The sequence below is a fragment of the Klebsiella sp. D5A genome, assembly GCF_001620885.1.
In the GTDB taxonomy this organism is placed as follows: Bacteria; Pseudomonadota; Gammaproteobacteria; order Enterobacterales; family Enterobacteriaceae; genus Klebsiella; species Klebsiella variicola.
In genome coordinates, this window is the sequence record NZ_LOAR01000010.1 from 1 (window position 1) to 224,181 (window position 224,181).

Sequence of the window (224,181 nt, forward strand, 5' to 3'; positions counted from 1 at the left end):
AGTGTGCGGCTGAACTTTTTATTCTTGCTGATTGTTATACATCGGATTCTGTGAGAAGAGAGAGCGAGCTGGATTCAGATAGTTTGCGCAAGGAGGTTAAAGCTACTCTTGCGAAGTATCAACTCCTGTAACTTTTCCAATTGGTTCTGAGATAAATGATTGATTTTGAAAGTATGGCACATGCTATCGGAGCCTGAGCAATTCCTGTGACCTATGCGCTCTGCATGCAGCACTTTAACTTTCAGGAAGTGACGCGTGCGACAACAACTTCCACGACGATCTCTTAAGTTCCACTTCCACCTTACCTGCGATAATGGGTCGCTTTCGTCCTTGCGCACGCTATCAGGAGAAGACCAGGCAGAACACCAGATGTTCCACCTAATGAACCAAACCTGCACCGGTGTTTATTAACACTTGTTCCTTGTCATTAACCATTACTCATCTTTTGTCAGAAAGGCGGTGCAATATGTCATATGGATATTTCAAAATAATTTGGATTTTAATGCTGCAAAATATGCTTAAATCAACGGAATTTTCATGGTAAAAGGAAGTTAACTTTATGATTTTTATTGGTAAATGCACCAATTGAAAAGGATGCTTCTCCCATATCTTCGTCGGCGGCTATGCGGCAGGCTATTACGCCTATCTGTGGACCCAGATGCTGGCCGACGACGGCTATCAGTGGTTCGTGGAGCACGGCGGTTTGACCCGTGAGAACGGTCAGCGCTTCCGGGAAGCGATTCTGTCGCGCGGCAATAGCACTGATTTAGCTGAACTTTATCGCCAGTGGCGCGGGCACGATCCACAGATTGAGCCGATGCTGAAAAATCGCGGGTTGAATGCGTAGGGCCATTTCGGACTGACACGATAACCGGGCGCGATGCCCGGTTATTTCGATTTTTTCTTTCCCAAAACCGCAGCAAAATTCCTCGCCAACATGAATCCTTCAATGCTGAAAAATTGCAGGGTGATAGAGCTCCATTTCTCACGTCACGACATCTTCCACGTTCATCGAGTCAAACCGCGATCGTTGTGATATTGCGCTGTCATCTTGTCTGATGCCCGCCAGAAGGGGTTCCAGCACCAGGTGAGCCAGAGTAGATGGCTAAAGAAAATCCGACATTATGCTCGCACTGCGGCGGCGAGATTCAGCGAATAGCAAACATCAGAGAGGGTTTCGATAATGTGGCTGGTTTTGATTGAGTGTCAGTGTCTCAGTCCGTCATAGCTTTCCATCTCCTGGCGGACAGCGCATGACTTCCCATACCTAAAAGGGTATGGCTGGGCATCAATATAGTATTGGAAAGGGTGTTATGCCTGTTATTAAGATTGAATCACCCGCCAGACAGGGCGAAGGAATACGCAGACAGAGGTGATCAGTCTATGAGTAATGCAATAACTAAAGTCCAGAATGCCAATGCACGCCGCGGCGGTGATGTATTGTTAGAAGTTCTGGAAAGTGAAGGGGTGGAATATGTGTTTGGTAATCCAGGTACCACCGAACTGCCGTTTATGGATGCGCTGTTAAGAAAACCGTCAATTCAGTACGTGTTAGCTCTGCAGGAAGCGAGTGCAGTCGCCATGGCGGACGGTTATGCGCAGGCAGCAAAAAAACCAGGCTTTCTGAATCTGCATACCGCCGGTGGTTTAGGCCACGGCATGGGAAATCTGTTGAATGCAAAATGCTCACAGACACCACTGGTGGTGACGGCGGGGCAGCAGGATTCACGCCACACGACAACCGACCCATTATTGTTGGGTGATCTGGTCGGTATGGGTAAAACGTTCGCGAAATGGTCGCAGGAGGTTACCCACGTTGATCAGCTACCGGTATTAGTTCGTCGGGCCTTCCACGATTCTGACGCTGCACCGAAAGGCTCCGTTTTCCTGTCGCTTCCGATGGATGTGATGGAGGCGATGAGTGCTATTGGCATTGGCGCGCCTTCTACTATCGACCGCAATGCAGTCGCAGGTTCATTACCTTTGCTGGCGAGTAAGCTGGCGGCATTTACTCCGGGTAAAGTCGCACTGATTGCCGGCGACGAAATCTATCAAAGTGAAGCGGCCAATGAGGTTGTTGCTCTTGCTGAGATGCTTGCCGCTGACGTGTACGGTTCAACATGGCCGAACCGGATCCCCTACCCAACAGCACACCCTCTCTGGCGGGGCAATCTGTCCATGAAAGCGACGGAAATTAACCGAGCATTAAGCCAGTACGATGCTATTTTTGCCCTTGGCGGTAAGTCGCTTATCACTATTCTTTATACCGAAGGTCAGGCAGTGCCGGAGCAGTGCAAAGTGTTCCAGTTATCAGCCGATGCGGGCGACCTGGGACGCACCTACAGTAGTGAACTCTCAGTGGTTGGCGATATTAAATCATCGTTAAAGGTGCTACTTCCTGAACTGGAGAAAGCCACAGCAAACCATCGCCGTGATTATCAACGCCGTTTTGAAAAGGCGATTAATGAGTTTAAATTGAGCAAAGAAAGTCTGCTCGGGCAGGTTCAGGAACAACAATCTGCTACGGTAATTACGCCGCTGGTGGCGGCGTTTGAGGCAGCAAGGGCGATCGGACCAGATGTGGCCATTGTTGACGAGGCGATTGCCACCAGCGGTTCGCTTCGCAAATCTCTCAACAGTCACCGCGCGGATCAATATGCCTTTTTACGCGGCGGCGGCCTGGGATGGGGAATGCCCGCGGCTGTCGGCTATTCACTCGGTTTGGGAAAAGCGCCTGTGGTGTGCTTTGTGGGAGACGGCGCGGCGATGTACTCCCCTCAGGCTCTCTGGACGGCCGCACATGAAAAACTGCCAGTCACCTTTATTGTCATGAATAATACGGAATATAACGTATTGAAAAACTTCATGCGTTCTCAGGCGGATTATACGTCGGCCCAAACAGATCGCTTCATCGCAATGGATTTGGTTAATCCGGCAGTGGATTATCAGGCACTGGGTGCATCGATGGGGCTGGAGACCCGAAAAGTTATCCGTGCTGGCGATATCGCCCCGGCCGTTGAGGCCGCACTGGCGAGTGGCAAGCCTAACGTGATCGAAATCATCATCAGTAAAAGTTAATCGTTAATCCGTCCGGCCTGTGCCGCATCCAGTTTATCCCTGATACTGCGGCACAGGTTCACAAAACCCGGTAAAGCCGGATTAGTGTTCTTTGCCGACCACATCAGCATATTCTCCACCATATTCGGATTTTCCAGCTTCCGGTAAACCACACCGCGTAATTGAGCATTCTCCATACTGGCGGGAATAAGCGCGACACCAACACCATGGGCCACAAAATTCATCACAGTCTGCTGCACGGAGGCTTCCAGACCTATTTGTGGACTAAATCCAGCTTTGAGGCACTGATGAAGGATGGAATCATAGAGCATCGGAGCGCTCTCGCGCGGAACCGTGATGAACGGGTCATCACAGAGTGATTCAAGCCTGAAATGCTCGTGTTGAACCTGGGGGTGGTTGGCAGGAAGGGCGGCAATGAGCGGCTCACGCAAGAGCACCAGTGAATGAATCCCCGGCGTGGCCGTCTCGGAGAAGCTGATTGCCGCGTCCAATCTGCCATCCTGTAATGCGGCGTGTAAATCAGAGGGGACCCTCTCCTGAAAATGCAATTCCACGTCGGAACAGGTATTTCTGTGCTGCATCGCAACATGCGGCACAACGCTATAGCTGGCATACATTGTTGCGCCTAATTTCAGAACCCCTTTCTGCCCTGATTCTATTGCCCGTACGTTATTACAGGCCTGCTCCAGCATTGCCAGCATCGCGCGGCAGTCCAGCAGAAATTGCTCCCCGGCAAGGGTTAAACTGACCCCTTTTGCGGCCCGGTTAAATAGCTTTGCACCGAGGATTGTTTCCAGCTGGGCTATTTGCCGGCTTAAGGGAGGCTGCGAAATATTAAGTTGACTGGCGGCTTTGCCAATGTTTCCGGTTTCAGCAACAGTGCAAAAGTTAATCAACTGGTTAAGGGTTGGTTTCATAAGCATTCCTGAAGCGGGTTCATACCTTCCAGGGTATCACTTGTTTGCCGCAGAGAGGCATATGAAATTAAGCGTTCTGGCGTTCGAGTTGAAGCAGGTGTGTGGCAATTCCCCATCTGATTGCCAGGCATTTCCCATCCCGGAAATCGAACACCGAGTAACTTGCATTAGGGTGAGCGTACCGCGAAAAATTATCAATAGTCCCTTCTTTAAGCACCGCCAGCACGCCCTGGCTGACTTGCCCGTGCGTGACAATACAGACGCGCTGATGTTCTGTGGTTTCTTGTAAGTTGTGTATGAAACCTGTTACTCGTCGGGTTGCTTGTGCTAATGACTCTCCTTGTGGTGGGCAATACTCGGCATCATGTGTGAATAACGCATGCGCATCGTGGGGACGTTGTTGCATGAGTTGTGACGTTAACATACCTTCGAACTGGCCAAAGGCCTGTTCTTTGAGGGCCGGCTCAGCTATCAATGGGCAACGAAAATGGTCAGCCAGGCGCTGTCCCATTTGCCAGGCACGACCAAGCGGAGACGTGTAAACGCAGTCTACCCGGTAATCACTCGCTGCAAACGCGGCAAGTAAAGCTGATGTTTGGCGCTCCCCGCGGGGGGTTAACGCACTGTCACTCTGTCCCTGAATTATTCCTTTTATATTCCACTCTGTTTCCGCGTGTCGAACAAGTATCACTTGCATCATTAAATGGCCATGTATGTTGTTGATTTAAATTCTACCGTTTAGACAAATCCCTTTAATAGCGTGGGATTTTTAGCACTGGACGAAGACAGGTTCTGCCTCCCCGCTTTCCTTGTATCTGACAGCATGTAGTGATGAGATACCGTCTCTGAAATCGAGTTAGCCATCCCATTCCCTTAATCAGTGACGCCTGGTTAGGAATGTGATGCAGACAATCCAAAAAACGCGCCAGGCAATGACCCGAGCCAGCACGCTTGTCAAATGGGATGGCTAGAATGGCAAACAGCGATTGTCTTCAGGACATTTTCGCTTCGACGTTTAACTCAGCATTTATAATATCGCGTATATTGACGAGTGCATTGCGCACCGCGGCGCCTCCTGCATAAAACAGTAATTGCAGGACAACCTCGATGATTTCTTCTCTGGTTGCCCCTGCATTTAGCGCTGCCTGAGCGTGTGCCCTCAATTGTGGAACCGTATGACCCAGAGTGACGCAGGAAGCAATGACAACCATCTCCCGCGTTTTAGCATCCAGCCCCGGGCGTGCAAGGATGCCTCCCATAGCCCATTCGATCGAGATATCAGTAAAATCAGGGCACAAATCGGCCATGTCCTTTCGTAGTTCTTCTCCTGCGCCATTTCCATACAGCTCATTAAACAATCTCATTCCTTGCTCACGGAGCTCTGTATTGGTCATCATTTTTAACCCTCGTGCACTAAGTGAAAACAGATTAAAACCCGCTGGTGAAATTTGATAAACAGCGTTATGTTTTTATCTTTAACAAGCCAGGCTTGATAATAGTGAATAAACTGGAAAGTATGGCGGTGTTTGTCCGCGTCGTGGACAGGGGCAGCTTTAGCGCTGTTGCTGAAGAGATGCGAATCAGCGGAACCATGGTTGGGCTGCATATCAAAGCGTTAGAGGAACATCTCGGCGTTCGCTTACTTAATCGCACAACGCGTCGGCAAAGTCTGACCGATTTTGGTCAGGGTTATTATCAGAGTTGCCGCCGGATATTAGCTGATATTGAAGATAGCGAGTCACAGGCATTTGCTCTTCACCAGAAGCCACGTGGAAAACTGAGAGTAGGTTGCCCAGTCTCCTTTGGTGTCCATGCGCTTTCGCCTGTTACTGCTCAGTTTCTTATTGAATGGACTGATATGGCAGTAGACCTGGTGCTGAGCGATAAATCGATGGATATGGCAGATGAAGGTTTAGATGTCATGATTAAGATTGGTGAGCTCCTGCATGTTAATACACTTGTTGCCCGTCCGATAGCGCCATATCGCTCAGTCATGTGTGCATCTCCGGCCTATATAAAACGGGCAGGGGAACCCATAACACCTGAAGAGTTATGCCATCATCGATGTCTTGGGTTTGCCCATCCCATTGCAGCGAATGAATGGACACTTCAGAGGGAAGGCAAACCTGTCAGAGCTCCGGTAAACATCACGATGACCTGTAACAATGGGGAAGCATTGCGAAGGGCAGCATTGAATGGATTGGGAATTATTATGCAACCCGAGATCCTGTTGGCTGAAGATTTGCAACATGGCCGACTGCTGCCTCTGATGTCTGAATTTCAACCATTAGCTAAGCCAGTGCATATATTGACCTTTGCAAACCGTCAACAGTTACCAAAAATCCGTTTATACGTTGATTTTTTATTGAAAAATTTCAGTGCATCACTCTACGCATTGAACCTTGAATAAATAATGAATTGTACGCGGCTACGGTTGACCGAATGCCCCGTCGGTGGCAGAGAGGCACCATCTGACGTTGATAATACGTAATAATTCGCCTTTGTTCCTGAACACTCCCGAACGTGCGTCCCTTTTTAATCTTGACTTTGCATAAGATTGCTCGGTATGTTTCTCATCGTAGTGTATTATGCCAGATGAAATAAAGCCGTCTATAGCGTGGGTTATATCGTTAAAATGATATATTCGCGCTAATGATTTTTATCCAGGGAAGCAATGAATAAGGAAGTGCGCGAGTGTCTGATTGGAATATTATTGTGCTGTCTCTATTTTCAGCGACGTACCTGCCTTTGTTCTGGTTCGTAGGCATGCGGATAGCCTCTGAGGACATTCTCAGAAAGAGTAAATTTTACGAAGCGGATCCAAATGTGTTAGTCCCTGGATGGGCGAAGACATGCACGACGGTATTCTGTGTTTTGCACTACTGCCTATTCCTCATACCTTTGACTATGATTGACTGGTTACATGGCTTGGCTGCATTTGGCGCAGGGATTCTGTTGCTTGTGTTTCTCCCTTTATTCAGGAAAAGCTATATGCCTGTTTTCAAAGCACACGCTGTGTGCGTTCACAGGAGGGACCCTTCAACAGGACGATTATTAATTCGTGTGTTGAAGGCTAAGTCTTTTGGTTGAAAATGGTCTGTTTAGCCTTTATTCATATTACGTAAGTCTTCTGGCAAACCAGGTCCTTCTGGTAACCAACCCAGATGAGTCTGGGTAGCTTTGCCTGAAGCACCAGGATCAACATGAGCCAGTGCCAAACGAACCACGATAATGTTTACCCATTGAGGCAGCGTCTTCTTCTGTCGCTCCACGAGGAAATAAGGCGGAGGAGACAGGCGCATCAGTTTCACGAGTAAGTCCATGGATGCTATTAGCTGCTGAGATAGCCGGTATGGTTTGCCTTTTATTCATACATCATTTAGTGCACTTCAACATCAAGGCGTTAAGGTTGCGTTAACAAACAGAAGCAATACTGATGTGGCCGATCCCCTTATAAAATGGCCAAATGATGAACGAACAACTTCGCAATGCGCTTCCGCATAAAGACACCCCTTTTTTCCGCATGCTGCACATTATTGTCGCCACCCTGATTCTGCTGCAGATCATTAGCTCTAATCTCACCGAAAGTGAGGCGCTTCGCGACGTAACTCTGACCGGAGTCGTGACATGGTTCCATGTTATCTCTGGATTCGCGCTGATGGTTCTTGGTGTAGTGATGCTGGTATGGATGCTTAAACAACGTGGGTTTCGTTACTATTTTGCCTGGTCGTCCCTTGATTTTCGCGGTGTAGTTGAAGACATTAAAATGCTAATGACATTTCGTCTTCCTGAAGCACATGCCGGTGGCATAGCGGCGATGATCCAGGGGCTTGGCGTACTTGCTTTGTTGGCGGTCGCACTCTGTGGAGGGCTCTGGTTTGTACTGGACACCGCGCCAGGGACGTCAACGGCGCTGGCAGAAGCGGTCCTGCATTTGCATAAATTTCTGACGGTGTTCATTGAAACCTATTTCTGGGCACATGGTGCGATGGGATTGCTGCATATCTTCCTCACCTTTCGCAGTCAAAAGAAACATCCCGTTGTTGGATAAGGTTCTGGTCTCTCGCTAATCCCGATGAGAGTGCGTATTAAAAGGAAAAAGGCATGCATCTTGAACGACACAGCATTGAAAGCGTCGGTTGGTTAAGGGCGGCGGTCCTGGGAGCGAATGACGGGATTGTCTCAACCGCCAGCCTGGTGCTCGGCGTGGCGTCTGCAAATACCAGCCCTTCGGGCGTGTTGCTGGCCGGTGTCGCCGGGCTGGTTGCGGGAGCCATGTCGATGGCAACAGGGGAATATGTTTCGGTATCATCCCAGGCGGATACGGAAACCGCCGCGCTTGCCGAGGAAAAAAGTGAGCTGGACGCAGATTATCAGGGAGAGGTACGGGAGCTGACGTCTCTTTATATCCAACGCGGAGTGGAGCCTGCGCTTGCCCGCCAGGTTGCAGAGCAACTGATGGCTAAAGATGCCCTCGAGGCCCATGCCCGCGAAGAGTTGGGATTAACGGATACTCATTCTGCGCGACCTTTGCAGGCGGCCATTTTTTCGGCCGTGAGTTTTTCAGCCGGGGCGGGGTTACCCTTGATCGTTGCAGTGCTATCGCCAGCAAAACTGACTGTTATCGCGATTTTCCTATCCACTCTCTGTTCACTGGCTGCTCTTGGCTATTTCTCTTCCGTGGTGAGTAACGCACCGCCTGTCAGAGCTATCAGCAGAATTACGTTCTGGAGCACGCTGGCCATGCTTTTTTCGATAGGGATTGGGCGTATAGCCGGGCAGGTACTGCTGTAAAATTGCTAAATTATCAAACACACCTTTAGAGAATGAGCTATTTAATCTAACGTCCATATCGGGGTAGTCTTTAAATATAGCGAAATAACTTGTTATATAAATCTCGCTACAACGATATCTTTCATTGGCAACGTGGACGAAAAAATGGTTTTGATGGCTACTATGTTTCTGTATTCTCTGGCTCTGTCGTTTTCGCCCGGGCCAGTCAATATGGTCATTATCTCTTCAGGTGTTATGCATGGCTTTAGAAAAACATTCGCCTTCGTATCCGGTGCGACTCTGGGTTTCACCCTGTTGCTTATCTTTGTTAGTTTTGGGTTATACACAGTCATTGCCTCGCACCCATCATTTTTTAAATACCTGAATGTTCTCGGCTCGATTTTTATACTGTATCAGGGCTATAAAATTGCCACATCACAACCTGATTGGTCATTAAAAAAGGGAAATGCACCCGGATTTGTTCAGGGAGTGTTAATGCAATGGTTCAACCCAAAAGCCTGGGCTGCCTGTACCTCTGGAACTACCTTGTTTTCTGAGCCATCAACCAGTCTGCCCCTAATACTGTTCATTATTATTTACTTTTTTATCTGTTATATCTCATTATCAATTTGGGCAATATTCGGTGATAAAATGTCAACGTTTCTTCAGGGAAGGGCACAAATGCGTATCTTTAATTTATTGATGGGCGGGGTTTTATGCGTTATCGCATGTTATATGCTTTACCCACAATGATTTTAACTGTTCAAAGCTTATGTTGTTCCATAGCGTTATAAATGTAATTAATTAGTTTATAGGCGGCGCTGCTGGTTGATATATTGGCGGGCCAAATGGCATAAACTTTTAGCGGCTCTAATGACCAGTCAGGAAGTACTTCATGCATCTCCCCGAGTTTAACATCATTTTCGCAGAGGAAACGGGGAGGTACGGCAAGCCCTATGTTCTGTTTGGCAAGGACATAGGCAGCTTCAATGTTATCAACGCATACCATAGGAGCATACTTAATGACCGCCAGTTCGCCGTTTTTATGCCTGAACTCTCGGATGTTCTCTCTCATTGTTAACCCAATCCACGGCAGGGATCCCAGCTCAACGGGATGCTTAATGGGTTGGTGCTGCATGAGCAAGTCCTTAGACGCCACCAGTTGTCGTGGTAGAACAAATAGGTGTCTTGCTTTGAGTGAACTGTCCGGGAGTTCGCCAATACGGAAGGCGACATCAATGCTATCGGCGATGATGTCCTCGCGTAGATCACTATAAGAAATACTCAGGGAAATATCCGGGTTTTCTTTGATAAAATTCGCCAGATGGCGGGTGAATGGACCGTTTAAAAAAACAGCAGGGAGGGAAATGCGCAGCTTGCCGACGGTAGAGATAGAGCGTTGTTTAAATTCAATGACGCCCTTTTCATACAGCTCCAGCATCGATCTGGCGGTCTCCAGCAAACTGATGCCATCCTGGGTTAGAGAAATTTTTCGCGTATTTCTGTACAGCAAGGCGCTATTGAGGTTTTTCTCAAGTCTGGATAAATGTGTGCTTGCTGTTGCGGTCGTCAGGCCTAACGCTGCAGCGCCACCTGAGATAGAACCTCGTTCTACAATTTTGGCAAATACTATCAGGTAGCGGATGTCATCGATCATTTACAGTCCTGTGTTCACTCAGTAATGCTGGGCGTGGAGCCAGCAAAAGCGTTAATCCATCATAGAATTAACATATCCTATTTTCATCATCGGCAGCATAATTTTTCAAATGCTTCTCAACGCTGGCTAATCGGTTCCCCGGTATGGAGATTTGTGCTTCAATGGGCAGGCAGAAATCCTCGAAGCATCATCGGTAATATTCCCCGTCAGGAGGTAAGTTTGCACATTGATACCCATCGTTTGCATCTTCGCCCGGTCATGGCTTCCGATGTCGACGATCTGTACCGAATTTATGGCGATCCCGCGACCAATACCTTCAACCCCGCAGGACCGTACCCGAATATAGACTATGCGGAAGTCGTCCTGCGGCGCTGGCTCGCGCACTGGCAAACGCACGGATTCGGAAATTGGGCAATATCAATGCGCAATACCCCTGAACACATCATTGGCTTTGGTGGCGTCAGTCTACGCAGTTATAACGATGTCACCATTAACAATCTTGGATATCGGTTTTCTACTGAGGCATGGGGAAAAGGCCTGGCCACCGAGTTTGCGATTGGCGCGATGAGATATGGCTTCGAGGTGCTTAAACTTGCGGAGATGTCAGCGGTTGTCCGGGCTAACCATCTGGCTTCGCAGAAAGTTCTCGAGAAAGCCGGGATGAGGTACATTAACGATATTGCTGATGTAAAAGATGCACCGCCGAGCCTGCTTTATTCATTGACGTTAAACGAGTGGTTAAGCCAGATCAGTGGCTGTACATAACGTTTAGGTTAACCCTGGCGACGGGTAATGACGCGGTCGCCTTGGGCGATCTTTCCGGCAAAACCTGCTGGCATGCCCACGAAGATACTCTTAGACATCCGCCCCCAATTTTATGCTGGTATTATGGGAGTAACCGCTGCGCGTCACGCCCGGTTTACCCCGTGCAGCGATGTGCTTTTTATTAGCTAAATGCGCGCGTAATAATAAAAATAATTTCTTCAGCTTTATTCATTTTCAGAATTATCGCACAAGGTCTTACCTTAATCTGAAATGGCTGAGGGATAGTTGTTTTTGAAAACTTATACCCCGTATTATTTGATAATCATCTTTATCTCTGAAAAGGTCGTGTATGAGTAATTTTCTGCTATTAGCCCTGGCGGTGGTGTTATTGTTAACATCATTATTTTGTGGTCTGTCATATGTTAAAGACAGAAGGAAGCTTAAGATGCGTTTTAACAAAACCCGGCGTTAATGGGTTGCTATTGAGGATAGCGCAAGAGCGATGGCCGAGAATCGCGCCAGCTCTTGCTTAGTATCAATCTGGAATTTTTTCATGATGTTTATTTTGTGTGAAAAAACCGTCTTATGGCTGATGCCCAGCTCTTGCGCTATCTGTTGATTGTTCATTCCCGTTTTTATCGCATCGATAATATAAAGCTGCGATTTGGTCAATGTTAGTCGCGGGCATTTAAGGCAGCGTCTGCTGTCTTTTTCCGCCACCCCAGAGACGGATTTACTTAATGCCGTCAGACGGTTTGCAATTTGCTTTTTAATGCTGCTGAGATCGGCGTTGATACTGATAAAACAGGCATCACGCAGACAAAGCGGCAAACGGTCAACCCGGGCACAGCTGTCGCTGGGGACAAAAACAAAGACAGGCGTCTGTTGCGGTATCTTCTTGAAGTACGGGTGACACAGGTAATGTTCACCGGTTTCCATTTCCGTAAAAAGCACATCAGTCTGGCTAATGATGTCAGATGAATATTCGTGAAGGGAAAAGGGCGTACAGATATTTTCTTCGATTGCGATCTCGATCAGTAGCTCGCAAATTCCCCGTTTCAGATAAATATTTTCAGTGTTAATTAAAAAATCAGGCATAGTGATGATGAACGCGAAATGGATTAAGGTTGATAAAATTCTTTGAAGCAAATTTGTTTTGCGAATATGGGCTTAGGATATTTCTAATAACAAACAAAAGCAATAAGTCCAAAATTGGACTTATTGCTGTGCGGATGATATAAGATTTTTAAAATCAGTGGGTTACGTATATGAGTCGCATAGAAGTTGTCGGCAATTTGGCACAAACTGCTTAAATTGCTTATATTGCATGCGTTAATTCTGGTCTCAAATATATTAATCAAAGTAATTTATTCACTGTGTGAATTGCTATTTCAAAAATACGTTGTGCAGGCGCGGATCCTCGATGAGATCGCGCCTGAGCGAAGCCAGGAGTTGTCTTTGACAAAAAGGGAGCGAGGTATTGTCCCGCCGCTGCGGAGGGTGAACAGCAACGGCGTACAAAAGAATCAGTTATCGGGGTTGTTGGAAATGCCTTTCCAGACCATCCCCAGGCCGATCAACATCGACGCGAAGAGGGCGAACAGGGTGGTAGAGATAAAAATACCGGTCATGGTGGTGCCTCAGAAAGTGCGTATGCAGGTTATTAGGCACGGGACGGCGAGAAAGGTTCCTTGCAGGGCTGACTATTTTTCCGTCAGGGTTTGCCGGCTGATGCCAGCAAGGTAATGGCTTGTCAGCGCGCCTCGGGCGGCGGAGCGAGCCGCTGGTGAGGAACGCGCTTATCACTGCAGTCGTAAAGGGCAAAACGGACGGTGGGGGTGGTGGCGCGGTCCGGGCGTTGACATCCCTTTGAACAAGTTATATATACATGTCGCTTCTGTTTATTGAATGTTAAACAGCATCAGTTATGGGACTCAGAAGCGCCACTGCCCCCGCCGTCGGGCGGGGGTCACTCTGCCACCCGGCCTGGTTATTTTTTCCTGTGGCGAGTGATAAAAAATTTTATTTTCGCTCTTGAAAAATGCACTGCAGATATTATTTTATATAGCGGACAAGCAATGCTTGCCTTTATGTTGAGCTTTTGAATGGATATTCAGGAGGTTAATTATGGCACTCAAAACCTTGTCAGCACTCCCTGTTTTCGCTGATTCTCTTTTTGCCGATCGTTTCAACCGCATTGACCGTCTTTTCAGCCAGTTAACTGGCGATACGCCGGTGGGCGCCTTGCCGGCCTATGATTTGCAGAAAATAGATGACAGTAATTTCCTGCTCAGCGTCAGCGTGCCCGGCTGGAAAGATGAGGAACTGGAAATAGAGACCGTCGGCGGTAATCTGCATATTACCGGCAAACGTGGAGAAACTGATTCCGGGACCGACGGTAGCCAGCGCTGGATATATAAAGGCATCCGCCGCGCTGATTTCCAGCTGAGTTTCTCGCTTCCTGAACATGCCCAGATTAATCAGGCACAGCTGGATAGTGGGATCTTAAAGGTGACTATCCATCAGGAGATCCCGGAAAGCGAAAAACCGCGCAAAATTGCCATTGAGAGTCACGGCCGGGTGATTGAACACAAGGTCTGATTCGGCGACAGTTCAGACGAGTATTCGCTAAGGCCCGCGCAGCGGGCCTTTATTTTTCCACCCGAACTGACGCGATCGGTCTACTGCCGACGAGAGAAATCGATATGCTATTCTTTTAACTGGCGCGATGCTGCTGTTATTCCTTTGATATTTTGTGAGGGGTCTGAATGACAGACGAGATGAGTTACGATGCAAAACCGACCTCAGCGCTAACGGCGGAAGTGGCTCAGATGCTGGTTGCTCGGGGCTGGCGGCTAACCACGGCAGAGTCCTGCACCGGGGGCAATCTGGCGGCGGCGCTCTGTGCTCAGGCGGATACCGCGGCGTTTTATGATACCGGCATCGTCACTTTCAGCGATGAAGCCAAACGAAACGTGCTGCAGGTTCGTGCGGAAACCCTGGCGGTACACAGCGCCGTCAGCGAAGCGTGCGTCCAGGAGATGTCGGCCGGTATTCTGGCAATGGCTGACGCCGATATCGCCATCGCCATCAGCGGCTACGCGGGACCGGAGGGCGGGGAAGATGGTACCCCCGCCGGCACGGTATGGTTTGCCTGGAATTTTCGCGGCCAGACTGAAACCAAACGGATGTGCTTTGCCGGCGACTGTGAGACCGTGGTGGCGAAAGCGGTACGATATGCCCTGGCGGCACTGAGCGAAAAGCTTGCCCACTGGCAATGACGATGCCCGGGTGCGCGTCCTTACAGGTCCGTTGCCTGGCGCGCTACCGGCCAGCAGATCTCCCCGATGCCGTTAAGGCAGGGTCGGGAAAAGAGAAATCCCTGAAACAGGCGAATGCCTACCGACTGCAGCCAGCACCACTCCTCAATGGTTTCGACGCCCTCGGCGACCACGGTGATGCCGAGATCTTCACAGCAGCGCACGACCGAGGCGACAATCGCCTGTTTGGTGCCGCTAATATGAATATCGCGCACCAGCTCCGCATCCACTTTGATTTTATCAGGCTGAAAGCGGGTCAGGAGCGACAGACCGGAGTAACCGGCGCCAAAATCGTCGATGGCCAGTTTCATGCCGGCCACGCGCAGCGCTTTGAGTACTTTGCGGAACTGGTCGAAACAGGAGATAACCTCCGTCTCAGTCACCTCGATCAAGACCTGTTCTGGCCTGAGACCTGCCGCCAGCAGGTTGTCCATCAGCCAGCCTACGGCGTCAGGATGGTTATACAGCGAGCCTGGCAGCAGGTTGACCGCCAGTTGCTGTTTGCCGAGCGGAAGGCGGGCGGCGAGAGAGAAGGCAAACGCTTTGCTCTCAAGGTCGAAACGGTAGCGATCTTCCGCCGCAATGGCGGCAAACATTTCCACGGGTGAGCCGCCGGTTGGGCTGCGGATCAGGGCTTCAAAGGAAGAGACCCGCCTTTTGGCCGGCTCGACGATGGCCTGCAGGGCGAACTGGCAGGGCTGATCCGTCAGGTTGCGCGGCGAGGCATTGCCCACTGCGGGAGTCATCGACCAGCGAGAAGGCTGCAGAGACTCGGGCAGGCAATAGCGCCCGCCGTCGGCGATAAAGGCGCTAATCAGTCTGAACATGCGGTCATTGACCGGCTCAGTTTCACCAAAGGTGCTGAAGCGCAGGATCTCTTCTACCGCAGCATTATTCTCATGATAGCGGAGATCCAGCATCCGCATTCCGACGTCCCGAAAACGGCGATAGGCCGAGTAGTCGCGCATCAGCTCCACCACATCGCGATGTCGTGGGTCGAATTGTATTTTGCTGAATAACGACTCGAGGATCTCCTCATTTCCTTCCAGTACCTGGAAAAACTGCTGACCATTAAACAGCAGAATCCCGGTTATCCCGAGGGGCATATTTTTTCCGCTGGCGCGATGAATAAGGGCGTCAAGATCGGTCAGTGGCCGGGTTGGATCAACCTGGCTGCGGTAAATCAGGGTGGTTAGCATAGTCATTCCGTTCGCTGTGGCAGAGCGCGATGGCCTGTACAGAGCGTAAAAAGGGAGGTTTGGCTTAGTCCACAAGGAGGAAGCCCGCTTTTCTGACATTCAACCAACCGTGATGTCCGCTACGCGGAACGGGATATTCACATGGTGATTCCTTTCACTCTACAGGGAATCGGATGTTTAGCTATCTTTTTCTCAATATCGTTGCTAAAAGACAATAACAGGCCATACATTTCTTCTAAAACTCGGGGGCGGAGACTGAACTTAGCGATTAAATAATGGCTGTCAGGAATTATCCTACCACGCTATGACGTGTTCTGGAAAAAAAGAAATGAGCTTGCATGGATAATATGAGGTCAATATTATCTATGCCAATCAAATTCTTTTTATTTTTCGAGGTTGTCATGGGTGATTTGCTTATTGTTTTATGTTTGATTTTTTGCCCCATTATTTCTTTGTGGAGCGGTATTTCCTATATTAAAGAGAGGCGTAAAAGACGTTATGTCTTCCGTTCCAGAAGATAATGAGTTAGCATAATAATATTTTACGAGGTTAACGTCTGGCGAGTATCTGGACAAGATTGTTGAATTGCTGACGACTCTTTAAATGGAACTTATTCATAATGTTCTTTTTATGCGAATGGATCGTTTTGTGACTAATTTTTAGTACAGTGGCAACTTCATGCGGACTCAGGCCAATGCTGAACGCGTAGATGACTTTGGTTTGCGCGTCGCTCAATGACTTACAGGGACAATTTATGCAGCGACGCAGACGATTAAAGGGAGAGCCATGCTGTTCCGTTAAGGGGCGTTGAATTGCATGACCTATCACCTCCTTAAGAAGATGAACGGCGGTGTGCGGGTGTATAAATACCGCATGCTTAAAACAGTTGGGTAAGTGATCGATGACGGTAACCTCTTCATCATTCAGGAAAATAAAAAGTTGATAATTCTCTGTAGCGTGCTGTAAAAGTTCATGGCATAAGTACCATTCTCCCGCCACCATTTCCGTGAATATGACATCGGCTTGTGCAATCGACGCCGGCTTCCATTGCTGAGAAAACTGATAATGCGATCGCTCGCACGCCTGCATCGTTTCATTGACCAGTTCGGCAATCGCGACCCGCAGATAGTGATTTTTTATATTGAACAAAAAAATCGTCATATAACTTCCCTGTTGGGTATTAAAATGATATCAGGATAAATTAAAACATATAATGGCAATGCGCCGAATATTTTTAGACGAGATAATCTAAGGGATGTTTAATATTCGCTGGAGAAAGTGGGATAACGGCAGATGAGCATACGAAAGTTCCTAATAAACAAAACGTTAAGCATATGTCTGTTAGGGTTTTTCACTGATAATTATTTTTTATTTTTGCCGTGCATAAAAAGCTTAGTGCTGTCCGCCACCTGTTGTTAAAATTAGAGGAGGAGAAGACTACAGGAAGTATGCGGTATCTATGAAGCAGATGCTCTATTTAAAAATGCTGGCGTGGCTGGAAGATAATATCTACTGTAACCCGTCTATCGATGACCTGGCGCAGTATATGGGGTATTCGCGGCGGTTTGTCTATGAGGTGTTTTATCAGTATGGTCAGTTACCCATCGGGCAGTATATCCGGCTGCGGCGGTTGACCATCGCGGCGGTGAGTCTGCGATTAACACGGCAACCGATCGCCGCCATTGCCTGGCAGTTAAGCTATGACTCGCCGCAGACTTTTTCCCGGGAGTTTAAGAAGCGCTTCTCGCTCTCGCCGCGGGAATACCGTTGCGCCGTGCACTGGGACACGGCTTTGCTGTTAAAGAAATTCGACCCGGAGGGTGAGAGCCTGCCTCAGGCCCGTTTCTGTTCACTGCCCGAGAGGGTCTATCGTGGCTCTCCAATGAAGTATGAGCTGCGCCTGTCGGATATGGTATTGCAAAGCACGTCGAAGACGGCTGTCAGACAAAAGGTTGACCGTTTTTTTACCGCCGGCGGTGGCCGTCTCTCTGTGTTATCCGATTATTATGCGGCGAGAAACAATGAGCTTAACGTCGAGGTTAACGCTTTTGTCGGTTGTCATCGGGAGCGAGGGGCGCTGCCCGCGCTGACGACGAACAGCACGTTGACGACAAGGCCTGGGCTGTATGTTGGCGTTGAATTCTATGGCAGTTGGGCGCGTTACGCCCGTTTATCCAGCGATCTGTATATGGAGTTGCTGCCAGCGCTGGGAGCAAGCCGCCGGGAGGGAGTCGACATTGAATGCTTTCTCGAGCGTCATACGGAAGGTGGGCCAGCGGCGGAAAGGCGCTATCGCGTACGCTATTTTATTCCGGTGACGCTGTCTGGTGAGGTGACAGCGCGGCCAGCGCCCGGCTAACTGACAGATGACAAATAAAGGTGGCCCGGTGGCCACCTTTCACGAATATCACAACACAAACCACAGCAGCCAGGTGATCAGAAAGCCCGTCACCCCCATGATGGTCGTCAATACGGTCCAGGTTTTTAACCCGTCCGGCACTGAGAGCCCGAGATAGCGCGTGACGACCCAGAACCCGGCATCGTTGACGTGCGATAACCCGAGCGAGCCGAAGCAAGTCGCCAGCGTTACCAGCACCAGCTGAATCGGATCCAGCCCGATGACCGCCTGAGACAGCAGACCGGAGGTGGTGAGGATCGCCACGGTGGCCGATCCCTGCGAGGCCCGGAGTACCAGCGAGAGCAGGAAGGCGGCGGGCATCAGCGGCAGATGAATTGTCTCCAGCGCCTCGGCTAAGGCATTGCCGATGCCGGAGGCGACCAGTACGCCGCCAAAGGCGCCGCCGGCGCCGGCGACGAGGATCACGTCCGCCGACGAGGGGATCGCGCTGCCGGTGACTTCGCCCAGCTTTTTCAGGCTCATCCGCCGACGGATGCCCAGCGTCCAGCTGGCCAGGCCCAGGGAGATCAACAGGGCGACCGGTGGAGTACCAATGACGGTCATCAGCTGGCGAACCGCGTTTTCCGGCAGCAGCAGTGCCTGACACAGCGTCCCGGAAACAATCAGCATAATGGGCACCACGATCAGTCCACCGATAACCAGCGCATTCGGCGGCGGCAGACGGGTCTGCTGCGCGTTAACCGAGAGGTCCGGCACTTCAGCTGTTTGCTGCTGTTCCAGCACGTTAATCGACAGATGATAATGGCGCCGATTGATAAACCGGGCGACAAAATAACCCACGATACCAACGACTATCGATACTCCAATCCCCGCCAGCATCAGCCAGCCCACATCGCTATGCAGAATGCCTGCCGCGGCCGCTGCGCCAGGATGGGTGGGCAGCGCGACGTGCACGGTTAACATCACTCCTGCCATCGGCAGGCCAAACTTCAGCGGCGACACGTGGGCGACTTTGCTGAAGCCGTAAATTAACGGAATGATGATGATAAAGCCGACTTCAAAAAAGACCGGCGTGCCGAGAATAAAAGCCACGATGGTTAAGGCGGCAATGGTCCGTTTTGCGCCCAGTACGCCGGTCAACGTTTTCGCCAGCGATTCGGCGCCGCCGGACATTTCAATCAGCACCCCCAGCATTGAGCCCAGAATAATAATGCTGGCGATGTGACCAAGCAGGCCGCCCATGCCTTTTTCAATGGTGGTAATAATTTTATCTGCCGGAATACCGGTGGCGAATGCCACCAGCAGGCTGACGATCAGGAGCGCCACAAAAGGATGCGCTTTCGCTTTGATCACCAACAGGAGCAACAGCACTACGCTGGCTAACGCAATAAGTAACAGCGCCGATGTCGACATAGGTTTGCCTCGGGTATTAACAGGTGTACAGAGAGTTATTTTTTTAGAAAACGGCGTTTATTTTTTCCGGTAGGGCGAGAACCACCCCAGCCCGGAAAGCGTGTCTGCTCGGGGGATATATTCGCAGCCGATCCAGCCGTCATAACCGGTTTTATCCAGTAGCGCATAGAGCCACGGATAGTTTATTTCGCCCTCATCCGGTTCATGACGGTCGGGCAGGGAGGCAATCTGAATATGGCGATACTGGCCGGCATATTCGGTAATGAGATGGCTTAAATTGCCGTCCACCTTCTGCGCGTGAAACAGATCTAACTGCACCGCGACGTTCGGCCTGTCGACCCGTTTCACCATCTCCAGCGTTTGATATTGGCTGTGGTAGAGATAGCCCGGTTTGGTCTGGGGATTCAGCGCTTCGATGAGTATCCGCTTGTCGTGGCGGGCAAAGCACTCCGCCGCGTAGCGCAGATTATCGATAAGCACGGCCTCGCAGGCTGCGCGATCCATCCCCGGCTGTACCACGCCGGCCATGATATGCACCTGCGGGCAATCCAGCTGGCAGGCATACTCCAGCGCCAGCTGGATCTGCTGGCGGGCCTCGGCGCTTCTGCCTGGCACCGCGGCGAGCCCCCATTCTCCGGCGTTGACGTCGCCGGGTGGGGTATTGAACAGCACCAGCTGCAGCTGGTTCTCCTGCAGGCGCTGTTTAATTTCTCCGGCCTCATACTCATAGGGAAACAGAAACTCCACGGCTTCAAAACCCGCGCGGGCAGCGGCGGCGAACCGGTCCAGGAACGGCAGTTCGGTAAACAGCATGGTTAAATTAGCAGCAAATTTTGGCATGGTTTTATCTCAGTTCATCCACTTCGTCAGTGGTCAGGTAGCGGATCTCACGGTTGCCGAGGGTAAATATCAGCCGCGCGGTCTCTTCCAGCTCTTCGGTATTGTTGGTGGCTTCGCGCAGCGATGAGCCGGTGACCACCGGACCGTGGTTGGCCAGTAAAAAGGCGTTATAGCGCGGCGCCAGTCCGGCCAGTGCCTGGGCAATACGGTCATCGCCCGGCCGGTAGTAGGGAACCACCGGGACGTCGCCGACACGCATCACCACATAGGGGGTAAAGGGACGAATACAGTTGTGCGGATCGAGCCCCTGCAGGCAGGAGAGCGCGGTCAGATAGTGGCTGTGCAAGTGGACGATCGCCTTACAGGCCGGGTTGTGCAAATAGACCGCCCGGTGAAAAGTGACCTCTTTCGACGGTTTGTCGCCGGAGATCCATTCACCTTGCAGCGTCACCACCGACAACCGCTGCGCCTGCAGTTCGCCGAGGCAGGAGCCGGTCGGCGTCGCCAGCAGGTTGCCGTCCGGCAGCAGCAGCGACAGATTGCCGGCGGAGCCGGTGGCATAGCCGCGGCTAAACAACGAGGCGCCAATCTGCACCATTTCATCTCGCAGCTGTTGCTCAGTCATGACGAAACTCCTGCTGGGCACGGGCAAAGAAGTGGATATCACCGAAGTTACCTGACTTCAGCGCCAGGGAGAGCGGCTGGCGGGTGTCACGCACCCAGGGCACGCCGGGGGAGATGGTCGGCCCAATATGGAACGCCTCGACCCCCAGCGTCTGCGCCACAATGCTCGATGTTTCCCCTCCGGCCACAATAAACCGGGTAAATCCTTTCGCCTTCAGGGCGGCGGCAAGGGCGGCAAACAGCTGTTCCACCCGTTCGCTGCTGGCCTTGTCGCCATACTGCGCCTGGATCCGCTGCAGCGTTTGCGGCTCGGTGGTGGCATAGATCATCGGCGCCAGCGGGGCATCGCGCTGCGCGTCCACCCAGTCTGTCAGCGTCGTGACATAGCTCTCCAGATCGGTAAAGCAGGCGCTTAAGTCGACGGCGCGGGCGGGGGCCTGTTCACGATAGGCCGCCACCTGGCTGTTGGTCATCACCGAGCAGGAGCCCGAGAGCACCACCGCCGGGCCGGCCAGCGGCATGCCCGCCTGAGCGCTTTCACCCCGGGCGCCATGGCGCTGTGCCCAGTCGCGGGCGAGGCCGATGGCGAGACCGGAACCGCCGGAGACCAGCTTCATCTCTCGCAGCGCCACGCCCTGGGTGAGCAAATCCTGTTCACTGAGGGCGTCGAGCACCACATAGCGCACCGCCGGATCGCTGATTGTCGCCAGCGCGGTGGCGACCGCCTCCGGCCCCCGGGCGACAATCGGCCAGGCAATCAGCGCGGCTTTTCCGCGCCCCTGGCGCTCAATTAAGCGGCCCAGGTGCGCATCCTCCATCGGCGTCACCGGATGGTGGCGCATCCCGGACTCATTCAGCAGTTGCTCGCCGACAAACAGATACCCCTGATAGACCGTGCGGCCGTTCACCGGCAGCGCCGGGGAAATCACCGTCCGCGTCTCACCCAGCTCGGCCAGCAGGGCGTCCAGCACCGGGCCAATGTTGCCCTGCGCGGTGCTGTCGAACGTGGAACAGTACTTGAAGTAGAATTGCTGACAGCCCTGGGCCTGCAGCCAGCGCAGGGCGGCCAGCGACTGGCTGACGGCCATTTCCACCGCGCAGGAGCGGGTTTTCAGGCTGATGACCACCGCCTCGCTGGTCAGCGGAAGATCGCGGGTCGGTACGCCATTCAGTTGCACCGTCGGCATGCCGTTGCGCACGAGAAAGCTGGCGATATCCGTGGCGCCGGTGAAGTCATCGGCAATGACACCAAGCTGCATGTTATCTCTCCTCACTGTTTGTGGCCCGGCAGGGTGATGCCGTTGAAAATCTTGATCACCGCGCTGTCATCTTCCCGGCCGAATCCGGCATTGCTGGCGGAGGTGAACATATTTAGCGCGGTGGTGGCGAGCGGCAGCGGGAAGGTCAGCGCCCGGGCGGTGTCATTCACCAGACCGAGATCTTTGACAAAAATATCGACGGCGGATTTTGGCGAGTAATCGCCATCCAGGACGTGCTGCATGCGATTCTCAAACATCCAGGAATTACCCGCCGCGTGCGTCACCACGTCATACATCGTCTCCAGCGGGATCCCGGCGCGGGCGGCAAGCGCCATCGCTTCGGCGGCAACAGCGATATGCACCCCAGCCAGCAGCTGATGAATAATCTTTACCGTCGAGCCAAGGCCGATGTCGCTGCCGATGCGGTAGACTTTGCCGGCCACGGCGTCCAGTACCGGCGCGAGGCGGGCAAAGGCGGCATCGCTTCCGGAGGCCATCACCGTCATGTCGCCAGCGGCCGCTTTCACTGCGCCGCCCGATACCGGCGCGTCAAGCATCAATAGCTGGTATTCCGCCAGCGCCACGGCTATCGCCTGGGCATCGGCGGAGGCGATGGTGGACGACACCATCACGACGGTGCCGGGCTTCAGATGGGCGGCGAGGCCGGTTTCGCCGAACAGGATCCCCCGCACCTGGGCGGCATTGACCACCAGCAAGACGACCGCATCCAGGTCAGCGGCGAAAGGCACCGCGCTGGGGCCCGCGCCTTTGGCGCCCGCCGCCAGCAGTGCGCGACAGTTGTCGGGGTTGATGTCAACGCCCCAGGTGTTCAGGCCCGCCTGCAGGCAGGCGCGGGCGGCGCCCATGCCCATTGAACCCAGTCCAATCACGCAGACGTTAGTGTGTGCAGCCATGATGGTCTCCTTGTGAATATTCGTTAATTAATGTGATTTAATGATAGAATAAAGCGTTATCATGTGAATTTATGTGAGAGCTATCACGAATAACCTACATGAATATAAAAAATTCACAGGCGGAAAGAGGCTGCACAACGGCGATTCTTGCCCTAAAATAGCGTAAAAACAGCGGCAAAGCGCGATAACAACACAGGGTGTCGCCAGGTCCGCAGCCCGAGTGGTGACGCCTGGTGTGAAAAAATGGTAAGGGGAGAGCGGTGATTCCAATAGAACGACATCAGCGTATTTTAGCCCTGGTGGAGCAGCGTGGGGCGGTAAGCATCAATGAGCTGACGGAGATCCTCGGCGTGTCCCATATGACCATCCGTCGGGACGTCAGTAAACTGGAAGAACAGGGGCTGCTGGTCAGCGTCTCAGGCGGCGTGCGCGCCGTCAGCCGGCTGGCCACGGAACCCAGTCATCTGGTGAAAAGCACGCTGCAGAGCGAGGAGAAACAGGCGATTGGCGCGCTGGCGGCGAGTCACATCGCCAAAAACAGCTGTATCTATCTCGATGCCGGGACCACTACCCTGGCGCTGGCGCGGGCGATCCTCGACCGGGATGATCTGCAGGTGGTGACCAATGATTTTGAGATAACCCAACTGCTGATCGATGCCAGCCAGTGCGGCGTGATCCACACCGGCGGCACGCTGTGCCGGGAGAATCGCTCCTGCGTGGGCGAATCGGCGGCGCGAACGTTACGCCACCTGGCTATCGATACGGCCTTTATCTCCGCCAGCGGCTGGGACAGCCGCGGTATTTTCACCCCTGATGAGAACAAGGTTACCGTCAAGGAGACCGTCAGCCAGGTCAGCGCGAGAAGCATCCTGCTGTGCGACAGTTCGAAATACAATCAGGTGGCCACCTTTATGGCGTTACCCTTGACCCGGTTCACCACTATTATTACCGATCGGCATCTGTCCGATGCCGCCGCCAGTCATATCGCCCGGCACGCCTGCGAGGTGCTGCGGGCCGGCTAACGCACGGTACCGCCGGGTTAGCGTTGCCAGTGCTCGATCAGCGCTGCGCCGATCCCGGCGATATGTTGATTACGCTCGGCCATACTCGCCGGGGTATCCCGCAGATAGAGCACCACAATGCGCTCCGGTTTGCCGTCCGGGCCGAGCAGGGCGACAATGCCGCGCGCACCCCGTTCGCCAGCCCCAGTTTTGTCGGCGATAAACCAGCCCGGCGGCAGCACGGCGCGGATCAGCGGGCCGGCAACCCGATCGTCCACCATCCACTGCAGGAGTTGCTGTTGCGAACGGGCGCTCAGATGCTGCGCGGTCAGTAGTTTGCGCAGCGTGGCGGCCATGCTGGCCGGGGTGGTGGTGTCGCGCGCGTCGCCGGGAAGCGCCTCATTCAGTGCCGTTTCCCAGCGGTCAAGACGGGTGACGTTGTCACCGATCTGGCGCAGAAAGGCAGTTAATCCCGCGGGGCCGCCGACGGTGGCCAGCAGCAGATTGCCAGCGCTGTTATCGCTCAGGGTGATGGCGGCGGCGCAGAGTTCGCCGATCGCCATCCCGTCGACAAGGTGTTTTTCGCTGACCGGGGAGTAGTCCACCAGATCCTGCTGGCGGTAGTGGATCCGCCGATCCAGTTGTTCGAGCCCGGCATCCACCCGCGCCAGCACCGCGCCGCACAGCAGCACTTTAAAGGTGCTCACCATGGGAAAGCGTTCATCGGCGCGCCAGGCGGCCAGCGTGCGGCCGCTGGCCAGATCCATTTCCACCATCCCCACGCGGCCCGACAGCTGGCTTTCGCTTTGTTTAATCTGCTCAAGCGGCTGTGGACCGGCGTCTACCGCCAGTGGCAGGGTGGCTAACAGGGAGATAACACACAGGCGAACATAACGCATAACCGCAATACTTCCTTGAGTGAGGGCCGATAAGGGCGAGCAAAGGGGCGACAAATAAGAATAACCCGGCGTTTTGCTGATTCACAATTCCTCTTTTTTCCTTCATCATTTGTCATCTTTTATTTCGAATAATCAATATTTAGCCCAGCCTCAGCACGCTATTTTTTGACTCAAGGCCGCGATGAACTATAAGAAAGTACGTAATGCCGCACTCAGGCTGGCGCCGTTTGTTGACGACAATGCCCGCCGGACTCCGCGGTTCGCCAATGATATACGCCATCCCGGGAGGAACTGGTGCACCCGATAATTAAGGTCATGCTGGTGGGAGGTAAGGCCGACGGGCTGTTGGTCAGCGTCGCCGATGACGCGACCGAGGTCTCGGTGACGCCTGCTCAGTACGGTGCCCCATCCGGGCAACCGCTGAGCTATCGTATTGTCAGTCAAACCATTGACGATGAACGCTATTATTTTGGCGTCTTCAGTGAAGCCCATCAGGATAGCGACAAGCTGACGCGGGTCGCCCTGACCCGTGGAATGAAAAAAATGTTCTGTTAAACCCTGCCCGAATGAGGGCGTGAGAGGGTATCCCTGGCGCCGCTCTGCTACTGTGGCAGCCTTCTATTTCCAGGGCAGGACCTATGATGATTCAGTACATCCGTATTCAAAACTTTCGCTCGGTCAGGGATATCGCGCTGGAGCTCGGGCCGCTGAACATTGTCTTCGGCCCCAACGGCTGCGGCAAATCCAATATTTATAACGCCATCCACCTGCTGACCGCCGCCGCTGACGGCAAGCTGTCGGGGTTTATCAGCGAAGAGGGCGGTCTGGAGAATATGATGTGGTCCGGGGAGCGTTCGCCCGTTGATCGTCATCCCCGCCGTCTGCAAATCGCCTGCCGGACCGACAGCTTCGATTATGAGCTGCAGATAGGTTTCCCGGAAAAATTGCCCTATCCGACGCAGTTCATGCTCGATCCCATCGTTAAAGAAGAGAATATCTGGCTGGCTGGCTACTCCCGCCGGCCTTCCTCCCGCATACTGCAGCGTAAGAATCAGGCGGCGTTTCTCGTCGATGTGACGGGGGAGAAAAGTACGTTCACTGAGAGCATCTATGAAAACGAGTCGGTGTTCGGTCAGCTCGGCGAACCGCATCGTTTTCCCGAGGTGTCGCGAGTGCGGGAGACCCTGCGCCGCTGGCGGTTTTACCATGAGTTCGCCATCGGCCGCCATTCGCCGCTGCGTCAGCCGGCCGTGGGATACCGTTCGCCAGTGCTCGACAGCGATGGCCATAATCTGGCGGCCGCCTTTCAGACCATTGTCGAAATTGGCGCGGAAGAGATTTTGCACGAGATCCTCGCCGACGCCTTTCCTGGCTGCCAGTTTTACTGTGAAAACGAGCAGTCACGTTTCGCCCTGAAAATGCGTCGCGAGGGGATCCGCCGCCCGCTGCTGGCGGCGGAGATGTCTGACGGTACGCTGCGCTTTCTGTGCCTCGCCGTTGCGCTGCTCAGCCCGCGCCCGCCGGCCTTTCTGGCGATCAATGAACCGGAGAACAGCCTGCATCGCGACATGTTGCCCGCGCTGGCCCGGCTGATTATCGAGGCCTCGCGCTACAGCCAGATCTGGCTGACCAGCCACTCGGCAGAGCTGGCGGAGCTGATTGCCGCCGGGGCGCCTTGTCAGCGCTATGCCCTGGAGAATCGCGGCGGGGAGACGCGGATTGTCGAGTGAATCCCGTCGTCCCTGACGGGGGCGCCGGAGTCAGGCGGGGGTCTGCGTCCCCGCTGCAGGCAGCAGATTTTTCCCGCCCCGTAAGGTAAAGAACGAGAGCAGGGTGAAGCTCAGGGTGATACACCCGAGGATCAGATAAGCCTGATGGAAGCCGACGGTGTCGTACATCCGGCCGACCCAGGCGGAAAGCACCACCCCGGAAAGCTGTTTCGACAGGTTAAAGCCGATCAGAAACAGGGTGGCCGAGAGCCGCGGGTTAAAGGCGGAGGAGATATATTTAAAGGTCCCGACCAGCAGGAAGGGGATCTCAAACATATGCAGCATCTTGAGGATCACCACCTCCACCGCCGATGAGGCAAAAGACGACCCGAGAATACGCACCGACATGATCATCCCCGCGGTCAGCAGGGCGTTTTTGGCGCCGATGCGGTTAACGATGGCCGGGGCGCAGAACATAATTAGCGCGTTGAGCAGCTCGCCGCCGGTGGTAACAAAGCCAAACACTTCGGTCCCGCGCTGCGGGCTGGCGAAAAAGCTTTTGAAAAAGTTGGCGAACTGCTGGTCAAACACGTCATAGACGCTGGCGACGCCGATCACATAGACGATAAAGCCCCAGAAGCGCGGCATACGCAGCAGCTCTGCCGCCGTGCGCAGCGAAAAGGCCTGGCGATTGGCGCCCAGCGCCTCGATAACCTCGGCGCTGTTGCTGCTTTCCGGTCGCGACAGCCAGAGCAGCAGACCGAGCACCAGCGCAAAACCGGAGGCGATCCAGAAGGTGATGTTGGGATCGATGCCGAACAGCACGCCGGTTATCGAGGCGCACAGCGCCCAGCCGACGCAGCCTGCGACCCGCACTTTGCCATATTCAAAGCGGTTGGCCCGGCTGACGCGCTCGATATAGGCTTCCACCGCCCCGGAGCCGCTGGAGAAAACAATCCCCAGATAGATCCCGCCCGCCAGCGCCCCGGCGATAATATTCATTTGCAGCAGCGGTGAAAAAACGAAAATAAAGAACGGTGCGAACAGAATTAACAGCACCGTAATAGTCCACAGCAGATGTTTGCGCAGGCCGAGCTTATCCGACATCAGGCCAAACACCGGCTGAAAAATAATGGCGAATAACGAAATAGACGAGAAAACGATCCCGGTTTCCGTTTTGGTTAAATGGTTAACGTCCGCCAGCCACACCGGAAAAAACGGAAAGTAGGCCGACATAATGAAATAGTAAAAGAAAAAGAACAGCAGGAAATAGACAAAATTATGCCGTTCTCGTGGCGCCAGTTCAGAGAATTTCATCACCATGATCCCTTGTTATTCTGTTTGTAGGGTGGGGGCTGTCGCCCCCACGGATTAAAGGCAACGCAAAGAGACCTCGTACTGCCAGCGCGTTTGGCTCAGGAGCCACTGCGGTAGCACGCTGGGGGTCCAGGAGTCATCGCCGCCCACCCCCATATGCAGGCCGTCGAGGGTGATCCACACGCCGTCTTCGGCCTGCATCTTGTGCCAGTGGTCGGTCTCCATCAGCTGACGGGTACTCCACGGCTGAACGGAGAAGTGGAAATGACCGCTGACGTGCCAGCGTCCCCAGTCCAGCGCCTGGGTATCACAGCGCAGGCCGTTTTCCGTCGGGAAGATGTAGGGCGTCGTCATCGCCGCCAGCGGCTGCTCCCAGCGGGCGAAGCAGGCGCTGCTCCGCCGGTCGGGGTAGTTCTCATGCGGCCCCAGCCCCAGCCAGCTCACCGGCGCCTGCTGATCCGCCACCTGGAAGTGCAGCCCGACCCGCGGCAGCGGCGGCAGGGTTTCTGCCCGTTCGCCGTCCACCGCCAGCCGCAGCGTACCGTCCGCGGTGAAGTGCATGCGCCAGTGGCTGACAATCACTACCTCTTCGCCGCGCAGATAGTGCCAGCGACAGTCGACGAGGGTTTCATTTGCCAGGCGCTGCGCATCGCACTGGACGCAGCGCGCCTCAAGATCGTACAGGCCGGCGCTTTTCCAGCGCTCCACCCAGGCGTTGGGGTCGATGCGCTCTACTTCGCTGACCCCGATGTCGTTGTCGAGCGGCGCGCGAATAAACTGGTCACGCAGGGGGGTCAACAGCTGCTCCTGACCGCCAACCGACCAGTGGCTCAGCAGACCCGTCCGGCGATCGATGGTCCAGCATTGCGAACCGGCGCGGATCTGCCAGACCTCGTCGCTGACGATAAGATCCGGAGCGCCGGCAGGCACGGTGGGCGCCGGCAGCGCCAGCGGGGCGGGCAGGGGAAACTGTTGCCAGGCGACGCGGTGTTCCGCTTCTGACCAGGCGGTCGCCCGGGGCTGGGTCACCTCCAGCGTCAGCCACACCGCGCGGGCGCCTTCAGGCAGGATCAGGCTGTCGAGCAGCGTTATCTCGTCGCTGCCCTCAGGGGGCAGCGCCAGGGTCAGGTTGCCGTGATACAGGGTTTCACCGGCCGACTGCACCTGCCAGCGCACCACTTCGTTATCGGTTGGGCGGAACAGGTATTCGCTGGTGATGCGCACCCGCAGCGGCGCGGTCGACAGCAGCGTGAACTGAAAATACTGCTGGGCGTGCTTCGCCTCCACCAGCGACGGATGCGGCGTGCGATCGGGAAACACCAGACCATTCATACAGAACTGGCGATCGTTAGGCTTATCGCCAAAGTCGCCGCCATAGGCCCAGCCGACGCTGCCGTCGTCAAAGATTTTGCGGATCGCCTGATCGGCCCAGTCCCAGATAAACCCGCCCTGTAATCGCGGATACTCGCGGAAGGCCTGCCAGTAATCGGCGAAGTTGCCGAGGCTGTTGCCCATCGCGTGGGCATATTCGCAAAGGATCAGCGGCCGCTGCTCGCCGGGCAGGCTGATCCATTTTTTGATCCCCCATTTGGGTACCGCCGGGATCGGCTGGTCGCGTTCGACGCGGGCGTACATCGGACAGATAATATCGGTGGCGGTGGTATCCGCGCCGCCGCCCTCGTACTGCACCGGACGGCTCGGGTCGTTGCGTTTCAGCCAGTGGTACAGCGCTTCGTGGTTACCGCCGCCGCCGGACTCGTTGCCCAGCGACCAGATGATAATGCACGGATGGTTGCGGTTGCTCTGTACCATCCGGGTGACGCGGGCGCTGAAGGCTGGCAGCCACGCCGGATCGTCGGACAGCCGATTCATCGGCACCATCCCGTGGGTTTCAATATTGGCTTCATCGACCACGTACAGACCGTAGCGGTTGCAGAGTTCATACCAGCGCGGCGCGTTGGGGTAGTGCGAGCAGCGCACGGCGTTAAAGTTGTTCTGCTTCATCAACAGAATGTCCTGCACCATATCCGCCTCGGTGACCACCTGACCGCGCAAATGATGATGCTCATGGCGGTTAACGCCGCGGATCAGCAGCGGTTTGCCGTTGAGACGCAGCAGGCCATCGGCAATCTCGATGCGGCGAAAACCGATGTCCCATGCTTCGGCCTCCAGCAGTTCGTCGCCGCGCCACAGGGTGACCACGGCGCGATAACAGTTCGGGGTTTCCGCGCTCCAGTGCGCCGGCGCTGCCACCGCCAGGGAGAAATCGACCCGTTCCGCGTAGTGGCCGCGTTCATCCACCGCCGGGGTGCCTAACGGCTGCCGCCCGGCGGCGACCTGCTCCTCGCCGCGCCACAGGCTAACCCCGACGCTGAGCCCGGCAAGGGCCGCCTCTGTCGCTTCGATAGTCGCCTGGACCTGCAGATTGCCGTCGCGGTAGAGGGCGTCGAGGGCTGGCGTCAACTGCACGTCGCATAGCCGTTGCTGCGGCTTATTCAGCAGCCACACCGAGCGGAAAATGCCGCTCATCCGCCACATATCCTGGTCTTCCAGCCAGCTGCCGGCGCTCCAGCGCATGACCATCACGCACAGGCGGTTGTCGCCCGGGCGCAGGAAGGGGCTGAGATCGAACGCTGCCGGCAGGCGACTGTCCTGCGAATAGCCGACCCAGACGCCATTGCACCACAGATGAAACGCCGAGTTGACGCCATCGAAAATAATCTGCGTCTGTCCATCCGCTCGCCAGGCTTCTTCGATCTCAACGTGCAGGGAATAACAGCCGGTCGGGTTATCCTCCGGTACCCGCGGTGGCGTGGTATCGATGGGATAGCGGACGTTGGTGTAGATCGGCGCGTCATAGCCCTCCATCTGCCAGTTGGAAGGCACTGGCGTGCTGCGGCTGTCCGGCAGGTCCTGCGTCAGCCACTGCGCATCGACGGCAAACGGGCTGCGGGCGTAAGCGAACTGCCACTCGCCGTCCAGCTGACGACGGCGTGTGGAGGGATGGTTATCCCGGGCGGCAAGCTCATCGCGCCAGCTGGCGAAAGCGGGATGCGCCGGCAGGCGGTTAAGGTGGGTAATGGTCTGGTTCTGCCAGTCTTCACGGGCGAGGACGGCGTTAAAGTCGGGCGCGTGGCTGTGGCCGGTATCGCTAATTTGCATTTTAATCCCCGGTAAGTCAGAAAATGTCGTTCGCTAAACATGATGATTAACGTTATCGGGTAATTTGTTTTTTCCAGCAATCACGCTGGAAATGAAATGAACAGACGATCACGAAAGCGGGGGCAAAACGCTGTTTTTTGTCGTGCGTTAAACATAAAATGTTAGCGCACGACATTGTTATCGCTGAGGAGAAAAGATGCCGCGTCGTACCGCAACCCTTGAGGACGTCGCCCGCGCGGCGGGTGTCTCCCAACAGACCGTCTCCCGGGTGCTGAACCGTCCTGAGGTGGTGTCAGCCCGCACCCGGGAGCAGGTGATCCGCGCGATGCAGACGCTACACTACGTGCCTAACCGCTCGGCGCAGTTGCTTGCCGGCAAGGCAGCGCCCTCCATCGGGCTGATTACCGCCTCGCTGACGCTGCATGCCCCCTCGCAGATCGCCGCCGCGATAAAAAGCCATGCCAGCCTGCATCAGCTGGAAGTGGCGATAGCGATGCCGGCGCAGGCCGATTTTGTCGCGCTGCAGGCGCGGCTGGATGAGCTGCGCGCCCAGCATATTCGCGGGGTGATCGTCAGTCTGCCCCTGGAGAGCGCCACCGCCGAGCGGCTGGTGCAAGAGAACCCGGATATGGCCTGCCTGTTTCTTGACGTCTCCCCGGAGGCCGATGTCTGCTGCGTGCGCTTCGACCACCGCGACGGCTGCGGAGCCTGCGTACGCCACCTGTGGGAGCTGGGGCATCGCGAATTCGGCCTGCTGGCGGGGCCGGAAAGTTCGGTTTCCGCCCGTCTGCGCCTCGCCAGCTGGCGCGAGGCGCTGCACAGTCTGAATATCGCTCGCTCAACAACGGTGTTCGGCGACTGGAGCGCCGCCAGCGGCTGGCAAAAAACGTTCGAGCTGCTGCATCTGCAGCCGCGGATCAGCGCGATTGTGGTGGCGAACGATCAAATGGCGCTCGGCGTGCTCAGCGCGCTCGCCCAGCTTAATCGCAGCGGTAGCCAGGCGGTATCGGTGACCGGCTATGACGACACCGCCGACAGTCTCTACTTCCAGCCGCCGCTCACCACGGTGGCGCAGGACTTCGATCTGCTGGGCAAGCGGGCGGTGGAACGGCTGATCGCCCTGATGGCGGCCCCGCAGCTGCGGATCCGCGAACTGCTGCCGACCCGGCTTATTGTGCGCCAGTCGGCCTGGCCCGCCGCCGTCGCGGAGGATCAGCAGCAGACCCTCGCGCAACTGAAAGCGCTGGTGGAAAAACTTTAGCGCAGGCCGTTGAGGCTTTATTGAGGTTGACTCTGTTAACCTCGTCATCAAACGTAGAGAGGTCAGGATTATCTGTCTGCGAAAAATGCAAAACACAATCTATCCATGCAAGCATTGATTTACCGCCAGTCATATGGCGGTTTTTTTTTGCCGTCGCCCGCCTCTACCGTTTTCTTCCGTTCGCCTTTCCGCCTGGCATATCCTGCCGCGGCATGCTAGATCTTGCTTCCGGGGCTCCATCCGGGAGACGACGGGAGGCAAGGGTATGATGGTGATAGAGGGTAAAGAGGCGATCGCGCGGGTGGACTGGCAGCGGGTGCGAACCATTATCGCCGAGGCCGGATTGAATGAGCGCGATGTTCAGCAACTGGAGCAGGCGTTCCGCCAGAGCACCTTCTGCTGGTTTGGCTATGAGAACGGCCAGCTGATTGCCGTGGCGCGAGCCATCAGCGACTGTACCTGGAGCAGCTATCTGGCGGATGTGGCGATCGTCCCCGAACGTCAGGGGCAGGGTTACGGACAACAGTTGATGCTGGCCATCCGGGAGCAGTTGCTTCCCTTTGGCAAAATTTTTATCTATGCGGTCGCCGATAAAATTACGTTTTATCAGCGCTTTGGTTTTGCCATGCTGACCACCGGCATGGTCTGCGCCAGCGAGGAGGGCATGCAGAAAATGCAGGAGCAGGGCTATATCCGTCGGCCCTGAAAGCAGGCGCTTAGAAACGCCTGGCTTAAACGTGTAAACCAGGCGCAGGCTGTCAGAGGGGGCGTTCGAGCACGAAAAGATACGCTTCCCGCGACCAGAACAGGGCGGTGCGGCGGCGCTCCACCGACATGGTTTTCACTTCCCATCCTTCACGGGTATAGCTGCTGAGAAACTGGCTCATCTTGTCAGGGTCCGCCTTGGCTTCGCCAAAAAACAGGCTGCCCAGCAGCCCCTCTTTATAGATCACTACCCGACACTCTTTCTTCATCATCGACCCTCCTGGCGACCCGTTTACTGTGGCCGTCTATTGTCCGTTGCCGCGACGATTTTGCAATCGGAGAAGTAGCAAACTGTTTCCGGTACTGCAGCGGACTGAGCGCGAAGTGCTGGCGAAAATGGTGACGCAGGGTGCCGGCGCTGGCAAACCCGCAGCGCTCAGCGATCTGATCGATGGACATCGTGCTCTCCGTCAGGTGCTGGCGGGCGCGCAGCAGCCGCTCGTCCAGCAGCCAGCGGGCGGGTGTTTTACCGGTGGCCTCCTCAAAGCGGCGCAGGAAAGTGCGTGGTCCCATGCCGGCGCGCTGGGCGAGGGAAGCGACGGTATGGCTGGCGGCAAGATGCTGGTGCAGATAGTCAAACAGCTGCCCAAGGCGCTGGCTCTCCCGGCTGCGGGCTACCGGGCGCAGGACCTGCTGCGCCTGACCGCCGTCGCGATGGGGAGAGACTACCAGGCGGCGGGCGACGACGTTGGCGGCTTCGCTGCCGAAATCCTCGCGCACCAGATGCAGACAAAGGTCGATCCCCGCCGCGCTGCCGGCGGAAGTCATCAGCAAAGCATCGCCCACGTAAAGGACGTCCTCCACCACCTGGATCTGCGGGAAACGCGACTGCAGCGCCGCGGTGTAGCGCCAGTGGGTCGTTGCCTGGCGGTCATTGAGCAGCCCGGCGGCGGCGAGAACGAACACCCCGGAACAGATGGAAATAATCCGGCATCCGCGGGCGTGGGCGGCAACGAGGGCGGCGCACAGCGCCTCGGGGACCGGGGCGTCGACACCGCGCCAGCCGGGGACCACAATCGTATCCGCCTGGGCGAGAAGTTCAGGCCCGCCGTCAGTCATCAGGCGGATGCCGCCGGTAGCGCACAGCGGCCCTTCATCGACGGCGGCGACGGCAAAGTGGTACCAGTTGTCACCCATTTCCGGGCGCGGCAGGCCGAAGATCTCCACGGCTACGCCAAACTCAAAGGTGCACAGGCCATCGTAGGCGAGGGCGACCACCTGATGACGTGACGGTGTCACAGAAGGGGTTGTCAGGATGTTAGCGTTTTCTGTCATGGTTGTCGGCAGATCAGGGTGATGGGCGTCAGTAAAGTAGTGTTATCACAGACAAGGAGAAGACGCCATGAGTGTAGTAACCCAATTTCCCCCTGCCACCTCCGCTGAGGCTATCCGCTGGTTCCGCCATAAGTTGCATCTTGAGACCGACTGCGCCGATGTGCACAGCGCCCAGCGTGCCGGCGAGGTCGACTTTGTCCTGCTGCACGTGGTCGGCAGCGAGGAAGCCTTCGCCAGACGTCACTTGCCAGGCGCGCAGCATCTCCCGCACAGCCAGATCACCGCCGAGCGAATGGCCGCCTGGCCGGCGGAGACCCTCTTTGTGGTCTACTGCGCCGGGCCGCACTGCAACGGTGCTGACGTTGCCGCGCTGAAGCTGGCTGAGCTCGGGCGGCCGGTGAAAATGATGCTCGGCGGACTCACCGGCTGGGAAGATGAGGGCTATGCGTTTGTTTCCGGTAAATGAAAATATTTCATGTACCATGAATTATTCTCGTTTGCGACCCACCACTCTGCATGCCAGTATCTGGACATATAGCCATCCAGAAGTCTAAAAATTCAAATAATGAACTATCACGGTGGGCAACTAACGCGCCCACCGCTAAGGAGACAGCATGCAACGTCAACAGGCCCCGTTCCGCGCAGACATCGTCGGCAGTTTTTTGCGCCCGGACAGCATTAAAAAGGCGCGTCAGCAGCTGGCTGAGGGGATTATCGACGCCGGTCAGCTACGCGAGATTGAGAATAACGCGATCCGTCATCTGGTTCAGCAGCAATGCGACTGCGGCCTGCATGTGGTCACCGACGGTGAGTTTCGGCGCGCATGGTGGCATTTCGATTTCTTCGATGGCCTGCAGGGCGTTGAACGTTACGATGCCGAGCAGGGGATCCAGTTTAACGGCGTGCAGACCAAAGCGCACGGCGTTCGCGTCACCGGTAAGCTGGCGTTTGGCGACCACCCGATGCTGGATGACTTCCGCTATCTGAAAAGCATCAGCGGCGACGCGCAGCCGAAGATGACCATTCCCAGCCCGAGCGTGCTGCACTTCCGCGGCGGGCGGAAAGATATTGATGCCACCGTTTACCCGGATCTTAGCGACTACTTCGACGATCTGGCCACCACCTGGCGCGACGCGATCCGCGCGTTTTATGACGCCGGCTGCCGCTATCTGCAGCTGGACGATACCGTGTGGGCCTACCTGTGCTCCGATGCCCAGCGTCAGCAGGTACGCGAGCGCGGCGACGATCCGGATGCGCTGGCGCGCATTTATGCCCGGGTGCTGAACCAGGCGCTGGAAGGTAAGCCGGCCGATCTGACGGTGGGCCTGCACGTCTGTCGGGGTAACTTCCGTTCAACCTGGATCTCGGAAGGCGGTTACGAGCCGGTGGCCGAGGTGCTGTTTGGCGGCGTCAATGTCGATGCCTTCTTCCTTGAGTACGACAACGACCGCTCCGGGGATTTCGCGCCGCTGCGCTTTATTCGTCCTGGCCATCAGCAGGTGGTTCTCGGACTGATCACCACCAAAAATGGCGAGCTGGAGAATCCGCAGGGGGTGAAAGCGCGTCTCGCTGAGGCCGCGCAGTATGTGCCGCTCGAGCAGATTTGCCTGAGTCCACAGTGCGGTTTCGCCTCTACGGAAGAGGGCAATGCCCTCAGCGAAGACCAGCAGTGGCAAAAAGTCCGACTGGTGACGTCGATCGCCGCCGACGTCTGGTAATAACTTTCTTAGCGCAGCGTTGCACCGTGATGAGGCAACGCTGCCGTCCCCACCGTCTCCGCCGCCCACCTGTCCCGCATCCTGCTGTTTTCACAACCTGGCACCGTTTTTGCCTTATCACCTCTGGTTAGCTGTTAATTCTTTATTTTTGCGCTACTCAGGAGTGAATCATGCAACGTAGAACGTTATTAAAAGCTTTTGCACTCTCCGCCTCTGTAATGGCTATGGGTCTTTCATTCCAGGCCTATGCCGCCGACACCATCAAAGTCGGGATCATGCATTCGCTCTCGGGAACGATGGCGATTTCCGAAACGCCGCTGAAGGACGTCGCGCTGATGGCCATCGACGACATCAACGCCAAAGGCGGGGTACTGGGCAAGAAGCTGGAGCCGGTGGTGGTCGACCCGGCCTCCAACTGGCCGCTGTTTGCCGAGAAGGCGCGCCAGCTGCTGGCCCAGGATAAAGTGGCGGTGGTGTTTGGCTGCTGGACATCGGTCTCACGTAAATCGGTGCTGCCGGTGTTTGAGGAGCTGAACGGCCTGCTGTTCTACCCGGTGCAGTATGAAGGGGAAGAGATGTCCCCCAACGTCTTCTATACTGGCGCGGCGCCTAACCAGCAGGCTATCCCGGCAGTGGAATACCTGCTAAGTGAGGATGGCGGCGGCGCCAAACGTTTCTTCCTGCTGGGGACGGACTACGTCTATCCGCGCACCACCAACAAGATCCTCCGCGCCTTCCTGCATGCCAAAGGGATCCAGGACAAAGATATCGAGGAGGTCTACACCCCGTTCGGCTACAGCGATTACCAGACCATCGTCGCCAATATCAAAAAATTCTCCGCCGGTGGCAAAACGGCAGTGGTCTCCACCATCAATGGCGATTCCAACGTGCCGTTCTACAAAGAGCTGGCTAACCAGGGTCTGAAAGCGACCGATGTGCCGGTGGTGGCCTTCTCGGTGGGGGAAGAGGAGCTGCGCGGCATCGATACCAAACCGCTGGTCGGCAACCTCGCGGCATGGAACTACTTTGAGTCCGTCGATAATCCGACCAACAAAGCCTTCGTCGCCGACTATCGCGCGTACGCCAAAGCGCACAAGCTGCCGAATGCCGATACGGTGGTGACCAACGATCCGATGGAAGCGACCTGGGTGGGTCTGCATATGTGGGCGCAGGCGGTGACCAAAGCGGGCACCACCGATGTCGATAAAGTGCGCGAGGCGATGGCCGGGCAGACCTTCAACGCGCCATCCGGTTTTACCCTGACCATGGATGCCACTAACCATCATCTGCATAAGCCGGTGATGATCGGTGAAATTGAAGGTAACGGTCAGTTCAACGTGGTCTGGCAGACCGATAAACCCGTTCGCGCGCAGCCGTGGAGTCCGTGGATCCCCGGTAACGATAAGAAACCTGACCATCCGGTGAAAACCGTCAGCCAGTAAGCGCCAGGGCCGACGGGGCTGGAGCATAGCGCCCGTCGGCTGCTGACCAGAGGAGAACGACATGAACGCATTGCGTCTCATGAGTGTGTTGGCGCTACTGCTGATCCTGCTGCCGTGGCGGGCGCAGGCCGCGGAGGCGGACGACTTTGTTGCCGCCAGCCGCAGCCAGCAGGCGCAGCTGTTGACCCAGTGGGCGGCAGCGCCGCAGGCGGATCGTCTGCCGCTGCTGCGGGCGTTGACCACCGAGAGCCTGGTGATGGACGACGGAAAACATGCTTTCCGCACCCGACAGGGCGGATTACAGCCATTGGGCGCTGCCGCCGCGCCGCAGGGCGAAACCCGACCGGTCCGTCTGACCAACCGGCTACGCAATCTGGCTGCCGGCGCGCTGGCCAGCCACCTTATATTAAGTGACAACGTCACGGAGAGAGCTTCCGCCGCGCGCACGCTTCAGCGGGAAGCGACCCCGGCCATGGCCGCGCTGCTGCAACAGCGGCTGCAGGCAGAAACCGATGAAAATGTGCGGGGCCTGCTGGAGGTGGCGCTGGCGCGCCTGCAGCTCACTCAGCCTGAGGCCAGCGCGCGGCTGGCCGCCGTGACGCTGCTTGGCCATTCCGCGGACCCGGAAACCCAGGCGCTGCTGATCCCCTTTACCGATGCCCAGCATGAGCCGGATGCGGCGGTGCGCGAGGCGGCCAGCGACAGCCTGCAAAAGATCAAACATCGTCTGCTGCTCGGCGATCTGCTGGGCCAGGCCTTTATGGGGCTGTCGCTGGGATCGGTGCTGTTGCTGGCCGCGCTGGGGCTGGCGATCACCTATGGCCTGCTGGGGGTGATTAACATGGCCCACGGTGAGATGTTAATGATCGGCGCCTACAGCTGCTGGCTGGTACAGCAGGCGCTGGCGCAGCTCGCGCCGCAATGGCTGGCCTTTTATCCGCTGGTCGCGCTGCCGGTGGCGTTTCTGGTGACCGCCGGGATCGGCATGGCGCTGGAGCGCACCATTATTCGTCATCTGTATGGTCGGCCGCTGGAAACGCTGCTCGCCACCTGGGGGATCAGCCTGATGCTTATCCAGCTGGTGAGGATGCTGTTTGGCGCGCAGAACGTGGAGGTGGCAAACCCGGCCTGGCTCTCCGGCGGCGTTCAGGTCCTGCCGAACCTGATCCTGCCGTGGAATCGGCTGGCGGTGCTGGCGTTCGTCCTGCTGGTGCTGTGTTTTACCTGGCTCATCCTGAACCGTACCCGTCTGGGGATGAACGTCCGCGCCGTGACGCAGAACCGGGCGATGGCCGCCTGCTGCGGCGTGCCTACCGGGCGGGTGGATATGCTGGCTTTTGGCCTCGGCTCCGGTATTGCCGGGCTGGGCGGCGTGGCGCTGTCGCAGCTTGGCAACGTCGGGCCTGAACTGGGTCAGGGATACATCATCGACTCGTTTCTGGTAGTGGTGCTGGGCGGCGTCGGCCAGCTGGCCGGCAGCGTGGCGGCGGCCTTTGGGCTGGGCATTTTCAACAAAATTCTCGAACCCCAAATGGGCGCGGTGCTGGGCAAAATCCTGATCCTGGTGATGATTATTCTGTTTATTCAGAAACGCCCGCAGGGTCTGTTCGCGCTGAAAGGGAGGGTTATTGACTGATGAGCCAACCAATCACCTTAACGCTGGCGCAGCGCGCGCCGCGGCCTCTGCGCTGGTTGGGGATCCTGCTGGTGCTGGGGCTGCTGAGTATGCCATTCCTGGCGCTGCTGCCGGCCTCGCATCCGCTGGCGGTGCCGAGCTGGCTGCTGACGCTGAGCGGCAAAATCCTCTGCTACGCCATTGTGGCGGTGGCGCTGGATCTGGTCTGGGGCTATGCGGGCATGCTGTCGCTGGGGCACGGGATCTTCTTTGCCCTCGGCGGGTACGCCATGGGGATGTACCTGATGCGCCAGGCGGCGGGCGACGGTCTGCCGGCGTTTATGTCTTTTCTCTCCTGGAGCGAGCTGCCCTGGTTCTGGTGGGGCACGCAGCATTTCGCCTGGGCGATGGCGCTGGTGGTGCTGGTTCCCGGTCTGCTGGCCCTGGTTTTCGGCTGGTTTGCCTTTCGCTCGAAGATCAAAGGGGTCTATTTCTCGATCATGACCCAGGCCCTGACCTATGCCGGTATGCTGCTGTTCTTTCGCAACGAGACCGGGTTTGGCGGCAACAACGGCTTCACCGGTTTTACCACGCTGCTGGGTTTTCCGGTCACCGCCACCGGCACCCGCGCCACCCTGTTTATGGCCACGGTTTTGCTGCTGTTGCTGACCCTGTGGCTGGGCTCGGCGCTGGCGCAGAGTAAGTTTGGCCGGATCCTCACCGCGGTACGTGACGCCGAAAACCGGCTGATGTTCTGCGGGTACGACCCGCGCGGCTTCAAGCTGCTGGTATGGACGCTGTCGGCGGTGCTCTGCGGTCTGGCGGGGGCGTTATATGTCCCGCAGGTCGGGATCATCAATCCCAGCGAAATGTCGCCGACCAACTCCATCGAGGCCGCCATCTGGGTCGCGCTCGGCGGGCGCGGCACCCTGATCGGCCCGGTGCTTGGCGCCGGGCTGGTCAACGGCGCGAAAAGCATTTTCACCGTGGCGATGCCAGAGTACTGGCAGCTGTTTCTGGGCCTCATCTTCATCATCGTGACCCTGTTTTTACCCCGCGGAGTGATGGGCCTGCTGCGTCGAGGAGACCGCTAATGCAACCGGATGAAGGACTGTTTACCCGTCAGCTGCCCGGCGATCGCTTTCGCGAACAAACCGATCCGGTGCTGCAGCTGGAGAATATCAACGTCAGCTTTGACGGTTTCCGGGCGCTGACGGATCTGTCGCTGGCGATAGGCGTCGGCGAACTGCGCTGCGTGATCGGCCCCAACGGGGCGGGCAAGACTACCCTGATGGACGTGATCACCGGCAAGACCCGGCCGCAAAGCGGCAAAGCGCTCTATGACCAGTCGGTGGATCTGACCACTCTTGACCCGGTGGCCATCGCCCGCCAGGGCATCGGGCGCAAGTTTCAGAAGCCGACGGTCTTCGAAGCGCTGACGGTGGCGGAAAATCTCGCCCTGGCGATGAAGGGAGATAAATCGGTGTGGGCCAGCCTGCGCGCCCGGCTGAGCAGCGAACAGGACGATCGGCTGAATGAGGTACTGCGCCTGCTGCGTCTCGACGGCGAGCGCTACCGCCAGGCCGGTCTGCTGTCCCATGGCCAGAAACAGTTCCTTGAGATCGGCATGCTGCTGGTGCAGGAGCCGCATCTGCTGCTGCTTGATGAGCCGGCGGCCGGCATGACCGATGCGGAAACGGAGTATACGGCGGAGCTGTTTCGTACCCTGGCTGGACAGCACTCCCTGATGGTGGTGGAGCACGACATGGGATTTGTCGAGACCATCGCCGACCGGGTGACGGTCCTGCATCAGGGCCAGGTGCTGGCGGAGGGATCGCTGCGGGAGGTGCAGGCCAATGAGCAGGTCATTGAAGTTTATCTGGGACGTTAAGGAGCGCCAATGTTACAGGTGAGTCAGCTACATCAATACTACGGCGGCAGCCATATTTTGCGTGGGGTGGATTTTTCCGCCCGTCAGGGCGAAGTCACCTGCCTGCTGGGGCGCAATGGCGTCGGTAAGACCACGCTGCTGAAATGCCTGATGGGGCTGATCCCGGCGCGCAGCGGTGAGGTACGCTGGCAGGAGCAGAACATCACCCATCGCAAACCGCACCAGCGGGTGCAGGCCGGGGTCGCCTACGTTCCCCAGGGGCGCGAGATATTTCCGCGCCTGACGGTGGAAGAAAACCTGCTGATGGGGCTGTCGCGCTTTCCCGCCCGCGAAGCGCAGCAGGTGCCGGAGGAGATCTACCAGCTTTTCCCGGTGCTCAAGACCATGAAGCAGCGGCGGGGCGGTGACTTATCCGGCGGTCAACAGCAACAGCTGGCGATTGGCCGCGCGCTGGCCAGCCGTCCGCAGCTGCTGATCCTTGATGAACCCACCGAGGGGATCCAGCCCTCCGTCATCAAAGAGATTGGCGAGGTGATCCGCCAGCTGGCGAGCCGGGGGGATATGGCGATCCTGCTGGTGGAACAGTTCTATGACTTTGCCGCCGGGCTGGCGGACCACTACCTGGTGATGTCGCGCGGCGCCATCGTCCAGCAGGGCAAGGGCAGTGATATGGAGAGCGACGGCGTGCGCGCCATGGTGACCATCTGACCAGGCCGGCGGCGTGCGCGCCGCCGGTTTGCGGGCTATTTGCGCAACAGCCGCTGCAGGCGCGCCTGGCGCCAGTTTTTGATCCATTCGCCGAACACGAACAGGCGTAATCCTCTCACCACCAGCAGGGCGCCCCAGATCAGGGCGACCCAGCCGGACCAGTAGTACTGTGGATTAGTGAAGCGGTTAAGCACCGCCAGCAGCACGCAAACCACCAGCGCCACCGACAGCGAACGGAAAAAGCGGCTCTCCTGATGCACCCGCGCTTTGGCTTCCTCTATGCGCAGATCCAGCGAGGCTTCCGGGCCCGGCGCACCCTCCCGCGAGGCTTCGCCGCCGATCTCGGCCACCGTGACCTCAAAGACCGCGGCGAGGGCGCTGAGGGTCTCCAGCCCCGGGCGTTCGCCATTCTCAATACGCTGGATCGTGCGGACGCTGAGACCCGCCATTTCGGCCAGCTGCTCCTGGGACCAGGCGCGCTGTAGCCGTAATTGTTTGACCTGATTGTTGCTGTTCATATTCGTATGCTCCATGACGTTCTGCGGATGTAAACCTGTGATGGAGTATGGTGAACCGGGCCGCCAGCCACCACGACAGCGACCCGACAACGGCCCGACATCAACCCGACAGCCGCATGCCAGCTGGCGTCAGGCGTTGGCAAGCGGACAATCCGGCTGCCAGGGACGGGCATTCATCCCGCGGAAAATCATCAGCCAGGCGGCGACAATCGCCACGATAAGAATGACAAAAAGCGACCAGTGCGGCAGATGGGTGAGGATCATCCCGGTGAACATCGGGTTGAATGCCGCGCCCAGCCACCCCAGCGACTGGGCGGAGAAGTAGCTGGCCTTCATCCCCGGCGGGGCAATATGGTCAATCAGCATATACTCCCCGGGGGCATAAATCACTTCCCCGAGGGTGAAGATCGCCGCCGAGATCCCCCACGCCCACAGGCTGGCGCCAGAGAACATAAAGCCCACGAGGCCGATAACAAAGCAGACGGTGCCGAAGGTCATCAGCGGGCGAATATTTCTGGCGCTCAGCCGCCGGCCAACCGCGTACTGCAGAGCAACCACCACCGCGGCGTTAACCGGCAGCACCACGGCCACCACTTTCTCGGCGAAGTCACTGCTGGCGACCACCAGCACATACTGCGAGAGACAGGAGGCGAAAGCGCCGCTGACGAAGGAGGCCAGCAGCCCGGAACAGGTAAACCACAGCAGCGCCCGGTCATGCAGCAACACCGAGGGAGACCAGGCGACAGCGCCCGGCTGGGCCACGGCCACCTCCCGCTGGAGAAACAGCTGAATAAACACCAATGGAAAGGCGGCGCAGGCGGCCGCCAGCCAGAACGGCAAATTGATGCTGTGCATCACCAGCAGCGTGCCGATGGGCGGCCCGACGGTCCAGCCGATATTGAGGATGGTATAGTTCAGCGAGAAGATACGCGCTTTTTTCTCCGGCGTCAGTCGGTCGGCGAACCAGGCTTTTAGCACGGTGGAAAACACCGAGTAGGCGCAGTTGATCAACGCAAAGAAGATCACCACCAGGATAGCGTTATTGACCAGCGGTATCGCGCTAAATCCCAGAATAAACACCAGCACTGACCACACCATATAGCGCTTTTTGTCGAACTTATCCGCGAGGATGCCAAAGCCCATGCTGAACAGCACGCCGACCACCAGCGCCAGCGACAGCGCGTAGCCAATCACATCGACATCCAGCTGATAACGTCGGGTGAGGTAGATAGTCATAAACGGCAGTGTGGCCCCGCGGCCAATAGTTAACAGTAACGACGATGCCAGCAGCGCGATGGTGGAGCGCCTGAGAGTGGTGATCATGATTTCCTTGCCTGTCATGTTGTTATAATTTTATGTCTTCGATCACAAATAACACGCTCATTACGCCTTGTACAGGTCAGCCCGGTCGCCGGGCGCACTTCCTGGCCTGCCAAAAATAATGATCTATCCCGACGGCCGCTTTTTGGTTACTTTGATTTTGTTCACAAAAATTCTAATAACGACAGAGGCAGGGTATGACGAGGAAAGATGGACTGCTGGCGCTGCTGGTAGTGGTGGTGTGGGGGCTTAACTTTGTGGTGATTAAGCTGGGATTACACAATATGCCGCCGCTGATGCTGGCGGGGCTGCGCTTTATGTTGGTCGCCTTCCCGGCGCTGCTGTTTGTGTCCCGGCCTGCCATCCCGCTGCGCCTGCTGCTGGGTTATGGCCTGACCATTAGCTTTGGTCAGTTTGCCTTTCTGTTCTGCGCTATCGGCCTGGGTATGCCTGCCGGGCTGGCATCGCTGGTGCTGCAGGCGCAAGCCTTCTTCACCATCATTCTCGGCGCCTTCGTCTTTGGCGAACGTCTGCAGGGCAAGCAGCTGGCGGGGATCGCCCTGGCGATCTTTGGCGTGCTGGTGCTGGTGGAGGGCAGCCTTGGCGGGGAGCATGTGCCGCTGGTGGGCTTTATGCTGACCCTGGCGGCGGCGCTCAGCTGGGCCTGCGGTAATATCTTCAACAAGAAAATCATGTCGCATGCCGCCCGGCCGCCCATTATGTCGCTGGTGGTGTGGAGCGCGTTGATCCCGGTGCTGCCGTTTATGCTGGCCTCATGGCTGATTGATGGCCCGCAGACCATGCTGGCGAGCCTGCAACACATCGATCTGCTGACGATACTGTCGCTGCTCTATCTGGCGTTTATCGCCACTATCGTCGGCTATGGTATCTGGGGATCGCTGCTGGGGCGCTATGAGACCTGGCGGGTGGCGCCGCTGTCGCTGCTGGTGCCGGTGGTGGGGATGGCCAGCGCTGCGCTGTTGCTGGGGGAGACGCTGAGCGGACTGCAGCTCACCGGGGCGGTACTGATTATGGCCGGGCTCTATATTAACGTCTTCGGCTTACGTCTGGTGCGGCCGGGTATGGCGCGCGGATAAAAAAAGCCCCGAAGAAGGGGCTACACAATTATGCGTGTAATGGCATCACAGGTCGTGCTGCTGGTAGTACGGCACGCCCAGTTCGTCGGATTTATCACTGCCAGCCGCCATATGATTGAAATCAAATGGCGAATCGTTATGTTCCGAAGGGATAATCATTGTATCACGCTGGTTTTGACGCACCGGCGTGGTGTTTTGCTCCGCATAGCTGAGGCTGGAGACCAGCGACAGGAGTACGATAGCTGCGGCAGCGAATAGTTTCATGATTTCCTCAATACGTCTTTGATAATACAGGCGATTAACATCAGTTATTTAGCGGATGCAGATAGCGGGATTCGCCAGGTACATTCGTTATGCGATACTTGTGGGGCGGAACATCGAAATAGTTCTTGAACGTTCGCGTCAGGGTCTGCTGCGACTCGAAACCGTAGCGTTCCGCCAGGTACAAAATGGGCTCATTGCTCTGCTTGAGCTTTTGCGCAATCTCCGTCAGCTTGCGGCTGCGGATGTACTGGCCGAGGGAATGGCCGGTCTCTTTCTTAAACATACGTTGCAGGTGCCACTTGGAGTAACCTGAACGCTCAGACACTTTTTCCAGCGACAGGGGCGATTCCAGGTTATCCTCGATCCACGACAAAATACTATGGATAGTGATGGCGTCATTATTACGTCTGGACATCATCTTACCTCTTCTTATTTTACGGCAGGACCTTCTTGAGTAGTTGCTCAAGCGCGACGACTTCGTCCGCCGACAGATTTTTTGTTAACTCCTGGTGTAACTTCTGACCCACAACCTGATGACACTGCTCGCAAAGGGCTGCGCCGTCCGGTGTCAACTGCACCAGCACGCCGCGCTTGTCAGCGGGGTTGGGTAACCGTTCAATCCAGCCTTTGCACGCCAGGCGGTCGAGCATACGCGTCATCGCGCCCGGGTCGACGGAAAGCACGGTTTTCAGCTCAACGGGGGTAATACATACCTCGCAACGAATGGAACAGAGCACGCGAAACTGGGTCGCGGTAATATCCATGGGTGAGAGGTAGTCGTTGAGCAGGCGATCTTTTTTCTGGTTAACCATCTGGATCAAGCGGCCCAACGGGATCATTTCATTAAACAGGTCGCTGGTACTTTTCATGATGGTTGCCCAGGCAAGTAATTAGTTGCAGGTGATACTATTGCCCAGGCAATCATAAGTCAACATTATGAATTGGCCGATGCCACGATTTGCTAAAATAAAAAAATCTGACGTGGGTCACTGTTTGTGGTTTTGCTAACGCTTGTTAATTTTTAGCGGAAGTGGTTTATCAGCAGGCTGGCGGCGAAAGTGTCGAAGCCGGTATACTCACGGAACGAAACAATACTTAAAAAATGAATATTAACGGGACTTTAATTAACTATGTTCGATTTGTTTAAAGCAATAGGGCTTGGCCTGGCGGTGCTTTTACCGCTGGCAAACCCACTCACAACCGTGGCGCTGTTCCTCGGCCTGGCGGGCAATATGAACAACGCCGAGCGGAACAAGCAGGCGTTGATGGCATCGGTGTATGTGTTCGCCATTCTGATGGTGTCGTGGTATGCCGGTCAGGTGGTGATGAATACATTCGGCATATCAATACCTGGGCTGCGTATCGCCGGGGGATTGATTGTGGCCTTTATCGGTTTCCGCATGCTGTTCCCCCAGCAAAAAGCCCACGATTCGATGGAAGCGAAGATCAAATCGGAAGAACTGCAGGATGAACCGACCGCCAATATCGCCTTTGTGCCGCTGGCGATGCCAAGCACCGCCGGTCCGGGAACCATCGCGATGATTATTAGCTCCGCCTCGACCGTTAAGCACGGCGTGGACTTCCCGGAGTGGGTGGTACTGGCGGCGCCGCCGATCATCTTTTTGCTGTTAGGGGTGATTCTGTGGGCTTGTCTGCGCAGTTCCGGCGCGATTATGCGTCTGGTAGGCAAAGGCGGCATCGAGGCCATTTCGCGGCTGATGGGCTTCCTGCTGGTCTGTATGGGCGTGCAGTTTATTATTAATGGCGTGCTGGAGATCATTTCGACCTGGCACCCCTGATCGCCCCGGATGGGATGAGAGACAACAGCCTGCCGGTAGCCATGCCGGCAGGCTTTTTTATCGCGGTAACTCAGGAGTGGTGCGGTTGATGGTCTTCCAGCGATACCGGCCAGCGGCGGAAGATCATCAGAGACCATACCAGCGCGGCCAGCGCCGGGATGGCACCGATGTAGCCGATGGAAGCCATCGACAGATGCAGACTCACCTGGCTGCCCACCAGCGCGCCAGCGCCAATACCAATATTAAAGATGCCCGAGAACAGGGACATGGCGACGTCGGTGGCATCCGGCGCGGAAGCCAGCACTTTTACCTGCATACCGAGGCCGATAATCATGATCGCCACGCCCCAGAAGATACTGAGCAGCATCAGATGATGTGCATTGTCCGAGGCAGGCAGGAGCAACAGCAGGCAGGCCAGCAGCAGGCCGATAGCGATGCTGATCAGCCCGGAAGCGTGCTGGTTGCCGAGCTTACCGAACAGAATGCTGCCGATAATACCGGCCCCGCCGAGGATCAACAGCAGCACGGTAGCAAAGTTGCCGCTCAGGCCCGCCACCGTCTGGACAAAGGGCTCGATATAGCTGTAGGCGGTATAGTGGGCGGTCACCACCACCACGGTCAGAATATAAACGCTGACCAGCGCCGGGCGGCGGAACAGCACCGGCAGGCTTTTCAGCGAGCCAGAATGTTCGCTCGGTAGCGTCGGCAGCAGTTTTACCAGACAGGCAAGGGTGGCTAACGCGCCGAGGCCAATCGCCAGGAAGGTCATTCGCCAGCCAAAATACTGGCCGATGATGCGGCCAATCGGAATACCGAACACCATCGCCAGGGCTGTACCGGTGGCGATCAGGCTCAGCGCCTGCGCCCGTTTGCCAGGCGGCGCCATACGGATGGCCAGCGCTGAGGTAATCGACCAGAAAACCGCATGCGCAAAAGCGATGCCAATGCGGCTAATCACCAGGACGTCAAAACTCCACGCAAAAAACGACAGAACGTGGCTGGCAATAAACAGAATAAACAGGCCGATGAGCAGCCGCCGGCGCTCCATTTTGCTGGTCAGCAGCATAAACGGCAGCGACATCAGCGCCACCACCCACGCATAAATGGTGAGCATCATGCCCACCTGGGCGGTTTCCATGCCGAAGCTGCCGGCAATATCGGACAGCAGACCGACAGGGGCGAATTCTGTGGTGTTAAAAATAAACGCGGCGATGGCCAACGTCACGACACGTAGCCACGCTACCTTGCGTGAGACCGTATTCGTAGTCATAAGCTCTGGACGGGTGATTCAAGGGAAGATGTGACGGTGATCTTAAAACGATTACTGGCGAAAAGACAATCATTTTGTGATCTGCATCTCATTTCGCTGCAAGTGGCTGGCCGCGGTTAAGCAATTAATTTTGCTATGGATAGTGTCAGGGGAGCGCTTTTATGTCATGTTGAAGGAAAGTAAAAAAAGTAAGGACAGTGTATGCAGGAAATTCAATTTTATCTGGTCGATGCCTTCAGCGATAAAAACTTTGGCGGTAATGCCGCGGCCGTTTGCCCGCTCAGCGAGTGGTTAGCGGACGATGTATTGCTGAAAATGGCCCAACAGCATAACCAGTCCGAAACGGCGTTTTTCGTCCACACCGACGAAGGCTATGAGCTGCGCTGGTTTACCACGCTGGGCGAGATCAACCTCTGCGGCCACGCCACCCTGGCGACGGCGCATGTTATTTTCGAGTATCTTGACCATCCCTCGGCGACGATTACCTTCAGCACCCGTTTTGTCGGTGAACTGCGGGTGACCCGCAGCGGCGACTGGCTGACGCTCGACTTCCCGGCGTGGACGACCACCCCGGTGGACAACCCGCCGGCGGATCTGCTGGCCGGACTGGGGCTTGAGTCTGCCGTCGAGGTGCGGGAAGGACGTGATTATCTGGTCGTGCTGGCGGATCGCCAGCAGGTTGAAGCGGTGCAGACCGATATGGCACGTCTGCAGAAGCTCGGCAAAATGATCTGCGTCAGCGCGCCGGATGAGGAGTATGACTTTGTCAGCCGCTTCTTCTGCCCGGGAGAAGGGGTGCCAGAGGATCCGGTGACCGGCTCCGCCCACAGCATGCTGATCCCCTGGTGGGGCGAAAAGCTGGGGAAAACCACCATGATGGCGCGCCAGGTCTCCGCCCGCGGCGGCGACCTGCGCTGCCAGTGGCAGGGCGACAGGGTGCTGATTGGCGGCCAGGCCACCACCTATCTGCGCGGAACGGTTTACCTGCGAGGGTAACATTGTGTTTACGCCCGGTGGCATCCTCTACCGGGCGGATGGTTTTTAATGTTGTTCTGCGGTACTCAGGACGGAGGCTTTTTCTCCTTTGTCATTGATAGGTTCGATTTTACCCATCAGGAACAGGTAGTTGATTATCCCGATAACCACCAGAATGGCCGAGAAAATCAGTGCCCAGTTGAATGATCCTGTCGCAGCAACGATCGCCCCGGTAATGATAGGTCCTACCGCTCCTCCCATATTCGAAACTGTATTTTGCAGCCCAGCGACAATTGAGACGCTGTTTTTAGGGGCGACATCACCCGGTAAGGCCCAAACCTGTGATGCGGCTACCGTAGTGCCTGATTTGGCAACACACAAGAGAAAGACGGTCATGAAAACCGAGTCGGTAAATGATGCAAAACCGATGCAAAGTGCCATGAGTAAGCCGATGGTCAAAAACAGTTTACGGGTCGCTGTTAGAGACAGTATTTTCTTATGTACCAGGCGATCTGAGGCCCAGCCAGCAAAAACTTCAATCACCATTCCACATAATAAAGGCAGAGCGGCTACCATCCCCATTTTAATAAAATCCATACCTTTCTCTTTTACCAGGTAAGTGGGAAGCCAGGTAATGAAAAAATAGGACGTATAATTGATGGTGAAAAAGCCGATGCACATTGCCCAAATGTTACGATAACGCAAGAGCTTATACCATTTCATTGGCAATACGGTTTTGTCGCCGTGATGTTGTTTTTGGCCATCGCGAATAATCCGCACTTCCGAAGGACTGATGCGTTTATGTTCTTCTGGGTTTTCAGCATAGATAAAATACCAGGCGATAACCCATAAAATGCCCACACTGCCGATGATCAGAAAGGTCAGTCGCCAGTCAAAGGTGTAGATCATCCAGACGATAAGCGGCATGGCAACGGCACCGCCAAATTTAGACGCGCTGTCGAACAGGCCGGATACCGTCGCGCGCTCTTTGTCCGGAAACCAGCGTGCGGCGATCCCTGCGTTGCTGGGGTAGGCGGCGGCCTCGCCAACACCTAAAGCCAGACGCAAGGCGAGAAGTGATTTAAATCCCGTGGCAACCCCCATCATCGAGGTGGCGATTGACCACCAGGCAACGGCTAGACCAAGACCTTTTTTCTGTCCAAAACGATCGGCGAACCACCCCGCGGGGATCTGTAATAACGAATATGACCAAAAAAAAGCAGCCATGATAAACCCCATCATTTCGGGGTCGAGCTTCAGTTCATCAATTAAATGAGGGGCGGCGGCAGATAATACTGTCCGGTCGATATAGTTAATGGCAATAGCCAACCACATTAATCCGGCTATCCACCAGCGAATACGAGTAGTGTTAGCTGTCGTGTTCATATATTCGGCTCTGAGTAGATGTTCGATATATTGGTGGGAATGACGTGCTTCCCACCTCGTTATTTACAGCGAATTCATAATGTTTTCAGGTCGTTCACCGCGACAGACGCAGGTAATAATATTGTTGACGCAGCGCGCGCTGATATTGCTTATTGCACCATCCGTATATCCAGCAATGTGAGATGTTGGCGCAAAATTTGCCAGGGTAAACAAAGGGTGCTTAGCGCACGGCTCCTCGAGAAAAACGTCAGCTGCGGCTCCGGAGAGGTGTCCTGATTTCAGTGCTTCATACAACGCTTGTTCATCAACGATACCGCCTCTGGAAACATTAATGAGGATTGCCCCTGATTTCATCTGCTGTAGCCGGGCGGCATTAAACATATTTTCAGTTTCCGGGGTTAACGGCGTATGCAGACTAATAAAATCACTTTGCGCCGTCAGGGTATCCAGTGAAACATATTCAACCTGATGCTCCTGAGCAAATTCTCTGTCCGGCCAGGCGTCGGTGGCCAGCACTCGCATATTGAATCCGCGCGCACGTCGCGCCACTTCCTTGCCGATATGGCCTAAACCGACGATCCCCAGGGTTTTGCCATAAACATCAGTGGCAAAAATACGAGGCCAGTTGCCTGCTTTCGTTTCACTGATTGCCTGAGAAATCTGGCGGGCAGTATTGAGAATTAAACCAAAAGCAAAATCGGCCACCGCATGCTTATTGGCATCCGGAACGTTAGTGACAAAAATATTGCGCTGACGTGTCGCGTTAAGATCGATGTTATCCACACCAACGCCGTGTTTGCAGACAATTTTAAGCCTGGGAGCTTTTTCCAGCAGAGATTCATTGATGTCGGTAAAGGCGACAATCATCGCTATGGTATCAGGCAGATGCTGAGCCAGCATCTCTATAGAGGCATCGGCAGGCAACATGACCAGTTCCAGATCGGCCTCTTTCAGTGCCGAAATGGGCGCGTCGTCGTATTTGGCGAATGAGGGCGAGGTGCAAATTACTTTCATAACCGTTTCCTGTTTACTGGCGACAATGAGCGTCGCAAATACAAGACCTTGCCCCAGCCAGTGATGGCCGGGGCGGATACGTAAATTAGTGAAGGTAGGTATTAATGATATTTTTAATCTGCTGCAGCTGTTGGTCACTGAACTGCACCGCGTAGCGGCTGTCGCCCACCTCATGACCCATCAGTTGCAGGGCTTTTTTCACTGCCGCGGGTGAGAACGCCACCTTATACAGATCGGTGCGCAGCCCCGTCACGCGCTCCTGCGCCTGGCGCGATCCGGCGATATCTCCGGCGTGAAACAGCGACCAGATCGCGTTGATTTCAGCGGGGGCGACGTTGGCAAGCCCTGAGATGCAGGCCGAACAGCCGTCGACATACCCCTGATGGATAAGGGAGTCCGGCCCGTTCAGAACGTCGAAACCGTCAATGTCGCGTACCGCGTCAAGAAAGCCTTTCAGGCTATCGTAGCTGCCGGCGCTGTCCTTAATGCCGACGATATTCTCGTGTCGGGCCAGCTGGCGTGCCGTCTCCGGAGCAATGGTGTTCCCGGTGCGGGCGGGAATGTTATAAAGAAAAAGCGGGACGCTCAGCGCGTCGGCGATCGCCGTATAGTGGTTAATCAGCTCTTCCTGCTTCAAGGGTACGAACCACGGGGTAATGGCCGATACCGCGTCAACCCCGAGGCGGGCGATCTGCTGGCCCAGCCGGCGAGTCTCACGGGTGGAAATCTCCCCGATATGCGCTACCACCGGCGCGCGTCCGGCGGCTTCTTCCACGCAGGTTCTGGCGACGGCGATCTTCTCCTCCTCATTGAGGACAAAAAACTCGCCATTGGTGCCGCCGCAGAAAATCCCGTTGCCTGCGGCGAGCTGGCGCTGCACCTGCTGGCGTAGCGCTGGCAGGTTAAGGGCTCCCTCGGCGGTAAAAGGGGTGACGATGGCGGTGAGTACGCCGCTAATGGCTCTCCTCATTTTCTTTCTCCTGTTAGGCATGTTCTGGAAACAGCGTTTGATAGATAGCCGCAATCTCTTCGCGGCTGACGCTGCAGGGGGCGTTGTTCATCAGGCGCTTGACGTTTTGCGCCGCTGCGCTGAGAGCAGGGATGCTCTCCCTGGGCACGCCGAGCGCGGCAAGGTTGTCCGGCAGGGGCAGTCGTTTCACCAGCGCCGCCAGCCACGCGACCAGCGCATGGGATTTCTCTTCCTCACTGAGCGTGCGATCTGCGTCGGGGATCAGATCCCAGACCTGAGCGAATTTTGCCACCGCGTGGGGGCGGACCACCCGCATGCAGGGCGCCAGCAGAATGGCGTTAGCCACCCCGTGCGGCAGGTGCCAGGTACCGCCAAGCGGATAGGAGAGCGCATGCACCAGATGGGTGCCGGCATGGTTGATCGCCGCGCCGCCGTACCACGAGGCCCAGAGCATCTCCAGCTTCGCCGTCAGATCCTGCGGCTGATCCACCGAGCGTTCGATATGCCGCACCAGCTTGTGTAAACCGATTAACGCCGCGTTGTCGCTCACCGGATTGGCGACGGTGGAGGTAAAGCACTCCAGCAGATGACACAGGGCATCGATGCCGGTCGACGCCGCGATGCTGGCCGGCATGCTGGTGGTCAGCTCCGGCAGCAGGGCGACATAGTCCGGCAGCAGCACCGGGGAGATGATCCCCACTTTGGTCTGCTGCTCGGGGATCGCCAGAATGGCGTTCGGCGTCGCTTCGGAGCCGGTGCCGGCGGTGGCCGGGATCAACAATGAGCTAATCCGTCGTTGCGGCAACTCGCCTGCCAGCATGGCCGTCAGAGAGGGCGCCTCAGTATGCAGGAGCACCGAGAGCAGTTTCGCCACATCCAGTACGCTCCCCCCGCCGATGCCCACGATCATCTGGGGCTGACTGGCGCCCAGTTGGCTGACAATCTGCGCCACATCGTGATGGCTGGGCTCTGCCGGTACTGTGTCAATGACCTCAACCTTACGCCCTTCGGCCGCCAGCAGGCGATGGATCGCCTGGGTCGCTTCCAGCGCGCCAACGTTCTGGTCGGTCACCAGCAGGATGCGGGTTTTACCTGACAACAGCGGGAGCAGGGCCGTTGAGGCGCCCGCCCCGCTGATGATTGTGCTGTGTATCGTCGCCACGCGTTTCTCCTTGGTAGTAATTGATTGAATTCAATCATTCATGAATCGTGTCACTCGTCTGGTGGGGAAAAGTTATAATTTATACGGCAGTTTAATAACTTGAGCTTGCTCGCATTTAATCAAATATGATTGAATATAATCAGTTTCAGATTTTCATCGACCACAAGGCAGAACAATGAACGATGGTAATAACCAGGTGCTGGTGCTGGCAGATGACTTTACGGGAGCCAATGACGCCGGTGTCAGCCTCGCTGAGGCGGGCATGTCGGTGGAAGTGGCCTTCAGCGCCGGGCAACCATCAACCGCCCGGGCGTTAATTCTCAACAGCGACAGCCGGGCAATGAGCGCCGCCGCCGCGGCGGACAAGGTCACCGGTCTGCTGCGCGGCGCGGCAAGATTCGTCCCGCACTGGCAGGTAAAGAAGATCGACTCCACGCTGCGCGGCAACCTTGGCGGCGAACTGGAGGCAATGATGGCGGCGCACGGCTGCCGGCTGGCGGTGGTGGCCCCGGCGTATCCGGCGGCCGGGCGGCATACCCGGGACGGGCGCTGCTATGTGCATGGGGTGGCCCTCGATCAGACCGAATTTGCCAGCGATCCGAAAACGCCCGTGAGCCGGGCGGAGATTAGCGAAATTATCGCCATGCAGAGCCGTCTTCCCTGTCTGACGTTGAACGCTGCCCGGCTTCCGGCGGCATTAGCGACGGCGGGCGAGGAGAAGCGAGTGTTGATTGTCGACGCCTGGGAAGACAGCCATCTGGACCAGGTGATCGACGCCGTTGCGCCCCATGCGCGGGAGACCCTGCTGGTCGGCTCGGCGGGACTTTGCGAGGCGCTGGCGCGCCGCCTGCGCCGCAGCGAGCAGGGGCCGCTACTGGCGCTGGTTGGTTCGATGAGCGAGATGGCGCAGCGCCAGGTCGCTGCGCTGCAGGCTCATTCCCGAGTGAGAAAGATCGAAATAGATGTCGAACAGGCCTTTAGCAGATCGCCGAAGGAGGAAGCCTCGCGGATCGCCGAGGTGCTGCGTGAGGGTCATCACTGTGTGGTGACCACCCGCCCGAATAACGCCGCCCGGCACGGGATTGAAGCCCAGTGCCGCGAACATGGCCTCACCCGCGCGGCCTACGGGGAGCACATCTGCGCCTGGCTTGCCGACGTCACGGCGCAGGCGGTGGCGCTGTGCCCACCGGGCGCCCTGTACCTCTCTGGCGGCGATGTAGCCATCGCCGTCGCGCACGCGCTCGGCGCCACCGGATTTCAGATCCGTGGGCGGGTGGCGCAGTGTGTGCCTTACGGGCACTTTCTCGGCGGTCGCTGGTCGCGGCCGGTGATGACCAAAGCAGGGGGATTCGGCACCGACACTACGCTGTTAAATGTTGTGAATTTTATTGAGGAGAAACTGAGTGTCTAACATGATTGCAGTGACAATGGGCGACCCGGCAGGGATTGGTCCGGAGATTATTATCAAATCCCTCGCCGAAGGGGCGCTGAGCGGCGCGCCGGTGGTGGTGGTGGGCTGCGCGCAGACGCTGCGGCGGATCCTGGCGCTGAATATTACGCCGCGGGCGGAGCTGCGCATCATTGACCATCCCGCCGAGGCGAGTTTTTCCCCAGCGACCATCAACGTTATTGATGAACCGCTCAGCGACCCGCAGGGGCTGCGCCCTGGCGAAGTTCAGGCCCAGGCAGGGGACCTCGCGTTTCGCTGCATCAGGCGGGCGACCGCGCTGGCGCTGGACGGCGCGGTCGCGGCCATCGCTACCGCGCCGCTAAATAAAGAGGCGCTGCATCTCGCCGGGCACGCTTTCCCCGGCCATACCGAACTGCTGGCCCACCTGACGCAGACCACCGATTACGCCATGGTGCTCTATACCGAGAAGCTCAAGGTTATCCATATCACTACTCATATCGCCCTGCGCCAGTTCCTCGATACCCTCAACCAGCCGCGAATCGAGACGGTGATTGGCGTAGCGGATCGGTTTTTGCGCCGGGTCGGCTATCAGCGTCCGCGCATTGCGGTTGCCGGCGTTAACCCGCACGCCGGGGAGAACGGCCTGTTTGGCGATGAAGAGATCCGCATCGTCGCCCCGGCGGTCGCCGCCATGCAGGCGCAGGGGATAGAGGTCACCGGCCCCTGTCCACCGGACACGGTGTTTATGCAGTGTCACGAAGGTATGTACGACATGGTGGTGGCGATGTACCACGATCAGGGGCATATCCCGCTGAAGCTGCTCGGGTTCTATGATGGGGTGAATATCACCGCCGGGCTGCCGTTTATCCGTACCTCAGCGGATCATGGCACCGCGTTTGATATTGCCTGGACAGGTAAAGCGAAGTCTGAGAGCATGGCAACCTCCATTGAGCTCGCCATGCACATCGCGCAGGAATAACATGAAGGGATATAACCGGTTAGAGCAGATTATGGACTTCCTGAAAAGCCATAATCTGGTGACAGTCGACCAGCTGGTGGCGGCGACCAACGCCTCGCCGGCCACCATTCGTCGCGACCTGATCAAACTCGATCAGGAAGGGGTGATCAGCCGTACACATGGCGGGGTGACGCTGAACCGGTTTATTCCTTCCCAGCCGACGACGCTGGAGAAAGCCCAGCGCAGTCCGCTGGAAAAGCAGGCTATCGCCAGCGCGGCGGCCGCGCTGGTGAAGGCCGGCGACGCGATTGTGCTTGACGCCGGCACCACCATGATTGAGCTGGCGCGGCAGATCACCCATCTGCCGCTGCGGGTGATCACCAGCGATTTACATATCGCGCTGTTTTTGTCGGAATTTAAGCAGATAGAAGTGACGATTATCGGTGGGCGCATCGATGACAGCAGCCAGTCGTGCATCGGCGATCACGGCCGCCGCCTGCTGCAGACCATCTGGCCGGACCTTGCCTTCGTCAGTTGCAACGGCTGGGACCTCGAGAAGGGGATCACCGCCCCGACGGAGGAGAAGGCTGCCCTGAAACGTGATCTGATGGCTAATGCCCGGCGGCGCATCCTGCTGGCGGACAGCTCCAAATACGGCGCCTGGTCACTGTTCAATATTGCCCCGCTGGAGTCGTTGACCGATATCGTCACCGACGCCCATCTGCCGGAGGCGACCCGCGAGGCGCTGGTGACCCTTTCCCCACAGCTGATCATTGCCGACTGACTTGCAGGCTGCCGTCAGGGCAGACGGGCAATATTGGCCTTGATCACCGCCATCGACTGGCTGAACTTCGCCTGCTCCTCGGCGGCCAGCTGCAGTTCAATAATCTGCTCCACGCCACCCTGGGCCAGCACCGCCGGCACCCCAGCCGCCGCGCCGCTGACCCCGTATTCACCGTCAAGAATGCAGGAGACCGCCAGCGCGCGGTGGCTGCCGGTGAAGATATTGCGGCAGATCTCGGCGATGGTGCCTGCCACGCCATATTCGGTGCAGCCTTTACCCGCGTAGATCTCAAACCCCAGTTTTCGTACTTTTTCGGCCATTGCCTCGCGGTCGAGCGGGTGGCCAGTGCGCTGCTGGTAGAGGTCGGCGATCGGCGAGCCATACACCGAGGAGTGTGACCATACCGGAAACTGGGTATCGCCATGCTCGCCGAGGATAAAGGCGTCGATGCTCTGGGCGCCAATATCCAGCTCCTGCGCCAGCAGGCGACGCAGGCGGGTGGTATCCAGCCAGACCCCGGTGCCCAGCACCTGACTGCGCGGCAGGCCAGAGAGCTGCCATACCTGCCAGGTGATGATGTCGCAGGGGTTGGTGGCCACCAGAAAGATGCCGTTAAACCCGTTGGCCATCATCGTCGGCACAATACTTTTCACAATCTTCGCCGTCGTGGTCAGTTCATCCAGCCGACTCTGACCGGGGCGCAGCGCACCGCCGGAAACGGTGATCACCGCGATATCGACATCAGCGCAGTCGCTGGCTTCCCGGGTGGAGATGGTCATCATCCCCGGCAGATAGGCCGCGGCATCGCTGAGATCCTGAGCATGGGCCTCGGCGCGCTGTTGGTTAAGGTCGACGAGGATCAGCTCCTCGCAAATGCTCTGGTTGAGCAGGGCGTAGGCCGCCGACGCGCCGACATTGCCGGCGCCAATAATCATCACTTTACGGGCTTTGGTGTGCATATTCAGATCTCAAGTACGAACGGCAGGGGATAAAATTACTGTGTTTCAGCGAGTTAGCGCAAGAGGTGGGCAGCAATATAAGTTAATGCTATGGCGGAAACGGGCCGAGGGCGCGCTACAGTGGCGTAAAAAAAGGAGTTCACCTATGTATACCGTTACCGACATCGCCCCCACCGACGCAGAATTTACCGCCCTGATTGCCGCTCTCGACGCCTGGCAGGAGACACTCTATCCGGCAGAGAGCAACCATTTGCTGGACCTCAGCCAGCTGCCGCCGCAGACGGTGATCGCCCTGGTCATCCGCAGCGCGCAGGGCGAGGCCGTTGGCTGCGGGGCTATCGTCCTCAGTGAGGAAGGTTTCGGCGAGATGAAGCGGGTCTATATCGATCCGCAGCACCGCGGACAGCAGCTGGGAGAAAAGCTGCTGGCGGCGCTGGAAGCGAAAGCGCGTCAGCGTGACTGTCATACGCTGCGGCTTGAAACCGGTATCCATCAGCATGCGGCCATCACCCTCTACACGCGCAACGGCTACCAGACCCGCTGCGCGTTTGCGCCGTATCAGCCCGATCCGCTCAGCGTGTTTATGGAGAAACCGCTGTTTGCCGATCTTCGTTCAGCAGCGCTATAAACGCCTCCAGCTGGCGGGTTTTGGCGCCCCGGCGCCACACCAGCCAGGTGGTTAACCAGCGCCACTCTTCGGCTAGCGGCCAGGCGGAAACCTGCTGATGACCGGGCATACTCTCCAGCATACTGCGCGGGATCAACGCCAGGCCCGCGCCGGCGATCACGCAGGCCAGCATCCCATGGTAAGACTCCATCTCGTGGATCCTGCCCGGGGTTGCTCTGTCGGCATGGAACCAGCTCTCAAAATGCCGGCGGTAGGAGCAGTTGGCGCGAAAGGCGTAAACGTTGGCCCCGTTCACTTCGCTGGCGCGGTCGATGGGCGCGTGGCCGTATGGGGCGACGATCATCATCTCTTCCGGGAACACCGGCAGCCCCTCCAGACCCGGATGCACCAGCGGGCCGTCAACGAACGCGGCGCTCAGGGCGCCCTCCAGCACGCCGTCGATCATCGTCCCGGAAGGGCCGGTGGAGAGCGCCAGGTGAATTTTCGGGTAGCGCTGATTAAAGTGGGCCAGGGTGGTGGGGATCCGTACCGCCGCGGTGCTCTCCAGCGAACCAAGAGAAAACAGCCCCTGGGGTTCGTCGCCCGCCACCACCATCCGCGCCTCGTCCACCAGGGCGAGGATCTGCTGGCTGTAGCGCAAAAAGCTGTGTCCCGCAGGCGAGAGGCGCAGGCGCTGGTTCTCGCGGATAAACAGCTCAACGCCGAGGTCTGCCTCCAGCTGGCGGATGCGGGTGGTGAGGTTGGACGGCACGCGATGCACTTTCTGGGCCGCCTGGGTAATGCTGCCGGTGGTGGCGACAGCGTTAAACATCTCTAGCTGAGTCAGGTCCATACTATTCTTCTTTTGTGAATGCGTTGCTTAATATTATTCATTTTCAATGAATGGAAAGGTAAGCCAGAATACGGTTACTTCGCAAGCAACGAGAGAGAGAATAACGATGAATTTATCTGCAACGCACGCGGTTTCCGTCAACCCGACTACCGGTGAGGTGGTCTCCTCGCTGCCCTGGGCCAGCGAACGCGAGGTCGATGCGGCTATCGCTCTCGCCGCGGCAGGCTATCGCCAGTGGCGTCAGACGCCGCTCGCCGAGCGCGCTGATGCGCTGCGCCGCATCGGGGCCGCGCTGCGCGCCCGCGGGGAAGAGGTGGCCCAGATGATCACCCTCGAGATGGGCAAGCCGATCGCTCAGGCGCGCGGCGAGGTGGCGAAATCCGCCAACCTCTGCGACTGGTACGCCGAGCACGGCCCGGCGATGCTGGCGACGGAAGCCACCCAGGTGGAAAATAACCAGGCGGTGATTGAGTATCGTCCGCTGGGCGCCATTCTGGCGGTCATGCCGTGGAACTTCCCGGTCTGGCAGGTGCTGCGCGGCGCGGCGCCGATCCTGCTGGCCGGCAACAGCTACCTGCTGAAGCATGCCCCGAACGTGATGGGCAGCGCCCGCCTGCTGGACGAGATTTTTGCCGCCGCCGGCCTGCCGGATGGCGTGTTCGGTTGGGTGAACGCCACCAATGACGGCGTTTCGCAGATCATCAATGACGACCGCATCGCGGCGGTGACCGTCACCGGCAGCGTCCGCGCCGGCAAGGCGATTGGCGCCCAAGCGGGGGCGGCGCTGAAGAAATGCGTGCTTGAGCTGGGTGGCTCCGATCCCTTTATCGTGCTCAACGATGCCGACCTGGATGAGGCGGTGAAGGCCGCCGTCACCGGCCGCTATCAGAACAGCGGCCAGGTGTGCGCCGCGTCGAAACGCTTCATCCTCGAAGCCGGCATTGCCGACGCGTTCACCCGCAAATTCGTCGACGCCGTGGCGGCGCTGAAGATGGGCGACCCGCGCGATGAGCAAAACTACGTCGGACCGATGGCGCGTTTCGACCTGCGCGATGAACTGCACCAGCAGGTGACCGCGACCCTTGATGAAGGGGCAACTCTGCTGCTGGGCGCGGAAAAAATCGAAGGGGCGGGCAACTACTATGCGCCAACCGTGCTGGGCAATGTCACCGCCGGGATGACCGGTTTTCGTCAGGAGCTGTTTGGTCCGGTAGCGACCCTCACCACCGCTCGCGACGCTGACCATGCACTGGCCCTCGCCAACGACAGCGAGTTTGGCCTGTCGGCAACTGTCTACACCACCGACGAGGCGCAGGCCCAGCGCTTCGCCCGCGAGCTGGAGTGCGGCGGCGTCTTCCTCAACGGCTACTGCGCCAGCGACGCCCGCGTGGCCTTCGGCGGCGTGAAGAAGAGTGGTTTTGGTCGCGAGCTGTCGCATTTTGGTCTGCACGAGTTCTGTAATGCGCAGACTGTCTGGAAAGACCGTCGCTAATCAACGTTAGCCCCCTGACGACCGTCGCCCACCTCTGCTATACTCGCCCACCAAATTTCGATGGTGGGCAAGGAGCTGCATGTGGCGGCGGTGATCAATAACGCAATGCTGGAAGCCATTCTGGCAGAAATCAGGCCGCTGATTGGCCGCGGTAAAGTGGCGGATTACATTCCGGCGCTGGCCAGCGTCAGCGGCGATAAGCTTGGCATTGCGATCAGTACGGTAGACGGGCAGCACTTCGCCGCCGGCGATGCGCATGAACGTTTTTCCATCCAGTCTATCTCCAAGGTATTGAGCCTGGTGGTGGCCATGAACCACTATCAGGAAGAGGAGATCTGGCAGCGGGTGGGGAAAGATCCCTCCGGCCAGCCCTTTAACTCCCTTCTGCAGCTCGAGATCGAGCAGGGCAAACCGCGAAACCCGTTTATCAACGCCGGGGCGCTGGTGGTCTGCGACATGCTGCAGAGCCGGCTCAGCGCCCCGCGTCAGCGGATGCTGGAGATTGTCCGCCGCCTGAGCGGCGTGGCCGATATCGCCTACGATCCGGTGGTGGCCCGCTCTGAGTTCGAGCATTCGGCGCGCAACGCCGCCATCGCCTGGCTGATGAAATCCTTCGGTAACTTCCATAACGACGTCGCCACCGTGCTGCAGAACTATTTCCACTACTGTTCGCTGGAGATGAGCTGCGTTGAGCTGGCGCGAACCTTCCTGTTCCTCGCCGATCGCGGTATCGCCCCGCACCTGGAGGCACCGGTTATCGCGCCCATTCAGTCCCGTCAGGTGAATGCCCTGATGATGACCAGCGGCATGTACCAGAACGCCGGCGAATTCGCCTGGCGCGTTGGCCTGCCGGCGAAATCGGGCGTCGGCGGCGGAATTGTGGCGATTGTGCCGCAGGAGATGGCGATCGCCGTGTGGAGCCCGGAGCTTGATGACGCCGGGAACTCGCTGGCCGGCGTGGCGCTGCTGGAAAAACTGACTCAGCGGATGGGGAGGTCGGTGTTCTGATGGTTGAGCAGGATCGGTTGTTTGCCCGTCTGGCGCGCTCGACGTTTCGTTCACGCTTTCGACTCGGGGTCAAAGAGCGGCAATACTGTCTTGATAAGGGGCCGGAGATCATCGACCAGCACGCTGCGGATTTTATCCGCCAGCGGCTGGCGCCCGCCGAACCGATGAACGACGGTAAGCAGACGCCGATGCGCGGCCATCCGGTATTTATCGCCCAGCATGCGACCGCCACCTGCTGCCGCGGCTGTCTGGAAAAATGGCACGCCATTCCCCACGGCCGCGCGCTGAGCGAGCAGGAGCAGCGCTATGTGGTGCAGGTGATCCATCACTGGCTGGTGCTGCAGATGAACGGCCCGTCTGTGCGGTAATCTGCATTTGATCGGCGCCGGAGTATGCCTGATAAATATTCTCATGTTATGATAATCCGCTAACTAATTATTAACATAATAATTGCCTGAAACAATTAGACGGATAATTACTGAATGTCTTCACTGTCGATTCGGTCATTTACGCTGTTTCGTGAAGAGCAGCCCGTGCGCGACGCACTGGTATTATTCACGTTAACGCTACTACTGCATTTTCTGGGGGCCATGCTGCGCCTGGTGCAGGAGCTCTCATTCTTCTGGCCGCTCAATGCCGTGATGGCCGGGATCTTTGCGCGCTATGTCTGGCTTAATCGCAGCTATTTTTATGCCGTCTGTTTTGCGGCAATGCTGGTTTATGACGGACTCACTTCGCGCTGGGGGATGGGCTTTGCCTCATTGCTGATTAATTTCTCCAATATTGTCTTTATTGTGGTGCTGGCGCAGCTGGTGCTGTGGGATAAGCGACGCGCCGACTCCATGCCCGGCCCGATTAATGCGCTTAATTTATTCTGTTTTTGCCTGTTTGCCGCCTTATTGTGCGCCGCCGTCGGCGCCCTGGGGTCGGTGGATGTTGAACGCGCCACCTTTATTCCCCAACTGGCAGACTGGTTTAGCGAACAGTTCTCGACAGCGGTGCTGATCCTGCCGTTTATTCTGACCCTGACGTTGCCTTCGGCATTAAGCGGTTTTCGTTTTCGCCAACTGCTGCCCGCGCTGGCGCTGGTGCTGTCGATAGCCCTCGGCGTGGCGGTGGGCGGCGCCGGCAGCATTACCTTCCCGTTGCCGGCCCTGATCTGGTGCGCCGTTCGTTATCCGCTGCCGCTGACCTGCCTGTTAACCTTTCTCACCGGCATCAGCGAGATATTGCTGGTCGCCAACTCGTTAATTCACTTTTCGCCGGATGCGCGAATGCAGCCGTGGCAGCTGTTCTCCACCCGCCTCGGCATTGCCGCTATGCTTATTAGCCCGGTCATTGTCGCTTCCAGTGTCGAAGCGATTAACACGCTGGTGAAACAGCTGGCCCTGCGCGCCGATTTTGATTTTCAGACCCGGGTGTATTCCCGTTCCGGACTGAGCGAGGCGCTGAAGCGTCAGGCGTTGCCCGCCGATAAGCTGCTGACGGTGATGGTGCTGGATATCGATGGCTTCAAACGGGTGAATGATGCTCTGGGCCATGAAGGCGGCGATTGCGTATTGACTCAGTTTGCCCAACAGGTTCGGCAGCTGGTGGACGAGCAGGGGATGGTTGCCCGCATTGGCGGTGAAGAGTTTGCGGTGGCGGCGGTCGTCGACAGTACCCAGCAGGGCTATTTACTGGCGGAAAAAATCCGCCACGGGGTGGAGTCGCAACCCTTCGGCCTGGGGCAGAATCCAATTCATCTGACCATCAGCATGGGGCTGGAGACGCGCGAGGTGGGGCACGCTCGCATCACGGAGCTGTTTAACCAATTGCTGATGGCGGCAGACGAGGAGATGGTCAAAGCCAAACAGACCGGTCGCAATCGCATCTGTATGCCAGCGCTAACCGAAAGTGCGCCATAAGAAAATCCTATACGGAATCCGCTTGTGTTAATTTTTGGTTAAAAACATAGTGATGTGGTCAATTACAGGGAGCTTCCATGACCACATCCTTTTCACTGCGCACGCTGTCGCGTGACGATATTTTGCACCACCTCCCGGCATTAAGCGATATCCTGGCAAGCTGCGTCAACGGCGGCGCCTCGGTAAGTTTTATGCTGCCCTTTAGCGCGCACACGGCCACCACTTTCTGGCAACAGACCGCCGACAGCGTGGCGGCCGGCGAGCGCATCGTGCTGGCGGCCCTCGACGCGGATGAACGGCCCGTCGGTACCGTGCAACTTATTACCCGCCAACCGGAAAACCAGCCCCATCGTGCGGATGTCGCCAAACTTTTGGTTCACCAAAATGCCCGCCGCCAGGGGATTGCCAACGCGCTGATGAGCGAGCTAGAGCATGTTGCCCGACAGGAAGGGAAGACGGTGTTGGTGCTGGACACGGCAGCCGGTAGCGGGGCGGAGCAGTTCTATGTCCGCTGTGGCTGGGAAAAAGTGGGGGAAATCCCGCGCTATGCGCTGATGCCTGACGGAGAGATGACCGCCACCTCACTGTTCTATAAGTTTTTGCCCTGACGGTCGCTATTGCAGAATGCTTTGATCAAAACGGGGTTTCACTGGTAGAAAAACCTGATAACTTATTGGACCAATTACTCAGGTTGTATGACTACTATTAGAGGGAACCCATTGTGAAAACATTAAACCGTCGTGATTTCCCCGGCGCGCAGTACCCTGACCGTATCATCCAGTTTGGTGAAGGCAATTTCCTGCGCGCATTCGTTGACTGGCAGATAGATCTCCTCAACGAGCATACCGACCTGAATGCGGGCATCGTGGTCGTCCGTCCTATTGCGACGGATTTCCCGCCTTCACTGAGCACCCAGGACGGCCTTTACACCACCATTATTCGCGGTCTGAACGAGCAGGGTGAGGCGGTGAGCGACGCGCGCCTGATCCGCTCGGTCAACCGGGAGATCAGCGCTTACGCTGACTTCGACGCTTTTTTACGTCTGGCGCATAACCCGGAGATGCGGTTTGTCTTCTCCAATACCACTGAGGCGGGCATCAGCTACCATGCCGGGGATCGTTTTGACGACGCGCCGCCGGTCAGCTATCCGGCGAAACTGACGCGTCTGCTGTTTGAACGCTACCAGCATTTCGCCGGTGCGGCCGACAAGGGATGGGTGATTATTCCCTGCGAACTGATCGATTATAACGGCGAGGCGCTGCAGGCGCTGGTGCTGCGCTATGCTGCTGAGTGGCAGCTGCCGCAGGCCTTTATCCGCTGGCTGACCTCAGCGAACACCTTCTGTTCAACGCTGGTGGATCGCATCGTAACCGGCTATCCGCGTGATGAAGTGGCGGCCCTTGAGGCACAGACTGGCTATAAAGATGCCTTCCTTGATACCGCCGAGCATTTCTACCTGTTTGTGATCCAGGGGCCTGCCTCGCTGGCGGCCGAGCTGCGTCTCGATAAACTACCGCTGAATGTGCGCATTGTGGACGATATCAAGCCGTATAAAGAGCGCAAAGTGGCGATCCTCAACGGGGCGCACACCGCGCTGGTGCCGGTGGCCTTCCTGGCCGGGATCGACACCGTGGGTGAGGCGATGAACGATGCGGAGATTTGCGCGTTTGTCGAAAAAGCGATTTATGACGAGATTATTCCGGTGCTGGATCTGCCGCGCGATGAGCTTGAGTCATTTGCCAGCGCCGTGACCGGGCGCTTCCGTAACCCGTATATTAAACATCAGCTGCTTTCGATTGCGCTCAACGGCATGACCAAATACCGCACTCGCATTCTGCCGCAACTGCTGGCAGGGCAGCAAAAGAGTGGGCAACTGCCGCCGCGGCTGACTTTTGCCCTGGCAGCGCTGATCGCCTTCTACCGGGGAGAGCGGGAGGGGGAACGCTATCCGGTACAGGATGACGACGAATGGTTGGCGCGATACCAGACGCTGTGGGCCCGACATCGCGATCGCCAGATGAGCACCCGTGAGCTGGTGACTGCCGTGCTCAGTGTGGAAGCTCACTGGGAGCAGGATTTGAGCCAGATCCCGGGTCTGGTGGAGCAGGTGACTGCCGACCTCGATGCTATCCTGTCTCGCGGTATGCGCGATGCTGTACAGCCCTTGTGCTGATAGCGGACGTCATTCACCCGGCTGCGGCCGGGTTTTAAAGCCCTTTAATTAGTTACAACATGCTTTTTTATCACAGCTATCAAGCCGGTCGGTCACTCCGCTGCAAAATGCACCTGGCAGCGAATGCTGGACGAGAACTCCCCGGTGCTGGGCAGGGTGGCTGTGGTCGATGATACGGTGGTGGGGTTCGCCATCTGCATTCTTCACGAGGGAACCTGGGTCACCACGCCCATCTGCTATCTGGAGGATCTGTTTGTCGATCCTGCCTTCCGTGGACAAGGCATTGCCAGAACAATCATTAAGTCGCTGCAAACCGAAGGGGCAGACAAAGGCTGGTCACGGTTGTACTGGCATACGCGCCGTGATAATCCCGCCCGTCATCTGTATGATGAGTTTACCCCGGCTGACGATTATGTGCGCTACAGGATCACGCTTGGGTCCTGAAGCGGTAAGAGGTTGTTAAGCTTTTCCCGCTATAACAGGGGAAACCGGCTCAGGAGAAGCAACGATGGAAAAACGTCTCGACACAGTGGTCAATCTGATTATGTTTCTTTCACTATTGGCTACGGCCTGGGATCTCTCACTGGTGCATCATCTCGCCTGGTAGCAAAGATATCGTGCTGAAACGCGGCGCCTCATGCGGCGCCGCCGGCGTTATTCATCCACCATCTTCCCTGCGCTAAAACTCCAGTCCTCCCGCTGGTTAAACTGGATAACCACCATCACGTCCTGCGGGCTGACCGCCATCTCATCGGCTAACCGCGCACAGAGCCGACGATAAAGCCTCTGTTTCTGCGCCCGGCTGCGCGGTTTACCGGCAAAAATATGAATAATAGCTAACTGAGATATTTTTAACCGGGCAGGGTGCGAGTGAATTTAAACAAAAATAGTAAAGTCAATATTACTATCAAGACCATCTTTTTATAAGTATATTGAAAGGCCAGATGATCATAAGAAATATATGCATGAACAATGAATGATCTAATAAAGGAAGGATCTGATTATGTATTATAGGGATTTCATTATTACCTCTATCGAGGCAGAGCGTATTCTGGCCATGAAATTTGATGAAGCATTTGCTGGAGTGAAAAAGAATGTTATTGATACACTGAATCAAATGGGAAATGGTATAACCCGTGCTTCGTATTATACTTCCTGCTTAATGAATAATTATCAGGATGTTTGCTCAAAGTTAAAGCAAGAGGACACAAGATTTATTGCAGGGCTGACGCAGTTAGTTAAAAACCGTGATATCATTTTCCAAATGATTAAAATATATATAGAAACCTACTTTCAAAATAAAAAAGAAGAAAAAGCTCAATATATTCTTAAGAAGCTTGTCGGGGCGGGAGTTTACCTATCATCAGCAGGGTTAACTAATCGGATTTTAATCATGGCAGTAGCAACCATGATTTGCCAGACTTCCAGGTTTAATACTGTTGTATATGGGCGTATCAACAGGGCAAGGTCATTAGTCCTTAAAGGGAGTGTAACTGCTACCGCAGTGGTATTGAACGTGTATGGATTGATACAGGATGCCGCAAATAGCGCTGACAATTTGAAAATGCATAATTCATTTTATTACAATGCCTTATATGCCAACCATCTGGAGATGATGTACTTTCTCATCGAACCTGTCATCACAGGAGTTCCTTATTTAAATCCGATGATTATTTCTGATGATGAACTTGCTGAATTACTTATTAAATTAATGAGGTGAATGGATGGGTTTCTTGAAAAGATGGTTAAAGGAAGAATTCATTCTTTTTTTATGGGGGTGGGGCATTGTATTATTAATCATTGTATTTAGCATGATTGCAGTCTCTCTTTTCCCTGACATTGCCATTAACTTAATAGGACTTTTTATTTTATTAATCATTGGGTTTCACGTTGTTGTTTGGTTTAAAGTTAAAAACTGATATGAAAGAGGAGGGGTAATGTCAAATCCAGCATATTTATGGTTAACTGATGAGAATGATTCGCCTATTATAGGTTCTTGCCTGATGCCCACACGTACAGGTTCCATCGAATTGCGCGCAGTGAATCATCATGTTTGGTTACCTACCGATAATAATACAGGAAAGCTGACGGGAACCCGTCTTCATACACCGGTTAAAATTCAAAAAGAGTTTGACAGAACAACACCTTTGTTATTTAGGGCTCTTTGTGAAGGTCGAACCTTAAAATCGGCAACGCTAAAAATGTACAGAATAAATGAGGCGGGACTGGAAATTGAATATTTTAACATAGCGATGGCGAATATTAAGATTACGGCAATCACACCAAATTTACATCCGGCCGGAATGACAAGTACTCACCTTGAAGACATTGATTTCCGTTATGAGACGATCACCTGGAGATACACAGAAGGGAACATCATGTATCGTGATTCATGGAACGATCGCTGTTGTGCCTGGTAGCAAATAATATAGTGCTGAAACGCGGCGCCTCATGCGGCGCCGCCGGCGTTATTCATCCGCCATCTTCCCTGCGCTAAAACTCCAGTCCTCCCGCTGGTTAAACTGGATAACCACCATCACGTCCTGCGGGCTGACCGCCATCTCATCGTCTAACCGCGCACAGAGCCGACGATAAAGCCCCTGTTTCTGCGCCCGGCTGCGCGGTTTACCGGCGAAAATATGAAACAGCACGAAGCGGGTGCTGCGTCCGTCGCTGAGGTAGTTCGGGTCGTAAATGCGCTGCTCGTCGGCGGCCTGCTCGATAAACTGAAATTTATCTGCTGACGGCACGTCGAACTCTGCCACCAGACACTCATGAAAGAGCGCCGACAATTGAGCAAACTCCGTGGGACGCCAGGCCGTGCCAAGCGATATGCGGGTCAGGGGCATGGTGTCTCCTGCTCATTCAGACAGGTCAGGGCGCTGGCCGCCGCCGGCCAGCCGGCATAGAACGCCAGATGGGTGAACAGCTCGACGATTTCGGCCTGGCTCAGGCCATTTTGATAGCCGAGAGCAATATGCCACGGCAGTTGCTGGGTTTTACCCAGCGCCGTCAGGGCAGAAAGGGTGATCAGGCTCCGTTCGCGGGGCGACAGATCGCGGCGAGCCCAGATATCACCAAACAGTACCGTTTCGGTCAGTTCGGCCAGTTTTGGCGCAATGGCGGCCAGGGTGTTGCGATTAACAGCGCTATTTTCCACAGTGACTCCCGTTATTGGGTGTTGAGATGGCAATCACTGTCGCATGCCGGGAAAGAGGTTGAATATCGCAATGTTCAGGATATTTCGTCCTGATAAACAGGATGATTTTTCACCCTGTTCTCCTTATTCATTGCCACGCTTAAGCGCTCATTCCGGTTAGACGTCGATTTTTCGCGCCACGATAAACAACCTGGGGAATCGCAGGAGCACCTTTCCGTTACACTGTAACGGATAGTGTTCGGCCAGTAGTTCGACATAGCGTGTCAGAAATGCGTTTCTGGACTGCTCGTCCAGGCCGGCCAGATAGGGACGCAATCCGGTCCCCTGCAACCAGTCGCTTATCGCCTGATGGGAAGCGAGGGGATGAAAATAGGTGGTGCGCCAGATATCAACTTCACAACCCTGACGGGTCAGCATGTCATACCAGGCGTCCGGCGGGAGTAAGGGCTGGCGCCCGCGGTCCGGTAATCCCTGCTCGTCGGCGACCTGGCGCATCAGGGTATGCGAAGGTTCCTGCCAGTTATCCGGCATTTGCACGGCCAGCGTCCCGTTGACTGCCAGCTGCGCCACCAGATGTGGAAACAGCATCTCATGATCCGCCAGCCACTGCAGAGAGGCGTTCGCATAGATCACGTCTACCGGTTGCGCAGGCCGCCAGCGGGCAATATCGGCGTCGATGAACTCACAGTCGGGTAAGGCCTGTGCCGCCTGAGCCAGCATGGCCGGGGAGTTATCGATACCGGTGATTGCCGCCAGCGGCCAGGCGGCGCGCAGCAGGCGGGTGCTGTTTCCCGGCCCGCAGCCAAGGTCGACAACGTGCTCAACCTGCAGATGGGCAATACGCGAGAGCAGGTCGGCCGCGGGGCGGGTACGTTCAGCGTCAAATTGCAGATACAAAGAAGGGTTCCAGTCAGCCATAGCGCGGTCCAGTGTGAGGGAAGACTGGGCAAAGCATAGAACGCCACAGGCCGACTGTCAGCCGCCGAATGTTACCAGCGGTAACCCACTTCGTGACAGTGTCACTAAAAGAATAAACATCAGTGGGCTTTTCGCGTCTGGTCGGTACGCTCAGGGAGGCGGTGGGATGGACAGTCACTGCGCCCGTTGCGGGCGCAGTGACTTATTCGGCGTTCTTGAGCGCTTCAGCGCGGCTGGCGGTGGCGTAAACAAAATCCAGCATCGGTTCGAGATCGGTGTCGTAACCGGCCTGAATGATTTTACCTCGCAGCCATTCAATTTCGCTGGTGATATCGGGCGGGAAGATGTTGTTATCCTGCGCCCGGCGCAGCCATTTCAGCAGAAAGTTATTCTTTCCTCTGATACCGCCCGATTTTTTCGACTTTCCGTGCATCTTCAGCGCGACCAGGACGCAGTAATAGAAATGAACGCGCTGATTAAAACTTTGGTGCATGTCTGTGTTTCCCGCCAGAATCAGGAATTCACCGTGTGGGTCAGTGATTCGGATTGGACTACGGCGCCGGGCTGGATCGTTGTGCGATCTCTGTTGTTCTCCGCTACCGTCCTTGCATCTGTTGTCAGACGCTGAGGAGGATGTTGGCATGGAAGCCGAATCGTCGTCAATTGCCGATTCGTTTTTTGCCCGCGGCGATCCGCGGGCCAGGGCTGACTACGTTCCTGAGACGGCTCGCTGTTGTCGCTGGACGCGTAAAATGAGCAGGAAAGCGAACACCACGACAATCGCCGCCAACAGATATAGCGTGGCGAGGTCGTAGAAGCCGGCGACCCATCCGGCCAGCGGCCCGGTGAGTCCCAGCGCCAGGTCAAGAAACGCCGAGTAGGTGCCGAGGGCGGTCCCCTGGTTTTGCTCTTCCACCTGTTTGACTGCCTCGACCCCTAGCGCCGGGAAGACCAGGGAAAAACCCGAGCCGGTGAGAAAGGCGCCGACGCCGGCCACCCAGGCTGACGGCGCCAGCCAGATCAGCAGCAGGCCGAGACACTCGATCACAAAGCAGACCAGCGAGACCGGGACCCCGCCATAGCGGGTAATGGTATTTCCCAGCACCAGGCGGACGCAGATAAAGCCGACGCTGAACAGGGAGAGGGTAAACGCCGCGCCCTGCCAGCTGTGCGCCGCAAAATAGAGGGTGATGAAGGTGGCGATAACGCCGAAGCCAACGGTACCAAAGGCCAGCCCCAGGCCATAAGGCCAAATTTTTCGTACCACTGCGTGAAAGGGCGCTCTGACACCGGCAGTCACGCTGACATCCTGGCGGGTGCGGGCGAACTGCAGGCCGATGGCGGCCACCACCACCACCACCGTGGCAAATCCGCTAATGCCGAAATAGTGGTTAAGGGTGACCCCCAGCGGCGCCCCGATCGCCATGGCGATATAGGTCGCCACGCCATTCCAGGAGATCACCCGCGAGGTATGGATCGCGCCGACGGTTTTGATCCCCCAGAGCGTGGCGCCGGTCGCGGTAAAGCTCTCGCCGACACCAAGAAACACCCGGCCCGCCAGCAGCGCGGCGATGGCCAGCATCGGCGTCGCCTGCAAAAGCACCGCCAGCAGGGTGAATGCACCGCTCAGCAAACAGCAGATGATCCCGAGACTGACCACTTTTTTCGGGCCCCAGATATCGGTATAGCGCCCGGCGTGCGGTCGACTGATCAGCGTTGAGATGTATTGCAGGCTGATCACAATCCCGGCGACAAAGGTGCTGTAGCCCAGCTGATAGTGAATGTATCCCGGCAGTACGGCCAGCGGCAGGCCGATGGAGAGATAGCAGATACAGGTGAAGACAACGATCGAAATGATGCGCAAATTGAGTTGCGTGGTGCTGACGGAAGTGCTCATAGGGATAAGTGATTAATACAAGGGATGTTTAGCATAGCGCGCCGCGAGGACGCTGGCGAGTCGCGAGGGCGTTTTATCTGTCACCGATGAAGTCGCCGTCTGTCCGAAGGGGCGCAACGGTCTGTACCGTCGATGATGTTGTGCATGCGCCCGCCATTAATCGGGTTTGCCGCTGGCGCCTGCGTACGGGCATGATGGCGTTAGCTTACCACCGCGTTCAGGAGAGAACATGTCCCACGATTTCGCTGATATTGACGTTTTGTTCATTGCGGGCTTCGGTCCCATCACCCGCAGCACGTCGCAAAGCCGTGACTTCTATTGTCAGGCGTTGGGTTTGCCGCTAAAGCCGATGCCGGGTAACGAGGCGTATCTCCTCAGCGAGCAGGATGCCATCGGCGGGGTGAAACATTTCGCGCTGTGGCCGCTGGCGCAGGCGGCGCAGTCCTGCTTTGGTCAGGACCAGTGGCCGGAGACGGAGCCGGTGCCGCAGGCATGGATTGAGTTTGAGGTCCGCGACCTTACTGCGGCGACGGCGCGGCTGCAGCAGCAGGGATACCGCCTGCTCGTCGCGGCGCGCGACGAACCGTGGGGACAGACGGTCACCCGATTGCTCAGTCCGGAAGGGCTGCTGGCCGGGCTCACGGTGACGCCGTGGCTGCGGGCGGAAGAGCCATAGCGCCCGCGCCGGACGCGGCGCAGGGCATATAGGGGAATTTATTGATTCTCCTCGTGATCGGAAGCGCTTCGTACTTCTCCCCAGGCGCGGTTTTGCAACACGGTGCGATAGCCGTCGCGGTCGACGAAAGTGACGCCATTGACCTCCCAGTAAGGGTTAAACGCCGTAACCCGCAGAAACCCGGCGGCGTCCATGGCGGCGCACTGTGCTTGCCATTCCGCCTGCTGTGGGTAATACAGCACCAGCAAATCTTCATCTCCTGGCGAGGGAGTGACGGGATGGTGGCGACAGTGGGTGAATTCCAGATGCCAGCCCGCGTCGGGCGCGCCGAGCATAATCCCGCTGAATCCTTCATGATCGGTAAAGCTGCCGAGTTGCTGAAGCCCCAGCCCGGCGCAATACATGCTGGCGGTGGCGTCCAGTTCACTGACCGGTCTGGCAATACGCATATGGCTGAACAACATAATGGCTCCCGTAAGCAAAAGCTCAAGTTGATACTGTACCGGTAAATCGGCCCGGCGTGTGTTAAGACGTGCCCGGGCGCCATTTTCTCTCTGTCAATACCATAGCGGATTAACGTCCGCCTTGCGCCGACATTCTCTCTTAATCATAATAAAAAAAGAATTATAAAATACTATTGTTCTTAATATGAGAATCATTGTGAGGTGGTGGATGAATAACAGATCGCGCCAGGCCATATGGCTGGCACTGGCTGGGTCGATAGTACTGATGATCGGCATGGGCTACGGGCGCTTTGCCTTCACCGGCGTGCTGCCGCTGATGCTTAATGAAGGTCTGTTGACCCTGCACCAGGGCAATCTCGCCGCGTCGGCCAATTACGCTGGTTATCTGGTCGGCGCGTTGCTGCTGGCGCGGGTACAGCCTGGGGCCGCCAGCCGACTGAGCATTATCTCCGCCGGGTTGACCATCGCCAGCCTGGCGCTGCTGGCCTGGGTGAGCTCGCCGTGGACCATTATTGCGCTGCGCGCCGTCGCCGGCGCGCTGAGCGCGATAACGCTGATTGCTGGTTCGCTGTGGCTGCTGGAACATATGGGCCATCATCACGGGGCGCCGTTGCTGTATGCCGGGGTGGGGCTGGGGATATTTATCTCTGCGGAGGGGATCGCCCTTGGACATGCCCTGAGCCTCACCAGCCAGCAGATCTGGCTGCTCTGCGCATTATGCGCCGGTCTGCTGCTGGCGCTGGCGATCCGTTGGCTGCTGACTCCGCCGGCTGCACTGGTGAGGGTTTCCCATGTTGAGACCTCCTTGCCTGAGGCCGGGAGCGATACGCGTCGCGCGGCGTGGCGACTATTGATGGTTTACGGCCTGGCGGGCTTCGGCTATATCATCACCGCCACTTATCTGCCGTTGTTTCTGTCTGGTTCGCTGCAGAGCGTTGACCCGGTCCATCTGTGGGCGCTGTTTGGTCTGGCGGCCGCGCCGTCCTGCCTTATCTGGCATAAGCTGGTGCTAAAGTGGGGGTACCGGCAGGCGCTGACCCGCAACCTGATCGTCCAGGCGCTTGGCGTGATCCTTCCAGCCTGCAGCGCTTCACTGCTGTTTTGCGTGCTAAGCGCGCTATTGGTGGGCTTTACCTTTATGGGCACCGTCACCATTGCGCTGCCGAAGGCAAAAAGTCTCAGCCATCAGGTGAGCTTCAATATGATTGCCGCGATGACTGCACTGTACGGCGTGGGACAGATTGCCGGGCCGCTTATCGCCGGCGCGCTGTATCAGATCGCGGCTTCATTTAACCCGGCGCTCTATGCCGCGGCGCTGGCGCTGCTGATTGCCGCAGGGCTGGTCTTTACCGAACGCCAGGCTTAGCCAATCGCCACGCTTTGCAGCAGCTTGCGCCACTCGTTAAGCGCGGGGGCGTTCAAGCCGCTGCGCCAGATAAGCTGGGTGGTCGCCTCACACAGCGGTTCGCTAAGGCAGTTTTCGGGAAGCGTCATCTGCGACAGCACGCTCTGCGGCAGCAGGCAGGCGTAGCGTCCGGAAGCCACGCAGGCGAGCATGCTGTGATAGGAGTTGACCTCATGCACCTCGACGGCCGCCTGCTGCTCCGCCAGCCAGCGTTCGCCCAGCGCGCGGTAGCTGCAGCCGCTGGCGAATGCCGCGAACCGCAGCGGGCCCGGGGTCTGCGGACGGACCAGCATCAGCGTTTCATAAAACACCGGGATGGATGCTAGCTCGGCGGGACAGGCCGGTTGACCATCGGCCCCAGGCGGCAGGCAGACCAGCGCGGCATCGAGGGCGGCGGTTAACACTCCCTCGGTTAACTGGCGGGTCGGTTGGGTGATGAGGGTGATATCCACCTGCGGGCACCGTTGTTGAAAGCGGGTTAGCAGCGGCGGCAGCCGGCTGGCGGCGGTCGCCTCCATCGCGCCCAGACGCAGACTGCCGCCTGGGGTTGTCGGATGCAGAGCCTGCTTTGCCTCTTCCGCCAGGCTCAGGATCCGCCGGGCATAGCTGAGAAACTGCACGCCCGCCGGGGACAACACCATTTTTTTGTTGCCGCGAACGAAGAGCTCAACGGCAAGCTCCTCTTCCAGCTGCTGAATGCGGGTCGTGATATTGGACTGTGCGCGGCCCAGCCGTTTTGCTGCCTGGGTGACGCTCTGCGTTTCTGCCACCTGAATGAAGATCTCTAGTGTGCTGTGGTTCATATTTTTCTTCTCAATACGATAATGATGTTGATCTTACCATCTTTAAAGGAGATGGTAAGCCTCCGGCACCGCTAATGCATGAGGAAACCATGAGCAACCCGCTGCTTTCGCTTATTGATATTGATTATCCCCTGATTCAGGCCCCGATGGCGGGCGTCTCCACCCCCGCGCTGGCTGCCGCGGTAAGTCATGCCGGCGCGCTGGGCTCGCTGGGGCTGGGTGCTTCAACCGTTGCCCAGGCGGAAGCGATGATAGTCGCCACCCGCCAGCTGACGGACCGTCCGTTCAATGTCAATCTGTTCTGCCATGCGCCCCCCCGGCGCGACGCCCGGCGGGAAGCCGACTGGGCAACAACTTTACGACCCCATTTTGCCCGCTATGGCAGTACGCCACCGGATTCGTTAAGCGAGATCTACCAGACATTTATCGGTCATGCGCCGATGCTGGAGCTGCTTCTCGACCTGTCGCCGGCGGTGGTGAGTTTTCATTTTGGTCTTCCTGAACGTGAGACGATCCAGCGTCTGCGACAGCAGCGGATTGTCACCCTGGCGACGGCAACCTCGCTCCAGGAGGCGCTGCTGATTGAACAGCAGGGGATCGACGTAGTGGTCGCTCAGGGCTATGAGGCGGGCGGGCACCGGGGGATCTTTGCTCCGCAGGAGCCTGATGCCCAACTGAGCACCTTCACCCTGGTGCAACTTCTGCGGCGTCGGCTAACCATCCCGGTGGTAGCCGCCGGGGGCATCATGGACGGGGCGGGGATCACCAGCGTAATGCAGTTGGGGGCGCAGGGCGTTCAGCTCGGTACGGCGTTTTTACTGTGTCCGGAATCGGCCGCCGGCGCCGGTTATCGCGCGGCGATCAACAACAGCATTGACGGACGTACGGTGCTGACCTCCGCGATATCCGGGCGTCCGGCACGCTGTCTGGCGAATGCCTTCTGTGCGCTGGGGGAAGCCTGTCCGGCGAGCGCCGTGCCGGATTATCCGCTGGCGTATGATATCGGCAAAGCGCTGGCCGCCGCCGCGAAAGCCCAGGGCGTTCATGAGTATGGCGCCCACTGGGCCGGGCAGGGTGTGGGGTTGATCCGCGAGTGTGACGCCGCCAGTCTGGTTCGTCAGCTGGCGGCAGAGTGCGGCTGGAACTAGTGTCTGACGGTTAGCGACGGTGGGCCAGGCTGCGCACCAGCCGATCGCCGGCCATTTGCACGCCCTGGACCATCGCCACCAGGATCAGCACCGTGCCAAACATGACTTCATTATTAAACCGCTGATAGCCGTAGCGGATGGCGAGGTCGCCGAGTCCACCGCCGCCGATCACACCGGCCATGGAGGAGAAACCAATCAGCATCACGATGGTCAGCGTGATCCCGGCCAGCAGCGTTGGCAGGGCTTCCGGCAGCAGGGATTTAAAAATCACGTGCCAGACGTTACCGCCCATCGACAGAATGGCTTCGATTCTCCCGTAGTCCACCTCGTCGAGCGCGTTTTCCGTCAGACGGGCAAAGAACGGAAAGGCCCCGATGGTCACCGGCACGATGGCGGCGGTGCTGCCCAGCGTGGTGCCGACGATCAGGCGGGTAAAGGGGATCAGGGCGATCAGCAGCACGATAAACGGCAGCGACCTGCCGATGTTGATCACCGCGCCTAACAGCGCGTTCAGTTTCGGCATCGGCGCCAGCCCGTTGGCGCGGGAAATAAATAACAGCACGCCGGTGGGCAGCCCGATCAGAACGGTAAACAGGGCCGCCAGGCCCACCATATAAAGCGTATCCAGCGTGCCGTCGAGTAATAACGGCCACAAATCTTCCCAGCTCATGCTACTCCGCATAATGGCCTCCCCTGAACGCCGTGACGGGTAAGAAAATCTTGTTCAGCCTGCGGGTCGTGCAGCAACGACTGGCGCAGCCGCGACCATGGGGTCACCAGCAGGTCGGCGAGTTTACCGCTCTCGACAATCTCGCCCTGTTCCAGCAGCGCCGCGTGGTCACAAATGGTTTTCACTACCTCCAGCTGGTGCGTAATCAACACGATGGTCAGATTGAGGCGCTGGTTAATATCCGCCAGCAGGGCCAGCACCGAGGCGGTGGTCTCGGGATCCAGCGCACTGGTCGCCTCATCGCACAGCAACACTTCCGGCCGGGCGGCCAGCGCCCGGGCGATGCCGACGCGCTGTTTTTGCCCACCGGAAAGCTGCGACGGGAAGGCGGCGGCCTTTTCGCTGAGATCCACCAGCTCCAGCAGTTCGCGCACCCTGGCCTCGCGAGCGGCCCTCGGCACTCCGGCAATCTCCAGCGGCACCGCGATGTTGTCAGCGACGGTGCGGGCATGCAGCAGATTGAAGTGCTGGAAAATCATCCCGGTGCGCAGGCGATAATCCCGCAGCGCCGCCTTGTTCAACTGGGTAATATCCTGTCCGTTCACCAGAATGCGGCCCGAGGTGGGCCGCTCCAGTAAATTGAGACAGCGGATGAGCGTACTTTTGCCGGCGCCACTGCGCCCGAGAATGCCGTATATTGCCCCTTTCGGTATCTGCAACGCGATATCGTTCAGCGCCGGTCGGCCGGTTCCGGCGTAGGTTTTGCTCAGCCCTTCGATGGTTATCATGACTGAGGGGCCACCGGGATCACCGAGCCGTTGTAGGTTTTACGGATAAACTCCGCCACCTGCGGTGACGTCAGATCTTTCGCCAGCGCCTTAATGCGCGGGTCATTCGCCAGGGCTGGGGTGGTCACCAGAATATTGGCGTACGGATTATGCTCGGCGCTTTCCAGCCCCAGGGCATCTTTCGCTGGCACCAGGCTGGCTTCCAGCGCGTAGTTACCGTTAATCACCGCCAGGTCGACATCGTCGAGGGAACGCGGGATCTGCGGTGATTCAATCTCCAGAATCTTCAGGTGTTTCGGGTTCTCGACAATATCCTTCGGCGTCGCCAGGGTGGTGGCCGGGTCGGTAAATTTGGGATCCAGCTTAATAAGCTTCTGCGCCTGCAGCAGGAACAGCGCCCGGCTCAGGTTGGTGGTGTTATTCGGCACCGCCACGGTGGCGTTTTCCGGCAGTGATGAGAAATCTTTATGCTTATGCGAGTAAATTCCCAGCGGCTCAATATGCACGGTGGCCGCGACGGCAAAGGTTTTACCCAGCGCTTTTTCCTGATCCTTCAGATAGGGAACATGCTGGAAGTAGTTGGCATCCACATCGCCACTGGCCAGCAGTTCATTGGCGTTGACCCCGCTGGTCAGCTCCACCACCTTCAGATCGAGGCTGGGATCGATTTTTTTGATGTAGTTGAGGATCTCCGCGTGGGGAACCGGGTCCGCGGCGACGCGCAGCGCGGCAGCCTGGGCAGACGTCCATGCCAGAGAAAGAGACAGTGCGACCCCTGCCAGTTTAAAAGCGGCATATTTCATGGTGTGTTCCTTTTTAGTTATGGTTAAACGATCAATTGCTCGGCGCGTTCGCGAAACACGTCCTGATAGTAGCGTTCCGCCACGTCCGGATGGGAACGCAGACGGCCCTTGAGATAATTCCAGCCGACATCGCGTAGCAGCGGATTGTGCGGGTCGCTGTCCGGACCTCGCGCTTCACGCGCCAGTTCGGGCGGCAGGGTGTAAACCGGCACCACCGCGTCAAGCTGGGCGCCGAGGAAGAAAGCGATGGAGAGGCGCTGCTGCTGCGCCGGCGGCGACACCACGCGATGGACGGTGGCGCGCAAATACCCGTTGGTCGCCAGCTCCAGCAGTTCGCCAATATTGACCACAAAGCTGCCGGCCAGCGGCACGGCGTCGATCCATTGTCCAGGCGCGACCTCTACCTGCAGTCCTTTCTGTTCGTCCTGCAGCAGGAAGCTGAGGAAACCGGAATCTTTATGGGCGCCGACGCCCTGGCTGCTTTGGGTCTCCTGCTGGCCGGGATAGCGGATCAGTTTGATATGCTCGTTGGGTTTCTCGCCGTAGAGCCGGTCAAAGGCATTCTCCGGGAGCTGCAGGGCTTCGGCAAAAGCGCGCAGCAGGCGGATGCCCACCTGGGTCATCTGCTGTTGCCAGTGAAGTAACACCGGTTTAAGCGACGGCAGGGCGGCAGGCCACAGATTCGGACCCTGCAGGCGCTGCCAGCGCGGGGCATCGTCGCTGAGGGTCAGCGCCGGGCGTTCGGCGCCGATATCAAACTGCTCTCGCCAGTCAGGCTGGCCGCGCGTCAGCTCTGAGGCCGCGCGGTTATAGCCGCGAAAATGCGGGGAGTGGATCATCGCTACCTGCTGTTTTTGCGCTTCATCGAGGGCAAAAAAGCGTTGGGACTGGCGCTGAACTTCATACTGAAGCGCGTCGTCCACACCGTGGTTGATCAAATAGAAGAAGCCGATGTCGCGGGCGGCGTGACGCAGGTCGGCCAGGAAGGCCGCTTTATCCGCGGGGTCCGCGTAGCGGGCCAGGTCGAGAATCGGCAGGGTGGTCGCGTTCATTGTGTTCTCCGAAAACGGGGTAATAAGTTATGGGTTGATTCAGGTTCAGGGTTCGGGCACAACAGCAGCGCATGGTGATTTCCTCTGTCCGGGGCTGAACACAGCTTGCCTCAAGGCCAAATAAGCAACCAATAACGTTATTTTCTAATTTATGACCGCGCGGGGTTCAGTGCTTTTGCGTTAAATAGATATAGGCGCAAAGCGCGTAATGAAGCCGGTTGCGCCCGTCGGTCAGAGCCAGTAAGGTAGGCGCACTTTTTTAATGCGGAACGGACGTATCGTAATGCACAGCTCGAAAGATCCCCTGCACGGCGTGACGCTGGAAGCGCTGCTCAATGCCCTGGTGGCGCGCTATGGCTGGGCGGAAATGGCCCGCCAGGTCAACATTAACTGCTTTAAAAGCGATCCCAGCATTAAGTCCAGCCTCAAATTTCTCCGCCGGACGCCGTGGGCGCGCAAAGAGGTTGAGGCCATGTATCTCGCCTCCCTTGATGATGACGCGCCGGTGGAGAAAGCGGATCCCTGGGCAAACTGGCAGAAAAAATAACCCTTACCACAGGACACCATCATGCAGAGCTGGAGCAGTAAAGATTTCACCGCCGACCGCGCGTGGGGCGCGCTGGATATCGCCAATTTTTCCGGGACCACCGTGCGTCTGCACTGGACCGACCAACCCTATATCTGGCACATCAACGATGGTCAGGAGGTGTTTGCCGTGATGGATGGTCAGGTGGCGATGCATGTGAAAGTCGACGGCGAGGAGCAGGTCATCATGCTGAACGCCGGCGATATCTTCTACGCCGAAGTGGGATGCGAGCATGTCGCCCATCCGCAGGGGGCGGCGCGTATTCTGGTGATCGAGAAAGAAGGGTCGGTCTGATCCCTCCGGCGGGCGGTTCTTAGCCCGCCGTTTCATCACCGGTTAGACTCAACATACCGCGTTGATATAAATCACTTATCCAGCTTTCGATATATTTAATTCTTGTTTGCCATTCCCTTCACCCCAGCACTATCTTTTGCCGCAAGCGCCTGAACAGGCACAATCGCGGGAGAGATCATGGCAACCTTGCAGTGGGACCACGCAGTACAGTTTGTGAATCAGCCGGAAGCGGCCATTCAGACCTTTGCCGACCAGCAGCTGCGGGCGGTGGCCGGAGGGCGACATCCGGGGTGGGGAACCCGCAATGCGCTGAGCTATTTTGGCCTGACCTATATCGAATTCCTCGCCATTTCCGACCCGGACGAACTGCGCGCCGCGACGGACAGGTTCCTGCTTTCGCGGGATGCCGAGCGGTTGCTGCCGGAGAACGAAGCGCTGTTTCGGGTGGCGCTGCGCAGCGACGACATCGAGGCCACTCATGACCAGTTGCGTCGCAAGGGGTTGGCGGTATCACCGATTGTCGATGGTCAGCGCAACGATCCGCAGGGCAATATCATCCGCTGGCGGATCTTCACCATCGATGGCGACACTGACGGGCTGGTCTATCCATTTGTGCTGCAGTGGGGAGAAGACGATACCACCCGGCTGGCGCGGCTGCGCGCTCAGGAACTGGACGTGCCGCACCCGCTGGGCGACATTGCGCTTGAGCAGGCGGTGTTCGAGGTGGTCAATCCGCAGGCGGTACGCGATCGCTGGCAGGCGCTGCTGGGCTTCCCGCCACAGGGGGAGCAGGGACTGGACGTGGGCGGCCAGTGGTTTACTTTCCGCGAAGGACCCGCTAACCAGCTGACCGAACTGGTGTTTCGCGTCGCCAACCCGGCGCTTAAGGGGCAGCGCTTTCGCGTCGGCAACGGCGTGTATCGCTTTACATAAAAGCTGAATCTAGCGTGCCGTGGCGCGCAGGGCCCCCGGCGGCTGGCCGGTGATGCGTTTGAAGGCCCGGCTGAAGGCCGCCAGCGATTGATACCCGAGGCTGAAGGCGACCGTTTCCAGCGCCTGGCCTTCGTGGGTGATGTACTGCACCGCCAGCCGCATACGCAGCTCGGTCAGATAGCGGGCGGGGGTGGTGTCTGTCGCGGCGAGAAAACGTTCCGCGAACAGCGAGCGTGAAAGCCCCGCCTCCCGCGCCAGATCTTCCACTTTCCAGTTGACCCCCGGGCGCTGATGCATGGCATAGATCGCTTTTGCCAGCCGGGGATCGCGCAGGACCTGTACCCAACCGGTGGCGTTGCCACATCCGCACTCGACCCAGCCACGGACAATCAGCGCGGCCACCACGTCCGCCAGCCGGGCGAGGATCCCGGCATAGCCTACCTGGCGGGTGAGGGATTCCCGCTCCATCGCTACCAACAGCGGCTGGATCTCCGGCCAGGTGTTTAGCAGGCTGCTGACCCGCATCACCTCGGGCATGGCCTTCACCAGCGGCTGCATGCCGCCGAGCTCAAAATCCATACAACCGCTGAAAATGACGGCGCGCTCCGGGCAGTCCGGGCGGCCGCCGGCGTTGATACAGCTTACCGTGCTGCACACCGTTTCGCTGGGCAGCTGGGCCACATTGACCACCGTGGCCTGCGGATCAGAAAGCAGGGCGTGCCCGTCGCCGTTGGGAATAAACAGTGCATCGCCGCTCTCGAGGGTGAACTGTTCTCCGCTGGCCATGCGCAGCAGCACCGGCCCGCGGCTGATGAAATGGAACTGGGCTTTACCCGCCACGGCGCTAAAGCCGACGCCGAACGGGCGTGCGGTTTCGATGCGCCGGTAGTTAACGCCGGAGAGGCGCATCCCGCGCAACAGTTCGCTGGTCAGGTCGATGCCAGGCTGGCTCATGGTAATTCCGGACGAATAATCAATAACTGAAGAGTATGCATCATATATCGTCCAAAGGTAAGTCCCTAAGATGACCAGGATGTTAATAAAACTGGAGAGATGTATATGAGTTCCTGCATAGCTGCTGACGCGAGCCTGTCACCCGCCAAACCTGCCTGGCGCGCCGTCTATGCCCTGGCCCTCGGGGTGTTCGGCCTGATCGTGGCCGAGTTTCTGCCCGCCAGCCTGTTAACGCCGATGGCCAGCAGCCTCGGGGTCAGTGAAGGGATGGCCGGACAGGCGGTCACCGCGACGGCGCTGGTGGCGTTAGTCACCGGCCTGCTGATCGCCACCGCCACCCGCAATATCGATCGCCGCTGGGTGCTGATGTTCTTTTCCGTGCTGCAGATAGTCTCCAGCCTGATGGTCGCTTTTGCCGATTCGCTGGCGTTTCTCCTGCTGGGCCGTCTGCTGCTGGGGGTCGCCATCGGCGGCTTCTGGGCGATGTCCACTGCCACGGCGATGCGTCTGGTGCCGGCGGCCCATGTGCCGAAGGCGCTGGCGATCATCTTTTCCGCGGTGTCTGTCGCTACGGTGGTAGCCGCGCCGCTCGGCAGCTATCTTGGCGAGCTGATCGGCTGGCGCAACGTATTTATTCTCTGTGCGATACCCAGCCTGCTGGCGCTGCTCTGGCAACTGTGGGTGCTGCCCTCCATGCGTCCGGAGAGCGTCGGGACCTTCTCCACGCTGTTCAGGGTGCTGCGCCGTCCCGGTATGCTGGGCGGCATGCTGGCGACAATCCTGATTTTTAGCGGCCATTTCGCCTTCTTTACCTACCTGCGGCCGTTCCTTGAGACCGTGGCGCAGGCCAGTGTCGAAGGGGTCTCGCTGATATTGCTCGGCTTCGGTATCGCTAACTTTATCGGCACCTCGGTGGCGAGCTATCTGCTGAGCCGTAGCCTGCGCCTGACCCTGGCGCTGGTGCCGTTGATGATGAGCGTTCTGGCGCTGCTGATGGTGACGTTTGGCCATCTGACCATGCTGGACGGGCTGCTGGTCGCCCTGTGGGGATTTGCCTTCGGTCTGGTGCCGGTGGCCTGGTCCACCTGGCTTGCCACCACCGTGCCGGATGAAGCAGAAGGCGCGGGCGGTCTGCTGGTCGCCTCTATTCAGCTGGCCATCAGCGCCGGGGCCGCCGGCGGCGGGGCGGTGTTTGATTTGCACGGCGCCAGCGGCGTCTTCACCGGCAGCGGTCTGCTGCTGTTGAGCGCGATGGTGATTGTTTTCGCCGCCGTGCGGGTGAAACCGGTCGCCAGCGCTGACCAGCCGGAGACGGGCCGCTTATCCCGCGAGATCGATAACTAAATTGGCCGACAGGCTGCGGGAGCAGCACAGCGCAATATGCTGCTCTGCGGCCTGTTTTTCCGCCTCCGACTGCACGGTATCCCGGTGGTCGACGGTTCCCTCCCGCACCGGCGTCAGGCAGGCGCCGCAGATCCCCATCTCGCAGGAGAGCGGCACCGCGACGCCATGCTCCTGTAGCACCTGGGCGATGGTTTTGTTCCCCGGGACCGGCCAGCGTTCCCCGGTGGAGGCGAGGGTGATGGTGAAGGTTCCGTCCGCCGCCGACGCTGCCGTCGGGGCGGGCGGCTGGAACGCTTCGCTGTGCAATTGCGCCTCCTCCCATCCGGCCGCCCGCGCGGTATCGCGAACCCGGGCCATAAATCCGGGCGGACCGCAGAAGTAGACCCGGGTGTCGGCGTCCGGAGCCCCCAGATCCTGCGCCAGCCGCTGGCGCGGACTCTGCCCCTCGTCTGAGCAGTGGATCTGGCAGATTCCACCGGTTAGCTGGCGGGCGATCTCGGTGGCGAAGGCGGCCTCCTGCGCACGGCTAACGTAATAGTGCAGCGTAAAGCTGGCGCCGGACGCCGCCCGGGCGTGGGCCATCGCCAGCAGTGGCGTAATGCCGATCCCGGCGGCGAGAAGCACCACATGGCCGCCCTCGTGCAGCGGAAAGTGGTTGCGCGGGGCAGAGATCATCAGCGGTTGTCCCGGGCGCAGGGTGTCGTGGACATAGCCTGAGCCACCGCGGGACTGCGCCTCGCGGGCGATGCAGAGCAGATAGTGATCCCGTTCGGCCGGGCTGCCGGTCAGGGAGTACTGGCGGATCAGCCCGCAGGGAAGATGGAGATCGATATGGGCGCCGGGTGTCCACGCCGGCAGCGGTTGCCCCTCGGCGCTCACCAGACGAACGGCCAGATTTTTCGCGCCCTGACGCCACAGGCCATCGACCACCACGGGGAATATGTCGCGCATATGACCTCCACTCATACCAGAAAGAAATCGCCAAAACCCATCTTCTTCAGCCCGCGCCGGTAGGCGATGGAGCTACGGTCTGCCGGAATATGCGCCTCAAGGGTCAGATCCAGCGGCAGCCGCTCCGGACGCTGGGTTTCTACCATCAGGCGGTCCTCTTCGAACACTCGCAGGTTGAACGCATGTACGTCTTCCACCGGCACGTGCAGGTCGAAATTGCGGGCAATAGGGGCAAACATCCGCGTCACCCGTGACGACACCGGCGAGGCGGCGTTCATGATCACCAGCCTGGCGTCGGCGGGAAAATGGATGGTCAGCGTAGCGGTGAACGGCAGATGCATTTCAAAGTGACGCAGCCACTGGAACCCTTCCGGCGCGCGGAAATCGGAGCTGGCCGGGTAATTGCCCACCGAGCTCCAGTAGTCGGCAACAAAGCCGAACGGCGTCTCCTGCGGGGTGTAGTCCGGCACCTGCTGGTTGTCCGGATCGGCGAAGGTGTCGGTGTGGATCCACGCGAAGTGGGCGACATCGAGAAAGCCTTCGACCTGGCGGCCGGCAAATCCCTTCACCTCGAAGGCCGGGCAGTTGATTTGCTGAAATCCCGCGTCGTCCCAGTGCGGCATGGTCGGTAACGGCGGCGGATTGTCCGGATCGCAGGCCAGGCAGGTCCAGATCAGCCCGTAGCGCTCCTCCACGGCGAAGCTGGTGAGATGCAATTTGGCCGGAATGGGTTGCCCCGGACTGGAGGGGATACGGTTGCAGCGGCCATCCTCACCAAAGCGCAGGCCATGATAGGGGCACACGATGCCTTCCTCTTCATGAAACCCCAGGGTCAGCGGCACCCCGCGGTGCGGGCAGACGTCGCGGGCGACCACCACCTGGCCTTTAATACGGTAGATAACCAGCTGTTCGTCCAGCAGGGTGGCTTTCACCGGGGCGCCGGTAATATCGCAGGCGCGGGCCACCGGGTGCCAGCAGCGGGCCAGCCGCAGCCAGTCCTCTGGATCAAAGGTGCAATGGGCGGGGGGCGTGGGGGTGATTGTCTTCATGATTTCTCTTCCTGCTCACATCGGTGATTGTTTTATTGTTGTGAGATTATTGTTGTCATATTAGGGTGTTCACATCCATCACCATTAATTCACTCTGCTGTTGCAAAAAAGAGTACAGGGGTGCCATGAGTCCTTTTTCCCGTTTCGCCCACTATTTTATCGCCGTGGCCCGCTGCGGCAGCTTGCGCCGGGCCGCCGAGCAGCTGCATATCTCCGCCTCGGCAATTAACCGCCAGATCCTGCAGGCCGAGGAGGCCTTCGGCACCCCGCTGTTCGAGCGCCTGCCGGAGGGACTGCGGATGACCACCGCCGGTGAACTGCTGTATGACAATCTGCTGCGCTGGCAGAAGGAATTTCGCCAGACCCGACAGAAATTTGATGAGCTGCAGGGGATGAAGCGCGGGAGCGTCAGCGTTGGGATGGTGCAGGCGCTGGCGGAAGGGGGCTTCGCCGCCGCGCTGGCGGAGATCATCGCCAGCTGGCCGTGGCTGGAGCTGGATCTGCAGGTGGCCGACAGCCACACCGTCAGCCAGAAAGTGCGTCAGGCGGACCTGGACGTCGGCCTGATCCTCGATCCGCAGGGGCAGGCCGGACTCAGCGTGCTGGCCTTTGCCGAACTGGAGGTGGGGATTGTGATGCGCCCGGACCACCCCCTGGCGGGGGCGAAAGCGCTGTCATTGGGCGAGCTCAGCCTGGAGCGGCATATCGTGCCCGGCGCGCCGCTGATCGTCCATGAGCGGGTGGCGCTCCTCTATCGCCACCATGACTTTGCGCCGGAGAATACCATCAGCTGCAATGATATCCGGCTCATCAAGTCGCTGGTGCTGCGCGGCAGCGGCGTGACGCTCCTCAGCCTGCTCGACGTGCTGGACGAAGTCCAGCGCGGACAGCTGGCCTTTATCCCGCTGCGCAGTACGCTGCTGCGACCGCTGACCCTGGCGCTGTGTACCGCGCCCTCGCGTCAGCTTTCGCGGCCCGCGCAAATGGCCATTCAGACGCTGAGTGCGGTGATTGAATCCATGGCGACGGTCAGCCCAGCGGCCCGCTGAGGATGGTGTCGCACATGCCGTTGATAATGCGCTCCCCGGTCTCCTCGCGCAGCTCCTGGTACCAGGCTTCGGTGAGCTGCATATCCTTCCCGTGGGTAATATCGCAGCGCTTGCGCGCCTTCAGCACCAGGTCACGAACCCGGTCGCAGCGCTGGGCCTCGTACTCGCGCAGCGCGGCCGCAATATCGTGGGTCTGGCGGAAAACGGTGCCCAACACCACCGCATCTTCCATCGCCGCGCAGCCTCCCTGGCCAATATCCGGGGTGGTGCTGTGTCCGGCGTCGCCGAGCAGCGCGACGCGGCCGCGCACCAGGCGGCTGAACGGCTCGATATCATGGATTTCAATACGGTTGGTGGTCTGCGGGTCGAGGGTGGCGATAAGCTGCTGCACCGGCGGCGCCCAGCCGGCAAAATAGCGGCTGAGGTCGGCGCGCAGAGTGTCGCGATCCTCCGCCAGACCCGCCGGCAGCGGCACATCAAAGAAAAAATAGAACCGGCCGGCGGAGACCGGCATCAGCGAGACGCGCTTGCCTTCGCCGACAAAGGTGGTCCACTGGTCGCCGGGCGCCAGCGCTTCATCTATTTCCACCAGACCGTTCCAGTTGACGTACCCGGCGTAGCGGCGCTGCGGGGTAAAGCCCAGCACCCACGGACGCAGTGCGGAATGGCTGCCGTCGGCGGCAATCAGCAGATCGCCGCTGGCGCTGCTGCCATCGGTAAACCACACCGTCACGCCGTCGGCATCTTCCTCACAGCGGGTGACGCGTTTGCCGAACTGCACGCTTTCCCGTCCCCAGAAATCCAGCATTTCCCGCTGCAGCTCTGCCCGGGAGACCGGGCAGGGGCGGCTGCCGGTGCGTTCGATCAGCGGGGCGAGACTGAACTGGGTCATGTTCTCGCCGCTGCGGAAATCACGATACGCCATCCGGCGCAGCGGCCCGCCGAAAGTCTCCATGATGTCACCCATGCCGAGGTGGGCCATGCACTTCACGCCGTTGGGCCACACGGAAATCGCCGCGCCGACCGGTTTGATCTCTTTCACCGCTTCATAGACGTCGCAGTCGATTCCCGACTGTTTGAGCGCCACTGCCGCACTTAAGCCGCCGATGCCGGCCCCAATCACGATTGCTTTCATTTTATTCTCCTTATCCAGATGTCGTGACTGACTCCAGCAATTTACGTACCAGTTCGCCGGAGGGAGGAAAACCGCCTGCTCAAAGCACAGCGATAGCTCACGGCGCACCGCATTGGTGCAATGTGACGTATTGGTTGCCTTTTTATGAATCAAAAGTTTCTTAATATTGCATCAGGAATCTATCGTTTCAGCGTGCTGATTTTCAGCGGTGCGGGGGTATACGTTAACAGAGTAATGTAAGCTAATGATTTTGCAGCATTAATGAAATTTTCTGGTCGCTTTTGTCGTCTCTGGCCTGCTTTGTGCACTAGCCCATGCACTTCTCTTTGCTATGGGATTACACCATGTCTGACGAACATCACAGTGGCTTGCTTTACGGCCTTGAACAGCGGATCCCACCGCTTCCGGCCTTTTTCAGCGCTCTCCAGCATGTGCTGGCGGGCCTGGTGGGGATCATCACGCCGCCGCTGATTATCGGCGCGACCCTCGGGCTTGGCGACTGGCTGCCGTATCTCATCAGTATGTCGCTGCTGGCCTCGGGCATTGGCACCTTTCTGCAGTCCAATCGGGTATGGGGCGTTGGCGCCGGGATGATCTGCATGCAGGGCACCAGCTTCGCCTTCCTCGGCGTGACGGTGGCCGGAGGGATGTGGGTAAAAGCGCAGGGCGGCGGGCCGCAGGATATGATGGCGATGCTGTTTGGCGTTAACTTTGTCGCCGCTCTGGTGCCGGTGATTGTCAGCCGTTTTATTGAGCCGCTGAAAAAAATCTTTACCCCCATTATCACCGGCAGCGTGATTGCGCTGATCGGCATCAGTCTGATCAAAGTCAGCGTCATCAACTGGTGCGGTGGGGAAAAGGCCGAGGATTTCGCCAGCATGAGCAATATCGCGCTCGGGGCGGGCACCCTCGGGGTTATCGTCCTGCTGAGTTGCGCCAAAAACCGCTGGCTGCGGCTCTCCTCGGTGGTGGTGGGTATTGCCGTGGGCTGCGTCGCGGCAGGGCTGAGCGGTCAGTTCCATCTTCACAGCCTGGGCGACACTCTGTTTCGCCTGCCGACGCTGTTTCCGTTCGGCTTTCAGTTTAACAGCGCGATATTTCTGCCGGTCGCCCTGGTGTCGCTGGTTTGTATTCTGGAGGCGGTGGGCGATCTGACGGCCAACTCGCTGATTTCGCAACAGTCTATTGATGATCACGCTTTTCGTAACCGGCTGAAGGGCGGTATCCTGGCGGACGGCGTCAGCTGTATGGTGGCCGCCATGCTCTGTGCTTTTCCGAACACCACCTTCGCGCAGAACAACGGCGTGATCCAGATGACCGGGGTGGCCAGCCGCTATGTCGGACGCTACATTGGCGTGATTCTGATCCTGCTTGGACTGTTTCCCCCGGTGGGCGAACTGCTGCGGCAGATCCCGGCGCCGGTGCTGGGGGGCGCCACGATGGTGATGTTTGGCTGTGTAGTGGCGGCCGGGATCCGGATTATTACCCAGACCCCGCTGAGCCGTCGCGATGTGCTGATTGTGGGGCTGGCGTTTGGTGCTGGCCTTGGCGTGGAGTCAGTGCCGGCGTTTCTCAGCCATTTTCCGCCGATGGTCGGCGATCTGTTCGGTTCGGCGGCCACCAGCGGTGGGCTGGTAGCGATAGCGCTGAACCTTATTCTGCCGCAGGAGCAGGCGGCGACGAAAACGATAAGGAGTCAGGATGATCGCGCTGAGTCAGTTTAACGGCCTGAGTAAAGATGAGGCAGTGGGGCTGCTGGCCCCCTGCGTGGCGATCCCGGCCTGGGGCGAGACGCTGGTGAACTTGCGACCTTTTGCCAGCCGTCATGCGCTACTGCAGACCGCCCGTGAGGCGATGGATTACTGGGGAGAGGACGAGCTGAACGCGGCGCTCAGCGCCCATCCGCGGATCGGTGAAAAGCCGACCGGCGGCCAGGCGCACGCGGCGCTGTCGCGCCAGGAGCAGTCGGCGGTGGACAGCGAGAATGAGCGGCTCGCGCAGGCCCTGCAGGAGGGCAATGCCCGCTACGAGGCCCGTTTTGGCCGGGTGTTTTTAATCCGCGCCAAAGGGCGCAGCGGCGAAGCGATTTTACAGGCGCTGACGCGCCGACTGCAGCATACCGCCGACGAAGAAGTGACTGAGGCGCTTGCCCAGCTGCGAGAGATTACGATGTTAAGACTGGAAGGAGTGATTGGCGAATGAGTACCCTGAGCACCCATATTCTGGATATTTCCACCGGCAGGCCGGCGGAAGGCGTGACGGTCAGCCTGAGTCGGGAGGGCGAGACGCTGGTGACCCTGGTGACCAACGCCCAGGGGCGTATCGCCACCTTTAGCGCCGCACCGCTGCCGGCGGGGAGCTATTGCTTAACGGCGGAAACCGGGGCGTGGTTTGCCCGCGCCGGGCGGGAGAGCGTCTTTACCCGGGCGCAGATTGATTTTGTTATCGGCGAGGCGGCAGATGACCATTTCCATCTGCCGTTTCTCATCGCCCCGGGCGGGTGGTCGACCTACCGCGGCAGCTAAACCCGGCTGCCCGATGCCGGGCGGCGCTGCGTTTGCCCGGCCTGGATCGTTACGGCGCGGGCAGAGACAGCTCGTAGGCCCGGTAAGGCGCAGCCGCCACCGGGCATTAATCCGGCAACAGAGCCGGATGCCCATTGCCGGGCGGCGCTGCACTTGCCCGACCTGGATCGTTACGGAGCGGACAGAGACAGCTCGTAGGCCCGGTAAGGCGCAGCCGCCACCGGGCATGTAAAGGTGTTTCCGGCCACCATCCTTCCTGTTTTATCCCCACTCAAGGATAATCACCCACCTATCCCCACCAGGGGATAATCTTGACATTATCCCCTGCAGGGTATAAAACCAAATTTATCCCGATAGGGGGATAAATGATGGTGAGGAACAAGGCGATGAATTCCCCGCAGATATACAGTCCCGTGCAGCTGGCCAATTATCTGAAGCTGCTGCGCCAGCAGAACCACTGGACCCAGGATGCGCTGGCCAGGCGGATCGGCATTAAGCAGGCCACACTGTCCAATTTTGAAAATCACCCCGACAAAACCACCTTAACCACGCTGTTTAAGATCCTCCAGTCGCTAGGGGTGGTGATGACGCTGAACGCCAAAGCCACAGAGACGGCGCCGGCTCCCGATAACAACACGGACCTTGACTGGTAATGGCGACGCTTACCACCTGGATGAACAATGTGCGCGTGGGCACCTTAACCCGCCAGGCTAACGGGGCGCACAGTTTTCGCTATGACGAAGAGTGGCTGCGCAGCCCGCGCGCCAGACCGCTCTCCCTCTCGCTGCCGCTGCAGTATGGCAATATCACCGCCGACGCGGTGTATCACTATTTTGATAACCTGCTACCCGACAGCCCGCAGGTCCGCGATCGGATCGTCAGGCGCTATCAGGCGCGCTCGAAGCAGCCGTTCGATCTGCTGGCCGAAGTGGGACGGGATAGCGTAGGGGCGGTGACTCTGCTACCGCCGGGAGAAGAGGCGCACCTCGAGGGGTTGCGCTGGCAGACGCTGGACGAGGCGCAGCTCACCGCTTTGCTGACCGCCTACCAGTCGGATATCCCTCTCGGGATGATTACCGGCCAGGATGATTTCCGTATCTCGGTGGCCGGCGCCCAGGAGAAAACGGCGCTGCTGCGGATGGGCGGGCACTGGTGTATTCCGCAGGGCACCACGCCGACCACGCATATCATTAAACTGCCCATCGGCGAGATAAAGCAGCCTAATGCGACGCTGGATCTGCGTGAAAGCGTGGATAACGAGTTTCTGTGCCTGGCGCTGGCCAGGGAACTGGGCCTGGCGGTGCCGGAGGCAGAGATTATCACCACGCCGCGGATCCGCGCGCTGGCGGTGACCCGCTTTGACCGGCGCTGGGCGCAGGAGGGACGGGTGCTGCTGCGTCTGCCGCAGGAGGATCTGTGTCAGGCCTTTGGCATCCCGTCGTCGATGAAATATGAATCTGACGGCGGGCCGGGTATTGCGGCAATCATGGCCTTTCTGCTGGGCTCCAGTGAAGCCCTGAAAGATCGCGCAGACTTTATGAAATTCATGGTCTTTCAGTGGCTGGTTGGGGCAACGGACGGGCATGCGAAGAACTTCTCGCTCTTTTTGCTGCCCGGTGGCAGCTACCGTCTAACGCCGTTCTACGACATCATTTCGGCGTTTCCGGTGCTGGGAGGTACGGGACTGCATCTGCGCGACCTGAAGCTGTCGATGGGGCTCAATGCCACAAAAGGGCGGAAAACAGAGATTAACGCCATCTATCCGCGTCATTTTCTGGCAACCGCCAAAGCGGTGAACTTTCCTGGGGAGCTGATGCTGGCGATCCTCCAGGAGTTTGCCGGGCATGTGCCGCAGGCAATCGAAAGCGCTCGCCGGACGCTGCCGGCGGACTTTTCCACCCACGTCTGGCGGGCCATTACGGAAAATATGCTGAAGCTGCACGCCCGCCTGCAGCAAGGGCTGCAGGCGTTATAGCGAAGCCGGCTGGCGGTTAGCTCTGCGGTTGCCCCCAGCGGCTGCGCAGATAGTTGACCGCCTGCCGGGTTTGCGGCTGATTGAGATTGTTTTCGCGGAACAGGATCGTGCCCTGGATCTGCGGCAGAGTTTCATTGAGGTCGAGCTGCTTTTTCAGCTCCGGCACGCCGCCATCCACCGTCCAGTCAGGCTCATTTTTGGACGGCTCACCCACTTTGTACAGCGCCACGCCGATATACAGCCGGGTATGCGTCGGCTTAACCACCTCGGCCCACCAGTTGGCCAGCACATCATAGCGCGCGGCATCGCGGGCAAACGGCCAGTAGATCTGCGGGGCGATGTAGTCGAGCAGTCCCTGCTGCACCCAGCTGCGGGTATCGGCATAGGACTCATCATAGGCGGCCGCGCCACGGGTATCCGACCCCGCCGGATCGTGCGAGCGGTTGCGCCACACCCCGGCCGGGCTCACGCCAAACTCGACGTTCGGATTGAGCTTTTTGATAGTAGTGGAAACCTGGGCAATGAGCTGCTGGGTGTTATGCCGGCGCCAGTCGCCCTTCGAGGCGTAACCCTGTCCGTAACGGCGGAAGGTTTCATTGTCGTTAAGCGGTGAAGAGGCGGTTTCGGTGTAGAAATAGTCGTCGAACTGCACGCCGTCAATCGGGTAGTTCTGCACCACTTCAGCGACGATGCTGGTGATCCAGTCCCGTGCTTCGGGAATGCCCGGGTCGAGGACAAAGCGATCGCTGGCGGTGCGGATCCAGTTACGGTGCAGGACGAACACGCTGGCCGGCACCTGCGTGAGGGTGTTATTCAGCTCGGCAACGGTCGACGGTTTGGTGTTAACTGAGACACGATAGGGGTTAAACCATGCGTGAACCTTCATACCGCGCTTGTGCGCTTCATCCAGCATAAACTGCAGCGGATCGTAGCCGGGGTATTCGCCGATTTTGCCGGTCAGCATATCGGACCACGGCAGAATGTCCGACCGCCAGAGCGCCGTGCCGTCGGGTTTCACCTGGAAAAAGACGGTGTTGATACCCAGGCGCTGCAGGTTATCGAGTTTGGCGATCAGCGCCAGCTTCTGCTGCGTGATGCGGCTTTCCGGCGTGCTGGCGATAATCGACCCGACCGGCGGCCAGTCAAGGCGCGACACGGTGGTGAGCCACACGCCGCGTACCGGCTCCCGGTGCGTCTGGCTGGCTTTGACGGCGGTAGTGTTCGGTGTCGTGACAAGGGATTTAGGGGCCTTACTGGTGCAGCTGAACAGCATGCCCACGGCAATGACGGCCGCACCGGCCAGCGCCACTTTGCTGGCTAAGGGGAATCGACGAGAATGGCTGATGATGAACTCCCGTGTAATCAGATCGTCGCGTGTAGCGGCTATTCTCTTACGATTCGTGGGTCAGAGCAATTCCTTCATCCGTCGGTTCGCCATCGCCTAGTCATAATGTAAGGTATAGGTCGCGACGGCCGACACCTGACCGGCGGTGATCCGGGGACGGGTCTGGTAGTAGCGGGCCGTGAGCGGCAGGATAAACCGGCCCGCACTCGCGCTGCCCAGCGTCATCTCATGATTCAGGGAAACCGGCTGGCGATGGTAAAGCAGTTGCACACCGATACCCTGCGCCCGATCGTCCGTGGCGTCATTGCGCAGAACGCCATGCCCCCGGGCGGTGAGGGGCTCCGCGCCGTCAACACGCAGGGAAATAGTCACAGCGCTGTTGCAATCCAGTTGCAGCGCGAAAGGCGTGTCGCCGGTGGTTTTGCCGACGCCGCCGAAGTGGTCAAGCATCGCGGCGGGCAGCTTAATCAGCGCTGGCGTGGCGTCATTCACGGAACATCCCGCGGTGTTGACCCTGCCGCTTAAGTCTAACGCGGCCAGCGGGGTATGCTCTGCCATTAAAAAGTGCTCGCTGTGATACTCAAGCTCGCCCGGTGTCGCCGCGGGACCGGTTTTAATAAGCTCAATCGTCAGGCGGAAATAGCCCAGTTTCCACACCGCATCAGGCAATATGGCCGGATTGTTCACCCGTTGGCTAAACGGCGAGGGCGTCGGCCGGTCAGGAAAACCGCCATAGCCGCCGATAGCGCGCAGCGATACGCGAACGCCAATGCCGGCGAGATTGGTTTGATAAACCGTCGGTCGCGTCACTCCCCCGGACAGCAAACTGTTCAGCTGTAGCGGCGACAGCCCATGCGGGTCGTCCGCGCAGCGGATCCACTGTTCGCCGCCGTCGCTAAGGTGGTTCCAGGCGAAACTTTTGTGATACAGCGGGGTGCCCGGTCTGGCGTCAGCCGGCACGGTGAGTTGCCCTACGTTCAGCCGAAGGGTGGTGGCCTAGCCGCGGACAAACACCGGCGTACAGGCCCATCCGCTGGCGGGGGGTAACAGGGCGAGTAACAGCGTCAGGGTGGCCCGACGCAGGAGAGTTAAAAAGGACATGTTAACGTCTGCTGTAAAATGAGTGGATGGGGTGTCTGCGCCAGCGTCGGGGTGAGATCGTAGCGGGCAGTACAGTGCTGCTGAGGGCCTGGCCCCCATTGTGCATACAGGGTGCCTTTCGGCGCCAGGCCGGCGAGGTACACCTGACCCTCGCTGGCAACGATGCTGCTGATGTCTTTGGCGCGCACTTCGCTGCCAAAGGGCAGCGGTTGTCCCTGCGACTGCAGCGTAAACAGCGCCTTATAACCAACGTGGGTGTGAAAACGCGCCAGCACCACCGCGTCCTTAGTGGGAACCCGCGTCACGGTGCTGTTGGCCAGATCCACATTCTCCGGCAGCGAGTGGCTGTCGAGGGCGACGTCGTTGCGGTGATAGGCGGTAGCGAAGGGCAGCACGGCATATCCATCGCGATTGGTGGCGATGGTTCTCTGGTTGGCGAGGGTCACACCGCCGGCGCCACCGGCGTCAATCAGAACGACAGCGCCATTCATTTCCGGCGTAAAGACCACCCCGTGGCGGTGAATCAGGATACCTCCGCTGGCGCCGTAGTTCAGGCGAGTGGCCTGCGAGTCACGGCTGTAGCCGATATTCAGATCGCCTCTTCCACTGCTGTAGCTGGCCGTCAGGCTGCCGCTGTGCCCGTTTTGCTGATCGAGGGTTTGGCTGACGGCGTAGCTGAGCGCGTGATTATCCAGCATGGTGCCATTGAGACTGACCATCTGACTGTCGGCGCTGTGGCGGGAGGAGGTCAGGGTATAGCCGGCATAGCTCCCCGGTAGCAGGTGGCTCAGTGCTACTGAAAGTGACAACGTCACCACTTTATCGGAATGCGGCTCGTCATTCTCCTCTTCTCCGTCGCTACTGTGCGCATCGCTGTAGCTGAGCGACCACGCGATACCGTAAACCTGGCTGCTGATCCCCATATTGGCGGTACGCTGTGGGGCGCCCCCTGACCAGTAGCTGTCCTGGTCGAGACTCAGATAGAGGGTGATATCGTACGGCAGGCTCTGGCTGGCGGTGATTTGCAGGGTCGTTTTTTTGTTGTCGTTATCCCGCGAGTCGGCGTCGGGATCCGGGCTGGAATACGCCTCGCTCAGCGTGGCATAGCGCTGATGCGAATAACGCCAGCCGGTGAAGGTGAATTGCGTGCCAAGACGTTCAAAACCTTTGCTGTACTGGAGCTGCCAGGCCCGGCCATCGATCGGATCCTGCTGGTGCTGGTCGCAGGCGTTTAACAGCTGCAGCGAGAGCGCCCCGGCATCACCCAGCCCCTGTCCCGCGCCGAACGAGAGGTTATGGTATTGCGCCGCGCTCTGCAGTCCGCCAAACAGCGTCAGGTTGTGGGCGAACCCGCGCATCAGCGACAACTGCATCATCAACGGCCGCTGGCTGCCATCGTCGCTATGATAGCGCCCGGCGACCAGGTTGTATTTCAGGCTGCCTTCGCGTTGCATGATGGTGACCGATGCATACGGCTGGGTGAAGCGGCGGATTTCGCCATCCGACTCTTTGACGGCAACCTCAAGATTGCCGCTACTGGCGGTGGGATAAAGATCGTCAATCACGAACGCGCCAGGGGTGACGTAGGTTTGATACAGCACGTAGCCATTTTGCCGAACCGTGACCTGGGCGTTAGTTCTGGCTATCCCACGGATGGTCGGGGCAAAACCTTTCTGCGAGTCCGGGAGCATCGCATCGCTGGAGGCGAGGGCAATTCCCTGAAACTGTACCGCGTCGAACACATCGCCCGACGTGAAGGTATCCCCGAGCGTCAGTTCACTCCGCCAGCGCGTCAGATCGCGTTCAAGCCAGGCGCCGCTGGTGGTCCAGTGGGGCTTATCGTCGCTGTTGGCGGTCAGGCTGTTGCTGGCGCGCAGGCGCCAGGCGCCGGCGTTCACGCCACTTTTCAACATCAAATAGTTATCGCGCTCAGTGTTGCCCTCGCGGGTACGCTGGCTGGCGCCTGAATAGCGGTAATTGCTCTGAAAGGCGCTGATACCTTCATCCCACAGCGCAGAAGGAACATTATCCCTCGCCTGGCGCGTCATCAGCGCCTGGGGAAGGGTCATTGCCAGCCGCTGATGGGCAAAATCGAAATTGACCGTACTGCCCGGCAACAGCGTGGCGAGTTCGGGACATGAGCGGGAGGTTGCGCCGGACGCCTGGGATAGCACGGCCGGATTAACACCGGCCTGCAGCAGATCTTCCGGCTTAAGGCAGGGCGTCAGCTGCCCGCGGTCATTCTGGCGAAACGTGATGGTCTTACGGGCATCCAGGGTGACGCCGTTGACCTGCCAGCTGACCGGATAGTCGCCAGGCGGCTGGCTCGTTTGCTGATTGAAGCGCTGCAGATCCACCGCCGGCAAATGGTCGTTTTTTTCCAGCAGATCCATATTAAAGGTCGCCTGGGCGTGCAAGGGCGCGCTCTGTCCGCCCAGCAGGATGGAGAGGCTGACGACGGTAACGGTATGAGCCGGGCCGTGGCGCATCGCAACATCAGGCTTTTAGTGCGCCGAAACGGGAGCGCTAAACGTCTGCACAGCGCCAAAATCATCCAAAATGTGCCAGCTCACCTGGCGGATGCAGGCCTCGCCGGGCAGGGCTTACTCTTCACGGCTGTGAGGGGCAATCACGCTGTGCTCAAGCGGTGTTTTCTGGTTCTGGCCCGCGCAGGTGAGCGTGGTGATAGTCACATAATAGGGGGAGGTATTCTCCCCCTGCAGGTGGTTGCCACTGACGTGCCAGCGCAGGTGCTGCGCCGCGTCGAGCGCCGAGCCGGGGAGTCCTGCCGGGCGATAAATGAGCTTAAGTTGATTCTTAATAGCAAATTGCAGAATGTTCTCGCCAGCCGGCGCGGTATTGGCAGGAATCACTTTGATATTCAGGGTGAACAAACTTTCCCGATCGTTTGGCAGTTGCGCCGAGGTTAATAACACGCGCAAATCGTTGCTGTCTCCAGCATCCAGACGGAACAATGGCGGGGTGACGATAAACGGTGATTTATTATTATCAGCCAGATCGTCTACCCAGCTCTGAATAAGTACCGGATCGTGAGGATTGGTGTTTTTTACCGTGATGTCGGCCTCATGACTTTGTTCATTATAAATGACACGCGTGCCGGCAATGGCAACCCCGGCAGCAGACGCCAGGAGCGGACAAAAGAGAAGGCTCAGGAAAAAAGCCATTTTATAACACTGCATAATTGAGGATCCGGTCACGAGGAATGAAAATAAGGGCAGGGGATGCTGCCCTCGGTAAAAGCGGCAATCAGCACATTCTATTCATATACAATATCAATATTGGCCGTGGCATTAATATTGCCGGCGGTGACATCCAGGGAGGAATCGCTCTTCAGATCGGCAATAAAATTAAAGGCAATATCACCGTTTTCGTCGGCTTGCGAAACCGCCGTTTTGCTCTGCTTGTCAAAGGTCAACTGAGTGCCTTCCGTTGAGCCGTCAGGGGAAGAGAAGACTTCAATGCCCACGCCTTTGGCGGTATCCGCGGCGTCGGAGAGCGCCAGCACGGCGGCGCTGGTGCCGTTAGCATTGGTGTCCGGGGTACCCTCCAGGCTAATACTGATATTCTGCGCCAGCGGGCAGCCGGTCAGGTTGATGGTAAACGGTGTTTCTGCGGTTTTCGCTTCATGTGATTTCAGCGCCGACATATCGACGTTGCCAAAATCGACATTCACATCGCCACCGTTGTTGGCGATCTGGCACGACTCGTTAATAATTTTACCGGTGAAATTCAGTGTGCCCGCCGCGCGGGCGGGGATCACAGTAGCCAGACTGAAGGCCAGCAGTGAACCCACAACCAGCAGGGTGCCTTTTTCTTTCATACTCAAACCTTATTAAATAATCACAAGTTAATTAAATCGTTTAACATTTTTAAAGCATGTTTTTTATTTCTGTTCACAAAAAACGGTAAGCATCACTAATGTATCTTGCCGTCGGGGGCGGGATTATACGGAGAACGTCGTAAAGGCCCATGGATAAGGTGTGTTAAGCTGTAACAATCTTTATTTTTTGGTGTAAGTATAATCTCATTTAATATTGTAATTGGGTTCTATATACAGAATGTATTATTTCCCGGGAACGCCTGTTTTGGCAAAGTTCTGGCAAAAAATTGCTGTTATTCCCGGCAGTTGACCGGAGAGGGCAGAATAATCGTTTACGCTGCCGCTATTTTGCCGTAGCGTGAAGATCGCGGCAGGAAGCCGCAGGTTGGATGGCACAGAACGATTCTGTGCCGCGCAGTGTCACTCGCTATCAAGGAAGATTGCTATGTCTCCGCTCCGTCTCGCTCTAATATGTCTGTGTCTGGCGCCGTTGGCGTCGTCTGCTGCGCTCTCCGGTCAGGTTCATTTTTCGGGACGTGTCATCAATCCGGCCTGTCTTATCGCGCCGCAGCGCAATCGTATCGATGTTTCGTGCCAGCACCGTTCACCGGAACAGGTCGCCTTGACAGACAACCCCCCTCGCTATGCCATGCCGGATGATCGCGGTGAGGTCAGTCTCCACTGGCGAAATGCACAGCACAGTGAAGCGGATGTCATTATTCGCTATCGCTAAGGTAAGAAAAACGCGGTGAAGGGTAAGCGGATGCAGGACGTAAAGGGTAACGCGGTGGGCGGTTTAAGCGCGCGTCAGCAGTGACTACTGGGGTGACGTGCACGTAGAGTACATTTCATGAAAACAATCCTTGCCGTCGTCCGACAGCAGAGTATCGCCTCAGTCGGGTTCCCAGGCGAGGATATCACCGGGCTGACATTCCAGCGCCTCGCAGATGCGGGACAGGGTATCAAAACGGATGCCTTTGACTTTTCCCGACTTGAGCAGCGACAGGTTCTGTTCGGTAATGCCTACAAAGGCCGCCAGCGCCCTGGACGTCATCTTTTTTTCCACCAGCAGTTTGTCCAGATTCACCACCACAGCCATCGTTAAATAAACTCCTTATTCTCTTCTTCAGCACGGATCCCGTGGAGCATGGCGTGAAATGTCACAAACAGCAAGCTTCCTGTCAGAAGCAGCACCCCGTCGCTGAGCAGAAACACCACCTGATAATAAGGCTGCGGCCACCAGGCGAGCAGCGGGATCAGAAAGCGGCACACCGGCAACAGGATCCCCATGCCCACCATGGCCAGAGCGATGTAACGAACGCTGTGCGCCAGGGAGAGGCTGAGCACGCTGCGCTGGCGGACGCTACGGGTTACCTTCATGCCCTGCCAGATAGCGAACGCGAACAGCCCGGCCGGAAGATACAGCAGGGCCAGCAGCAGCAAACGTCTCGCCATCCCCGGCGCCTGGGCCGGGTTGTCGGTTAACGGCACTTCAGCAAAGTGCAGCAGGGTGGAAAGAAAATATCGTTCGCCGGTAAAGAAAATCCACAGCGGCACGATCAGGGCGAGCATAAAAAAGAGGGGCAGTATGCCGCTAATAATAGCCAGACTCAGCCGGGTTCTGGATTGCTTCACAATTTACCTTCCTGATTGATGAGAATAATTAAAGCACCAGCCGCGCCAAGCATGACATAAGGGCCACGGCGAAGACAACGCTCATCGCCCGGACGCCGCGACGACGGCTGGCAAACCACGGACGGGTCCAGACGCGGTAGAGGCTGAGGGTGATGAACGACGCCTGGATGGTCCAGGTCAGCATCCGAAACAGGTAGCCCATTTTGCCGAGATTCTGCAGGGTCTGGAAAACCTCGGCGAGATAAATAACCCCGGTCGCCAGCAAAACATAATTGAGCAGGCGTATTTTTCGCTGCGCCAGCCAGTCGCCGGAAATAAACAGGATCACCGACAACAGCGTTAACAGCGCCCAGAGGATGTCAATTCCGTTCATTACGCGCCTCCTGTTCATCAGGGGTGGCAGCCAGTAAGAGCTTGATGGCAGGTCCGATCACCGGCCAGGCGGTATCGGAGAGGATCACTACCGCGGTCTGTCGCTGTCTGTCGAAGGCCATCATTGCCGCAAAGCCGCCACTCTGCCCGTCATGCCAGACGATCTCCCGTCCGCGGACGCGGGTAGTGAACCAGGCATAACCCACCCGGGAATCGGGATCATCGGTGGCGAACAGGGAGTGCATACCTTCACTGCCCGCCAGGTTTCCTGCCAGCAGCGCCTGGGCATATTTCGCCATATCGACAATCGTGGCGCGGACGCCGCCGGCGGGGGCGAAGGCGTCCATCACCCATGGCTGCTGAGGGAAACCAGAGGCTGACCAGCCCATGGTAAACGTCGGCGAGGCTGGAGTATTGTGCCGGGCCACTTCCGCGCCCTGCATTCCGGCGGGGGTAAAGACCCGTTGCGCCATCAGTGTGGCAAAATCGCGATGGGACGCCCGCTCCAGCGCCAGTCCGAGCAGGGCAAACCCGGCGTTGGAATAATCAAACCATTTCGTCGGCTGCAGGGTGGCCTGGTTCATCATCGCGATCAGCGCGGGTCGATCGTAGCGCCAGGGATTCTGCCGCCGGGCAATATCGCTCAGAATAGCCAGCCGCTGCCCAACCGACGCGGTGAGCGGTGGCAGTCCTGAACGGTGAGAAACCAGTTGCTCCAGGGTAACATCCCGCACCGGGCTGACAATCTCCGGGACCAGCGCCGACACCGGCGTCTGCGCGGTGACTTCGCCGCGGCGAATAGCCTCCAGCAGCAGGCTGGCGGTCATGGTTTTGCTCAGGCTGGCGATCTCATACTGTGTCGTATACTCGCTCCCCCACAGACCGTAGCGCACCCCCTGAGGCGTAATCAGCGCTGCGGCGACCTGTCCGCGGGCGCCATTAAGCAGGGGCGTTAATATCGAGACCAGCTGTTTATCCCCCGTCGTCCGGGAGCTGGGGGGATGAAAGCCGGGCTGCAGGGCGATCCCCGCCGCCACGATGACGGTAAAAACCAGCACGGCGGCAATGATCTGTCTGTCCCGGCGATAGCGGTTCCAGCGCATGTTTTCTCCTTAACGCGGTACGACATCCAGGTGAGGGAATACCGCTTCTCCCTGGTGTTAAAGTGAGCGCAGGTTAGCCTGGTGTTTATCGTTTTACAATAAATTTTTATCGTTTTATGATTAACTTTATGAGGAGTAAAGCAGACACTCCCGGCGCGGTGTGGAGAACGCGGGGGGCAATAGAGGCCTGGGGATAAAGTGCGCTGACGAAGGGAGGTACTCGCCAGCGAGAAATGTCGGCTATGCCGGTATACCGGGAGAAGAAAACTTAGCGGATCCGCGACTGCTCGTCGTCGCGTAGCGTCAGCACCTCAAATCCGTTGGCGGTGACGGCCACGGTGTGCTCCCATTGCGCGGAGAGTTTTTTATCGCGGGTGACGACAGTCCAGCCATCTTTTTTGGTTTTGATGCGGCTGTCGCCCTGGTTCACCATCGGCTCAATGGTGAACACCATTCCTTCGCGCAACACGGCGCCTTCCCCGGGGCGGCCGTAATGCAGCACCTGCGGTTCCTCATGCATTTCCTGGCCGACGCCGTGACCGCAATATTCTCTGACCACGCTGTAGCCATGGTCCTCGACCCAGCGCTGAATAGCGTGACCAATATCGCCCAGCGTCGCGCCAGGTTTCACCACCTCAATGCCTTTCCACATCGCTTCATAGGTGGTCTTTACCAGCCGGCGGGCCAGCGGGGAGACGTCGCCTATCAGGTACATCTTGCTGGAGTCGGCAATCATGCCCGCTTTCTCCAGGGTGATATCGACGTTAACAATCATCCCGGCGCGCAGATGTTCGGTCGCTTTGGGGATCCCGTGGCACACCACATCGTTAATGGAGGTGTTCAACACATAGGGAAAATCGTATTGCCCCTTGCTGGCCGGGCGGGCATGCAGTTGGTTGACGATAAAATCTTCCACTCGATCGTTAATCGCCATCGTCGTTACGCCGGGAACGATAAAGGTATCCAGCATATCAAACACCGACGCCAGCAGCTGGCCGGCATGGCGCTGACGTGCGAGTTCATCGGCGGTTTTAATGATTATTGATGGCATTGATTACCTCCAGCAGACGGTCAGAGCCGGATTTCAGCATCAGCAGTTTGATCTGCTGGTGGTTAAGCTCGGGGTAGAGCTCGCTCATCATGCCCAGACGGATCCAGTATTCCGCCTGGGCATTGACGGAGCGGGACATAGCTTTGCTGGCATCACGAATATCATCGTGCAATAGATCGGAGATTTTGACGATTCCCATAGAGACAGTCCATATATGATTCGTATATGCATCGTATACAGACCGGCACGGGATGTCATGGGCATTTTGTGTCGTGACCGGGGGGGAGGCGAGAGGCCCACGCAAAAAAGCCCGACCAGCGGGCTTATTTTCAGCATTTTTTTCGGGTTAATCATTCGCGCCATTCACCATGGCGAAAATACCCATTAGATTATCGGTATGCAGAATGAAAATAACATGACGGCGGCGAAGCGCGGCGCATCAATATATTTAATGCAGGTGTTAATTTTGCGTATGAATATTCTCCCGTCAGGCCGGGAATCCGGGGGAGTTACAGCGCGTCAGTGAGTTTATCCACCACCACTTTACCCGCATTATCGAACTGCGTAATGCGAAAGCTGTCGCTCCAGGAGCGGCGGGTGGTGAAACGGTCGAACAGGGATACCCGACCTTTACGCTGACCATCTTTACTCAAAATAACCCATTCAGTCACCGCAGAATAATGCTGGCTATTGTCATGACGGCTCTGTTGTTCAACAAGCTGGTCTTCTTTTTCCACTTTTAAATAATCACGCAACATATTTAACCTCCATAGAAAGTATTATTAACATTACTCCTTTTATTTATTCTTTCAATCAAACTTTTTAATCAATAAAAGTAACTATTAGTTGGCGACCTAAGTGCAAAAATCGTCAGATTGTCATTACCCGGCGCAGTGGATTCCACTACGCTTAACAGAGCTGTCTGGTGCGCTATCTGCGGTTGCCAGGGCCAGAAAGGCGGCAACAAAACGTCTTAACCTTGTATTCATCATGGGCGTTGTTCTGCTATATCTAGTGCGTTTTGCCACGACCGAGCCACAGAGAGCGCTGTACCATGAGTAACGATCACCTGACGGATATCGCCTATCGTCACTTTATTGAAAGTGTTAAAGATTATGCCATATACATGCTGAGCACTGACGGTACGGTCATCAGCTGGAACGAAGGTGCCCGCCGGGCAAAAGGGTACCTGAGCGACGAGATCATCGGTTGCTACTTCGGTCTCTTCTATAGCGAAGCTGAGCAACTCTCCGGTGTACCGGCGAAAAACCTGGAAATCGCCCTGCGTAGCGGGCAGTTCGAAGGGGAAGGCTGGCGTTACCGCAAAGACGGCTCCCGATTCTGGGCGCATGTCATGATCGATACCATCCGCGATGAGCAGAACACCCTGCTGGGTTTTGCCAAAATCACCCGCGATATCAGTGAACAAAAAGCGATTAATGACCGCATCGCATGGATGGCGCGCTATGATGCGCTGACTGGTTTGCCTAACCGGGTGGAGTTCTTTGAGCGGGTGGAAAAGCTGATCACCGGTAATGATGCCCGCCGCTTTGCCATTTTCACCATCGATTTAGACAAGTTTAAAGAGATTAATGACCTGCAGGGCCATCTGATTGGTGACCAGCTGCTGCAGCGTGTGGCAGGCGCCGTGCTGAAAACGCTGCAGAAGGAGGAGATGGTCGCGCGCTTTGGCGGCGATGAGTTTGTGGCCGTTAAACCTTTTGCCGATGAGGGTGAAGTGGATGCCTTTGCTGCGCGCCTCTGGCACTGCTTCAGCGGTAAGCAGACGTTTGCCGCGACGGAAGTGGTTCTCTCCGCCAGCATTGGCATCTCGGTCTACCCGGAGGACGGTACGGATATTAACACGGTACTGAGCAATTCCGATCTGGCCATGTATCGGGCAAAGAGCAGTCTCGACCACAAGATTTGCTGGTACGAACGTGAAATGGATGACAAGACGCGGCAGCGCAATATGATGGCCGCCGACATCCGGCGCGGTATTCACGCAGGAGAATTTTCGCTCCACTATCAGGCTATCCGCAACATCAAAGATCGCCGGATCACCGGTTACGAGGCGCTGCTGCGCTGGCAGCATCCGCAGCTGGGGCCGATCCCGCCTGACGTGTTTATTCCCATCGCCGAAGAGAGCGGCGCCATCGTGCCCTTAGGTTACTGGGTGCTCGAGCAGGTGTGTAACGAATCGCTGGAAAAGGGTCTCAACAGAAAAGTTTCGGTCAATATCTCGCCGGTGCAGTTGCGTCACCGCAGCTTTATCGAAAAAGTCCGCGAGATCCTGATGCGTACCGCCTATCCGGTCAGCCTGCTTGAGTTTGAAGTGACGGAGACGGCGTTCATCATCAATAAGCAGCTGGCCTTTAGCGTCCTGCATCATCTGCAAAAAATGGGGATCAGCATCGCACTCGATGACTTCGGTACCGGCTACTCCTCCCTGAGCATGCTGCGCGATTTCCATTTCGACGTGATTAAACTCGACCGAAGTTTTATGCTTGATGTGGAGAGTAATCCCCAGGTCCGCTCATTCGTGCGGGCCATCATTTCGCTGGGAAATTCAATTAATACACCGCTTATCGCCGAGGGGGTGGAAACCGCCGGGCAACTGCAGATCCTCGAAGAGGAGGGGTGTGACGAGATGCAAGGCTTTCTGTTCGGCGAGCCGGTGGATATTAAACACCTGCCTCCGTCGTCCTGATACGCCCACCGGTTGCGGGTGGGCGCTGCGTCATTACTGATGCGCCAGCGGAGCCTGCCCGGAAAGATGCAGCAGAGCCGACTGTAGCGAGACGTCAAACATCTGACCGTGCGTCATACCAGGGTAGCGCCAGAAAGCCACCGTCAGGCCTTTGTCGGCCAGCTGCTGCTGGGTTTGTCGCAAAACACTCAGGGAAGCCACGTGGCCGGTCGGTTCCCGGGCAGCTTTGCCATCACCTTCCAGCAGATACAGCGATTTCCCGGAGAAGGCGGTGGCGCTTAAGGCTTCGCTGCCCTTCAGAGGAGATTCCTGCGCCTGGCCCAGTGACGGGCTGGCAGAATAATAGAGATGAAACAGCGAGGTCTTCCGCCACGCGTCGAGCACAAACAGCCCGCCGTAGGAGTGGCCCCAGATCGCGCGCTGGTGGGGATCTATTTTCAGGTGAGCTTCCGTTTGCGGCACCATTGTTTCGGTCAGCAACTGACGAAACAGGTCATTACCTCCGGTTTTTCGCGGCGGCAGCGCAGGTTTCCCGATTTGCGGTTTGAAGGCCTTTAGCGGAGGAGTGTAATCCCAGGCCCGGGCGGCGGTATCGAAGGGCAGCGTTGTCTGGTAACCGATAGCGACGATCACCGGCGGGGAGCCGGCGGAGAGCTGCTGCAGAAGGGCGTCGTTAAGCTTATCCATCACCGCGTTACCATCCAGCATATACAGCACAGGATAGCCGGCGGCGGGCGGGGCTTTGTCCGGCACGGCAGTCCACACCCGGTAGTGGCGTTCGCCATCGGCGGAGTCATACTGACGTTGCGTAAAATGATAGTACGCTGACCCTTTATCGGCGATGTTTGGCCCCAGCGGCTGAAGATCCGGTCGGGCGGTGCTACCGCTACTGTAGAAGAGCACGCCAACCGCCAGCGTCAGCAGCCCGCGCGCCCGGATGCTCCCTGAATTCCGCTTCACCTTGTCTAACCCCCTGTATTCTTTGAGCTGTCATTTTGTTGGGCTGACACGGTAACACAGCTTGTTTGATAATGGTTCTCATTTCTTTTGTGCGCTTTGGATCTGCGTGGGATACCGGACGGGGCTGGTGGGGGGGCGAAGCGAAAACGCAGGATACATGGCCGCCTGTCGGCGGCCATCAGGACACGGTCAGGGATCGCCGTTGATGCTACGCAACAGCCTTTTTACCAGCGGGATGAGCGCAATAAGCACCAGCGCAATAACCACGATCAGTAACAGCGTCAGCCCTTTATGATGACTGATAAGCACCCACAGCATCGCCAGCGTCATGAGATGATCCTTGCATTAACAGCGTTAACCACCGCCAAGGTGAATGAAATTTAACAGAATGGTGATGACCACCCAGGCCAGCAGCAGAAAGCGTCGTTTATCGCGTCGAGCTTCCAGCGCAGCGAAATAATTAGCGCTGTACCAGGTTGATATAATAATAGCCAGCGTGATGATGACCTGCCAGACCACTTCGCTAAAGCCCGTCACGATGCTTATCGCGCGAAAGCAAAGCACAATCGCGATGCCGTTAAGCGCGTTACACATCAACCATCCCCACAGGCTTGAGGGACGGCTAAAGAAATATCCAAGTCGTAAAACCAATGTCGTATACACCTTGCCAAAATAATCGCGCTGTAAAATGCAGTTTAATGCCCGACGAGGTATTGATATAAATCAAAATTAATTGAATAGCGCAGTAATCACTGGCATGCCGCGATCGCAGCATGGCAATGGAAAGGAGAGGGGATAAGCGAATAAACACACAAAACTAACTGTTTTGATAGCGTTTTTTAATTTCTTGGTGCGGTGAAATATTCTCATTAATCAATTTAAGAAAATGACATTAATTGCCATTGTTATTATTTTATGTGGCTCTATCACCAGCTAAATTAAAACCTATTTACTATTCACCACTGGCCGCTTGCGGGAGTGGTCTGAAACAGCCGGAGCCAAGGCTCCGGCTGGCGTCATACCTAATGAGGCAAGGCATTATGTTGCAGAATTTTCAGGAAGTCATTTTTGTCTGAAATTAATGACAGCGCGTTAGCGATCAGTTCATCGCTAAATATCGAGGCAATTTCTTTGAGCACATCAATATGCTCTTTTTCTTTCGCGATGACGCCGATGGCAATAAACATCACGTTGCTGCGATCCCAGATAACGCCATCAGGGAACTGAAAGATCTCAATGCCGGTTTTGAGAATGATATCCGTCGCGGATTTCGGCAAATGTGGCAAGGTGATGCCATTCCCCAAAAAAGTGGAAACCTGATGTTCACGCTCCAGCAGAAAGTGAACGCACTCCTGATTCACATATCCTTTGGCTTTACACTCCGCGCCAATCATAGCGATCACTTCCGCTTTATTACTGGCCTTGCAGCCGATATGCAGATTATCCAGCGTGATGTTATCGATCATAGCCAACCTCCCTGGTGAGACGCGTAGATTTTTTACCCTCGTGATTCGATGACAGCTCTTCTTCTAACTGCTCGAGCGATTTATTGGAGGTCTCCGGTAGGGCGAAGACCACGAACAGAATCGCTAAGTAGTTGATGGCTGCGAAGATGAAGAAGACCGGCCCAAGGCCCAGTTTCGCCTGCAGCAGCGGGAACAGGTAGCTGACCACCGCGTTCATGATCCACATGAAAAATACCGAGATCCCCATCGACAGCCCGCGGAATTTCAACGGGAACAGCTCAGCTAATACCACCCAGGTAATAAAGCCCATGGAACCCTGCATCACACCGACGAACAGCGCGCCCAGCAGCCAGATGGCGGTGGCTTTCAGATCGCCCACCAGGGTGTAATCGACAGCGGCGATAATCAGGTGCAGCGTGGCCATAATGGCAAAGCCGTAGATAATGATCGTCTTACGTTTGAAACGGTCGACAAGGAACAGCACGCCAATCAGCATACCGCCGACGGAGAAGACACCGTTCAGCACGTTACAGATCAGCGAGGTACGCTCTGAGAAGCCGGCAGCATTCAGAATTTCCGTGCCGTAGTACATAATGACGTTAACCCCAGTAGTTTGCTGCAACGCGGCCCAGGTAATACCGACCAGCAAAATTTTGAGGATCCATGGCGTTTTGAGGATAGTCGTGAAGGTGCCCTGAGCGCTGTACTTATTGCCGGCTTCAATTTTGATCAGGGTGGAGATGTCATCATACTCCTTCTGCGCGCGTTCCGCCGGGCGGATCTGTTTGAGAATATGCAGCGCTTCCTCGTGGCGATTTTTGCTGATCAGCCAGCGCGGGCTTTCCGGCGCGCGCCACATGCCAACAAAGAGGCAGACAGCGGGAATGGCCTGTACCAGCAGCATATAGCGCCAGACGTCCGGCAGATGGCCCCAGATGATGCCAATGATCGCGTTGATGGCAAACGCCGCCAGCTGGCCAATGACGATGGCGACTTCATTCAGGCCGGTCAGCTTACCGCGCATCTCGGTAGGCGCCACTTCCGAAATAAAAGTGGGGGCAGTGACCGACGCGCCGCCGACGGCGTAGCCCAGCAGGGCGCGGGCAATCAGCAGGGTGGTGATATCGGGAGCTGCGGCGGAAAGCAGGGCGCCGATAAGAAAAATAAAGGAGAGGAAGAGTAAATATTTGCGCCGGCCGAAGAAGTCGGCAAACTTGCCGCCAAACACGCTGCCCAGCGCGGCGCCGATCAGCAGGACGCTCATCACCAGCCCTTCGGTAGTCGGGGTCAGCGCCATGTACTGCTTCAGTGAGGAAAAGGCGCCGTTGATAACGCCGGTGTCGTAACCGAAAAGCAGGCCGCCGAAGGTGGCCACTAAGGTGATCTGATGAAGTCGTTTTCTCTGTTGCTGGTTCAGGTTTGTTATAAATGACATGGTAGTCCCTTTATTTTATTGAACGACACAAGATAAAAATACATCTCCCCAGTCAGGATTTATTACGCCTGTGTTGTCGTATCTAACTGAACTAAATGATTTTTCTTCTTTGTGTAATTGCTCAGCACAAGGCAGGGTACGCTCAGCAATGGCGGTCAAAGAGGTTTACGGCTTGGTGTTGATATGGATGTAGTCGATATCCGTTCTCCTTTTCGGGTTAGCGGTCTTCAGTGCGTCGGCAGCGCCGACGTCTGCCGGTGGACAGCGCCCTGGTGTGGCACGTTGCTGTCGTTGCGGCGATTTATCGTGATAAGAATATGGCACAAAGAAATGGAATGAGCATGCTACAAGATCACATTATGAAAATTTAATTTCAAATTGGTGTTGCAGAATGGTAAATGCATGAAGCCAATCACAAAGGATGGAGGGAGCATATCCCCATGAAAACCAGGTTAAATTTACAGGCCGGTAATAATGATGTTGTTTTCAGTAGGTTAATGTAAATCAAAGAATACAACGCAGATCACATTTTTACGCCATAATATCCTGGAATAGAATTTATATTTCATTACTGTGATCAGGGTAAAACGAGGATGGCGGCCTTCCGGCAACGGTCTGGAGGGGAAGAAAGCCCGTGGGGGAGGTTATAGGATGAATGTGTGGCCGGCGGGAACGCTGGGTAAAAATGCAGAGAAGGGGGATCCTCTGCATTTTACCCATCACGAAAAAGATCAGTGCAGTGCGGGCCAGTAGCCTTCGTTGGCGACGATCAGTTCATCGAGGATGGCTTTCGCCACCGCGGCGCTGGGCACCGTTTTCGATAGCGTAATGGCCTGCCACAGTTTCTGGTAACTACCCTCAACCCAGGCGTCAACCACCAGCTTTTCGACCGCCACCTGCTGCTCCATCAACCCTTTCTGGAACGACGGGATTTTCCCCATCGCCAGCGGCTCCGGGCCATTGACGCCCACCAGGCAGGGGACTTCCACCATCGCCGTCTCATCAAAGTTGGCGATCGCCCCGTTGTTCTCAACGATCAACAGCATCCGCTCCTGGGTGTTAAAAGCGATGGCGCAGGCGAGGTCGACGATAAAGGTGGCATGGGCCCCGGCATGAAAATGCGCGCCTTCCGCCGTGCCCCGACGGGTAATCTCCCGGGCCATATCGAAGACCTCTTTTTCACGTCCGGCCATCACCTCGTTCGCCCGCGTAAAGTCTGGATCGGCGTGCGCCACCTCATAGTCAGGATAGAGGTAGTATTTCAGATAGGTGTTAGGCAGTGTCGACGGATCGAGGGCAAACACATCCTTCACCTTTTTAAAGGTTTCGATCCAGCTTGGCGCTTTATGCTGAAAATCTTCTTTTGGACTGCTGTATCCCTGTTCCGCCACGTGACGCTTCAGCGCCGGCATCAGATCGTTACCGGCTTTATCGGTGATACGGGTCCACCAGCCGAAATGGTTCAGGCCATAGTAGCGGACGTTCAGCGCCTTGCGCGACGGCAGGCCGAGGATGTCGGCAAACAGCCCCTCGATAGCCACCGGCATATCGCAGATGTTGATGATGCGCGCGTCGGGTCGCAGGCGACGGGTGGCTTCCGCGACGATGGCCGCCGGATTGGAATAGTTGAGCATCCAGGCGTTCGGAGCGTATTGCTGCATATAATCGACCAGCTCCAGCACCCCGGCAATGGAGCGCATGCCGTAGGCAATCCCACCCGGACCGCAGGTCTCCTGTCCCGGCACGCCATATTTTAACGGGATCTTTTCATCCTTTTCCCGCATTTCATACAGACCGACGCGAATATGCGCCATCACAAAATCGACGTCAGTGAAGGCCGCCTGCGGATCGGTGGTATAGCTGAACTTCACCTGCGGGAAGCGTTCTGCCACCAGAATAGCGCAGGCGTCGCCGATCGTTTTCTGACGCTGGTGATGGTTGTCGTACAGACGGATCTCCCGCAGGGGAAAGCGCGACATATTTTCCAGCAACATCATCACAATCCCAGGGGTATAAGTACTGCCGCCGCCGGCAATCGTGACCACAAAGTTATCTTTCATTTACCACCTCGTTATTCAGTAACACCCAGACTGGCGTTGACCGCCGTTCGAATTTTGTTAACCCCCAGGCCATAGATCACCTGGACATGGTTGCCTTTAATCAGCACGCTGCTCCCGCCGCTCTCTTTCAACAGCGACTGCTGGATGAGGGCGGGGTCGCGCACATCGACCCGCAGACGGGTAAAACAGTTTTCCACTACGCAGACATTCTCTTTTCCGCCCAGTCCCGCAATCACCAGCGTACCTTTATCGGCAATCTCGCTTGCCTGGCCCGTCTGCTCGGAAGGCTCCGCATCGGCAGCCGCTTCACGGCCCGGGGGGAGCATCCGCAGACGGGTAATACAGAAGGTGCCGACCAGGTACATAGTGGCGGTCTCCAGCAGGCCGAGGGCGACAAATACCGGCCAGCGCGTCACGCTGGCGCCGGCGGGCAGGTTATAGACGACAAAATCGATAAGACCGTTGGTGGCGCAGACCCGCACGTGAAGCAGCCAGGCCAGCATCTGGAACAAACCGTCCAGCAGGGAGTAGATAAGCCACAGCAGCGGGGCGGTGAAGATAAAGAGAAACTCAAAAGGTTCGGTGATCCCCACCAGAACGGAGGTCACAATTAAGGGGATCAGCGTGACTTTAAGCCGCTGCTTATTCTCCGGTTTCGCCGTACGGTAGAAGGCGAGCGCCATGCCGGCGGTGCCGAAGATCTTCACCATCCCGTAGGTTAAAAACCGGGCGGAATCACTCAGCGCCCCGATGGGATGACGGGCGATTTCGGCAAGGAAAATGGGCTTGGCGCCAATAACCGTTTGACCATCAATCAGCAGCTGTCCGCCGATGGAGGTAAAGACAAACGGCGACCAGATCAGATGATGCAACCCGGTCGGGATCAGGAACCGGTTGAGAAAACCGTACAGGAAGACCCCGATGGCGCCAAAGGATTTCATAAAGCCGGTCAGCGCCGAAATGCCCAGCTCAACCACCGGCCAGAGATAGACGGTGGCGATGGCGAACAGGCCAACCAGCGGCAGCATCACGATCAGCACCAGCTTACTGTTGCCGTAGATCGACAGCGCGCCGCGAAACTCAATGCCGACCACGCGGTTGTGGACAAAGGCGACGGCGCAGCCAAGGATAATCCCAAGGAACACGCCCATATCAATGACCTGAAAACCAAAGATAAAGGTTTGTCCACTGCCGTACAGTTGCGCGTTGGTGGCACCGGACGCCAGGCGATGGGTCAGGGTCAGCCAGCTATTGTTCGCCGCCAGATACACCAGCCAGGTCATCGCCGCCACGAAGGCCGCTTCGGCTTTGCGGGTTTTCGCCAGGCCGCTGGCCAGCCCAAGGCAGAACAGAAACCCGAGATGGTTCATCAGCGCCCAGAGCATGCTGGAGACGAATTTCCCCAACAGGTAGAGCGCGCTGCTTTCATCCACCCACAGCCGGTTGGTGGTCATGCTGAACAGGGCGATCAACAGGCCGATAGCCGGCAGATATAGCACCGGCCCGATCATTGCTTTGGAAAAGTCCTGAAGCTTTTTCACGCCAATCATGGTTGTCCTCTCGTCTTCGCAGACCTGATGAATAGGCTTATCAGACTAGGAGCAGACCACCAGGATCCCGAGCAGGAAAAGGGCCATCTGTGATGAAAGTCATATATATTGTTGCTGGACAGATATATAAATATGGCGAGATTTATAGATGAGTTAGTGTTGAAATTTTCGCTGAAATTTAAAAATAATCTTTTATTTACATTAAGTTATTCGCTTATTTGTTTGACGAGCGCCACCTTAGCGAGACATCTAAAAGTGATTTATAAAAAGATTGCCATTGAACTGAGGACCCGCATCAACAGCGACGACTATGCCGTCGGCGATATGCTGCCCAGCGAAAAAGCGCTCGCTGCGGAGCTGCAGGTCTCGGTGATGACGCTGCGCAAAGCGCTGGCGCTACTGGAGGAGGAAAAGCTGATCGCGCGGCGGCACGGCAGCGGAACCTGCATTGTGCGTAAAAGTAACTATCACGGGGGAGAACTGGAGGGCTTTAACTACCAGATGCAGGTGGTAGGCGTCACCAACTACCGTAACAAAGTCATTGAATTCACGCTGCTTGATGCTCCTCCGGCCATCGCCCAGCAGTTAAAGATCCAGCCGGGGGAAAAAGTTTACTACGTCAGGCGGCTGCGGCTGATTGATGAGGTCCCGATCCTCGTGGAAAACAGCTATATTCCATTCGCCACCTTTCCCTGGCTCAGCGTGGGTAACCTCGAGCAGTCTAAATTCAACTATTTCAAAAAAGAGTGTCATATCACCATCATCGAGAGCCACCGCAGCTATACGCCGGTGCTGGCGACCCGCGAGCAGGCCGAGCTGCTGCAGGTAGCGCCAAACAGCCTCCTGCTGCGGGTGCAATCGGTGAGTTATGCGCAAAACCGGGCGATCGTCGATTTCTCAGAGATCTACCAGAACACCAGTAAGTACAACGTGAAGCACATTACTCGCCGCTAGCGGATTCAGGTCAGCCATCCCCTGGCGATCAGCTCCATTCCCAGCGCCAGCAGGAACAGCAGAAAGCCCTGACGAAAGCGTCGCGGGCTGAGACGCGAGCGGATCCACTGTCCCAGCCACATGCCGAGTAGCGCGGGCAACAGCGCCAGCCCCGACAGCAGCAGCGAATCAGCATGCCAGCCATCGTGCAGGGAGAGGCCGGCCGCCATCGCCAGGGTGGAGAGGGTGAACGACAACCCCAGAGCCTGCACCAGTTCGTCTCGACGAAAGCCCAGCGTCTGCAGCCAGGGAACGGCCGGAATAACAAATACCCCGGTCGCCCCGGTGATAACGCCAGTCAGACCGCCCATGAGCGGCGACAGCCACTTCTCCACGCGGGCGGAAACCTGCAACGCCGGGCCACAGAGCGCATACCCGGCATAGGCTATCAACACGGTGCCAAGCGCCAGCGCTGAGCACCGAGGATTGAGGCTGATCAGCAGTGACGACCCCGCCAGCGTTCCCATAATAATCCCGGTCATCATAAGCCAGAGGCGGCGCACAATCTGCGCCAGCGCGGGGCCAGCCAGCAACTGCCAGAGATTGGTTAACAGCGAGGGAAGTACCAGCAGCGCCGCTGCGGCCTGCGGCGGCATCAGCAGACCAAGCAGGCCCATCGCCACGGTGGGTAATCCCATGCCGGTCACCCCTTTGACCAGTCCGGCGGCGATAAAGATCAGCAGTAAATAAAAGATGTGGAGATCGAACATCATGGCTCACTTTTCAGGGTAGAAAGGGACATTGAAACCACTGGTCGCTAAAGCCACAATGCGGTATGTTGCCCTAAGACTACGGGAAAACCGAAGGGTGGGGAGGGTGTGATGCGGATGGATCTGGCCGATCTGCGACTGTTTATCGCCATCGTGGAGAGCGGCAGTATTACCGGTGGGGCCGCCATGGCCCATCTGGCCCTGGCCTCCGCCAGCGAAAGAGTGCGCAAGCTGGAGGCAGAGGTCGGTGTTCCCCTGTTGCAGCGTCATGCTCGCGGCGTAGCGCTGACTGAGGCCGGGGAGGTACTGGCGCGCCATGCACGCCCGCTTCTTGAGCAGCAGCAGCGTCTGAGCCAGGCGATGAGCGCCTTCGCCCGCGGTCAGCAGGGGACGCTGCGGCTGTTCGCCAACACCTCGGCGATGTCGGCTTTTCTGCCGGGCAAGCTCGCCGCCTGGATGGCAGCGCATCCGGCGGTGCAGATCGACACCGAAGAGCGCACCAGCGCGGATATCGTCAGCAGCATTCTGGCGGGTGTGGCGCAGGCTGGAGTGGTGTCCGATGCGGTCGACCCCGGGCCGCTGCATCTGGATCCTGTCGCCGATGATCCCCTGGTGCTGATTGTGCCGCCGACTCACCCTCTGGCCGGCGCGAATGAAGTGGCGTTTGCGGCGGTCATCAACGAGCCGCTGGTCGCCCTCTACCAGACCAGCGCACTGCAGCAGCATATTGAACAACATGCCGCCGGGCTCGGCCAGGCGCTAAACGTCCGGGTCCGGATGAGCCATTTTGAAGGGCTTTGCGAGATGGTGGCTCACGGCGCCGGCGGGGCGATCCTGCCCCGCGTCATTGCCGAACGCTACCAGCAGCGCTACCGGTTTGCCGTCATCGCGCTGCAGGATCGCTGGGCACAGCGCCGCCTGTGTCTGTGTTATCAGGATGATGCCCGGCTGACGCCAGCGATGCGCCGTTTGCTGGCGTGGCTCCGACAGCCGTGAGACCATGGGTGACAGTGTCACTTTTCATGGCGGTTATTGCTACTGACATCCGTGTCAGAGATGCGATAGTAGACGTCCGACATTTATTAACACGCGAATCAGGACAGACAAGATGAGTACATTACCAAAGGTCGCGGTGCTGGGACTCGGCGCCATGGGACATGCTTTTGCCAGCAATCTGCTGAAGAAAGGCTTTACCGTCGCAGGCTGGAACCGTTCGCCAGCACGCGGCGAAGATTTACAGGCGCAGGGATTATCCCTGCATACCACGCCGCAGCAGGCGGTCGCTGATGCCGAGGTGATCATCAGTATGCTCGCCGACGGTCAGGCTACCCTCGAGGTACTGGCGCAAATAGCGCCTGCCTGTCAGCCGCAGGCGATCTATTGTCAGATGGGCACCATTGGCCTGCCGGAGACGCAGGAGGCTATCGCCTTGCTACGGGCGCTTCAGCCGACGATGACCTTCGTCGATGCCCCGGTTTCAGGGACCAAAGCCCCGGCGGAGAAGGCGCAGATCCTGGTGCTCGCCAGCGGAGATCGTGAAAAGTGTGCCGCTGCCGAACAGGTGTTTGCGGCTATCTCCCGCGGGACGCAGTGGTTTGGCGAGGCCGGCAACAGCCAGAAAATGAAGCTGGTCCTCAATGCCTGGCTGATTTCGATGATGCAGGGCATCGCGGAAAGCGCCCAGCTGGCGAAGACGCTGGGCTTTACCCCCGACCAGCTCTGGAGCGCTCTGGAAGGCGGCCCGCTGGCCGCACCGTATGTCAAAGTGAAACTGGATGCCATCGCCAGCGAGCAATTCGCGCCGCAGATGCAACTGGCGCATGCGCTGAAAGATGCCCGGTTGGCGCTATCCCTGGCCGAGCCGCACACCATGCCGGGGCTGGATAACATTGCCGAACTGTGGCAGCAGGCGGCGGGCGCGGGATATGCCGGACAGGATTTGTCAGCGGTATATCAGTGGCTGTCGACGTCGGCGAAAGCGTAGTACCGCATCCTCAGGAAAAAGTGGCCGTGGTGGCCACTTATCCAGAGAAGAGTTATTTCCCGGAGAGAGCCGGGCGAGTGTCGATCCCTTCGTCAATGCGCTTGATCATATAGGGAAAGAACGGATTGGAAGACTGACGCATCAGCGAGTCCAGACCCACAACCAGCACCGAACGCTCGCCGCGAGCAGCAAACGTGCCGAGGCTGATCCCATATTGATTCAGCGGATGGGGATAGCGCCCGTACAGCGAATCGCTTAACGGGAAGGGGAGCGCGACATGAGAAAGGGAGTATACGTCCGGCAGGTAGCGCATTCCCTGCAGCTTTTCCACTGTGGTGTCTGTTTTCCCGGCAGGTGTTGTGCGGATTTCCATATCGGTACTGGCTGAATTCGCGTTAGTGATGATCGTGGTCTGATAAGCGCGTGGCGGCGCGGGCAGCAACCGCGCCAGCGCGGTGTAAGACGTCCGGCGTAATAATGAATTAAACCTGACGGCATGATTCAAATCGAAGAGGACAATTTCACTGCCATTTTCCGGCAAACGGTTATACAGCGCCGTCACGATCGCCCGCGTACTGACCGTTGAATCCACAACGGACTGAAAGGTCAATACCGGCGGTAAGCTGTTAAGTCTGTGATTTCTCGAGTCAGTCACTATCTGCTTTTGCAGCGCTTTGGTCAGCAGGAAGGACTGCCGGGCGGCGTTCGTCGGGAAGGAGTTATATTTGAACGGATTAAACTCGGGCATGATGTTTAACCATGCGGCTTTCGAGAAGGCGGGAAGAAACGCGGGCCAGCCAGCGAGGCCGGAAAAACGCGCGAAGCTGGTAATACCGATCATCGGAGAAATCAGGATCACCCGCTGTGGTTTTGCCAGTTCGGCATTATCCAGCGCGTCCAGCGAATATTTCATTGCCAGCGCGCCGCCGTTGGAAAATCCGACGATATGCAGGGGCACATCATTACCCGTCAGTCGTTTCGCTTCTCTCACCGCAAGGCGCGTGGCGGCAAGCCAGTCCTGCCAGTCCACATCGGTCAGCCCGGCGGGAACCGTCCCATGGCCCGGTAATCTGATACCGATGGCGACATACCCCTGTTGCCGGTAATTTTCAGCGATATGCCGCAGGCTGTAGGGGGTATCTGTCAGACCATGCAGCAACACCACGGCGCCTTTCGGTTTGCCATCCGGCATCATGATATATGACCGATTCCAGTTGGTTGGAAACGAGTCCGGATAGATGGGGCTGTGACTATAGTAACGATTCAGTTCGGTTTGCTGCTCAGCGTCCAGCTTATCGGTAACCTGGCGTTTTACCTCACTGAAGAGCGCATTCTCTTTGTTGATGTAATCGTTCCAGTCAGCATTGTCGATTTCATCCGCGTCCATCTCATGCGGAACCCAGGTATGCCAGAGCTGCAGCTCGGGTCCGCGCTGAATGTCATAAAGGCGTAGTCCCAGAGCGCCAACGATCAACAGCAGCAGGGACAACACGATACGTTTTAACCAGGTTACCCATTTCAACGCGTAGCTTCCTTTCTTAATGACATGTTTTCTGAGTATAAATAAACATGGTCAGGGAGATTTACTTTTTTACGCAGGACGGGGCGTGAAGCGCGCTGAGCGGTTCTAGGGCATTGGGTTTAGCGATGCAAGACCAGTGGACGGATCCATCAATGGCCAAGCGCTTACTGGCTGACGGCTTCAGCGGGACACCGTCGAACATTCGCCATTTATATCATCTCTTAATAAACAAAAATTCCAGCGACGTCCGTCACTGCGCAACTCGGTGATGCTGAGCGGGTGGACGTCGATACGTGCAAATGAGTGAAGTGGGGCGCCGAGAACGTTGAGGATCATGGCACGGATAGTGGAGGCAGACGCAATTACACCGTGTCGGCCTGGAATATCGACGTGTTTTGCCAGCCAACGGCCACAGCGCGCCAGTAACTGAGCACGTGACTCTCCGCCCGGCGGCGGATCGCCCTCCAGCCAGGCCAGGAAAGCGTCGGCGTCTTGCGTCATCACCTCACGTACTGGCCGACCGGCCCAGATGCCGTAGTCGGGTTCCGCCAGCTCCATCACCGGGGTACCCTGTAAAGAGAGCGCTGCGGCAGTTTGTCGGGCGGCGGTCTCCGGGGAGAGCCAGACGCGGTGACAACGGGCGACACGGCTTTGTAACTGACGCGCCCGCTGCCATTCCCGCGCCTCCAGAGGGTCATCACAGGGGAAATGTGAACCTCGGGACGCTGCCGTTTCTCCCTGACAAATCAACGTTAGCGACGCTCTCATGATGTGTTAACCGCGACGGAAGGCTGGGCGCTGCACACCTGTCGCCGGCGTGCGTTCGGCTAAAGCACCGAACGCCACACCGATAACGCCCCAGAGCACCAGGTGCGTGCCGAAGGAGCTGATACGGAAACGCCATAGCAGGTCCGCCGGGAAGTGTTCGGGCACTTCGTTCACTGTCGGCATCAGGGCACAAACCACGAGCATCAGCGCCACCGCGAACAGCGTTGCCCACATCATCGCATTCCCTCTACCGAGGCGCGGTATTAGCTGATGTGATAACCACGCGGCCGCGATGACGATGCCGATGGAAAGCAACATCATGACGAAGTACAGTTCGGTACGATAGCCGATGGTCTCCGGGTTACCGACCGCGGGCGGATTGGGTGGGTATTTCAGACCAGGCATCAGGCTCATGACCAGAAAGCCGACCAGCGCCAGGCCTAACGCTAACAGACGCGGGTTCGATGGTCCGAAGCGCTGATAGCTAAAGGCCCAACTCAGCGCCAGACCGCCGCCCAGCGCTGCGCCGAACAGCACCATGCCGGCCATTAGCCCGATCCCGGACTGGGTTTGACGGCTAAACACCTCTTCTTCACCGCCGTCAGCCGACGCGCTGTGTTGGTGTGAATGAGCGGCCAGACTTTCTTCAATCCCGATAGCGCGATCGACCTGTGGCTCGCCGAAATGGTGTGCAAAAGCAAATGCCACCAGTCCAGCCAGAATGCCTGCTATCATCCCCTTGAATAATAGTTTCCCAATCATGTCCGCCTCCTCAGTGGCAGGGAAAACCCAGCAGATGGCGTGCGTCGTGGAAGAATTCATGCACCTGGGTGCCGGAAAACATCGACGTCGCACCTTGTTCCGCACCGACGAAATAGATCGCTAACAGCGCCAGCAGGGTGGTGAACAGGGCCCAGGGCAACAGCGCCGCGACCGGTATCGGAGTGGCCGGGGTGTTGGTGGTAAGGGTGATATCGCTCATGATGTGACTCCGTTGTTAACTTGGCTGATGGAAGATTGTGCCGGGCTCACCGTGACCGGAACGCCGAGTGGAAGAGAGTGGTGGTTATGCGCCGGCGGACAGCTGGCATTGGCCAGGACGATCGGCTGACCATGCGGCGTGTTGATATACGCCAGTCGCCATTCCTGGGTCCGTCGGGCAATGTCATCCGGTGCGGTCAGGTGGAGGGCGGTGATCATGTTCTCCATTGCTGTCGCCCACTGGCGATAGTAGGCATCGTTCACGCTTTCGCCGGGCTGCGCCGGAGCCGCCTTGATCGCTTCGCTGAACGTCCGTACCCATTCTGCCCACGGGAACAGCCCCGCCCGGTGCAGATGGACGATCAGGGAGAAGGCTTTCGCCTGCCAGGGCTTATCAAAAACCGGCCCCTCCTCGTCGCGGGGTAACCCGACGGCGGCGTAATCATGCTGTGTCGCAATGCTCATGCTTCCTCCAGATAGTCGTCCCACAGATCGATGTACACGTTGTCCGGGCGCGGCGTGCCCCACAGTTCCAGCGCGGTGAAGCTGACGCTGTAGACGTGCTGAGGATGTTCGCCCAGACCGTGCGCGGCAGTGTCCGGCGTGATGAACACGCCGTGATCGGTCTCAATACGGCCGATTTTCCCGCGCACGTAACGCGGCAGGCGGGTGTGGGTGGTTGGGTTGATGTTTTTTGCCCGAACCCGGTCTCCGGCCTTAAAGCGGGGAGCAATATCGTGACTGACGCGCGCGGAGGCGCCGGTACTGACAACCATCGCCACGATGTCCTGCGTCAGCACCGGCGTGCCCGGCGCGCAGGGGGCAGGGGTCGAGCCACCCCAGAGTTCATCGGCGGTGATCACCCCTTTTTCCAGCAGCAGCGTTTCAAATGCGTGCAACCAGTGCTCGTAGTAGCTCGCCTCCAGGTAGTGGGCTGGATCCATGCGTTCAATGGCGTGGCGGAATTCATCCACATTGAAATGTCCGCCGACGAACAGCGAGGCGAACAGCGGAAATACCCGGCGCTCCCATTCATGATGGAAATACGGCTCATTTTCCTCGTTGAGGATCGGCCCGAGGCCGTGCATACCGCCCAGATCATGTATCCCGTTCATGGTTTTCTCCTCTTATTATGGCGCGGCGACCAGGCCGGTGCCGATCATGGAATCGCGGGTGACCAGTTCGATCAGCTGCGCTTCGCTCCAGCCGTCGGTACCCGCCGGACGTTCTGGCAGGACCAGATAGCGCAGTTCCGCGCTGCTGTCCCAGACGCGCACCTCTTTACTTTCTGGAATGTTTACCCCGAATTCGGCCAGAACGCCGCGCGGGTCGATAACGATACGCGAACGATAGGGGGCCGATTTGTACCACACCGGTGGCAGACCCAGCACCGGCCAGGGGTAGCAGGAACATAATGTACAGACGGTCACGTTGTGCACGTCCGGCGTGTTCTCCACTACCTGCATGTCTTCACCCTGCACGCCGGAGAAACCCAGCTCGGCGATGGCGGCTGTGGCGTCCGCCAGCAGCCGACGTTTATACTCCGGATCACTCCACGCTTTAGCGACCACCTGCGCGCCGTTACGGGGGCCGACCTTGTGCTCGTAAGTGTCAATCAGTTCATCCAGTGCCGCCGGGTCAATCAGTCCTTTCTCCTGTAGCAGGGATTCCAGCGCCCGGACGCGTAGTTCGATGTCCGCCGGCGGTTCAGTATGGTCGTGGTCGTGTTGATGGCTCATTTTATGGTTCCCGATAGTTAAGGGTTAAAACATCCGCCAGTCGCCGGAAGCTTCAAATGCGGCGGCGGCCTGATAAAGGGTGCTTTCGGCGAAGTGGCGTCCTACCAACATCATTCCTACCGGTAAGCCGTCGACCAGCCCACAAGGGAGAGTCATTGCCGGATGGCCGGTAATATCCTGCGGCGCGGTATTGCCGATCATTTCAAATGCGCGGGAGATGTATTCGGTAATGGAGCAGTCAGGTTCCGGTAATGGCTGAGCGACAAGCGGTACAGTGGGCATCACCAGCAGGTCGAAGTCCGCCAGCGCCCGGTCATAGCCCGCACGCGCGCGACGCGCGATATTCTGCGCCTTGGCATAGTAGCGGCCATGGTAGCGTTCCAGCCCGTACTGGCCGACGAACATGCATATCTTCAGCGATGGGGAAAGCGCATCGGCGTTGTCACGCCACTGGGCGTGCTTGTCCAGCAGCGCTACGTCATATTGTCCTTTCCAGTTAAAGCCCATGCCGTTGCCATGCATCATCTGCGCGGTCAGCCCCTCGCAGCCGATAGGGGACCAGAGCGCCCCCGCCAGGCTATGCTCCGGTACCGAAATCTCGCCGACCGTCGCGCCCAATTCCTGCAGACGGGCGACGGCAGCGCGAACTTTCTCCGCGACTCGCGCATCCAGGTTCGGCAACTGAAAACCTTCGGCCATAATGCCGATCTTTAAGCCACGGACTCCCTTACCGAGCGCCTCGGTATAGGCTTCCACTTTGGGAGCATACTGACGTGGGTCCAATCCGTCCGCGCCGGCAATGACCTCAAGGACTAAGGCATTGTCTTTTACGCTGCGGGTCATCGGCCCGGTATGGTCGAAAGTGGCTTCGATCGGCATGATGCCGGTATAAGGCACCAGACCGTGGGTCGGTTTCAGGCCATAGAGGCCACACCATGCGGCGGGAATACGCGCAGAGCCCCCTTGATCGCCACCCATGGCCAAATCGACTTCCCCGGAAGCGACCAAAGCGGCGCTGCCAGAAGATGAGCCACCGGCCGAGTAGCCGTGGCGCAACGGGTTATGCACGGGCGCCGGATCGGAGGTATGGCTGCCTCCCGACAAGCAGAAGTGCTCGCAGGTGGCTTTGCCGAGAATAGTCGCGCCGGCATCCAGCAGTCGGGTGGCAACGGTGGCGTCGTAGAGGGGGACGAAACCTTCCAGCGTCGAGGCGCCGTTCATCATCGGTACGCCAGCCAGCGCGATGTTGTCCTTGAGCACCACGGTGCGGCCGGCCAGTTTACCGGTTGCTGCACCTGTCACCTCGGTCTTGTAATACCAGGCATTAAGCGGGTTTTCGTCGCCTTCAGGACGATAGCCGGCGGCGCGTGGGTAGTGCACCGCGGGGATCTCGTCGGGCAGGGCGTCGATGAGATCATAGGCGTCGAAATTGGCCTGCATCAGCGCCAGATATTCTTCGGCTTGCGCAGGCGTCAATCGTATGTTTAGCCGACTGGCGAGCACTTGCAGTTGTTCAATGGTAGGACGTTCAATAGCCATGGAGTTCCCTTTGTATGGTGTTTGCCAATGCAACCTGCCTTCAACATAAGCCCGAAATGTCATCACTACATGGTTGTGCAGGTCAGTCATTTGGCTGAGACGGACACCCGCCTGTTGCGCGGATGTCCGTCCTCGGTTAAGACGGTTTATCTGTTTTCGGCCAGTGAATGCCGACGCTTTTCATCCCTTTGGTGACGTCCATGTCAGGGTGCGCGAGTACCACATCCCGGTATGAAGGGCTGCCGATGACGGCGGGTTTGAACTGGGTCAGGAATGCGGTAACCTCTTCACGGATATCCTGCGGAACGTTGAAGTTCTCGTAGCATTCATCAATAGCCTCGAATACGGCTTTCCAGTGCACTTCGGTCAGCCCCATTCCGCGGTGTGCGGTCACCATATCTCGTCCCCGGTAGACCGTGTTGCCGCCCCAGTGCTTGCACAGAAAATCGACAAAGTTGATATGCTCTTTCTGGAACGACGATTCGGATACGTGCGCCCAGATATGGCCGATATCGGGATGTTTCATACAGGTCTTCAACACTTCTCCTGCGAAAGCGTAAACGGCGTCATAACCACCGAGACGTTCATAAAGTGTGGGTTTTTGCTGCTGATCGGTCATGATGGATTTCTCCGTTGCGGGTGAGTAGTGAGTCTGGGGATGTCTCTGTGCCGATTCGCATCAGAACAGTTTCATCACGCGCAGGGTGGTATGTAGATCTTCCTTAAAACCGCCATCGACGTTGAGGTCGCGCTGGAGCAGACCCTGTACCTGCACCGTGGGGGTGACGAATTTCGATAATTCCAGCCTGACCTGATCGACGCGCGTCGCCTGTTCGTTCTCGATACCGTCAAGCTGCTGTTTGCCGCCCCAGTATTGGGAATAACCGGCGGCCAGGGTCCAGCTCTTATCGGCGGGCGGCGTCCAGGTCACCCAGCCCTGAAACTGATAGGTGTTGTCCTGCTTGAGTCGACCGGTGCCGATGCCCGAGGCGTCGTCGTTGACGCCATACCACATCACGTCCGTGGAAAGTTGGGTGGCGAAACCGTTACCCAGCTGCTGCACGCCGCCGAGCTGAAGGTCGAACTTCCAGCGATTTTCACCGACGTTTAGCGTGCGTCCGGCGTCGTAGGAGCCCGCGGGGAGGTACAGGTAAGGCACAATGGCAAAGGTTGTGCTGGGGTTGTTGACCAGCCAGACCGGCGCGGCAAGGATGGGATCGCCCAGGCCGCTGGCTGAATCAAGTCGAACGCCGTTTAGTGAGCCATTGTAAAGGCGTCCGTAAGGCAGCAGCACTTGCGGCGCAACCGTAAAGCCACCGACGTCCATGTAGTGAACGTAACGAAAGATGCTGACGAAGGAGTCGAGCCCGGTCTCTTGCTTAAGTTCACCGCCCCCGGTGGGGGTGAAGCTATCTCTCGTCGCGTAGGTGAAATATCCCAGAACGGCATCGGTGCCGGCGGGGGCGGGAATGAGGTCCTGCGAATTGAGATCGACCGCATGGGCCGGGCCGGTTGCCAGCCACAGTGTGCAGGCGGCCAGGCTGGTGCGAAACGTAGCGTTACTGAAAGTCATGACGTTCCCCCTCTTGTCTGATGTCGTGTTATGTCCGGAGCACGGTGTGGCCGGAAGACCTTACGCTTACTGATACTAGGGAGAAATTTGCGGCGTACTTGCTTCAGCAGGACAGTCGTTTGGCTGGAAGGGACATTCGGTTGCGGGCCTGCCCCTCGTCGTGTGATGGTCCGCCATAGTGCAGACGCCGCACGTTTAGGGTGCGGTTCCACGTTTTGTCGTTCCGCTATTCGACGCCCTATATGCCAGCAGAAAAGGGGGGGCGCGGATTTTCAGTGATAGTTCCCGGTAACTTAGCGCCGATCGGCGTAACTGAAAGAGGGTGTATTAGCTCGTTGGCATGATAGTTGCTGTCTGCGGAAACGTTTCTGTCGTTTTGGCGGAATTCCCGGCGCGAGGTGAATGATGATGAATAGCATGCAGTCTGCGGGCAGTCTCCACTATTCAACCGTTGGCGTTACCGAGTCGCGCCGCTTCGAGTACTGGAACGACGTAGTGTTACGCCACTGTATTCCAGCCGCCAGCGCCCCTCTGGCTGGGGTCGACTTTGATGCACAGCTGACGGTACGTGGAGTGGGTCTGGTGGATATGTGTTCACTGTCCGCGCCGCTACACAGTTGGGATCGCACGGCCCGTTATTTGCGCCAGGGCCCCGACGACGATCTGTGGTTGGGGTATATGCAGGATGGATACGGTCAGCTTGAACAGGGGGGACGCAAGGCGACGCTGGCAGCGGACAGTCTGGTGCTCTACGATGCCGCCCAGACATTCCGCTTCAGTCTTGGCGGGCGCGATAATCATTTGGTGCGGATCCCCCGCCATTTGCTGAGCTGTCATTTACCGGGGGTCGAACACCTCACCGCGATGGTGCTCGACGACCGCCGCCCGGGCGTGATCCCATTGCGCGAAATGCTGCGTCAGGCGGCAGCGATGCCCGCCTGTCTGAACACAGCGGATATCTCCGGCCGCTTCTCCCAGACGTTGCTGGATCTACTGGTACTGAGCCTGGAGCTACAGGACCTGAACAACGTTGGTGTTGAGCGCGATCTGTATTCCCGGATGATGAACTACATCCGGCGGCAACTTGTCGATCCCGATTTGAACATCGAAAGCCTGGCACGGGCGCACCACGTTTCCGTTCGCACCGTCACGCGTGCTTTCGCCCGCCATAAAAAAACGCCGATGGCAGTGATTTGGCAGGAGAGGCTGCAGGCGAGCCGAGAGGCTATCGAACGCGGACGAGTCAGTAGCGTGTCCCAGGCGGCGCTGGATTTCGGCTTCTCTGATTTCTCTCATTTCAGCCATGCCTTCCGCAAAGCCTTCGGCATTTCTCCTCGCTCTCTGCTGCCGAAGAAGCAGTAAACTCGCCTGAGGACGTCATTCTCAGGTGTAACAACAGGCTAAACGATGCCGGTAATACGGTCAGTGTAACCAGCGTGGCAACCAGTAGTCCCCCGATAATCGCATAGGCCATCGGTCCCCAGAATACCTGATGAGAGATGGGGATCATTCCCAGAATGGCGGCACAGGCAGTCAGGCAGATGGGGCGCGCACGATGCTCTGCGGCCGCAATAATGGCGGCATCGCTTGCCATCCCCTGAGCAAGGTTGCTGTCAACCTCGCTAATCAGTATGACGGCGTTACGAATGATCATGCCAGCGAGCGCAATCACGCCAAGAAGAGCGACAAATCCCATTGGTGTTCCGCCAGGCAACATAGCCAGCACGATACCCGGTAAACCAAACGGGGCCATCAGTATAGCCAACGCCATACGGGAATAGTTGCGCAACTGGAGCATCAACAGCAAGAGTATGATGACCAGTGTCACCGGCAGAATCGCATAGACCGAACTATTACCTTTTTCAGACTCAGCAACCGCGCCCCCTTCTTCAATGCTGTAGCCTTCAGGCAGTTCCGCGCGCAACCTGTCTACCGCAGGTCGCAACGCTGCGGATACTGCTTCGGCGCGAAGTCCCGGGGCGAGGTCAGTTTGCACGGTGATGAAAGGCAAACGCTGTCGACGCCAGATAACCGGATCATCCACGCCCCAGACTGGCGTGGCAAAGGCGCTGAGGGGAATTTGTTTACCGTCATTCCCCTGAATAGTCAGCGAAGAGAAGGTGGCAAGGTTAAGACGCTCATTGTCCCTGGCCCGGAGCACCACATCGACAAGGCGGTCATTATCGCGAACCGACGTGACTATACTGCCGGACCAGACGGTATTGAGCATCCGGGCCAGACTTTCTGACGACACGCCCGCAGCCCGGGCTGCGGTCTGATTGACCTTGAGGGTAATGACTCTCTCCGGTTCGCCTGCCGTCTGATTAACCTCGCGAGAGGAGGGGGACCGGCCAATGACATCGCTCAGGCGGTTCGCGATCGACCTGACCTTCAGATAATCTGGCCCACTCACCCGGTATTTGACTGGCCAGCCGACGGGAGGCCCAAGTTCCAGGGGCGATACGCGCGTGATGATGTCGCTAAAGCGCGTAGCCAGTATCCTGTTTAACTGCCGATGAAGACGATCCCGCGCTTTAAGATCTTTAGCCACCACCACCATCTGGGCGATATTTTCATTTGCCAGAAGCACATCCATAGGCAGGTAAAAACGGATCGCTCCCGACCCAACGTATGTCGAAAAGCGCTCAACGTTGCGGTTGCCTGCCAGGGCCTTCTCCAGCTTTTCAGCCGTATTTTGCGTTTCCGACTGCGAGGCATTTGCCGGTAGCGTCAGGCTTACCAGCAATTCTGGCCTGTCGGAGGCGGGGAAAAACTCCCCCTGCATAAAGGTTGTTCCGTAAACGGACAGACCAAGCGCAATGAGAGCAAGACACACGGTGGCGAAGCGGTGACGCAACGCCTTGCGCAGTAGCCACTGGTATCCGCGGGCCATCCGTCCAGGACCTTTCGCCTTCTGTCTGATGTTGTCAGATAACAGCCACGTCCCGGTTAACGGTGAAAACAGGATCGCGACAACCCATGAGCACAGCAGGGCGATGAGCACCACGGCAAACAGGGAAAAGCAATATTCACCGGCGCTGGACGCAGCAAATCCCACGGGAATAAACCCGGCAATCATCACAAGGGTGCCCGTCAGCATCGGAAATGCGGTCGTTTTAAAAGCCCGGGTCGCCGCCTGCCGGCGGGAATCCCCGGCTTCCAGACCAGAGACCATGGTTTCCACGGTGATCATGGCGTCATCGACCAGCAGACCCAGCGCGATAATCAATGCGCCGAGAGAAATACGCTGCAGACCTATTCCTGCCAGCATCATTCCCGTAAAGGTCATGGCCAGAACCAGTGGGATGGCCGCAGCCACTACCAGTCCGGCTCGTAAACCCAGAGAGACAAACGAAACGGCCAGGACGATCGCCACGGCTTCGATAAGCACCCGGATAAACCCGCTTACGGCGTCGCTGACCACCGCTGATTGATCGGCAACCTTGACCATCTCAATACCGTGCGGCAGCGTGACGCTGATGGCCTGCATTTTTGCATTCAGCGCGGCGCCGAAACGCAGCATATTACCGGTCGGCGCCATCGAGATAGCCAGCCCGATGGCGGGTTTGCCGTTGACCCGGTAAACCGGCTGGGGAGGCTCGGCGTTTTCCCGACTAACGGTGGCAATATCCGTCAGAGGAAGGTAACGATCGTTAATATGCAGCGTGACGGCACGTAAGCTCGCTTCAGAAGTCAGTTCCCCGCTGACCTTTATCGCCATATTTTTCTGTCCGGTGCGGATCATACCTGCCGGGACAACCGCATTTTGTGCTCTGAGGGCATCCGCTACCTGCTGGATGTTCAACCCCATACCTGCCAGACGCGCTGGAGAAAAAGAGAGAACTATCTGTTCCTGCTGCTCACCCAGCAGGCTGGTTTTTCCGATATCCGGTAACGACATGAGTTCCCGGCGGATTGTCTCAACACGGTCCCGGACCTCCCGCAGGGTATAGCCCTCAGGTATAAAGCCATAGATCGTACCGTACGTGTCATCAAACTCGTCGTCGACGGCGGGGCCCTGAACGCCTTCTGGCAAAGAGGGGGCAATATCCTGCATTTTCTTACGTACCTGATACCAGATATCCGGCACCTTTTGCGGCGGGGTATCGTCACGAAGATTGACATGAATAACGGAGCTCCCGGCGCGGGTCTCACTTTCGAGATAATCAAGCCAGGGGGTTTCCTGCAGCTTTTTTTCCAGCGTATCGGTCAGCAGTCGGGTGGTATCCGTTACGGATGCCCCGGGCCATTGCGCAGAAACAACGGCCGTTTTAATCGTAAACGCCGGATCTTCGTTACGTGGCAGGTTCTCATAACAGAACGCGCCCATAGCAATGATCAGCAGCATGAAGAAACTGACCATCTGCTGATGATTTAGCGCCCAGGAGGACAGGTTAAATTTCTCATTCAATACGGGTTTCATGATTCGCACTCCCCGGCAATCACCGGCTCGCCGGAGCGTAATTTACTCACGCCGGCGGTAATCACCCGGTCGCCTGGTTCAAGGCCGCCGGAGATAATGACCGAGGTGGCGGTATAGTATGCTGGTACCACCACGCGAAGCTGCGCCTGCGACTGTGGGTTAATCACATAAACCGCCGGTTTGTCGTCGACGCGGCTCAGCGCTGAAGCGGGAAGGGCGTATCCATGCGGACCCGTTGCGGGTAACGTGACGGTGACGCTGGCGCCCAGCGCCATTGCCAGCGGTGGGTTTTGCAGGGTAGCCCTGACGCGCCATGTGCGGGTCTGAGGATCGGCCTGCGGGCTAATATCTCTTACCGCGGCGGACGCTTGCACCGACGGGTCGCTGAGGAGGGAAACTCGCAAGCCAGCCTGTTCCTGTGGCGGGATCGCCTCGGGTTTAGCGATATCAAACACCACATCGCGGGCTTCACCGGTCGCCAGCGTCAATACCGACTGACCACCATTGACCACCTGACCCGCGGAGGCGCTTACTTCGGTGATCACGCCGCTTCGCGGCGCAATCAGACGCGTCCAGCCAAGGCTTTCCCGGGCATTACGCAACGCGGACTCGCTGTTTTTTAAACGCGCGCGGGCGACAAGCCAGTCTGCGCGGGCGGTATCGAGCTGCGTGCGGGCAATCGCGCCTGTTGGCATAAGCTTTTGCATTCGGTTGACGTTAAGTGCAGCAACCTGAGCAGAGGCTTTGGCTCCTTCATAATCAGCCTGTGCGCCATCGAGCTGATTCTGACTGGTTGTATTTTCAAGCGTGGCCAGCAGTTGCCCTGCATTGACCCGATCGCCAATATCGACGCTACGCGTCACTATCCGGCCGCCGGTACGAAAGCTCAGAATCGTTTCATCGTGCGCATGGATCTCTCCGGTTCTTTCCAGCGCGGGAAGGGTTTGCGCTGAGCCAACAACAACGTAGCGCACCGTTCGCACAGGATCAGTCGTATTACCCTGGTTGTCCCCGCATCCGGGCAGCAGAAAAATCACTACCGAAAGAATGGTCAGGGGGAGAAAGTGCAGCCAGGAAAGGGTGCGCGCCACGTCGTACAAATGGTGCAGACTGTGGCGGAGGGAGAGTAAAAATTCATCTGACATAACGCCGCTCCATAAAGGTGATGGCGTTATTAAATGCGCGCTTAGTCGAGAAAGATTCGACGTTTCGTCAAGGTATTATCAAGAGCGGCTATTTTCCATCTCAGACGACGTCCAGGGTAACAAAAGGGTGACTGCGAGTCCGCCGGTTTCAGGTAACGACGCGCTGATACTGCCACCATGGGCCTGACAAATCGCGCGAGCAATCGACAAACCGAGACCGCTGCCGCCGGAGTGGCGGGCACGCGACTGCTCCTCCCGGCTAAAACGGTTGAACATTTCCGGCAGGAACTGGGAGGATACCCCCGGACCGTCATCGCGAAATTCGAGGCAATATTGCCCGCTGGCGTAGTGCAGCGTGACATCAAGATGGCCGCCATCACGCCCGTAACGGAGGGCATTTTCCATAAGAATGGTGAAAACCTGGCCCATACGGAACGTATCGCCTTTGAAGGGACACACCTGAGAATGATGAAGCCTGATGGCAAAACGATGTGCATCAGCCTGGGGCATGATCCATGTCGCCCGTTCCTTAAGCAGCTCATCCAGACGAAAGGGTTCGTTTTCCAGAACCAAATTCCCGGCATCAGACAGCGAGAGCAGATGAAGTTCATCGGTCAGGCGATTCAGGTGCTGAAGCTGTTTCATTACCATGGCCAGTTGTTCCGGGCTGGCATCAAACACGCCATCCAGCATGCCCTGCAAACGTCCGATAGCGGCAGTCAGGGGGGAGCGAAGCTCATGCGCCATGGCCACATGAGAGGTACGTAACTCTTTTTCATAGCGGGCCAGTTTTACCGTCATGGTGTTAAAGTCACTGGCAAAGCTGACCATTTCAGCCGGCGCATTCCTGATGAACTCTGCCTGGCGGCCAAATTGCCCTTCGGCGACGTCCTTTGCCGCATCACGCAGTCGGCTGAACTGCAGCGCCAGTGGCCTGGCATATCGCAATCCCATCACCACAATAAAAGGGATCATGACCAGGACCAGTAACGCCACGGTGACCCAGTCCGCCGAGGCGATGGATGGGGTTGAATAACTCAACCCCCACCAGGTATCGACGATTTGATGGAAGCGCGCCGGGTTCGCCTGCGGGTTCTGGCTGAGCGCAAGAAACTCTTGTCGGACCGATGCCGGCATTCTGCCTATGTTCCAGTAATTCTGCACCGCATAACGTAGCCACATACAGGTCGCAATGACAATTACGCTTCCGATGGCCAGCGCTAATATACGTGCGCAAATCCAGCGCCACAGGGAGGAGTAGCGGGTTTTTGTCATGGTTGTCTGAACCTGTAGCCTACGCCGCGAACGTTAACCAGCACGCCGGAAATACCCGCCGCCTCGAGTTTTTTACGCAGGTTATAAATATGGGTATCCACCACGCGCTCCAGGGCTTCACTTTCCGGCAAACAGTGCTCAAGTAAATGCTGGCGGGAAAAAGGACGTGAAGGAGAGCGCATAAGCGTGGTCAGTAGTGAAAATTCGGTTGGGGTCAGATCCAACGTACGCGGTGTGGTGTCCCCGTCGACAATGCTCGCCACGATGGCCGTAACATTCACTTCAAGCGATTGCCAGCGAAGGATCTCTTCCTTTGTTTCTGTTTGATTGCTGCGGCGCAGTACCGCCTGCACCCGAGCCACAACTTCTCCCGGATGGTAAGGCTTAACAACATAATCATCAGCGCCATAGCGCAAGGCGCCAATACGATCGGGTGTATCTCCCATGGCGGTGACCATGATCACCGGAACATCATTTTTACGGCGCAGGCCAGCCAGGACTTCGGTGCCGTTAAGCCCCGGAAGCATCACATCCAGCAGGATCAGATCGGGTTTCCACCGGTGCGCCATATCCAGCCCGGAAAGACCGTCTCCGGTAATGACGACATCGTAATTTTCACGGCGTAAGTAGGCTTCGAGCACGCCAGCCGCATCGGCGTCATCTTCAATAATCAGCACTCTTCTGGACAACATCCATTCACCTTGACCGTTTCTTAACACTATCCCGACGATTCATTGATTTTGCCAAATCATACTGCGCCAACATTTTGTGGCAGCTCCTGCCTCAGGAGAAGCCGGCGTCTGTGAGGAGAACAGTATGATAGCGATAAAAAAAGCCCTGTATATGACCGTACCGCTTTTGACGGCCATGACATCCTGCGTACAAGCAAATGATGACACTTCCTCCGGCACCTTCACCATTGGGCTGGGAGGCCACTACACTCCGCGATATTCAGGTTCAGACAAGCAGGTATGGCAGGTGGTTCCTGTACTTCAGGGGCGTAACGGCGCATTTTTTATTGATACGCAGAAAGGGGTGGGATATGACCTGCAGAACGCCAGCGGCTGGTACTTCGAACATACGCTGGGATACGATCTGGGAAGGGCGGATAAAAACGCCAGCTGGCGGGCAGGGGCAAATAATCTGAAAGGGATGGGAGACATTGACGCCTCCCTGAACACGGCCCTTGCCGTCGGCTGGCAGGCGCTTTCGTGGCTCAGTGTTGAAGGTAAAGCGACGCTGCCTTTAACGGACAGCCAGGGGGTAAGCTACCAGGCATCCTTGACGTTGCTCCCTGTACAAACTGACCAGGACACGGTCGCCTTTCAGACGGCGGCCCTGTTTGGCGACAACCGTTACCTGAATACCTGGTATGGGGTGGATCCGCAGCAGAGCCAGCGCTCAGGTTATAGCCGCTATTCAGCACCGGGGGGATTTTATGGCATAGACAACAGTCTGACCTGGAGTCACCAGTTTGATGCCCACTGGGGCACGCTCCTGAGCGCTGACTATACCTGGCTTGGGGAGCATGCAAATGAGAGCCCGATCGTGTTACGACGTAACGAGGCGGCACTGACAGCAGCTGTCATCTGGACATTTTAGGGCGGAGAAAGCGCGGCGTGCGGTTTGTCGGGAAAGGTTAACATTGAGTGAGTCGGCATTGTTTGGCAGATACGGAACCCACTCTTTCCGAGCCTTCAGATTTTTACATCCATCGGAATCCAGTGCTCTCGACAGTAAAATTTATTCTTTGAGTTTGTCGTGTTGACTTATTCTGTAAAAAGATTACTTTTCATGACATGAAAAAGATACTTATTATTGTACCCGATGGCGGCATGCTGTTTGAATCCGCCGGTATTGCTGACATTTTGATGCAGGCCAACCGCCTGCACCCGGAAGGTGCCCGGGAAATCTGCTACCAGGTCAAGCTAGCGACAACTCAACCGCATCAGGTTATCCATGGTCAGTCCGGTTTAAATCTTCTGGCCGATCATCGCCTGCATGAGATTGACCCGCGTGAACCCCGCGATACCATCATGATTACCGGCAGAGGTCAAAACCCGCAGGAAGGGATGGCGGTGGTTGACTGGCTGCGCCTTGCCGCTCCCCATGCCCGCCGCATAGCCTCCATTTGCGGCGGTGCGATGCTGCTGGCGCAAACTGGACTGCTGGACGGCAGACGGGCCACTACCCACTGGAAACTGCTGGAAACCATGCAGGCGGAATTCCCGCAGGTCCGCGTCGAGGGCGGGCCGCTCTATATTCAGGACGAACATATCTGGACCTCTGGCGGGGTCAGTTCCGGCTTTGATCTTACGCTGGCGCTGGTTGAAGAAGATTACGGCTTCAGCCTGGCGCGCGATATTGCCCAGGACTTCGTCATGTATCTGCGTCGCCCCGGAGGCCAGCTACAGTTTAGCCGCTATAACCTGCAGCAGACCACCTCACAGGGCCCGATTAACGATCTGCTGGCGTGGTTGCTCGAAAACCTCACCGCCGACCTCAGCGTAGATAAGCTGGCGGAAAAAGTCGCCATGAGTCCGCGAAATTTCACCCGCGTCTTTACCCGGGAAACCGGCGCTTCCCCGGCGCGCTACGTCGCGGAAGCCCGCCTGGCCGCCGCACGGCAGCGTTTGGAGCAGACTAACGAGACGCTGGATCGTATCGCCGAGCAAACGGGATTTGGCAGCAGCATTAACCTGCGACGATTGTTTGAAAAACAGCTTAACCTCACTCCAGGTGAATATCGTCAACGATTTCACTGCCGTAAAATGGCGTAAAGTGATCCTTTTTTGTCATTTACGCCACAACCTATCCGTCCTAATCTGACTCCAGAGATATAGATAAGGAGTCAATTATGGTAAAGGTCGGTATTAACGGTTTTGGCCGTATCGGACGCAATGTACTGCGCGCAGCACTGGATAATCCGGATATTCAAATTGTGGCAATCAACGATTTGACGGACAGCAAAACGCTGGCGCATCTGCTGAAATATGACTCGCTGCTCGGTAAGCTGGATGCAGAGGTCACCGCTGGTGAAGGGGGGCTTGTTGTTGATGGTAAACCCATTACCGTATTCAGTGAACGCAACCCGGCGAGTATTCCGTGGCGTCAGCGTGAAGTCGACATTGTTATTGAGGCTACAGGATTATTCACTGACCGTGAAAAGGCGGCTGTACATATCCACAGCGGTGGTGCGAAGCGCGTGATTATCTCTGCCCCTGGTAAAAACGATGATTTAACCATTGTGATGGGCGTTAATGAGAGTCTCTACTCCCCGGATAAACACTACGTGATAAGCAACGGAAGCTGCACCAAAAATGGTCTTGCACCTGCTGCGCAGGTCCTGCACCAGCATTTCGGTATTAAACATGGTCTGATGAACACCACCCATGCCTACACCAACAGCCAGGCGCTGCACGATCAGCCGGAAAAAGATCTGCGCGGGGCTCGCGCCGCAGCATTGTCGATTGTTCCTTACTCCAGCGGCGCAGCGAAGGCTCTGGGTAAAGTTATTCCTGAGCTGGATGGCCGTTTAACGGGCTACTCGCTACGCGTCCCTGTGCCGGTGGTGTCCATTGTTGACCTGACCGTCACGCTTGAGCGAGATGTGACGGTCGAAGAGGTGAACAATGCTTTTCGCGAAGCCGCCGCAAAGGGACCTTTGAAAGGGATTCTGGGTTATAGCGATGAACCGCTCGTCTCCAGCGATTACCAGGGAGACCCACGCTCGTCTATTATCGACGGCCTATCAACGCTGGTGATTGGCGGTAATATGGTCAAAATTCTGGCGTGGTACGACAATGAATGGGGATTCTCTAATCGTCTCGTTGACCTGGCATTGATGATGGCAAAGCGTGAAAGCTAACCCACTGTGCGTTTTATTCATCTGTAAAAGTATACGCAATTCAGCTGGATGAATAGTGGCCACAAAGGATAACGAGTATCATTCATAGATTAAACATAACAAATCTATTTGACCGCGATATAAAAGCATAAATGCCCGAGAGAGCATTTATGCTTTCGGTGAAGAACGGAGTTGCGATATGTTGTGGCCAGGTGCTCCCTGGTGGTAGCTAATCAACGCAAACTATTAGATACAAGGGAAAGGGCAGTTGCGATAGAACCTGTCAACATGGAAGCCGGCTGCGTTGGGCGAAGGTGCTATTTATCTTCAGTACACCATTCAACTTCAGCTGGCGCTTCTGTTTATGGACACGATTGGAACTCGCCATTCGAGTGCGTAAACGATGCTGGCGCCTTTTTGAGAATCACGTCTGTGGCTGATAAAGGCCTGGTTGATACACAGGAGAAGAGGCTGTAGTGGGCGAAGTGATTGTTAAAAGCCATACGACGTTATTGAGTAAGACAATGCATTTAACATAATATACATTATGCGCACTCATATTGTGGTGGCTAAGTTGTTAGGTTTTCTCCTGGATAAGTACTCGTAGATTCAGCATCGATAGATTCTGATGACGGCTCATGCGGCGGAGTTTTTTGCTTTGGATAAAGTTAACCGACTCAAAGTTATTAGGACGTTATCGTTCGACGTCTGACTACACTTGATGGCCACACAGCGCCTGAGCATATCTGACAGCCTGTTCCGATGCCTTCTGTCGCGTTACCGTGAATCTGGCCCGCTGGGTATGGCTAGCCGTCGTCGTTGAAAACCCAGCAATAACCAACGACCTGATGGTCTTGCCCGGTACGTACTCAATATTATCCGCTTGAGATATCTGACAGACACTGCCGACGGTTGTTGGAGCGCTATCGTGAACATGGGCCGCTTTCACTTGTTAACCGTCGTCGTGGCCAGCCTGGCAACCGGCAACTCATGCCGGGCCTCGCTGAACGAGCACTGCGTACTATCCGCGAACATTACGCTGATTTTGGTCCGACAGTACGCCAGCTGATGACACCGACTGGTTTAGGGAACCCTGGCAAATTACGGCCGCGCGTACATCAATCTCGCCTGCGTCGGGCCTGTACCACAGAGCGCATCCAAATTGATGTCTGCGGGCATCACGGGTTCGAGTGATCGTAATACGCTTATCGCCCTCCTCCATTTGTCAATATGTGTGCTTTCTGTTGACCTAATTTGACAATTGGTGACCAGGCAGTAATTATCATGTTAATTACTGACCAGGCAGCTATCATGAATACCCCAATCGACTCTTCCCATAAAAACCTGCATCTGGGTTTGCTGTTCCATCTGGCAAACCAGTTTAAGGACCTGCTTATCGGCCATTACTTTGCCGACAGCGGCATTACCGCACCGCAATTTAAGGTATTGATTAATATATTTAAAGGTAATACCAGCCCGGCAGAAATCTGCAAGAGCCTGCAGATGGATACCGGGGCAATGAGCCGTATGGTTGCACGTATGGTGAAGAACGACCTGGTCGAGCGCCGCCCGAATCCGCACGACAAGCGCCAGGTGATCCTGGCCCTGACGGCAAAAGGTCAGACGCTGTGCAATACGTTTCAGAATGAAGCACTGAATACCATCCTCGCGGACTTAACGGCGCGTCTGACGCCCGAAGAATCCCGGCAGCTCGCAGATATTCTTATCAAAATGCTGCCCGATGAATTCACGGCCCCCCATCGCTAATTAAGGTCACCGGTTATGTCTATGGAAAATAACGCGCCTCCCTCTGATAAGCGCCCAGGCAAGCGTACAAGAAACTTCGCCATTTTATTACTGATCCTGATCCTCGCGGCAGGAGGCTGTCTGGCCTGGTATCTGCTTTACGCCCGCTATTACGAGAGCACCGACGATGCTTACGTCAACGGAAATCAGGTCACCCTGACACCGCAAATCACCGGTACCGTGACTCAGGTGACCGTGGATGAAGGCGATTATGTCGAAAAAGGCCAGCCCCTGGTTCTGCTGGACCCAAGCGATACCGCCATCGCCCTGCAGCAGGCTGAAGCCAATCTCGCCAGCACAGTGCGTCAGGTGCGTGGTCTCTATAGCACTGCCGACAACTACCGTGCGCAAGTTGCTGCCAAAAAAGTAGCCCTGCAAACAGCGAAAAGTGACTATGTGCGCCGGGAAAAAATTGTCAGTTCCGGCGCCATTGCGGTGGAAGATCTGGCGCACTACCGTGATGCCGTGACCAGCGCGCAAAGCGATTTACTGGCTGCAGAGCAAGCGCTCAAAACCAATCAGGCGATGGTTGATGACACCGTGGTGGATAACCATCCTGAAGTCAAAACCGCCGTTGCGACGCTGCGCCAACGCTATCTCGATAACTCCCGCAGCACCATTGTTGCGCCCGTCAGTGGTTACGTCGCTAAACGTGCTGTGCAGCTCGGGATGCGTGTCACCTCCGGCACCACGCTGCTTGCCATCGTGCCGCTGAATGAAGTGTGGGTGGATGCCAACTTTAAAGAGAGCCAAATGCAGGACATGCGTATTGGGCAAAAAGTAGAGCTGAATGCGGATCTCTATGGCGATAACGTGAAATATCACGGCACCATCGAAAGTCTCGGCATTGGTACCGGTAGCGCATTCTCACTGTTGCCAGCCCAGAACGCCAGCGGCAACTGGATCAAAATCGTCCAACGCCTGCCGGTACGCATCACGCTTGATCCACATGACATGCAGAAGCATCCGCTGCGTGTGGGTCTGTCGATGAACGCTGAGGTGGATATCCGCAATCAGGGTGGTCACCTTCTGCCACAAAAAACCGTCGAACAGCCGCGATTCCGTACCGATGTGTATGAAACGCCAATGGAAGCAGCCGATAAACTGGTGGCGAAAATCCTTCATGACAACACCAGCGCTGTAGCCCAGCGCTAAGAGAGAAGCTATGTCAGAGCCGAAGGCAGCCTTTACGCCCCCCAGCCTGTTCCTGGCGACGCTTGCCCTGTCGCTGGCGACCTTTATGCAGGTGCTGGACTCCACCATCGCCAACGTGGCGCTGCCGACAATCTCCGGCAACCTGGGCGTTAGCGCCGATCAGGGGACATGGGTTATCACCTCTTTTGCGGTGTGTAACGCTATTGCTCTACCGTTGACAGGCTGGTTTACCCGCCGATTCGGGCAGTTGCGGTTGTTTATCGCCTCGGTGATGTTCTTTACCCTGACGTCATTTCTGTGCGGCTTCGCCCACAGCATGACGGAGCTCATCATCTTCCGTGCGCTGCAGGGCTTTTTCGCCGGGCCGATGTTCCCGATGTGTCAGACGCTGTTGCTGGTTATCTTCCCGCCGATGAAACGCAGCATGGCGCTGGCGCTGCTGTCGATGGTGACCGTGGTGGCGCCTATCGTGGGGCCTATCACCGGCGGCTGGCTTACCGATAACTACTCCTGGCCGTGGATCTTCTACATCAACGTGCCGATTGGGATTTTCGCCTCCATCGTGGTCTGGTCGCAGCTGCGCATGCGTGAAGAAACAACGCAGTCATCGCCTGTCGACTATATTGGCATCGCGCTGTTGGTGCTTGGCGTGGGCCTGCTGCAGGTGGTGCTGGATAAGGGCAACGACGAAGACTGGTTCTCTTCTACGCCCATTATCGTGATGTCTATTGTCTCGGCGATCAGCCTGATTTGCTTTGTGATATGGGAGCTGGACGAACGTCACCCGATTGTGAACCTGCGGCTGTTCAAAGACCGCAACTTCGCCATCGGCACGTTGGCGCTGATGCTGGGCTATGCCGCGTTCTTTGCCATCAACATTATTCTGCCGCAGTGGTTGCAGACCCAGATGGGCTACACGGCTATCTGGGCCGGTCTCGCCGCTGCGCCGATGGGCTTCTTACCACTGGTGCTGACGCCAGTCATCGGACGTTACGCCACCAAAGTGGATTTGCGAATTTTATGCTCAGTGTCATTCCTGACAATGGGGGCATCCTGTCTGATGCGCGCGCAGTTCAATACTGACGTGGATTTCCGCACCATCGCCAGCGTGCAGATGTTTATGGGGATTGGCGTGGCCTTCTTCTTCATGCCGCTGACCACCATTGTGCTGTCGAATCTGCACGGTAACGAAGTGGCGGAAGGCTCAGGACTGGCCACGTTCTTTCGCGTACTCGGCGGCTCCTTTGCCTCATCGTTAACCACATGGATCTGGCAGCGCCGTGAAGTTTTCCACCACGCGAATCTGACCGAGAGCGTGACACAGTACAACCCAGCGGCTATGGATTACGTAAATAAGATGGGTGGCCCGACGCAGCAGCATCTTGCGATGATTGACCAGGTGGTTACCCAGCAGGCCTACATGATGTCGACAATCGACTATTTCTGGGTGCTCGGCTGGGGTTTTATGGCGCTGATTATCATCATCTGGTTCACCCGCCCGCCGTTCGTGAAATCGGGTATGCCAGGCGCCCCCGCAGCAGGTCACTAAACTGAAATTCACACAGGCAAACTTCGCTGAACGAGCACTGTGTACGGATGGCTCTATCGAGCGCCGGGCCAGTGGCTCTTCCCTGCCCTATATCACGCAAGACCGCCTGGAATGGGCTCTGGAGATGATAAGAGCGTTGAATAACATTGACCCCATTTCTGATAACGGTGTTTAACGTTTACTGCTCAGTTATATCGCAACGGCGTCTGCCCAACAGCTGATAACAATTGTCGAGTCCACGGGTGGCGTGGCGCCCGAAAAATTTGATCCACACTGCCGCTTTCGACTACCTCGCCGTCTTTCATCACCGCAATACGATGACTCATATGCTGCACCACGCCCAGATCATGAGAGATAAACAGCATTGACAGATGCAAACGGCGTTGCAGCGCTACCAGCAAATCCAACACTTGCGCCTGGGTGGTGACATCCAGCGCCGACACCGGCTCGTCGCAAATCAGAATATCCGGCTCGCAGGCCAGGGCCTGGGCGATGGCGATACGTTGCCGCTGCCCACCGGAAAGCGTGGCCGGACGTCGCGTCAGCAGATCAGGACTTAAACCAACCAGCGCCAGCAACGCCTGCGCACGTGACAACCGGTCCGCGGCTGTGAGCGTCGTATGCAGGCGCAGAGGCTGTTGCAGCAATTGCGCCACGTTATATTGCGGATTAAATGAACCCAGCGGATCCTGCACAATCGTCTGGATACGCGACCGCAACGGCTGCCGCTGACGTTCTGTCAGCCTGCTCCATGGTTGCCCAGCGAGAAGGATCTCGCCCTGTTGCGGTGCCTGCAGCGCCAGCGCCAGTTTGCCTAGCGTGGTCTTCCCGCTACCGGATTCGCCCACAATGCCCAGCGTTTCGCCCTGCGCGACCTCTAACGTCACCTGATTGACGGCCTGCAAGCGACGGCCATCCGGCAGAACATACGCCAGTGATACGTTATCGGCAGCCAGCACGGGTGTGGTGCTGTCAGTACTGATGTTCTCCCGCACTACCGTTTGACCCAGCGGATCGTTTCCTGTTAACCACGTCCCACGCGTACCGGCAGAGGGAATGGCCGCCAGCAGACGGCGGGTATAAGGGTGTTGCGGCGCATGCAGCACCTGTCGCACCTTGCCGCTCTCCACTGCTTTGCCCTGCCGCATCACCACCACACGGTCGGCAATATCCGCCACCACCGATAAATCATGGGTGATCAGCAGCACGCCATGCCCGGCATCCGCCAGGGCCCTGAATACATTCAAAACTTGTTTTTGTACGGTGGCGTCCAGCGCGGTAGTAGGTTCATCGGCAATGAGTAATCGCGGCCCCGCCGCAAGCGCCGACGCGATGAGCGCTCGTTGGCGCAAGCCACCGGAGAGTTCATGTGCGTACTGCGCCATCCGGTTATGCGGATCGGGGATGCCGGTTTGCGTTAACAGCTCCGCCACGCGTTCGCGAACTGCCGCCCCCCGTTCCAGGCGGTGCGTCAACAACGGCTCCGCGACTTCCTGACCAATCCGGCGCAGCGGGTCAAGCGAGGTCAGTGCATCCTGCAAAACAAAACCAATTTCGCGCCCGCGTAGTTGCTGCCAACGGCGGGCATCGCACGCCAGTAAATTCTGCGACAGGCCATCGTGCCCATGCAATATCAGGGACTCGGCGCGAACAGCCGCCCCTGCCCCCGCCAGCCCGACTAGCGTCCGGGCCGTGACGGATTTACCCGAACCGGACTCGCCTACCAAAGCCAGGACTTCACCGGCATGCACGTCAAACGATAAGGCGTTAACCGCCTCAATCAGCCCCTGCGGCGAGGGGAAGCTGACGCTCAGTTGCGCCACCTGTAACAGCGGTTGCTGGAAGGTCTCTGAAGTCATGCGATCCCGCCTTTGGCAATAAGGGTTTGAACACGTCGGCCCAGCAGCGTAATGGCAATCACCGACAGCGCGACAACGCTGGCGGGCAGCAGGCTGACCCATGGGGCGCTATCGAGAAAATTACGTCCCTCAGAGAGCAATGCGCCCCACTCCGCCGTCGGCGGAGTCACCCCAAGTCCAAGGAAACTGAGGGCCGAGGCGGATAATATGGAATACCCTATCCCCACCGTTGCCAGTACCAGCAGCGGGCGCAGCGTATTGGGCACAATATGGCGCAAAATAATCACCATTGGCGGCTCTCCCAACGCCACCGCATGCTGCACATACCCCGATAACCTGACCTGCAACACTTGCGCGCGCACCAGCCTGGCATAGCCAGCAATGCCGGCCAGTCCGACCGCCAGCAGGGTATTCTCTGGCCCACGCCCCAACACCGTGATAGCCAGCAGCGCCAACAGCAAATCGGGGAACGCCAGCATAATGTCCAGTAGCCGTACGAGTAACTGCCGTACCGCCCTGGGTGCAAGACCTGCCAGTGTCCCCAGCACAATACCGCCCGCGCTGGCAATCAGGGTCGCGCCGACCCCAATGCACAGCGACAGCGAGGTGCCATACACCACGCGGGTAAACACATCACGCCCCAACTGGTCAGTACCGAACCAGTGTCTGAGGTCCGGCGGCTGCAAAATCGCGCTGAAATCCATCTGTTCGGGGGTGTACGGCGTGAATAGCGATGGAAAAAACACCGCCACCACGAGCAGTAGCACCAGTAACAACGGAATGCTGGTACCCGGCGCCAGCCACGGGTTACGATAGTGCCCCCCGTCGCGGCGGGCCACCCGCAGTAAAAGATCACTCATCAGCATGCCCTCGCAGACGTAGACGGGGATCGATCAGTAAATAAAGGGTATCAATCAGCAGGTTAATCACCACAAACAACAGCGCGGAGAACATCACCACCCCCAGCACCAGGGGCATGTCTCGGTTCTCAATCGCACCGAGAGTGATTTGCCCCAGCCCCGCCCGACCAAATACTGTTTCGGTCAGAATTGAGCCGCCTAATACGCTGGCCAGCAGCGTCCCCGTCAGCGTCGACACCGCCAGCGAGGCATGGCGCAACGCATGCCGTAAGCGCAGCGCAGTTTCACTCACCCCTCGCGTACGCACGGTCATGGCGAACGGCTGCGAAAGCGCCTCCTCCAGCCCATCACGCAGCACCTGGCTGAGTGTCGCAGCCAGCGGCAGGCTGAGCGTCACCACCGGCAGCACAAGGGCGATCCAGCCATCGTTACCGGTCACCGGAAACCATTGCAGTTTGAAACTGAAGATGCTCAACAACACGATACCGATCCAGTACACCGGTGTGCTAAGCAGCATCAGCTCCAACCCGGCAAGCAGAGACCGCAGACGCGGATGACGTCCGGCTGTCAGTAATGCGTTAAATACCGCCAGTACCAGTGCCAGCGCCAGAGCGCTGACGGCCAGCGGCACCGTCTCTTTCAACGCTGCGCTAATCACCTGCACAACAGGCTGGCGATACTGATAACTCACGCCAAGGTTGCCCGTCAGCGCCTCGCCACAGTAGCGCAAATATTGCCACCACAGTGGCTTATCCAGGCCGAACTGGCGGGTCAGTGTCTCGCGAAAACTATCATCCACAACGCTGTTGGCGCTGCCTATCAGAATTGCCACAGGATCGCCGGGGATCAGTTTTACCGCAACAAAGGTCAGCGTTGCCGCACCCCACAGCACGGCGAAAATGGTCAGCAGGCGCTTGCCTGCTGCCAGCAGCTTAGCGTTGGATCCAGACATCATAGAAATTCGGCTTCGCGTTCGTGGCCCAGCTAATGCCCTGCACCTGTTTGGCTTTCCCTAACTGATATGCCGGGATGTAAATTGGCACCGCCCAGGCCTGATCGATAATCTGGTGCTGGATGGCATAGTAGATGCGTTTACGCTCGGCTTCGCTGGCACCGACAGCGGTTTCCAGTTGGCTATCCAGCGCTTTAACGCGGCTGAAGTTGTTCCCCTTCGGCGGAATATAATTGGAATGGAAAACGGTACGCAGGATGTCCGGCTCCGGGCGAACAAAATAGTTCGAGATAATGTCGTACTGGTTAGCCGCCGTGCGGCTGCTGAGAATGCCTGAATCCACCGGATCGAGTTTCAGTTCAAAACCGGCTTGTTTTACCTGGTATTGAATTGCCTGGAACAGCGTCACGTCAGCGGCTTCGACATCGTTTGAAGAATAGGTAAATTGCACAGTCAGGCGTTTACCCTCCTTGACCCGGTAGCCTTCGCTATCGGTTTGCTGCCAGCCGGCTTCATCCAGAAGACGGCGGGCTTTTTGCAGATCAAAACCCCACTGGCTGGCAATGGCCGGATCGTAATCCAGCGTAGCGGGTCCAAGAATATTGTCGGCAGGTTTCAGGATGCCAAAGAACGCGGCTTTAACGGCAGTGGTGCGATCGATGGCGCTCTGGAAGGCCTGCCGCACTTTCAGGTCGCTGAAGATCCCTGTGTCGCTATTCAAATAAAGGACGCGTGGAACGCCGGGGTTTTCCCTGGTGATCACATCCAGCTTCGGGTTATTTTTTACCTGCGCATAATTCACCGGCGGAATGGCATCGATCACCTGTACCTGCCCGCTATTCAGCGCGCCAAGCCGCACCGCCGACTCCGGCAGGTACTTAAATTCGATCTTATCCAGCCATGCCGGGCCTTTATGGGTGGCATAGCCCGGGCCCCAGTTGTAATCGGCGCGCTTGCTGAGTTTACTCCCGCTGCCTTTGACAAACGATTCGAGGATAAAGGGACCAGAACCGACCACGGTATTGCTGGTATTCGCCGTTTTCTGCAGATAAGCCGGTGACTGAATACCGAGATACGGCAAGCTCAGCCCCTGCAGCAACGGTGCGAAAGGCGTTTTATAGCGGATCACCACGGTGTACTCATCTGGCGTAGTGATCGCGTCAATCGGCCCCAACAACGATTTGGAGTAACTGGAGGTGGTTTTCGGATCGAGTATGCGTTCAAAGTTATATTTTACCGCCGCAGCATCCAGTTTCGTGCCATCACTAAAAGTCACATCCTTGCGAAGATGGAAGGTGTATTCGCGGTTATTGTTTTTAATTTCCCAGCGTTCCGCCAGCCATGGTGTAAAGCTGTTATCTTCCGCCTGGCCGACCAAAGAATCCACCACGTTACGCGTAACCAGAGCGGTGACAGAATAAGCGGTAATAGAGGGGTCAATAATCGGGGTATCGCTGCCCAGAGCGACCGTCAGCACACCCCCCGCGACAGGTTTATCCTGTGCGTGAGTGGTGAAGCTGGCAGTAAGCGTTAGCGCGGAAAGCAGACTGATGCGCAATAAACTGTTCTGTGAATAAATGCTTCGTTTCATCCCTTTTCCTTGGCCTGGTTTTTGTTAAATATCTGGCAATTAAAGTCCATTGTAGGGGGAGAGCCGCCGTCGAGTAACGATGGATAATTTATATCTATTTCTGAAAATAGCTTTTACTTCAGGGGGAGGAAAAGAAAAAAAGAGCCCCCGAGCTACAGGCTCCAAATAAAATAATATAAACTCTCTACCGCCATTATTTCTCTCAAAAGAGTCAGAAGGCAGCTAAATTAACCCTCCGACTTTATTAAGATAAAAATGTGAAATAAGAATCGGCATTAACGGTAATGCTAAGTTTCGCCAACAAGACGCAGAACGTCGAGATATAACCCGTATTCAGGAGACGCCGCGTCCGGCGCCCCCTGTGATCCACCTCGCGGCTACTCCTCGTACGCCGCGTGATGGAAATCAATTTCCCACTGCAGCACCTCGCCGTAAAGCGCCGATAACGCCTGCTTTTCGTCTTCACTCAGCGCCATGGCGCAGCGGTCGAGTTCGTTTTTTAGCCAGAGAGCCTGCTGATAAAATTCGTCCTCCGCGTGCATTTCCATCCAGCGTCGTAAATCAGCATCGCTCTGATAATGTTCGCTCGCCCGTCGGCACCAGAAATAGTACATCCATTCCGCACCGAACATCAGGGTCACAATCTGCTCATAGCTGCCCTCGCGGGCGGTCCGCAGCATACCGTCGCGAAAGCGCCGTACCCCGGGCAAATCATCCGGGTACTCAGCGGGATCGATCTGCCGCGCTGACAACACCTGTTCAAACCACGCGATCTGTATATCAACCAGGGCATTCAGCACGCCAATCAGCCAGCGCTGTTGTTGAATACCCGGCGCTTTGCTGACCCCGAGGGCAATAATCGCGATTGCCGTCGCGACAAAGTTGCCCTCAAACACCAGATAGCGGTTGAAGACGACTGTCGGCAGACGATCCTGTTCGATATCAGTCACAAACGGGTGCTGCTGCATCGCCTGCCACGCCGGTTGATGTTCGCGCAGCAGGCGTTCGCTAAACGCTTCCATTAAGCTTCCTCCAGCGCGGCCTGCGCGACCGACATAAAATGCTTCACCCGGGCCAGCTCAACATCGTTCCACCAGACGCCATCGACCTTCATTGTACTGGCCACAATGACCCCCTGAGTCCGCCCGAGGATCTGCTTCACGTTAGCCGGTGTCACCCCGGAGCCCACCAGGAGCGGTAGTTCCGTCGCCGCGCGGATCTCGTCAATTTCCGCCATCGTGGCGCTATCGCCCGTACGCTGGCCGGTGGCGATCACCGCGTCAGCCTCGAAGAAATCGACATCGCGCGTCAGTTCCTGAATCGAACGATCGGCGACAATGGCATGGCTACCGTGCTTAACGTGGCTATCGGCAAAAACGCGAATATGTTCAGCGCGCAGCATACTGCGGTAGCGCAGCGCCTTAGCGGCCGCGCCTTCTATAAATCCTTCGTTGGCGATATAGGCGTTGGCCCACTGGTTTACGCGGACGAAATCGGCGCCTCCCGCCAGGGCGATCGCCATTGCCGGGATCGCCGCGTTAGCCAGAACGTTAATGCCCAGCGGCACAGCAAAACGTTCACGAACTTTCTCGGTAATGACCGCCATCAGCGCTGAGGTTTCATGGCCGATATCCTCAGGTTTAGAGAAAGGAATATCGCCATGGTTTTCAATAATCAGACCATGAACACCTCCTGAAATATAATTTTCAGCATCACGAAGCGCACGTTCAACAATATCCGAGACTGATTTTCCTCGATATTTTGGCGAGCCAGGAAATGGGTCGCAATGAATAACACCAATAACAGCCTTGCTTCGTGAAAAAATAGCTTGTATTGCATTCGTTTTTTCTGCTGAGATAGCAACCATCTTATCCATCCTGTTAAGGGAACACTATGCGTGTTTACGTTACTGGTAATATTACCGTAGATGAAACCTGGTCCATTCCGGATATACCGAAAAAAGGAGCCTCCATTCACGGCGTTAAAGTGTCGCAGGATATCGGCGGTAAAGGCGCGAACCAGGCGATTATATTATCCCGCTGCGGAATAGAGACGCGTTTAATTGCCGCCACGGGAAATGACAGCAACGGCGCGTGGATCCGCCAGCAGATAAAAAATGAACCACTGACGCTACTACCCGACGGCCATTTCAATCAACATAGCGATACCTCGATTATTTTAAATAGCGCTGATGGCGACAACGCCATCATTACCACTACGGCGGCGGCCGATACATTCAGCCTGGATGAAATTATTCCGCATATGGCGGATGCCGTCGCTGGCGATATTCTGCTACAGCAGGGCAATTTCTCCCTCGATAAAACGCGGGCGCTGTTCCAGTACGCCAGAAGCCGCGGCATGACGACGGTATTCAACCCCTCACCTGTCAATCCTGACTTTTGCCATCTGTGGCCACTCATCGACATCGCGGTGGTCAATGAATCCGAGGCCGAGCTGCTCCAGCCATACGGGGTGAAAACCTTAGTGATTACCCAGGGGGCCGCAGGCGCCTGGCTGGTCCAGGAGGGCCAGCGTCAGTTTTGTCCCGCCGTGCCCGCCGAGGCGCTTGATACTACCGGCGCGGGCGACACGTTCCTCGCCGTCATGTTGGCTTCCGCCCTGCTGCGCGGCGTCGCGCCGGATGCGCTGGCGCTGGCGCACGCCAGTCGCGCTGCCGCCATTACCGTTAGCCGCCGGGGGACGCTCAGCGCGTTTCCCGGCAGCCGTGAGCTCGCCGCCCTGTTAACCACGGACGGGGCGCGCTGACCTACTTAAACAGCGGACGGTATGAATCGACGTTCGCTTTGGTTACCACCGTCGCCGGAACCAGAATGGTTTTCGGCACGGTTTTACCCGACGTGATGCTGTTCAGCGCATTCAGGGCTTCGGCGCCCATCTTTTCCGGGTCCTGCTGCAGTACGGCGGTGACGTAGCCGCCGTCAATACCGGAAATCGCCTTCGCCGTCAGATCCCAGCCAAAGACTTTAATATCTTTCTGCCGCCCCTGGTTTTCTACGGCGGCGATAGCGCCGAGCAGCGCGGGTTCGCCGGTGGCATAAATCGCTGTCAGATCCGGGTTACCGGTGATCAGGTTTTCCGCCGCGGTCATCGCTTTATCCTGCACATTCTGCCCGTCGACCACGTTAGCGATAGTAATCTTCGGATTGCTTTTCAGCGTCTCTTCGAACCCTTTCTGCCGCTGGTTCTGAATGGCCGAATTCAGCGCGCCGACAATACCCAGTCGCGCCTGGCCGCCCATCTCTTTCTGCACGTAGTCCACGAAGTATTGACCAATAATTCTGCCGCCTTCAATATTATCAACGCCGACCTGAGCTGCCTGTGGTCCGGCCGGTAATACGGCATCAATCGCAATCACCGGAATGTTTGCGGCGGCGGCTTCTTTAACCGCTGGCATGATCCCGTTAACGTCGATAGCAGCAACCAGAATGCCTTTAACGCCTTGCTGAATATAGTTTTCTATCGCGTCGTTTTGCGCCACGGGATTATCGTTAGAGTTAAAAATAACTAAATCCTTGCCACTGGCTTTGGCCGCATCCTGTGCGCCTTTATTCATCAGATTAAAGAACAGCGCCTGTTGGTTGATTTGTACCAGCGCATAAGTCGGACCGGCAGCGCTGGCGGCAGAAATAAAACTCATTGATGCCAGCATGGTCGTGGCGACAGCAAGTAAACGCAGTTTTCCGGTGTGAAATAACATCATCAGTATCCTCGTCGGGAATAGTTGATAGCCAGCAGAGTTCCGCGCCGCATGCGAACGCAGAAGATTATTTTTTTGGCGGGCAAATATCGTCTATATCGCCAGAACAATCATTGAACGTTCGGCGGATACCTGCTTAATGTCATCCCGGCAACCGGTCCGTGTCGGTGCGCGACTGGAATAACTTAAACGGGGTTGGGAATGACTTCCCGGATGATGCGGTAAACTGCCTATACAATTCTCTGCTGATTAAAATTTGTCAAGCATTTATTTTTGGTGATTGTTCGCAGAGAAATTGCTGTATCCACCGCGCTTAACTATGTTACAGATAGCCGATTCTGGCAGAAATGGCGCAGGAAATGAGTATAAAACGCGTATTGTTATCCGATGTGGCAAAGCTGGCGGGGCTGTCGAAGGCGACCCTGTCGCGCTATATGAACAACAGTATTGTGCTGCCGCAGGACACCATCGACCGCATCGAAACCGCCATTCGCGAACTGGACTATCGCGGCAATAGCCTGGCACGTCGTCTTAGCAAAGGCGGCAGCGAAACGCTTGGCCTGGTGCTTCCCGATATTACCAACCCCTTCTTTGCCGAACTGGCCGACGCTGCCGAAGAGGCTGCTTCTGCCAGCGGCTACAGCCTGGTGCTGTGTATCACCCGCAACAACCCGGAAAAAGAGTGCCAGTTCATTCGCTGGCTGGATACCTGCCAGGTCGACGGTCTGCTGTTCACCACCAACCGCCCCGATAACGGCCTGCTGCGCAAGGAGGTCCAGCGTCACGAACGCATTGTCCTGCTGGATGAAGATATTCCCGGCAGTAAGGTACCGAAAGTGTTTGCTGATAACGTCCAGGGCGGGCGGATCGCCACCGAAAAACTGATCGCCGCCGGGCATCGCCATATCGCTTTCGTCGGTGGCCCGGACAAGCTGATGAGCGTCCGCGAGCGCTATCAGGGCTTTTGCACCGCGATGGAGCAGGCGGGCCTGAGCTGGCCGCCCGAATGGGTGATGTATGGCGACTACCAGCGCGAGTTTGGCCAGCAGGCGCTGCGGTACCTGTTCAGCCAACCGGTTCGCCCTACCGCCGTCTTCGCCGCCAGCGACTATCTGGTGCTCGGTCTGCTCGACGGCTTGCGCGCCAGCGGGCTCCAGGCGCCGGAGGCGCTTTCGTTAGTCGGCTTCGATGACGCCAACTACGCCGATTTTACCCAGCCGCGGATCTCCACTATCCGTCAGCCCGCCCGCGAACTGGGCCGTACCGCGGTGAACATCATGATGCGCCTGCTAAACGACGATCCGGACATCCCTGCGGAAACCCGCCTGCCGGTTGAATGGATTGGCCGCGACTCGATCAAGATCTGTTAAGCCCGTCCCAAAATGGCGCAAAAGTGCCCGCTTTTGGCGCAAAAAACGATCAATTAACAATTTATTCACTATAATCAGTAAACCGGTTTACCGGATTGTATTCAATTAAGTGTATTGAATACATAAGGTTAAGTTACAGGGCTGCTGTGTGGTTCCTGCCCTGGCACGGATGCTGCAACGTTCTTACTGGCGAACAAATATCTTACATAGCGTTTGTCCTGACTGCCCTGGCGAGTGCTCTATTCCGCAGGTAAACCGGTTTACTAGATTGTAAACCGTGTCGGATAGAGTCCCTCCCGCAGGATGGCGAACATTTTCCCGGCCACAGCGATGGGAGTTATCAGATGCAGCAGCCACAAACTACCCCGCCAAGGGTAGAGATGATCAATATCACCAAGACCTACGGGTCGATACGCTCATTGCGCGGAGTCAACCTTGAGCTGGCCCCGGGCGAAGTGCTGGGCTTAGTGGGCGATAACGGCGCGGGGAAATCCACCCTGACCAAAGTGCTCTCTGGCGCGGTGATCCCCTCCAGCGGCACGATTCGTATCGACGGTGAACAGCAACAGTTTACGAATCCGGCCGATTCACGCCGTTGCCATATCGAGATGGTCTACCAGGATCTGTCGCTCTGTGACACGGTCGATGTCGCGGGCAATCTGTTTATGGGCCGTGAGCCGATGAAATCGGTCCTCGGCATCCCCTTTCTCGACGAGGCTAAAATGCACGCCGATGCCAGAGAGATGCTTAAAGGGCTCGGGATCTCCATTCCGGATACTCGCCTGCTGGTGCGAAATCTCTCCGGCGGCCAGCGACAGGCTATAGCCATCGCCCGCGCCGCGGCCTTTGACCCGAAAGTGCTGATTATGGATGAACCCACCGCCGCGCTGGCCGTCGCGGAAGTTGAAGCGGTTCTGGAGCTCATTCGCCGCGTTTCCGCTCGCGGGGTGAGCGTGATTCTGATTACCCACCGACTGCAGGACCTGTTCCTGGTCTGCGACCGGATCATGGTGATGTATGAGGGTACTAACGTCGCCGACAGACGGGTGTCCGACACCAGCCTGAGCGATATCGTTAACCTGATTGTGGGCGAAAAATTCACCGCCCGCTCTGCGGCAGCACATTGAGGTAACAGGATGAGTATCATGAACTTAAGCAGCTCCCGCATGATCCAGCATTCGCTGCCGCGCCGCCTGCTGCATAACCACTCAGGCGTGGTCAGCATCGCGCTCTTTTTCGTCTTCTGCTGCGTGGTGTTTTCGCTGATCACCAGCAACTTTCTCACCGGCACCAACTGGCTCAACATTATCCGTCAGAGCGCCCCGCTGCTGATCGTCGCGACGGCAATGACTCTGGTCATTACCACCGGCGGTATCGATCTGTCGGTAGGCTCCACCCTGGCGCTGGTCGGCGCGCTCTCCGCTATCGCCCTGAATAGCTGGGGGCTGCCGTGGCCGGTGGTCCTCCTCGGCGGCCTGCTGCTCGGCGGATTCGTTGGCGCCATCAACGGCTTCTTTATTGCCTATGAAGGCATTCCGGCGTTCATCGTCACGCTCGCCACCCTGGCCGTAGTTCGCGGCATCGCGCTGCTGGTCACCCAGGGCTACTCGATTCCGGTGCCGGCTGACAGCCTGTTTACCTTTATCGGACGCGCGTGGGTAGTTGGTATCCCCATGCCCGCGCTGATCGGCATGATGATACTGGTGATCGGGCATATCGTTCTCAACCATATGCGCTTTGGCCGCTACGTGACCGCTATCGGCGCCAACGCCGAAGGCGCGCGGCGCAGCGGCATTAACACCAAAGCGGTCACCATGAAGGTCTATATCATCAGCGGAATGGCCGCCGCGCTGGCGGGGATGATCATTACCGCACGCCTCGGCAGCGGCTCTTCCAACCAGGGCGAAGGCTTTGAACTGCAGGTCATTGCTGCCGTTGTGCTAGGCAGCACCAGTCTGTTTGGCGGCTTCGGGACTATTATTGGCACGCTGCTGGGCGCGCTGTCGATTGCGGTCATTCAGAACGGGCTGATCCTGTCGCATATTTCGCCGTTTTACACCCAGATAGCCACCGGCACCATTATCCTGCTGGCTATCTGGCTGAACACCCGCATTCTCAACCCGACGCGCTCCGCGGCAAAAGGATAGCTGATGAAAGGATCAATTTTTCGCCATCCCTCCCCGCTGCCGGTTGGCGTCAGCAGCGGTTACGTAATGACTGCGCTTGGCCCGCTGCCGATTAACGAAATGGGCGTTACCCTGATGCATGAGCATATTCTGCTGGATGCCTCCGGCAAATGGGTGCCGCCCTGCTGCTGCAGCGATCGCCATCTTGCCGAAATGCCGGTGAAAATGGAAAACCTTGGCGAACTGTCGCTTAACCCGCTGATGAGCCGCGATAACTGTCAGCTGTTTGATGTCGACGTTGCGATTGACGAGCTGACTAAATTTCGCGCTCTTGGCGGAGAAACGGTGGTTGACCCGACCAATATCGGCATTGGCCGCGATCCGAAAGCGCTGGCGCGCATCGCGCGCCTGACCGGTCTGAACATCATTATGGGTACCGGGCTCTATCTGGAACCTTCGCACCCTGAGTGGGTAAAAATCAGCAGCGTCGAACAGCTGACCGAACGGCTGATTTACGATCTTGGCGGCGCGGAGGAGAAACCGGAGGTGCTCGCAGGACTTATCGGCGAAATCGGTATCTCCAGCCGCTTTACGCCGGATGAGGAGAAATCCCTGCGCGCTGCGGGTCGGGCCAGCGCCGCGACCGGCGTGCCGATCGAGGTCCATCTGCCTGGCTGGGAGCGGCTGGGCCATCGGGTGCTGGATATTCTCGAGCAGGAAGGCGCCGATTTACGCCATACCGTGCTGTGCCATATGAATCCCAGCTTTGCCGATAAGCGCTACCAGCGCGAACTGGCGCAGCGCGGGGCGTTTCTCGAATACGACATGATTGGCATGAGCTATTACTACGCCGACGAGTCGGCGCAGTCGCCCTCCGACGAGGAGAACGCCCGCGCGATCCGCGAGCTGATTGACGACGGCTACATCCAGCAAATTCTGCTGTCGCAGGACGTCTTCCTGAAAACCATGCTCACCCGCTACGGCGGCCACGGTTATGGCTACATACTCAAGCATTTTGTTCCCCGTCTGCGGCGCCACGGCGTCAGCGGCGAACAACTTGAAACCTTAATGATTGGAAACCCCCAGCGGGTCTTTGGCGGATAAAAGGAAACGTCATCATGCAGAAAAAAATCTTACTGGTCGGTGAGTCCTGGACCAGCACGTCAACGCACGTTAAAGGCTTCGACCAGTTTGCCACCGCCACCTGGCACACCGGCGCAACGGACTTTCTGGCCGCGCTCGCCGACAGTCCCTATGCCATTACCTATATGCCCGCCCACGCGGCGGCGACCGACTTTCCGCTGACGCTGGAAGCGCTGCAGGAGTGGGATGCGATTATTCTCTCGGACATTGGCGCCAATACGCTGCTGCTGCATCCGGACACCTGGCTGAAGAGTCGCCGAACCGCCAACCGTTTGACGCTCCTGCATGATTACGTGGCCGGCGGGGGGGCGCTGATGATGATCGGCGGCTATTACAGCTTCCAGGGAATCAACGGCGGCGCGCGCTACCGCCATACCGCGGTGGAGAAAGTGCTGCCGGTACGCTGCCTGGCCTGGGACGATCGCATTGAAACCCCGGAAGGCTGCTATGCCGAAGTGACGGAGTCTCACCCCCTGTTTAACGATATTCCGGGCGAATGGCCGTGGCTGCTGGGCTATAACGAAGTTGAAATGCACCCGGAAGGCAAACTGCTGGCGACCGTGGCCGGTACCGGTCATCCGCTGTTGGCTGTTCGCGAATATCAGCAGGGTCGCTCACTGGTGTGGACCAGCGACATGTCGGCGCACTGGCTGCCGGAAGAGTTTGCCAAATGGCCCGGCTATCGCCAGCTGTGGATTAACTGCCTCGACTGGCTGACGGAACGCCGCTGATGACCACGACCCTTGAGCTCGCCCGGCAGCTGCTGGGCTTTAACACCATCAACCCGCCGGGCAGCGAAGCCGACTGCATGCGGTTCTTCGCCGACTGGCTTGACGATAGCGGTTTTGAGGTTTCGCTGTCGTCGTTCGGCGAGGGACGCTGCAATCTTATCGCCAGCCTGCCCGGGGCGAAGAGCGGTAAACCGCTGGCCTTTACCGGACATCTGGATACCGTCCCGCTGGGAAATGCCCGCTGGCAGTACGATCCTTTTGGCTCGCAGATGGAAGACGGGCGTCTTTATGGCCGCGGATCCAGCGATATGAAAGCGGCGATAGCGGCGTTTGCCGTCGCCTGCGTTCATCAGCGGGAAGCGATCCTCGCCGGACGCGGCGCGGTATTGCTGATAACCGGCGGAGAAGAGACCGGCTGCGACGGCGCGCGGGCGCTGATCGCCTCCGCAACGTTGCCGGAGGTGGGCGCGCTGATCGTCGGTGAACCCACCGCCAACTATCCGGTTATCGGCCATAAAGGCGCGCTCTGGCTGCGCTGCGAAACGCGGGGGAAAACCGCCCACGGCGCGATGCCGGAGCTGGGGATCAATGCTATCTATCTTGCGGCGGATGCGTTGGGTAAGATTCAGCATTTTTCGCCAGGCGCGCCGCATCCGCTAATGAAGCAACCCACCCTCAACGTCGGACGCATAGAAGGCGGACTCAATATTAATTCCGTACCGGACCGCACGCGTTTTGATGTCGATATCCGCAGCGCGCCCAATTTACAGCACGCCACTATCCGGGAGCGCTTGACGACGCTGCTTGGCGAAAGCGTCACCGTCTCCACGCTGGTCGACCTGCCCGCCGTCCTCAGCCGGGAGGATCACGCGTGGATTAAGCAGGTTTACCAACGCTGTCAGCCGCTGCACGCTGAGCCGATTGCGCCGCGCGTGGTGCCCTACTTTACCGACGCCTCGCTGCTGCTGCCTGCATTGGGCGATCCGCCCTGTATTATTCTCGGCCCCGGCGAGCCGTCGATGGCGCATCAAACCGACGAGTACTGCCTGCTCAGCCGACTGGCGGAGGCAGAACAGCTATACGGTGACATTATTCGCGACTGGATGGCATCACCGCCCGCGACGAAAGTAAAAAATGAGTGACACTGTCACTGAAAGCGCGTGCCATGCATTCAGCGTTTGAATAATTTCGCGGAATAACAGAGGATAACCGCCTCGTACACGACGGTATCCCCACCAGCAAGGAGGCTTAGCATGTCCGTGAAAACCAACGCTGTGCTCGTTTGCACCCTCTCTTTACTTCTTTCCGCCTGCTCGGGTGGTGCTTCTGCGCCGGACAGCGCCGAAGACGCTAAAATATCGGCTGAAGTGGATAAGATACTTCGCGATTATCAAACGGGTTCCGATACTTCACCCCAGGCCAATGCCTCACGCTATCTGGCGCGGATCCAGGCGGCTATCTTCGCCAACATAGACCAGCCGGCCTCCTGGCAAGGGAAAACATGCTCGGTGCGCTTTACGCTGCAGCGTGACGGGACGGTGCAGGATCCAACGGTCGAGAGCGGCGATCGGCCATTCTGCGCGCAGGTGATGTCCGCGCTGAAAAAAGCCAACATTCCGCCCGCGCCAGACGAAAAAACCTATCAAACATTCAGTCATGTCGTGCTGGACGTGAAGCCCTGAGCTTGCCCGCAGAAATGGCCCCGGCCATCACCAGGGCCATTTCGAACAAGATAAGCTGACAGCCCTTCTTAACAGACGCTTTTTGGCGATCAGCGAGGAATGATTCAATAGTAACAGGCTGGCGCAAGCCTGTTTTTTTTCCATTCTTCAGGATCGTGGCCGGGTATGAATACCGCATGATATCGCTCGGTAAGCTGACGCAGCTTTCGCACTGACTGAGCGACATCAGTAGCAGACGTCATTAGCCCCGGGAGCGCCTTCTCATGGTAATGATCTAAGGTATAAGCCGCATCAATCGCTAGCGTAAAATTTGTACCACCGGGTAAGCGGATAAGAAAAGATTGATGGCCTGGTGAATGCCCTGGGGTGAAAATACACTGCAGCGTGCCATCACCGTAAAGGTCATAGTGATCATCGGACAACCCGTTCAGAAATAGCCAGTTAAGTTGGGGACGATCGAAATCGCGTCGGCAATAGGCTCCCGAAGTAAACCAGTCAGGGGCAAAGGCATATTCATACTCTTGCCTCTGGACAACATGCGTAGCATGGGGGAAGCGACCAATTGCTCCCGTATGATCAGAGTGCAAATGGGACAGGACCACATAGCGGATATCCTCAGGAGCAATGCCTATCCTCTTAAGTTGTTCCACGCAACCCTGTTCTTCTGACATCACCGGTTTAAACTGCTCTACAGCACTTCCCCAATAACCGCTGGGATCTTTCAATCCTTCGACAGCCAGACCGCCGTCAATCAGCGTAAACCCATCCGGATGGGTCAGCAGAAACCATGGAACAGGGATCTCATAATGCTCTCCCACGCCCTGATTCATACGGATATGCTGATATTGACAATGCTGTGTTCCTGACTGGAACATGAAAAGCTTTATCTCTGGCATCATTATTTTCCACCAATAAATCAATTAAATAGATTGAAATTTAGCCTGACTCAGGCCTTGAGTCTGGATTTTTCATCATTTCGCAGTAAAGCAGTAGATGCCTGCCCCCACTTACATTTATCGGTAAAGCCAATATAATTGATGAATGGATCTCTTCTCAGCAATGCGCATATTTATCAGGGTGGTTGAACGGGGCAGCATGTCGGCTGCAGCCCGCGATCTCGGCATTGGCCAGCCCGCCGTGAGTGAAAGAATAGAAAAACTGGAAGCACATCTTGGGACACGTTTGCTTAGGCGCAACACGCGTAACATGTCTCTAACGCACAGCGGTAACGTGTTTTATGAGCGAAGCAAAACGGCCGTTCAGGCAGCAGAGCATGCTCTTTCTGTGAATGAAGAAAATCAGGGGTTGCAAGGCAAAATCCGTATTGCCGCGCCCTATTCCGCCGGAGAAAGCCTGCTGATGCCTGCATTGTTGCAGCTTCAGAACGAGCATCCGGAACTGCAGGTCGATGTCATTTTTAACGACCGCGTCATCGATCCCGTCACCGAGGGGGTCGATTTATCACTGAGATTAGGTGATGTCTCCGAAGGTTTTTTTGTCGCACGCCCGCTTGGCACCGTGCGCAGAGTGTTACTGGCCTCTCCGGCTCTGCTGGCGAAAATGGGTCATCCTGACACGCCGGATGCGCTGACAGATTATCCATTTGCTGCTGTTTCCGGTGTATTCGCCAGTAATCGCATTCAATTGATCGCTTCCGAAGATCAACTCATTAATGTTCCCGTCAATATTCAATTTCAGTCCACGCACTGGCGGAGTGTCCTCTCCTGGTTATTAGCGGGACATGCCATTGGTGTTTTGCAAAGTCCGGTTTGCAGAAAAGAAATGGAACACGGCGCGCTCATCCCCCTCTTAAGCCACTATCCGATCCCGCCATTTAGTGCCTGGTTGCTCCATCCACCGGCTGGGATGATGTCGTATGAAACGCGAATTTGTGCCTCCCTACTGGAGGGCTATCTCAGAGATTTGTTGCTTGAGCCGGCCGGCTGAATAAAACAGCGCCGCCCTGGCGCGCTGAAGATGGCCTCTTGTTAATGACTCAATCTCTGATGCATGAAATCAATAAGCGCTCTTGTTTTTGCCGGCAAGTAACGCCGATCTGAATACAGAGCGAATAATTGCAAGGGGGCTGCCGATTGTTCAAATTCAATCTCGATTAACCGCCCATCATCAATATAGGGTTGGCAGGCTTGTTTCGACAGGATGGCAAAACCGACACCTGAGATGGCCGCCCGCCCTGCCATCTCTCCGCTGTTGACCCGATAACGACCGTTAACCTTGATCGTCTCGAATCCGCCCTTTTTATTCACAAACTGCCAGGGAGCGCCTTTAAGCGCATTCACCGTTGTAATACAGGGTAACTCTTCAAATTGCTGTATTCGAGAAGGCGTGCCATAACGCTGGATGACGGAGGGGGCCGCAACGATGGTGCAAGGGATTGTCACCAGATGACGGGCGATGTAGTCACTGTCATCCATCTGACCACGGCTAACAATGACAGCTAAATCCAGATCATCTCGCAGGGATTCATAACCCGACAAATTTGTGACGCAACTTATCTCCAGGTCCGGATGCTGACAGGCGAAATCAGCAACAACAGAGCCCAGCAATACAGGACCGATTTCATTGGGAATACAGATACGTAATGGCCCCTTGAATTGCATTTGTCGCAACGTTAATTCGGTTTCAGTTTGCTCAAGTGCTTCCAGTAATGGCTTCGCCCGGGTATAGAGTAGATGCCCAGCCTGTGTGAGTTTCATATGTCGGGTACTGCGCTCAATGAGCTGAAGGTTCAGTTTGTCTTCTAACTGAGAAATGCAACGGCTCACATTTGATGTCGGCATTTCCAGGGCTTTCGATGCCCCCACAAAACTGTCTCTTTCCACCACAGCAATGAAGATTTTCAGCGCATTAAAGTCAAGAACTGGCCGCATCAACTATCCCACATATGATAATAATGAGTGCCATTTTTACCATCTAATCGACAAGTTTGATAGCAGTTAAGCTAGGATATTTTTCATCCACAGGTCGCTTGCTATGCCACTGGTCGCCACAACATTTAATCAAAAGACGCTCATTCGGATTGCTATGGTAATCGCTTTTGTCCAGTTTACTAATGCGCTGGAATATATGATGTTCAGCCCTGTTTTTACATTTATGGCTGCAGATTTCGCTGTTCCCGTCACCTTCTCAGGCTATGTATCCGGTATGTACACATCTGGAGCCGTCCTGTCGGGAATTATCGCCTTTTACTGGGTTGACCGTTGCAATAAGAAACGTTTTTTAATCGCTAATATGGTACTGCTAGCCATGGCGACACTGTTGACGACATTGACCACCAGTTTCCCTCTTCTTCTTACATTGCGCTTCTTCGCAGGACTGGTTGGCGGTACGACAATGGGGGTGGGGATCACTATTTTGATAAACCACACGCCGGCTGACTTGCGCGGAAAAATGTTGGCGACGGTGATTGCGTCATTTTCGATGGTCAGCATCGTGGGGATGCCCGCTGTACTATTTTTGTGTACTCATTACGGTTGGCATGTCGCGTTGTGGTTAATCTGTACACTGTGTTGGTTGGCATTGCCGCTGATCGTCTTCATCATCCCTCAGGATCCCGTCACTTTCGACACGTCCCACGCGCTGCCCCTCGATGTAGATACTTTACTGTTTGCTTCCGGTAATGCGCTGGTACAGTTTAGTCCAATGCTGATCATTCCTGTTCTGGCGCCATTAATGACGCAGCTGTTGGGGGCTTCTCAAGGTCTGCTGCCCTGGTTGTTCTTCGGCGGGGGTCTGGCGGGGTATCTGTCTACCAGAATGACAGGCGCATTAACCTCTCGTTTTTCTGCTTTGAGTTTGGCGACCGGGTCGACCCTCGTTTTTATCCTGAGCTTGCTGATACCCCTCCTGGGCTATCCGCATCCGGCGCTATTTATTACGTTGTTTCTCGGCTCAGCTTACAGTCGTCTGGTGTCATCGTCGGCGGTGACGATTCAGTTTCCTGATAACAACCAACGAGCGGGATTCTCTTCATTACAGACATCCATGATGTATCTGATGACGACTGCCGCATTTTTCCTGTCTGCTTTTTTGTTACCCGACCATCGCATGGCGCTACAAAATATGGACACGCTGTTGGCGGTATGTGCAATTACCGCATCAGGAACCCCAATTATTGTCATCGTTTTGCAAAAGAAACTGGCTAAGCGTACGTTCGAGCCCGATCGTTACAGCACTGAGTAGTACTCCACGGGTTGCTCATTTTTTAAGACAAAAACAGGGGCATACGCCCCTGCGTGACTACCGCCGACTCATGGCCAGCTTCGCGGCAAACAACAGAAACAGGCAGCCGGTTGTCCGATCCATCCATTTCACCACGGCTGGTTTTTTCAGGATGCCGGCGGCATAGCGAGTGGCGGTAATCAGCGTTAACGACCACAGCGTCCCTATCAATACATGGATGGTGACCAGGAGAAAGGTCCAGTTGATCGGTGAATGCCCGGCAGGGATAAACTGGGGCAAAAACGAAACGTAGAAGACGCCCATTTTGGGGTTAAGCACATTCCCCAGCATCCCACGCAGGAACCAGTTACTCGTGGAATCTGATTCGGTCGGGTTGGGGTTAAATTGCTGGCGTGGGCGCAGGAGCAACTGGATGCCCAGCCAGCAAAGGTATCCTGCTCCGCACCATTTCAATAAGGTATAAGCCAACTCAGAAACCGCCAGTAGCGCACCTAAACCAAAGGCCACCAGCGCGCCCCAGATAAAGCATCCAAGATCAATGCCTAACGCGGCATGCAAGGCTTTGCGTCCCCCTTCAGCGGTCGCCGTGCGGAGAATAAGAGCAGTATCAAGACCTGGCGTCAGGGTAAGCAGTGTGGCTGCGAGGGTGTAAGCAAGAAGTGAATCAGTGACGAGCATTTCCTGTCTCCGAAAGAGACAAGGCTACTGAAGCATTCACATTTTTGCAACAACAATGTTCACCCTGCTCCACTTTTACCCAGCCGTCTACCTGACGCAACTCAGCCCATAACTAAGGACCCCTCGGTTATGGGCTGATTTGCAGGACTAGCTCAACGCCATTGATAAAATAATACAGGGGTAAGTTAGCTCACTTTAATATCATCAAGGTCGATATCCTCTTCTTCGTGATCATGAGTCACCAGCACATCACGCGGAATATCTTTTTTGATGACAGCATAAACCGTGGCGGTAACAACAATATTCACCAGCAGGGCCATAATGCCAGCCATCGGGTGTGACATGGTGGGGATCATCAGTACCCCACCAAAAGGCACCGTGGCATCCGCACCATACACCATGGTGACTGCGCCACCGCACGCGCCACCGATGGCCGCGGCGGCGATACCGCGGACGATATCGTTCATGACGATCGGGATAGAGCCTTCAACGATATTAACAATCCCCATTGGAACCGCCGATTTTAAGGTTTCCACTTCTTCACTGTTATAGATGTTCTTACGCAGAAGCTTAGCAATGAAGAAAGCCAGGCCGAAACCAATAGGCGTTGCGGTGTTAACTAACTGAAGCGCGGTAATCGGCTCATTTATTCCCTGCGCCTGCAGCGTGAGAACGAAGGCAAAGCATGTCTTATTAAGCGGGCCGCCAAAGTCAACAATACACAGAGCGCCTATCACTGCGCCCAACACAAGATTCGATGACGTGCCCATACTTCTCAGGAAAGATGTCAGCGCTTCCGTAAAGATACCGATAGGCGTACCAATGATATAGACCATAATCAGGCAGCTGATAATGGAGGCAAAAAAGGGCACGATCAACGTTGGCATCAAACCGCGAGCCCAGTCAGGCACCTTGACGTTTTTGATGATCGCCAGCGCGATATAGCCGGCAATGTAGCCACCGATCATCCCGCCGATAAAGCCTGCGCTGATGGTGTTCGCCGCCAGCCCGACAACAAATCCTGGTGCGATGCCCGGCTTGCCAGCAATCGAGCCGGAAATCCCCACCGCAATGACTACCGGCAACAGCCCAAGCGCCTTAGCGCCCAGAGTGGCCATCGCCTGCCATAAATCAAATTGCCCCGGCGTTAACGTGTCCTGCACCGTTCCACCAAGCCCCATACCGATGGCAATAATAAATCCAGCACCACAGACAATGGGGATCAGAAATGAGATAGCGGTCAGCAGATGTCCTTTAGGATTTGCTGCTTGCCATATTTGTTTTAGAGACATAAATTACGCCCTTAAGTATAGAGTCAGCAGGCCGAAATAAAATTATGAATTGACTATTTCACTGAGTTTTTCAATTAGCTTATTAGGGGATTTCACTGCCGTTTCCGTGGCGACTTTGACCACTTTCTTACCCGCAAACCGTTCTTCTCCCGTCACTTTAACATCCGCGGCAAGCAGAACAATATCTGCCATGGCAATCTCATCAGCGGTTAACTGATTCTCAATGCCGATGGTCCCTTGGGTCTCGATTTTAACGTTATGACCGGCTTTTTTGGCGGCTGTTTCAATTTTCTTTTGAGCAATATAGGTGTGTGCAATCCCCACCGTACAGGCGGTAACTCCGACAATATTCATCACGATTCTCCGTTAATTCATTTAATAAGATATAAAAGAATGTTAACAACTACATATTACGCTTCGGTGCTTTCAGTTTCTGAATTGAAAAGCGCAATGATTTTATATGGATCAGATTCAACCAGTAATTTAGCGATAATGTCTTCGTCGGCCAGTGACCCGGACACTTGCGCTAACAGGCGAATATGAGTGGCATTTTGATCCACCAGGCAAACCGCAAATAAAATAATACAGCGAACATCGCTGCCATCCATGGTCTCCCAGGGAATGGTATGTTGCGTGCGTCCGATGGCTAATGCGGTACGGGAAACACCGGAAGATTTGCCATGCGGGATCGCAATATGATTTTCAAAACCGGTAGAGCCTTGCTCCTCACGTAACCAGACATCACGAATAAAGTCCTCCTTATTAGTCACCGCACCATCCTGTACTAGTAAATCGGTGAGTTCTTCTATCACCTCTTCTTTCGTTCTGGCGGTCATATTTAACTTGATGTTTTTAACATTAAGCACTGTCGAAATATCCATAATTCACCCGCATTCATATAGAGTGGTCGTTGAATAACAGAGCAGGCATCGCTGGCGTGATGCAGGTCTTTTAATTTTTTTTTAAATATATGCTGTGGTTCGTAAAAAAATTAATTAGGCAGCGACGGTTTCACGCTGGAAAATCTCGATCATTCTGTCCCATGCCTGGCTGACATCCTCATGGAGAGAAAACAGACCCGATGTCCCTACGATAAAGACATCCACACCGGATTCGGCAATCTGGCCAAACGTTTTTGCATTGCAGGAGCCATCAATTTCTGTCAGATAGTGATAGCCATTATTTTTGCGCATACTGATGAGCTTTCTTATCTTGTTCAGCGATTCAGGAATAAACTTTTGTCCGGCATAGCCCGGATCAACTGACATGACCGTCACTTTATCCAACAGGTGCGCATATTCAGCAATACTTTCAGCCGGTGTCGCCGGGTTCAACACCACCCCGCATTGCTTGCCTGCATCCTTGATCTGATTCAGCAGGCGGAAAATTTTGTTATTCGCCGTCTCGGGATGAAAGCTAATGATATCGGCGCCGGCCTCGAGACACATGGGAATAATATCTTCCGGATGGTTCACCATCAGATGGACATCGATGGGAACGGTAGTGATTTTTTTCAGGTTCTCAATAAAAAAGGGAGACAGTGTGATATTGCGGACGTAATTACCATCCATTATATCAACGTGATAAAAATCCGCTTTTTTATTCATTGCCGTGATCTGTTCTTTGAACTGCGTTAAATCCATGCACATCAGTGAGGGTGAAAATTTCGCGCTCATAAACCATCTCCGATAATAAACAGTTAGTTAAACATTGCGATAATGTGCCCCAGAACGATGCCGACAACGCCAAAGTCTGCATCGCCAAAGGTTGTAGAACTCAGGCCCATGTCTCCCATCATTGGCAAAAGGATGGCCGGCAGGAACGAAATGAGCAGGCCGTGGGCAAATGCCCCCACCACTGCCCCGCGACGTCCGCCAGTGATATTGCCGTAAACGCCAGCCGTTGCCCCGCAGAAGAAATGAGGAACCAGCCCCGGGACGATGACGCTCAAACCGAACAGCGGGCAGAGAAACATGCTGACCAGGCCCGCGACAAAGCTTGCGAGAAACCCGACGATGACGGCATTTGGAGCAAAGGGAAACACCGTCGGGCAGTCGAGCGCCGGCTTCGCATCTTTCACTAATTTGTCTGCAATACCTTTAAACGCTGGCACAATTTCGGCAATCACCATCCGCACACCGGCGAGGATGATATAAACCCCCGCAGCAAAAGTGAGGGACTGAATAATGGCGAAGATAATAAAATTCTGACCGGCACTCAGTGTCTCCTCGACAAAGGTTTTGCCCGCGACGACCACCAACACCAGGAACAGAATCATCATAGTGAGAGAGATGGCCACCGACGAGTCGCGAAGAAAATTGAGTGACTTAGGCACTTTAATTTCTTCAATCGAGGGGCTACCTTTCCCGACGACTTTGCCCACCAGCGCGGAAAGCAGATAACCAATAGAGCCAAAATGGCCGAGAGCCAGATCGTCGGTATTGGTAATTTTACGGGTAAACGGCTGCAAGATCGCCGGAGAGATCACCATCATCGCGCCGAGAATCACCGCCCCGATGGCCACCACCCACCCCCCCGACAATCCCCCGACTGACAAGATCACCGCCAGCATCGCTGCCATATAGAGCGTGTGGTGGCCCGTTAAAAAGATGTACTTTAATGGCGTCAGACGCGCCAGGGCGATATTGATCAACATGCCCAACACCATGATTGTGGCGGTTTCCGTGCCATAATTCTTCTGCGCCAGCGCGGCCATCGCGTCGGTGTTAGGGACCACCCCCTGAATATGAAATGAATGTTCAAACAGCTGGCTAAAAATGGTTAATGTATAGGCAATGATACCGGCGCCTGCCGTTAAAATAACAAAGCCCATGATGGTTTTCAGTGTTCCTGAAATAACATCTGAAATTCCTTTTTTTTGCAACAGCAGACCGATCAGAGAAAACAATCCAACCAGAATTGCCGGTGTCCCTAACACATCATAAATAAGGAAATGAAGCATATTAAACTCCACGGTTCAGAAAGCCGTTGCTTAAATGTGTTCTGCTAAAATCTCTTTGATTTTATTGTTGTCGAGTAAATTACTTAATCCAACAACCTTTGCGGAATGACCAACTAAATGTTCGGCAATATCGTTGGCGCTCAGAATAAGGTCCGCCGTTTCGCTTTTCGCTGACGTCAGGTCGGTATGCGCGACTTCAGCCTCTTTATTCATTTCGGCAAGAATTTTTTTGACATTCATTTCAACGATAAAGCTGCTGCCTAAACCATTGCCGCAGACGATGAGTACTTTTTTCATTCTCTTTTCCTTCAGTCAATAACAGCCTGAATTGCCTTAATATCATCGGCTTTTAACAATCGTTCTAGCTTTTGCTGATCGCTAAAGAGTTCTGCCAGTTCACCGATCATCGTGATATGTTCATTCCCGGAACGAGCGCATAGCATAATAATCACGTATACCGGGTCGTTCTCCGTTGAGCCAAATGATATGCCCTCTTTAATATGAAGGAGCGATAATCCATTCCTCAATGCACCTTGTTCAGGGCGGGCATGGGGCATTGCTAATCCCGGGGCTAATAGATAATAAGGCCCAAGTTCTTCATGGCTTTTCAAAATCGCCTCAATATAGTGCTCTGCCATATACCCCTGCGCCAGCAAAGGTTCTGCTGAGAGTCGAACGGCATTTTTCCAGTTATCTATTGAGTTAATGACATTAATTTTATCCGGGGTTAACCAGTCTCTAATCATATGCACTCCCGAGGGGTCCCATGTGCTGAACTATAAACAGCTAAATAAAATGCAACTGTGATACACCTCCCAAAGTTAGCGCTAACAAGCAAAAATGTTAAAAAAATGAGTTACCGCTAACACTGGTTATAATGTGCTTTCCCCCTCGCTGTGGTAAGTTATAATGTGTATCAACGATTTACTTTTGTTACTTTTTATTTTTCAAACGGTTGGTGATCCTGGTGAAGAGTCTAGACGCAGACAATAGCCCGAAAGAAAAACGTCGTAAGGGAACTGGGAAGATAACCCTGACCGAAGTGGCTGAGTTTGTCGGCGTGAGCGCCATGACCGTCTCGCGTGCGCTGAGAATGCCTGAAAAAGTCAACCCTGACCTTCGCGACCGTATTGATGCGGCAGTAAGCCAACTCGGCTATGTCCCCAATCTCCAGGCGCGTAATCTGGCGTCGGTCCATTCCGATCTCATTCTGGCCGTCGTCCCCACCTTCTCTTCGCCAGGTTTTTTGCCGGTGTCGGAGGCGTTACAAAAGATCCTGACTGAACGCGGCTATACCATGATGTTTATGGAATCCGGTCATGACGGCCAAAGCGAACAAAAAACGTTTGAAAAAATGCTCGCCTATAACCCGGCAGCGATTATTCAGTTTAATATCGACACCATTGAGAGCTGTACCCAGCTGCTGGCCAACGTAGATGTGCCTATCCTGGAAATTGGCGCGTTAAATACGCAGTCTGTTGGCATGTGCATCGGTGTGGATTACGGTAAGGCTGTGAAACAGATCGTGACCCACCTGGCGGACGCCTCATTAAAAAATATCGCGTTACTGTGTACCCCGGCCAACAATACAATGTTTCGCCAGCTCCTGAGCGGCTGGAATACGGCGATGCTGGCCCTTAACCGTTCTCCGCATCGGGTAGTGACCACTCATTTGCCTTCCACCATTGCCACAGGGGTGAATATTTTCAAGGATATGATGATCACCTGGGGCGATCTGGATGCGCTAATTTGCACATCGGATGAAATGGCGTGTGGATGCATGATGGCCTGCCACAGCGCCGGGATCAAAGTGCCCAATACCGTAGCCATTGCGAGTTTAGGCGGTGGGGTATTATCGACAGTCTGTTCCCCTGCCCTGACAACCGTTGAATTTCCCTGGCATGACATTGGGGTGAAGGCCGGGAAAGCGCTTCTCGACCTGCTCAACGATAAGCCTTGTGAAAAGTTTATTGAAATTCCGTCAGTACTCAAAGTCCGGGCCAGTACCGCGGTATAACCGCCATCCGTGGCCTGCTCTATCGGCACCCCCCGCTTATCGCTTCAACTCGTCCTGCCACAGCGGGGATGACGCCAGCTGCTGGCATACCGCGTCGATAAATACCCGGGTCTTGGCGGGAACCAGCGTGCCGGGCGGCATCAGGGCATAAACGCTAACCCGCGCCGCGCTGCGCCAGTCGGGCAGCACGCGGACCAGTTCCCCGCACTGCACCGCCTGATTAACCATCCATCCCGGCAGCAGTGCGATCCCGGTTGCGCGAATGACCGCCGTCAGCAGCGCTTCACTGATATTGGTGGTGAGGGGGCCAGCTGGCGTCACCTGGATATGCTCCCGACCATTCTCGAGGATCCAGTAGGGCCAGTCCGGATGGTGGGTAAAGCCGAGGCACCAATGGGCTGCCAGTTGCTCAGGATGAGTCGGTTCACCGTAGCGTTGCAGATAGGCCGGCGAAGCAATCAACTGGCTGCGAAATGCCCCCAGCTCGCGCCCGGTTAAGGTACTGTCCCGCAGGTTTCCCAGGCGGATCACCGCATCAAACCCCTCCGCGACAATATCGACTCGTCGATCGAGAAAATGGGCATCAAGGCGAATATCCGGATACGCCTGCAGGAAATCAGGAAACATCGGAGCAATCAGCTCCCGGCCAAAGGTCACCGGCAGCGAGACCCGTAACGTTCCCTGCGGGGTGGCAGCAAAGTCCCCGACTTCCCGGCTGGCGGCGCTGAGCTCATCCAGCGCCGTGCGGGCGCGCTGCAAAAACCAGGTTCCGGCTTCAGTCAGCGTTACGCTACGGGTGGTACGCACCAGCAACCGGACGCCCAGTTTTTTCTCAAGGTGGCTGACCCGGCGGGAAATCACCGATGCATCCCGGTCCAGCCTGAGGCTGGCCCCGATAAAACTCCCTGCCTCAGCCACACAGACAAACGCCATCAGCTCATCAAAATCATCGAACATGATTCCTGCACCCTGCACATTAATCATTTGCAAATAAGGCTAATTATCAGCGATCTGTTGGTCTATTAACATAGCGGCTCTTCAACCTACAGTGAGAGCAGCCTATGAAAACGTTTTTGAGTATTGGGTCCGGTCCTGGGATGGGAATGGCGACGGCCTCACGGTTTGCCGGTGAGGGATTCCGGGTGGTGCTGTCCTCTCGCAGTAAAAGCAATGTGGCGGCACAGGCCGACCAGCTGAGAGCGGCAGGATTTGCCGCGGAAGGCCGCGTGGCGGACGCCAGCGATATCACCAGTATCGCGGAACTCATTCGTGAGGTAGAGGTGGAAACCGGCGGTGTGGATGTGCTGCATTTCAACGCCGCGGCCATGCATGACGGTAATCTGGAGACCCAGTCGGTGGCAGGCTTCATTCAGGATCTCACCACCAATATTGGCGCGGTATATGCCGCCATCAAAGCGGTCACTCCGCGGATGGCCGCGCGTGGAGAAGGCGCGATCCTGCTGACTGGCGGGATGTTTGCCACTCAGCCCCACCCGGAGTATCTGACGCTGAGCGTCGGCAAAGCCGGGCTGCTTAACCTGACGCATGGCCTTTTCCCGGTATTGAAAGCGCAAAATATTCATCTTTCCATCGTGACGGTGGGGGCCTACGTCACGCCGGGTTCCGCCGAAGCCCGGGAGATTGCCGATCTGTTCTGGCAGCAATACCGCCAGCCATCCGCGCAATGGACAGCGGAAGCGTTTTATCCCGTCCCACACCATCAGTAACCTTCCCCGGCCGTCGCCTGGCGTCCGGGAGCCATCGCCTGGACGTGCGGAAGAAACGTCATCCATCGCTTGCTTTCCCTGTCACCTCGGATCAGGATACGACGATATTCATGGAGGCTATGTGATGAAATATTTTATCGGTATGGCGGTGACGTTATTGTTAAACACGCCGGTGCTGGCGGCGGGCGAGCTTGAGATTAACCAGTCTCCCCTGACGCTGGTGTTGAGCGATCAGAATCAGGCACGGGTCTCTTCCTGTGCCGATTTCATTGCGCTGCGTAAAGCGGGAGAGACCGTCGATGCGCTGCCCGGGCTTTCCGACCCGGATGGCCGTGCGGCGGAAGCGGCGTTATTCTCCTGCTGGCTACAGGCCTACACCATCGATCATACGTTATTCCCCTCTGCTGCGCCGAAACCAACCCTGGCTGAGGTGGTTCAGCACTTTCCTGCCAGTGCGGCGTTTATCGTCAGTGATGACGAAAAGCAGGACGTCGCCAAAAACTATGTGGGGAAAACCATCGCCGACTATACCCCGGACCTGAAAGCCAGAGACGATCGTCTGGAATCAGCGGCCAGCGCCAGCGGTTATGTGCTGGATGAGTATTATGCGTTTACCGATAAGCAAGGGCATCAGCTCAACATTGTCGCTCTGGTGGGCTACGCCATCGGCGGTACGGCAAGCGTGAAAAGCTACTATCGCATCGATGACACGCACGCCCGCGTCTGGAGCGTCACCCTGCTCGATGAGAACAGCCCGTTATAAGCGAGGGTTCCCTCTGCGGCGCTACCGCAGAGGATGTTCCGTTTACCTGGCCAGCCACTGACGCCAGCCGCCCCAGGCGGTGATCTCCGTGGCATCCCCCAGCCCGGCGGCTTCGCAAATAAAGCCCGTCACCCATCGGCCGTTGGCCAGCTCAACCTGTCCCAGCCCCAGCGGCGCGGGAATAGCGGCCAGCAGCGACCCCACCTCGGCGCTGGGTATCTCCCAGACTTCCACCGCTATCGCCGCGCCGTCGCGCTCGTCACGCACCATCGCCGGGCGCTTGCCATCCGCGAGAGCGTACAAACGATAGCGTGGCGCGCTGTGGGTCGCCTGCAGCAACCGACCGCCCCGCGCCAGCAATTGACCGTTTAAGGGCAGACCGGCCAGATGCGCACCGCATACCGCCAGTGCCATCCGGTCATGGCCTGCGGAATGCGCAGGCGGCGGGCTCTCCAGCCGCGCGCCGCCTGCCAGCGGCAGCCGCTCCGCGCGCTGGAAGGCGTCGGCCAGGCTCAGCAAATACTGATCGGTAAACGCCCGGCCAAACAGCGTGACGCCGGAGGGCAATCCGTCAGGCATAAACCCGCACGGCACACTCACCGCCGCATAGTCCAGCAGGTTCATAAAGTTGGTGTAGTAGCCCAGATCGGCGTTGCGGGCGATCGGCTCCGCCGCCAGCTCGTCGAGCGTCACCGGGCGCGGAAAGGTTGGCGTCAGCACGCAGTCCAGCGTATCAAGGATGGCATCGCACTGCGCTTTATACCCCTGCAACTGATACATCGCCTTAAAGGTCGCCGTCGCGTCGATAGCAGGCGCTTTCGCCAGCACGTCGCGAATCACCGGCAGCACGGCATCCGGCTGCTGCTCAATCAGCGGTCCGGCCACCGCATAGCGTTCAGCAACCCACGGTCCGTCATACAGCAGGCGGGCGGCGGCCAGAAATGGCGCGAAATCGATCGCTACCGGCACGCCGCCGAGCGCCGTCAGCCGCTGTACGGCCTGGGCGAACAGCGCTTCGCTGGCGCGGCAACCGAGGAAGTTCAGCGTCTGCGGAACGCCAAAGCGAAATCCGGCGGACGGCCTGCCAAAGGCCTGCCGGCTGTTCCACTGAGGATTGCGGCGGCTGTAGCTATCCTGCGGATCGGTCCGGGCAACCAGCGCCAGCAGCTGGCTGGCCTCGTCGGCGGTAGCGCTGAAAAAGGTCACACAGTCCAGCGTGCGACAGGCAGGGACGACCCCGGCGGTGGAGATCACCCCTTTCGTCGCTTTCAGGCCCACCAGGTTATTCAGTCCGGCCGGAACGCGACCGCTGCCGGCGGTGTCGGTCCCCAGCGCGAAGCTGGCGACACCCAGGGCTACCGCCAGCGCGGAGCCGGCGCTGGAGCCACCGGAGGGGTAAGCCGGGTGGTACGCGTTGCGGCAACGTCCGTACGGCGAACGGGTTCCGTTCAGGCCGGTGGCAAACTGGTCGAGATTGGTTTTGCCCACCGGCACGGCTCCCAGCGCAATCAGCTGCGCGACAATGGTCGCGCTTTGCGTCGGCCGGTATGCAAACGCCGGGCAGGCAGCGGTCGTGACGATCTCCGCAAGGTCAATATTGTCTTTGATCGCGAACGGCACGCCGTACAGCGGAAGCGTCTCTGGCGAATGGCCTTCCAGCGCCGCGAGAAACGGCGCCTGCTCCGCTTCGCTCAGGAGATGGATAAACAGATTAAATTCGGGATTCAGCGTTTCCGCCCGCTGGCGGATCGCCGCCAACAGCGCCCGCGGGGTGGTGTTGCCGTTACGATAGTTCGCCGCCAGGGTCGCCAGGCGTAAATCAAACGTCTGCTGCATCATGCCTTCTCCTCAATAATCACTGCCACCCGTTGCCCGGCACGCACCGCGCTGCCTGGCTGCACATTGACCTGCTGAACCCTGCCATCGCACGGCGCCAGCAGCGGGATCTCCATTTTCATCGACTCAAGCACCACCAGCACATCACCGGCGCGCACCAGACGACCGGCCTCGGTCTGTACCTGCCACAAATTACCGGATACCGGGCTTTCCACCCCCTGCTCGCCCGGCTGCAGCGGCGCATCGCCCGCTTCTTCTGCGGCGCTCTCCTGGCTGTCGAAATGGGCCTGGCCGCTGGCGATCCAGCGATCGCGTTCGGCGTTAAACGCCCGCTGCTGATGGTCGCGAAACGCGTCAATGCTCTGCGTCTCGCGAGCGAGAAATTGCTGGTATTCCGCCAGCCGCAGCGTGCTGTGTTCGATGCGCAGCGGATAGCGACCGAGCGGGAAATCGCGGCGAATCTCCAGCAGTTCATCGGCCGAAACCGGATAGAAACGCAGCTGATCGAAAAAGCGCAGCAGCCACGGCTTGCCGGCAAAATCGGCCACCTCGTGATAGCGATTCCACATCTGCAGAGTGCGGCCGACAAACTGATAGCCGCCCGGGCCTTCCATACCGTAGACGCACAGATACGCCCCGCCGATGCCCACCGAGTTTTCCGCCGTCCAGGTTCGCGCCGGGTTGTACTTGGTGGTGACCAGCCGATGGCGCGGATCAAGGGGCGTGGCCACCGGCGCGCCGAGATAGACATCGCCGAGGCCCATCACCAGATAGCTGGCGTCAAACACCGTGTTCCATACGGCCTGCTCATCCGGCAGATCGTTTATCCGGCGAATAAACTCGAGGTTGCTTGGGCACCACGGGGCGTCCGGGCGGACGGTGGTCATATATTTGTCGATCGCCTTGCGGCAGGCCGGATCGTCCCAGGAGAGCGGGAGATGCACGACCCGCGTTGGAACCTGCAGATCATCGCTCATGCAGACCGTAGCCCACTCCCCGCTGACCCACGCCAGCAGGGTCTCCAGCGCCAGCGTTTCCGGCTGGAAATGCAACTGCAGCGAGCGGATCCCCGGCGTGATATCGATGATCCCTTCCCGGGCTTGCCCTTCAAGGGCCTGCATCAGGGCATGGATGCGAAAGCGCAGCACCAGATCCAGCTCCGCCTCACCGGCCTCCAGCAGCAGATGGGTATCACCGGAGAGGCGCGCCACCAGGCGTTTGTCGGCGTCACCGCAGGTCATCACCACCGGCGAGGTGAGCGGCGCAGGCTGCCAGGCAACGTCCTGCGCCTGCAGGGTCGCCAGCTCCGCGCGACGACCTGCCGCCAGCCGCCGGGCGGTGGGGACGTCCACCGCCACAAAGCGCACTTTATCCCCCGCCTTAAGCTGGCCCAGTTGCCAGAGATCGGCTTCGATAACCGTGACCGGGCAGACGAAGCCTCCGAGGCTTGGGCCGTCCGGCCCGAGGATCACCGGCATATCGCCGGTAAAATCCACGGCCCCCACGGCATAGGGGTTGTCATGAATATTCGAGGGATGCAGCCCGGCTTCGCCGCCGCTGTCACGGGTCCAGACCGGCTTAGGCCCGATCAGGCGCACGCCGGTGCGGCTGGAGTTAAAATGCACTTCCCAGTCGGTGGCAAAAAAGGTCGCCATATACGCCGGGGCAAAGAACTCCGGCGCGCCGTGGGGACCGTAAATCACCCGCAGCGTACGGACGTCCGTCAGCGCGGTGCGCAGCCCTGCGGGAAGCGCCGCGCCTTCCCCTGTCTCAGCCAAAGGCGCAAGATGCAGCACGTCGCCAGCGCGTAGCGCCCGTCCGCCGTGGCCGCCAAACTGGCCGAGGGTAAAGGTGCTTTTACTGCCCAAATAATCCGGTACCTGAATACCGCCGCGCAGGCAGAGATAGCTTCTGACGCCTGGTCCGTTTATTGCCCCCAGCCTGAGGGTCGCCCCCGCCGGAATAGTGAATACGCAGTTCATGTCCTGCCCGGCGCCATCGAGCGTGACGGCGAGCGGCGCGCCGCAGACCACCGCCTGTACGGCGGTATTAAATTTCAGGGTGGGTCCGCTAAGGGTGATCTCCAGCGCGGCGTCGCCCTCGGCATTGCCCAGCAGACGGTTGCCCAGGCGCAGCGCCCGGTCATCCATCGGGCCCGAGGGCGGGACGCCCACCGCCCAGTACCCCAGACGTCCCGGATAGTCCTGGACGCTGGTCTGGGTGCCGGCGCTCAGAACCTCCACGGTATCGGCCCGGTAGCGCAATTGCTCCAGGCAGCGGGTCCAGGGTTCTCCGGCGGTAAACGGCGCAAAGCCGAGGATCTGCTGCAGGTATAAGCGGTTGGTTTCGACGCCATACAGGCGGGTCTCCGCCAGGGCCTGCGCCAGGCCGGCGATTGCCTCATCGCGGCTGGGGCGCCAGACGATAGCTTTCGCCAGCAAGGGGTCGAAAAACGGCGGCACCTCACACCCGGCCTCCACCCAGCGGTCGATGCGCAGGGTGGCGCCGTCCGCCGGTGGAAACCAGACGTCGGTTAACAGTCCAGGCGAAGGCTGAAACTGGCGGCCAGGATCTTCGGCGTAAATTCGCGCCTGAATGGCATGGCCCCGGGGCTGTAGCCCGGCGGCCAGCTCGCTCAGCGGCGGTAAATCCCCTGCGGCCAGGGCGATCATCCAGCGCACCAGATCCACGCCCCACACCTGCTCTGTGACGCCGTGCTCCACCTGCAGACGGGTATTGACCTCAAGGAAATAGAAGCGCTGCGCCGCGCTGTCGTAGACAAACTCCACCGTCCCGGCGCTGCGGTAGTTCACCGCTTTCCCGAGAGCAATGGCCGCGCTACACAGCGCCTGCGCCATCCCATCCGGCAAATTCGGCGCCGGGGTCTCTTCAATCACTTTCTGGTTACGCCGCTGCAGCGAGCAGTCGCGCACGCCGAGGGCGATAACCTCCCCCTCACCGTCGCCGAAGATCTGCACCTCCAGGTGACGGGCGCGTTCGATATATTTTTCGAGAAACACCCCGGCGTCGCTGAAGTTGTTTTGCCCCAGCCGCTGCACCGTGGCAAAGGCCTCGCTCAGTTCGCGGGCGTCGCGGCAGACGCGCATGCCAATCCCCCCGCCGCCAGCCGTGCTCTTGAGCATCACCGGGTAGCCCACCGCCTCAGCCGCCCGGCAGGCTTCCTCGCTGTCGGCCAGCAGTTCACTGCCTTCCAGCAGCGGCACGCCCTCCGCCTTCGCCAGCGCGCGAGCGGTATGTTTCAGGCCGAAGGTACGCAGCTGTTGCGGGGTCGGGCCAACAAACGCCAGTCCCGCCGCCTCACAGGCTTCGGCGAAGGCGGCGTTTTCCGACAGAAAGCCGTAGCCGGGATGGATGGCGCGGGCGCCGCTCTGCAGCGCGGCGGCAATGATCTTCTCTACCACCAGATAAGTTTGCGCTGCCGGGCCCTCGCCAAGGCTGAGTGCTTCATCCGCTTCGCGGACGTGCAGACTGCTCAGGTCGGCTTCGGCGTAAACGGCAACCCCCTTCACCTGCATGGCGCGCAGGGTACGTAAAATGCGGCAGGCTATCGCCCCGCGGTTGGCAATCAGTAAGGTATCAAACATAAGCGGAACTCACAGCGTAGCGGGTCGTCCCGCAACAATTCGTCTTTCCCTGAGGTCGTCCCCGGGGGAACCGGCGCTTAAACGTGGCGCGTCGGCGTGTGATTCAGGCGGTCGGCGCGAACGGCGAACAGCCGAAAGGCCAGCAAACGCCAGCGCTGCCAGCGGGTCAGTTCCATACCAGCACCTCGGCGGGGGTCGGGTTCCAGCCATTGCAGGGATTGTTGAGCTGCGGACAGTTGGAGATCAGCACCATGGCGTTACACTCCGCGCGCAGTTCAACGTATTTTCCTGCCGCCGAGATGCCGTCCGCAAAGGTCAGACCGCCCTCCGGCGTCACCGGCACGTTCATAAAGAAGTTAATGTTGGCGCCGATATCGCGCTTATGCAGGCGGTCATCGTGCAGACAGGCGCAGAGAAAATTGTCCCGGCAGCTGTGCATATAGCGCTTGTCGAGGGCGTAGCGCACGGTGTTGCTCTCCTGGGCGCAAGCGCCGCCGAGGGTATCGTGCCGCCCGCAGGTATCGGCCACGATGGTCATCAGCGGATGGCCGAGGTTGGAATAGAGCACGCTGCCGGCGGTCAGGTAGGCGTTCCCCTGGCGACGCAGCGTGCGCTGCGCATCGTAGCGCTCGCGCGGGTTGTCGGCGTTGTAAAACAGGGTATCAATCGCCTGATTGCCTTCGAGATCGAGCAGGCGCAGGGTTTGCCCTTTTTTAACCTCAAACAGCCAGGGTTCCCCGGCCGGGATCACATGGCGATAGACGGCCTCTTCCGGGCGTCGGTTACTGGTGATAACGGTCATGAACGCCTCCTTACAGGGCAAAAAGTTGGGTATTACGGAACGCGCGCTGATTCTCATCGCGGGTCAGGAGCGCCTGGATGGCCGCGTCCTCATCGTCGGCCTGATACCAGCTCAGCTGCACCGGACGGGGGGCATATTCTGTGGCCGGATCCTGGGGATGCGGCAGCGCGGTGAGCACCAGCAGGACGTCCATCGGGGCAAACAGCTCAACGTAATCCCCGGCGCGACTGTTGCCGGCAACAAACTGGAAACGGCCCTCGTCATCGACGGTGACTTTGCTGAAGAAGTTGACCACCATCAGCAGATCTTCCAGGCCGAGATCCCATTTGCCCATCTCCACCAGCAGGTTATCGACGCCGTTGCGGTAGAAGCCATTACGTAATTCCTGGTAGCGTCCGGCGCCATATTTGTCATGTGTCTCTTCGTCGTTAAGGACCCCGCCGAACGGGTCGTGCCAGCCGCAGCTGTCGGCGACGATCCCGGCCAGCACTCGGCCCATGTCGGAGTAGAAACAGTGTCCGGCGGTCAGGCGCGCAGTATGCTGGCCCTTGAGGGTATCCGGCAGGTTCAGACGCTCACTTTTCTCATGGGGGTTGAGCATCATCATGCTGACGTTCGCCCCGCCGTCGATATCAGTCAGGCGCAGGATCTGCCCTTTGCGCAAAATCAGCGAGGTATGCGCCCCGCCGGGAAGCCGCTCTTCGCGCAGGCTGGGAGTGGCGTGAAAAAGTACGGTCATCAATTTATCTCCTTAATGCGTAAACGTTGGTGTCACTACCGGTCGCCAGCTGCGCCATCCGCGCCTCATTGAGCGGGATATCGTAGGTAATGCGCGCTCCCCAGGCGTTAGGCGCCTGCGGATCGATGCGCACTTTGTCGAACACCAGCAGCCGGGTGCCCAGGTTGAAGCCTTCGGCCAGATCGTGGGTGACCATAAACACCGTCATGCGCGTTTCGCTCCACAGCTGGAGCAGCAGCGCATGCATATCTTTGCGAATGCCGGGATCCAGCGCGCCGAAGGGCTCATCGAGCAGCAGCACCCGCGGCTGCATCACGAACGCCTGGGCGATGGCCAGCCGCTGTTGCATCCCCCCGGACAACTGCGCCGGATATTTATCCAGAGCGTGCCCCAGCCCCACTTTCTCCAGCATGTGCTGGGCCTGTTGCCGGGCCTCGCGTTTTCTGCCGCCAAACAGGCGCCCCAGCAGCGGGGACGCCGGCAGCTCCAGGCCGATGGCGACGTTATCCAGCACGTTGAGATGCGGAAACACCGAATAGCGCTGGAAGACCACGCCGCGGCTGCGATCCGGCTCCGCCGCCAGCGGCTGGCCATCGAGCAGGATGTCGCCACGGGTCGGTTTTTCCTGACCGAGCAGCAGGCGTAAAAAGGTCGATTTACCACAACCGGACGCGCCGACCATCGAGCAAAACTCGCCCTCTTTCACCTGCAGATTGATGCGCTCCAGCACCACGTGATCCCCGTACTCCTGCCAGATGTTTTTGATGTCGATAAAACTCATCCCCGGCCTCCTTCCGCCCACGGGAAACAGGCTTTGTGCAGCTGGCGCAGCGCCAGATCCATCAGCCATGCCAGCAAGGTGATCCAGATGACATAGGGAATAATCACGTCCATCGCCATATAGCGCCGCACCAGGAAAATGCGGTACCCCAGCCCGGCGGTAGCGGAGATGGCCTCAGCGGAGATCAAGAACAGCCATGCCGAGCCCAGCAGCAGGCGCAGAGAGGTGATCAGCCGCGACAGCAGCTGGGGAAGCACTACCCGCAGTACCAGGGTCCAGCTATTGGCGCCGAGGGTCTGCGCCTTAATAAACAGCTCCGCCGGGATCTCCTTCGCCCGCTGCTCCAGGTCGCGCGCCAGCATTGGCGTAATGCCGATGACGATCAGCATCACTTTCGACAGCTCATCGAGGCCGAAGACGATAAACAGCACCGGCAGGATCGCCAGCGGCGGGATCATTGACACCACCGTCAACAGCGGCGACAGCGCCGCGCGGTACATCGGGAAGACGCCGGCGGCGATGCCGATACCGAGGCCGATCAGCGACGAGACGGCCAGGCCCGTCAACAGACGGCTCAGGCTGATCAGCGTATCGGCCCACAGCAGATACTCACCGCTGCGTTTGTCCGGGGTGAACGCCATCCGGTCAATGGCTGCCACCATCTGCGACAGGCCTGGCAGCAACTTGTCCTGCGGATTGGCTTCCAGCCGCACCGCCGATCCAATAAACCAGGCAGCGATCAGCACGACAAAAGGCAGCAGCATCAGCGTCAGGCGCATCCCCTTTTGGGGATAACGGTTAATGTGGCGCATGGCGTGGTCTCCCGGCGATAATCATTACAGCTGGCCCGCGGCGGCCAGCTTCAGGTAGCTGTCGTCAAAGCGCAGTTTGCGGTTGGCGGCATCGCCGAGGGTGACATTTCCCGGGAAGGTCATACCGATAAAGTCCGCGCTCTGCGCCCCTTCACCCAGCAGGCCTTTATCGAACGAGAACTGCGCCACTCGCTGCATCGTTTTCGCCAGATCCGGCGAGGAGATAAACGCCAGGGTGTCGGCAGGCGTCCAAAACAGATGGGTTGTTTTCAGCTGTGCCTGGTAGCCAGCAAGATCGGTGCCGGAGTCGGCGGCCATGGCGCTCAACGCCTGGCTATCCCCGGCCTTCATTTTGGCCATCATTTCAAACCACGCGCCGGTCAGGGCTTTGCCCAGCGCGGGGTTATCTTTCAGGGTCTGGGTATTCACCACCATCATGTCGATAAGCTCGCCCGGCACCTGTGAGGAGCTAAACACTTCGCTGGTTTGTGGGGTCTTTTTGATAACCGACAGCTGTGGATTCCAGGCCACCGCCGCCCGCACGCCGCTGGTGCCGAAGGCCGAGACGATATCGGCATCCGAGGTATTCACCACCTTGACGTCTTTTTCCTGCAGCCCGGCTTTTTCCAGGCCGCGCACCAGCAGATAGTGGGATACCGACAGCTCCGGGAGATACACCGACATCCCTTTCAGGTTGCTGAGCTTTTTATCCGCCCCTTTCAGGACCACCCCGTCGTTACCGTCGGAGTAGCTGCCGGTGATCAGCGCTGTGCTGTCGACACCGCCCGCCGCCGGGATCGTCAACGCGTCCATGTTGGTCATCGTGCAGCCGTCAAACTGCCCGGCGGTGTACTGGTTGATGGATTCGATGTAATCGTTGAGCTGGACGATATTGATCTTGATGCCGTATTTGCTGGCCCATTTATCAATGATCTTTTCGTTACTGATGGTTCCCCAGGGCATCCAGCCGGCGTAGATGGTCCAGCAGACGTTGAACTCTTTTTTGACGGCGGCAAACGACGGGACGCTGGTCAGCAGCGTCAGCGACAGGACAAGTGAGCGGAGGAGCGGCGATGTTTTCATGGTGGACCTCTGGTTAGCACGAGAAACGGAGCAGCGCGACACCCAACGGTGCTGCTGTCTCCCGGGCTTTTATCCCGCCGTGTAACCTCGCCGAGGTCGCCAGCTCTCGGACCAGACGTTCACCGCGGTGAACCGGAACCCTAGCCAGCTATTGTGTGATCTGAATTGTCTGTTGCGCTGCTTTCTGCCGATGTTGTTGCAAGCGCCATGCCAGGAGCCAGAGGCCGCTCACAGCCGCGTTTCGCCGCCAGCGGACGCATCGATTCCCAAAAATGGGGAGTGATGTTGGGGCATTGCATGGCTTTGGTGCAGGAAAACGCTGAGTGCATGCGCCGACATTCTGCGGATTTGCCACGAACGTTTCCCACGCACCGCGATGACCCATTTGCACCGCTTCAGTGCCGCCCATTCACCATGTCGCATCCCGTCAGTTACCACCTCATTACATTAACCTGCTGAATATAAATGATTATTTTATATGGCACGTTTAATGCTGTGCGCTTGTATACCGCGATGTGGACAAGATCGTATGCCGTATGGCCACAACACGTCGTCACTCTGCGGTCGCCACCTTCCCCTTTCCGTGAGGCATCCAGGGTGGATGCGTTTCACGGAAGCCTGCTTACTGAAAACGGAGAACAACATGACGACACTCAGCGAACCGTTGGTTACCCCGAAATATGGCAAATGGCGCCAGCTGGTGCTGGGCTTGATCTGTATGGCCGCCATTTCCAGTCCGCAATATGTCTGGACGCTGCTGACAAAACCTCTGGCCGCCAAGCTTGGCGTGGGTTTGCCAGAATTGCAGGTCACCTTCTCCCTGCTGATCATCCTGCAGACCTTCTTTTCCCCTTTTCAGGGGCGGTTAGTGGAAAAGTTTGGTCCACGGCGGCTGATCGCTATTGGCACGGTGATGGCGGGAATGAGCTGGGTGCTTTCCGCGCAGGTGAATGGCCTGGCAACGCTCTGGCTGGTTTATGGCTGCATGGGCGGCCTCGGGACCGGGATCGTCTACATCGGCGTTGTCGGCCTGATGGTCAAATGGTTCCCACAGCAGCGGGGATTTGCCGCCGGCTCGGTGGCGGCGGGCTACGGGATGGGGGCCATCATAACCACCTTCCCCATCTCCCTGTCGCTGACCACTAACGGCCTTGAACACACGATGACGACTTTCGGGATCCTTTTCGCCCTCGTCGGCTTCCTCGCCAGTCAGGGGCTGAAGCTGCCGCCGCCCGCTGTCTCCCAGCCCGTCAGTCAGACGGTGGCGCAGAGCAGCAGATCGTTTACTTCCCGGGAAATGCTGCGCCAGCCGCTGTTCTGGCTGATGTTCGCCATGATGGCGATGATGTCGACTTCCGGGCTGATGGTCACTTCGCAGATGGCGGTGTTCGCCGAGGATTTCGGCATTAGCCAGGCGGTGGTGTTTGGCATGGCGGCGCTGCCGCTGGCGTTAACGATAGACCGCTTTACTAACGGCTTAACCCGGCCGCTGTTTGGCTTTATTTCCGACCGCTTCGGCCGCGAGCAAACCATGTTTATCGCCTTTGCGCTGGAAGGCGTGGCGATGATGCTCTGGCTGGCGTGCCGGGAAGATCCGCTGCTGTTTGTCCTGCTCTCCGGGGTGGTGTTCTTTGGCTGGGGGGAGATCTTCTCTCTCTTCCCGTCGACACTCACCGATACGTTCGGCAGCGAGCATGCCGCCACCAACTATGGCTGGCTGTATATTTCTCAGGGCATCGGGTCAATTTTTGGCGGTCCGCTGGCGGCACTGCTCTATCAGTACACCCACGGCTGGCATGTGGTCTTCAGCTGCGCTATTGGTCTTGATTTTGTCACCGCCGCCCTCGCGCTGTGGGTGCTAAAACCGTGGCGCGCGCGCTTTATCCGCCAGCACAGCTAACTGCAGCGCTGACAGAAGTGACGGCTCGCCCGTCACTTCACGGATATTCGCTGCGCAGCAGCGCGTACAGGTACTCATCGCCCCACTCGCCTTTAAAAAAGATATTCTGCCGGTAATGCGCCTCGCGACGAAAGCCCAGCCCTTCCAGGAGTTTGATCGCGCCGGAATTGCGGGTATCTACCACGGCTATCAGCCGATGATGGGCTAACTGTTCAAAGAGTAAGGCCATCACCGCCTGAATGGCTTCTCTGGCATAACCCTGGTGCTGATATGCCGGGGAAAAGGTCATCCCCAGCTCGGCCTGTCTGCCCTGATCGAAAAAATGGATCCCCACATCTCCCGCCAGCGCACCGTTGGCCTGGATCTCTACGGCAAGCTGGAACCAGCTCTCATCCTCAGCAAAGGCCAGCGAACGCTGTTGTTCATAGAAGGCTCTCGCCTCTGTCATACCATATTGGGTCCAGCTCTGAAAACGGGCCACCTCCGGCAGATTGCGATAATGGCTGAAAGACGGCAGATCTTCCGTTCTGAACCGGCGCAGCAGCAGCCGGGGCGTGGTCAGGGGTAACATCATCTCTTCTCTTCTTCTTAATGAGACAGGCAATCGCGGGGCCATCTTAACCTGCTAGCCTCAACCCAGCCATCGCACTTCCTTGTCAATTTAATATAAAGTTAAATTTCGATATTAAAATTTCACAAACCGATAAAACATTACAATAACAAATACGAAAAACAGGGGAACAAGCCAGAGAGGCGTCTTTGGAAAAAAGAGCCCTTGCGCCACGGCGAAGAGGATGGTCAATACAGCTGGGCCATAATATGAAATTAACGACCTGAATATTCTTCGCAGCAATCTTTTAATAAAATTCATCATAGTTATCGGATCATCCTGGTAATGATGTCTGTAATACCCTCATTCGATGCCTGTCCTGCTGTAACCGTCTCAGACTTCAGAAATAATGGATATCAGAAAGTACATCATTCACAGCTTATGTGTATAAAGGTCCGAATAATACGCCGGTTCGGAAACATTAGGACATGACTTGTGCAAGTCTACGCAATCTTGTTTTTATTGAGGAAACCGACGCCGCTTAAACCGCGGCTGATTTACTTTTTGCCCGTCTGGCGGCAAGATCCGGCATAATGCACCGCTGTCGCAGGACGGCCGTGTCACCGGCAGTCGTGACAGCGAACCATTCGACAGGAAAACGCATGAAGCCAAAACAAGCGGACATTCTCCGCCACGCCAGCGCGCTGTTTAATCGCGAAGGATATCAGTCGCCCAGCATCGAGCGGATTGCTGAACATGCCGGCATCTCCAAAATGACCTTCTACCGCTATTACGCCGATAAAGAGGCGCTCATTCTGGCTATCCTCAAGCAGAAAGAGAGCGAATTTATGCAGGATTTGGCGCAGATCACGGCGGATAAAGCCACCGCGCGGGAAAAGCTGTTTGCCGTGTTCGACTACTACCATCGCTGGTTTACCTGCGACACGTTCCACGGCTGCATGTTTACCCGCGCGCTGTTTGAATATGGCGCGTCATCGCCGGCGATCCGGGAGCAGTGCTCCCGATTCAAGTCGCTTCTCTGGCAGTTCTTCCGCGATATCCTCCTGCAGGTGTTAAAACCGGAACCTGCCGAGCGGGTCGCCATGATGATGGTGATGCTCATCGATGGCGCTATCGCCGCTCAGCAGGCCGAGTCCGCCGAATGCCGGGAGATCCCACCGGGGATCACCGCCTGGAGCGCAGCCAAAGCGCTTATTTACTCAGAAGGCGGTACGCTGTGAGATGATGCGCTGCCGTCCAGCGACTGCAGGGCCGCCAGCAGGCAATCATAGTAATCGTTGCAGGTTTGCAGGCGCAGCGCGGCGCCAAAGTAGACCTCCTCCATCGCCGCCGGATGTTTTTTGCCAATCGGCACAATCACATTGTTTAGCCAGCCGTCCGCATGACCGATATCGACGGTGATATGTTCGGCATAGTAATGTACGTCGCGATCGGAAAGCCCAATCCGCCGGCAGCCCGCCACCAGCTTTTCATACTGCGGTGGGTCGAGCAGCTCGGTCATCGCCATGACCCCCAGCGATTTGTAATAATGCTGACGGTTTACGCCGCCCAGCATAAAGGCGTTATACCCGGCCAGACCCTGCCAGTCGTACAAATGGGCAAAATGATTGTCCGGCAACGCGATATTCCGCCGCTTCAGTAAATCCTTATACAGATTGACGTGGGTGATCTCAGTGCTGCCCTGACCTATCTCATCCCACAGATTTTGCGCAATCTCGGCGCGGGTTTCCGGCAGCGAACCGACCAGCCCCATCGCCACAAGATCGAAGAACAGCAGATTCAGCGCGCTGTCGCTTTTGAAGAAATAGTCGATCTGCGCCGCGGAGGCCTCGCTGGCAAGGAAATCGAACAGCGGATGATGAGACGCCGGGTGCTGCTGGCATAAGGCGCGCAGTTCGTCGACGATATTGCCGGCGTTAAGCACCGGTCTCTGGCGGTGGAAACGTTTGCTTTCCGCCCGCAGCCACTCAGACTCAATGTAGTTTCTGATCCCGGAGAGCAGCGGATGAAACTGATTAGCTGCCGCTGGCGAGAGCGGGTCGGCAAGCCAGGACTGATAGAGGATGAACAACCCATGGTGAGCGCGCTTTTTGGCCTGTGGATCGTCAGCGGAGAAGGCGCGGATGCAGGTATTCTCAGTCAGATGCCAGGCTCTGTCGGCCACCAGCGGGTTGGCCGTCAGCTTCAGCGACAGCGCGTTGCTGTGCAGAAGCTGGTCAATTAACTCATCCAGTGTCAGCCTGGCCATCACCGCGGTCTGGTCACTACCAATGACCCCATTTTCTGTGTTACGCATGGATTTGTCCCTGTTAAATGCATGGCAAATATACGGTATAGTACCGTTCGCAACGCGGCAACGAAAATTTAGGAATAACAAATATCATATTGTAAAATAACTACTTTTAATAAATAAAACAAAAGACCACTATAAAAATATTGATATTATAAAATTATTAAAGTTACCATCTAGTACAGTGATAAGCGACGCAAGGAATCAGCATGCCCTATCTGTTACTGACGCTGGCCGCCCTGTTCTGGGGGGGAAATTACGTGGTCGGTCACGTGCTGGTTCAGGGCGTGGATCCGATCCTGATGACCGAAGCGCGATGGGCGTTGACGGCGCTGCTGCTGGGCCTGCTCTACCGCCGGCAGATCGCCGCCAGCCGCCACCTGCTGCGGGAAAACGCGCCGGCGGTGCTGGTGCTAACGCTCTGTGGCCAGGTCAGCTTCCCGCTCACGCTCTATATTGGCCTGCAAACCACCTCCGCCCTCAACGCCGCCATCTATATGTCCGCCACGCCAAGCATGGTGCTGCTGATTAACCGGCTGATTTTTCGTGACCCGGTATCGGCCCGCAACTGGCTGGGGGTCATCTTCAGCACCCTTGGCGTGATGATCCTGTTATTCCAGGGGAACCCACTGCATGCCACCTCGCTGCATACCTTTTCCGTCGGCGATCTGTGGGCCATGGGGTCGGCGCTGAGCTGGGCGCTCTACTGCTCGCTATTACGTCTGAAGGACCGCCGGATCCCGGCGAATGGCTTTGTCGCCGTCAGCTCGCTGCTCGGCGCCCTGATCCTGCTGCCCATCGTCATCTTCTGGCTGATGCGCCACCCGGCGCAGGACTGGGCCGCCTGGCGCGAGCCGTTTTTCCTCAGCGGCCTGGCGTATCTGGTGATTTTCCCGTCGTGGCTGGCCTATCTGTTCTGGAACAAAGGTATCGCCGCAATTGGCGCCACCCGGGGAGAAATTTACACCCATATCATCCCGCTCTCCGGCGGGGTGTTGAGCATCCTCTTCCTGCATACCCAGCCGCATGCCTGGCATCTGTTCAGCGCCCTGTTTATCATGGTGGGGATTGGGATCTGCTCGCTGGAGAAACGCCAGGCGGCGGCAATTCGTCTGCGCGGCTAACGTACGCTGCCGGGCGCCTGACGACGCCCGGCAGCAGAAGTTAACGGCTGGTGGAGAGCGGCTGGCGATGTCCCGCTCCTGCGGGCTGGATCACCCGTCCCTCGCGACCAAAGAAGGTCAGGACGGTAATGACAATCGCCACCGTACCGGCCACCAGGGCCATCGCCAGACCGTAGTTATGTCCATGATGCTGGGCGATTGACGCCTGGAGAGTGGCATTCACCGAAGCCAGCAGATTACCCAGCTGATAGACGAAGCCAGGCAGCACCGCCCGGGTGTTGGCCGGGACCAGTTCATTGAGCCAGGTGGGGATCACTCCCCAGGCCCCCTGCACCATAAACTGCATCAGAAACGCCCCCGCCCCCAGCGCCAGCGAGCCGCTGGCGAAAGCCCACAGTGGAATGACCGGCAGCGCCAGCAGGGCGGCGATCATAATCGCTTTGCGTCGGCCAATCTTCTCCGACAGCGAACCGAAGAATACGCCACCCATAATCGAGGCGATGTTGTAGCAGACCGCGATGATGCTGACCGTTTTAGGCTCGAAGCCGTGCTGGACTTTCAAAAAGACCGGGTAGAGATCCTGCGTCCCGTGGGAGAAAAAGTTGAATGCCGCCATCAGCACCACCAGGTACAGGCACAGCTTCCAGTGACTACGCAGTACCGGCAGCAGCGCCGTGCTCGCTTTACTTTGCCGGGCCGCCAGCCAAACCGGGGACTCCTCGACGCAGAAATAGATAAACGGCAGCAGCAGCACCGGCGCGGCGCCAATCACAAACATCCCGCGCCAGCCGAGTTGTTCAAACAGCAGGCCGTAGGCGACGGCCGCCAGCAAATAGCCGAAGGGATATCCCGCCTGGAACAGGCCGGACATCAGGCCACGCGAGCGGTCGGGGATCGTCTCCATCGCCAGCGACGAGGCCACGCCCCAGATCCCGCCCATCGCCACGCCATACAGCACCCGCAGCAGAAAAAACAGCAGCAACGACGGCGCGGCGGCGGAGAGCAGCTCAAAGGCGGAGAAGAAGACGATATTCAGCATCAGAATGGGTTTGCGGCCATACTTTTCCGCCGCCCTGCCGAAAATCAGCGCGCCTATCGGCCGCACGGCCAGGGTAAGCAGAATCGCCAGGGTGACCTCTTCAAGGTCGACGTGAAACGAGTGGGCGATATCGCTCAGTAAAAAGACCAACAGAAAGAAATCGAAAGCATCGAGCGTCCAGCTTAAAAAACTGGCAATCGCCGCGTTGCGCTGTCGTGAAGTCCAGCCATGCATCTTGTCATCCCTATCCCGACGGCGTTGCCGGGAGCTTGCGCGGCGTCCGGCAGAGCAAGCTGGTGTCACCGCTTATGTAAATTGTTTGTATAGAAAGTTGCTCTTTTGTTAATTACACCCTTTTTCCGGCCGTCGGCAAGTTTATTAGCCTGCTAATTTGTTTCAAATTGCGTGTAACGGCCCACCGGATCGGCAATTTTCGACCAGAATTAAGGACAGGCTGGCGACAGTGAACCGCTGTCCATGCCGCATCCGCCCACAGGAAGGGAGAGAATCATGAAGAGAGTTGCCATCGTCGGCGTGGGGCCGACGGGGATTTACACGTTCTATGAACTGGTGAAGCGTGGCGAGCCGCTGGGGATCACCCTGTTTGAAAAAGAGGCGCAGGCCGGGGTGGGTATGCCCTACAGTGACGATAATACGGCGGCGCAAATGCTGGCTAACATCGCCAGCATTGAGATCCCCCCTATCGACCTGACCTATCTGCAATGGCTGCAGCAGCACAGCGACGCCTGGCTGGCGGCGCGCGGCCTCGAGCGGCACACGCTGCATGAGCGCCAGTTCCTGCCGCGAGTGATCCTCGGCGAGTACTATCGCGACCGTTTTCTGTATCTCACAGAGCGGGCCCGGGACGCCGGCTTCATCGTTAGCGTTTGTGAATCCTGTGAAGTGACGGATATTGCCGTCCAGCCCGCCGGGATCGCCATCCACACTGATAGCGCGGCAGAACCGGTTATCGTCGACCTGGTGGCGATTGCCACCGGCCATCTGTGGCCTGAGGAAGAGCGCGCCAGTCGACAGTATTTCCCCAGCCCGTGGACCGGACTGATGGACGTCCGGATCGCGCCCTGTCGGGTCGGGATCCTCGGGACCTCTTTAAGCGCCATTGATGCCGCCATCGCCGTGGTGGCCCAGCATGGTGTTTTCCATACTGAGAACGACAAAACGACCCATTTTACCCTCCATCCTGGCAGCGAGGCGCTGGAGATCACCCTGCTGTCGCGCAATGGGGTGCTCCCGGAAGCCGATTTTTACTGTCCGATCCCATGGGAGCCGCTGGAGATCGCCACCCCTGCCGCCCTTGAGGCTGCCGTCGCGCAGGGCAGTGACGGGCTACTGGATCGGGTATTCGAGCTGGTCGTGCAGGAGCTGGAATATGCCGCCCCGGCCTGGTGCGAGGCGACGGGGCTGCGCCAGCTAACGCCTGACAGCATCGCCGAGGCCTGGTTTGCCGACCGTCTCACCCATGACCCGTTCCAGTGGGCGCAACGCAATCTGCAGGAGGTGGAGCGCAATAAACGCGAACACCACACGGTGCCCTGGCGCTATGCCATTCTCCGCCTGCACGAGGCGATTGAAAGCGTGGTGCCGGAACTCAACGACGAGGACAGCCGCCGCTTCCGGCGCGGGCTCGCCCGGGTGTTTATCGATAACTATGCCGCCATCCCGCCGGAATCCATTCGCCGGCTGCTGGCCCTGCACCAGGCCGGTATTCTGCGTATTGTGGCGCTCGGCGAGGATTATGACCTGCAGCGCGAGTCTCACCGAACGCTGATTGTCCATCATCAGCAGCGCTGTGAATTCGATGTGTTTATCGATGCCCGCGGGCAACAAGCATTGAAAACCCGGGACCTGCCCTTCCCATCGCTGCGCAAGCAGCTGCTGGCCTGCGGCGACGACATTCCGGACGTCGGCGATGACTACACGCTGCAGGCGCCCGAGACGCTGCGCGGCCGGGTCGCTTTCGGCGCCCTTCCCTGGCTGATGCACGATCGTCCCTTTGTGCAGGGGCTGACGGCCAGCGCCGAGATTGGCAGCGCGATGGCCCGTGCCGTGTCGCAGCAGGCAACGGGCCGCCGGCGCCGCCTGTGGTTTATCGAATAGCGGGCTGCTTAAACGCAATATCCGAATAAAGAAGGGTAAACAGGCGTGCTATAAACAGTGACTGTTCGCCCCCATGCAAGACCCTGTCTAACTTTTACGAGGTACTCATGAGCCATCTTTTTAGCGCGACGCGTATTGGTCAGCTGGCGCTGGATAACCGCATCGTTATTGCCCCCATGTGCCAGTACTCTGCCGACGAGGGTAAAGCCACCTCCTGGCACCGGATCCATCTTGGTCAGCTGGCTTTCTCCGGCGCTGGCCTGTTAATTCTGGAAGCCACGGCGGTAGAGCCAGCGGGACGTATCTCGCCGGGGGATCTGGGTTTGTGGGATGATGAAACCGAAAACGCGCTGCGCGCGGTGGTAGAGGATATTCGGGCCTGGTCGCCGATCCGCCTGGGGATCCAGCTGGGGCACGCCGGACGCAAAGCCTCCTGCGCGGCCCCGTGGCAGGGTGGTCATCAGCTGGCCCTTAATGAGGGTGGCTGGCAAACCGTTGCCCCCTCCGCCGTGGCGTTTCACGATGGCGACCGCGCCCCCGCCGAGCTGAGCCTTGCCGATATGGCGCGCATCAAAGCGGCGTTTGTCGCCAGCGCGTTGCGCGCCCAGCGTCTGGGCTTTGAGCTGATTGAACTGCACGCCGCCCACGGCTATCTGCTGCACCAGTTTCTCTCGCCGCTCAGCAATCAGCGCCGAGATGAGTACGGCGGTTCTCTGGAAAACCGTCTGCGCTATCCGCTGGAAGTGTTTAACGCGATCCGCGAGGCGGTGGGCAACACCATGGCGGTGGGCGTCAGGCTGTCGGCTACCGACTGGGTCGATGGCGGCTGGGACTGCGAGCAGTCCATTCAGTTTAGCCAGCAGCTGGAAGCGCTGGGCAGCGACTATATTCACGTCTCCAGCGGCGGCTTGTCGCCGCAGCAGTCGATCACCGTCGGACCGGGTTATCAGTTGCCATTCGCCCACGACATTCGCCAGCAGGTTGCCATCCCGGTGATTGGCGTGGGGCTGATCACCGATCCGCAGCAGGCGGAAGCGGCGCTGGAGGATGGCGATGCCGACCTGATCGCCCTCGCCCGCGCGGTACTCTACGATCCGCACTGGCCGTGGCACGCCGCCGCCAGCCTCGGCGCCCAGGTTCGCGTCCCTTCGCAGTACCTGCGCTCCGAGCCACACGGCCTGAAAGGCACCCTGCTGCCAAACCGTTGAACCCGCAGCGCGCATAAAAAAGGGGTATCGTAAGATACCCCTGAGCAGGATGTTATTGCGGTCCACGTGCCGGGCGACGACGACGCCTTGCCCGGCCTACACAAGGGTGATGCCCGGTCATTGCGCAGCCAACCCACCCCCTGCGTAGGCCCGCGCAAGCGCAGCGCCGCCGGGCAATCTATCAGGCTCCGCTCCCTATATTTCCTGGCGCGGGTGAGGCAAACAGCGCAGGTTACTGCTGGGCGGGCGGTGGCGTGGTGTGCTGTTTGTCCGCCGCGATACTGTCCTGGATGGCCTTGGTTTTGCTCGCCGCCTCCGCCGAGAGCTGATTGGCGTCGCCGATGGCATTGTCTTTGATTTGACCCGCCTCTTTGACTATGCGGTCACTTTCCTGCTTTGCGTTCTGCTTCACGGCATCGGCCTGGGCTTTCGCCTGCTGGGCGATGGCATCCGCTTTCTTGTCCGCCTCCGCCTTGATGGCGCTGGCCTGATCCTTCAGGCGGTCGGCCTCGGCGTCGGCCTGGCTTTTCAGCGTATCGATTTGCTTATCCGCATCCTGTTTAATCGCCTGCGCTTTGTCCGCCGCGGCATCCTTCATCTGCTCCGCATTATCTTTGGCCTTATCCAGTTTGTTATCCACTTTCGACGCATCGTCGCAGCCAAACAGGGTCAGACACAGGGCGGAAGCAAGTAGTGTTTTATTCCAGAGTTTCATCAGCATTCCCTTACAGGTTAAGTCGTTATCCAGCTTTGTGATTCATTGCTTAATAGCATTCACATTTTATATATAATCGCTCAGTCGGCAGAGTCAAGCCGACACCGATCGATCCAGCGTCGCTACCAGCCCCTGCAACCAGTCGGCAAAGACCCGCACCTTATGCGACAGATGCCGGTGCGGATAGAGCAGCGACAACGGTCGACGCGGCGCCGGAAAGTCCGGCAAAATTTCCACCAGTTGCCCGCTGTCGATATAAGGTTGCAAAAAGAATCGCATCCCCTGCAGCATCCCCAGCCCCGCCAGCCCGGCGGCAGTAAATACTTCAGAGTTGTCCAGCACCAGTTTACCGGGGATGGCGATCTGCCTGATGCCCTCCGGGGTCTGGAATCGCCAGGGCATAATCTGCCGGCTGCTGCTGTTCACCCAGTTCACCGCCAGATGCGACTGCAGGTCCTCCAGCGTCGCGGGCACCCCATAGCGCGCCAGATAGCCCGGACTGGCGCAGGTGGTTAACGCCACCTCCCCCAGCGAACGCGCCACATAGTCGCCATCCTCAAGATCCCCCACCCGCAGCAGGCAATCCAGACCATCGCGCAGCATATCCCGGCGTACGTCGGAGCTGCTGAGGACAATCTCCACCTCCGGATGGGCCTGATAAAAATCCGGCAGATGCGGGATCACCAGCAGCCGGGCAAAGGCGATCGGCATATCAACGCGCAGCTGACCGCGGATCGGCCGGTCCGGCGCGAACGACTCCAGCAGATCGTCGGCCTGGGAGAGCAACGGTTTGCTGCGACGATAAAACTCTTCCCCCTCCGGCGTAAGATACAGACGCCGGGTGGTGCGCTGCAGCAGCCGGACCCCGCTCTCCTGCTCCAGCTGCTGCAGCGCTTTGGTCACCGCCGGTCGGTGGATCTGCAAATTTTCAGCCGCCTGGGCAAAGCTGCCGGCATCGACGATTTCAATAAAAATTTTAATATTTTCAAACAGATTCATTTGCATGATGGCCCGCCTCCCACCTCTTCATCGGCTCACATTATTACTAATTTAATAATAGTGATGAAAGTTTTTGCTCATTTTTAAAACAATAAAGGCGCCTACACTGCCCTCATTGCCGCATCGCTGGGGCGAACAAATTTATAACTTATTAACATACAAGGAAAAATATCATGCAACCTAACCGCGTCGCCCGTATTCTGGGTATTGAAAAACCGGTGGTCCAGGGGCCGCTCTCCTGGCTAACCGATGCTCGTCTGGTGGCGGCCGTCGGCAACGCCGGTGGGCTTGGCGTGCTGGGCCCGAACGCCGGACTGACGGCGGCAACCGCCGTCTCCACCCCGGAGGCCACCGCCGAGAAAATGCGCGAAGAGATCCGCAAAACCAAACAGCTGACGGAGAAACCCTTTGGCGTCAACCTGATCCCGACGGCGGAAAATGACATCTGGACGCCGGCGATCCTGCCGGTGATCAAAGAGGAAGGGGTTAAGGTGGTGGTCTACACCGGCTACGGCGACGGTTCGTTAAAACCGGCGCTGTTCGACGAACTGAAAGCCGCCGGGATCACCATTATCTATCGTGACATCAACCCGACGCCGGAGAACAGCCGCCGCGCGGAGCAGGCCGGAGCGGATATTATTGTCGCCACCGGCTTTGACGAAGGCGGCACGCTGCCGGGGACCGCCCTCGGGACCTTCACCATCGTCCCGCTGATCGTTGACGCGGTACAGCGGGTTCCGGTGATGGCCGCCGGAGGGATCACCGACGCCCGGGGCGCGCGCGCCGTTCATGCCCTGGGGGCGGAGGGCGTCTTCGCCGGTTCGGTATTTATCAGCACCATCGAAAGCCGGGTTCCCGACTCGGTGAAAGCGAAAATTGTGGCCGCCAACGGTCTGGATCTGCGCCTGTTCCGTACTCTGCCGGACTACTACCGCGCGCTGCCCGGCAAACTGAGCGACACACTGGTGGCCATGGACCGGGCCGGCGCCTCCAGGACCGAGCTGGCCCAGGCGATGGGTGGTCTGCGCGGGATGCGGCTGGGCATGCTGGAGGGGAATACCGATGAGGGATATATCTCGGTGGGCGCGGGGATCGGCAACATCCATGCCATCACCTCCGTCGCCGAGGTGGTCAACCAGCTGGCGGTGTAAAGCCGCCAGCCGGGGCACGGTGACCGGCGCGATCAGGCGTCGGCCACCTTCTCTACCGCCCGGGAGAAAGCGTCGATAGCCAGCCCGACGTCGGCGGCGGTGACCGACTCCGCCGGGTGATGGCTGACGCCCCCCAGGCAACGCACAAACAGCATCGCCGATGGCCAGCGCTCGGCGATGGCGATAGCATCATGCCCTGCGCCGCTCGGCAGCGTCAGCGAACGCCCCTGCACCGCCGCTACCGCCTCGCCCAGCACCGCCTGCAGGTGACTGTCGCAGGCGGTGGCGGCGATGCGATAATACTCCTCGGCGGCGAAACGCAGCTGGCGACGCCCGGCAATGGCCTGCGCCTCGCCCAGCAGCTCATCCAGCAGCGCCGTCAGCGGCGCATCCTGCGGGCCGCGAATATCCAGCGTCAACTGCACCTCGCCCGGTATCACGTTCACCGCGCCCGGCGCACAGCGCAGGGTGCCGACCGTCGCCACCAGGTTACCGCCGCGCTGCCGGGTCAGGTTTTCCACCTGCACCATCCATTCCGCCGCCGCGGCGAGGGCGTCCTTGCGGTGGAGCATCGGCACCGTGCCGGCATGGCCAGCTTCGCCGGTAAAGCGGCAGTTCAGCCGTCTGGCGCCGTTAATCGCCTCCACCACGCCGAGCGCCAGCCCCGCCTGCTCCAGGCACGGCCCCTGCTCGATATGCAGTTCCAGATAGGCGGCGATATCCCGCGGATGACGGGCCGCGTGGCCGATCCGCGCCGGATCGAGTCCGGCATTCACCAGCGCCTGGGCGACGCTCACGCCGTCGGTATCGCACTGTGACAGCCAGCTTTCAGGCCAGGTGCCGGTGACGCCGCGGCTGCCGAGCAGGGTAATACCAAAGCGGGTGCCCTCTTCATCGCCAAAGCCGACGATCTCGATTGCCTTTGCCAGCCGTCGCCCCTGCTGGTGCAGACGCTGGACCACCTCAATCGCCGCCAGCACGCCGAGCATGCCGTCGTAGCGCCCGGCGTTGCGCACGGTGTCAAGATGAGAGCCCAGCAGCACCGCCGGCGCCCCCTCCTGTTGTCCTTCATAGCGTCCGCAGATGTTGCCGACGCTGTCCTGCCACACCATCATGCCGGCAGCCTGCATCCACTGGCCCACCAACTGGTTGGCCTGCAGATGCTCGGGCGACAGATAGACCCGGGTCAGGGCATCGGCGGTTTCGCTAAGGGTGGCCAGCCGATCGGCACGCGCCATCACCCGGCTGGCAGCCGCTTCTCTCTCCGCCTGCTGGCGGGCGGTATCACTCATAGGGTGGCCTCGGTGCGGTAGTGATCCCAGGCCGCCTGCATCGCCGCGCCCTGAGTGGTGGTGAACTTGAGGTAGTTCAGGACCGCTTCCAGCGCGCTGAGCGTCTGCATCACGCAGTCTTTACGCGCGTTATAGCCCATGGTGCCAATGCGCCAGACTTTACCGTGCAGCGGACCAAACGAGGTGCCAATTTCAATGCCGAAATCTTCCAGCATCAGTTTGCGTACCTGATCGCCGTTGACCCCGTTGGGGATCACCACCCCCAGCACGTTATTCATTTTGTGCCGCAGGTCGCCAAAGGTCTCGAGCCCCATCGCCTGGATGCCCTTCAGCAGCGCATCGCCGTGCAGTTTGTGGCGGGCGATGCCGTTGTCGAGTCCCTCCTGGAGGATCAGGCGCGCGCACTCCCGGGCGGCGAACAGCGCCGAGGTCGCTTCGGTATGGTGGTTAAGGCGCTCCGGCCCCCAGTAATCCATCACCATGCCGAGATCGAAATAGTTGGAGTAGATCATCTCGTCGACGCCGTCGTGATGCGCATCGGTGCGGATCCCCTGCTCAATGCAGCGGCGGCGGCGGATGACCTCTTCCATCCGCGGGCTGAGGGTGATGGGCGAGGTGCCGGAAGGACCGCCCAGGCACTTCTGCATCCCGGCGGACACGGCGTCCAGCTGCCAGGCGTCGGTTTCCAGCGGGTTACCGCCGAGCGACGCGGTGGCGTCGGTATAGAACAGCACTTCGTGACGACGGCAAATCTCCCCCAGCTCCGCCAGCGGCTGCAGCATGGTGGTGGAAGTATCGCCCTGCACGGTGAGCAGCAGGCGCGGGCGCACGCGCTTGATCGCGTCCTCAACCTGATCCGGCGTAAAGACCTCGCCCCACGGCACCTCGATGGTGTGCACCTCTGCCCGGCAACGACGCGCGATCTCGCACAGCAGATGTCCAAACCGGCCGAACACCGGCACCAACACTTTGTCACCCGGACGGATCGCCGACACCAGAATCGCTTCGATCCCGGCGCGCGAGGTGCCGTCGACCAGCATCGTCCAGCGATTTTCGGTGCGAAACACACCGCGGTAGAGCGCCATGACTTCATTCATGTAGTGGGTCATCGCCGGATCGTACTGGCCAACCAGCTGGCTCGACATGGCGCGCAGCACGCGCGGGTCGGCATTGATCGGCCCCGGCCCCATCAGCAGGCGCTGCGGCGGGTTAATTTGCGAAAACTGAGTGATATCCATCTGCCATTCCTTACGTTAGTTAAGACCGCGCACCGAGGAGATAAACTGTTTCAGTTCGCTGGTCTGCGGGCTGGCGAACAGCGTTTTGCTGTCGCCCTGCTCCCAGACGCGTCCCTGATGCATAAACACCACGCGGTCGCCCACTTCGCGGGCAAAGTTCATTTCATGGGTGACGAGGATCAGCGTCATACCTTCCGCCGCCAGTTGCTCCAGCACCTTCAGCACTTCACCCACCAGTTCCGGGTCGAGTGCCGAGGTGATTTCGTCACAGAGTAAAACTTTCGGCGACATGGCCAGCGCCCGGGCAATGGCCACGCGCTGCTGCTGGCCGCCGGAGAGATTGGCCGGATAGTAATCCAGACGGTCGCCAAGACCGACCTTCTCCAGCATCCGCTGCGCCAGCTCCCGGCATTCGGCCTGGGACTTCTTCAGTACCCGCCGCGGAGCCAGCATGACGTTCTCCAGCGCCGTCATGTGCGGGAACAGGTTAAAGTTCTGGAACACCATGCCGATGGAGCGGCTGATCTCCCGGGCCTGTGAATCGCGGTCGGTGATGGTCATGCCCCCGAGCTTGATACTGCCCTCCTGGTAGCCCTCCAGACCATTGATACAGCGCAGCAGGGTGCTTTTACCCGAGCCGCTGCGGCCGATGATCGAGATCACTTCCCCCATGTCGATATCCAGATCGACGCCCTTCAACACATGGTTGTCGCCGTAGTACTTCTGCATCTGATTAATGGTGATGAGAGGCATTGAATTTGTTCTCCAGATAGCGGCTGTAGCGGGACAGCGGATAGCACAGAATGAAATAGCCCAGCGCCACCAGGGCAAACACTTTAAACGGCTGATAAGTGACGTTGGTCAGCATCGTCCCGGCCTTGGTCAGCTCCACAAAGCCGATAATCGATGCCAGCGCCGTGCCTTTGATCACCTGTACGGCAAAGCCCACCGTCGGCGCGATGGCAATGCGCAGCGCCTGCGGCGCCACCACCCGGTACAAGGTCTGGCCGAAGCTCAGCCCGAGACACCGCGAGGCTTCCCACTGGCCTTTGGGCAGCGCGCGAATGCTGCCGAACCAGATATCCAGCAAAAAGGCGCTGGTGTAGAGCGTCAGAGCGACCGAGGCGGCGGTCCACGCCGAGACGTCGATGCCGAACAGCGCCACGCCAAAGAATGCCAGAAACAGCTGCATCAGCAGCGGCGTGCCCTGAAACAGCTCGATGTAGCCGCGGATCAACCGTTTCACCTGGCGTCCGCCGGTGAGGCGCAGCAGCAGTAACGGTAAGGTGACCAGCGCCCCGCCGGTGAACGCGACCAGCGACAGCAGCACCGTCCAGCGACCGGCCAGCAGCAGGTTGCGGATAATGTCCCAGTCAGTAAAAGTGGTCATCAGGCCTGTACCCCCAGCCATTTACGCCCCGCCGCCATCAGCAGCTGGCGCATCGCTATCGATAACGCTAAGTAGATCCCGGTGGTCACCAGATAGACCTCAAAGCTCAAAAATGTCCGCGACTGGATCAGGTTGGCGGCGAAGGTCAGCTCCTCATAGGAGACCTGCGACACCACTGACGAGCCGAGCATCACGATGATGCACTGGCTGACCAGCGCCGGGTAAATCCGCTGCAGCGCCGGGGGCAATACGACGCGAACGAAGGTTTGCGTCCTGCTAAGCCCGAGCACGCGACCGGCTTCCCACTGGCCCTTCGGCGTCACCTGAATACCGGCGCGGACGATCTCGGTGCTATAGGCGCCGAGGTTAACCACCATCGCCAGCAGCGCCGCTTCACCGGCGGTCATCTTCAGTCCAAGGTTCGGTAAACCAAAGACGATAAAAAAGAGTTGCACCACAAACGGCGTGTTGCGGATGATTTCCACATATCCGCCCCATACCCGGCTGAGCATTCCCGGGCGCCCGCTGCGGATCGCCGCCCCGAGGATGCCGATCGCCAGCCCGCCGATCGTCGCCAGCACCGTCAACTGCACCGTCACCCACAGGCCGGCCAGCAGCTCCGGCCAGTGCGGCCAGAGCTCAGAGAAATGAAGTTGCTCCGTCATCCCCAGACCTTACGCGCCGAGGCTGGCAGGCAGTGGCGCTTTCAGCCACTTCTCAGACAGACCGTTGAGGGTGCCGTCCTTAATGCCCTGCTCGATAAGGGTATCCACTTTCGCCTTCAGCGCCGGTTCGTTCTTTTTCAGACCGATAAAGCACGGCGAGTCCTTCAGCATAAAGCTCGGGACCGGCGCTTTGTCGGCGTTCTGCCGGGAGATGGCCGCCACCACCAGATTGCCGGTCGCGACATACTGCACCTGACCGGACAGGTAAGCCGACAGCGTAGTGTTATTATCCTCGTAGCGCTTAATCTGCGCTGCCTGCGGCGCCACGCTGGTCAGTACCATATCTTCCACTGCCCCGCGGGTCACCCCGATGCTTTTACCGCTCAGCGCGGCCGCGTCCTTCAGTTCCGCCCCTTTCGGGCCAAACACGCCGAGGAAGAACGGCGCGTAGGCGCGGCTGAAGTCGATCACCTTCTCGCGCTCGGCGTTCTTGCCGAGGCTGGAGATCACCAGGTCCACCTTATCGGTCTGCAGATACGGCACGCGGTTGGCGCTGGTCACCGGGACCAGCTGCAGCTTGAGCTTCATCGATTTCGCCAGATAGCGCGCCATATCGATGTCATACCCCTGCGGCTGCAGGTCGGTGCCCACCGAGCCGAACGGCGGAAAATCCTGAGGCACGGCAATACGAATGACGCCGCGTTTTTCAATATCCTGGAGCTGGTCAGCCTGCGCGGCAGAAACAGACGAAAGGAGACAAGCGGCCCCGGCCAGTGCGATCAACAGTTTCTTCATGATGTTTACCCGTTACGTTAGCATGAAACAAAAGATTCTTTGAATCTGTTTTTGCAACTAATGTGCCAGATACAGACGAGGCGAGAGTTGGCGAGGAATTAAAACAAAAAGTGAGAAAGGACAAGCGTTAACGGGAAAGTGTTCAGCGAGCGGCGGCGCCATCACGTGATTTTTCTTGCACCATAATAATGCACAGCACCACGCTGGCGCCCCATTAGCGTTGTTCCAGCTCGTCCAGTTGCTGATAAAGCGTGGCGATATCGTGGATGCGCGGACGACCGCTGTCGAGCGTTTCATGGAGAAAGGCATTGGCCAGCAGATTAATCAGGCTGTTGACCGAGGCATAGCTGTCGTAGGCGGAGACGCTGTCCAGCGGCGCGCAGAGCTGCCAGCGGGAGAGCGGAAACAGGCTGTGGGCCTGCGGCTCGCACATTAACAGGACCGGCACCCCGTCGCGCTGCAGCTGCTGCAGCAGCGGGCGTACTATTCGCGGCCGGCGGCGAAACGCCATCATTACCACCAGATCATCGGCGGTCAGATCGACCAGCTCTTCGCTGAGACTCTGGCCCGGCTGGGGCAGCACCAGCACCTGGCCGCGGGCCTGCAGCAGCTGCTGGCGCAGATGCAGCGCCGCCGGATAGGCGTTACGCATGCCCACCACCACAATGCGGCGCGCGGCCACCATCGCCGTCAGCGCCTCGGCGAACTGGCGGGCGTCGAGGGCGTTGACCCACTGGGTGAGATTCGCCATCTCCTGCTTATAATGGCGCGCCAGCAGCGTGTTACCCTGCACCGCGTCGCGCTGGTCGGTGAGCGGCATCCCGCTCTGGCGCAGGGTGCGCAGTTCATCGCGCATATCCTTATATTTGTCATAACCGAGGCGCTTGAACAGCCGGCTGACGGTGGCTTTCGACACGCCGCTCAGCTGCGCCAGCTCGGCGCTGTTGTAGCTTATCAGGTCATCAAAGTGGTCAAAGATGAAATCCGCCACCCGCTGCTCCTGCGGCGACAGCGAGGCGTATTGCCCTTTCAGTCGTTCATCGAGTTGTTGCATAGCGCCCCTGTAACTTTCGTTTCATCATCCATCCCTCATCATACTGTATCTGCTATGCCTTACACATAGCGTGCCAGTGGGAAAATTCTGGTCATTGTTTTTATCAATGAAACGAAACGTTCAGAGATGGAACAGCTTTTGCAGTGTTCTGCGGGTGATTCGTTCAGAAAGGATAATTTATGCACAGTAGCAACGTTTCGACCCACGGCATGGCGGTGGCCCCCCATCACCTCGCCAGTCAGAGCGCGCTGGCGATCCTGCGCGAGGGCGGCAGCGCCATTGAAGCGATGGTGGCTGCCGCGGCGGCCATCGCCGTCGTCTATCCCCATATGAATGGCCTCGGCGGCGATGGCTTCTGGCTGATCGTACCGCCTGAGGGAGACCCCATCGCCATTGACGCCAGCGGGGCGGCCGGATCGCTGGCGACCCTCGAGGCCTACGCCGGACAGCAGCATATTCCCCACCGGGGACCGCAGGCCGCGCTGACCGTCGCCGGCACCGTCAGCGGCTGGGACGAGGCGCTGCGTATTTCACGGGACTTAACCGGCCGCGCGCTGCCGGTGGCCCGCCTGCTGGCCGATGCGATCGGCTATGCCGAAGACGGTATTCCGGTCACCGCCTCGCAAGCCCACGCCACCGCCAGCAAACTGGAAGAGTTGCGCCATCAGCCGGGCTTCAGCGAAACCTGGCTGGTAGCGGGCGAGGCCCCGCGGCCCGGCAGCCGCTTTCGCCAGCCCGCCCTCGCCGGTACCCTGCGCCTGCTGGCCAGCGACGGTCTCGACAGTTTCTATCGCGGGCCGCTGGCTGAACGTCTCGCGCAGGGTATGGCCGCGCTGGGGATGCCGATCACCCTCGGCGACCTGCAGGCCCACCGCGCCCGGCGTCCTGCGCCGCTGACGCTCCAGCACCAGCAGGGCACGCTGTGGAATCTTGCGCCGCCGACGCAGGGACTGGTGTCGCTGGCGATCCTTGGCATCACCGACCGCCTGAACATGGCCGATGCCGACGACGCGCAAACAGTGCACCGTATTGTCGAAGCCACCAAGCGGGCATTTGCCCTGCGCGATGCGCATATCACCGATCCACGCCATCTGGATGTGGATGTACAGCAGTTGCTCACCCCGGAAGCCCTGCAGCCGCTGGCCGACAGCATCGACGACGCCAGCGCTTCCCCCTGGGGCCGCGGCAAAGGCCCGGGCGATACCGTCTGGATGGGCGTCGTGGATAACAGCGGACTGGCAGTGTCGTTTATTCAGAGTATCTATCACGAGTTCGGCAGCGGCGTGGTGCTCCCGGACACCGGGATCGTCTGGCAAAACCGCGGGGCGGCCTTCAGCCTCGATCCGCAGCATCTCCTGGCGCTGGCCCCTGGCAAACAGCCATTCCATACCCTCAACCCTGCCGCCGCCCGCCTGAACGATGGCCGGGTGATGGTCTATGGCTCGATGGGCGGCGACGGTCAGCCGCAAACTCAGGCGGCGCTGTTTACCCGCTATATCCTGCAGGGGGTGCCGCTGCAGGAGAGCATCTCCCGTCCGCGCTGGCTGCTGGGCCGCACCTGGGGCCAGTCCTCCGATTCACTGAAACTGGAGGGACGCTTTGCCCCCGCCTGTATCGCGCGCCTGCGCGAGCTGGGGCACGAAGTGGAAGTGCTGGCTGATTTCAGCGAAGCGATGGGCCACGCCGGCGCCATTGTCCGCCATCCCAACGGCCTGCTTGAAGGGGCGACCGATCCACGCAGCAACGGCGCCGCCGCCGGATACTAAGGAGCAGACTATGACCACACAGCCTGACTGGAGCGAGTATCTGACGCAGATGACTCACCTGTTGGATATGGAGCTGGATGCGCCGCGTCGTGAAGAGCTGGAGCGCCAGTTTGCCCGCATCGCCGCCATGGCGCAGCCGCTGATGGACTATCCCCTCGGGTCGCGCGAGGAGATTGCGGGGGTGTATAAAGCATGACTCTTCATCACTTCACTATCGCCGAGATCCAGCGTGCGCTGCACGAGGGAGAACTGAGCGCCCGGGAGATCGCCCGCCAGACGCTGGACGATATCGCCCGTGTGAATCCGCAGATCAACGCCTGGACCGAGGTCACCGCCCAGCGCATGCTGGCGGAGGCCGACAGCATCGACGCCCTGCGCCGGGAAAAGCGCCCCCTGCCGCCGCTGGCAGGCATTCCCTATGCGGTAAAGAATCTGTTTGATGTCGCCGGGCATACCACCCTCGCCGGGGCGGAACTGCTGAGCGACCGGCCGCCGGCGACCAGCGACAGCTGGGCGGTGCGCCAGCTGCACAGCGCCGGCGCCCTGCTCAGCGGGATGCTCAATATGGACGCCTACGCCTACGGCTTCACCACCGAAAACAGCCACTTTGGCGCGACGCGCAACCCGCACGATCTGTCGCGGATCGCCGGCGGTTCTTCCGGCGGTTCGGCCGCGGCGGTGGCGGCCGGGCTGGTCCATTTCAGCCTCGGCAGCGACACCAACGGCTCGATCCGCGTCCCCGCGTCGCTGTGCGGGATCTTTGGCCTGAAACCCACTTTCGGCCGCCTTTCGCGCTCCGGCAGCCATCCGTTTGTCGCCAGTCTGGATCATATTGGTCCCTTTGCCCGCCGGGTAGCCGACCTCGCCGCGGTGTATGACGCCCTGCAGGGACGTGACCCGGCCGATGACTTTCAGGCTGATAAAGCCAGCGAGCGCACCGGCAATCTGCTGGAGCGGGGGCTGGAGGGGCTGCGCTGCGCGCGGCTGGGCGGCTATTTCACCACCTGGTGCGATGACGACGCCCGGGCGGCCGTGGATCGGGTCGCCCACGCGCTGGGCGCCGACAGCGAGCTGCAGTTCGCGGATGCCGCGCTGGCCCGCTCGGCGGCCTTTATCATCAGCGCCAGCGAAGGCGGCAATCAGTACCTGACGGATCTTCGCCACTCGCCAGAGCGTTTTGAACCTCACTCCCGCGAGCGGCTGCTTGCCGGAGCGATGATCCCCTCCGCATGGTATCTGCAGGCTCAGCGTTTTCGCCGTCATGCTCGCCAGGCAATGAAATCCCTGTTCAGCCAGGCCGACGTGCTGATCGCCCCCGCCACCCCATGCAGCGCCACGCCGATAGGCGCGGAGGAGATGGTAATTAACGGCCAGCCGCTGCCGGTGCGCGCCAGCATGGGAATGCTAACGCAGCCGATCTCCTTCCTCGGTCTGCCTGTAGTGACCGTGCCCCTGCGTACCGCCAGCGGTAAGCCGATTGGCCTGCAGCTGATTGCCGCGCCGTTTAACGAACAAGCCTGTCTTCGCGCCGCGCGGGCGCTGGAAGCGATGGGCATTACCGATGCCCGAGTGGCGGAGAGTGCAGCATGATCAATCTGGACAATGTAGACCGCCCGGCGATCCTCGCCGAGGTGACGGCGGCGTTTTATCAGTATGAAGAGGCGCTGGTCAGCAATAACATCGAGGCGCTGGATGCGCTGTTCTGGCACGACCCGCGCACCGTACGGCTGGGAGCCGGCGAAAATCTGTATGGCATCGAGGCGATCCGCGCCTTTCGCGCCGCCCGCCCCGCCGCCGGTCTGGCCCGCGATCTGCGCCATACCACCATTACCACCTTTGGCGCGGATATGGCGGTGTGCAGCACCGAGTTCACCCGCGAAGGCAGCGCCCGCCTGGGCCGCCAGCAGCAGACCTGGGTACGCTTCCCCTACGGCTGGCGCATTGTCGCCGCCCAGGTCAGTCTGATGGACTGAGTGGCGTATACGGGAGCGGACCGGAGAATAAGGTATCCACCGGCCCGCTTCCGGTCCGGTAACACGCTATTTGGAGTCGAAGATCATGGTGTTCATCAGAGCGGCTGAATCAAAAGATATCCCCTCGCTGAAAACGCTATTTCTGCAGCTGGGCTATCAGACGGAGACGGCGATCTTAGAACAACGCATCACTGCCCCGCAGAGTATGATGAGTGCGCTGGTGGCGGAAACAGAAAACGCCGTGTGTGGCGTAATCGTTATCAATTTTATTTTACCGGTACATGAGAACCGTTTATGGGCATTAATTTCCGCGCTGGTCATCGAGGAATCGTCACGTGGATCAGGGATAGGCCAGCAACTTCTCCATGCCGCAGAGCGCCTCGCCCGCGATAAACAATGCGCTCAGATCGAACTTTCAAGCAGTGAAAAAAGAATCAGAGCGCATCAATTTTATGAAAATAACGGCTACAAGGAGGTCCGCAAACGCTTCGTTAAACATTTGTCTTAACCGCCCGCGCGCGAGGGCTTTCCCCGGATGACCGTAACTATATTTTGCCCAGCAGGATATTTAACATGCGGCGCAGGGGTTCCGCCGCACCCCACAGTAGCTGATCGCCAACCGTTAACACCGAGTAGACGGGTTCATTATTTAACGACATTTTCTTGTAGCGGCCAATTCCTACCTGCAGCGAACCACTAATAGCAGCCGGGGTCAATTTACTGACACTCTCTTGCTTATTATTGCGGACATAGTTTACCCACGGATGGGAATGGGTTATTAACTCAGCGAATTCCGCTTCGCTGACCTCACGTTTAAGTTTAAGGGTAATGGCAGCGCTGTGGCAGCGGATCACGCCGACCCGAATGCATAAGCCATTGACCGGAATGGTGCCGGGCGCAAGGCCAAGAATTTTATTGGTTTCCGCCTCGCCCTTCCATTCTTCGCGGCTGTTTCCATCGCCTAAATCGCTGTCGATCCAGGGAATGATGCTTCCCATCAGAGGAACGCCAAAATTCTCCACCGGCATACCCGCGCTGTTAATCAGCTCACTCACTTTATTTACCAATGGCAGTACTGAACCTGATGCCGTCAGTTCATCCGCAGATAAATGCTGACTGATATAAGCGCTTTGCGCGATTAATTCCCGCACCTGTTTGGCGCCCGCTCCGGAGGCAGACTGATAGGTCATCACGCTCATCCATTCGATCAGGTCAGCCTTGATCAGCCCGGCCAGCCCCATCAGGCTCAGCGTAATGGAGCAGTTGCCGCCAACAAACAGTTTCACTCCCGCTTTCACTGCGCGATCGATATTATCGCGGTTGACCGGGTCGAGAATAATGCAGGCTTTTTCATCCATCCGCAGCGCCGAAGCGGCGTCAATCCAGTAACCTTGCCAGCCATGGTTAATTAACGCTGGATAGATAGCTTTGGTATACTCCCCGCCCTGACAGGTGATGATGATATCCATTTCGGCGAGGGCGCTAAGGGAATTCGCATCTTTCAGGATGTCGCTTTTACCATTAATAACCGGGCCCACACCGCCCGCACTTGAGGTACTAAAAAAATGCGCTGAAATATCGTCGAAATCATTTTCTTCGATCATTCTTTGCAGTAATACAGAGCCTACCATTCCCCGCCAGCCAACAATACCCACCTGCTTCATTTATTTAACCTTTATAAGTTATGAGAATGTTAATTTGCATTTCGCCGTACTTTATATCGCATCCCTTAATAAAGGTCATTACCCACCACATCGATTTCTATCATTATTAAAATGTTTCATCCGCCATCAGCGATTTTTATCTCTTATTACGGCAAAGCAGGAATAAGGTGGCGGCGACTGTCCCTCTTTTCGGCATTCAAAGGAGAAACGACGTAGCGAAACGGGAGCGGCTTCTCCCCTGGGTACCGTGAATAGTAACTTGCATTTTGATAGTGACTATGTCAATTTGCTGGCAAAAGCCACCTGGTTACTGGACAGCCCATGAAAAATGAACCGCTTTGCCACGCTCCCTGCCCCATTGCCCGCAGCCTTGGCCGCATCGGCGACAGCTGGAGCATCATGATCCTGCGTGACGCCTTCGCGGGCTTTACCCGCTTTGACGAGTTCCAGAAAAGCAGCAACGTCGCGCCCAATATTCTGTCGCGCCGCCTGAAGGCGCTGGTCGACGACGGGCTGCTGGAGAAGGTGTGCTACAGCAGCACCCCGCCGCGCTACGAATACCACCTTACGCAACGCGGCCGCGATTTTCGCATGGTGCTGCTGGCGCTGGCGGAGTGGGGTAACCGCCACTTCGCCCCCGAAGGCCGTCAGATGCAGCTGGTGGAAACCGCCACCCAGCGACGGGTGGAGCCAGTCATGGTGGATAAAGCGACCGGGGAAGAGATTATTCCGGGTAAATACGCCATGGTGCCGGGCCCCGCCGCCTCGCCGCTGATGAAATATCGTCATGAATATCTGCTGCGCAAACGCGAAGGCGATAGCGGGCAAAAATTCCAGCCTGAACCTTACAGAGAGGCCAGCAATGAATCCGGCCAGTAAGAAAAGCATCCTCGTCCTGGCGGCACTCGGCGTCGCCGCCCTGGCGGCAGCGAGCTACGGCGCTTACTGGTGGCATACCGGGCGCTTTATGCAGACCACCGATGATGCCTATGTTGGTGGCGACATTAGCGCCATCTCCAGCAAAGTCTCCGGCTATATCCAGCAGCTGGCGGTGCAGGACAATATGGCGGTGAAAAAAGGCGACCTGTTGATCCGCATTGACGACCGCGATTATCGCGCCGCCCTCGCAAAAGCCGCCGGAGAAGTGGCGGCGCAGCAGGCCGCGCTGGCCGATATCCTGGCCACCCGCCAGCTACAGCAGGCAACGATTGCCGGCTCTGCGGCCTCGTTACTGGCCGCCACGGCGGCAACCGAAAAACTGGCTAACGACAACCGACGCTATAACGCCCTGGCCGCGTCGAGCGCGATTTCCGCACAGATCCGCGATAACGCCTCCGCCGATTATCGCCGGGCGCATGCCGAGCAGGAGAAAGCCAAAGCGGATAAAACCGTGGCCGAACGTCAGCTGGCGGTGCTGGATGCTCGCCAGCAGCAAACTCTGGCTGCCCTGGCGCAGGCCCAGGCTAACCTCGAGATGGCCAGGCTGAACCTCAGCTATACCGACATTCGCGCGCCGTTCGATGGGGTGATTGGCAACCGCCGCGCGTGGTCCGGCTCCTTCGTCAGCAGCGGTACGCAGCTGCTCTCCCTGGTACCCGCGCACGGCCTGTGGATTGACGCCAACTTCAAGGAAAACCAGCTGGCGCATATGCGTGCCGGCCAGCCGGTGACCATCGTCGCCGATGTGCTGCCGAACCATACCTTTAAGGGGCATGTCGCCAGCCTGGCGCCGGCGACCGGCTCACGCTTCAGCATTCTGCCGGCGGAGAACGCGACCGGGAATTTCACTAAAATCGTGCAGCGGGTGCCGGTCCGCATTGCGCTGGAAGGTGACGGGGCAAAGCTTGACGTCCTGCGCCCGGGACTGTCGGTGATCGTCACCGTGAACGAAAAGAGCCCTCGATGAGCACCGTTCAGGCGCTGTCCGCCCCGCAGGGTCTGTCGATGCCGACGGCGAAGAAGATCTTCGCCTTCGCCAGCATGTGCGTGGGGATGTTTATTGCCCTTATCGACATCCAGATCGTCTCCGCCTCGCTGCGGGATATTGGCGGCGGCCTGTCGGCGGGCGACGATGAAACCGTCTGGGTACAAACCAGCTACCTGATCGCCGAGATCATTATTATTCCGCTTTCCGGCTGGCTGGCCCGGGTCATGTCGACCCGCTGGCTGTTTGCCGCTTCTGCGGCGGGCTTCACGCTGATGAGCCTGCTGTGCGGCTGGGCGTGGAACATCCAGAGTATGATCGCCTTCCGCGCCCTGCAGGGACTGGCGGGCGGGTCGATGATCCCCCTGGTGTTCACCACCGCTTTCGCCTTTTTCCAGGGCAAACAGCGGGTTATTGCCGCGGCGACGATCGGCGGCCTGGCCTCCCTCGCCCCTACGCTGGGTCCAACGGTGGGCGGCTGGATCACCGAAAACTACAACTGGCACTGGCTGTTCTTTATCAACGTGGTTCCGGGGATTTACATCGCGGTGGCAGTGCCGCTGCTGGTGAAAGTAGACAGCGCCGCCCCCTCGCTGCTGCGCGGCGCCGACTATCTCAGTATTCTGCTGCTGGCCTTGTCCCTCGGCTGCCTGGAATATACCCTCGAAGAAGGTCCGCGCTGGGGCTGGTTTGATGACGCGACCCTGACGACCACCGCCTGGGTCGCCCTGCTCTGCGGCGTGGCCTTTGTTATCCGCACCCTGCGCCATCCGCAGCCGGTGATGGATCTCCGTGCCCTGCAGGATCGAACCTTCAGCCTCGGCTGCTATTTCTCGTTTATGGCCGGCGTCGGCATCTTCGCCACCATCTATTTAACCCCGCTGTATCTGGGGAGCGTGCGCGGTTTCAGCGCGCTGGAGATCGGCCTGGCGGTATTTTCCACCGGCCTGTTCCAGGTCATGTCTATTCCGTTTTATTCGTGGCTCGCCAACCGCGTCGACCTGCGCTGGCTGCTGATGACCGGGCTGATCGGCTTTGCGGTGTCGATGTACAGCTTTGTTCCGATCACCCACGACTGGGGGGCGGATCAGCTGCTGCTCCCGCAGGCCTTTCGCGGACTGGCGCAGCAGTTTGCCGTCGCGCCAACGGTGACCCTGACGCTGGGCAGCCTGCCGCCCGCGCGCCTGAAGCTGGCCTCCGGGCTGTTTAATCTGATGCGCAACCTCGGGGGCGCCATCGGCATCGCCCTGTGCGGCACGGTGCTTAACGACAGAACCAATTTGCACTACAGCCGCCTGGCGGACCATCTGAATAACGCCAACCTGGCAATGAGCGATTTTGTTCAGCGCAGCGCGGCAAACTTCACCGTCCAGGGGATCTCGCCGGATGCCGCGCAGACGGCGGCGCTGAAAAATCTTTCCGCGCTGGCGCTGCGGGAGGCGCGAACCCAGGCATTTTCCGATGCTTTCTACCTCATCATGATGGGTTTTTTGCTTGCCGCGCTGCTGGTTCCCTTGATGAAAAAGCCGCCGGCACACTAATACTACAGGAGAGTTAACTATGGGCGTTTCCGTTAAACGCATTGTCGTCACCGGGATGGGGATTGTCAGCCCGCTGGGTTGCGGCGTACAGCACGTCTGGCAGTCGCTGCTGGCAGGAAAGTCAGGGATCACCCGGCTCAGCGAGCAGCTGGTCGCGGATATTCCCTGCAAAGTGGCCGGCCAGGTGCCGTCCATTGACAGCGATCCGCTGCACGGCTTCGACCCGCTGGCGACCATCCCGGCGAAAGAGCGCAAAAAGATGGATCGCTTTATTGAGTTTGCGCTGGTCGCCGCCCGCGAAGCGCTGGCCCAGGCCGGTTGGTCGCCAGCATCCGAGGCCGAACAGGAACGCACCGCCACGGTGATCGCCACCGGGATCGGCGGGTTCAGCGAGATCGCCAATGCGGTACATACCACCGATGAACGCGGGCCGCGTCGCCTCTCGCCGTTCACCATCCCCTCTTTTCTGGCCAACCTGGCCGCCGGGCATGTGTCTATCGCCCACGGTTTCCGGGGGCCCATCGGCGCGCCGGTCACCGCCTGCGCGGCTGGCGCCCAGGCCATTGGCGATGCGGCGCGGATGATCCGCAGCGGCGAGGCGGATATCGCCCTCTGCGGCGGCGCGGAAGCGGCGATTCATCGCGTTAGCCTGGCCGGGTTTGCCGCAGCAAGGGCGCTGTCCAGCGCCTCCAGCGACCAGCCGGAAGCCGCTTCCCGCCCCTTTGACCGTGACCGCGATGGTTTTGTGATGGGAGAAGGCGCCGGGCTTATCGTGATCGAATCTCTGGAGCACGCGCTGGCGCGCGGCGCCACGCCGCTGGCCGAGCTGGTGGGCTACGGCACCAGCGCAGATGCTTATCACCTGACCGCTGGCCCGGAAGACGGGAACGGCGCACGTCGGGCCATGGAGACCGCTATTCGCCAGGCCGGGGTGACCGTCGACGAGATTGACCATATCAACGCCCACGCCACCTCAACGCAGGTAGGTGATAAAGGTGAGCTGGCGGCGATTAAAACGCTGTTTGGCGCCCATCCGGTCGCCATTACCTCGACGAAATCCGCCACCGGCCATCTGTTAGGCGCGGCCGGCGGGATCGAGGCCATCTTCACCATTCAGGCCCTGCGCGATCAGGTGGTGCCGCCGACGCTGAACCTGCATCACCCCGATGAAGAGGCGGCAGGTCTCAATCTGGTGGCGCTGCAGGCCCGCCCGCAGAAAATGCGTTATGCGCTGTCAAACGGTTTTGGCTTTGGCGGCGTTAACGCCAGCCTGCTGCTGAAACGCTGGGAATAATCGTCAACTCCCCCCGCCGGCACTGGCCGGCGGGGAATTTCCACCCGGACACCCTACTCAGTCACTGATCTCCCTCTTCTGGCACAGCAGACGACGAAGCGCCGCCACGGCGCGGCAGTGACCTTTATCAAGATCTTCGCTATCGGTCATCTTTGCCAGAAAGGTCAGCAACATCATGATGAATTCTTCACGCAATTATGAGGTGGCGCTCATTTTATGCGCATGGCGAGTCATATCCTGTGACTAATTCTCAGGAGGTAAAACCATGAAAAAGCTTCTGATATGTTGTTTGTTTGGCAACACCGCCAATTCTCTCGCCAAAAAGATACAGTTACTGGCGGAAAAAAAGGGCCATCCTCTCATTGTCAGCGCAGTGGGCCTGGAAAATTTTGCCAGCGTGGCGCCCGCTTTCGACGGATTTCTCGTTGCGCCGCATATTCAGTATAAGGTCGCGGAGATAAGAGGGATTGTTGGCGACGCTCGTTCTATTGCGGTGATTGAAAGTCTGCCCTATGCCTCACTCGACGCGGAAAAAGTTTTCGCGTTTGTGATGGCGCAGATGCCTGAACTGGCAGTCTGACACCGAAGGCCGCCTCTCTTGTGCGGCCTTCTCTACGCATGTCGCCTTCTACCTGCCCTGTTGAGACGCTTCAGCCCGTAATGCCGCCTGTACAGCAGGACGGGCATTTATTATTTCCATGTACGACGATAGCGCTGGCCAGCGATCCAGAGGGATCGCGAAGAATTTGCACCATCCCAGCACCGTGAAGAGGTAGGCATCCGCCACGCTAAAGGACGGCCCAGTCAGATAGGTTTTTTCGCTGAGCGTCGTCTGCAGAAAATCGAAGCGTCGGAATAGCTTGTCTCGAAAAATCGTTTTGACATCTTCCGCCAGCGCGGAGTTAAACAGCGGCGCCGAACCCGCGTGTATTTCACTGGTGATAAAGTTAAGCCATTCCTGCAGGCGCACCCTTTCCCAACTGCCCGCGCGTGGCGCCAGGCCGTATTCGGGTTTACGATCGGCGAGGTACTGCACCATCGCCGGCCCTTCGGTGAGGATCTGCCCATCATCCAGCTCAAGCGCAGCAACATACCCTTTCGGGTTAATGGTGAGGAAGTCGCGACCATCAGCGGTGATCTTGCTTCTGTTGTTGACTCTCACCAGTTCAAATTCAAGGTTCAGCTCGCGCAGCACGATGTGCGGTGATAATGAACAGGTATCTGGCGCGTAATAAAGTTTCATCTCGTCTCCGTTAATGTGTAAAGCCGTCGGACAACGTCCTGCACGATCCTCAGCACACTGTATTTAACGCCGATCGCACTGTAAAATTAATGATATAGAAAAGAACTATTAGCTGAGCTACTGATAATCATGATGAATCTTTTACACTGGCGCCTGCTGGTAGCCGTGGCGGATGCCGGCAATATCTCACGTGCTGCCGAGGAGATAGGCATGACCCAGTCCGGCGCCAGCCAGGCCATTGCCCAGCTGGAGGCTTCTCTGGGCTTTCCGGTATTTACCCGTGAGCGACGATACATCGGGATTACCGCCCTGGGTGAGCAGGTGGTGGAACATGCCAGAAACATGCTTTCGCAGCTGAACGTTATCCGCGAACTGGCTGATCGGGGCCGGAACGTCACCCGCGGGCGCATTCGGCTGGCCAGTTTTCCCTCCGTGACGTCTACCTTGTTGCCCGGCCTGCTGCGCGACGTTAAGCGCCTGCATCCGGGTATTGACGTTGTTGTGCTGGAAGGCTCTGACGAAGAAGTCGAAGCGTGGCTTGCCGCAGACACCGTTGAACTTGGGGTGGTCATGAATCCCGTTCCCGGACGTGCAGAGGTGGTACTAGGACAGGATGCATGGGTCGCGGTCCTGCCCGCCAGCCATCGGTTGGCACAGCATGCGAAAGCTGATGGCATAACGCTAAAGGCGCTGGCGGACCAGCCCTTTGTTCTGGCGACGGGCGGCTGTGTCGTGAATGGCAAAAGCTTGATGGAAAAGGCCGGGTTGCAACTCTCTGATATCCGCGTGACGGTTCGCGACTGGATAAGCGCCTGTAAACTGGTCGGCGAAGAGATGGGCGTCGCGCTGGTACCGGAATCCGCCCTGCCGGAGACCTTACGCAACCTGTGCGTGGTGCCAGTGACGCCGGCTATTCATCGTGAGTTTGGACTGGTTTGTTCGCCATCCGGAACGTCTTCTGATGCCACACAGGCGCTGCTTAATGCGCTACGTAAACGAAGATGAGCGCTCCAGAGTGAATCATCTTATCGCCATGGCATCAATCTCTGACCTGTCTCCTGTTCCCAAACTAAAATTTCACTTTGAATATTTACTGAGTTTACTGATATGTATACCTAACCAGGTAAGTTCATCATTAGGAATAGCAATGGCGTAATTGCTTTTTATAAAGTCACGAATCACCTCAGCAACCACCATCGCTTTTGGATGGAAACGAATTAACTCATTATAGAAGTCGTCAGTTTCTTCTGTTGCAAGGCTATTATTTAATACCCTTTCAGCGAAATATCTTAAATGCGTAATAAATCTGGCATAGTGAATTGAATTCACATCAATATTTTGATTGAGTTTATAACGAACAATTTCAGCAATTCTGTTAACTAACTCTACTTGCTTATGTGCGTTAGTCTCATCAAATTGAAAAGTTGCATTGATAATATGAAAAGCAATGTGTACAGCCTCGTCATCAGGAAGACTCACCGCAAACTTAGCTGATACCAAATCTCTTGCCAGCTCGCCAATGCTATACTCTTTCTGATAGTAACGCTTTATTTCCCAGGTCAGTTTATTCGCAATGTTCGTATTTGTCTTACAGCGTTCAACAGCAAAATGCAAGTGTTCCGCGAGGGTGAATAGTAAAACTGAATTAAGCTTTTCGCTGTAATGAGCTTGAGCCATCTTAACAATTTCATGAGTGATCTCAAAGAAATCCGCGGGAATTGTGTCCGTTAGTGACAGATAATGTCGCGACTTGAGGGTATCCAAAGGCATAAAGACCTGTTCGACACTTTGCAAGTCGATAATTGTCCCTGCTTGGTGTTAAAACCGATACCTTTGCCAAAGAGTATCATCTCTTTTCCGTCATTCTCAGCAAGCAGCATGCTGTTATTTAAGGACTTTTTAACTTTCATCTCAGTTCCCGCGGTAGCAATGATTAACTTAAATCAGTCCCGTTCGTCGCTATAACCTTGCGATACCAATAGAAGGAGTCTTTGCGTAACCGATTCAAAGAACCGTTCCCCTCGTCATCTTGATCTACATAAATAAAACCATAGCGTTTGGTCATTTGCGACGTGCCAGCACTAATAATATCAATTGTTCCCCAACTCGTATACCCTATTAAATCGACACCTTCTTTGACAGCTTCAATCATCTGCTCAAAATGCGCACGGAAATAATTAATACGGTAATCGTCATGAATCTTCCCATCAACCACTGTATCTTTTGCCCCAAACCCGTTTTCAACAATAAATAAAGGGATTTGATATCGATCGTAAAGCTCCAGTAGCTAAATTTTAAGCCCTACAGGATCTATTTGCCATCCCCATTCAGAAGCCGGTAGATGAGGGTTTTTTACACCCATGATAGTATTTCCTGCCGTGCGCTCTGCATCGGACTGAACAGATTCCGTGATGGACATATAATAACTGAATGAAAGGAAATCTACAGTATAGCGACGTAACGTTTCCAAATCATCCGGCTGCATTTTTATCTTGATATTCCGCAGCTCCAGGTCCCGCTTAATTAATGGTGGATATTCGCCTTTAATCTGAACATCTGAATAAAAATAGTTTTCGAGATTTTTTTTCAGAGTGGCTTCCACGTCAGCAGGATGACAGGTCAGTGGGTACGTTGTTAACTTAGTAAGCATACATCCGACCTGGCTGCCAGGTATCTTTTCATGGCAGTCTCTTGTCGCTAAGGCCGAAGCAACAAACTGATGATGCAACGCCTGATAAATATCCTGCGTGCTTTCTCCCGGTAGACTTTTCTCTTCGCGGACACCCGCTGTCGTAAAAGGATGCCGATGAATGCTATCAATTTCGTTGAATGTCAACCAGTAACGTACCAAATTCTTGTAACGGTCAAAGCACACATTTGAATAGCGTACAAACGCATCAACAACATTTCGGTGGACCCAGCCATTATATTTCTCACTCAATGCTAATGGCATTTCATAATGTGAGAGCGTAACCAATGGTTCAATGCCAAGTCTGCGCATTTCAGTGAACATATTTTCATAGAACTGTAATCCTTTTTCATTCGGTTGCTCATCTTCACCTGTAGGGAAGATTCGTGACCATGCGATTGATACGCGCAGGACTTTTATACCCATTTCGGCAAAAAGCGCTAAGTCTTCTTTGTAACGATGATAAAAATCTATGCCTCTGCGTTTAGGGTAATTTTGATCATTCTTCCCCTCAAGCGCATCACTCACGTTTTGATCAGATACGGCCATATGGCCGGCATAATCGCTCGTGCTCAGATGCGCCTTATAGGCAACTGCATCTGCAACAGAAGGCCCTTTGCCGTCAACGTTCCATGCACCCTCTGCCTGATTGGCTGCAATGGCTGCACCCCATAAAAAATTCTTGGGAAGAATAGATGTCGACATAATATCAAGCCTCTTTTAATGAAAAAATATTAAACTGCTGGAGTGTATTGGTATGATCGTTCGACGGCTTCATCATAAAACGATCGCTATTGGTAATAACCATTATTACAACTGGGTCATAACCCGCTTTAGTTATTTCATCAATATCAAATTCGATTAATAGTTCACCCGCTTTAACGTGTTGGCCATCTGTAATTTTCGGGTGAAAGCCTTGACCGTTCATTTGTATCGTATCAATTCCTATATGAAAGATAACCTCTACTCCATGGGTAGTCATCATGCTGGCTGCATGGCCACTTTCGAACACATGCTCAATAACGCCATCGGCAGGTGCATAGAGTGCTCCCACAGTTGGAACGATAGCGATACCATCACCCATGATTTTTGAAGAAAATACATCGTCGTTGACCTCTGTCAGGGGGATGACTTTCCCTTCAACCGGACTGGTAAAGGTAAAGTCATTCATTAAGACTGGATTAGCAGTGACTTCAGTCTTCTCAAATTTGGGCATGTCCTCCTCTGGATGGGGCGTTGCTGTTTTTTCTTTCCAGAAGAATAATGTTGATAAAAATGCCAGGCAGAATGAAACAAGTGCGCCGATGATTGCATATATCAAACTGGTTGGATTATCCGGTGACGCAAAAATTGAGATACTGGCAAGGCTCGGCGCTACAATTGCATAAGCTGAGACCATCATAAATCCCATGAAGGAGCCACCGACCATTGCCCCCAGCATCACGGAGATCAGTACTGGCCTATGCAGTAAAGTAATCCCGTAAAGTGCAGGTTCAGTAATGCCAAACAGCGCTGATATTCCAGAGGAAAGAGCAGTCCCTTTAAACATTTTATCTTTGCTTTTTAGCGAAACGGCAAGGCAGGCTCCTGCTTCAGCGATATTGTGAGCTAAGGAAGCTGGGTTATACAATGATTCTTTACCTGTTTGCCCCATTGACATTATGGCATAAGGGAGGAAAGGTTTATGCATACCGGCCGCTACAATAAATGGCAGTCCGCCAGCAAGTAAGCCTGTTGCGATGAATCCAAATTTGCCATGCATCCAAAGGATCAGATGCGTTAACAGAGACCCCATTTCAAAACCTAATGGCCCAAGGATAAGCAATGTGACGGGGACCGTCGTAACCAGCGATAACATGGGCGATAAGAAACCACGTAATGCATTAGGCGTATAACGATTAAAAAGAGATTCCGTTTGTGCATAAAAAATAACACAAAGAATTGCGGGAAACACCTGCGCTGCGTAGGAGACGTTCGTAATATCGAAAGTCATTAACGTTGCACCTTGTTTTGCCAGGGTAGTAAATGTGGGCAACAACAAGACTGAGACAGCAGTCAATGCAACTAATGGATTAACTTTAAGCTTATTCGCAGTAGTGATGGCGATAAGTAAGGGTAAAAAATAAATAGGCGCGGTTCCGATGCAGTCCAAAATTTGATATGTCGAACTGTCTTTAGTCAGCCATCCAGCCATATTCAAAATAATTAAAATGGATTTCAGCACGCCGCCACCTGCAATTGCAGGTATGAGTGGTTGAAAGATACTGATAACAAAATCAATCAACCATGCATTCCATTTTTTCTTTGTTACTGGTTTCTGTTTCGCGTCAGCATCATTAGCCATTAAAGATCTAATCGCATCAAACACTTTAACAACGTCTTTGCCAATGACTATCTGACACTGCACATTTGTCACGACACCCATTACTTCAGGTAATTTTTTGAGGTCAGACACTTCAACTTTAGCATTGTCATACAAGCTTAAGCGTAATCTGGTTGAGCAATGTTCAATGTGTTCGATGTTGCCTGCTCCGCCGACTAATTTGAGAATTGTACGCCCAGTATTTAGATGATCCATAAGTTGCCTCATGAGCAAAAAAAAGACCTGAAATTCTCACCCCAAATGAGGGGGAGAATTTCAGGTCTTGCCTGCATTACCAGTTACACGCCTGTACTACATATTTGCCAACAATATACTATATACATAGTTACAGGCAATAAAATTAACCCATCTTTCGTCAAAATGTGACAGTTATCACATAATAATCCTCGTAAATGACCACGATATAAAAACCCTCCCAGGAGTATTTTCTCCCTGTATTATATTTCCTTTATATTAACCGATAGTTACCACCACACCTCAGCCTGAGCGCCAATAGATAATTGATCTTTTTTATTATCGTTGAATGTATAATTCGATATCTCGTTTTGGTTTGCCCGGATATACGTTGTATAGAACCGAATTTCTGGTCTTGAGGTTAGGATTGATGTATTAACTTTGAGCGCATGATACAATGTTGTTTTGTAACCGGATTCACTATATGTCTGCTCTTGAGTTTTGTTATCCTGTCTAAACCATCCGAGTTCTACCCCGGTCTGGTTGAATTTATCCCAGATATAAGCGGGACGGATGACACTTCGATAACTTTCAAAATCTGTATGAGCACCAGTATCATAGCTAAATATATCATTACCATTTGAATATACTAGTGCGTGTGCAACAATAGTGTTTTCCGCGGGGTAAAATTCCCCTTGAGAAATGATTCTGAATGCCTTGCCATTTGTGTGATTTCCATAATAGTTATCACCACTCCCAAATGTTGGGTTTGCTCCTGAAATTTTTGCAAAAGAACTGGCGATAGAATTATTGGCAGCTTGCAGGGTTAATTCGTCATAACCCCCTGCGTCAAACTTCTGCCTTAAAATCGCACCTACCAGCCAGGCATCTTTTACATGATAATACTGACCATCAGCCTCCCCTGACTTCACGACGTCTGATTTGTTTGCCATGTTATAGCGCCCATCAAGTTCTAATGTTGCCTTATCCCATAATGGAATTTCACGATAACGTATATCAAGCGCATTCGTATTGATCTGTAATGAATTTCCTGATGTATCATAATCAAGAGCACGCGCGTTCAGGTCCTGACGCACTACAGCAACGTTAAATTTGCCTGGACCCATTTTCCAGTTTTCTATACCGAGCCCTGCTCCGCTTTCTGTTCTGACGCTTTTCCAGTCAAGCATCTGTATCTCATACTTAGGCAGATAGTGTTTACCTACCCAAAAATCAGCTTCAGGGGCAAAATTAAGAAATCCCTTCGTCGTGAGATAGATATCAGAAAATTGTAAGTTACTCTCTGTATCTTTAACAAAGACTGCATTGTTGTATTGCTCACCCACATTGCCATCCAGCATAACGACAGCATGTGCAGTTTTACCATCCTGGTCGTACACTTTCTGCTTGAGTTGAAGATCGAACCATGAGGTATATTCATTGCCGAAACGGCCAAGTGATCCAATAGCATATTCTTTTGGCGATCCATGATTAGCCGTTCCCCAACCAGAACGGAAATAGCCATTGTACGAAAACCCAATATCGTTTTTAACAAAGTCACTAATATCTTTCAATGTAAGATCATTATTAACTTTAGTTGTGGCACTATTTCCTGTTTTGTTGCTATTACTCGATGCTACTGCAACAGTTGAAGTGGCAGAATTTGTTGTTGGTTGAATTTTTTCATCTGCAGAGCTGACCGGGTTTCTGTTTGTTTTATCAGCTTGCTTATACCTGGTTAATTCTGCTTTTGTGCTTTTTAATTCTGCAGTGTTTTCCTGGAGTTGTTTTTCAAGCAAAGCCAGTCTCTCTTCCACTGTTAAACTCTGTCCATAAGCATTGCTGAACATGGCAGAGATAAGGCAAAATAGAATAGTCTTGTTCATATTTTAAATATTCTCATGTAGATTACAGGGGTAAAGCGCATATTAAAATAAAATCATATCTCACCTTCCCAGGGTAGAAATATATATAGTAAGCAAGCCTATTTAGCCTGATCATTTCATAGCTATTTGACTCCAGCGAAATGGATCGATGCTTAACATTAATATTGAATTATGAAATGAAAAATTGTTTTCAAAAAAATTATTTGCTTGTTGTCACTCCTTTAACTGTGCCGATTCGCAACGTGAACGGAGACTTCTCTTGTCTTATCTCGTCACAACAGTTCTGTTTTTACAAATGAACCCAAATGACTGCCCTGCCCGATAAAAGTAAGCTTGACGCTATTTGGATTATCCGGAGCAGCATTTTTCTTCATTTAAGCTAAGCTGTCGTCGGGTAGAACCATGTTCAATATGTTCAAAATTGCTTGCCCCGCTGTTCAATTTACGTATTTTCTGCGCTGTTTTTTTGGAATCCATTTGCCACCCCAGAAGCAAAAAAAAAGACCTGAGATGAGCAATGAATAGGTCTAAATTCATCGCTCATCTCAGGTCTTGCCTGTTTTACCAGTTACACGCCTGTCGTTCTGCCCGTGTATTTAAATATTTTGTAGGAGGGTTTTACAATAGCTTACTTTGAATTTTTTTTAAAATGTGACATGTCTTACAAATTTCAACCGTTGCCGGATGCAAATTAAACGACGTTTCTCAACAGCAAAAGCGGGATAAACTCTACCCACACCGGGTTTCTGTCCCTGTAATATGCCCATGGCATCGCTGTGTAACACCTGAAGAGTGTCAGGATATTTCTGGCACTCTTCAGAGAGAACACCTGAACTGGCCGGGCTTATGTGTTAGCGTTTTCCTGCTGCCGGGGAGTTTTCGCCGTTGCGGCTTTTGACTTACTGCTGGAGTAAATGAAGAACAGCGCGATACCCAGGCAGACAATGGCGCCGATTCGGCTCATCGAGAATGGAATCGACGCATTGCCCAGCCAGCCGAAGTTATCGATCAGCATGCTCATGGTTAACTGGCCAAAAATGACAGCGACCGTAGCCACTGCCGCGCCAATACGCTGGACGGCCAGTACCATAATGACGATATACGGTACGCCAAACATCGCGCCCAGCAGCTGCCATTTAGGCACGTCCATCAACGTCAGGGGGTGTTTGGGTTCGAAGAAGAAGATCAGCAGCCCCGTCACCAGGGCGCCGACAGAAAATGTCAGGAACGCGCTTTTAAATACGCCGACCTTGCTGCCCAGCTGGCCATTGATAGCCGCCTGGATACTCAGCATGGCGCCACCGGCGACGGCGAGCAGAATCATGATAATAGTCATAATGTTACTTTACCCCTGTGCAACCATAACCAGCGCTGCAATGATGAAAATCAGCGCAATGATACGCTTACTGTCAATTTTCCGGCGCGACGTACCGAGCAGACCGAAGTGATCAATAATCAGGCTCTTGAACACCTGGCCTGCCAGGATGCCGATCATAGTCATGGCGATGCCGATTGCCGGCGTTACCACGGTCAGGATGATGACGTAAATCGGCCCAAGCACGCCGCCAAGTAGCTGCCACGCTGGTTGCGCAAAGAATGACGGGCTGTTACGCGGGCTGAAAAAAAGCATCAGCAGGAAGGTCAGCGCCGCGCCCACGCCAAATATGCTGAAGGTAGCCCAGAGGTCACCGACCTCCCCACCCAGTGGCCCGAGCAATCCTGCCTCTATGGACAGTCCCATGCCTCCGGCAATGACGATAAAAATCAATATTAGTTGCATAGCAATCTGTCTCCCAAAGTCCAGGCGGAGAAGATTACGACTTAACATGGATGAGAAAAATGCCATAATGAGATAAACACCTGTGCAGGATATGCATTAATGAATGGCCTTGGGAACATCAGTATTCGCGCCCTGCTGATTTTTATAGACGTTTATGAAACGCAGAATTTCTCTGTGGTGGCCCGGCGGGAAGGGATATCGGCCTCTCAGGTATCACGCGTCATCCATCAGATGGAGGATGTGCTCGGGCAGCAGCTTTTTTACCGCAATACCCGGGCTATAATTCCGACGGAAAGCGGCCATCTTTTTATCCGCTATGCGCGTGCGATGACGGGCAGCATGGAGGAGGCGCGGCGGGAACTCAATGAGAGAACGCTTGAGCCTTCCGGAATGGTCCGCATAAACGCACCGGTGTTCTTTGGACAGCGCCATGTCGCACCCGCGTTACCCGGCCTGACGGAGCGATACCCGAAGCTTAGTATTGAGCTTACGCTGACGGATGATTACATCGATCCGCACCGGGAGCCGGCTGACGTGATTTTCCGGATTGGCGTGCTGACGGATTCCGCCTTTCATGCGCGCGTGTTTGGCCAGCAGTTCTATCATCTTGCCGCGTCACCGGATTATATCCGCCGGCACGGCATGCTGGGATCACCCGAAGAGCTCGCGCGGCATAAATGCCTGGTCTATCGCGGTTCATCAGGACCAAACCAATGGCTGCTGCGCAGGCGCGGAGAGGAATGGGTGCACTACCCCGTCTCGCCCCTGATGTCATCGAATAATGCGGAAACCCTGCTGATTGCCGCACTCGGGGGGATGGGGATTGTGCTGTTTCCTGACTGGCTGATTGGAGACCGGCTGAAGAGCGGCGAGCTGGTCGGACTGCTGCCGGAACTGGATACATCCATAAAAACGGAGCCACAGCACATCGCGGCAATCTATCCGAATGCCCGCCACCCTCCGCTGAACGTGCGGGCGATTATCGATTACTACCTGGACGCGTTCGGTTCACCGCTTTACTGGCAGTCTGAATAAGACAGGCGACTTTATGGCTCGTCTTGAAGTTAACTTACGTTTCTGGCACAGAGCAAACGCGTTAAATGCCCTTAAGGTCTGTTTTGAGCGAAGAACGGACCACACTATCTAAAGAAAGATATCGCTGATAATGTTGGGACCGCTCTTGTTAAAAAAGGCATGCCATTTCTTTTCATTGACGATAACGAAGGGATTTTCATGGTTGAGGAAATAAAAAAGAAGTATCCCGGCGCAGACGCCTGGCAAATGGGTGACAGTCCGGAGCTGGCTAACGAGCTTGCGGAACTGATCAAAAAAGGGATCAAAACGGCCTCTTGCGGATCTTTTGCCTCTTACCAGCAGGAAGAATCTGCTCCGAGGATAGGGAGTTATCACATTATTCTTGATGGCCAGAATGTTCCAGTTTGCGTGATCAGACTGATTTCGATGCAGCTGGTTCGTTTTTGTGATGTCACAGAAGCGTTCGCCCGCAAAGAAGGTGAAGGCGATTTAAGCCTTGAATACTGGAAGAGAGAGCATCAGAGATTTTTCAGCTGCGAAGGTCATTTTTCTGAAGATATGGAGTTGATCGCAGAAGAATTTGAAGTGGTTGAAGTGCTGTGAGACAAGGTCAACGGGTTGACGTTTTATCACTGACCACTGATAACACTGTTCGCTTCTGGCGCGGAGCGGACAAGCTGTCGAGCTAAAGGTCCGCATTGAGCAAGGAGCGGACGTGCCAGCTATAATTGGTAATAAAATGAGAGTAGAACTATTCTGATTTGTTTAAAAAAACATTTTTACATCCAAGGGCAAAATATTTTTATGCTATCTTACATGCTATCTCAATATGCCAGGCTACCTGTGCCTGAAGTTACTCTACGTTCATGGTTAAAACAATGGTTGTCAGAGCAGGAATCGAGGTGTACAGACAGAAGTTTCTCGGCGCGATTTCCCTGGAGAGAAACTGGATTATGTCAGGAATATTTTTTACAACGAAAACTCAAAATTGATGGAAAGCAATTTCTTACTGGCCCCCGTTATCAGGGCGGAAATATTAACAAACCTTTTATTGATATTGTAGGTATGGATTCTGACCTAAATCATACTGCATTAGAACTCATTAGTAAGGAATGGTCACAACTCAGAGCTCAGTATGTCCGCATTCTTGTGCCAGGCCAGTCCTTCCCGCAGGGTATTCCCGACCAGTATATATATGCCACGTCTTTTTCTGAACCCCCTGAATTCAATGATAAATCTCTTACTTTGCAAGTGGCGACATACGAAGATTTTGACTGGTGTTGTCAGGCTCTGGGCGATGCCTATAAGCATACATGGCAGACAGTTCGCGAACTGTCTGCAAGCAATTTGGTAGCAGTTGATGACGAAGAGTTGTGTGACCATATTTCTGAGAGAGAAGTATATATTATCTATGAAAACGATGTTCGCGCCGGGTTGCTAATATGCCAGAAAGGAAACCTCGCTTTTCTGAGAGGATATCGTATTACTGACAAAGTAATACTTCCTGCTTTTCGTGGTCGATCATTGTCGGCCCGAGCGCAACGCCTGCTGTACCGATTATTAACTCATTCCGATTCGGAACTATCTTTGTATATGGGCACAATTATTCCGGAGAATATACCCTCGATGAAAACTGCAGAAAGAGCGGGACGAACTTGCATCCTAAGTTATCAATTTCTACCCATCTGCAGAACCCACGACTAACAGCAATGCTAATTTATCTTCAGCCTACTTCCGCTCCTGGCACACAGGGGACGTCCAGGGCCCGGGAGTACTCCCCTGGACGCATTAATGGGCGGTATGTGATTGTTGTGCAGGCTATCATATGGCCTGAGGTACAGCAGAATCAGGCTTCGTAGCAATGAGTCGGCTCACAGCGTCCGGAATCCACCCGGTGCCGTAAATCACCGCAAGGTCTGTCATAAGGTAATTTCATCACGCATCGCGACACCTTTTTTCTTTACGCAGGCCTTCTCTTTCACGGTTTATCAGAACTGTGGGCCGCAGTAATCTCCACTCCGTGCTTTAATCAATGAGAGTGTGTCGGGTGCAAATTAAACTACCTTTCTCAACAGCAAAGGCGGGATACCCCTACCCTCGCAGCGTTTCTGCGTCTGGTAATATGCCCATGACAGTCTCAAAGACCGCTTTGAGGGTTTCCCGGTTTAAGGCACAAAATCGCGTGGCGTTGACCCCAGAATGCAGCGAAAAGCAGCGGTAAATGCCGCCGGGCATGAGAAACCAAGCTGGTAAGCGACCTGTTTGATTGGAACGCCGTTCGCGAGAAGATCCAACGAAGCGCAAATTCTGGCTCTCTGCTTCCATGTTCTAAAACTAAAGCCTGTATCCTTCATAAACAATCGGGAAAAGGTCCGTTCCGACATGGCCGACATAAAAGCCAGCTCGCTCAGCGATGCTTCCCAGCGCTGATTGACCAGGAGCGATCTGGCCGCGCTGAATAATCGCTCATCATTCGGCATGGGAAGCGCCATCGTTAAAGGTGGAGCCTCGCTGAGAATTTCCAGAAGCAACAAAGCTATCTTCCGTTGACTCGGTCTGGCGTAGTCCTCACTGAACAGCCCAGCGATAAGTTCTTTGACTAACGGCGTAGCCGTGATCACATGTACCTGCTGACTCTTCGTAAAGCTCGTACATTCTGCAATAAGGCTACTGCTGAAATAGATCGCCCTGAGATCGGTTTGTGAAAGCAGATGGTAACTATGGATATGCAAAGGCGGTAGCCATAATGCACGCTGAGGAGGGATCACCCAACGGTCACTCTCTGTTTGCACCAACATAACCCCTCTGGTGGCGAAGAGTAGCTGCCCCTCAACATGATGATGGGGAGGATCTACCTCGCCGCGTTGATAGCTTATCGCAGTACTGGACCAGCCTGTGGCTTCATCATGTCTTGGCGCTTTATCTATACTACCTGGCATTTCAGATTTAGCCCCTGCCATTATCATATCGAAACTGGAACCACCCGGAGTAGAGCCTTAGGCAATGGGTGCGTGACTTATCATTCTGATCATCAAAAATATTACAGGAGCTTAACCTCATGCGTGTACACTTTATCGTACATGAAAGTTTTGAAGCCCCGGGCGCCTATGAAACCTGGGCAATAAACCAGGGTCATGATGTAACTTACTCACGCGTCTATGCAGGCGATCGGCTACCTGCTGACGCCGAAGGCATCGATTTTCTTATCGTTATGGGCGGTCCGCAAGATCCGAACACCACGCTTGAAGCATGCCCGCACTTTAATGCTAAAGCGGAACAGGCGCTGATTGCTTCCGCGGTTAAAACCGGTAAGGCGGTGATCGGTATCTGCCTGGGTTCACAGCTAATCGGTGAAGCGCTGGGCGCGCCCTTCTCTCATAGCCCGGAAAAAGAGATTGGTAAATTCCCGATCACATTGACCGAAGACGGCAGGAAGGATGAGATGTTCTCTCAATTTGGGAAAACACTGGCAGTGGGTCACTGGCATAACGATATGCCAGGTTTGACGCCGGGGGCCAAAATTATTGCTTACAGCGAAGGCTGTCCGCGGCAGATCGTTGCCTATTCAGACCGCGTCTTTGGTTTCCAGTGCCACATGGAGCTCACATTGGACGTTGTAGAACGGCTGATCGCTCATTCTGAGAAAGACCTGAGCCGTGCAGCAGAATATCGTTTCGTTGACACGCCTGACGCGCTCCGGGCGCACGATTACAGTGAAATGAATCAAGTACTTTTTGGCTTTTTGGATAAGCTGGAAGCACGTTACAAAGCAGCGCAAGCATAATGTCATGCTCGGTGAGCTTGCCATCGGTTTTGATTTTAATGTCCGCTCCTGGCACAGAGCGGACAAACTAACTGATTTGAAGGTCCGCTATGAGCGAACAGCGGACATCGTGACTCGAACAGGATTCATGCTAAGATGA

222 protein-coding genes, 12 pseudogenes and 1 riboswitch are annotated in these 224,181 nt (G+C 56.9%); of the genes and pseudogenes, 105 read left to right on the forward strand and 129 right to left on the reverse strand.

All coding sequences use genetic code 11. The annotated features are described in order from the left end of the window. Positions 1–20: 20 nt before the first annotated feature. The 3 genes and pseudogenes from AS136_RS15640 (at position 21) to AS136_RS15650 (ending at position 3,078) form a co-directional block, all read left to right on the forward strand. Positions 21–131, forward strand: coding sequence for a colicin immunity domain-containing protein (locus AS136_RS15640; RefSeq protein WP_228140424.1), 111 nt, complete (start codon positions 21–23; stop codon positions 129–131). A gap of 467 nt (positions 132–598) precedes the next feature. Further along, positions 599–847, forward strand: a pseudogene (locus AS136_RS15645) (M3 family metallopeptidase); the annotation flags it as partial. A gap of 536 nt (positions 848–1,383) precedes the next feature. Continuing rightward, positions 1,384–3,078 carry a thiamine pyrophosphate-binding protein gene (locus tag AS136_RS15650; protein ID WP_023322562.1) on the forward strand — a complete coding sequence of 565 codons (1,695 nt, stop codon included), beginning with the start codon at positions 1,384–1,386 and terminating at the stop codon, positions 3,076–3,078. Here AS136_RS15650 and AS136_RS15655 read toward each other — a convergent pair. The 3 genes from AS136_RS15655 to AS136_RS15665 all read right to left on the reverse strand — a co-directional run bounded on the left by AS136_RS15655 (position 3,075) and on the right by AS136_RS15665 (position 5,392). Then, positions 3,075–3,995: a LysR family transcriptional regulator gene (locus AS136_RS15655; RefSeq protein WP_023322563.1), complete on the reverse strand. Its 921-nt coding sequence runs from the start codon at positions 3,993–3,995 to the stop codon at positions 3,075–3,077. The genes AS136_RS15650 and AS136_RS15655 overlap by 4 nt on opposite strands. Before the next feature lie 67 nt (positions 3,996–4,062). Further along, a complete protein-coding gene (locus AS136_RS15660) occupies positions 4,063–4,695 on the reverse strand; it encodes a histidine phosphatase family protein (protein WP_023322564.1) in 633 nt (210 codons plus the stop codon). Between the two features lie 292 nt (positions 4,696–4,987). Beyond that, positions 4,988–5,392, reverse strand: a complete 405-nt coding sequence (locus AS136_RS15665; protein ID WP_023322565.1) for a carboxymuconolactone decarboxylase family protein — start codon at positions 5,390–5,392, stop codon at positions 4,988–4,990. A gap of 101 nt (positions 5,393–5,493) precedes the next feature. Between AS136_RS15665 and AS136_RS15670 the strand changes: the two genes are divergently transcribed. Next, entirely contained in the window at positions 5,494–6,405 is a 912-nt protein-coding gene (locus AS136_RS15670) for a LysR family transcriptional regulator (RefSeq protein WP_016160975.1), read from the forward strand. 691 nt (positions 6,406–7,096) lie between these two features. Here the strand turns inward: AS136_RS15670 and AS136_RS28220 are convergent. Beyond that, a complete protein-coding gene (locus AS136_RS28220; protein ID WP_124038053.1) occupies positions 7,097–7,306 on the reverse strand; it encodes a hypothetical protein in 210 nt (69 codons plus the stop codon). A gap of 158 nt (positions 7,307–7,464) precedes the next feature. Here AS136_RS28220 and AS136_RS15680 point away from each other — a divergent pair, with 158 nt between their 5' ends. The 3 genes from AS136_RS15680 to AS136_RS15690 all read left to right on the forward strand — a co-directional run bounded on the left by AS136_RS15680 (position 7,465) and on the right by AS136_RS15690 (position 9,521). Further along, positions 7,465–8,046 (forward strand): cytochrome b/b6 domain-containing protein, encoded by a 582-nt coding sequence (locus tag AS136_RS15680; RefSeq protein ID WP_008804998.1) that lies wholly within the window; start codon positions 7,465–7,467, stop codon positions 8,044–8,046. A gap of 53 nt (positions 8,047–8,099) precedes the next feature. Beyond that, positions 8,100–8,789, forward strand: a complete 690-nt coding sequence (locus AS136_RS15685) for a VIT1/CCC1 transporter family protein (RefSeq protein ID WP_008804997.1) — start codon at positions 8,100–8,102, stop codon at positions 8,787–8,789. Between the two features lie 144 nt (positions 8,790–8,933). Further along, the gene (locus tag AS136_RS15690) at positions 8,934–9,521 is read left to right on the forward strand and encodes a LysE family translocator (protein WP_023297570.1); all 588 of its coding nucleotides are present in this window, start codon (positions 8,934–8,936) and stop codon (positions 9,519–9,521) included. Positions 9,522–9,531: 10 nt separating this feature from the next. Here AS136_RS15690 and AS136_RS15695 read toward each other — a convergent pair whose 3' ends face one another. Then, entirely contained in the window at positions 9,532–10,425 is an 894-nt protein-coding gene (locus AS136_RS15695) for a LysR family transcriptional regulator (protein WP_008804995.1), read from the reverse strand. A 219-nt stretch (positions 10,426–10,644) separates the two neighbouring features. Here AS136_RS15695 and AS136_RS15700 point away from each other — a divergent pair, with 219 nt between their 5' ends. Further along, a complete protein-coding gene (locus AS136_RS15700; protein ID WP_012968290.1) occupies positions 10,645–11,190 on the forward strand; it encodes a GNAT family N-acetyltransferase in 546 nt (181 codons plus the stop codon). A gap of 349 nt (positions 11,191–11,539) precedes the next feature. Then, positions 11,540–11,662, forward strand: coding sequence for a small membrane protein (locus AS136_RS29360; protein WP_012541799.1), 123 nt, complete (start codon positions 11,540–11,542; stop codon positions 11,660–11,662). On the opposite strand, the gene AS136_RS15705 is transcribed toward AS136_RS29360, so the two are convergent. Together AS136_RS15705 and AS136_RS29235 are read right to left on the reverse strand one after the other, a co-directional pair. Next, positions 11,659–12,288 (reverse strand): helix-turn-helix transcriptional regulator, encoded by a 630-nt coding sequence (locus tag AS136_RS15705; RefSeq protein WP_023322567.1) that lies wholly within the window; start codon positions 12,286–12,288, stop codon positions 11,659–11,661. The two genes, AS136_RS29360 and AS136_RS15705, sit on opposite strands and share 4 nt — an antisense overlap. 428 nt (positions 12,289–12,716) lie before the next feature. After that, positions 12,717–12,812, reverse strand: coding sequence for a YnaM/YnfT family protein (locus AS136_RS29235; RefSeq protein WP_272482055.1), 96 nt, complete (start codon positions 12,810–12,812; stop codon positions 12,717–12,719). Between AS136_RS29235 and AS136_RS28720 the strand changes: the two are divergent. From AS136_RS28720 to AS136_RS15715, 3 genes and pseudogenes are all read left to right on the forward strand, one after another. Beyond that, a pseudogene (locus tag AS136_RS28720) lies at positions 12,772–12,864 on the forward strand (hypothetical protein); the annotation flags it as partial. The gene AS136_RS29235 and the pseudogene AS136_RS28720 sit on opposite strands and share 41 nt — an antisense overlap. Before the next feature lie 453 nt (positions 12,865–13,317). Further along, positions 13,318–13,791, forward strand: coding sequence for an Hsp20 family protein (locus tag AS136_RS15710; protein ID WP_008804992.1), 474 nt, complete (start codon positions 13,318–13,320; stop codon positions 13,789–13,791). Between the two features lie 167 nt (positions 13,792–13,958). After that, a complete protein-coding gene (locus AS136_RS15715; protein ID WP_023322568.1) occupies positions 13,959–14,471 on the forward strand; it encodes a 2-oxo-tetronate isomerase in 513 nt (170 codons plus the stop codon). Between the two features lie 20 nt (positions 14,472–14,491). Here AS136_RS15715 and AS136_RS15720 read toward each other — a convergent pair whose 3' ends face one another. Continuing rightward, on the reverse strand, positions 14,492–15,709 hold the full coding sequence (locus AS136_RS15720; RefSeq protein ID WP_063266836.1) for a diguanylate phosphodiesterase: 1,218 nt from the start codon (positions 15,707–15,709) through the stop codon (positions 14,492–14,494). A gap of 401 nt (positions 15,710–16,110) precedes the next feature. Here AS136_RS15720 and AS136_RS26940 point away from each other — a divergent pair, with 401 nt between their 5' ends. Beyond that, on the forward strand, positions 16,111–16,230 hold the full coding sequence (locus AS136_RS26940) for a small membrane protein (RefSeq protein WP_137036724.1): 120 nt from the start codon (positions 16,111–16,113) through the stop codon (positions 16,228–16,230). Between the two features lie 28 nt (positions 16,231–16,258). Here AS136_RS26940 and kbvR read toward each other — a convergent pair whose 3' ends face one another. Next, positions 16,259–16,870: a LuxR family transcriptional regulator KbvR gene (kbvR, locus tag AS136_RS15725; RefSeq protein WP_063266837.1), complete on the reverse strand. Its 612-nt coding sequence runs from the start codon at positions 16,868–16,870 to the stop codon at positions 16,259–16,261. Positions 16,871–17,168: 298 nt separating this feature from the next. On the opposite strand from kbvR, the gene AS136_RS15730 reads away from it, so the two are divergent. Next, positions 17,169–18,068 carry a helix-turn-helix domain-containing protein gene (locus AS136_RS15730; RefSeq protein ID WP_012541794.1) on the forward strand — a complete coding sequence of 300 codons (900 nt, stop codon included), beginning with the start codon at positions 17,169–17,171 and terminating at the stop codon, positions 18,066–18,068. Between the two features lie 48 nt (positions 18,069–18,116). Here the strand turns inward: AS136_RS15730 and AS136_RS15735 are convergent, their stop codons facing one another. Genes AS136_RS15735 through ltnD form a run of 5 tightly spaced genes read right to left on the reverse strand, consistent with a single transcriptional unit; the run spans position 18,117 to position 23,118 of the window. Then, entirely contained in the window at positions 18,117–19,481 is a 1,365-nt protein-coding gene (locus AS136_RS15735) for a GntP family transporter (protein ID WP_008804987.1), read from the reverse strand. Between the two features lie 57 nt (positions 19,482–19,538). Continuing rightward, positions 19,539–20,321, reverse strand: coding sequence for an HPr family phosphocarrier protein (locus AS136_RS15740; protein ID WP_022065599.1), 783 nt, complete (start codon positions 20,319–20,321; stop codon positions 19,539–19,541). A 4-nt stretch (positions 20,322–20,325) separates the two neighbouring features. Next, positions 20,326–20,946 (reverse strand): 3-oxo-tetronate 4-phosphate decarboxylase, encoded by a 621-nt coding sequence (otnC, locus tag AS136_RS15745; RefSeq protein WP_012541792.1) that lies wholly within the window; start codon positions 20,944–20,946, stop codon positions 20,326–20,328. Next, positions 20,939–22,204, reverse strand: coding sequence for a 3-oxo-tetronate kinase (gene otnK, locus AS136_RS15750; RefSeq protein ID WP_063266838.1), 1,266 nt, complete (start codon positions 22,202–22,204; stop codon positions 20,939–20,941). Before otnK ends, otnC begins: the two co-directional genes overlap by 8 nt. 11 nt (positions 22,205–22,215) lie before the next feature. Further along, on the reverse strand, positions 22,216–23,118 hold the full coding sequence (ltnD, locus tag AS136_RS15755; protein WP_008804983.1) for an L-threonate dehydrogenase: 903 nt from the start codon (positions 23,116–23,118) through the stop codon (positions 22,216–22,218). Between the two features lie 260 nt (positions 23,119–23,378). Between ltnD and AS136_RS15760 the strand changes: the two genes are divergently transcribed. Beyond that, positions 23,379–24,140, forward strand: coding sequence for a DeoR/GlpR family DNA-binding transcription regulator (locus AS136_RS15760; RefSeq protein WP_008804982.1), 762 nt, complete (start codon positions 23,379–23,381; stop codon positions 24,138–24,140). 17 nt (positions 24,141–24,157) lie between these two features. On the opposite strand, the gene AS136_RS15765 is transcribed toward AS136_RS15760, so the two are convergent. After that, positions 24,158–25,018, reverse strand: a complete 861-nt coding sequence (locus tag AS136_RS15765) for a class A beta-lactamase LEN-25 (protein ID WP_063266839.1) — start codon at positions 25,016–25,018, stop codon at positions 24,158–24,160. A gap of 294 nt (positions 25,019–25,312) precedes the next feature. On the opposite strand from AS136_RS15765, the gene AS136_RS15770 reads away from it, so the two are divergent. Together AS136_RS15770 and AS136_RS15775 are read left to right on the forward strand one after the other, a co-directional pair. Further along, a complete protein-coding gene (locus AS136_RS15770; protein WP_008804980.1) occupies positions 25,313–25,573 on the forward strand; it encodes a hypothetical protein in 261 nt (86 codons plus the stop codon). Between the two features lie 86 nt (positions 25,574–25,659). Further along, positions 25,660–26,748, forward strand: a complete 1,089-nt coding sequence (locus tag AS136_RS15775; protein WP_023297578.1) for an AAA family ATPase — start codon at positions 25,660–25,662, stop codon at positions 26,746–26,748. A gap of 30 nt (positions 26,749–26,778) precedes the next feature. Here the strand turns inward: AS136_RS15775 and AS136_RS15780 are convergent, their stop codons facing one another. Further along, entirely contained in the window at positions 26,779–28,044 is a 1,266-nt protein-coding gene (locus AS136_RS15780; RefSeq protein WP_008804978.1) for an MFS transporter, read from the reverse strand. A gap of 54 nt (positions 28,045–28,098) precedes the next feature. Continuing rightward, entirely contained in the window at positions 28,099–31,206 is a 3,108-nt protein-coding gene (locus AS136_RS15785; protein WP_063266840.1) for a beta-galactosidase, read from the reverse strand. 196 nt (positions 31,207–31,402) lie between these two features. Between AS136_RS15785 and AS136_RS15790 the strand changes: the two genes are divergently transcribed. Continuing rightward, positions 31,403–32,467 (forward strand): LacI family DNA-binding transcriptional regulator, encoded by a 1,065-nt coding sequence (locus tag AS136_RS15790; protein ID WP_039103364.1) that lies wholly within the window; start codon positions 31,403–31,405, stop codon positions 32,465–32,467. 7 nt (positions 32,468–32,474) lie between these two features. On the opposite strand, the pseudogene AS136_RS29270 reads toward AS136_RS15790, so the two are convergent. Beyond that, positions 32,475–32,668: pseudogene (locus AS136_RS29270) on the reverse strand (hypothetical protein); the annotation flags it as partial. Between the two features lie 64 nt (positions 32,669–32,732). On the opposite strand from AS136_RS29270, the gene AS136_RS15795 reads away from it, so the two are divergent. Further along, positions 32,733–33,173: a GNAT family N-acetyltransferase gene (locus AS136_RS15795; RefSeq protein WP_016160986.1), complete on the forward strand. Its 441-nt coding sequence runs from the start codon at positions 32,733–32,735 to the stop codon at positions 33,171–33,173. 52 nt (positions 33,174–33,225) lie between these two features. Here the strand turns inward: AS136_RS15795 and AS136_RS15800 are convergent, their stop codons facing one another. After that, on the reverse strand, positions 33,226–33,441 hold the full coding sequence (locus AS136_RS15800) for a DUF4177 domain-containing protein (RefSeq protein ID WP_004205985.1): 216 nt from the start codon (positions 33,439–33,441) through the stop codon (positions 33,226–33,228). Further along, positions 33,410–34,507 (reverse strand): transcriptional regulator FtrA, encoded by a 1,098-nt coding sequence (gene ftrA, locus AS136_RS15805; protein WP_050887883.1) that lies wholly within the window; start codon positions 34,505–34,507, stop codon positions 33,410–33,412. Before ftrA ends, AS136_RS15800 begins: the two co-directional genes overlap by 32 nt. A gap of 67 nt (positions 34,508–34,574) precedes the next feature. On the opposite strand from ftrA, the gene AS136_RS15810 reads away from it, so the two are divergent. From AS136_RS15810 to urtE, 7 genes are all read left to right on the forward strand, one after another. Beyond that, positions 34,575–34,973 carry a rhodanese-like domain-containing protein gene (locus tag AS136_RS15810; RefSeq protein WP_023297584.1) on the forward strand — a complete coding sequence of 133 codons (399 nt, stop codon included), beginning with the start codon at positions 34,575–34,577 and terminating at the stop codon, positions 34,971–34,973. Positions 34,974–35,121: 148 nt separating this feature from the next. Continuing rightward, positions 35,122–36,225 (forward strand): cobalamin-independent methionine synthase II family protein, encoded by a 1,104-nt coding sequence (locus tag AS136_RS15815; protein ID WP_063266841.1) that lies wholly within the window; start codon positions 35,122–35,124, stop codon positions 36,223–36,225. A gap of 170 nt (positions 36,226–36,395) precedes the next feature. Beyond that, positions 36,396–37,667 carry an urea ABC transporter substrate-binding protein gene (urtA, locus tag AS136_RS15820; protein ID WP_012968272.1) on the forward strand — a complete coding sequence of 424 codons (1,272 nt, stop codon included), beginning with the start codon at positions 36,396–36,398 and terminating at the stop codon, positions 37,665–37,667. 61 nt (positions 37,668–37,728) lie between these two features. Continuing rightward, positions 37,729–39,303, forward strand: coding sequence for an urea ABC transporter permease subunit UrtB (gene urtB / locus AS136_RS15825; protein ID WP_016160987.1), 1,575 nt, complete (start codon positions 37,729–37,731; stop codon positions 39,301–39,303). Continuing rightward, positions 39,303–40,376, forward strand: coding sequence for an urea ABC transporter permease subunit UrtC (gene urtC, locus AS136_RS15830; protein ID WP_008804969.1), 1,074 nt, complete (start codon positions 39,303–39,305; stop codon positions 40,374–40,376). Before urtB ends, urtC begins: the two co-directional genes overlap by 1 nt. Further along, entirely contained in the window at positions 40,376–41,173 is a 798-nt protein-coding gene (gene urtD / locus AS136_RS15835; protein WP_002904321.1) for an urea ABC transporter ATP-binding protein UrtD, read from the forward strand. Before urtC ends, urtD begins: the two co-directional genes overlap by 1 nt. Before the next feature lie 9 nt (positions 41,174–41,182). Continuing rightward, positions 41,183–41,881 (forward strand): urea ABC transporter ATP-binding subunit UrtE, encoded by a 699-nt coding sequence (gene urtE / locus AS136_RS15840; protein WP_023322580.1) that lies wholly within the window; start codon positions 41,183–41,185, stop codon positions 41,879–41,881. A 35-nt stretch (positions 41,882–41,916) separates the two neighbouring features. Here urtE and AS136_RS15845 read toward each other — a convergent pair whose 3' ends face one another. Together AS136_RS15845 and ydeE are read right to left on the reverse strand one after the other, a co-directional pair. Beyond that, positions 41,917–42,399 (reverse strand): helix-turn-helix domain-containing protein, encoded by a 483-nt coding sequence (locus AS136_RS15845; RefSeq protein ID WP_012541779.1) that lies wholly within the window; start codon positions 42,397–42,399, stop codon positions 41,917–41,919. Positions 42,400–42,528: 129 nt separating this feature from the next. Next, positions 42,529–43,722, reverse strand: a complete 1,194-nt coding sequence (gene ydeE, locus AS136_RS15850; protein ID WP_012541778.1) for an efflux MFS transporter YdeE — start codon at positions 43,720–43,722, stop codon at positions 42,529–42,531. Between the two features lie 194 nt (positions 43,723–43,916). Here ydeE and eamA point away from each other — a divergent pair, with 194 nt between their 5' ends. After that, on the forward strand, positions 43,917–44,816 hold the full coding sequence (eamA, locus tag AS136_RS15855; protein ID WP_008804965.1) for an O-acetylserine/cysteine exporter: 900 nt from the start codon (positions 43,917–43,919) through the stop codon (positions 44,814–44,816). Between the two features lie 45 nt (positions 44,817–44,861). Here the strand turns inward: eamA and marB are convergent, their stop codons facing one another. The 3 genes from marB to marR are packed head-to-tail and all read right to left on the reverse strand — an operon-like array spanning position 44,862 to position 45,949. Then, on the reverse strand, positions 44,862–45,080 hold the full coding sequence (gene marB / locus AS136_RS15860; RefSeq protein WP_008804964.1) for a multiple antibiotic resistance protein MarB: 219 nt from the start codon (positions 45,078–45,080) through the stop codon (positions 44,862–44,864). Positions 45,081–45,120: 40 nt separating this feature from the next. Continuing rightward, positions 45,121–45,495 (reverse strand): MDR efflux pump AcrAB transcriptional activator MarA, encoded by a 375-nt coding sequence (gene marA, locus AS136_RS15865; RefSeq protein ID WP_002904397.1) that lies wholly within the window; start codon positions 45,493–45,495, stop codon positions 45,121–45,123. Between the two features lie 19 nt (positions 45,496–45,514). After that, positions 45,515–45,949 (reverse strand): multiple antibiotic resistance transcriptional regulator MarR, encoded by a 435-nt coding sequence (gene marR / locus AS136_RS15870; RefSeq protein WP_008804963.1) that lies wholly within the window; start codon positions 45,947–45,949, stop codon positions 45,515–45,517. Between the two features lie 261 nt (positions 45,950–46,210). Here marR and AS136_RS15875 point away from each other — a divergent pair, with 261 nt between their 5' ends. Next, a complete protein-coding gene (locus tag AS136_RS15875) occupies positions 46,211–46,879 on the forward strand; it encodes a MarC family NAAT transporter (protein WP_002904403.1) in 669 nt (222 codons plus the stop codon). 70 nt (positions 46,880–46,949) lie between these two features. Here the strand turns inward: AS136_RS15875 and AS136_RS15880 are convergent, their stop codons facing one another. Then, the gene (locus AS136_RS15880; protein ID WP_008804962.1) at positions 46,950–48,149 is read right to left on the reverse strand and encodes a sugar transporter; all 1,200 of its coding nucleotides are present in this window, start codon (positions 48,147–48,149) and stop codon (positions 46,950–46,952) included. A gap of 201 nt (positions 48,150–48,350) precedes the next feature. Between AS136_RS15880 and AS136_RS15885 the strand changes: the two genes are divergently transcribed. Further along, complete coding sequence (locus AS136_RS15885) at positions 48,351–49,145, forward strand: PhzF family phenazine biosynthesis protein (protein WP_023322583.1); 795 nt, start codon at positions 48,351–48,353, stop codon at positions 49,143–49,145. 45 nt (positions 49,146–49,190) lie between these two features. On the opposite strand, the gene AS136_RS15890 is transcribed toward AS136_RS15885, so the two are convergent. From AS136_RS15890 to AS136_RS15905, 4 genes are all read right to left on the reverse strand, one after another. Then, positions 49,191–50,510: an MFS transporter gene (locus AS136_RS15890; protein ID WP_023322584.1), complete on the reverse strand. Its 1,320-nt coding sequence runs from the start codon at positions 50,508–50,510 to the stop codon at positions 49,191–49,193. Between the two features lie 63 nt (positions 50,511–50,573). After that, positions 50,574–51,524 (reverse strand): phosphoglycerate dehydrogenase, encoded by a 951-nt coding sequence (locus tag AS136_RS15895; RefSeq protein WP_023322585.1) that lies wholly within the window; start codon positions 51,522–51,524, stop codon positions 50,574–50,576. Between the two features lie 85 nt (positions 51,525–51,609). Then, positions 51,610–52,494, reverse strand: a complete 885-nt coding sequence (locus AS136_RS15900) for a dihydrodipicolinate synthase family protein (protein WP_023313144.1) — start codon at positions 52,492–52,494, stop codon at positions 51,610–51,612. A gap of 13 nt (positions 52,495–52,507) precedes the next feature. Beyond that, complete coding sequence (locus AS136_RS15905) at positions 52,508–53,656, reverse strand: iron-containing alcohol dehydrogenase (protein ID WP_012541772.1); 1,149 nt, start codon at positions 53,654–53,656, stop codon at positions 52,508–52,510. Between the two features lie 175 nt (positions 53,657–53,831). Between AS136_RS15905 and dtnK the strand changes: the two genes are divergently transcribed. The 3 genes from dtnK to AS136_RS15920 are packed head-to-tail and all read left to right on the forward strand — an operon-like array spanning position 53,832 to position 56,809. After that, positions 53,832–55,067 carry a D-threonate kinase gene (gene dtnK, locus AS136_RS15910; protein ID WP_023322586.1) on the forward strand — a complete coding sequence of 412 codons (1,236 nt, stop codon included), beginning with the start codon at positions 53,832–53,834 and terminating at the stop codon, positions 55,065–55,067. After that, positions 55,060–56,046, forward strand: coding sequence for a D-threonate 4-phosphate dehydrogenase (locus AS136_RS15915; protein WP_012541770.1), 987 nt, complete (start codon positions 55,060–55,062; stop codon positions 56,044–56,046). Before dtnK ends, AS136_RS15915 begins: the two co-directional genes overlap by 8 nt. 1 nt (position 56,047) lies before the next feature. Continuing rightward, positions 56,048–56,809 (forward strand): DeoR/GlpR family DNA-binding transcription regulator, encoded by a 762-nt coding sequence (locus AS136_RS15920; protein ID WP_012968265.1) that lies wholly within the window; start codon positions 56,048–56,050, stop codon positions 56,807–56,809. A 14-nt stretch (positions 56,810–56,823) separates the two neighbouring features. Here the strand turns inward: AS136_RS15920 and AS136_RS15925 are convergent, their stop codons facing one another. Next, positions 56,824–57,768 carry an L-lactate dehydrogenase gene (locus AS136_RS15925; RefSeq protein ID WP_023322587.1) on the reverse strand — a complete coding sequence of 315 codons (945 nt, stop codon included), beginning with the start codon at positions 57,766–57,768 and terminating at the stop codon, positions 56,824–56,826. A gap of 145 nt (positions 57,769–57,913) precedes the next feature. Here AS136_RS15925 and AS136_RS15930 point away from each other — a divergent pair, with 145 nt between their 5' ends. Continuing rightward, complete coding sequence (locus AS136_RS15930; RefSeq protein WP_008804952.1) at positions 57,914–58,396, forward strand: GNAT family N-acetyltransferase; 483 nt, start codon at positions 57,914–57,916, stop codon at positions 58,394–58,396. On the opposite strand, the gene ptrR is transcribed toward AS136_RS15930, so the two are convergent. Beyond that, complete coding sequence (ptrR, locus tag AS136_RS15935; protein ID WP_008804951.1) at positions 58,350–59,228, reverse strand: putrescine utilization regulator PtrR; 879 nt, start codon at positions 59,226–59,228, stop codon at positions 58,350–58,352. The genes AS136_RS15930 and ptrR overlap by 47 nt on opposite strands. 106 nt (positions 59,229–59,334) lie before the next feature. Here ptrR and sad point away from each other — a divergent pair, with 106 nt between their 5' ends. The 7 genes and pseudogenes from sad to AS136_RS15970 form a co-directional block, all read left to right on the forward strand. Next, positions 59,335–60,720, forward strand: a complete 1,386-nt coding sequence (gene sad, locus AS136_RS15940; RefSeq protein WP_063266842.1) for a succinate-semialdehyde dehydrogenase — start codon at positions 59,335–59,337, stop codon at positions 60,718–60,720. Positions 60,721–60,780: 60 nt separating this feature from the next. Beyond that, the gene (gene glsB, locus AS136_RS15945; protein WP_022065782.1) at positions 60,781–61,728 is read left to right on the forward strand and encodes a glutaminase B; all 948 of its coding nucleotides are present in this window, start codon (positions 60,781–60,783) and stop codon (positions 61,726–61,728) included. Beyond that, positions 61,728–62,096 (forward strand): DUF4186 domain-containing protein, encoded by a 369-nt coding sequence (locus tag AS136_RS15950; protein ID WP_008804948.1) that lies wholly within the window; start codon positions 61,728–61,730, stop codon positions 62,094–62,096. Before glsB ends, AS136_RS15950 begins: the two co-directional genes overlap by 1 nt. A 114-nt stretch (positions 62,097–62,210) precedes the next feature. After that, positions 62,211–63,635: a GGDEF domain-containing protein gene (locus tag AS136_RS15955; protein WP_008804947.1), complete on the forward strand. Its 1,425-nt coding sequence runs from the start codon at positions 62,211–62,213 to the stop codon at positions 63,633–63,635. A 77-nt stretch (positions 63,636–63,712) separates the two neighbouring features. Beyond that, entirely contained in the window at positions 63,713–64,243 is a 531-nt protein-coding gene (locus AS136_RS15960; protein ID WP_023322591.1) for a GNAT family N-acetyltransferase, read from the forward strand. Between the two features lie 113 nt (positions 64,244–64,356). Further along, positions 64,357–65,808: a tagaturonate reductase gene (locus tag AS136_RS15965; RefSeq protein WP_023322592.1), complete on the forward strand. Its 1,452-nt coding sequence runs from the start codon at positions 64,357–64,359 to the stop codon at positions 65,806–65,808. Positions 65,809–65,913: 105 nt separating this feature from the next. Then, positions 65,914–66,252: pseudogene (locus AS136_RS15970) on the forward strand (GNAT family N-acetyltransferase); the annotation flags it as partial. Positions 66,253–66,462: 210 nt separating this feature from the next. On the opposite strand, the pseudogene AS136_RS15975 reads toward AS136_RS15970, so the two are convergent. After that, a pseudogene (locus tag AS136_RS15975) lies at positions 66,463–66,639 on the reverse strand (tautomerase family protein); the annotation flags it as partial. A 172-nt stretch (positions 66,640–66,811) separates the two neighbouring features. Between AS136_RS15975 and AS136_RS15980 the strand changes: the two are divergent. Genes AS136_RS15980 through AS136_RS26955 form a run of 3 tightly spaced genes read left to right on the forward strand, consistent with a single transcriptional unit; the run spans position 66,812 to position 68,228 of the window. Then, the gene (locus AS136_RS15980) at positions 66,812–67,528 is read left to right on the forward strand and encodes a hypothetical protein (RefSeq protein ID WP_023322593.1); all 717 of its coding nucleotides are present in this window, start codon (positions 66,812–66,814) and stop codon (positions 67,526–67,528) included. A gap of 4 nt (positions 67,529–67,532) precedes the next feature. Further along, positions 67,533–67,727: a hypothetical protein gene (locus tag AS136_RS15985; RefSeq protein WP_004184000.1), complete on the forward strand. Its 195-nt coding sequence runs from the start codon at positions 67,533–67,535 to the stop codon at positions 67,725–67,727. An 18-nt stretch (positions 67,728–67,745) separates the two neighbouring features. Next, positions 67,746–68,228: an Hcp family type VI secretion system effector gene (locus tag AS136_RS26955; RefSeq protein ID WP_012968258.1), complete on the forward strand. Its 483-nt coding sequence runs from the start codon at positions 67,746–67,748 to the stop codon at positions 68,226–68,228. Between the two features lie 48 nt (positions 68,229–68,276). On the opposite strand, the gene AS136_RS15990 is transcribed toward AS136_RS26955, so the two are convergent. The 5 genes from AS136_RS15990 to AS136_RS16010 all read right to left on the reverse strand — a co-directional run bounded on the left by AS136_RS15990 (position 68,277) and on the right by AS136_RS16010 (position 71,783). Continuing rightward, a complete protein-coding gene (locus AS136_RS15990; RefSeq protein ID WP_023322594.1) occupies positions 68,277–68,657 on the reverse strand; it encodes a tautomerase family protein in 381 nt (126 codons plus the stop codon). Further along, the gene (locus AS136_RS15995) at positions 68,648–68,968 is read right to left on the reverse strand and encodes a carboxymuconolactone decarboxylase family protein (protein ID WP_008804942.1); all 321 of its coding nucleotides are present in this window, start codon (positions 68,966–68,968) and stop codon (positions 68,648–68,650) included. Before AS136_RS15995 ends, AS136_RS15990 begins: the two co-directional genes overlap by 10 nt. A gap of 156 nt (positions 68,969–69,124) precedes the next feature. Next, complete coding sequence (gene tam, locus AS136_RS16000) at positions 69,125–69,886, reverse strand: trans-aconitate 2-methyltransferase (RefSeq protein ID WP_023322595.1); 762 nt, start codon at positions 69,884–69,886, stop codon at positions 69,125–69,127. 202 nt (positions 69,887–70,088) lie between these two features. Then, positions 70,089–70,379, reverse strand: a complete 291-nt coding sequence (locus AS136_RS16005) for a hypothetical protein (RefSeq protein ID WP_008804940.1) — start codon at positions 70,377–70,379, stop codon at positions 70,089–70,091. Positions 70,380–70,595: 216 nt separating this feature from the next. Beyond that, positions 70,596–71,783, reverse strand: a complete 1,188-nt coding sequence (locus AS136_RS16010; protein WP_023322596.1) for an MFS transporter — start codon at positions 71,781–71,783, stop codon at positions 70,596–70,598. A 229-nt stretch (positions 71,784–72,012) separates the two neighbouring features. Here AS136_RS16010 and AS136_RS16015 point away from each other — a divergent pair, with 229 nt between their 5' ends. Beyond that, positions 72,013–72,459, forward strand: coding sequence for a VOC family protein (locus tag AS136_RS16015; protein WP_012541761.1), 447 nt, complete (start codon positions 72,013–72,015; stop codon positions 72,457–72,459). 38 nt (positions 72,460–72,497) lie between these two features. Here AS136_RS16015 and AS136_RS16020 read toward each other — a convergent pair whose 3' ends face one another. Then, positions 72,498–72,923: a VOC family protein gene (locus tag AS136_RS16020; protein ID WP_016161001.1), complete on the reverse strand. Its 426-nt coding sequence runs from the start codon at positions 72,921–72,923 to the stop codon at positions 72,498–72,500. A 208-nt stretch (positions 72,924–73,131) separates the two neighbouring features. Here AS136_RS16020 and AS136_RS16025 point away from each other — a divergent pair, with 208 nt between their 5' ends. Next, entirely contained in the window at positions 73,132–74,289 is a 1,158-nt protein-coding gene (locus tag AS136_RS16025) for a YbfB/YjiJ family MFS transporter (protein ID WP_023322597.1), read from the forward strand. On the opposite strand, the gene AS136_RS16030 is transcribed toward AS136_RS16025, so the two are convergent. Beyond that, positions 74,286–75,131 (reverse strand): LysR substrate-binding domain-containing protein, encoded by an 846-nt coding sequence (locus tag AS136_RS16030; protein WP_023322598.1) that lies wholly within the window; start codon positions 75,129–75,131, stop codon positions 74,286–74,288. The two genes, AS136_RS16025 and AS136_RS16030, sit on opposite strands and share 4 nt — an antisense overlap. Before the next feature lie 89 nt (positions 75,132–75,220). Here AS136_RS16030 and AS136_RS16035 point away from each other — a divergent pair, with 89 nt between their 5' ends. Further along, the gene (locus AS136_RS16035) at positions 75,221–76,279 is read left to right on the forward strand and encodes an NAD(P)H-dependent flavin oxidoreductase (protein ID WP_063266867.1); all 1,059 of its coding nucleotides are present in this window, start codon (positions 75,221–75,223) and stop codon (positions 76,277–76,279) included. 10 nt (positions 76,280–76,289) lie between these two features. On the opposite strand, the gene AS136_RS16040 is transcribed toward AS136_RS16035, so the two are convergent. The 4 genes from AS136_RS16040 to AS136_RS16055 are packed head-to-tail and all read right to left on the reverse strand — an operon-like array spanning position 76,290 to position 79,592. After that, positions 76,290–76,949 (reverse strand): methionine ABC transporter permease, encoded by a 660-nt coding sequence (locus AS136_RS16040; RefSeq protein ID WP_004217626.1) that lies wholly within the window; start codon positions 76,947–76,949, stop codon positions 76,290–76,292. After that, positions 76,946–77,737, reverse strand: coding sequence for a methionine ABC transporter ATP-binding protein (locus AS136_RS16045; RefSeq protein ID WP_008804932.1), 792 nt, complete (start codon positions 77,735–77,737; stop codon positions 76,946–76,948). Before AS136_RS16045 ends, AS136_RS16040 begins: the two co-directional genes overlap by 4 nt. Further along, positions 77,734–78,540, reverse strand: a complete 807-nt coding sequence (locus tag AS136_RS16050; RefSeq protein ID WP_023322600.1) for a MetQ/NlpA family ABC transporter substrate-binding protein — start codon at positions 78,538–78,540, stop codon at positions 77,734–77,736. The genes AS136_RS16045 and AS136_RS16050 overlap by 4 nt, the downstream gene beginning before the upstream one ends. Before the next feature lie 23 nt (positions 78,541–78,563). Further along, entirely contained in the window at positions 78,564–79,592 is a 1,029-nt protein-coding gene (locus AS136_RS16055; protein ID WP_008804931.1) for an isopenicillin N synthase family dioxygenase, read from the reverse strand. Between the two features lie 283 nt (positions 79,593–79,875). On the opposite strand from AS136_RS16055, the gene AS136_RS16060 reads away from it, so the two are divergent. The 3 genes from AS136_RS16060 (at position 79,876) to AS136_RS16070 (ending at position 81,405) form a co-directional block, all read left to right on the forward strand. Next, the gene (locus AS136_RS16060) at positions 79,876–80,139 is read left to right on the forward strand and encodes a VF530 family protein (RefSeq protein ID WP_002904643.1); all 264 of its coding nucleotides are present in this window, start codon (positions 79,876–79,878) and stop codon (positions 80,137–80,139) included. Positions 80,140–80,160: 21 nt separating this feature from the next. After that, a complete protein-coding gene (locus tag AS136_RS16065; protein ID WP_004205936.1) occupies positions 80,161–80,472 on the forward strand; it encodes a cupin domain-containing protein in 312 nt (103 codons plus the stop codon). 177 nt (positions 80,473–80,649) lie between these two features. Then, the gene (locus AS136_RS16070) at positions 80,650–81,405 is read left to right on the forward strand and encodes a VOC family protein (protein WP_023297599.1); all 756 of its coding nucleotides are present in this window, start codon (positions 80,650–80,652) and stop codon (positions 81,403–81,405) included. A 9-nt stretch (positions 81,406–81,414) separates the two neighbouring features. Here AS136_RS16070 and AS136_RS16075 read toward each other — a convergent pair whose 3' ends face one another. Then, entirely contained in the window at positions 81,415–82,359 is a 945-nt protein-coding gene (locus AS136_RS16075) for an AraC family transcriptional regulator (protein ID WP_008804928.1), read from the reverse strand. 105 nt (positions 82,360–82,464) lie between these two features. Between AS136_RS16075 and AS136_RS16080 the strand changes: the two genes are divergently transcribed. Continuing rightward, the gene (locus AS136_RS16080) at positions 82,465–83,703 is read left to right on the forward strand and encodes an MFS transporter (protein WP_063266843.1); all 1,239 of its coding nucleotides are present in this window, start codon (positions 82,465–82,467) and stop codon (positions 83,701–83,703) included. Here the strand turns inward: AS136_RS16080 and hpxE are convergent. Beyond that, positions 83,680–84,654 carry a molybdenum cofactor-independent xanthine hydroxylase subunit HpxE gene (hpxE, locus tag AS136_RS16085; protein ID WP_023322602.1) on the reverse strand — a complete coding sequence of 325 codons (975 nt, stop codon included), beginning with the start codon at positions 84,652–84,654 and terminating at the stop codon, positions 83,680–83,682. The genes AS136_RS16080 and hpxE overlap by 24 nt on opposite strands. Before the next feature lie 11 nt (positions 84,655–84,665). Next, positions 84,666–85,703 (reverse strand): molybdenum cofactor-independent xanthine hydroxylase subunit HpxD, encoded by a 1,038-nt coding sequence (hpxD, locus tag AS136_RS16090; protein WP_004148366.1) that lies wholly within the window; start codon positions 85,701–85,703, stop codon positions 84,666–84,668. Positions 85,704–85,828: 125 nt separating this feature from the next. Between hpxD and hpxR the strand changes: the two genes are divergently transcribed. Next, positions 85,829–86,752 carry a LysR family hpxDE operon transcriptional regulator HpxR gene (gene hpxR / locus AS136_RS16095; protein WP_008804925.1) on the forward strand — a complete coding sequence of 308 codons (924 nt, stop codon included), beginning with the start codon at positions 85,829–85,831 and terminating at the stop codon, positions 86,750–86,752. Here hpxR and hpxO read toward each other — a convergent pair. Further along, positions 86,733–87,887: an FAD-dependent urate hydroxylase HpxO gene (hpxO, locus tag AS136_RS16100; protein WP_023322603.1), complete on the reverse strand. Its 1,155-nt coding sequence runs from the start codon at positions 87,885–87,887 to the stop codon at positions 86,733–86,735. The genes hpxR and hpxO overlap by 20 nt on opposite strands. 344 nt (positions 87,888–88,231) lie before the next feature. Here hpxO and AS136_RS16105 point away from each other — a divergent pair, with 344 nt between their 5' ends. From AS136_RS16105 to AS136_RS16125, 5 genes are all read left to right on the forward strand, one after another. Continuing rightward, positions 88,232–89,611 carry a nucleobase:cation symporter-2 family protein gene (locus AS136_RS16105; protein ID WP_012968246.1) on the forward strand — a complete coding sequence of 460 codons (1,380 nt, stop codon included), beginning with the start codon at positions 88,232–88,234 and terminating at the stop codon, positions 89,609–89,611. Next, positions 89,589–90,089: a 2-oxo-4-hydroxy-4-carboxy-5-ureidoimidazoline decarboxylase gene (gene uraD / locus AS136_RS16110; protein WP_008804922.1), complete on the forward strand. Its 501-nt coding sequence runs from the start codon at positions 89,589–89,591 to the stop codon at positions 90,087–90,089. Before AS136_RS16105 ends, uraD begins: the two co-directional genes overlap by 23 nt. Beyond that, positions 90,086–90,412 (forward strand): hydroxyisourate hydrolase, encoded by a 327-nt coding sequence (gene uraH / locus AS136_RS16115; protein ID WP_008804921.1) that lies wholly within the window; start codon positions 90,086–90,088, stop codon positions 90,410–90,412. The genes uraD and uraH overlap by 4 nt, the downstream gene beginning before the upstream one ends. A gap of 386 nt (positions 90,413–90,798) precedes the next feature. Then, a complete protein-coding gene (gene hipB / locus AS136_RS16120; RefSeq protein ID WP_008804920.1) occupies positions 90,799–91,065 on the forward strand; it encodes a type II toxin-antitoxin system antitoxin HipB in 267 nt (88 codons plus the stop codon). Then, entirely contained in the window at positions 91,065–92,387 is a 1,323-nt protein-coding gene (locus AS136_RS16125; protein ID WP_012968244.1) for a type II toxin-antitoxin system HipA family toxin, read from the forward strand. The genes hipB and AS136_RS16125 overlap by 1 nt, the downstream gene beginning before the upstream one ends. 16 nt (positions 92,388–92,403) lie before the next feature. On the opposite strand, the gene AS136_RS16130 is transcribed toward AS136_RS16125, so the two are convergent. From AS136_RS16130 to AS136_RS16150, 5 genes and pseudogenes are all read right to left on the reverse strand, one after another. Then, on the reverse strand, positions 92,404–93,696 hold the full coding sequence (locus AS136_RS16130; RefSeq protein ID WP_012968243.1) for a glycoside hydrolase family 10-like protein: 1,293 nt from the start codon (positions 93,694–93,696) through the stop codon (positions 92,404–92,406). A 132-nt stretch (positions 93,697–93,828) separates the two neighbouring features. After that, positions 93,829–94,833 (reverse strand): annotated as a pseudogene (locus AS136_RS16135) (fimbrial protein). Further along, positions 94,821–97,322 carry a fimbria/pilus outer membrane usher protein gene (locus tag AS136_RS16140; RefSeq protein WP_023322605.1) on the reverse strand — a complete coding sequence of 834 codons (2,502 nt, stop codon included), beginning with the start codon at positions 97,320–97,322 and terminating at the stop codon, positions 94,821–94,823. The pseudogene AS136_RS16135 and the gene AS136_RS16140 overlap by 13 nt, the downstream one beginning before the upstream one ends. Before the next feature lie 15 nt (positions 97,323–97,337). After that, positions 97,338–98,033 (reverse strand): annotated as a pseudogene (locus tag AS136_RS16145) (fimbrial biogenesis chaperone). Between the two features lie 77 nt (positions 98,034–98,110). Beyond that, positions 98,111–98,674 (reverse strand): fimbrial protein, encoded by a 564-nt coding sequence (locus AS136_RS16150; RefSeq protein WP_008804914.1) that lies wholly within the window; start codon positions 98,672–98,674, stop codon positions 98,111–98,113. A 445-nt stretch (positions 98,675–99,119) separates the two neighbouring features. Here AS136_RS16150 and AS136_RS26965 point away from each other — a divergent pair, with 445 nt between their 5' ends. Further along, the gene (locus AS136_RS26965) at positions 99,120–99,407 is read left to right on the forward strand and encodes a type 1 fimbrial protein (protein ID WP_008804913.1); all 288 of its coding nucleotides are present in this window, start codon (positions 99,120–99,122) and stop codon (positions 99,405–99,407) included. A gap of 159 nt (positions 99,408–99,566) precedes the next feature. Here the strand turns inward: AS136_RS26965 and AS136_RS16155 are convergent, their stop codons facing one another. The 7 genes from AS136_RS16155 to AS136_RS16185 all read right to left on the reverse strand — a co-directional run bounded on the left by AS136_RS16155 (position 99,567) and on the right by AS136_RS16185 (position 103,593). After that, entirely contained in the window at positions 99,567–99,773 is a 207-nt protein-coding gene (locus AS136_RS16155; RefSeq protein WP_004205917.1) for a helix-turn-helix domain-containing protein, read from the reverse strand. Positions 99,774–99,775: 2 nt separating this feature from the next. Continuing rightward, on the reverse strand, positions 99,776–100,309 hold the full coding sequence (locus tag AS136_RS16160) for a DUF2975 domain-containing protein (RefSeq protein ID WP_004205916.1): 534 nt from the start codon (positions 100,307–100,309) through the stop codon (positions 99,776–99,778). A gap of 28 nt (positions 100,310–100,337) precedes the next feature. Continuing rightward, complete coding sequence (locus tag AS136_RS16165; RefSeq protein ID WP_012968238.1) at positions 100,338–100,682, reverse strand: hypothetical protein; 345 nt, start codon at positions 100,680–100,682, stop codon at positions 100,338–100,340. After that, complete coding sequence (locus AS136_RS16170) at positions 100,669–101,784, reverse strand: serine hydrolase domain-containing protein (protein WP_012968237.1); 1,116 nt, start codon at positions 101,782–101,784, stop codon at positions 100,669–100,671. Before AS136_RS16170 ends, AS136_RS16165 begins: the two co-directional genes overlap by 14 nt. A 268-nt stretch (positions 101,785–102,052) precedes the next feature. Next, positions 102,053–102,835, reverse strand: a complete 783-nt coding sequence (map, locus tag AS136_RS16175; protein WP_008804909.1) for a type I methionyl aminopeptidase — start codon at positions 102,833–102,835, stop codon at positions 102,053–102,055. After that, a complete protein-coding gene (locus tag AS136_RS16180; RefSeq protein ID WP_002904808.1) occupies positions 102,816–103,034 on the reverse strand; it encodes a ParD-like family protein in 219 nt (72 codons plus the stop codon). The genes map and AS136_RS16180 overlap by 20 nt, the downstream gene beginning before the upstream one ends. A gap of 310 nt (positions 103,035–103,344) precedes the next feature. Next, positions 103,345–103,593: a hypothetical protein gene (locus tag AS136_RS16185; RefSeq protein ID WP_008804908.1), complete on the reverse strand. Its 249-nt coding sequence runs from the start codon at positions 103,591–103,593 to the stop codon at positions 103,345–103,347. A 296-nt stretch (positions 103,594–103,889) separates the two neighbouring features. On the opposite strand from AS136_RS16185, the gene AS136_RS16190 reads away from it, so the two are divergent. Next, positions 103,890–105,545 carry a putative bifunctional diguanylate cyclase/phosphodiesterase gene (locus AS136_RS16190; RefSeq protein ID WP_008804907.1) on the forward strand — a complete coding sequence of 552 codons (1,656 nt, stop codon included), beginning with the start codon at positions 103,890–103,892 and terminating at the stop codon, positions 105,543–105,545. A gap of 33 nt (positions 105,546–105,578) precedes the next feature. On the opposite strand, the gene AS136_RS16195 is transcribed toward AS136_RS16190, so the two are convergent. The 7 genes from AS136_RS16195 to AS136_RS16220 all read right to left on the reverse strand — a co-directional run bounded on the left by AS136_RS16195 (position 105,579) and on the right by AS136_RS16220 (position 113,016). Next, complete coding sequence (locus AS136_RS16195) at positions 105,579–106,505, reverse strand: alpha/beta hydrolase (protein WP_023322607.1); 927 nt, start codon at positions 106,503–106,505, stop codon at positions 105,579–105,581. Positions 106,506–106,694: 189 nt separating this feature from the next. Next, positions 106,695–106,835, reverse strand: coding sequence for a hypothetical protein (locus tag AS136_RS28725; protein ID WP_012541739.1), 141 nt, complete (start codon positions 106,833–106,835; stop codon positions 106,695–106,697). A 24-nt stretch (positions 106,836–106,859) separates the two neighbouring features. Continuing rightward, entirely contained in the window at positions 106,860–107,099 is a 240-nt protein-coding gene (locus AS136_RS16200) for a hypothetical protein (protein ID WP_008804905.1), read from the reverse strand. Positions 107,100–107,527: 428 nt separating this feature from the next. Then, on the reverse strand, positions 107,528–107,971 hold the full coding sequence (locus AS136_RS16205; RefSeq protein ID WP_008804904.1) for a PTS sugar transporter subunit IIA: 444 nt from the start codon (positions 107,969–107,971) through the stop codon (positions 107,528–107,530). Continuing rightward, a complete protein-coding gene (locus AS136_RS16210) occupies positions 107,961–109,406 on the reverse strand; it encodes a sugar porter family MFS transporter (RefSeq protein WP_023322608.1) in 1,446 nt (481 codons plus the stop codon). The genes AS136_RS16205 and AS136_RS16210 overlap by 11 nt, the downstream gene beginning before the upstream one ends. A 731-nt stretch (positions 109,407–110,137) precedes the next feature. After that, complete coding sequence (locus AS136_RS16215; protein ID WP_008804902.1) at positions 110,138–111,466, reverse strand: 6-phospho-alpha-glucosidase; 1,329 nt, start codon at positions 111,464–111,466, stop codon at positions 110,138–110,140. Between the two features lie 11 nt (positions 111,467–111,477). Next, positions 111,478–113,016 carry a PTS transporter subunit EIIC gene (locus tag AS136_RS16220; RefSeq protein WP_063266844.1) on the reverse strand — a complete coding sequence of 513 codons (1,539 nt, stop codon included), beginning with the start codon at positions 113,014–113,016 and terminating at the stop codon, positions 111,478–111,480. A 255-nt stretch (positions 113,017–113,271) separates the two neighbouring features. On the opposite strand from AS136_RS16220, the gene AS136_RS16225 reads away from it, so the two are divergent. After that, positions 113,272–113,970 carry a GntR family transcriptional regulator gene (locus tag AS136_RS16225; protein WP_032738855.1) on the forward strand — a complete coding sequence of 233 codons (699 nt, stop codon included), beginning with the start codon at positions 113,272–113,274 and terminating at the stop codon, positions 113,968–113,970. Between the two features lie 5 nt (positions 113,971–113,975). On the opposite strand, the gene AS136_RS16230 is transcribed toward AS136_RS16225, so the two are convergent. Then, positions 113,976–114,719 (reverse strand): sulfite exporter TauE/SafE family protein, encoded by a 744-nt coding sequence (locus AS136_RS16230; protein ID WP_012541734.1) that lies wholly within the window; start codon positions 114,717–114,719, stop codon positions 113,976–113,978. A 111-nt stretch (positions 114,720–114,830) separates the two neighbouring features. On the opposite strand from AS136_RS16230, the gene AS136_RS16235 reads away from it, so the two are divergent. Then, positions 114,831–115,715 carry a LysR family transcriptional regulator gene (locus AS136_RS16235; protein ID WP_063266845.1) on the forward strand — a complete coding sequence of 295 codons (885 nt, stop codon included), beginning with the start codon at positions 114,831–114,833 and terminating at the stop codon, positions 115,713–115,715. Positions 115,716–115,827: 112 nt separating this feature from the next. Then, positions 115,828–116,703 carry an NAD(P)-dependent oxidoreductase gene (locus AS136_RS16240; protein ID WP_063266846.1) on the forward strand — a complete coding sequence of 292 codons (876 nt, stop codon included), beginning with the start codon at positions 115,828–115,830 and terminating at the stop codon, positions 116,701–116,703. A 52-nt stretch (positions 116,704–116,755) separates the two neighbouring features. On the opposite strand, the gene AS136_RS16245 is transcribed toward AS136_RS16240, so the two are convergent. The 10 genes from AS136_RS16245 to AS136_RS16290 all read right to left on the reverse strand — a co-directional run bounded on the left by AS136_RS16245 (position 116,756) and on the right by AS136_RS16290 (position 124,825). Next, positions 116,756–118,225, reverse strand: coding sequence for an alpha/beta hydrolase (locus AS136_RS16245; protein WP_012968232.1), 1,470 nt, complete (start codon positions 118,223–118,225; stop codon positions 116,756–116,758). Positions 118,226–118,405: 180 nt separating this feature from the next. Further along, complete coding sequence (locus AS136_RS16250; protein ID WP_032754393.1) at positions 118,406–118,993, reverse strand: histidine phosphatase family protein; 588 nt, start codon at positions 118,991–118,993, stop codon at positions 118,406–118,408. A gap of 6 nt (positions 118,994–118,999) precedes the next feature. Further along, positions 119,000–119,755 carry a CbtA family protein gene (locus AS136_RS16255; protein ID WP_063266847.1) on the reverse strand — a complete coding sequence of 252 codons (756 nt, stop codon included), beginning with the start codon at positions 119,753–119,755 and terminating at the stop codon, positions 119,000–119,002. Positions 119,756–119,765: 10 nt separating this feature from the next. Beyond that, on the reverse strand, positions 119,766–119,975 hold the full coding sequence (locus AS136_RS16260; protein WP_008804893.1) for a CbtB domain-containing protein: 210 nt from the start codon (positions 119,973–119,975) through the stop codon (positions 119,766–119,768). Further along, on the reverse strand, positions 119,972–120,439 hold the full coding sequence (locus AS136_RS16265; protein ID WP_063266848.1) for a nitrile hydratase accessory protein: 468 nt from the start codon (positions 120,437–120,439) through the stop codon (positions 119,972–119,974). The genes AS136_RS16260 and AS136_RS16265 overlap by 4 nt, the downstream gene beginning before the upstream one ends. Then, positions 120,436–121,089 (reverse strand): nitrile hydratase subunit beta, encoded by a 654-nt coding sequence (gene nthB, locus AS136_RS16270; RefSeq protein WP_012541728.1) that lies wholly within the window; start codon positions 121,087–121,089, stop codon positions 120,436–120,438. Before nthB ends, AS136_RS16265 begins: the two co-directional genes overlap by 4 nt. A 15-nt stretch (positions 121,090–121,104) precedes the next feature. Beyond that, on the reverse strand, positions 121,105–121,713 hold the full coding sequence (nthA, locus tag AS136_RS16275; RefSeq protein WP_008804890.1) for a nitrile hydratase subunit alpha: 609 nt from the start codon (positions 121,711–121,713) through the stop codon (positions 121,105–121,107). Positions 121,714–121,737: 24 nt separating this feature from the next. Further along, a complete protein-coding gene (locus tag AS136_RS16280) occupies positions 121,738–123,252 on the reverse strand; it encodes an amidase (protein ID WP_063266849.1) in 1,515 nt (504 codons plus the stop codon). Between the two features lie 136 nt (positions 123,253–123,388). Continuing rightward, positions 123,389–123,871 (reverse strand): group I truncated hemoglobin, encoded by a 483-nt coding sequence (locus AS136_RS16285; protein WP_008804888.1) that lies wholly within the window; start codon positions 123,869–123,871, stop codon positions 123,389–123,391. Between the two features lie 60 nt (positions 123,872–123,931). Beyond that, positions 123,932–124,825, reverse strand: coding sequence for a transporter (locus tag AS136_RS16290; RefSeq protein ID WP_063266850.1), 894 nt, complete (start codon positions 124,823–124,825; stop codon positions 123,932–123,934). Between the two features lie 408 nt (positions 124,826–125,233). On the opposite strand from AS136_RS16290, the gene AS136_RS16295 reads away from it, so the two are divergent. Next, entirely contained in the window at positions 125,234–126,187 is a 954-nt protein-coding gene (locus AS136_RS16295) for a helix-turn-helix domain-containing protein (RefSeq protein WP_063266868.1), read from the forward strand. Here the strand turns inward: AS136_RS16295 and AS136_RS16300 are convergent. From AS136_RS16300 to AS136_RS16315, 4 genes are all read right to left on the reverse strand, one after another. After that, a complete protein-coding gene (locus tag AS136_RS16300) occupies positions 126,123–129,248 on the reverse strand; it encodes an efflux RND transporter permease subunit (protein ID WP_063266851.1) in 3,126 nt (1,041 codons plus the stop codon). The two genes, AS136_RS16295 and AS136_RS16300, sit on opposite strands and share 65 nt — an antisense overlap. Beyond that, the gene (locus AS136_RS16305) at positions 129,245–130,393 is read right to left on the reverse strand and encodes an efflux RND transporter periplasmic adaptor subunit (protein WP_012968228.1); all 1,149 of its coding nucleotides are present in this window, start codon (positions 130,391–130,393) and stop codon (positions 129,245–129,247) included. The genes AS136_RS16300 and AS136_RS16305 overlap by 4 nt, the downstream gene beginning before the upstream one ends. A 78-nt stretch (positions 130,394–130,471) precedes the next feature. Then, a complete protein-coding gene (locus AS136_RS16310; protein WP_063266852.1) occupies positions 130,472–131,668 on the reverse strand; it encodes a sensor histidine kinase in 1,197 nt (398 codons plus the stop codon). Beyond that, a complete protein-coding gene (locus AS136_RS16315) occupies positions 131,665–132,360 on the reverse strand; it encodes a response regulator (protein ID WP_012968226.1) in 696 nt (231 codons plus the stop codon). The genes AS136_RS16310 and AS136_RS16315 overlap by 4 nt, the downstream gene beginning before the upstream one ends. A gap of 124 nt (positions 132,361–132,484) precedes the next feature. Between AS136_RS16315 and AS136_RS16320 the strand changes: the two genes are divergently transcribed. The 8 genes and pseudogenes from AS136_RS16320 (at position 132,485) to AS136_RS16345 (ending at position 140,025) form a co-directional block, all read left to right on the forward strand. After that, positions 132,485–133,270 (forward strand): MipA/OmpV family protein, encoded by a 786-nt coding sequence (locus AS136_RS16320; RefSeq protein WP_063266853.1) that lies wholly within the window; start codon positions 132,485–132,487, stop codon positions 133,268–133,270. 197 nt (positions 133,271–133,467) lie between these two features. Further along, entirely contained in the window at positions 133,468–134,448 is a 981-nt protein-coding gene (locus AS136_RS16325) for a GlxA family transcriptional regulator (protein ID WP_012541721.1), read from the forward strand. Positions 134,449–134,525: 77 nt separating this feature from the next. After that, positions 134,526–135,536 carry a type I glyceraldehyde-3-phosphate dehydrogenase gene (gene gap / locus AS136_RS16330; RefSeq protein ID WP_063266854.1) on the forward strand — a complete coding sequence of 337 codons (1,011 nt, stop codon included), beginning with the start codon at positions 134,526–134,528 and terminating at the stop codon, positions 135,534–135,536. A 607-nt stretch (positions 135,537–136,143) separates the two neighbouring features. After that, a pseudogene (locus AS136_RS29365) lies at positions 136,144–136,407 on the forward strand (ISNCY family transposase); the annotation flags it as partial. Beyond that, a pseudogene (locus tag AS136_RS29020) lies at positions 136,398–136,706 on the forward strand (ISNCY family transposase); the annotation flags it as partial. The pseudogenes AS136_RS29365 and AS136_RS29020, both read left to right, overlap by 10 nt. A 120-nt stretch (positions 136,707–136,826) precedes the next feature. After that, a complete protein-coding gene (locus tag AS136_RS16335) occupies positions 136,827–137,282 on the forward strand; it encodes a MarR family winged helix-turn-helix transcriptional regulator (RefSeq protein WP_008804876.1) in 456 nt (151 codons plus the stop codon). A 15-nt stretch (positions 137,283–137,297) separates the two neighbouring features. Next, positions 137,298–138,476, forward strand: coding sequence for an efflux RND transporter periplasmic adaptor subunit (locus AS136_RS16340; protein ID WP_022065822.1), 1,179 nt, complete (start codon positions 137,298–137,300; stop codon positions 138,474–138,476). Between the two features lie 10 nt (positions 138,477–138,486). After that, on the forward strand, positions 138,487–140,025 hold the full coding sequence (locus tag AS136_RS16345; protein ID WP_012968223.1) for a DHA2 family efflux MFS transporter permease subunit: 1,539 nt from the start codon (positions 138,487–138,489) through the stop codon (positions 140,023–140,025). Between the two features lie 185 nt (positions 140,026–140,210). Here the strand turns inward: AS136_RS16345 and AS136_RS16350 are convergent, their stop codons facing one another. From AS136_RS16350 to AS136_RS16375, 6 genes are all read right to left on the reverse strand, one after another. Beyond that, positions 140,211–141,884 (reverse strand): dipeptide ABC transporter ATP-binding protein, encoded by a 1,674-nt coding sequence (locus AS136_RS16350; RefSeq protein WP_012968222.1) that lies wholly within the window; start codon positions 141,882–141,884, stop codon positions 140,211–140,213. Further along, a complete protein-coding gene (locus AS136_RS16355) occupies positions 141,881–142,744 on the reverse strand; it encodes an ABC transporter permease (protein ID WP_077265727.1) in 864 nt (287 codons plus the stop codon). Before AS136_RS16355 ends, AS136_RS16350 begins: the two co-directional genes overlap by 4 nt. Further along, a complete protein-coding gene (locus AS136_RS16360; protein ID WP_008804871.1) occupies positions 142,737–143,699 on the reverse strand; it encodes an ABC transporter permease in 963 nt (320 codons plus the stop codon). Before AS136_RS16360 ends, AS136_RS16355 begins: the two co-directional genes overlap by 8 nt. Beyond that, on the reverse strand, positions 143,677–145,287 hold the full coding sequence (locus tag AS136_RS16365; protein ID WP_008804870.1) for an ABC transporter substrate-binding protein: 1,611 nt from the start codon (positions 145,285–145,287) through the stop codon (positions 143,677–143,679). The genes AS136_RS16360 and AS136_RS16365 overlap by 23 nt, the downstream gene beginning before the upstream one ends. Positions 145,288–145,664: 377 nt before the next feature. Beyond that, positions 145,665–146,309, reverse strand: coding sequence for a TenA family protein (locus tag AS136_RS16370; RefSeq protein ID WP_063266856.1), 645 nt, complete (start codon positions 146,307–146,309; stop codon positions 145,665–145,667). Further along, positions 146,309–147,154 carry a BtpA/SgcQ family protein gene (locus AS136_RS16375; RefSeq protein WP_004176161.1) on the reverse strand — a complete coding sequence of 282 codons (846 nt, stop codon included), beginning with the start codon at positions 147,152–147,154 and terminating at the stop codon, positions 146,309–146,311. Before AS136_RS16375 ends, AS136_RS16370 begins: the two co-directional genes overlap by 1 nt. A 26-nt stretch (positions 147,155–147,180) precedes the next feature. Here AS136_RS16375 and AS136_RS16380 point away from each other — a divergent pair, with 26 nt between their 5' ends. Continuing rightward, complete coding sequence (locus AS136_RS16380; RefSeq protein WP_023297625.1) at positions 147,181–148,053, forward strand: PfkB family carbohydrate kinase; 873 nt, start codon at positions 147,181–147,183, stop codon at positions 148,051–148,053. A gap of 1 nt (position 148,054) precedes the next feature. Here the strand turns inward: AS136_RS16380 and AS136_RS16385 are convergent, their stop codons facing one another. Beyond that, positions 148,055–149,008, reverse strand: a complete 954-nt coding sequence (locus AS136_RS16385) for an ABC transporter substrate-binding protein (protein ID WP_004151648.1) — start codon at positions 149,006–149,008, stop codon at positions 148,055–148,057. Positions 149,009–149,352: 344 nt separating this feature from the next. Between AS136_RS16385 and AS136_RS16390 the strand changes: the two genes are divergently transcribed. The 7 genes from AS136_RS16390 (at position 149,353) to tolA (ending at position 156,057) form a co-directional block, all read left to right on the forward strand. Continuing rightward, entirely contained in the window at positions 149,353–150,375 is a 1,023-nt protein-coding gene (locus AS136_RS16390; RefSeq protein WP_004190069.1) for a LacI family DNA-binding transcriptional regulator, read from the forward strand. Between the two features lie 380 nt (positions 150,376–150,755). Beyond that, on the forward strand, positions 150,756–151,502 hold the full coding sequence (locus AS136_RS16395; RefSeq protein WP_004198552.1) for an ATP-binding cassette domain-containing protein: 747 nt from the start codon (positions 150,756–150,758) through the stop codon (positions 151,500–151,502). 18 nt (positions 151,503–151,520) lie between these two features. Further along, positions 151,521–152,522: an ABC transporter permease gene (locus AS136_RS16400; protein WP_008804867.1), complete on the forward strand. Its 1,002-nt coding sequence runs from the start codon at positions 151,521–151,523 to the stop codon at positions 152,520–152,522. Positions 152,523–152,525: 3 nt separating this feature from the next. Next, positions 152,526–153,605: a phosphotriesterase family protein gene (locus AS136_RS16405; protein WP_063266857.1), complete on the forward strand. Its 1,080-nt coding sequence runs from the start codon at positions 152,526–152,528 to the stop codon at positions 153,603–153,605. Positions 153,606–153,619: 14 nt separating this feature from the next. After that, complete coding sequence (locus tag AS136_RS16410; RefSeq protein WP_008804865.1) at positions 153,620–154,375, forward strand: glutamine amidotransferase; 756 nt, start codon at positions 153,620–153,622, stop codon at positions 154,373–154,375. Next, positions 154,375–155,517 (forward strand): M20 family metallopeptidase, encoded by a 1,143-nt coding sequence (locus AS136_RS16415; RefSeq protein ID WP_023297627.1) that lies wholly within the window; start codon positions 154,375–154,377, stop codon positions 155,515–155,517. The genes AS136_RS16410 and AS136_RS16415 overlap by 1 nt, the downstream gene beginning before the upstream one ends. A gap of 111 nt (positions 155,518–155,628) precedes the next feature. Then, complete coding sequence (tolA, locus tag AS136_RS16420; protein WP_063266858.1) at positions 155,629–156,057, forward strand: cell envelope integrity protein TolA; 429 nt, start codon at positions 155,629–155,631, stop codon at positions 156,055–156,057. A gap of 104 nt (positions 156,058–156,161) precedes the next feature. Here tolA and ahlK read toward each other — a convergent pair whose 3' ends face one another. Next, positions 156,162–156,956 carry an N-acyl homoserine lactonase AhlK gene (ahlK, locus tag AS136_RS16425; RefSeq protein WP_162823410.1) on the reverse strand — a complete coding sequence of 265 codons (795 nt, stop codon included), beginning with the start codon at positions 156,954–156,956 and terminating at the stop codon, positions 156,162–156,164. A 160-nt stretch (positions 156,957–157,116) separates the two neighbouring features. On the opposite strand from ahlK, the gene AS136_RS16430 reads away from it, so the two are divergent. Beyond that, entirely contained in the window at positions 157,117–158,004 is an 888-nt protein-coding gene (locus AS136_RS16430) for a LysR family transcriptional regulator (protein WP_023322625.1), read from the forward strand. 41 nt (positions 158,005–158,045) lie between these two features. Here the strand turns inward: AS136_RS16430 and AS136_RS16435 are convergent, their stop codons facing one another. Further along, complete coding sequence (locus AS136_RS16435; protein ID WP_004190055.1) at positions 158,046–158,948, reverse strand: LysR family transcriptional regulator; 903 nt, start codon at positions 158,946–158,948, stop codon at positions 158,046–158,048. Between the two features lie 103 nt (positions 158,949–159,051). Between AS136_RS16435 and AS136_RS16440 the strand changes: the two genes are divergently transcribed. Then, entirely contained in the window at positions 159,052–160,260 is a 1,209-nt protein-coding gene (locus AS136_RS16440) for an MFS transporter (RefSeq protein WP_023322626.1), read from the forward strand. Positions 160,261–160,317: 57 nt separating this feature from the next. Here AS136_RS16440 and AS136_RS16445 read toward each other — a convergent pair whose 3' ends face one another. The 8 genes from AS136_RS16445 to AS136_RS16480 form a co-directional block, all read right to left on the reverse strand. Continuing rightward, positions 160,318–160,938, reverse strand: coding sequence for a LysE family translocator (locus AS136_RS16445; protein ID WP_023322627.1), 621 nt, complete (start codon positions 160,936–160,938; stop codon positions 160,318–160,320). A 185-nt stretch (positions 160,939–161,123) separates the two neighbouring features. After that, on the reverse strand, positions 161,124–162,230 hold the full coding sequence (locus tag AS136_RS16450) for a PTS fructose transporter subunit IIC (protein WP_023322628.1): 1,107 nt from the start codon (positions 162,228–162,230) through the stop codon (positions 161,124–161,126). A 42-nt stretch (positions 162,231–162,272) separates the two neighbouring features. Continuing rightward, positions 162,273–162,584 carry a PTS fructose transporter subunit IIB gene (locus AS136_RS16455; RefSeq protein ID WP_004179922.1) on the reverse strand — a complete coding sequence of 104 codons (312 nt, stop codon included), beginning with the start codon at positions 162,582–162,584 and terminating at the stop codon, positions 162,273–162,275. Positions 162,585–162,640: 56 nt separating this feature from the next. Next, positions 162,641–163,111 (reverse strand): PTS sugar transporter subunit IIA, encoded by a 471-nt coding sequence (locus tag AS136_RS16460; protein WP_012968206.1) that lies wholly within the window; start codon positions 163,109–163,111, stop codon positions 162,641–162,643. Positions 163,112–163,225: 114 nt separating this feature from the next. After that, on the reverse strand, positions 163,226–163,906 hold the full coding sequence (gene alsE / locus AS136_RS16465; protein WP_012968205.1) for a D-allulose 6-phosphate 3-epimerase: 681 nt from the start codon (positions 163,904–163,906) through the stop codon (positions 163,226–163,228). Between the two features lie 23 nt (positions 163,907–163,929). Beyond that, the gene (locus AS136_RS16470) at positions 163,930–165,192 is read right to left on the reverse strand and encodes a PTS ascorbate transporter subunit IIC (protein WP_023322629.1); all 1,263 of its coding nucleotides are present in this window, start codon (positions 165,190–165,192) and stop codon (positions 163,930–163,932) included. A 30-nt stretch (positions 165,193–165,222) separates the two neighbouring features. Then, positions 165,223–165,489 (reverse strand): PTS sugar transporter subunit IIB, encoded by a 267-nt coding sequence (locus tag AS136_RS16475; protein WP_012968203.1) that lies wholly within the window; start codon positions 165,487–165,489, stop codon positions 165,223–165,225. Between the two features lie 11 nt (positions 165,490–165,500). After that, on the reverse strand, positions 165,501–165,938 hold the full coding sequence (locus AS136_RS16480) for a PTS sugar transporter subunit IIA (protein WP_023322630.1): 438 nt from the start codon (positions 165,936–165,938) through the stop codon (positions 165,501–165,503). 218 nt (positions 165,939–166,156) lie between these two features. Here AS136_RS16480 and AS136_RS16485 point away from each other — a divergent pair, with 218 nt between their 5' ends. Then, complete coding sequence (locus tag AS136_RS16485; protein ID WP_032730998.1) at positions 166,157–167,209, forward strand: LacI family DNA-binding transcriptional regulator; 1,053 nt, start codon at positions 166,157–166,159, stop codon at positions 167,207–167,209. Between the two features lie 36 nt (positions 167,210–167,245). On the opposite strand, the gene AS136_RS16490 is transcribed toward AS136_RS16485, so the two are convergent. Beyond that, on the reverse strand, positions 167,246–168,166 hold the full coding sequence (locus AS136_RS16490; RefSeq protein ID WP_023322632.1) for a LysR family transcriptional regulator: 921 nt from the start codon (positions 168,164–168,166) through the stop codon (positions 167,246–167,248). Between the two features lie 104 nt (positions 168,167–168,270). On the opposite strand from AS136_RS16490, the gene AS136_RS16495 reads away from it, so the two are divergent. Both AS136_RS16495 and AS136_RS16500 read left to right on the forward strand, forming a co-directional pair. Continuing rightward, on the forward strand, positions 168,271–168,936 hold the full coding sequence (locus tag AS136_RS16495; RefSeq protein WP_016161056.1) for an SDR family NAD(P)-dependent oxidoreductase: 666 nt from the start codon (positions 168,271–168,273) through the stop codon (positions 168,934–168,936). A gap of 124 nt (positions 168,937–169,060) precedes the next feature. After that, the gene (locus tag AS136_RS16500) at positions 169,061–169,699 is read left to right on the forward strand and encodes a hypothetical protein (protein ID WP_023322633.1); all 639 of its coding nucleotides are present in this window, start codon (positions 169,061–169,063) and stop codon (positions 169,697–169,699) included. Between the two features lie 42 nt (positions 169,700–169,741). Here AS136_RS16500 and atzF read toward each other — a convergent pair whose 3' ends face one another. The 7 genes from atzF to AS136_RS16535 form a co-directional block, all read right to left on the reverse strand. Beyond that, a complete protein-coding gene (gene atzF / locus AS136_RS16505; RefSeq protein ID WP_023322634.1) occupies positions 169,742–171,538 on the reverse strand; it encodes an allophanate hydrolase in 1,797 nt (598 codons plus the stop codon). After that, a complete protein-coding gene (uca, locus tag AS136_RS16510; protein ID WP_023322635.1) occupies positions 171,535–175,140 on the reverse strand; it encodes an urea carboxylase in 3,606 nt (1,201 codons plus the stop codon). The genes atzF and uca overlap by 4 nt, the downstream gene beginning before the upstream one ends. Positions 175,141–175,306: 166 nt before the next feature. Beyond that, the gene (locus AS136_RS16515; protein WP_063266859.1) at positions 175,307–175,942 is read right to left on the reverse strand and encodes an urea amidolyase associated protein UAAP2; all 636 of its coding nucleotides are present in this window, start codon (positions 175,940–175,942) and stop codon (positions 175,307–175,309) included. A 10-nt stretch (positions 175,943–175,952) separates the two neighbouring features. Next, a complete protein-coding gene (locus AS136_RS16520; RefSeq protein ID WP_023322636.1) occupies positions 175,953–176,681 on the reverse strand; it encodes an urea amidolyase associated protein UAAP1 in 729 nt (242 codons plus the stop codon). A gap of 4 nt (positions 176,682–176,685) precedes the next feature. Beyond that, positions 176,686–177,462, reverse strand: coding sequence for an ABC transporter ATP-binding protein (locus AS136_RS16525; protein ID WP_012541697.1), 777 nt, complete (start codon positions 177,460–177,462; stop codon positions 176,686–176,688). Next, positions 177,459–178,274 (reverse strand): ABC transporter permease, encoded by an 816-nt coding sequence (locus tag AS136_RS16530; protein ID WP_023297641.1) that lies wholly within the window; start codon positions 178,272–178,274, stop codon positions 177,459–177,461. Before AS136_RS16530 ends, AS136_RS16525 begins: the two co-directional genes overlap by 4 nt. Positions 178,275–178,298: 24 nt before the next feature. Continuing rightward, positions 178,299–179,357 carry a putative urea ABC transporter substrate-binding protein gene (locus AS136_RS16535; protein ID WP_023322637.1) on the reverse strand — a complete coding sequence of 353 codons (1,059 nt, stop codon included), beginning with the start codon at positions 179,355–179,357 and terminating at the stop codon, positions 178,299–178,301. A gap of 56 nt (positions 179,358–179,413) precedes the next feature. Further along, a riboswitch (guanidine-I (ykkC/yxkD leader) is annotated at positions 179,414–179,512 on the reverse strand. A 446-nt stretch (positions 179,513–179,958) separates the two neighbouring features. Here AS136_RS16535 and oxlT point away from each other — a divergent pair. After that, on the forward strand, positions 179,959–181,257 hold the full coding sequence (gene oxlT, locus AS136_RS16540; protein WP_023297642.1) for an oxalate/formate MFS antiporter: 1,299 nt from the start codon (positions 179,959–179,961) through the stop codon (positions 181,255–181,257). A gap of 37 nt (positions 181,258–181,294) precedes the next feature. On the opposite strand, the gene AS136_RS16545 is transcribed toward oxlT, so the two are convergent. Both AS136_RS16545 and AS136_RS16550 read right to left on the reverse strand, forming a co-directional pair. Next, entirely contained in the window at positions 181,295–181,873 is a 579-nt protein-coding gene (locus AS136_RS16545) for a GNAT family N-acetyltransferase (RefSeq protein WP_162542817.1), read from the reverse strand. A 69-nt stretch (positions 181,874–181,942) separates the two neighbouring features. Beyond that, complete coding sequence (locus AS136_RS16550; RefSeq protein WP_004891873.1) at positions 181,943–182,131, reverse strand: hypothetical protein; 189 nt, start codon at positions 182,129–182,131, stop codon at positions 181,943–181,945. A 338-nt stretch (positions 182,132–182,469) separates the two neighbouring features. Here AS136_RS16550 and AS136_RS16555 point away from each other — a divergent pair, with 338 nt between their 5' ends. Further along, positions 182,470–183,048, forward strand: coding sequence for a TetR/AcrR family transcriptional regulator (locus tag AS136_RS16555; RefSeq protein WP_023322639.1), 579 nt, complete (start codon positions 182,470–182,472; stop codon positions 183,046–183,048). Here the strand turns inward: AS136_RS16555 and AS136_RS16560 are convergent. Further along, positions 183,024–184,124 (reverse strand): iron-containing redox enzyme family protein, encoded by a 1,101-nt coding sequence (locus tag AS136_RS16560; RefSeq protein ID WP_023322640.1) that lies wholly within the window; start codon positions 184,122–184,124, stop codon positions 183,024–183,026. The two genes, AS136_RS16555 and AS136_RS16560, sit on opposite strands and share 25 nt — an antisense overlap. Before the next feature lie 203 nt (positions 184,125–184,327). Between AS136_RS16560 and AS136_RS16565 the strand changes: the two genes are divergently transcribed. Continuing rightward, positions 184,328–185,242: a DMT family transporter gene (locus AS136_RS16565; protein ID WP_012968187.1), complete on the forward strand. Its 915-nt coding sequence runs from the start codon at positions 184,328–184,330 to the stop codon at positions 185,240–185,242. 40 nt (positions 185,243–185,282) lie between these two features. On the opposite strand, the gene AS136_RS16570 is transcribed toward AS136_RS16565, so the two are convergent. Next, entirely contained in the window at positions 185,283–186,515 is a 1,233-nt protein-coding gene (locus AS136_RS16570; protein ID WP_012541690.1) for an MFS transporter, read from the reverse strand. Positions 186,516–186,791: 276 nt separating this feature from the next. Here AS136_RS16570 and AS136_RS16575 point away from each other — a divergent pair, with 276 nt between their 5' ends. Both AS136_RS16575 and AS136_RS16580 read left to right on the forward strand, forming a co-directional pair. Next, on the forward strand, positions 186,792–188,399 hold the full coding sequence (locus tag AS136_RS16575; protein ID WP_063266860.1) for an FAD-NAD(P)-binding protein: 1,608 nt from the start codon (positions 186,792–186,794) through the stop codon (positions 188,397–188,399). A 107-nt stretch (positions 188,400–188,506) separates the two neighbouring features. Beyond that, entirely contained in the window at positions 188,507–189,607 is a 1,101-nt protein-coding gene (locus AS136_RS16580) for an NADH:flavin oxidoreductase/NADH oxidase (protein WP_023322644.1), read from the forward strand. Positions 189,608–189,839: 232 nt separating this feature from the next. On the opposite strand, the gene AS136_RS16585 is transcribed toward AS136_RS16580, so the two are convergent. Together AS136_RS16585 and AS136_RS16590 are read right to left on the reverse strand one after the other, a co-directional pair. After that, the gene (locus AS136_RS16585; protein ID WP_064166513.1) at positions 189,840–190,328 is read right to left on the reverse strand and encodes a hypothetical protein; all 489 of its coding nucleotides are present in this window, start codon (positions 190,326–190,328) and stop codon (positions 189,840–189,842) included. An 87-nt stretch (positions 190,329–190,415) separates the two neighbouring features. Further along, entirely contained in the window at positions 190,416–191,321 is a 906-nt protein-coding gene (locus tag AS136_RS16590) for a LysR family transcriptional regulator (RefSeq protein WP_162542831.1), read from the reverse strand. A gap of 173 nt (positions 191,322–191,494) precedes the next feature. Between AS136_RS16590 and AS136_RS16595 the strand changes: the two genes are divergently transcribed. Further along, the gene (locus tag AS136_RS16595) at positions 191,495–192,472 is read left to right on the forward strand and encodes an NAD(P)H-dependent flavin oxidoreductase (RefSeq protein ID WP_004179941.1); all 978 of its coding nucleotides are present in this window, start codon (positions 191,495–191,497) and stop codon (positions 192,470–192,472) included. 32 nt (positions 192,473–192,504) lie between these two features. Here the strand turns inward: AS136_RS16595 and hpxK are convergent, their stop codons facing one another. The 7 genes from hpxK to hpxU form a co-directional block, all read right to left on the reverse strand. Further along, complete coding sequence (gene hpxK / locus AS136_RS16600) at positions 192,505–193,764, reverse strand: allantoate amidohydrolase (RefSeq protein ID WP_063266861.1); 1,260 nt, start codon at positions 193,762–193,764, stop codon at positions 192,505–192,507. Then, positions 193,761–195,002, reverse strand: a complete 1,242-nt coding sequence (locus AS136_RS16605) for a pyridoxal-phosphate-dependent aminotransferase family protein (protein WP_008804831.1) — start codon at positions 195,000–195,002, stop codon at positions 193,761–193,763. Before AS136_RS16605 ends, hpxK begins: the two co-directional genes overlap by 4 nt. Positions 195,003–195,017: 15 nt before the next feature. Next, positions 195,018–195,755, reverse strand: coding sequence for an amino acid ABC transporter ATP-binding protein (locus tag AS136_RS16610; protein ID WP_004179947.1), 738 nt, complete (start codon positions 195,753–195,755; stop codon positions 195,018–195,020). After that, positions 195,736–196,392 carry an amino acid ABC transporter permease gene (locus tag AS136_RS16615; RefSeq protein ID WP_004179948.1) on the reverse strand — a complete coding sequence of 219 codons (657 nt, stop codon included), beginning with the start codon at positions 196,390–196,392 and terminating at the stop codon, positions 195,736–195,738. Before AS136_RS16615 ends, AS136_RS16610 begins: the two co-directional genes overlap by 20 nt. Beyond that, entirely contained in the window at positions 196,392–197,057 is a 666-nt protein-coding gene (locus AS136_RS16620; protein ID WP_004176117.1) for an amino acid ABC transporter permease, read from the reverse strand. Before AS136_RS16620 ends, AS136_RS16615 begins: the two co-directional genes overlap by 1 nt. A gap of 9 nt (positions 197,058–197,066) precedes the next feature. Continuing rightward, positions 197,067–197,852: a transporter substrate-binding domain-containing protein gene (locus AS136_RS16625; protein WP_004143665.1), complete on the reverse strand. Its 786-nt coding sequence runs from the start codon at positions 197,850–197,852 to the stop codon at positions 197,067–197,069. A gap of 214 nt (positions 197,853–198,066) precedes the next feature. Then, positions 198,067–198,906 carry a MurR/RpiR family transcriptional regulator HpxU gene (gene hpxU / locus AS136_RS16630; RefSeq protein ID WP_008804829.1) on the reverse strand — a complete coding sequence of 280 codons (840 nt, stop codon included), beginning with the start codon at positions 198,904–198,906 and terminating at the stop codon, positions 198,067–198,069. 179 nt (positions 198,907–199,085) lie between these two features. On the opposite strand from hpxU, the gene hpxW reads away from it, so the two are divergent. The 5 genes from hpxW (at position 199,086) to AS136_RS16655 (ending at position 203,153) form a co-directional block, all read left to right on the forward strand. Continuing rightward, entirely contained in the window at positions 199,086–200,672 is a 1,587-nt protein-coding gene (gene hpxW, locus AS136_RS16635; RefSeq protein ID WP_023322647.1) for an oxamate amidohydrolase, read from the forward strand. Between the two features lie 10 nt (positions 200,673–200,682). After that, on the forward strand, positions 200,683–200,868 hold the full coding sequence (gene hpxX, locus AS136_RS16640) for an oxalurate catabolism protein HpxX (protein WP_023322648.1): 186 nt from the start codon (positions 200,683–200,685) through the stop codon (positions 200,866–200,868). Then, positions 200,865–202,262, forward strand: coding sequence for an AtzE family amidohydrolase (locus AS136_RS16645; protein ID WP_023322649.1), 1,398 nt, complete (start codon positions 200,865–200,867; stop codon positions 202,260–202,262). Before hpxX ends, AS136_RS16645 begins: the two co-directional genes overlap by 4 nt. Beyond that, on the forward strand, positions 202,259–202,645 hold the full coding sequence (gene hpxZ, locus AS136_RS16650; RefSeq protein WP_002905421.1) for an oxalurate catabolism protein HpxZ: 387 nt from the start codon (positions 202,259–202,261) through the stop codon (positions 202,643–202,645). The genes AS136_RS16645 and hpxZ overlap by 4 nt, the downstream gene beginning before the upstream one ends. A gap of 85 nt (positions 202,646–202,730) precedes the next feature. Then, on the forward strand, positions 202,731–203,153 hold the full coding sequence (locus AS136_RS16655; RefSeq protein WP_008804826.1) for a GNAT family N-acetyltransferase: 423 nt from the start codon (positions 202,731–202,733) through the stop codon (positions 203,151–203,153). Positions 203,154–203,190: 37 nt separating this feature from the next. On the opposite strand, the gene asd is transcribed toward AS136_RS16655, so the two are convergent. Further along, positions 203,191–204,309, reverse strand: coding sequence for an aspartate-semialdehyde dehydrogenase (asd, locus tag AS136_RS16660; protein ID WP_063266862.1), 1,119 nt, complete (start codon positions 204,307–204,309; stop codon positions 203,191–203,193). A gap of 205 nt (positions 204,310–204,514) precedes the next feature. On the opposite strand from asd, the pseudogene AS136_RS28730 reads away from it, so the two are divergent. The 6 genes and pseudogenes from AS136_RS28730 to AS136_RS16685 all read left to right on the forward strand — a co-directional run. Further along, positions 204,515–204,634, forward strand: a pseudogene (locus AS136_RS28730) (hypothetical protein); the annotation flags it as partial. Then, complete coding sequence (locus tag AS136_RS16665; protein WP_012968176.1) at positions 204,631–205,188, forward strand: winged helix-turn-helix transcriptional regulator; 558 nt, start codon at positions 204,631–204,633, stop codon at positions 205,186–205,188. The pseudogene AS136_RS28730 and the gene AS136_RS16665, both read left to right, overlap by 4 nt. Then, the gene (locus tag AS136_RS16670; protein ID WP_023322651.1) at positions 205,172–206,215 is read left to right on the forward strand and encodes an HlyD family secretion protein; all 1,044 of its coding nucleotides are present in this window, start codon (positions 205,172–205,174) and stop codon (positions 206,213–206,215) included. Before AS136_RS16665 ends, AS136_RS16670 begins: the two co-directional genes overlap by 17 nt. Further along, the gene (locus tag AS136_RS16675; RefSeq protein WP_063266863.1) at positions 206,212–207,774 is read left to right on the forward strand and encodes a DHA2 family efflux MFS transporter permease subunit; all 1,563 of its coding nucleotides are present in this window, start codon (positions 206,212–206,214) and stop codon (positions 207,772–207,774) included. The genes AS136_RS16670 and AS136_RS16675 overlap by 4 nt, the downstream gene beginning before the upstream one ends. Positions 207,775–207,793: 19 nt before the next feature. Next, positions 207,794–209,068, forward strand: a complete 1,275-nt coding sequence (gene fabF, locus AS136_RS16680; RefSeq protein WP_008804821.1) for a beta-ketoacyl-ACP synthase II — start codon at positions 207,794–207,796, stop codon at positions 209,066–209,068. A 265-nt stretch (positions 209,069–209,333) separates the two neighbouring features. Continuing rightward, entirely contained in the window at positions 209,334–209,648 is a 315-nt protein-coding gene (locus AS136_RS16685) for a PTS sugar transporter subunit IIB (protein ID WP_012968173.1), read from the forward strand. A gap of 48 nt (positions 209,649–209,696) precedes the next feature. Here AS136_RS16685 and gstA read toward each other — a convergent pair whose 3' ends face one another. Next, complete coding sequence (gene gstA, locus AS136_RS16690; protein WP_008804819.1) at positions 209,697–210,311, reverse strand: glutathione transferase GstA; 615 nt, start codon at positions 210,309–210,311, stop codon at positions 209,697–209,699. A gap of 129 nt (positions 210,312–210,440) precedes the next feature. Here gstA and AS136_RS16695 point away from each other — a divergent pair, with 129 nt between their 5' ends. After that, positions 210,441–211,316 (forward strand): LysR family transcriptional regulator, encoded by an 876-nt coding sequence (locus AS136_RS16695; protein ID WP_012968172.1) that lies wholly within the window; start codon positions 210,441–210,443, stop codon positions 211,314–211,316. 72 nt (positions 211,317–211,388) lie between these two features. Here the strand turns inward: AS136_RS16695 and AS136_RS16700 are convergent. From AS136_RS16700 to AS136_RS16725, 6 genes and pseudogenes are all read right to left on the reverse strand, one after another. After that, positions 211,389–212,221 (reverse strand): annotated as a pseudogene (locus AS136_RS16700) (PRD domain-containing protein). A 23-nt stretch (positions 212,222–212,244) separates the two neighbouring features. Next, positions 212,245–213,705 (reverse strand): annotated as a pseudogene (locus AS136_RS16705) (glycoside hydrolase family 1 protein). Positions 213,706–213,709: 4 nt separating this feature from the next. Next, entirely contained in the window at positions 213,710–215,578 is a 1,869-nt protein-coding gene (locus tag AS136_RS16710; RefSeq protein WP_023322655.1) for a beta-glucoside-specific PTS transporter subunit IIABC, read from the reverse strand. A gap of 269 nt (positions 215,579–215,847) precedes the next feature. After that, positions 215,848–217,443, reverse strand: a complete 1,596-nt coding sequence (locus AS136_RS16715; RefSeq protein ID WP_063266864.1) for a carbohydrate porin — start codon at positions 217,441–217,443, stop codon at positions 215,848–215,850. An 844-nt stretch (positions 217,444–218,287) separates the two neighbouring features. Next, positions 218,288–218,779 (reverse strand): DMT family transporter, encoded by a 492-nt coding sequence (locus AS136_RS16720; RefSeq protein WP_063266865.1) that lies wholly within the window; start codon positions 218,777–218,779, stop codon positions 218,288–218,290. A 9-nt stretch (positions 218,780–218,788) separates the two neighbouring features. Next, positions 218,789–219,223: a DMT family transporter gene (locus tag AS136_RS16725; RefSeq protein ID WP_004151877.1), complete on the reverse strand. Its 435-nt coding sequence runs from the start codon at positions 219,221–219,223 to the stop codon at positions 218,789–218,791. Between the two features lie 99 nt (positions 219,224–219,322). Here AS136_RS16725 and AS136_RS16730 point away from each other — a divergent pair, with 99 nt between their 5' ends. From AS136_RS16730 to AS136_RS26980, 3 genes are all read left to right on the forward strand, one after another. Beyond that, complete coding sequence (locus AS136_RS16730) at positions 219,323–220,258, forward strand: LysR family transcriptional regulator (protein WP_022065950.1); 936 nt, start codon at positions 219,323–219,325, stop codon at positions 220,256–220,258. Between the two features lie 246 nt (positions 220,259–220,504). Beyond that, entirely contained in the window at positions 220,505–220,861 is a 357-nt protein-coding gene (locus tag AS136_RS16735; RefSeq protein ID WP_148665832.1) for an ASCH domain-containing protein, read from the forward strand. 201 nt (positions 220,862–221,062) lie between these two features. Further along, positions 221,063–221,962, forward strand: a complete 900-nt coding sequence (locus tag AS136_RS26980) for a hypothetical protein (protein WP_071889734.1) — start codon at positions 221,063–221,065, stop codon at positions 221,960–221,962. A gap of 461 nt (positions 221,963–222,423) precedes the next feature. Here the strand turns inward: AS136_RS26980 and AS136_RS16745 are convergent, their stop codons facing one another. Beyond that, positions 222,424–223,197, reverse strand: a complete 774-nt coding sequence (locus AS136_RS16745; RefSeq protein ID WP_003026049.1) for an AraC family transcriptional regulator — start codon at positions 223,195–223,197, stop codon at positions 222,424–222,426. A gap of 119 nt (positions 223,198–223,316) precedes the next feature. On the opposite strand from AS136_RS16745, the gene AS136_RS16750 reads away from it, so the two are divergent. Continuing rightward, positions 223,317–224,042: a type 1 glutamine amidotransferase gene (locus AS136_RS16750; RefSeq protein WP_063266866.1), complete on the forward strand. Its 726-nt coding sequence runs from the start codon at positions 223,317–223,319 to the stop codon at positions 224,040–224,042. Positions 224,043–224,181: the final 139 nt, after the last annotated feature.

What these genes read in the sequence shown, in the direction of transcription:
- AS136_RS16170 (WP_012968237.1), bottom strand. Translation starts at nt 101,784, where the DNA reads ATGCGCTGGAACCGCTATCGCCGGGACAGACAGATCATTGCCGCCGTG.
- AS136_RS16515 (WP_063266859.1), bottom strand. Translation starts at nt 175,942, where the DNA reads ATGACCGTTATCACCAGTAACCGACGCCCGGAAGAGGCCGTCTATCGC.
- AS136_RS16430 (WP_023322625.1), top strand. Translation starts at nt 157,117, where the DNA reads ATGCGCATATTTATCAGGGTGGTTGAACGGGGCAGCATGTCGGCTGCA.
- AS136_RS15955 (WP_008804947.1), top strand. Translation starts at nt 62,211, where the DNA reads ATGTCTTCACTGTCGATTCGGTCATTTACGCTGTTTCGTGAAGAGCAG.
- AS136_RS16150 (WP_008804914.1), bottom strand. Translation starts at nt 98,674, where the DNA reads ATGAAAGAAAAAGGCACCCTGCTGGTTGTGGGTTCACTGCTGGCCTTC.
- AS136_RS26955 (WP_012968258.1), top strand. Translation starts at nt 67,746, where the DNA reads ATGTCAAATCCAGCATATTTATGGTTAACTGATGAGAATGATTCGCCT.
- AS136_RS16260 (WP_008804893.1), bottom strand. Translation starts at nt 119,975, where the DNA reads ATGAGCGATATCACCCTTACCACCAACACCCCGGCCACTCCGATACCG.
- alsE (WP_012968205.1), bottom strand. Translation starts at nt 163,906, where the DNA reads ATGAGCGCGAAATTTTCACCCTCACTGATGTGCATGGATTTAACGCAG.
- AS136_RS15720 (WP_063266836.1), bottom strand. Translation starts at nt 15,709, where the DNA reads ATGCTAACCACCCTGATTTACCGCAGCCAGGTTGATCCAACCCGGCCA.
- uraD (WP_008804922.1), top strand. Translation starts at nt 89,589, where the DNA reads ATGATCGCGCTGAGTCAGTTTAACGGCCTGAGTAAAGATGAGGCAGTG.
- AS136_RS16045 (WP_008804932.1), bottom strand. Translation starts at nt 77,737, where the DNA reads ATGATAACCATCGAAGGGCTGAGCAAAACCTACGCCGGAACCGGCCGA.
- AS136_RS16125 (WP_012968244.1), top strand. Translation starts at nt 91,065, where the DNA reads ATGGCGACGCTTACCACCTGGATGAACAATGTGCGCGTGGGCACCTTA.
- ptrR (WP_008804951.1), bottom strand. Translation starts at nt 59,228, where the DNA reads ATGGACCTGACTCAGCTAGAGATGTTTAACGCTGTCGCCACCACCGGC.
- AS136_RS15705 (WP_023322567.1), bottom strand. Translation starts at nt 12,288, where the DNA reads ATGCCTGATTTTTTAATTAACACTGAAAATATTTATCTGAAACGGGGA.
- AS136_RS16530 (WP_023297641.1), bottom strand. Translation starts at nt 178,274, where the DNA reads ATGCGCCACATTAACCGTTATCCCCAAAAGGGGATGCGCCTGACGCTG.
- AS136_RS16040 (WP_004217626.1), bottom strand. Translation starts at nt 76,949, where the DNA reads ATGAGCTGGGAAGATTTGTGGCCGTTATTACTCGACGGCACGCTGGAT.
- marA (WP_002904397.1), bottom strand. Translation starts at nt 45,495, where the DNA reads ATGTCCAGACGTAATAATGACGCCATCACTATCCATAGTATTTTGTCG.
- AS136_RS16730 (WP_022065950.1), top strand. Translation starts at nt 219,323, where the DNA reads ATGAATGGCCTTGGGAACATCAGTATTCGCGCCCTGCTGATTTTTATA.
- ftrA (WP_050887883.1), bottom strand. Translation starts at nt 34,507, where the DNA reads ATGACAGAAAACGCTAACATCCTGACAACCCCTTCTGTGACACCGTCA.
- AS136_RS16615 (WP_004179948.1), bottom strand. Translation starts at nt 196,392, where the DNA reads ATGACCACTTTTACTGACTGGGACATTATCCGCAACCTGCTGCTGGCC.
- AS136_RS16320 (WP_063266853.1), top strand. Translation starts at nt 132,485, where the DNA reads ATGATAGCGATAAAAAAAGCCCTGTATATGACCGTACCGCTTTTGACG.
- AS136_RS15765 (WP_063266839.1), bottom strand. Translation starts at nt 25,018, where the DNA reads ATGCGTTATGTTCGCCTGTGTGTTATCTCCCTGTTAGCCACCCTGCCA.
- gstA (WP_008804819.1), bottom strand. Translation starts at nt 210,311, where the DNA reads ATGAAACTTTATTACGCGCCAGATACCTGTTCATTATCACCGCACATC.
- AS136_RS16240 (WP_063266846.1), top strand. Translation starts at nt 115,828, where the DNA reads ATGAGTACATTACCAAAGGTCGCGGTGCTGGGACTCGGCGCCATGGGA.
- kbvR (WP_063266837.1), bottom strand. Translation starts at nt 16,870, where the DNA reads ATGACGATTTTTTTGTTCAATATAAAAAATCACTATCTGCGGGTCGCG.
- AS136_RS16215 (WP_008804902.1), bottom strand. Translation starts at nt 111,466, where the DNA reads ATGAAAGATAACTTTGTGGTCACGATTGCCGGCGGCGGCAGTACTTAT.
- AS136_RS15735 (WP_008804987.1), bottom strand. Translation starts at nt 19,481, where the DNA reads ATGTCGACATCGGCGCTGTTACTTATTGCGTTAGCCAGCGTAGTGCTG.
- AS136_RS16445 (WP_023322627.1), bottom strand. Translation starts at nt 160,938, where the DNA reads ATGCTCGTCACTGATTCACTTCTTGCTTACACCCTCGCAGCCACACTG.
- AS136_RS16525 (WP_012541697.1), bottom strand. Translation starts at nt 177,462, where the DNA reads ATGAGTTTTATCGACATCAAAAACATCTGGCAGGAGTACGGGGATCAC.
- AS136_RS16400 (WP_008804867.1), top strand. Translation starts at nt 151,521, where the DNA reads ATGAACTTAAGCAGCTCCCGCATGATCCAGCATTCGCTGCCGCGCCGC.
- AS136_RS16155 (WP_004205917.1), bottom strand. Translation starts at nt 99,773, where the DNA reads ATGGCTGTGGTGGTGAATCTGGACAAACTGCTGGTGGAAAAAAAGATG.
- AS136_RS16450 (WP_023322628.1), bottom strand. Translation starts at nt 162,230, where the DNA reads ATGTCTCTAAAACAAATATGGCAAGCAGCAAATCCTAAAGGACATCTG.
- urtB (WP_016160987.1), top strand. Translation starts at nt 37,729, where the DNA reads ATGAACGCATTGCGTCTCATGAGTGTGTTGGCGCTACTGCTGATCCTG.
- AS136_RS15660 (WP_023322564.1), bottom strand. Translation starts at nt 4,695, where the DNA reads ATGATGCAAGTGATACTTGTTCGACACGCGGAAACAGAGTGGAATATA.
- AS136_RS16580 (WP_023322644.1), top strand. Translation starts at nt 188,507, where the DNA reads ATGAGCCATCTTTTTAGCGCGACGCGTATTGGTCAGCTGGCGCTGGAT.
- AS136_RS16380 (WP_023297625.1), top strand. Translation starts at nt 147,181, where the DNA reads ATGCGTGTTTACGTTACTGGTAATATTACCGTAGATGAAACCTGGTCC.
- AS136_RS16210 (WP_023322608.1), bottom strand. Translation starts at nt 109,406, where the DNA reads ATGTCATTTATAACAAACCTGAACCAGCAACAGAGAAAACGACTTCAT.
- AS136_RS15960 (WP_023322591.1), top strand. Translation starts at nt 63,713, where the DNA reads ATGACCACATCCTTTTCACTGCGCACGCTGTCGCGTGACGATATTTTG.
- AS136_RS16105 (WP_012968246.1), top strand. Translation starts at nt 88,232, where the DNA reads ATGTCTGACGAACATCACAGTGGCTTGCTTTACGGCCTTGAACAGCGG.
- AS136_RS16745 (WP_003026049.1), bottom strand. Translation starts at nt 223,197, where the DNA reads ATGCCAGGTAGTATAGATAAAGCGCCAAGACATGATGAAGCCACAGGC.
- AS136_RS16570 (WP_012541690.1), bottom strand. Translation starts at nt 186,515, where the DNA reads ATGCATGGCTGGACTTCACGACAGCGCAACGCGGCGATTGCCAGTTTT.
- AS136_RS15875 (WP_002904403.1), top strand. Translation starts at nt 46,211, where the DNA reads ATGTTCGATTTGTTTAAAGCAATAGGGCTTGGCCTGGCGGTGCTTTTA.
- AS136_RS15950 (WP_008804948.1), top strand. Translation starts at nt 61,728, where the DNA reads ATGGTTGAGCAGGATCGGTTGTTTGCCCGTCTGGCGCGCTCGACGTTT.
- AS136_RS16305 (WP_012968228.1), bottom strand. Translation starts at nt 130,393, where the DNA reads ATGTCAGATGAATTTTTACTCTCCCTCCGCCACAGTCTGCACCATTTG.
- AS136_RS16220 (WP_063266844.1), bottom strand. Translation starts at nt 113,016, where the DNA reads ATGATTGGCGTGAAAAAGCTTCAGGACTTTTCCAAAGCAATGATCGGG.
- AS136_RS15985 (WP_004184000.1), top strand. Translation starts at nt 67,533, where the DNA reads ATGGGTTTCTTGAAAAGATGGTTAAAGGAAGAATTCATTCTTTTTTTA.
- AS136_RS15990 (WP_023322594.1), bottom strand. Translation starts at nt 68,657, where the DNA reads ATGCCCCTGACCCGCATATCGCTTGGCACGGCCTGGCGTCCCACGGAG.
- AS136_RS16345 (WP_012968223.1), top strand. Translation starts at nt 138,487, where the DNA reads ATGTCAGAGCCGAAGGCAGCCTTTACGCCCCCCAGCCTGTTCCTGGCG.
- AS136_RS15810 (WP_023297584.1), top strand. Translation starts at nt 34,575, where the DNA reads ATGAGTGTAGTAACCCAATTTCCCCCTGCCACCTCCGCTGAGGCTATC.
- fabF (WP_008804821.1), top strand. Translation starts at nt 207,794, where the DNA reads ATGGGCGTTTCCGTTAAACGCATTGTCGTCACCGGGATGGGGATTGTC.
- AS136_RS16545 (WP_162542817.1), bottom strand. Translation starts at nt 181,873, where the DNA reads ATGGCCCCGCGATTGCCTGTCTCATTAAGAAGAAGAGAAGAGATGATG.
- AS136_RS16500 (WP_023322633.1), top strand. Translation starts at nt 169,061, where the DNA reads ATGAAATATTTTATCGGTATGGCGGTGACGTTATTGTTAAACACGCCG.
- AS136_RS16205 (WP_008804904.1), bottom strand. Translation starts at nt 107,971, where the DNA reads ATGATCGATAACATCACGCTGGATAATCTGCATATCGGCTGCAAGGCC.
- AS136_RS15815 (WP_063266841.1), top strand. Translation starts at nt 35,122, where the DNA reads ATGCAACGTCAACAGGCCCCGTTCCGCGCAGACATCGTCGGCAGTTTT.
- AS136_RS16140 (WP_023322605.1), bottom strand. Translation starts at nt 97,322, where the DNA reads ATGCGCCACGGCCCGGCTCATACCGTTACCGTCGTCAGCCTCTCCATC.
- AS136_RS16595 (WP_004179941.1), top strand. Translation starts at nt 191,495, where the DNA reads ATGCAACCTAACCGCGTCGCCCGTATTCTGGGTATTGAAAAACCGGTG.
- urtC (WP_008804969.1), top strand. Translation starts at nt 39,303, where the DNA reads ATGAGCCAACCAATCACCTTAACGCTGGCGCAGCGCGCGCCGCGGCCT.
- sad (WP_063266842.1), top strand. Translation starts at nt 59,335, where the DNA reads ATGAATTTATCTGCAACGCACGCGGTTTCCGTCAACCCGACTACCGGT.
- AS136_RS16350 (WP_012968222.1), bottom strand. Translation starts at nt 141,884, where the DNA reads ATGACTTCAGAGACCTTCCAGCAACCGCTGTTACAGGTGGCGCAACTG.
- AS136_RS15655 (WP_023322563.1), bottom strand. Translation starts at nt 3,995, where the DNA reads ATGAAACCAACCCTTAACCAGTTGATTAACTTTTGCACTGTTGCTGAA.
- AS136_RS16385 (WP_004151648.1), bottom strand. Translation starts at nt 149,008, where the DNA reads ATGATGTTATTTCACACCGGAAAACTGCGTTTACTTGCTGTCGCCACG.
- marB (WP_008804964.1), bottom strand. Translation starts at nt 45,080, where the DNA reads ATGAAACTATTCGCTGCCGCAGCTATCGTACTCCTGTCGCTGGTCTCC.
- AS136_RS15920 (WP_012968265.1), top strand. Translation starts at nt 56,048, where the DNA reads ATGAAGGGATATAACCGGTTAGAGCAGATTATGGACTTCCTGAAAAGC.
- AS136_RS16440 (WP_023322626.1), top strand. Translation starts at nt 159,052, where the DNA reads ATGCCACTGGTCGCCACAACATTTAATCAAAAGACGCTCATTCGGATT.
- hpxZ (WP_002905421.1), top strand. Translation starts at nt 202,259, where the DNA reads ATGATCAATCTGGACAATGTAGACCGCCCGGCGATCCTCGCCGAGGTG.
- AS136_RS16165 (WP_012968238.1), bottom strand. Translation starts at nt 100,682, where the DNA reads ATGAACGGAATTGACATCCTCTGGGCGCTGTTAACGCTGTTGTCGGTG.
- hpxE (WP_023322602.1), bottom strand. Translation starts at nt 84,654, where the DNA reads ATGCGCGACATATTCCCCGTGGTGGTCGATGGCCTGTGGCGTCAGGGC.
- AS136_RS16280 (WP_063266849.1), bottom strand. Translation starts at nt 123,252, where the DNA reads ATGGCTATTGAACGTCCTACCATTGAACAACTGCAAGTGCTCGCCAGT.
- AS136_RS16550 (WP_004891873.1), bottom strand. Translation starts at nt 182,131, where the DNA reads ATGATGAATTTTATTAAAAGATTGCTGCGAAGAATATTCAGGTCGTTA.
- AS136_RS16455 (WP_004179922.1), bottom strand. Translation starts at nt 162,584, where the DNA reads ATGAATATTGTCGGAGTTACCGCCTGTACGGTGGGGATTGCACACACC.
- hpxR (WP_008804925.1), top strand. Translation starts at nt 85,829, where the DNA reads ATGAGTCCTTTTTCCCGTTTCGCCCACTATTTTATCGCCGTGGCCCGC.
- AS136_RS16575 (WP_063266860.1), top strand. Translation starts at nt 186,792, where the DNA reads ATGAAGAGAGTTGCCATCGTCGGCGTGGGGCCGACGGGGATTTACACG.
- AS136_RS16355 (WP_077265727.1), bottom strand. Translation starts at nt 142,744, where the DNA reads ATGAGTGATCTTTTACTGCGGGTGGCCCGCCGCGACGGGGGGCACTAT.
- AS136_RS16050 (WP_023322600.1), bottom strand. Translation starts at nt 78,540, where the DNA reads ATGAAATATGCCGCTTTTAAACTGGCAGGGGTCGCACTGTCTCTTTCT.
- AS136_RS16665 (WP_012968176.1), top strand. Translation starts at nt 204,631, where the DNA reads ATGAAAAATGAACCGCTTTGCCACGCTCCCTGCCCCATTGCCCGCAGC.
- AS136_RS16565 (WP_012968187.1), top strand. Translation starts at nt 184,328, where the DNA reads ATGCCCTATCTGTTACTGACGCTGGCCGCCCTGTTCTGGGGGGGAAAT.
- AS136_RS15880 (WP_008804962.1), bottom strand. Translation starts at nt 48,149, where the DNA reads ATGACTACGAATACGGTCTCACGCAAGGTAGCGTGGCTACGTGTCGTG.
- AS136_RS16265 (WP_063266848.1), bottom strand. Translation starts at nt 120,439, where the DNA reads ATGAGCATTGCGACACAGCATGATTACGCCGCCGTCGGGTTACCCCGC.
- AS136_RS16405 (WP_063266857.1), top strand. Translation starts at nt 152,526, where the DNA reads ATGAAAGGATCAATTTTTCGCCATCCCTCCCCGCTGCCGGTTGGCGTC.
- AS136_RS16375 (WP_004176161.1), bottom strand. Translation starts at nt 147,154, where the DNA reads ATGGTTGCTATCTCAGCAGAAAAAACGAATGCAATACAAGCTATTTTT.
- AS136_RS16610 (WP_004179947.1), bottom strand. Translation starts at nt 195,755, where the DNA reads ATGCCTCTCATCACCATTAATCAGATGCAGAAGTACTACGGCGACAAC.
- AS136_RS15795 (WP_016160986.1), top strand. Translation starts at nt 32,733, where the DNA reads ATGATGGTGATAGAGGGTAAAGAGGCGATCGCGCGGGTGGACTGGCAG.
- AS136_RS15685 (WP_008804997.1), top strand. Translation starts at nt 8,100, where the DNA reads ATGCATCTTGAACGACACAGCATTGAAAGCGTCGGTTGGTTAAGGGCG.
- AS136_RS16315 (WP_012968226.1), bottom strand. Translation starts at nt 132,360, where the DNA reads ATGTTGTCCAGAAGAGTGCTGATTATTGAAGATGACGCCGATGCGGCT.
- AS136_RS16685 (WP_012968173.1), top strand. Translation starts at nt 209,334, where the DNA reads ATGAAAAAGCTTCTGATATGTTGTTTGTTTGGCAACACCGCCAATTCT.
- uca (WP_023322635.1), bottom strand. Translation starts at nt 175,140, where the DNA reads ATGTTTGATACCTTACTGATTGCCAACCGCGGGGCGATAGCCTGCCGC.
- AS136_RS16555 (WP_023322639.1), top strand. Translation starts at nt 182,470, where the DNA reads ATGAAGCCAAAACAAGCGGACATTCTCCGCCACGCCAGCGCGCTGTTT.
- AS136_RS15800 (WP_004205985.1), bottom strand. Translation starts at nt 33,441, where the DNA reads ATGAAGAAAGAGTGTCGGGTAGTGATCTATAAAGAGGGGCTGCTGGGC.
- nthA (WP_008804890.1), bottom strand. Translation starts at nt 121,713, where the DNA reads ATGAGCCATCAACACGACCACGACCATACTGAACCGCCGGCGGACATC.
- AS136_RS16560 (WP_023322640.1), bottom strand. Translation starts at nt 184,124, where the DNA reads ATGCGTAACACAGAAAATGGGGTCATTGGTAGTGACCAGACCGCGGTG.
- AS136_RS16395 (WP_004198552.1), top strand. Translation starts at nt 150,756, where the DNA reads ATGATCAATATCACCAAGACCTACGGGTCGATACGCTCATTGCGCGGA.
- nthB (WP_012541728.1), bottom strand. Translation starts at nt 121,089, where the DNA reads ATGAACGGGATACATGATCTGGGCGGTATGCACGGCCTCGGGCCGATC.
- eamA (WP_008804965.1), top strand. Translation starts at nt 43,917, where the DNA reads ATGACGAGGAAAGATGGACTGCTGGCGCTGCTGGTAGTGGTGGTGTGG.
- AS136_RS16710 (WP_023322655.1), bottom strand. Translation starts at nt 215,578, where the DNA reads ATGGATCATCTAAATACTGGGCGTACAATTCTCAAATTAGTCGGCGGA.
- AS136_RS16535 (WP_023322637.1), bottom strand. Translation starts at nt 179,357, where the DNA reads ATGAAAACATCGCCGCTCCTCCGCTCACTTGTCCTGTCGCTGACGCTG.
- AS136_RS16495 (WP_016161056.1), top strand. Translation starts at nt 168,271, where the DNA reads ATGAAAACGTTTTTGAGTATTGGGTCCGGTCCTGGGATGGGAATGGCG.
- AS136_RS16230 (WP_012541734.1), bottom strand. Translation starts at nt 114,719, where the DNA reads ATGTTCGATCTCCACATCTTTTATTTACTGCTGATCTTTATCGCCGCC.
- AS136_RS16435 (WP_004190055.1), bottom strand. Translation starts at nt 158,948, where the DNA reads ATGCGGCCAGTTCTTGACTTTAATGCGCTGAAAATCTTCATTGCTGTG.
- AS136_RS16180 (WP_002904808.1), bottom strand. Translation starts at nt 103,034, where the DNA reads ATGGGAATCGTCAAAATCTCCGATCTATTGCACGATGATATTCGTGAT.
- atzF (WP_023322634.1), bottom strand. Translation starts at nt 171,538, where the DNA reads ATGATGCAGCAGACGTTTGATTTACGCCTGGCGACCCTGGCGGCGAAC.
- AS136_RS16365 (WP_008804870.1), bottom strand. Translation starts at nt 145,287, where the DNA reads ATGAAACGAAGCATTTATTCACAGAACAGTTTATTGCGCATCAGTCTG.
- AS136_RS16250 (WP_032754393.1), bottom strand. Translation starts at nt 118,993, where the DNA reads ATGAGAGCGTCGCTAACGTTGATTTGTCAGGGAGAAACGGCAGCGTCC.
- urtE (WP_023322580.1), top strand. Translation starts at nt 41,183, where the DNA reads ATGTTACAGGTGAGTCAGCTACATCAATACTACGGCGGCAGCCATATT.
- AS136_RS15695 (WP_008804995.1), bottom strand. Translation starts at nt 10,425, where the DNA reads ATGATCGATGACATCCGCTACCTGATAGTATTTGCCAAAATTGTAGAA.
- uraH (WP_008804921.1), top strand. Translation starts at nt 90,086, where the DNA reads ATGAGTACCCTGAGCACCCATATTCTGGATATTTCCACCGGCAGGCCG.
- AS136_RS28725 (WP_012541739.1), bottom strand. Translation starts at nt 106,835, where the DNA reads ATGACGCTGGCGATGCTGTGGGTGCTTATCAGTCATCATAAAGGGCTG.
- AS136_RS16070 (WP_023297599.1), top strand. Translation starts at nt 80,650, where the DNA reads ATGGCAACCTTGCAGTGGGACCACGCAGTACAGTTTGTGAATCAGCCG.
- AS136_RS16655 (WP_008804826.1), top strand. Translation starts at nt 202,731, where the DNA reads ATGGTGTTCATCAGAGCGGCTGAATCAAAAGATATCCCCTCGCTGAAA.
- AS136_RS16735 (WP_148665832.1), top strand. Translation starts at nt 220,505, where the DNA reads ATGGGTGACAGTCCGGAGCTGGCTAACGAGCTTGCGGAACTGATCAAA.
- AS136_RS16490 (WP_023322632.1), bottom strand. Translation starts at nt 168,166, where the DNA reads ATGTTCGATGATTTTGATGAGCTGATGGCGTTTGTCTGTGTGGCTGAG.
- hpxO (WP_023322603.1), bottom strand. Translation starts at nt 87,887, where the DNA reads ATGAAAGCAATCGTGATTGGGGCCGGCATCGGCGGCTTAAGTGCGGCA.
- hpxK (WP_063266861.1), bottom strand. Translation starts at nt 193,764, where the DNA reads ATGAGTGATACCGCCCGCCAGCAGGCGGAGAGAGAAGCGGCTGCCAGC.
- AS136_RS16475 (WP_012968203.1), bottom strand. Translation starts at nt 165,489, where the DNA reads ATGAAAAAAGTACTCATCGTCTGCGGCAATGGTTTAGGCAGCAGCTTT.
- AS136_RS16030 (WP_023322598.1), bottom strand. Translation starts at nt 75,131, where the DNA reads ATGAACCACAGCACACTAGAGATCTTCATTCAGGTGGCAGAAACGCAG.
- AS136_RS15740 (WP_022065599.1), bottom strand. Translation starts at nt 20,321, where the DNA reads ATGCCAAAATTTGCTGCTAATTTAACCATGCTGTTTACCGAACTGCCG.
- ydeE (WP_012541778.1), bottom strand. Translation starts at nt 43,722, where the DNA reads ATGATCACCACTCTCAGGCGCTCCACCATCGCGCTGCTGGCATCGTCG.
- AS136_RS16370 (WP_063266856.1), bottom strand. Translation starts at nt 146,309, where the DNA reads ATGGAAGCGTTTAGCGAACGCCTGCTGCGCGAACATCAACCGGCGTGG.
- AS136_RS15715 (WP_023322568.1), top strand. Translation starts at nt 13,959, where the DNA reads ATGACAGACGAGATGAGTTACGATGCAAAACCGACCTCAGCGCTAACG.
- AS136_RS16060 (WP_002904643.1), top strand. Translation starts at nt 79,876, where the DNA reads ATGCACAGCTCGAAAGATCCCCTGCACGGCGTGACGCTGGAAGCGCTG.
- AS136_RS16460 (WP_012968206.1), bottom strand. Translation starts at nt 163,111, where the DNA reads ATGGATATTTCGACAGTGCTTAATGTTAAAAACATCAAGTTAAATATG.
- AS136_RS15710 (WP_008804992.1), top strand. Translation starts at nt 13,318, where the DNA reads ATGGCACTCAAAACCTTGTCAGCACTCCCTGTTTTCGCTGATTCTCTT.
- map (WP_008804909.1), bottom strand. Translation starts at nt 102,835, where the DNA reads ATGCCATCAATAATCATTAAAACCGCCGATGAACTCGCACGTCAGCGC.
- AS136_RS16620 (WP_004176117.1), bottom strand. Translation starts at nt 197,057, where the DNA reads ATGACGGAGCAACTTCATTTCTCTGAGCTCTGGCCGCACTGGCCGGAG.
- glsB (WP_022065782.1), top strand. Translation starts at nt 60,781, where the DNA reads ATGGTGGGCAAGGAGCTGCATGTGGCGGCGGTGATCAATAACGCAATG.
- urtA (WP_012968272.1), top strand. Translation starts at nt 36,396, where the DNA reads ATGCAACGTAGAACGTTATTAAAAGCTTTTGCACTCTCCGCCTCTGTA.
- dtnK (WP_023322586.1), top strand. Translation starts at nt 53,832, where the DNA reads ATGAACGATGGTAATAACCAGGTGCTGGTGCTGGCAGATGACTTTACG.
- AS136_RS16075 (WP_008804928.1), bottom strand. Translation starts at nt 82,359, where the DNA reads ATGAGCCAGCCTGGCATCGACCTGACCAGCGAACTGTTGCGCGGGATG.
- AS136_RS26940 (WP_137036724.1), top strand. Translation starts at nt 16,111, where the DNA reads ATGGGTGATTTGCTTATTGTTTTATGTTTGATTTTTTGCCCCATTATT.
- urtD (WP_002904321.1), top strand. Translation starts at nt 40,376, where the DNA reads ATGCAACCGGATGAAGGACTGTTTACCCGTCAGCTGCCCGGCGATCGC.
- AS136_RS16310 (WP_063266852.1), bottom strand. Translation starts at nt 131,668, where the DNA reads ATGACAAAAACCCGCTACTCCTCCCTGTGGCGCTGGATTTGCGCACGT.
- AS136_RS15900 (WP_023313144.1), bottom strand. Translation starts at nt 52,494, where the DNA reads ATGAGGAGAGCCATTAGCGGCGTACTCACCGCCATCGTCACCCCTTTT.
- AS136_RS16750 (WP_063266866.1), top strand. Translation starts at nt 223,317, where the DNA reads ATGCGTGTACACTTTATCGTACATGAAAGTTTTGAAGCCCCGGGCGCC.
- AS136_RS16190 (WP_008804907.1), top strand. Translation starts at nt 103,890, where the DNA reads ATGAGTAACGATCACCTGACGGATATCGCCTATCGTCACTTTATTGAA.
- AS136_RS16325 (WP_012541721.1), top strand. Translation starts at nt 133,468, where the DNA reads ATGAAAAAGATACTTATTATTGTACCCGATGGCGGCATGCTGTTTGAA.
- oxlT (WP_023297642.1), top strand. Translation starts at nt 179,959, where the DNA reads ATGCGTTTCACGGAAGCCTGCTTACTGAAAACGGAGAACAACATGACG.
- AS136_RS29360 (WP_012541799.1), top strand. Translation starts at nt 11,540, where the DNA reads ATGAGTAATTTTCTGCTATTAGCCCTGGCGGTGGTGTTATTGTTAACA.
- otnC (WP_012541792.1), bottom strand. Translation starts at nt 20,946, where the DNA reads ATGACTGAGCAACAGCTGCGAGATGAAATGGTGCAGATTGGCGCCTCG.
- AS136_RS15895 (WP_023322585.1), bottom strand. Translation starts at nt 51,524, where the DNA reads ATGAAAGTAATTTGCACCTCGCCCTCATTCGCCAAATACGACGACGCG.
- AS136_RS15790 (WP_039103364.1), top strand. Translation starts at nt 31,403, where the DNA reads ATGCCGCGTCGTACCGCAACCCTTGAGGACGTCGCCCGCGCGGCGGGT.
- AS136_RS16625 (WP_004143665.1), bottom strand. Translation starts at nt 197,852, where the DNA reads ATGAAGAAACTGTTGATCGCACTGGCCGGGGCCGCTTGTCTCCTTTCG.
- AS136_RS16065 (WP_004205936.1), top strand. Translation starts at nt 80,161, where the DNA reads ATGCAGAGCTGGAGCAGTAAAGATTTCACCGCCGACCGCGCGTGGGGC.
- AS136_RS16480 (WP_023322630.1), bottom strand. Translation starts at nt 165,938, where the DNA reads ATGATTAGAGACTGGTTAACCCCGGATAAAATTAATGTCATTAACTCA.
- AS136_RS15680 (WP_008804998.1), top strand. Translation starts at nt 7,465, where the DNA reads ATGAACGAACAACTTCGCAATGCGCTTCCGCATAAAGACACCCCTTTT.
- AS136_RS16185 (WP_008804908.1), bottom strand. Translation starts at nt 103,593, where the DNA reads ATGTTGCGTGATTATTTAAAAGTGGAAAAAGAAGACCAGCTTGTTGAA.
- AS136_RS15845 (WP_012541779.1), bottom strand. Translation starts at nt 42,399, where the DNA reads ATGAACAGCAACAATCAGGTCAAACAATTACGGCTACAGCGCGCCTGG.
- AS136_RS16415 (WP_023297627.1), top strand. Translation starts at nt 154,375, where the DNA reads ATGACCACGACCCTTGAGCTCGCCCGGCAGCTGCTGGGCTTTAACACC.
- AS136_RS16200 (WP_008804905.1), bottom strand. Translation starts at nt 107,099, where the DNA reads ATGTGTAACGCGCTTAACGGCATCGCGATTGTGCTTTGCTTTCGCGCG.
- AS136_RS16720 (WP_063266865.1), bottom strand. Translation starts at nt 218,779, where the DNA reads ATGACTATTATCATGATTCTGCTCGCCGTCGCCGGTGGCGCCATGCTG.
- AS136_RS16055 (WP_008804931.1), bottom strand. Translation starts at nt 79,592, where the DNA reads ATGAACGCGACCACCCTGCCGATTCTCGACCTGGCCCGCTACGCGGAC.
- AS136_RS16255 (WP_063266847.1), bottom strand. Translation starts at nt 119,755, where the DNA reads ATGATTGGGAAACTATTATTCAAGGGGATGATAGCAGGCATTCTGGCT.
- hpxD (WP_004148366.1), bottom strand. Translation starts at nt 85,703, where the DNA reads ATGAAGACAATCACCCCCACGCCCCCCGCCCATTGCACCTTTGATCCA.
- AS136_RS16290 (WP_063266850.1), bottom strand. Translation starts at nt 124,825, where the DNA reads ATGACTTTCAGTAACGCTACGTTTCGCACCAGCCTGGCCGCCTGCACA.
- AS136_RS15665 (WP_023322565.1), bottom strand. Translation starts at nt 5,392, where the DNA reads ATGATGACCAATACAGAGCTCCGTGAGCAAGGAATGAGATTGTTTAAT.
- AS136_RS16605 (WP_008804831.1), bottom strand. Translation starts at nt 195,002, where the DNA reads ATGGATATCACTCAGTTTTCGCAAATTAACCCGCCGCAGCGCCTGCTG.
- AS136_RS16695 (WP_012968172.1), top strand. Translation starts at nt 210,441, where the DNA reads ATGATGAATCTTTTACACTGGCGCCTGCTGGTAGCCGTGGCGGATGCC.
- AS136_RS15885 (WP_023322583.1), top strand. Translation starts at nt 48,351, where the DNA reads ATGCAGGAAATTCAATTTTATCTGGTCGATGCCTTCAGCGATAAAAAC.
- AS136_RS15780 (WP_008804978.1), bottom strand. Translation starts at nt 28,044, where the DNA reads ATGAAATTCTCTGAACTGGCGCCACGAGAACGGCATAATTTTGTCTAT.
- AS136_RS16285 (WP_008804888.1), bottom strand. Translation starts at nt 123,871, where the DNA reads ATGACCGATCAGCAGCAAAAACCCACACTTTATGAACGTCTCGGTGGT.
- AS136_RS16675 (WP_063266863.1), top strand. Translation starts at nt 206,212, where the DNA reads ATGAGCACCGTTCAGGCGCTGTCCGCCCCGCAGGGTCTGTCGATGCCG.
- AS136_RS16725 (WP_004151877.1), bottom strand. Translation starts at nt 219,223, where the DNA reads ATGCAACTAATATTGATTTTTATCGTCATTGCCGGAGGCATGGGACTG.
- AS136_RS16015 (WP_012541761.1), top strand. Translation starts at nt 72,013, where the DNA reads ATGTCCCACGATTTCGCTGATATTGACGTTTTGTTCATTGCGGGCTTC.
- AS136_RS15650 (WP_023322562.1), top strand. Translation starts at nt 1,384, where the DNA reads ATGAGTAATGCAATAACTAAAGTCCAGAATGCCAATGCACGCCGCGGC.
- AS136_RS15930 (WP_008804952.1), top strand. Translation starts at nt 57,914, where the DNA reads ATGTATACCGTTACCGACATCGCCCCCACCGACGCAGAATTTACCGCC.
- hipB (WP_008804920.1), top strand. Translation starts at nt 90,799, where the DNA reads ATGAATTCCCCGCAGATATACAGTCCCGTGCAGCTGGCCAATTATCTG.
- AS136_RS16585 (WP_064166513.1), bottom strand. Translation starts at nt 190,328, where the DNA reads ATGCTGATGAAACTCTGGAATAAAACACTACTTGCTTCCGCCCTGTGT.
- AS136_RS16335 (WP_008804876.1), top strand. Translation starts at nt 136,827, where the DNA reads ATGAATACCCCAATCGACTCTTCCCATAAAAACCTGCATCTGGGTTTG.
- AS136_RS26980 (WP_071889734.1), top strand. Translation starts at nt 221,063, where the DNA reads ATGCTATCTTACATGCTATCTCAATATGCCAGGCTACCTGTGCCTGAA.
- AS136_RS16035 (WP_063266867.1), top strand. Translation starts at nt 75,221, where the DNA reads ATGAGCAACCCGCTGCTTTCGCTTATTGATATTGATTATCCCCTGATT.
- hpxW (WP_023322647.1), top strand. Translation starts at nt 199,086, where the DNA reads ATGCACAGTAGCAACGTTTCGACCCACGGCATGGCGGTGGCCCCCCAT.
- AS136_RS16645 (WP_023322649.1), top strand. Translation starts at nt 200,865, where the DNA reads ATGACTCTTCATCACTTCACTATCGCCGAGATCCAGCGTGCGCTGCAC.
- hpxX (WP_023322648.1), top strand. Translation starts at nt 200,683, where the DNA reads ATGACCACACAGCCTGACTGGAGCGAGTATCTGACGCAGATGACTCAC.
- AS136_RS15925 (WP_023322587.1), bottom strand. Translation starts at nt 57,768, where the DNA reads ATGCACACCAAAGCCCGTAAAGTGATGATTATTGGCGCCGGCAATGTC.
- marR (WP_008804963.1), bottom strand. Translation starts at nt 45,949, where the DNA reads ATGAAAAGTACCAGCGACCTGTTTAATGAAATGATCCCGTTGGGCCGC.
- AS136_RS16390 (WP_004190069.1), top strand. Translation starts at nt 149,353, where the DNA reads ATGGCGCAGGAAATGAGTATAAAACGCGTATTGTTATCCGATGTGGCA.
- ahlK (WP_162823410.1), bottom strand. Translation starts at nt 156,956, where the DNA reads ATGATGCCAGAGATAAAGCTTTTCATGTTCCAGTCAGGAACACAGCAT.
- AS136_RS16670 (WP_023322651.1), top strand. Translation starts at nt 205,172, where the DNA reads ATGAATCCGGCCAGTAAGAAAAGCATCCTCGTCCTGGCGGCACTCGGC.
- AS136_RS16080 (WP_063266843.1), top strand. Translation starts at nt 82,465, where the DNA reads ATGAGTTCCTGCATAGCTGCTGACGCGAGCCTGTCACCCGCCAAACCT.
- AS136_RS16590 (WP_162542831.1), bottom strand. Translation starts at nt 191,321, where the DNA reads ATGAATCTGTTTGAAAATATTAAAATTTTTATTGAAATCGTCGATGCC.
- AS136_RS16470 (WP_023322629.1), bottom strand. Translation starts at nt 165,192, where the DNA reads ATGCTTCATTTCCTTATTTATGATGTGTTAGGGACACCGGCAATTCTG.
- AS136_RS16360 (WP_008804871.1), bottom strand. Translation starts at nt 143,699, where the DNA reads ATGATGTCTGGATCCAACGCTAAGCTGCTGGCAGCAGGCAAGCGCCTG.
- AS136_RS16025 (WP_023322597.1), top strand. Translation starts at nt 73,132, where the DNA reads ATGAATAACAGATCGCGCCAGGCCATATGGCTGGCACTGGCTGGGTCG.
- AS136_RS16005 (WP_008804940.1), bottom strand. Translation starts at nt 70,379, where the DNA reads ATGCACCAAAGTTTTAATCAGCGCGTTCATTTCTATTACTGCGTCCTG.
- AS136_RS15890 (WP_023322584.1), bottom strand. Translation starts at nt 50,510, where the DNA reads ATGAACACGACAGCTAACACTACTCGTATTCGCTGGTGGATAGCCGGA.
- AS136_RS16520 (WP_023322636.1), bottom strand. Translation starts at nt 176,681, where the DNA reads ATGACCGTACTTTTTCACGCCACTCCCAGCCTGCGCGAAGAGCGGCTT.
- AS136_RS16235 (WP_063266845.1), top strand. Translation starts at nt 114,831, where the DNA reads ATGCGGATGGATCTGGCCGATCTGCGACTGTTTATCGCCATCGTGGAG.
- asd (WP_063266862.1), bottom strand. Translation starts at nt 204,309, where the DNA reads ATGAAGCAGGTGGGTATTGTTGGCTGGCGGGGAATGGTAGGCTCTGTA.
- gap (WP_063266854.1), top strand. Translation starts at nt 134,526, where the DNA reads ATGGTAAAGGTCGGTATTAACGGTTTTGGCCGTATCGGACGCAATGTA.
- AS136_RS16410 (WP_008804865.1), top strand. Translation starts at nt 153,620, where the DNA reads ATGCAGAAAAAAATCTTACTGGTCGGTGAGTCCTGGACCAGCACGTCA.
- AS136_RS26965 (WP_008804913.1), top strand. Translation starts at nt 99,120, where the DNA reads ATGTCTCCGCTCCGTCTCGCTCTAATATGTCTGTGTCTGGCGCCGTTG.
- AS136_RS15980 (WP_023322593.1), top strand. Translation starts at nt 66,812, where the DNA reads ATGTATTATAGGGATTTCATTATTACCTCTATCGAGGCAGAGCGTATT.
- AS136_RS15775 (WP_023297578.1), top strand. Translation starts at nt 25,660, where the DNA reads ATGATTCAGTACATCCGTATTCAAAACTTTCGCTCGGTCAGGGATATC.
- tam (WP_023322595.1), bottom strand. Translation starts at nt 69,886, where the DNA reads ATGGCTGACTGGAACCCTTCTTTGTATCTGCAATTTGACGCTGAACGT.
- AS136_RS15785 (WP_063266840.1), bottom strand. Translation starts at nt 31,206, where the DNA reads ATGCAAATTAGCGATACCGGCCACAGCCACGCGCCCGACTTTAACGCC.
- AS136_RS15730 (WP_012541794.1), top strand. Translation starts at nt 17,169, where the DNA reads ATGAAGCAGATGCTCTATTTAAAAATGCTGGCGTGGCTGGAAGATAAT.
- tolA (WP_063266858.1), top strand. Translation starts at nt 155,629, where the DNA reads ATGTCCGTGAAAACCAACGCTGTGCTCGTTTGCACCCTCTCTTTACTT.
- AS136_RS16300 (WP_063266851.1), bottom strand. Translation starts at nt 129,248, where the DNA reads ATGAAACCCGTATTGAATGAGAAATTTAACCTGTCCTCCTGGGCGCTA.
- AS136_RS16340 (WP_022065822.1), top strand. Translation starts at nt 137,298, where the DNA reads ATGTCTATGGAAAATAACGCGCCTCCCTCTGATAAGCGCCCAGGCAAG.
- AS136_RS16715 (WP_063266864.1), bottom strand. Translation starts at nt 217,443, where the DNA reads ATGAACAAGACTATTCTATTTTGCCTTATCTCTGCCATGTTCAGCAAT.
- otnK (WP_063266838.1), bottom strand. Translation starts at nt 22,204, where the DNA reads ATGCAGCTTGGTGTCATTGCCGATGACTTCACCGGCGCCACGGATATC.
- AS136_RS16010 (WP_023322596.1), bottom strand. Translation starts at nt 71,783, where the DNA reads ATGAGCACTTCCGTCAGCACCACGCAACTCAATTTGCGCATCATTTCG.
- AS136_RS15690 (WP_023297570.1), top strand. Translation starts at nt 8,934, where the DNA reads ATGGTTTTGATGGCTACTATGTTTCTGTATTCTCTGGCTCTGTCGTTT.
- AS136_RS16020 (WP_016161001.1), bottom strand. Translation starts at nt 72,923, where the DNA reads ATGTTGTTCAGCCATATGCGTATTGCCAGACCGGTCAGTGAACTGGAC.
- hpxU (WP_008804829.1), bottom strand. Translation starts at nt 198,906, where the DNA reads ATGCAACAACTCGATGAACGACTGAAAGGGCAATACGCCTCGCTGTCG.
- AS136_RS16295 (WP_063266868.1), top strand. Translation starts at nt 125,234, where the DNA reads ATGAATAGCATGCAGTCTGCGGGCAGTCTCCACTATTCAACCGTTGGC.
- ltnD (WP_008804983.1), bottom strand. Translation starts at nt 23,118, where the DNA reads ATGGCTGCACACACTAACGTCTGCGTGATTGGACTGGGTTCAATGGGC.